The 230686-nt window shown below is 45.7% G+C and carries 220 protein-coding genes, 1 tRNA gene, 1 pseudogene and 1 riboswitch (2 of these 223 cut by a window edge); of the genes and pseudogenes, 118 read left to right on the top strand and 104 right to left on the bottom strand.

Going from position 1 to position 230686, the window contains the following annotated elements; genetic code table 11:
- From gntH to LY387_RS18425, 5 genes are all read left to right on the top strand, one after another.
- Nucleotides 1-741: the final stretch of a guanitoxin biosynthesis MBL fold metallo-hydrolase GntH gene (gene gntH, locus LY387_RS18445; protein ID WP_234497291.1), read on the top strand. 882 nt of this gene lie to the left of the window's left edge; the window shows 741 of its 1623 coding nt (coding positions 883-1623); the start codon falls outside the window, past its left edge; it ends in the stop codon at nt 739-741.
- 64 nt (nt 742-805) lie between these two features.
- Complete coding sequence (locus LY387_RS18440; protein WP_234497290.1) at nt 806-1183, top strand: hypothetical protein; 378 nt, start codon at nt 806-808, stop codon at nt 1181-1183.
- Nucleotides 1180-1629: a hypothetical protein gene (locus tag LY387_RS18435; protein WP_128649840.1), complete on the top strand. Its 450-nt coding sequence runs from the start codon at nt 1180-1182 to the stop codon at nt 1627-1629. The genes LY387_RS18440 and LY387_RS18435 overlap by 4 nt, the downstream gene beginning before the upstream one ends.
- Before the next feature lie 76 nt (nt 1630-1705).
- Complete coding sequence (locus LY387_RS18430; RefSeq protein WP_234497289.1) at nt 1706-2458, top strand: hypothetical protein; 753 nt, start codon at nt 1706-1708, stop codon at nt 2456-2458.
- Nucleotides 2459-2655: 197 nt separating this feature from the next.
- A complete protein-coding gene (locus LY387_RS18425) occupies nt 2656-4833 on the top strand; it encodes a TonB-dependent receptor domain-containing protein (protein WP_234497288.1) in 2178 nt (725 codons plus the stop codon).
- A 59-nt stretch (nt 4834-4892) separates the two neighbouring features.
- Here the strand turns inward: LY387_RS18425 and LY387_RS18420 are convergent, their stop codons facing one another.
- Both LY387_RS18420 and LY387_RS18415 read right to left on the bottom strand, forming a co-directional pair.
- Nucleotides 4893-5441 carry a carboxymuconolactone decarboxylase family protein gene (locus LY387_RS18420; protein ID WP_234497287.1) on the bottom strand — a complete coding sequence of 183 codons (549 nt, stop codon included), beginning with the start codon at nt 5439-5441 and terminating at the stop codon, nt 4893-4895.
- A 49-nt stretch (nt 5442-5490) separates the two neighbouring features.
- A complete protein-coding gene (locus LY387_RS18415; protein WP_042470784.1) occupies nt 5491-5733 on the bottom strand; it encodes a DUF2798 domain-containing protein in 243 nt (80 codons plus the stop codon).
- Between the two features lie 90 nt (nt 5734-5823).
- Here LY387_RS18415 and LY387_RS18410 point away from each other — a divergent pair, with 90 nt between their 5' ends.
- Nucleotides 5824-6753: a LysR family transcriptional regulator gene (locus LY387_RS18410; protein ID WP_234497286.1), complete on the top strand. Its 930-nt coding sequence runs from the start codon at nt 5824-5826 to the stop codon at nt 6751-6753.
- A 27-nt stretch (nt 6754-6780) separates the two neighbouring features.
- Here LY387_RS18410 and LY387_RS18405 read toward each other — a convergent pair whose 3' ends face one another.
- Nucleotides 6781-7299, bottom strand: a complete 519-nt coding sequence (locus tag LY387_RS18405; protein ID WP_234497285.1) for a hypothetical protein — start codon at nt 7297-7299, stop codon at nt 6781-6783.
- A 229-nt stretch (nt 7300-7528) separates the two neighbouring features.
- On the opposite strand from LY387_RS18405, the gene LY387_RS18400 reads away from it, so the two are divergent.
- Nucleotides 7529-8413 (top strand): DMT family transporter, encoded by an 885-nt coding sequence (locus LY387_RS18400; RefSeq protein ID WP_234497284.1) that lies wholly within the window; start codon nt 7529-7531, stop codon nt 8411-8413.
- 40 nt (nt 8414-8453) lie between these two features.
- Here the strand turns inward: LY387_RS18400 and LY387_RS18395 are convergent, their stop codons facing one another.
- The 3 genes from LY387_RS18395 to LY387_RS18385 all read right to left on the bottom strand — a co-directional run bounded on the left by LY387_RS18395 (nt 8454) and on the right by LY387_RS18385 (nt 11985).
- Complete coding sequence (locus tag LY387_RS18395; RefSeq protein WP_234497283.1) at nt 8454-8600, bottom strand: hypothetical protein; 147 nt, start codon at nt 8598-8600, stop codon at nt 8454-8456.
- A gap of 15 nt (nt 8601-8615) precedes the next feature.
- Nucleotides 8616-8768 carry a hypothetical protein gene (locus LY387_RS18390; protein WP_234497282.1) on the bottom strand — a complete coding sequence of 51 codons (153 nt, stop codon included), beginning with the start codon at nt 8766-8768 and terminating at the stop codon, nt 8616-8618.
- A 157-nt stretch (nt 8769-8925) separates the two neighbouring features.
- The gene (locus LY387_RS18385; protein ID WP_234497281.1) at nt 8926-11985 is read right to left on the bottom strand and encodes an efflux RND transporter permease subunit; all 3060 of its coding nucleotides are present in this window, start codon (nt 11983-11985) and stop codon (nt 8926-8928) included.
- Nucleotides 11986-12259: 274 nt separating this feature from the next.
- On the opposite strand from LY387_RS18385, the gene LY387_RS18380 reads away from it, so the two are divergent.
- The 3 genes from LY387_RS18380 to LY387_RS18370 all read left to right on the top strand — a co-directional run bounded on the left by LY387_RS18380 (nt 12260) and on the right by LY387_RS18370 (nt 15932).
- On the top strand, nt 12260-12634 hold the full coding sequence (locus tag LY387_RS18380) for a hypothetical protein (RefSeq protein ID WP_234497280.1): 375 nt from the start codon (nt 12260-12262) through the stop codon (nt 12632-12634).
- Between the two features lie 296 nt (nt 12635-12930).
- Nucleotides 12931-14874 carry a GGDEF domain-containing protein gene (locus tag LY387_RS18375; RefSeq protein ID WP_234497279.1) on the top strand — a complete coding sequence of 648 codons (1944 nt, stop codon included), beginning with the start codon at nt 12931-12933 and terminating at the stop codon, nt 14872-14874.
- A 242-nt stretch (nt 14875-15116) separates the two neighbouring features.
- Complete coding sequence (locus LY387_RS18370) at nt 15117-15932, top strand: hypothetical protein (protein ID WP_234497278.1); 816 nt, start codon at nt 15117-15119, stop codon at nt 15930-15932.
- Nucleotides 15933-16066: 134 nt separating this feature from the next.
- On the opposite strand, the gene LY387_RS18365 is transcribed toward LY387_RS18370, so the two are convergent.
- Nucleotides 16067-16771, bottom strand: a complete 705-nt coding sequence (locus LY387_RS18365) for a hypothetical protein (protein WP_234497276.1) — start codon at nt 16769-16771, stop codon at nt 16067-16069.
- A 443-nt stretch (nt 16772-17214) separates the two neighbouring features.
- On the opposite strand from LY387_RS18365, the gene LY387_RS18360 reads away from it, so the two are divergent.
- The gene (locus LY387_RS18360) at nt 17215-17508 is read left to right on the top strand and encodes a hypothetical protein (RefSeq protein ID WP_234497274.1); all 294 of its coding nucleotides are present in this window, start codon (nt 17215-17217) and stop codon (nt 17506-17508) included.
- A gap of 117 nt (nt 17509-17625) precedes the next feature.
- Here LY387_RS18360 and LY387_RS18355 read toward each other — a convergent pair whose 3' ends face one another.
- Nucleotides 17626-18657, bottom strand: a complete 1032-nt coding sequence (locus LY387_RS18355) for an HlyD family secretion protein (protein WP_042470807.1) — start codon at nt 18655-18657, stop codon at nt 17626-17628.
- A complete protein-coding gene (locus tag LY387_RS18350; RefSeq protein WP_234497273.1) occupies nt 18657-19115 on the bottom strand; it encodes a magnesium transporter in 459 nt (152 codons plus the stop codon). Before LY387_RS18350 ends, LY387_RS18355 begins: the two co-directional genes overlap by 1 nt.
- Before the next feature lie 379 nt (nt 19116-19494).
- On the opposite strand from LY387_RS18350, the gene LY387_RS18345 reads away from it, so the two are divergent.
- Both LY387_RS18345 and LY387_RS18340 read left to right on the top strand, forming a co-directional pair.
- Nucleotides 19495-19578, top strand: a tRNA-Leu gene (locus LY387_RS18345).
- 63 nt (nt 19579-19641) lie between these two features.
- Nucleotides 19642-20241: a DUF2913 family protein gene (locus tag LY387_RS18340; protein ID WP_234497272.1), complete on the top strand. Its 600-nt coding sequence runs from the start codon at nt 19642-19644 to the stop codon at nt 20239-20241.
- A gap of 53 nt (nt 20242-20294) precedes the next feature.
- Here LY387_RS18340 and LY387_RS18335 read toward each other — a convergent pair whose 3' ends face one another.
- Nucleotides 20295-20720, bottom strand: a complete 426-nt coding sequence (locus LY387_RS18335) for a universal stress protein (RefSeq protein ID WP_042470815.1) — start codon at nt 20718-20720, stop codon at nt 20295-20297.
- 311 nt (nt 20721-21031) lie between these two features.
- Between LY387_RS18335 and LY387_RS18330 the strand changes: the two genes are divergently transcribed.
- Entirely contained in the window at nt 21032-21691 is a 660-nt protein-coding gene (locus tag LY387_RS18330) for an NAD(P)H-dependent oxidoreductase (protein WP_234497271.1), read from the top strand.
- A 91-nt stretch (nt 21692-21782) separates the two neighbouring features.
- Here the strand turns inward: LY387_RS18330 and LY387_RS18325 are convergent, their stop codons facing one another.
- Nucleotides 21783-22652, bottom strand: a complete 870-nt coding sequence (locus LY387_RS18325) for a LysR family transcriptional regulator (RefSeq protein WP_234497270.1) — start codon at nt 22650-22652, stop codon at nt 21783-21785.
- A gap of 267 nt (nt 22653-22919) precedes the next feature.
- Here LY387_RS18325 and LY387_RS18320 point away from each other — a divergent pair, with 267 nt between their 5' ends.
- Nucleotides 22920-24164 (top strand): hypothetical protein, encoded by a 1245-nt coding sequence (locus LY387_RS18320; RefSeq protein WP_234497269.1) that lies wholly within the window; start codon nt 22920-22922, stop codon nt 24162-24164.
- A gap of 72 nt (nt 24165-24236) precedes the next feature.
- On the opposite strand, the gene LY387_RS18315 is transcribed toward LY387_RS18320, so the two are convergent.
- From LY387_RS18315 to yghU, 4 genes are all read right to left on the bottom strand, one after another.
- Nucleotides 24237-24821, bottom strand: a complete 585-nt coding sequence (locus LY387_RS18315; RefSeq protein WP_234497268.1) for a LysE family translocator — start codon at nt 24819-24821, stop codon at nt 24237-24239.
- A gap of 1 nt (nt 24822) precedes the next feature.
- Nucleotides 24823-25596, bottom strand: a complete 774-nt coding sequence (locus LY387_RS18310; RefSeq protein ID WP_234497267.1) for a class I SAM-dependent methyltransferase — start codon at nt 25594-25596, stop codon at nt 24823-24825.
- Between the two features lie 86 nt (nt 25597-25682).
- Nucleotides 25683-26510: an AraC family transcriptional regulator gene (locus LY387_RS18305; RefSeq protein ID WP_234497266.1), complete on the bottom strand. Its 828-nt coding sequence runs from the start codon at nt 26508-26510 to the stop codon at nt 25683-25685.
- A gap of 150 nt (nt 26511-26660) precedes the next feature.
- Nucleotides 26661-27521 carry a glutathione-dependent disulfide-bond oxidoreductase gene (gene yghU / locus LY387_RS18300; RefSeq protein ID WP_234497265.1) on the bottom strand — a complete coding sequence of 287 codons (861 nt, stop codon included), beginning with the start codon at nt 27519-27521 and terminating at the stop codon, nt 26661-26663.
- Nucleotides 27522-28021: 500 nt separating this feature from the next.
- Here yghU and LY387_RS18295 point away from each other — a divergent pair, with 500 nt between their 5' ends.
- Nucleotides 28022-28483: a hypothetical protein gene (locus LY387_RS18295; protein ID WP_234497263.1), complete on the top strand. Its 462-nt coding sequence runs from the start codon at nt 28022-28024 to the stop codon at nt 28481-28483.
- A gap of 66 nt (nt 28484-28549) precedes the next feature.
- On the opposite strand, the gene glgC is transcribed toward LY387_RS18295, so the two are convergent.
- The gene (gene glgC / locus LY387_RS18290; RefSeq protein ID WP_234497261.1) at nt 28550-29854 is read right to left on the bottom strand and encodes a glucose-1-phosphate adenylyltransferase; all 1305 of its coding nucleotides are present in this window, start codon (nt 29852-29854) and stop codon (nt 28550-28552) included.
- 349 nt (nt 29855-30203) lie between these two features.
- On the opposite strand from glgC, the gene LY387_RS18285 reads away from it, so the two are divergent.
- From LY387_RS18285 to LY387_RS18260, 6 genes are all read left to right on the top strand, one after another.
- Nucleotides 30204-33071: a M16 family metallopeptidase gene (locus LY387_RS18285; RefSeq protein WP_234497260.1), complete on the top strand. Its 2868-nt coding sequence runs from the start codon at nt 30204-30206 to the stop codon at nt 33069-33071.
- Between the two features lie 286 nt (nt 33072-33357).
- A complete protein-coding gene (locus LY387_RS18280; protein ID WP_234497259.1) occupies nt 33358-33777 on the top strand; it encodes an Hsp20 family protein in 420 nt (139 codons plus the stop codon).
- 209 nt (nt 33778-33986) lie between these two features.
- Nucleotides 33987-35882: a molecular chaperone DnaK gene (dnaK, locus tag LY387_RS18275; protein ID WP_234497258.1), complete on the top strand. Its 1896-nt coding sequence runs from the start codon at nt 33987-33989 to the stop codon at nt 35880-35882.
- 143 nt (nt 35883-36025) lie between these two features.
- The gene (locus tag LY387_RS18270; protein WP_234497257.1) at nt 36026-36943 is read left to right on the top strand and encodes a DnaJ C-terminal domain-containing protein; all 918 of its coding nucleotides are present in this window, start codon (nt 36026-36028) and stop codon (nt 36941-36943) included.
- Nucleotides 36944-37106: 163 nt separating this feature from the next.
- A complete protein-coding gene (locus LY387_RS18265; RefSeq protein ID WP_128649026.1) occupies nt 37107-37655 on the top strand; it encodes a glutathione peroxidase in 549 nt (182 codons plus the stop codon).
- 76 nt (nt 37656-37731) lie between these two features.
- Nucleotides 37732-38625: a LysR family transcriptional regulator gene (locus LY387_RS18260; protein WP_234497256.1), complete on the top strand. Its 894-nt coding sequence runs from the start codon at nt 37732-37734 to the stop codon at nt 38623-38625.
- A gap of 75 nt (nt 38626-38700) precedes the next feature.
- Here the strand turns inward: LY387_RS18260 and LY387_RS18255 are convergent, their stop codons facing one another.
- Both LY387_RS18255 and LY387_RS18250 read right to left on the bottom strand, forming a co-directional pair.
- Nucleotides 38701-39831, bottom strand: coding sequence for an HlyD family secretion protein (locus LY387_RS18255; protein WP_128649024.1), 1131 nt, complete (start codon nt 39829-39831; stop codon nt 38701-38703).
- Nucleotides 39832-39834: 3 nt separating this feature from the next.
- A complete protein-coding gene (locus LY387_RS18250; protein ID WP_234497255.1) occupies nt 39835-40227 on the bottom strand; it encodes a DUF3302 domain-containing protein in 393 nt (130 codons plus the stop codon).
- Nucleotides 40228-40340: 113 nt separating this feature from the next.
- On the opposite strand from LY387_RS18250, the gene LY387_RS18245 reads away from it, so the two are divergent.
- Complete coding sequence (locus tag LY387_RS18245) at nt 40341-41231, top strand: DMT family transporter (protein WP_234497254.1); 891 nt, start codon at nt 40341-40343, stop codon at nt 41229-41231.
- A 12-nt stretch (nt 41232-41243) separates the two neighbouring features.
- Here the strand turns inward: LY387_RS18245 and LY387_RS18240 are convergent, their stop codons facing one another.
- Together LY387_RS18240 and deoD are read right to left on the bottom strand one after the other, a co-directional pair.
- A complete protein-coding gene (locus LY387_RS18240; protein WP_234497253.1) occupies nt 41244-42731 on the bottom strand; it encodes a lactate dehydrogenase in 1488 nt (495 codons plus the stop codon).
- Between the two features lie 123 nt (nt 42732-42854).
- Nucleotides 42855-43565 (bottom strand): purine-nucleoside phosphorylase, encoded by a 711-nt coding sequence (gene deoD, locus LY387_RS18235; RefSeq protein ID WP_128649023.1) that lies wholly within the window; start codon nt 43563-43565, stop codon nt 42855-42857.
- 351 nt (nt 43566-43916) lie between these two features.
- Here deoD and LY387_RS18230 point away from each other — a divergent pair, with 351 nt between their 5' ends.
- The 4 genes from LY387_RS18230 to LY387_RS18215 are packed head-to-tail and all read left to right on the top strand — an operon-like array spanning nt 43917 to nt 47977.
- Nucleotides 43917-44867 (top strand): YbgA family protein, encoded by a 951-nt coding sequence (locus LY387_RS18230; RefSeq protein ID WP_234497252.1) that lies wholly within the window; start codon nt 43917-43919, stop codon nt 44865-44867.
- Nucleotides 44857-45663 (top strand): MerR family transcriptional regulator, encoded by an 807-nt coding sequence (locus tag LY387_RS18225; RefSeq protein ID WP_234497250.1) that lies wholly within the window; start codon nt 44857-44859, stop codon nt 45661-45663. Before LY387_RS18230 ends, LY387_RS18225 begins: the two co-directional genes overlap by 11 nt.
- Nucleotides 45660-47066 carry a deoxyribodipyrimidine photo-lyase gene (phrB, locus tag LY387_RS18220; protein WP_234497248.1) on the top strand — a complete coding sequence of 469 codons (1407 nt, stop codon included), beginning with the start codon at nt 45660-45662 and terminating at the stop codon, nt 47064-47066. The genes LY387_RS18225 and phrB overlap by 4 nt, the downstream gene beginning before the upstream one ends.
- Nucleotides 47066-47977, top strand: coding sequence for a L,D-transpeptidase family protein (locus LY387_RS18215; RefSeq protein WP_234497247.1), 912 nt, complete (start codon nt 47066-47068; stop codon nt 47975-47977). The genes phrB and LY387_RS18215 overlap by 1 nt, the downstream gene beginning before the upstream one ends.
- A gap of 68 nt (nt 47978-48045) precedes the next feature.
- Here LY387_RS18215 and LY387_RS18210 read toward each other — a convergent pair whose 3' ends face one another.
- Nucleotides 48046-48294, bottom strand: a complete 249-nt coding sequence (locus LY387_RS18210; RefSeq protein ID WP_042470870.1) for an Lpp/OprI family alanine-zipper lipoprotein — start codon at nt 48292-48294, stop codon at nt 48046-48048.
- A 412-nt stretch (nt 48295-48706) separates the two neighbouring features.
- On the opposite strand from LY387_RS18210, the gene LY387_RS18205 reads away from it, so the two are divergent.
- The 5 genes from LY387_RS18205 to pstB all read left to right on the top strand — a co-directional run bounded on the left by LY387_RS18205 (nt 48707) and on the right by pstB (nt 53897).
- Nucleotides 48707-50035 (top strand): DEAD/DEAH box helicase, encoded by a 1329-nt coding sequence (locus tag LY387_RS18205; protein ID WP_234497246.1) that lies wholly within the window; start codon nt 48707-48709, stop codon nt 50033-50035.
- Between the two features lie 297 nt (nt 50036-50332).
- Entirely contained in the window at nt 50333-51154 is an 822-nt protein-coding gene (locus LY387_RS18200; protein WP_234497244.1) for a phosphate ABC transporter substrate-binding protein, read from the top strand.
- 93 nt (nt 51155-51247) lie between these two features.
- The gene (gene pstC, locus LY387_RS18195; protein WP_234497243.1) at nt 51248-52180 is read left to right on the top strand and encodes a phosphate ABC transporter permease subunit PstC; all 933 of its coding nucleotides are present in this window, start codon (nt 51248-51250) and stop codon (nt 52178-52180) included.
- A gap of 5 nt (nt 52181-52185) precedes the next feature.
- On the top strand, nt 52186-53049 hold the full coding sequence (gene pstA, locus LY387_RS18190; RefSeq protein WP_042495108.1) for a phosphate ABC transporter permease PstA: 864 nt from the start codon (nt 52186-52188) through the stop codon (nt 53047-53049).
- Between the two features lie 98 nt (nt 53050-53147).
- Nucleotides 53148-53897, top strand: coding sequence for a phosphate ABC transporter ATP-binding protein PstB (gene pstB, locus LY387_RS18185; protein WP_128649019.1), 750 nt, complete (start codon nt 53148-53150; stop codon nt 53895-53897).
- A gap of 197 nt (nt 53898-54094) precedes the next feature.
- Here pstB and LY387_RS18180 read toward each other — a convergent pair whose 3' ends face one another.
- From LY387_RS18180 to LY387_RS18170, 3 genes are all read right to left on the bottom strand, one after another.
- Nucleotides 54095-54400: a hypothetical protein gene (locus LY387_RS18180; RefSeq protein ID WP_234497242.1), complete on the bottom strand. Its 306-nt coding sequence runs from the start codon at nt 54398-54400 to the stop codon at nt 54095-54097.
- A gap of 170 nt (nt 54401-54570) precedes the next feature.
- Complete coding sequence (locus LY387_RS18175) at nt 54571-55779, bottom strand: MFS transporter (RefSeq protein WP_234497241.1); 1209 nt, start codon at nt 55777-55779, stop codon at nt 54571-54573.
- A gap of 12 nt (nt 55780-55791) precedes the next feature.
- The gene (locus tag LY387_RS18170; protein WP_128649017.1) at nt 55792-55980 is read right to left on the bottom strand and encodes a hypothetical protein; all 189 of its coding nucleotides are present in this window, start codon (nt 55978-55980) and stop codon (nt 55792-55794) included.
- A 184-nt stretch (nt 55981-56164) separates the two neighbouring features.
- On the opposite strand from LY387_RS18170, the gene yjjG reads away from it, so the two are divergent.
- The 6 genes from yjjG (at nt 56165) to LY387_RS18140 (ending at nt 63833) form a co-directional block, all read left to right on the top strand.
- The gene (yjjG, locus tag LY387_RS18165) at nt 56165-56839 is read left to right on the top strand and encodes a pyrimidine 5'-nucleotidase (RefSeq protein ID WP_234497240.1); all 675 of its coding nucleotides are present in this window, start codon (nt 56165-56167) and stop codon (nt 56837-56839) included.
- A 193-nt stretch (nt 56840-57032) separates the two neighbouring features.
- The gene (locus LY387_RS18160) at nt 57033-59075 is read left to right on the top strand and encodes a putative bifunctional diguanylate cyclase/phosphodiesterase (RefSeq protein WP_234497239.1); all 2043 of its coding nucleotides are present in this window, start codon (nt 57033-57035) and stop codon (nt 59073-59075) included.
- A 227-nt stretch (nt 59076-59302) separates the two neighbouring features.
- Nucleotides 59303-59647 (top strand): c-type cytochrome, encoded by a 345-nt coding sequence (locus LY387_RS18155; protein WP_234497238.1) that lies wholly within the window; start codon nt 59303-59305, stop codon nt 59645-59647.
- A 10-nt stretch (nt 59648-59657) separates the two neighbouring features.
- Nucleotides 59658-61067, top strand: a complete 1410-nt coding sequence (gene ccoN / locus LY387_RS18150; RefSeq protein ID WP_234497237.1) for a cytochrome-c oxidase, cbb3-type subunit I — start codon at nt 59658-59660, stop codon at nt 61065-61067.
- A 1-nt stretch (nt 61068) separates the two neighbouring features.
- The gene (locus tag LY387_RS18145) at nt 61069-61677 is read left to right on the top strand and encodes a cbb3-type cytochrome c oxidase subunit II (protein ID WP_234497236.1); all 609 of its coding nucleotides are present in this window, start codon (nt 61069-61071) and stop codon (nt 61675-61677) included.
- Nucleotides 61677-63833, top strand: coding sequence for a c-type cytochrome (locus LY387_RS18140; RefSeq protein WP_234497235.1), 2157 nt, complete (start codon nt 61677-61679; stop codon nt 63831-63833). The genes LY387_RS18145 and LY387_RS18140 overlap by 1 nt, the downstream gene beginning before the upstream one ends.
- A gap of 63 nt (nt 63834-63896) precedes the next feature.
- On the opposite strand, the gene LY387_RS18135 is transcribed toward LY387_RS18140, so the two are convergent.
- The 5 genes from LY387_RS18135 to LY387_RS18115 all read right to left on the bottom strand — a co-directional run bounded on the left by LY387_RS18135 (nt 63897) and on the right by LY387_RS18115 (nt 72219).
- Nucleotides 63897-65375, bottom strand: coding sequence for a peptide MFS transporter (locus LY387_RS18135; RefSeq protein ID WP_234497234.1), 1479 nt, complete (start codon nt 65373-65375; stop codon nt 63897-63899).
- Nucleotides 65376-65703: 328 nt separating this feature from the next.
- On the bottom strand, nt 65704-68781 hold the full coding sequence (locus LY387_RS18130) for an efflux RND transporter permease subunit (RefSeq protein ID WP_234497233.1): 3078 nt from the start codon (nt 68779-68781) through the stop codon (nt 65704-65706).
- A 9-nt stretch (nt 68782-68790) separates the two neighbouring features.
- Entirely contained in the window at nt 68791-69867 is a 1077-nt protein-coding gene (locus tag LY387_RS18125) for an efflux RND transporter periplasmic adaptor subunit (RefSeq protein WP_419153467.1), read from the bottom strand.
- A 202-nt stretch (nt 69868-70069) separates the two neighbouring features.
- Entirely contained in the window at nt 70070-71017 is a 948-nt protein-coding gene (locus tag LY387_RS18120) for a LysR family transcriptional regulator (protein WP_234497230.1), read from the bottom strand.
- 266 nt (nt 71018-71283) lie between these two features.
- A complete protein-coding gene (locus LY387_RS18115) occupies nt 71284-72219 on the bottom strand; it encodes a helix-turn-helix transcriptional regulator (protein WP_234497228.1) in 936 nt (311 codons plus the stop codon).
- Between the two features lie 1031 nt (nt 72220-73250).
- On the opposite strand from LY387_RS18115, the gene LY387_RS18110 reads away from it, so the two are divergent.
- The gene (locus LY387_RS18110; protein WP_234497225.1) at nt 73251-74399 is read left to right on the top strand and encodes a carbohydrate porin; all 1149 of its coding nucleotides are present in this window, start codon (nt 73251-73253) and stop codon (nt 74397-74399) included.
- A 304-nt stretch (nt 74400-74703) separates the two neighbouring features.
- Here the strand turns inward: LY387_RS18110 and LY387_RS18105 are convergent, their stop codons facing one another.
- The gene (locus LY387_RS18105; protein WP_234497224.1) at nt 74704-75222 is read right to left on the bottom strand and encodes a porin family protein; all 519 of its coding nucleotides are present in this window, start codon (nt 75220-75222) and stop codon (nt 74704-74706) included.
- Between the two features lie 394 nt (nt 75223-75616).
- Between LY387_RS18105 and LY387_RS18100 the strand changes: the two genes are divergently transcribed.
- On the top strand, nt 75617-75787 hold the full coding sequence (locus tag LY387_RS18100; protein WP_234497222.1) for a hypothetical protein: 171 nt from the start codon (nt 75617-75619) through the stop codon (nt 75785-75787).
- Nucleotides 75788-75840: 53 nt separating this feature from the next.
- Here LY387_RS18100 and LY387_RS18095 read toward each other — a convergent pair whose 3' ends face one another.
- Nucleotides 75841-76713 (bottom strand): B12-binding domain-containing radical SAM protein, encoded by an 873-nt coding sequence (locus LY387_RS18095; RefSeq protein WP_234497221.1) that lies wholly within the window; start codon nt 76711-76713, stop codon nt 75841-75843.
- 355 nt (nt 76714-77068) lie between these two features.
- Nucleotides 77069-77449: a VOC family protein gene (locus LY387_RS18090; protein WP_234497220.1), complete on the bottom strand. Its 381-nt coding sequence runs from the start codon at nt 77447-77449 to the stop codon at nt 77069-77071.
- A gap of 163 nt (nt 77450-77612) precedes the next feature.
- On the opposite strand from LY387_RS18090, the gene LY387_RS18085 reads away from it, so the two are divergent.
- Nucleotides 77613-78548, top strand: a complete 936-nt coding sequence (locus LY387_RS18085) for a LysR family transcriptional regulator (RefSeq protein ID WP_234497219.1) — start codon at nt 77613-77615, stop codon at nt 78546-78548.
- 41 nt (nt 78549-78589) lie between these two features.
- On the opposite strand, the gene LY387_RS18080 is transcribed toward LY387_RS18085, so the two are convergent.
- From LY387_RS18080 to LY387_RS18070, 3 genes are all read right to left on the bottom strand, one after another.
- Nucleotides 78590-78880 (bottom strand): putative quinol monooxygenase, encoded by a 291-nt coding sequence (locus LY387_RS18080; protein WP_234497218.1) that lies wholly within the window; start codon nt 78878-78880, stop codon nt 78590-78592.
- A gap of 276 nt (nt 78881-79156) precedes the next feature.
- Entirely contained in the window at nt 79157-79585 is a 429-nt protein-coding gene (locus tag LY387_RS18075; RefSeq protein ID WP_234497217.1) for a MarR family winged helix-turn-helix transcriptional regulator, read from the bottom strand.
- A gap of 37 nt (nt 79586-79622) precedes the next feature.
- Nucleotides 79623-80261, bottom strand: coding sequence for a cytochrome b/b6 domain-containing protein (locus LY387_RS18070; protein ID WP_234497212.1), 639 nt, complete (start codon nt 80259-80261; stop codon nt 79623-79625).
- Nucleotides 80262-80398: 137 nt separating this feature from the next.
- On the opposite strand from LY387_RS18070, the gene LY387_RS18065 reads away from it, so the two are divergent.
- Nucleotides 80399-80875 carry a c-type cytochrome gene (locus LY387_RS18065; RefSeq protein WP_234497210.1) on the top strand — a complete coding sequence of 159 codons (477 nt, stop codon included), beginning with the start codon at nt 80399-80401 and terminating at the stop codon, nt 80873-80875.
- Between the two features lie 49 nt (nt 80876-80924).
- On the opposite strand, the gene LY387_RS18060 is transcribed toward LY387_RS18065, so the two are convergent.
- From LY387_RS18060 to LY387_RS18050, 3 genes are read right to left on the bottom strand one after another with little or no spacing between them, the layout of a single operon-like run.
- Nucleotides 80925-81599, bottom strand: coding sequence for an endonuclease III domain-containing protein (locus LY387_RS18060; protein ID WP_234497208.1), 675 nt, complete (start codon nt 81597-81599; stop codon nt 80925-80927).
- A gap of 9 nt (nt 81600-81608) precedes the next feature.
- Complete coding sequence (locus tag LY387_RS18055; protein ID WP_234497206.1) at nt 81609-82604, bottom strand: AraC family transcriptional regulator; 996 nt, start codon at nt 82602-82604, stop codon at nt 81609-81611.
- A 51-nt stretch (nt 82605-82655) separates the two neighbouring features.
- On the bottom strand, nt 82656-83438 hold the full coding sequence (locus LY387_RS18050; RefSeq protein WP_234497205.1) for an SDR family NAD(P)-dependent oxidoreductase: 783 nt from the start codon (nt 83436-83438) through the stop codon (nt 82656-82658).
- 264 nt (nt 83439-83702) lie between these two features.
- Here LY387_RS18050 and LY387_RS18045 point away from each other — a divergent pair, with 264 nt between their 5' ends.
- Nucleotides 83703-84221: a GNAT family N-acetyltransferase gene (locus tag LY387_RS18045; RefSeq protein ID WP_234497204.1), complete on the top strand. Its 519-nt coding sequence runs from the start codon at nt 83703-83705 to the stop codon at nt 84219-84221.
- 6 nt (nt 84222-84227) lie between these two features.
- Nucleotides 84228-85496: a glycosyltransferase gene (locus LY387_RS18040; protein WP_234497203.1), complete on the top strand. Its 1269-nt coding sequence runs from the start codon at nt 84228-84230 to the stop codon at nt 85494-85496.
- Here LY387_RS18040 and LY387_RS18035 read toward each other — a convergent pair.
- The gene (locus LY387_RS18035; protein ID WP_234497201.1) at nt 85493-86362 is read right to left on the bottom strand and encodes a patatin-like phospholipase family protein; all 870 of its coding nucleotides are present in this window, start codon (nt 86360-86362) and stop codon (nt 85493-85495) included. The genes LY387_RS18040 and LY387_RS18035 overlap by 4 nt on opposite strands.
- Nucleotides 86363-86369: 7 nt before the next feature.
- Nucleotides 86370-86543 carry a hypothetical protein gene (locus LY387_RS18030; RefSeq protein WP_234497200.1) on the bottom strand — a complete coding sequence of 58 codons (174 nt, stop codon included), beginning with the start codon at nt 86541-86543 and terminating at the stop codon, nt 86370-86372.
- A gap of 179 nt (nt 86544-86722) precedes the next feature.
- On the opposite strand from LY387_RS18030, the gene LY387_RS18025 reads away from it, so the two are divergent.
- From LY387_RS18025 to LY387_RS18015, 3 genes are all read left to right on the top strand, one after another.
- On the top strand, nt 86723-87616 hold the full coding sequence (locus LY387_RS18025) for an AraC family transcriptional regulator (protein WP_234497197.1): 894 nt from the start codon (nt 86723-86725) through the stop codon (nt 87614-87616).
- A 125-nt stretch (nt 87617-87741) separates the two neighbouring features.
- On the top strand, nt 87742-88440 hold the full coding sequence (locus LY387_RS18020; protein ID WP_234497193.1) for a fibrobacter succinogenes major paralogous domain-containing protein: 699 nt from the start codon (nt 87742-87744) through the stop codon (nt 88438-88440).
- Between the two features lie 73 nt (nt 88441-88513).
- Nucleotides 88514-89443: an SDR family NAD(P)-dependent oxidoreductase gene (locus LY387_RS18015; protein WP_234497191.1), complete on the top strand. Its 930-nt coding sequence runs from the start codon at nt 88514-88516 to the stop codon at nt 89441-89443.
- 84 nt (nt 89444-89527) lie between these two features.
- On the opposite strand, the gene LY387_RS18010 is transcribed toward LY387_RS18015, so the two are convergent.
- Both LY387_RS18010 and LY387_RS18005 read right to left on the bottom strand, forming a co-directional pair.
- Nucleotides 89528-90715 carry a hypothetical protein gene (locus LY387_RS18010; protein ID WP_234497188.1) on the bottom strand — a complete coding sequence of 396 codons (1188 nt, stop codon included), beginning with the start codon at nt 90713-90715 and terminating at the stop codon, nt 89528-89530.
- A gap of 333 nt (nt 90716-91048) precedes the next feature.
- On the bottom strand, nt 91049-91930 hold the full coding sequence (locus tag LY387_RS18005) for a LysR substrate-binding domain-containing protein (protein WP_234497187.1): 882 nt from the start codon (nt 91928-91930) through the stop codon (nt 91049-91051).
- Nucleotides 91931-92101: 171 nt separating this feature from the next.
- Here LY387_RS18005 and hisC point away from each other — a divergent pair, with 171 nt between their 5' ends.
- Together hisC and LY387_RS17995 are read left to right on the top strand one after the other, a co-directional pair.
- On the top strand, nt 92102-93187 hold the full coding sequence (gene hisC / locus LY387_RS18000) for a histidinol-phosphate transaminase (protein WP_234497184.1): 1086 nt from the start codon (nt 92102-92104) through the stop codon (nt 93185-93187).
- Nucleotides 93188-93200: 13 nt separating this feature from the next.
- The gene (locus tag LY387_RS17995) at nt 93201-93971 is read left to right on the top strand and encodes an ABC transporter substrate-binding protein (protein ID WP_234497180.1); all 771 of its coding nucleotides are present in this window, start codon (nt 93201-93203) and stop codon (nt 93969-93971) included.
- 69 nt (nt 93972-94040) lie between these two features.
- Here LY387_RS17995 and phnX read toward each other — a convergent pair whose 3' ends face one another.
- Genes phnX through phnW form a run of 3 tightly spaced genes read right to left on the bottom strand, consistent with a single transcriptional unit; the run spans nt 94041 to nt 97351 of the window.
- Nucleotides 94041-94859: a phosphonoacetaldehyde hydrolase gene (phnX, locus tag LY387_RS17990; protein WP_234497179.1), complete on the bottom strand. Its 819-nt coding sequence runs from the start codon at nt 94857-94859 to the stop codon at nt 94041-94043.
- Between the two features lie 30 nt (nt 94860-94889).
- Entirely contained in the window at nt 94890-96248 is a 1359-nt protein-coding gene (locus tag LY387_RS17985; RefSeq protein WP_234497177.1) for an aspartate aminotransferase family protein, read from the bottom strand.
- Nucleotides 96248-97351, bottom strand: a complete 1104-nt coding sequence (gene phnW / locus LY387_RS17980) for a 2-aminoethylphosphonate--pyruvate transaminase (RefSeq protein WP_234497176.1) — start codon at nt 97349-97351, stop codon at nt 96248-96250. The genes LY387_RS17985 and phnW overlap by 1 nt, the downstream gene beginning before the upstream one ends.
- A gap of 247 nt (nt 97352-97598) precedes the next feature.
- On the opposite strand from phnW, the gene LY387_RS17975 reads away from it, so the two are divergent.
- The 6 genes from LY387_RS17975 to LY387_RS17950 all read left to right on the top strand — a co-directional run bounded on the left by LY387_RS17975 (nt 97599) and on the right by LY387_RS17950 (nt 103826).
- Complete coding sequence (locus tag LY387_RS17975; protein ID WP_234497175.1) at nt 97599-98606, top strand: putative 2-aminoethylphosphonate ABC transporter substrate-binding protein; 1008 nt, start codon at nt 97599-97601, stop codon at nt 98604-98606.
- 212 nt (nt 98607-98818) lie between these two features.
- Nucleotides 98819-99925 carry a putative 2-aminoethylphosphonate ABC transporter ATP-binding protein gene (locus LY387_RS17970; protein WP_234497174.1) on the top strand — a complete coding sequence of 369 codons (1107 nt, stop codon included), beginning with the start codon at nt 98819-98821 and terminating at the stop codon, nt 99923-99925.
- Between the two features lie 46 nt (nt 99926-99971).
- Nucleotides 99972-101675, top strand: a complete 1704-nt coding sequence (locus LY387_RS17965; protein WP_234497172.1) for a putative 2-aminoethylphosphonate ABC transporter permease subunit — start codon at nt 99972-99974, stop codon at nt 101673-101675.
- Nucleotides 101676-101733: 58 nt separating this feature from the next.
- Nucleotides 101734-102441: a phosphonate utilization transcriptional regulator PhnR gene (phnR, locus tag LY387_RS17960; RefSeq protein ID WP_234497171.1), complete on the top strand. Its 708-nt coding sequence runs from the start codon at nt 101734-101736 to the stop codon at nt 102439-102441.
- A gap of 81 nt (nt 102442-102522) precedes the next feature.
- Nucleotides 102523-103425, top strand: a complete 903-nt coding sequence (locus LY387_RS17955) for an EamA family transporter (protein ID WP_234497170.1) — start codon at nt 102523-102525, stop codon at nt 103423-103425.
- Nucleotides 103426-103526: 101 nt separating this feature from the next.
- Nucleotides 103527-103826 carry a hypothetical protein gene (locus LY387_RS17950; RefSeq protein ID WP_234497168.1) on the top strand — a complete coding sequence of 100 codons (300 nt, stop codon included), beginning with the start codon at nt 103527-103529 and terminating at the stop codon, nt 103824-103826.
- Nucleotides 103827-103893: 67 nt separating this feature from the next.
- On the opposite strand, the gene LY387_RS17945 is transcribed toward LY387_RS17950, so the two are convergent.
- The 7 genes from LY387_RS17945 to LY387_RS17915 all read right to left on the bottom strand — a co-directional run bounded on the left by LY387_RS17945 (nt 103894) and on the right by LY387_RS17915 (nt 110042).
- The gene (locus LY387_RS17945; protein ID WP_234497166.1) at nt 103894-104343 is read right to left on the bottom strand and encodes a PTS sugar transporter subunit IIA; all 450 of its coding nucleotides are present in this window, start codon (nt 104341-104343) and stop codon (nt 103894-103896) included.
- Nucleotides 104340-105596, bottom strand: a complete 1257-nt coding sequence (locus LY387_RS17940; RefSeq protein ID WP_128648996.1) for a PTS ascorbate transporter subunit IIC — start codon at nt 105594-105596, stop codon at nt 104340-104342. Before LY387_RS17940 ends, LY387_RS17945 begins: the two co-directional genes overlap by 4 nt.
- Nucleotides 105597-105608: 12 nt before the next feature.
- Nucleotides 105609-105878 (bottom strand): PTS sugar transporter subunit IIB, encoded by a 270-nt coding sequence (locus LY387_RS17935; protein WP_128648995.1) that lies wholly within the window; start codon nt 105876-105878, stop codon nt 105609-105611.
- 291 nt (nt 105879-106169) lie between these two features.
- A complete protein-coding gene (locus LY387_RS17930; protein WP_234497783.1) occupies nt 106170-106640 on the bottom strand; it encodes a hypothetical protein in 471 nt (156 codons plus the stop codon).
- Nucleotides 106641-106775: 135 nt separating this feature from the next.
- On the bottom strand, nt 106776-107753 hold the full coding sequence (locus LY387_RS17925; RefSeq protein WP_234497164.1) for a helix-turn-helix transcriptional regulator: 978 nt from the start codon (nt 107751-107753) through the stop codon (nt 106776-106778).
- Between the two features lie 167 nt (nt 107754-107920).
- A complete protein-coding gene (locus LY387_RS17920) occupies nt 107921-108949 on the bottom strand; it encodes a DUF1254 domain-containing protein (protein WP_234497162.1) in 1029 nt (342 codons plus the stop codon).
- Between the two features lie 145 nt (nt 108950-109094).
- Complete coding sequence (locus tag LY387_RS17915) at nt 109095-110042, bottom strand: LysR family transcriptional regulator (protein ID WP_234497160.1); 948 nt, start codon at nt 110040-110042, stop codon at nt 109095-109097.
- Nucleotides 110043-110211: 169 nt separating this feature from the next.
- Between LY387_RS17915 and LY387_RS17910 the strand changes: the two genes are divergently transcribed.
- Entirely contained in the window at nt 110212-110844 is a 633-nt protein-coding gene (locus tag LY387_RS17910; protein ID WP_234497157.1) for a flavin reductase family protein, read from the top strand.
- Here the strand turns inward: LY387_RS17910 and LY387_RS17905 are convergent.
- The 3 genes from LY387_RS17905 to LY387_RS17895 all read right to left on the bottom strand — a co-directional run bounded on the left by LY387_RS17905 (nt 110841) and on the right by LY387_RS17895 (nt 115187).
- Entirely contained in the window at nt 110841-111581 is a 741-nt protein-coding gene (locus LY387_RS17905; protein WP_234497155.1) for a DNA-binding transcriptional regulator YciT, read from the bottom strand. The two genes, LY387_RS17910 and LY387_RS17905, sit on opposite strands and share 4 nt — an antisense overlap.
- 277 nt (nt 111582-111858) lie before the next feature.
- On the bottom strand, nt 111859-114282 hold the full coding sequence (locus tag LY387_RS17900) for a formate C-acetyltransferase/glycerol dehydratase family glycyl radical enzyme (RefSeq protein WP_234497153.1): 2424 nt from the start codon (nt 114280-114282) through the stop codon (nt 111859-111861).
- A 5-nt stretch (nt 114283-114287) separates the two neighbouring features.
- Nucleotides 114288-115187, bottom strand: a complete 900-nt coding sequence (locus LY387_RS17895) for a glycyl-radical enzyme activating protein (protein ID WP_234497151.1) — start codon at nt 115185-115187, stop codon at nt 114288-114290.
- A gap of 190 nt (nt 115188-115377) precedes the next feature.
- Between LY387_RS17895 and LY387_RS17890 the strand changes: the two genes are divergently transcribed.
- Entirely contained in the window at nt 115378-116052 is a 675-nt protein-coding gene (locus tag LY387_RS17890; RefSeq protein ID WP_234497150.1) for a fructose-6-phosphate aldolase, read from the top strand.
- Nucleotides 116053-116115: 63 nt separating this feature from the next.
- Here the strand turns inward: LY387_RS17890 and LY387_RS17885 are convergent, their stop codons facing one another.
- Nucleotides 116116-116646 carry a dihydrofolate reductase family protein gene (locus LY387_RS17885; protein WP_234497148.1) on the bottom strand — a complete coding sequence of 177 codons (531 nt, stop codon included), beginning with the start codon at nt 116644-116646 and terminating at the stop codon, nt 116116-116118.
- A 100-nt stretch (nt 116647-116746) separates the two neighbouring features.
- Between LY387_RS17885 and LY387_RS17880 the strand changes: the two genes are divergently transcribed.
- The 8 genes from LY387_RS17880 to LY387_RS17845 all read left to right on the top strand — a co-directional run bounded on the left by LY387_RS17880 (nt 116747) and on the right by LY387_RS17845 (nt 123768).
- Entirely contained in the window at nt 116747-117331 is a 585-nt protein-coding gene (locus tag LY387_RS17880; protein WP_234497147.1) for a TetR/AcrR family transcriptional regulator, read from the top strand.
- A gap of 34 nt (nt 117332-117365) precedes the next feature.
- On the top strand, nt 117366-118580 hold the full coding sequence (gene lhgO, locus LY387_RS17875) for an L-2-hydroxyglutarate oxidase (RefSeq protein ID WP_234497146.1): 1215 nt from the start codon (nt 117366-117368) through the stop codon (nt 118578-118580).
- Between the two features lie 78 nt (nt 118581-118658).
- On the top strand, nt 118659-119129 hold the full coding sequence (locus tag LY387_RS17870) for a GNAT family N-acetyltransferase (RefSeq protein WP_234497145.1): 471 nt from the start codon (nt 118659-118661) through the stop codon (nt 119127-119129).
- A 5-nt stretch (nt 119130-119134) separates the two neighbouring features.
- Entirely contained in the window at nt 119135-119554 is a 420-nt protein-coding gene (locus LY387_RS17865) for an N-acetyltransferase (protein WP_128648688.1), read from the top strand.
- A gap of 67 nt (nt 119555-119621) precedes the next feature.
- Complete coding sequence (locus LY387_RS17860) at nt 119622-120791, top strand: MalY/PatB family protein (RefSeq protein ID WP_234497144.1); 1170 nt, start codon at nt 119622-119624, stop codon at nt 120789-120791.
- Between the two features lie 12 nt (nt 120792-120803).
- Complete coding sequence (locus LY387_RS17855; RefSeq protein WP_234497143.1) at nt 120804-121487, top strand: DNA alkylation repair protein; 684 nt, start codon at nt 120804-120806, stop codon at nt 121485-121487.
- A gap of 78 nt (nt 121488-121565) precedes the next feature.
- Nucleotides 121566-122606 carry a metal-dependent hydrolase gene (locus LY387_RS17850; protein ID WP_234497142.1) on the top strand — a complete coding sequence of 347 codons (1041 nt, stop codon included), beginning with the start codon at nt 121566-121568 and terminating at the stop codon, nt 122604-122606.
- Between the two features lie 190 nt (nt 122607-122796).
- Complete coding sequence (locus tag LY387_RS17845) at nt 122797-123768, top strand: calcium/sodium antiporter (RefSeq protein WP_234497141.1); 972 nt, start codon at nt 122797-122799, stop codon at nt 123766-123768.
- Nucleotides 123769-123859: 91 nt separating this feature from the next.
- On the opposite strand, the gene LY387_RS17840 is transcribed toward LY387_RS17845, so the two are convergent.
- The 4 genes from LY387_RS17840 to LY387_RS17825 form a co-directional block, all read right to left on the bottom strand.
- The gene (locus LY387_RS17840) at nt 123860-124123 is read right to left on the bottom strand and encodes a hypothetical protein (RefSeq protein ID WP_128648690.1); all 264 of its coding nucleotides are present in this window, start codon (nt 124121-124123) and stop codon (nt 123860-123862) included.
- A 522-nt stretch (nt 124124-124645) separates the two neighbouring features.
- Nucleotides 124646-125971, bottom strand: coding sequence for an LssY C-terminal domain-containing protein (locus LY387_RS17835; RefSeq protein WP_234497139.1), 1326 nt, complete (start codon nt 125969-125971; stop codon nt 124646-124648).
- A gap of 44 nt (nt 125972-126015) precedes the next feature.
- The gene (locus LY387_RS17830; protein ID WP_128648719.1) at nt 126016-126744 is read right to left on the bottom strand and encodes a glycosyltransferase family 2 protein; all 729 of its coding nucleotides are present in this window, start codon (nt 126742-126744) and stop codon (nt 126016-126018) included.
- A gap of 220 nt (nt 126745-126964) precedes the next feature.
- Complete coding sequence (locus LY387_RS17825; RefSeq protein WP_419153461.1) at nt 126965-128983, bottom strand: acetoacetate--CoA ligase; 2019 nt, start codon at nt 128981-128983, stop codon at nt 126965-126967.
- Nucleotides 128984-129206: 223 nt separating this feature from the next.
- Here LY387_RS17825 and phhA point away from each other — a divergent pair, with 223 nt between their 5' ends.
- The 6 genes from phhA (at nt 129207) to LY387_RS17795 (ending at nt 135975) form a co-directional block, all read left to right on the top strand.
- Nucleotides 129207-129998: a phenylalanine 4-monooxygenase gene (gene phhA / locus LY387_RS17820; protein WP_234497134.1), complete on the top strand. Its 792-nt coding sequence runs from the start codon at nt 129207-129209 to the stop codon at nt 129996-129998.
- Nucleotides 129991-130326 (top strand): 4a-hydroxytetrahydrobiopterin dehydratase, encoded by a 336-nt coding sequence (locus LY387_RS17815; RefSeq protein ID WP_234497131.1) that lies wholly within the window; start codon nt 129991-129993, stop codon nt 130324-130326. Before phhA ends, LY387_RS17815 begins: the two co-directional genes overlap by 8 nt.
- A gap of 233 nt (nt 130327-130559) precedes the next feature.
- On the top strand, nt 130560-131729 hold the full coding sequence (locus tag LY387_RS17810) for an efflux RND transporter periplasmic adaptor subunit (RefSeq protein WP_234497781.1): 1170 nt from the start codon (nt 130560-130562) through the stop codon (nt 131727-131729).
- A complete protein-coding gene (locus tag LY387_RS17805; protein WP_234497129.1) occupies nt 131722-134856 on the top strand; it encodes an efflux RND transporter permease subunit in 3135 nt (1044 codons plus the stop codon). The genes LY387_RS17810 and LY387_RS17805 overlap by 8 nt, the downstream gene beginning before the upstream one ends.
- Nucleotides 134857-135102: 246 nt before the next feature.
- A complete protein-coding gene (locus LY387_RS17800) occupies nt 135103-135783 on the top strand; it encodes a hypothetical protein (protein ID WP_234497127.1) in 681 nt (226 codons plus the stop codon).
- Between the two features lie 12 nt (nt 135784-135795).
- Nucleotides 135796-135975, top strand: a complete 180-nt coding sequence (locus LY387_RS17795) for a hypothetical protein (protein ID WP_234497126.1) — start codon at nt 135796-135798, stop codon at nt 135973-135975.
- Between the two features lie 31 nt (nt 135976-136006).
- Here LY387_RS17795 and LY387_RS17790 read toward each other — a convergent pair whose 3' ends face one another.
- The 4 genes from LY387_RS17790 to yiaY all read right to left on the bottom strand — a co-directional run bounded on the left by LY387_RS17790 (nt 136007) and on the right by yiaY (nt 143813).
- Nucleotides 136007-136777: a hypothetical protein gene (locus tag LY387_RS17790; protein WP_234497125.1), complete on the bottom strand. Its 771-nt coding sequence runs from the start codon at nt 136775-136777 to the stop codon at nt 136007-136009.
- A gap of 12 nt (nt 136778-136789) precedes the next feature.
- Nucleotides 136790-141319 carry a phosphodiester glycosidase family protein gene (locus tag LY387_RS17785; RefSeq protein ID WP_234497124.1) on the bottom strand — a complete coding sequence of 1510 codons (4530 nt, stop codon included), beginning with the start codon at nt 141317-141319 and terminating at the stop codon, nt 136790-136792.
- A 317-nt stretch (nt 141320-141636) separates the two neighbouring features.
- The gene (locus LY387_RS17780) at nt 141637-142494 is read right to left on the bottom strand and encodes a helix-turn-helix domain-containing protein (RefSeq protein ID WP_234497122.1); all 858 of its coding nucleotides are present in this window, start codon (nt 142492-142494) and stop codon (nt 141637-141639) included.
- A 170-nt stretch (nt 142495-142664) separates the two neighbouring features.
- A complete protein-coding gene (yiaY, locus tag LY387_RS17775; protein WP_234497120.1) occupies nt 142665-143813 on the bottom strand; it encodes an L-threonine dehydrogenase in 1149 nt (382 codons plus the stop codon).
- Nucleotides 143814-144372: 559 nt separating this feature from the next.
- Here yiaY and LY387_RS17770 point away from each other — a divergent pair.
- Nucleotides 144373-145710 (top strand): annotated as a pseudogene (locus tag LY387_RS17770) (aldehyde dehydrogenase family protein); the annotation flags it as partial.
- A gap of 153 nt (nt 145711-145863) precedes the next feature.
- On the opposite strand, the gene LY387_RS17765 reads toward LY387_RS17770, so the two are convergent.
- Nucleotides 145864-146946, bottom strand: a complete 1083-nt coding sequence (locus LY387_RS17765; RefSeq protein ID WP_234497119.1) for a LacI family DNA-binding transcriptional regulator — start codon at nt 146944-146946, stop codon at nt 145864-145866.
- Between the two features lie 220 nt (nt 146947-147166).
- On the opposite strand from LY387_RS17765, the gene LY387_RS17760 reads away from it, so the two are divergent.
- The 5 genes from LY387_RS17760 (at nt 147167) to galK (ending at nt 154733) form a co-directional block, all read left to right on the top strand.
- A complete protein-coding gene (locus tag LY387_RS17760) occupies nt 147167-149269 on the top strand; it encodes an alpha-galactosidase (protein ID WP_234497117.1) in 2103 nt (700 codons plus the stop codon).
- A 102-nt stretch (nt 149270-149371) separates the two neighbouring features.
- Nucleotides 149372-151144 (top strand): solute:sodium symporter family transporter, encoded by a 1773-nt coding sequence (locus LY387_RS17755; protein ID WP_234497111.1) that lies wholly within the window; start codon nt 149372-149374, stop codon nt 151142-151144.
- A 123-nt stretch (nt 151145-151267) separates the two neighbouring features.
- Entirely contained in the window at nt 151268-152278 is a 1011-nt protein-coding gene (gene galE, locus LY387_RS17750; protein WP_234497109.1) for a UDP-glucose 4-epimerase GalE, read from the top strand.
- Nucleotides 152279-152384: 106 nt separating this feature from the next.
- Nucleotides 152385-153437, top strand: a complete 1053-nt coding sequence (locus LY387_RS17745) for a UDP-glucose--hexose-1-phosphate uridylyltransferase (RefSeq protein ID WP_234497108.1) — start codon at nt 152385-152387, stop codon at nt 153435-153437.
- A 93-nt stretch (nt 153438-153530) separates the two neighbouring features.
- A complete protein-coding gene (galK, locus tag LY387_RS17740; RefSeq protein WP_234497107.1) occupies nt 153531-154733 on the top strand; it encodes a galactokinase in 1203 nt (400 codons plus the stop codon).
- 120 nt (nt 154734-154853) lie between these two features.
- Here the strand turns inward: galK and LY387_RS17735 are convergent, their stop codons facing one another.
- The 4 genes from LY387_RS17735 to LY387_RS17720 all read right to left on the bottom strand — a co-directional run bounded on the left by LY387_RS17735 (nt 154854) and on the right by LY387_RS17720 (nt 158240).
- Entirely contained in the window at nt 154854-156173 is a 1320-nt protein-coding gene (locus LY387_RS17735; protein WP_234497106.1) for a BamA/TamA family outer membrane protein, read from the bottom strand.
- Between the two features lie 195 nt (nt 156174-156368).
- Complete coding sequence (locus tag LY387_RS17730; protein ID WP_234497780.1) at nt 156369-157289, bottom strand: M14 family metallopeptidase; 921 nt, start codon at nt 157287-157289, stop codon at nt 156369-156371.
- Nucleotides 157290-157417: 128 nt separating this feature from the next.
- Complete coding sequence (locus tag LY387_RS17725) at nt 157418-157852, bottom strand: acyl-CoA thioesterase (protein ID WP_234497104.1); 435 nt, start codon at nt 157850-157852, stop codon at nt 157418-157420.
- A 79-nt stretch (nt 157853-157931) separates the two neighbouring features.
- A complete protein-coding gene (locus LY387_RS17720; RefSeq protein WP_234497779.1) occupies nt 157932-158240 on the bottom strand; it encodes a DUF1289 domain-containing protein in 309 nt (102 codons plus the stop codon).
- Between the two features lie 97 nt (nt 158241-158337).
- Between LY387_RS17720 and LY387_RS17715 the strand changes: the two genes are divergently transcribed.
- A complete protein-coding gene (locus tag LY387_RS17715) occupies nt 158338-158601 on the top strand; it encodes a hypothetical protein (protein WP_234497103.1) in 264 nt (87 codons plus the stop codon).
- An 87-nt stretch (nt 158602-158688) separates the two neighbouring features.
- On the opposite strand, the gene pyrC is transcribed toward LY387_RS17715, so the two are convergent.
- Complete coding sequence (pyrC, locus tag LY387_RS17710) at nt 158689-159717, bottom strand: dihydroorotase (RefSeq protein WP_234497102.1); 1029 nt, start codon at nt 159715-159717, stop codon at nt 158689-158691.
- A gap of 197 nt (nt 159718-159914) precedes the next feature.
- On the opposite strand from pyrC, the gene LY387_RS17705 reads away from it, so the two are divergent.
- Entirely contained in the window at nt 159915-161735 is a 1821-nt protein-coding gene (locus tag LY387_RS17705) for a hybrid-cluster NAD(P)-dependent oxidoreductase (RefSeq protein WP_234497100.1), read from the top strand.
- 52 nt (nt 161736-161787) lie between these two features.
- Here LY387_RS17705 and LY387_RS17700 read toward each other — a convergent pair whose 3' ends face one another.
- A complete protein-coding gene (locus LY387_RS17700; protein WP_042471022.1) occupies nt 161788-162033 on the bottom strand; it encodes a YdcH family protein in 246 nt (81 codons plus the stop codon).
- Between the two features lie 222 nt (nt 162034-162255).
- Entirely contained in the window at nt 162256-163086 is an 831-nt protein-coding gene (nadE, locus tag LY387_RS17695) for an ammonia-dependent NAD(+) synthetase (protein ID WP_234497098.1), read from the bottom strand.
- Nucleotides 163087-163203: 117 nt separating this feature from the next.
- On the opposite strand from nadE, the gene LY387_RS17690 reads away from it, so the two are divergent.
- Together LY387_RS17690 and LY387_RS17685 are read left to right on the top strand one after the other, a co-directional pair.
- On the top strand, nt 163204-163716 hold the full coding sequence (locus LY387_RS17690) for a nicotinate-nicotinamide nucleotide adenylyltransferase (RefSeq protein ID WP_234497096.1): 513 nt from the start codon (nt 163204-163206) through the stop codon (nt 163714-163716).
- Between the two features lie 32 nt (nt 163717-163748).
- On the top strand, nt 163749-164243 hold the full coding sequence (locus LY387_RS17685; RefSeq protein WP_234497095.1) for a hypothetical protein: 495 nt from the start codon (nt 163749-163751) through the stop codon (nt 164241-164243).
- Nucleotides 164244-164324: 81 nt separating this feature from the next.
- Here the strand turns inward: LY387_RS17685 and LY387_RS17680 are convergent, their stop codons facing one another.
- On the bottom strand, nt 164325-164927 hold the full coding sequence (locus LY387_RS17680; protein WP_234497094.1) for an AraC family ligand binding domain-containing protein: 603 nt from the start codon (nt 164925-164927) through the stop codon (nt 164325-164327).
- A 200-nt stretch (nt 164928-165127) separates the two neighbouring features.
- On the opposite strand from LY387_RS17680, the gene LY387_RS17675 reads away from it, so the two are divergent.
- The 4 genes from LY387_RS17675 (at nt 165128) to LY387_RS17660 (ending at nt 169069) form a co-directional block, all read left to right on the top strand.
- Nucleotides 165128-166258: a lysophospholipid acyltransferase family protein gene (locus LY387_RS17675; protein ID WP_234497093.1), complete on the top strand. Its 1131-nt coding sequence runs from the start codon at nt 165128-165130 to the stop codon at nt 166256-166258.
- Nucleotides 166259-166425: 167 nt separating this feature from the next.
- Nucleotides 166426-167178 carry a hypothetical protein gene (locus tag LY387_RS17670; RefSeq protein ID WP_234497092.1) on the top strand — a complete coding sequence of 251 codons (753 nt, stop codon included), beginning with the start codon at nt 166426-166428 and terminating at the stop codon, nt 167176-167178.
- A 97-nt stretch (nt 167179-167275) separates the two neighbouring features.
- The gene (locus LY387_RS17665) at nt 167276-168739 is read left to right on the top strand and encodes a hypothetical protein (protein ID WP_234497091.1); all 1464 of its coding nucleotides are present in this window, start codon (nt 167276-167278) and stop codon (nt 168737-168739) included.
- A 156-nt stretch (nt 168740-168895) separates the two neighbouring features.
- A complete protein-coding gene (locus LY387_RS17660; protein WP_156110927.1) occupies nt 168896-169069 on the top strand; it encodes a hypothetical protein in 174 nt (57 codons plus the stop codon).
- Nucleotides 169070-169149: 80 nt separating this feature from the next.
- Here LY387_RS17660 and LY387_RS17655 read toward each other — a convergent pair whose 3' ends face one another.
- Complete coding sequence (locus tag LY387_RS17655; protein WP_234497090.1) at nt 169150-169560, bottom strand: DUF6515 family protein; 411 nt, start codon at nt 169558-169560, stop codon at nt 169150-169152.
- Nucleotides 169561-169812: 252 nt separating this feature from the next.
- On the opposite strand from LY387_RS17655, the gene LY387_RS17650 reads away from it, so the two are divergent.
- Nucleotides 169813-170658 (top strand): GNAT family N-acetyltransferase, encoded by an 846-nt coding sequence (locus LY387_RS17650; protein ID WP_234497089.1) that lies wholly within the window; start codon nt 169813-169815, stop codon nt 170656-170658.
- Between the two features lie 15 nt (nt 170659-170673).
- On the opposite strand, the gene LY387_RS17645 is transcribed toward LY387_RS17650, so the two are convergent.
- From LY387_RS17645 to LY387_RS17635, 3 genes are all read right to left on the bottom strand, one after another.
- Nucleotides 170674-172050: an MATE family efflux transporter gene (locus tag LY387_RS17645; RefSeq protein ID WP_234497087.1), complete on the bottom strand. Its 1377-nt coding sequence runs from the start codon at nt 172048-172050 to the stop codon at nt 170674-170676.
- A 131-nt stretch (nt 172051-172181) separates the two neighbouring features.
- Nucleotides 172182-172517: a hypothetical protein gene (locus tag LY387_RS17640; protein WP_234497084.1), complete on the bottom strand. Its 336-nt coding sequence runs from the start codon at nt 172515-172517 to the stop codon at nt 172182-172184.
- A gap of 20 nt (nt 172518-172537) precedes the next feature.
- On the bottom strand, nt 172538-172912 hold the full coding sequence (locus LY387_RS17635; protein ID WP_234497082.1) for a hypothetical protein: 375 nt from the start codon (nt 172910-172912) through the stop codon (nt 172538-172540).
- Between the two features lie 485 nt (nt 172913-173397).
- Here LY387_RS17635 and urtA point away from each other — a divergent pair, with 485 nt between their 5' ends.
- The 14 genes from urtA to LY387_RS17565 all read left to right on the top strand — a co-directional run bounded on the left by urtA (nt 173398) and on the right by LY387_RS17565 (nt 185629).
- Nucleotides 173398-174687 (top strand): urea ABC transporter substrate-binding protein, encoded by a 1290-nt coding sequence (gene urtA / locus LY387_RS17630; protein ID WP_234497080.1) that lies wholly within the window; start codon nt 173398-173400, stop codon nt 174685-174687.
- Between the two features lie 110 nt (nt 174688-174797).
- Entirely contained in the window at nt 174798-176423 is a 1626-nt protein-coding gene (gene urtB, locus LY387_RS17625) for an urea ABC transporter permease subunit UrtB (RefSeq protein WP_234497078.1), read from the top strand.
- Nucleotides 176424-176432: 9 nt separating this feature from the next.
- Nucleotides 176433-177620, top strand: coding sequence for an urea ABC transporter permease subunit UrtC (urtC, locus tag LY387_RS17620; RefSeq protein WP_234497076.1), 1188 nt, complete (start codon nt 176433-176435; stop codon nt 177618-177620).
- Entirely contained in the window at nt 177617-178468 is an 852-nt protein-coding gene (gene urtD / locus LY387_RS17615; protein ID WP_042471044.1) for an urea ABC transporter ATP-binding protein UrtD, read from the top strand. Before urtC ends, urtD begins: the two co-directional genes overlap by 4 nt.
- A 1-nt stretch (nt 178469) precedes the next feature.
- Nucleotides 178470-179165 carry an urea ABC transporter ATP-binding subunit UrtE gene (urtE, locus tag LY387_RS17610; protein ID WP_128648711.1) on the top strand — a complete coding sequence of 232 codons (696 nt, stop codon included), beginning with the start codon at nt 178470-178472 and terminating at the stop codon, nt 179163-179165.
- Nucleotides 179162-180061, top strand: coding sequence for an urease accessory protein UreD (locus tag LY387_RS17605; RefSeq protein ID WP_234497075.1), 900 nt, complete (start codon nt 179162-179164; stop codon nt 180059-180061). Before urtE ends, LY387_RS17605 begins: the two co-directional genes overlap by 4 nt.
- Nucleotides 180062-180094: 33 nt before the next feature.
- Entirely contained in the window at nt 180095-180397 is a 303-nt protein-coding gene (gene ureA, locus LY387_RS17600) for an urease subunit gamma (RefSeq protein WP_042471054.1), read from the top strand.
- Between the two features lie 44 nt (nt 180398-180441).
- Complete coding sequence (locus LY387_RS17595; protein ID WP_128648713.1) at nt 180442-180777, top strand: urease subunit beta; 336 nt, start codon at nt 180442-180444, stop codon at nt 180775-180777.
- An 86-nt stretch (nt 180778-180863) separates the two neighbouring features.
- Complete coding sequence (ureC, locus tag LY387_RS17590) at nt 180864-182567, top strand: urease subunit alpha (RefSeq protein WP_234497071.1); 1704 nt, start codon at nt 180864-180866, stop codon at nt 182565-182567.
- A 35-nt stretch (nt 182568-182602) separates the two neighbouring features.
- Nucleotides 182603-183055 (top strand): urease accessory protein UreE, encoded by a 453-nt coding sequence (gene ureE / locus LY387_RS17585; protein WP_042471061.1) that lies wholly within the window; start codon nt 182603-182605, stop codon nt 183053-183055.
- A 55-nt stretch (nt 183056-183110) separates the two neighbouring features.
- A complete protein-coding gene (locus tag LY387_RS17580; RefSeq protein WP_419153466.1) occupies nt 183111-183689 on the top strand; it encodes a HupE/UreJ family protein in 579 nt (192 codons plus the stop codon).
- A gap of 9 nt (nt 183690-183698) precedes the next feature.
- A complete protein-coding gene (locus tag LY387_RS17575; RefSeq protein WP_234497778.1) occupies nt 183699-184433 on the top strand; it encodes an urease accessory protein UreF in 735 nt (244 codons plus the stop codon).
- Between the two features lie 61 nt (nt 184434-184494).
- On the top strand, nt 184495-185130 hold the full coding sequence (gene ureG, locus LY387_RS17570) for an urease accessory protein UreG (protein ID WP_234497067.1): 636 nt from the start codon (nt 184495-184497) through the stop codon (nt 185128-185130).
- Nucleotides 185131-185227: 97 nt separating this feature from the next.
- Nucleotides 185228-185629 carry a DUF4345 family protein gene (locus LY387_RS17565; protein WP_234497066.1) on the top strand — a complete coding sequence of 134 codons (402 nt, stop codon included), beginning with the start codon at nt 185228-185230 and terminating at the stop codon, nt 185627-185629.
- A 98-nt stretch (nt 185630-185727) separates the two neighbouring features.
- Here the strand turns inward: LY387_RS17565 and LY387_RS17560 are convergent, their stop codons facing one another.
- Entirely contained in the window at nt 185728-187344 is a 1617-nt protein-coding gene (locus LY387_RS17560) for a methyl-accepting chemotaxis protein (protein ID WP_234497064.1), read from the bottom strand.
- Between the two features lie 216 nt (nt 187345-187560).
- The gene (locus LY387_RS17555) at nt 187561-187689 is read right to left on the bottom strand and encodes a DUF3012 domain-containing protein (protein WP_081935844.1); all 129 of its coding nucleotides are present in this window, start codon (nt 187687-187689) and stop codon (nt 187561-187563) included.
- A 192-nt stretch (nt 187690-187881) separates the two neighbouring features.
- Between LY387_RS17555 and LY387_RS17550 the strand changes: the two genes are divergently transcribed.
- From LY387_RS17550 to LY387_RS17540, 3 genes are all read left to right on the top strand, one after another.
- Nucleotides 187882-188466, top strand: coding sequence for a TetR/AcrR family transcriptional regulator (locus LY387_RS17550; RefSeq protein ID WP_234497062.1), 585 nt, complete (start codon nt 187882-187884; stop codon nt 188464-188466).
- Between the two features lie 87 nt (nt 188467-188553).
- A complete protein-coding gene (locus tag LY387_RS17545; protein WP_234497060.1) occupies nt 188554-189582 on the top strand; it encodes an NADP-dependent oxidoreductase in 1029 nt (342 codons plus the stop codon).
- 115 nt (nt 189583-189697) lie between these two features.
- Nucleotides 189698-190549, top strand: coding sequence for a MaoC family dehydratase (locus LY387_RS17540; RefSeq protein ID WP_234497058.1), 852 nt, complete (start codon nt 189698-189700; stop codon nt 190547-190549).
- Here the strand turns inward: LY387_RS17540 and LY387_RS17535 are convergent.
- Both LY387_RS17535 and LY387_RS17530 read right to left on the bottom strand, forming a co-directional pair.
- The gene (locus LY387_RS17535) at nt 190546-190884 is read right to left on the bottom strand and encodes a DUF5329 family protein (protein ID WP_234497055.1); all 339 of its coding nucleotides are present in this window, start codon (nt 190882-190884) and stop codon (nt 190546-190548) included. The two genes, LY387_RS17540 and LY387_RS17535, sit on opposite strands and share 4 nt — an antisense overlap.
- Nucleotides 190881-191936, bottom strand: coding sequence for an MBL fold metallo-hydrolase (locus LY387_RS17530; RefSeq protein ID WP_234497053.1), 1056 nt, complete (start codon nt 191934-191936; stop codon nt 190881-190883). The genes LY387_RS17535 and LY387_RS17530 overlap by 4 nt, the downstream gene beginning before the upstream one ends.
- 141 nt (nt 191937-192077) lie before the next feature.
- On the opposite strand from LY387_RS17530, the gene LY387_RS17525 reads away from it, so the two are divergent.
- Nucleotides 192078-192689 (top strand): TetR/AcrR family transcriptional regulator, encoded by a 612-nt coding sequence (locus LY387_RS17525; protein WP_234497051.1) that lies wholly within the window; start codon nt 192078-192080, stop codon nt 192687-192689.
- A 68-nt stretch (nt 192690-192757) separates the two neighbouring features.
- Here LY387_RS17525 and LY387_RS17520 read toward each other — a convergent pair whose 3' ends face one another.
- Nucleotides 192758-192961 (bottom strand): hypothetical protein, encoded by a 204-nt coding sequence (locus LY387_RS17520; RefSeq protein WP_234497047.1) that lies wholly within the window; start codon nt 192959-192961, stop codon nt 192758-192760.
- Between the two features lie 318 nt (nt 192962-193279).
- On the opposite strand from LY387_RS17520, the gene LY387_RS17515 reads away from it, so the two are divergent.
- The gene (locus LY387_RS17515; protein ID WP_234497046.1) at nt 193280-194509 is read left to right on the top strand and encodes a DEAD/DEAH box helicase; all 1230 of its coding nucleotides are present in this window, start codon (nt 193280-193282) and stop codon (nt 194507-194509) included.
- A 60-nt stretch (nt 194510-194569) separates the two neighbouring features.
- Here the strand turns inward: LY387_RS17515 and LY387_RS17510 are convergent, their stop codons facing one another.
- Both LY387_RS17510 and LY387_RS17505 read right to left on the bottom strand, forming a co-directional pair.
- Nucleotides 194570-195424 (bottom strand): arginase family protein, encoded by an 855-nt coding sequence (locus LY387_RS17510; RefSeq protein ID WP_234497044.1) that lies wholly within the window; start codon nt 195422-195424, stop codon nt 194570-194572.
- A gap of 6 nt (nt 195425-195430) precedes the next feature.
- Nucleotides 195431-196165: an IclR family transcriptional regulator gene (locus LY387_RS17505; protein WP_234497043.1), complete on the bottom strand. Its 735-nt coding sequence runs from the start codon at nt 196163-196165 to the stop codon at nt 195431-195433.
- Between the two features lie 194 nt (nt 196166-196359).
- On the opposite strand from LY387_RS17505, the gene LY387_RS17500 reads away from it, so the two are divergent.
- On the top strand, nt 196360-196536 hold the full coding sequence (locus LY387_RS17500) for a hypothetical protein (protein ID WP_234497038.1): 177 nt from the start codon (nt 196360-196362) through the stop codon (nt 196534-196536).
- A 59-nt stretch (nt 196537-196595) separates the two neighbouring features.
- On the opposite strand, the gene LY387_RS17495 is transcribed toward LY387_RS17500, so the two are convergent.
- Nucleotides 196596-197174 carry an outer membrane protein gene (locus LY387_RS17495; protein WP_234497035.1) on the bottom strand — a complete coding sequence of 193 codons (579 nt, stop codon included), beginning with the start codon at nt 197172-197174 and terminating at the stop codon, nt 196596-196598.
- Between the two features lie 382 nt (nt 197175-197556).
- On the opposite strand from LY387_RS17495, the gene add reads away from it, so the two are divergent.
- Nucleotides 197557-198546 carry an adenosine deaminase gene (add, locus tag LY387_RS17490; RefSeq protein WP_234497033.1) on the top strand — a complete coding sequence of 330 codons (990 nt, stop codon included), beginning with the start codon at nt 197557-197559 and terminating at the stop codon, nt 198544-198546.
- Nucleotides 198547-198659: 113 nt separating this feature from the next.
- On the opposite strand, the gene LY387_RS17485 is transcribed toward add, so the two are convergent.
- Entirely contained in the window at nt 198660-199046 is a 387-nt protein-coding gene (locus tag LY387_RS17485) for a hypothetical protein (protein WP_234497031.1), read from the bottom strand.
- 163 nt (nt 199047-199209) lie between these two features.
- Nucleotides 199210-199821 (bottom strand): flavin reductase family protein, encoded by a 612-nt coding sequence (locus LY387_RS17480; RefSeq protein ID WP_234497028.1) that lies wholly within the window; start codon nt 199819-199821, stop codon nt 199210-199212.
- Between the two features lie 133 nt (nt 199822-199954).
- On the opposite strand from LY387_RS17480, the gene LY387_RS17475 reads away from it, so the two are divergent.
- On the top strand, nt 199955-200533 hold the full coding sequence (locus LY387_RS17475) for a YceI family protein (protein ID WP_234497026.1): 579 nt from the start codon (nt 199955-199957) through the stop codon (nt 200531-200533).
- Between the two features lie 51 nt (nt 200534-200584).
- Here the strand turns inward: LY387_RS17475 and LY387_RS17470 are convergent, their stop codons facing one another.
- From LY387_RS17470 to LY387_RS17445, 6 genes are all read right to left on the bottom strand, one after another.
- A complete protein-coding gene (locus tag LY387_RS17470; protein WP_234497025.1) occupies nt 200585-202201 on the bottom strand; it encodes a methyl-accepting chemotaxis protein in 1617 nt (538 codons plus the stop codon).
- A gap of 358 nt (nt 202202-202559) precedes the next feature.
- A complete protein-coding gene (locus LY387_RS17465) occupies nt 202560-202853 on the bottom strand; it encodes an ArsR/SmtB family transcription factor (protein WP_042471124.1) in 294 nt (97 codons plus the stop codon).
- A gap of 18 nt (nt 202854-202871) precedes the next feature.
- Nucleotides 202872-203618, bottom strand: coding sequence for a phosphatase PAP2 family protein (locus tag LY387_RS17460; protein ID WP_234497024.1), 747 nt, complete (start codon nt 203616-203618; stop codon nt 202872-202874).
- A gap of 150 nt (nt 203619-203768) precedes the next feature.
- Nucleotides 203769-204065, bottom strand: coding sequence for a hypothetical protein (locus LY387_RS17455; protein ID WP_128650728.1), 297 nt, complete (start codon nt 204063-204065; stop codon nt 203769-203771).
- Between the two features lie 153 nt (nt 204066-204218).
- A complete protein-coding gene (locus LY387_RS17450) occupies nt 204219-204686 on the bottom strand; it encodes a DUF2850 domain-containing protein (RefSeq protein ID WP_234497022.1) in 468 nt (155 codons plus the stop codon).
- 110 nt (nt 204687-204796) lie between these two features.
- A complete protein-coding gene (locus LY387_RS17445; RefSeq protein ID WP_234497021.1) occupies nt 204797-206122 on the bottom strand; it encodes an ABC1 kinase family protein in 1326 nt (441 codons plus the stop codon).
- Between the two features lie 129 nt (nt 206123-206251).
- On the opposite strand from LY387_RS17445, the gene LY387_RS17440 reads away from it, so the two are divergent.
- Complete coding sequence (locus LY387_RS17440; protein WP_042471137.1) at nt 206252-206533, top strand: pyrimidine/purine nucleoside phosphorylase; 282 nt, start codon at nt 206252-206254, stop codon at nt 206531-206533.
- Nucleotides 206534-206688: 155 nt separating this feature from the next.
- Here the strand turns inward: LY387_RS17440 and LY387_RS17435 are convergent, their stop codons facing one another.
- Entirely contained in the window at nt 206689-207537 is an 849-nt protein-coding gene (locus LY387_RS17435) for a pirin family protein (RefSeq protein ID WP_234497020.1), read from the bottom strand.
- A 271-nt stretch (nt 207538-207808) separates the two neighbouring features.
- Here LY387_RS17435 and LY387_RS17430 point away from each other — a divergent pair, with 271 nt between their 5' ends.
- The 5 genes from LY387_RS17430 (at nt 207809) to mepA (ending at nt 213485) form a co-directional block, all read left to right on the top strand.
- A complete protein-coding gene (locus LY387_RS17430; protein ID WP_234497019.1) occupies nt 207809-208705 on the top strand; it encodes an ROK family protein in 897 nt (298 codons plus the stop codon).
- Nucleotides 208706-208736: 31 nt separating this feature from the next.
- Complete coding sequence (locus LY387_RS17425; protein ID WP_234497018.1) at nt 208737-209645, top strand: ROK family protein; 909 nt, start codon at nt 208737-208739, stop codon at nt 209643-209645.
- Between the two features lie 4 nt (nt 209646-209649).
- Nucleotides 209650-211047, top strand: a complete 1398-nt coding sequence (locus LY387_RS17420) for a glycoside hydrolase family 1 protein (RefSeq protein ID WP_234497017.1) — start codon at nt 209650-209652, stop codon at nt 211045-211047.
- A gap of 55 nt (nt 211048-211102) precedes the next feature.
- Nucleotides 211103-211202, top strand: a riboswitch (purine riboswitch).
- Between the two features lie 120 nt (nt 211203-211322).
- Nucleotides 211323-212330 carry an adenosine deaminase gene (locus tag LY387_RS17415; protein WP_234497016.1) on the top strand — a complete coding sequence of 336 codons (1008 nt, stop codon included), beginning with the start codon at nt 211323-211325 and terminating at the stop codon, nt 212328-212330.
- A gap of 309 nt (nt 212331-212639) precedes the next feature.
- Nucleotides 212640-213485 (top strand): penicillin-insensitive murein endopeptidase, encoded by an 846-nt coding sequence (mepA, locus tag LY387_RS17410; RefSeq protein ID WP_081935784.1) that lies wholly within the window; start codon nt 212640-212642, stop codon nt 213483-213485.
- A gap of 15 nt (nt 213486-213500) precedes the next feature.
- On the opposite strand, the gene LY387_RS17405 is transcribed toward mepA, so the two are convergent.
- The gene (locus tag LY387_RS17405) at nt 213501-213839 is read right to left on the bottom strand and encodes a helix-turn-helix domain-containing protein (protein ID WP_042471148.1); all 339 of its coding nucleotides are present in this window, start codon (nt 213837-213839) and stop codon (nt 213501-213503) included.
- A gap of 442 nt (nt 213840-214281) precedes the next feature.
- Here LY387_RS17405 and LY387_RS17400 point away from each other — a divergent pair, with 442 nt between their 5' ends.
- Nucleotides 214282-215478: a GGDEF domain-containing protein gene (locus LY387_RS17400; protein ID WP_234497015.1), complete on the top strand. Its 1197-nt coding sequence runs from the start codon at nt 214282-214284 to the stop codon at nt 215476-215478.
- A gap of 10 nt (nt 215479-215488) precedes the next feature.
- Here LY387_RS17400 and LY387_RS17395 read toward each other — a convergent pair whose 3' ends face one another.
- The gene (locus LY387_RS17395) at nt 215489-215866 is read right to left on the bottom strand and encodes a SirB2 family protein (protein WP_234497014.1); all 378 of its coding nucleotides are present in this window, start codon (nt 215864-215866) and stop codon (nt 215489-215491) included.
- A gap of 403 nt (nt 215867-216269) precedes the next feature.
- On the opposite strand from LY387_RS17395, the gene LY387_RS17390 reads away from it, so the two are divergent.
- Complete coding sequence (locus LY387_RS17390; protein WP_234497013.1) at nt 216270-217640, top strand: NAD-dependent succinate-semialdehyde dehydrogenase; 1371 nt, start codon at nt 216270-216272, stop codon at nt 217638-217640.
- 76 nt (nt 217641-217716) lie between these two features.
- Here the strand turns inward: LY387_RS17390 and LY387_RS17385 are convergent, their stop codons facing one another.
- Both LY387_RS17385 and LY387_RS17380 read right to left on the bottom strand, forming a co-directional pair.
- Complete coding sequence (locus LY387_RS17385) at nt 217717-218706, bottom strand: quinone oxidoreductase family protein (protein WP_234497012.1); 990 nt, start codon at nt 218704-218706, stop codon at nt 217717-217719.
- Nucleotides 218707-218827: 121 nt separating this feature from the next.
- Nucleotides 218828-219715: a LysR family transcriptional regulator gene (locus tag LY387_RS17380; RefSeq protein WP_234497011.1), complete on the bottom strand. Its 888-nt coding sequence runs from the start codon at nt 219713-219715 to the stop codon at nt 218828-218830.
- 222 nt (nt 219716-219937) lie between these two features.
- Here LY387_RS17380 and LY387_RS17375 point away from each other — a divergent pair, with 222 nt between their 5' ends.
- Complete coding sequence (locus tag LY387_RS17375; RefSeq protein WP_234497010.1) at nt 219938-221188, top strand: serine hydrolase domain-containing protein; 1251 nt, start codon at nt 219938-219940, stop codon at nt 221186-221188.
- An 81-nt stretch (nt 221189-221269) separates the two neighbouring features.
- Here LY387_RS17375 and LY387_RS17370 read toward each other — a convergent pair whose 3' ends face one another.
- The 5 genes from LY387_RS17370 to LY387_RS17350 all read right to left on the bottom strand — a co-directional run bounded on the left by LY387_RS17370 (nt 221270) and on the right by LY387_RS17350 (nt 228857).
- On the bottom strand, nt 221270-224122 hold the full coding sequence (locus tag LY387_RS17370; RefSeq protein ID WP_234497009.1) for an FAD-binding and (Fe-S)-binding domain-containing protein: 2853 nt from the start codon (nt 224120-224122) through the stop codon (nt 221270-221272).
- Nucleotides 224123-224144: 22 nt separating this feature from the next.
- Nucleotides 224145-224810 (bottom strand): LutC/YkgG family protein, encoded by a 666-nt coding sequence (locus LY387_RS17365; RefSeq protein ID WP_234497008.1) that lies wholly within the window; start codon nt 224808-224810, stop codon nt 224145-224147.
- A gap of 13 nt (nt 224811-224823) precedes the next feature.
- A complete protein-coding gene (locus tag LY387_RS17360; protein ID WP_234497007.1) occupies nt 224824-226260 on the bottom strand; it encodes a LutB/LldF family L-lactate oxidation iron-sulfur protein in 1437 nt (478 codons plus the stop codon).
- On the bottom strand, nt 226257-227015 hold the full coding sequence (locus tag LY387_RS17355; RefSeq protein ID WP_234497006.1) for a (Fe-S)-binding protein: 759 nt from the start codon (nt 227013-227015) through the stop codon (nt 226257-226259). Before LY387_RS17355 ends, LY387_RS17360 begins: the two co-directional genes overlap by 4 nt.
- 150 nt (nt 227016-227165) lie before the next feature.
- The gene (locus LY387_RS17350) at nt 227166-228857 is read right to left on the bottom strand and encodes an L-lactate permease (protein ID WP_234497005.1); all 1692 of its coding nucleotides are present in this window, start codon (nt 228855-228857) and stop codon (nt 227166-227168) included.
- Nucleotides 228858-229025: 168 nt separating this feature from the next.
- Between LY387_RS17350 and LY387_RS17345 the strand changes: the two genes are divergently transcribed.
- On the top strand, nt 229026-229925 hold the full coding sequence (locus LY387_RS17345) for a LysR family transcriptional regulator (RefSeq protein WP_234497004.1): 900 nt from the start codon (nt 229026-229028) through the stop codon (nt 229923-229925).
- Between the two features lie 37 nt (nt 229926-229962).
- Here the strand turns inward: LY387_RS17345 and LY387_RS17340 are convergent, their stop codons facing one another.
- Nucleotides 229963-230686: the final stretch of an SgrR family transcriptional regulator gene (locus tag LY387_RS17340; RefSeq protein WP_234497003.1), read on the bottom strand. Its footprint extends 863 nt past the window's final position; 724 of the gene's 1587 nt are visible here — the last part of the coding sequence; its start codon lies beyond the right edge, outside the window — the gene reads right to left on this strand; the stop codon is at nt 229963-229965.

Below are 230686 nucleotides of genomic sequence, written 5' to 3'. Positions count from 1 at the left end.
TTATGTTTTGTATGGACAGGCGATGGTCGACCGACCGAACTTGATATTGAATATGGCAAAGGCTGCGACTTGTTTGTCACCGAAGTGCAAACCGAGTTGGTCGGGCTTGCCTCAATCGTACAAGGTGTTCCAGCCTTCTTGACGCGCTACACCATTGATACGCACCACACGTCTGGCTACGCGGCGGGTTGGCTTGCAAATCAAGTGCAGCCAAGGCTGTTTATGACCACACACATGGAATTCGACCCTTATTACAACAATGAGACCGTAGCGCAGGTCCGTGAACACTGGAAGGGACCTTACCATTTTGGCGCGCCAGACATGATCGTTGCCAACATTACCCCTGAGAAAGCATGGGTACGAGAAGGGATCATTCCAGATTTTCCAAACAACCGAGCGCCTCAATTCAACCTTAATGATGGTGAAGTGTTCCGAGTACCTGTTCCTAAAAACTCGCGAGCAGACATTCAAGAACAAGAGATCAGAGACCTCGAGATTGATGAAGCTTTGTATTACCCAGAAGGTTATCACCCAGAGCTGCTAAAAGAGTGGCCGCTGGATCGTGACCTTATTGTGCCAACGGAAGTGTTACCAGAGAGCATGAAACGCGGCATGGGTGAGAAGCAACGAATGGTGGATGAAATGCGTGAAGCGCATGGCTTAGAGCCGCGTTCTGTCCACAGAAAAGAATCTGCAGACCCTTATCGCGATACTCGCAAAGACAATACAAAACAACAATAACCCAGACTGGCGGGCATCACGCACGATGCCCGTGTTCCAACCGCTTTTTTATTGAGACCACATTATGTTTAGACGAATGACCACTTTCACATTGATGAGCTTGAGCCTGATAGGTACCGCAGCTCATGCCGCGCAACATGATCACGACACACTCTTTAGCCGAGATAATGCTGTAATGGCCGCGGCGGCTGTAGAGAGGGTAAATGCATACTGCGTAGAGCTAGGCACTATGAGCCCGGAGTACTCGCTTCAAAACTCCATGATGATTAGAGAAACCATTGAAGGCCTATCACAAGAAGTACTTCATGAAACTTATACCTTTAGCGAAGAAGATGAAATGTATCTACAGGGCGTCAGCCTTGGGGAAAAACTGATTCAAGAAGCCGAGCAGAAAGGGCATGTCAAACAAATGTGTACTCAACCTGAGGAGAAATCGCTATGAAGAAAGTCGTAACTGGTTTGGTAGCACTGATTCCAACTTTGGCCATTGCTTGTGGCGCTCACGTCCACAACACCTTGCCGCATTATGAGAACTACACCGAATCGCTGGTGGCAATGTCGGTTTGCAAAGTTAACGAACACATATCCGAAGAGCAGTCTGCGGTGTGGTTTAAAAAGCTGGCATGGGTTGCAAATGGCACAGATGAGGAGTTGTTTGAGCACTATGCGCATTTTGCTGCAGACCATGTAAAGGACATCGCTAACGATCCAGAAATGCTACCTAAATGGACCAGTGACTATTGCAAAGATCAGTTCTTTGACGTGATGGCGATGGATCAAGTGGTACTAGAGGACCTATATGACGAGCAAGAACTGGCTGATAGAGAGTTCAATCGCCAAATAAAGCTATCAGGAAGTGAAAAGTCACAAGATAAGCCTGAAGCGTAACCGTTTTAACAACCCAATCTACTAACTATTGAGCGGTATTTAAGGAGTGAGAGCCGCTTTCTAAAGAGAAACAACAATGAATTTCAAACGATCATTTCTTTACCTATCGACGCTGACGCTACCAACCTTCGCTTTTTCTCACGGCAATGTCGATATTTCCAATGGCTCACATATAGAAGTCTACTTTGCCGATGAGCAGCACCACGGTCACAGTGACAACGACACAGAGCGAGTATACGGCATCGAAGGCGTCTGGATGGATGACTCTGGTGTATTTATCTACGGTGAGGCGGAAACGGGAGCCCATGAGTTTTACCAACTGGGTGGGGGTAAGTATTTTAACCCAACTGACAATATTGGTTGGTTCGCTTATGGCGCGTATGCTCAAGGAGGTTATCTTGATAGCAATGAACTTCGCGCACGTATTGGTCTTGACTATCAAGTGAGTCATGAACTGTCGCTAAAGGGTCGTCTTGGTTACGATTACGGTAATAGCAAAATTAGTTTAGGTGGGGATCATGATCATGACCACGGTGTTCATCATGAACATCACCACTCTTCAAAAAGGAGTCAGCTTGGACGAATGGACTTAGGATTTAATTATGAACTGGGACACGTTGCGGAGTTTTCTTATAACTACGTGGTTCAGAAGCAGTTTGAATCAGACTTAGTTTTAGACAACGATACCAATTTACATTACGAAGCTCGGCTCACCTATACCGACACTAAGCTACAGCCGTATGTTGAGTATAGACAGACAAACAAAGCCTTTGATGACCATCATTTCGAGGAAAAAGCTGTGCAGTTCGGGGTGTCTTTTAAGTACTAGTTTAAAGGGCTGGGTTAGTTGACGCGCTTGCCCAGCTCTTGAGGTTACTGACTATTTCTTCTCTTTATCATTTCAGCGTCTTTGTCACAGCTTTGTCATACTAAGTATAAAAATGTAATGATAATGATTATCATTTTGATCTATGTGTTGGGCGAATGTACTATTCGCGCTCCAAAAACAACATAATATATCTAATAATGAATGTAATCTTTAGAAAAGCACTATTGCTCGCTGTTGCCTTTCCCACAATCTCCGCTATTGCAGCTCAAGAAAATTCCAACTCTACGACAGAAGTTATGGACGTCTATGGTACGTCATACACTCGTGCGATTGACGTTGATAAACCCGGTGAAACCGTAGTCACTCGAGAGAAAATCGAAATCGAGCAGCCAACGAATATTGCTGAACTGTTCGAGGATATCCCAGGTGTTTCTTATGATGGGGGAGCACGGGTTGGTGGTGAGCGAATCAGTATTTGGGGCTTCTCTGACGCTAGCGACTTAGGTGTCTATGTAGACGGCGCGCCGATTGGTTTTGAGCAGTATCGCTATGGCACTTTCTTTTTCGACCCGTATCTTATCGGTGAAGCGAAAGTGACAAAGGGTGCCCACGACTATCAAGCGGGTGGTAAGTTTGGCGGTACAATTCGTATTCGCACCAAGACAGTCGATGAACTTCTAAAAGCAGGGCGCAAAATGGGAGCCCGTGTTCACCTTGGTTACAATGATAACGACGATCAAAAGCACGTCGGCACAACCGCATTTGGTAAAGCTGATAATGGGCTTTATTTCCTAGTGTCTGGTACTTGGAAGGATTCTAATGACATTCACGTGGGTGGTGGTGAAGCTCTTGAATATTCCGCATATACCCAAAACAACGGCTTAATTAAGCTGGGCTTTGAAACGTCTGATCACGAGCTTGAGCTTAGTCATACCATGTATAACGATGAAGGGCGGCAACCTTGGGCAACAAGGCGAGGACGATTCGCAGAAATCAGTGACTACAACATCAAAAAGTACGGGTCACTGGAGGCGGCGAAGTACGCCTATACAGTTCAAAATGAATATCGAGATAAAACAACGTCAGCGCGCTATATCTATAACCCAATCTCAGACCTCGTTAATCTAAAAGTAGTCGCTGCCCACACTGACAACGAGCGTCATTGGCGTCGCCCAGACATTGCATGGGAGAAAATGTTTGTCTCCATAGGTGCCTATGGTCATGAGTCTTGGGCTTCCTATCAGCGAGATTATGTCGACATCAGTAATGAGATGAAAATAGGCCGTCACACTATTACTAGTGGTGTGCAGTATGAAAACAACAACCGGGATACCTTAGTTCACAATGCCACTAAGACTTATAATAAGCCTGCGAAGAACTACGGTATTTTCATCCCATACTATGACCCATCGGGTACACAAACTACCTATTCTGCATATCTTGCGGACTTGATTGATGTCACGGAGCGTTTTCGCGTCACACCATCTATTCGCTACGACTATGTGACATCCAAAGGAAAAGAGAATCCGGCACCCGATTACAATGATCCTGCCGCCGGTCACGATTATAGTGAAGTCTCTCATGCTGGCTTCAGCCCTAGAATACAGCTTGACTATGATCTGACAGACGACACGCTACTTAACTTTGCGTATGCCTACCAAATGAAAGCACCGTCTGTTGATGATATCTATGCTGTGCAGTATGCAAGAGCCAAAGCATCAGCGACATCGCGTGACCTAGAGGCACAGCGAATCCATGCTTACCGCGCAACAGTAATTAATACCCTAAATGGTTTGTTTGCGGGCAACGACTTATTAACAACTGAGGTTACGGGCTTCTATAATGACGTGACCAACAATGTAATGAATCGAGTTGGCGTTAATCTTGATGATAATGCCACTGAGAAACAGAGTTGGAAGGTTAACCTTGATGGCTATAAAAACTATGGTGTAGATGTCCAAACTCAGTATCGTGTCGAGCGTTTTTATGCTGATCTTAGCGCTAGCTTCATTGAAGGAAAACACAATGGATCATTAACAGACGCTAGTGGTGAGGACCAGTATATGTATGGTTTGCCACCAATGAGTGTCAAAGCAGGGTTGGGCTATGAGTGGATTGATGGCTTGACCACGGGTTACAAACTTCGTTGGTATGATGCGCAAACCAAGGTCGAAGATTCGATCTATTTTGCGCAAGAGAGTGAGCAATACACCTTGCAAGATGTTTACGTGAGTTGGCAGCCACAGCAGCCTAAAGAACTGATGTTGCGTGCGACTATCAAGAACATCGCTGATCGATATTACGAACCTTACCTGTCGAATGGCGTACCTGGACCCGGCCGAGAAGTGAGACTAAGCGCAACGTACGATTTTTAGACTGAACTAAAAAAAGAGGGTTAGCTATGAAAGCTAACCCTCTTTTTAAGGAGTGTTAATTACTTGTGCCATGCGAATTTTTCAAACACCTTATCGACAGGCGTATCCGCCATGTGGTTTACATAGTTACTGATGACCTTTTGAGACAAGCCTAGGATGACTTCTAGTACTTGCTGTGGACCATATCCAGCGTTATAAAATGCAGTGACCTCCGCTTCTGGAACGTTGCCTCGATTGCGCACCATGCTCAGAGTGAAATCTTTAAGCGCTTGAAGCTTCTCTGTTGGCATAGCTGTGTCGTTGCGAAGCGCTTCGATAAGCTCAGCGTTTACCTTCATCGAATGAGCGATCCCTGTGTGTGCAGGTACACAGTAGTGGCATTCATGTTCAACGTTGATAGTTTGCCAAACCACAGTGAGCTCTTCAGCATCAAAAGACGTCTGGGTGAACAGTTGATGCAGTTGGGTATAGGCTTTGAGTGTTTCTGGAGACTCTGCCATCACCGCATAAAGCCCCGGAACCATCCCCATCTGTTTTTGAGCACCCTCTAGAATCGCTTTGCTTTTTTCTGGTGCGCTATCGAGGGTATGTAGTTTGAAGTTATTCATAGTATTTTCCTCATTCAATTCTGACTATTTTTGATAGTGGTTACGTTGACTATTTCGCTTCTGGCTCAAGAAGGATTTTAGTCACTAATAGGCGAACTGTCGGTGCGACGATCGCGAGAAGTAGCAAGGCTGATGGAAGCATTTGTCCCGCAGCATTCATCCAAGCGTCTAGGAAAGAGGCGCCATTTGGAAGATTCTTAGCCACCATGATTGCCGGCATACCTAACAGCATGGTTGGCAATACCATGGATACCATTAATGGGTACTGAAATTTACGTGGAAACTTTTTCATTGTTTGCTCCAGTTGACTAACTTATGACGCTATTCTAGTCTTCGATTAATCAATCAAAAATAGACAATATTGAATCTGAAGCGTGCATTTATGAAAGCTAAAGATATATCCAATCTGTACCTGTTTTGCCAATCAGTAGAGTGTGGAGGTTTTGCTGCTGCGAGCCTCAAGACGCATGTATCTGCTCCAACTCTCTCACGAGCTGTTGCTAGTCTAGAGGAACAAACAGGAGAGAAGTTGGTTCACCGAAACGCCAAGCAATTTCAATTAACCACGGCAGGGGATGAGTACTATCAGCGATTTGCTGCTCTGTTTTCTCAGCTCAATGATCAATGGGTGCAGCTTTCAAATAGCCAACCTGTATTAACCGGGGAAATCCGTGTTTCATGCCCAGAACCATTTGCGGATAACTTTTTGCAAAAACTGGCTATCGATTTTATGGAACAGCATCCAGAAATCACCATAAGTATCCAGTTTAGTGCTGGGACTGAGCGCTTTTTTGACGATCAGATTGACCTTGCTATCGTGACGAGTCCGCCCCATGCCACAAACTTAGTTCAACGACGTCTTTTTGAATCACCGCTCGTCATGGCGGCGTCGCCGGATTATTTATCCAAGCATGGTGTGCCTAAAAGTACCGAAGACTTACTGATGCACCGCTTACTGTCTGGGAATAACCTCCCTTATTGGGAACTAAAGGAGGGCAGCAAGACCGTGCACATTCCTTATCAACCCAAATATGACATCAGCAGTCTACGTTTGAATATTGAAGCGACGTTGCAGGGAGCGGGGGTTTGCATGATGCCATTGGCGGCATTTGACAAACATGCCAAGGCTGGGCGATTAGTGCGAGTATTACCTGAAGTAGAATGCCCGGCAGGTAAGGCCTATTTAATTTGGGCAGATAGGAAGTTGATTGCGACAAGGGTTGTCACATTTAGAGATATGGTATTCGAGAAATTTGGAAAGACTGACCAATTTTTGGCATCGATTGGTGATGAGAAAACCAAAATAGAATAAAAAGAACCCGCATATGCGGGTTCTTTTTTATGAACGGTTTCGCTGATATAGATAGGCATTTAACCAAGCTAATCCAAGAATAATTAGCGTCATGACCGGCGGTTTAGATTGAAGTGGGAGTACTTCAGCAGGCACGCTTGGAAGCAAATGAACATACACGGCGACGATCATGATTGCGGTCGTCAGTAACGTAGAAGCCGTTATCAGAATGTCATTGGTTCTGGTACTCAATCGATGAAATGCGACCATGAGAACCATTAATAAAGCGCCTGCCGTAATCTCTCCTAATTGACCTGCCCAGCGAGACAAGGTCGGAAACGGAAGCTCACTTAGCGCGATTTGTTGTGTGAACATGGTTGTGAATGGGTCAAAGAACTTAACGGTTCCGGCCATAACCATAAACGCACCCAGTAAACCGGTTAGGATTTTTTGTGAGCGCTTTGAGACAGAATCTGAAGCGTCATAAGCGCGAAAAAGATAGTAACCAGTGACAAGCAACATAGTAACGATTAGCGATAATTCGAGGATGAGTTGTGAAGTGCTCATAGTATTAAACCTGTAGTGAACGTGACCAAGTGATAAGCATGATACCGAGCTTCTTATCATTCAAAAATAGACAGTAATGAATTAGAAGCGTGCATATTTGAATGCTTAAAGGACATGATGAATACTGGTCATTTTCGGATCTCTAGTTGAAATAAGACCTAAGTGGGGGTTGTGATTTAAATATCCATGGCGCAAAGTAGGGGAAAATTACTACTACAAAGACAGACAGATGGATTTAGCGAGTTTTTTAAGGTTGATTCTTCTTGCCTCAATATGGGGCGGTTCCTTTCTATTTATGCGTATAGCTGCCAAAGTGATGGGACCAGCGGTTCTGATAGAGGCTAGAGTATTCTTTGCAGCGATTGCTCTGCTCGTTATAAGTCTCTATCTAAAAAAGAAGCTTGAGTTCACCAAGCATACCCGCCACTTTTTCACTATTGGGCTTTTCAATACCGCGTTGCCATTTCTGCTATTCGCTTACGCGGCTCAAACGCTAAATGCTTCTACTTTATCAATCCTTAACTCTACAGCTGCCATTTGGGGAGCTGTTATCGGAGTTTTCTGGACTAAAACGCCACTGACCAAGCGTGGTGCTCTAGGGTTATTTGTTGGTGTTATTGGTGTAGCGGTGTTAGTTGGTTGGGATGCTGTCCGCATCGGAGAAGAGGCCACACTGCCAATTATTGCCGGTGTCATGGCGGCGTGTTGCTATGGTATCGCGACCAATTATGCGAAAAACGCACCGTCGGTTCCGGCGTTTAATAACGCTCACGGAAGTATGTGGGCGGCGTGCTTGATTGTTTTACCGTTAATCCCTTTTGTCCCGATGCGAGAAGTGCCAACACAAGAAGTTTGGTTGTCTGTTGTCCTGCTCGGTGTGGTGTGCACGGGAGCGGCCTACTTGCTGTACTTTAGATTGATTACTGATATTGGTCCGTCATCGGCACTATCGGTAACCTTCTTGATCCCAATGTTTGGCATCTTGTGGGGAAATCTGTTTCTTGGAGAGCCGATAGGTGTCAACACAGTAGTCGGCACCGTATTGGTTATTAGTGGCACTATGTTAGTGACGGGCTTTTCATTCTCTTCTTTCGCCAAAAAAGCGGAGTCATAAAGCTATTGGGGCAGAGAACTCATTTCCCTGCCCATCATGATTAATGTGTATTGTCTTGCTTTATCGCCTCTTTAATGCGCTTACGTTCATACCAAAGCACGACGAGTAACGCGGAAATCGCGATGACCAGCCAATTGCTGGCATCGTCGGTTAAGCAGTAGTGCATTTGCTGCAATACGATATCCATTAGACTAGACCTCCGCTACGATTCTGCAAACAGAGTAACGGCTGACTTGTAGCAAGGAGCTATCGTGACATCGATAACATACCAGCCTTCGCCACAGATCTGTTTAAAGCCGCTAGAATCAACAACAAAGCGGTTGGCACCATTTTGGATTAGGAAATATTTCATCATGACCTCGTTTAATCGGTTTAGGTGATTAGTCCGTTAATCAAGGTTTGTGTGTTTGGATGGGCTTATTGTCTCAGAAAGGCGAGATGGTGCGAGTTAGTATCTATCAGTTATGCTAATAGGAGAGCTGCTAGTGGAGCTCTCCTTAATGTCATCGATTTTAAATAGCCTGAATGGCAACGGGCTTGAACCTTTCTCGAATTTGCTGGATAAGCACAAAGAACACGCTCGCCATAATGCAGCCAACAAACGTCGCAGTCACAATTCCGCCAAAGGAGGCCCAACCCAAAGCTTGTTGACCGCCAGAGCCTACCGCGCTAGCGAGCATCAGTGGAATGAGTCCAACACCGAATGAGAATGCGGTCATAAACACGGCGCGAGCACGTAAGCGTAGCGCTTGTACCGCTGCCTGTTTGATGGTTAACTCACCCTCATCTCGAAGTGTCTTGGCAAACTCAACGATAAGTATTGCGTTCCTCACTGTCATGCCGATTAACAAGATGGCAGATAGTTGGGTGAGAATGTTGATGTTACCGTTAATGTGAATCACGCCTTCCACAATACCAATAACCGCAGTAGGTACCGTTAGCATGATGGCTAGCGGAATAAGCCATGATTCGTACTGGGCAACCAATACCAAGAAGGTGATGAGCATCGCCAGTCCCATAACGATAGCGACCGTATTCCCTGCGCTAACTTCTTCTTTTGCCGCACCAGTGAACTCGACGCGGTAGCCAAACTCTTCAGCTAATTCTTGTATAGCCTCAATCGCTTGACCGGAAGCGACACTCGGGATGACGTCGATAAATACGCCTTGCTCTGCGTTGTAACGAGTGATGAAGTTAGGGACTTTGATCTCCTCTACATCGAAGAATTTGTCGTAGGTAATGCGAGTGCCGTTAGACTTTGAAAGTCCTGTTTTCTTTAATGCTTCTGGATCGAGTCGGTACTTAGGATCGTTTTGCACCATCACCTTGTAGTTACGACCACCCATGTTAAAGGTGTTGATGTACATCCCCCCGAAGTGAGTCTGCATTCCTGCTACAACGTCAGCGAAGGTGACACCGTATTTGAGCAGGTCATCGCGCTTGATGTTGAGTTTCATTGATGGCTTGGTAACTTCAAACTGCCCCATAGCAAGGCCGATGCGCTCGTCTTCCATCAGACGTGTATTAAAGTCCATCGTCAGCTGATATAGCTCGGTCGGGTTGAGTTCAGGCGCAAGTAACACAAAGTTAACGCCATCCACCATGCCAAGCTCTGGGATCACTGGCGGTTTAAATGCAAAGGCCTGAATATCAGTATTGGACGCAAGTACTTCATTGACTTGCTCTGTGATTGCAGCATCACTTGTGGCTCGGTTTTGCATCTCATCAAGCGATAGCAACATCATGAAGCTGCTCATCTCAGCGGTATTGGTCAGCAAGTTGAAGCCTGAAGCCTCAACGCTGGTGGAGACGCCAGGTAGGGCGTTAAGCTGCTCTGTTAGTGAAGCTAGATACTCGTCTGTTTTAGACAAAGCCGTACCTTGAGGGAAACTGCCAACGACAAAGATTGCGCTAGTGTCTTCCTCTGGAAGTAAGCCTGTTGGCAAACTTGCTCCACGCTCAACAGATAGGTACAGGCCTCCAGCTAGTAAAGCGATAGTTAGGATAGGGAGGCGAGTGGCGGTCCAAGCTAAACCCGTAAACGCTCTGATCTTTTGAGTGATCACCCATTCCACCGATTTCGCGATGACGTTTTTCTTTGGCGGCTTCATGAATAGTGCGCAGAGTGCAGGCGTAAGGGTGAGTGCTACCAATGTGGACACAACGACAGACGCACACAACACGATGCCAAATTCTGAATAAATCGTGCCCGCCATACCTGGGATAAACAGAGAAGGTGTAAATACGGCAAGTAGAACCAACATAGAGGCAATGATAGGGGAGAAAGTAATATCCAGCGCTTTGGAAACCGCTTCTTTTACCGTCATCTCAGGGTGTTCGTGAAGTTGGTGCTCGGCATTTTCAATAACAATAATCGCTGCGTCAACAACGATGCCGATGGCCATGACCAAGCCAAACATTGAAATGATGTTGATTTGAATACCCAGTCCGCTCATAACCGCAAACGTCCCGATTAGAGAAACAGGAATTGCCGTTACTGTAATCAAGGTCAGTCTAAAGTTTTGCATAAAGAGGAGCGTGACCAAAGATACAATAGCGACCGCGAGCACTAGGGTTTCGAGTACGTTGTATATTGCGCCATCAATAAAGGTAGTGGCGTCATAAACCGTTTTGATTTGGTAGTCGCTTGGCTCGGCGAGCAGTGTTTTAATACCTGAGGCAACATCCATAGCATTGGCTTCTGGTGTCTTGTAGATGAACAGTACCGCTCCATCCGCATTCTCTCCGTATGCGTTGGCAGTATAGATTTCGCTGCCTAGCTCGATACTAGCGATGTCTCTCAAGAAAATCGTTTTGCCGAGTGCATCTGTACGGACAACGATATTTCCAAACTCGCTGGGCGTTGCCAAACCACCCTCAACGGTAATCGGAAACTCCAATTTGTCGTCAACTAAACTACCTGCAGAAGCAATCTTGTTCTGAGTAGCAATCGCGTCATTTATCTCGTTAACATTGATAGAGTAGTACTTCATTTTATCTGGGTTGAGCCAGACACGAATGGAGTACTTCTTCTCGCCAAGCACGTCGATCTTTGACACGCCATTGATACGTTGGATTTTCTCTTTTAACGGACCGCCAGCAAACGCACTGATATCAATGGCTGAGGCGTTGCCTGAAGGGTCGGTAATCGAAATACCAAGCATCAAACCATTGGATAGCTTCTCCACTTTGACGCCGTTTCGCATCACATCGCCAGGTAGCTCTGGCAGAGCAAGATTGACACGGTTCTGAACTAAGTTAACCGCTTTGTCTGAGTCAGTACCGCTCTCGAAAACGACTTCAAGGGTGTAGGTACCATCTGCGCCGCTGGTGGATTTCATGTACTCCATACCAGCCACGCCGTTGACTTGCTTTTCAATCTCGGGAGCAACAGATTTTGCCATGACATCAGCGCTTGCCCCGTCCATAAAGGTGCGAACTTCGACTGTGACAGGCGCAACATCGGGATATCGGCCTATGGGGGAGTTAGCGGCAGATATTGCCCCAATAAGAGAAATCAGAAGCGCAATGACAATTGCAAACTTAGGTCTTTCTATGAACATTTTAAACATGTCAGCTACCCATTGATGAATAATTGTGCTGAGTGTACGCCTCGGTTTTTTCAATCTCAAATGAGCGCGAGCTTCATCTATTTGGAAATAAACTGATTAATATCGAACATTCGAATGGCTTGATTTTTTGGGTGTCGTTTCTTCCTAAATTAAGAGCACAAACTTAATGTATTCAAAGATGTAATAGAAACCATTTTCTCGGATAGGCTCAACCACATTAAAGTGCTGCCACGTTTCTATCGTGCACTTCGCACATCAACATCTTAGGAAAACAATGAAAAAAATACTTATTAGCTGCCTCTTTGTGCTTGGCGCACATTCTGCTTTCGCGTATCACCCCTGTGAGTCTGGTAATGTGGTAACCGATGCAGTTGAAGGCGCGGTCGTTGGCGGTGTGGTTGGCGCCATTGCTGGGGATGCCAAAACTGGCGCTATGATTGGCGGTGCTGCTGGCGTTGTTGATGGGGCTTATGATGACGCTGAGTGTGATGCTTTGATTGGTGAAGCAGTTGTTGAAGATGCTATTGTGTCCGACTATGAAGATAGAGTCGTTGGTGAAGCCATCGTCGAAGATGCGATCATTGCAGACTATGAAGATAGTCTAGTCGATGATGCCATTGCGGACGCAGCACTTGATGATGCTTGGTAGAGACATTTCATGTATTGACAGCCTCAATTCCATTCGGTTGTCAATGCTCAAGTTCGCCTGACCTATCTGTAAACGTAATGGGATCTAGTTGACATTTCTAATAGTTAATCGGCTCGACCCATTTAAGGTTTCGAAAATAGTGGATAATATATCGCCACCTATTATCCCGTTCGACCCTTCCAGCAATCAATATGAACCCGGTTTTACCTATCTCAGAGTCAATTAAACGTTCTCTGAAGCCTAACTATTTATTAACTATTTGCATAGGTTGCTGGCTACTGATAGGTGGCGTGTGTATGGCGGCAGAGAGCCATTATCGGGTGGCAACTTCTCCGGGAGATCAGGTTGCACCACTGCTATTTTCTGCTGCTGAACAAGCGCTCGACTCAGAGTTCGAGCTAGTTGAAGCGGAGAGTCAGTATCACGCTATTTCTATGCTGGAAGAGGGAAGTGTTGATTTTGTCGCTAATGTGATAAGTAGTGACATCAATGGAAGTAAGATAACCTATTCTAGCCCGACAAACTTAGAACCTGTTTTTGCGGTAAGCAGGAAGCCCATCGACTGGCAAAACAAACTTCATATTGGGTTACAAGTACATTCACCCTATAAGCAGTATCTTCTTAGCGCATTTCCCCACATTGATGCCGTCGAGCTATTTGCTGAATCAGACATGTTCAACAAGCTCAATCAAAATGAGATTGATGCTTTCTTGATTACCTATCGCGACCTCGCACGAGTGGCGAAGTACGATGTCTTTATAGAATCTGTCGATGGCATACTAAAGTTGCCGCCGGCTTCGGTGGCAGCGCTGAAAAAGAGCCCAGCAGCAGGTCTGCTAACGGATATCGCATCGGTTGCCTCAGAAAAAACCACTGCGCTCACCATTTATGACACGATTCAACAGGCAATCAGGTCCGCACGGTTAGATGCGTTGGATTATAAAGTTAAGCGGCTGTTTCCATTGTCTTACTCGCTGAATATTGCGTTGGAGGAGCGAAAGCCGTTTAGCTTTTATGAAGCTGGTCAACAAAAAGGGATAATGCTCGAAGTCATAGAGAGTGCCTGCCGTTTACTCAAGTTTCATTGCACCATCACTGATACAAAACATATGACCTGGGAGGAAATCGAATCTCAGTTTATTCAAGGTGAAGTCGATGTCATTGCCCCTTATGTCTCATCTGAACCTCGTCAGCTGCATACCTATTTCTCCGATGTCATTCAGGAAGCGGAAATCTACGTTGTTAAGCGCGTCGGATACAAGGACCACTATTATCATTCAGCGTCTGAGCTGTTCTTGGAAAAATTAGGTGCGGTCAAAGCGGACTATTCAGAGTATTTGTGGGAGCGCTATTTACCCAATAAACCTATTACTCTGTTTGGCACTCAAGAAGCTCTAATTGAAGCATTGCTCAGTAAAAAAGTAGATTACATCATGTTGGACTCAGTGAGTCTCAATGCCATGCTCGCTGATGAGCTTTTACCAATCAGACCTGAAATGAACATTCCAAGTGTGCACTCGGTGCCCGTCGCCGTCGGCTTCTCAAAGCGTGATCAACATAATCAGGTTGCCGCCTTGTTTTCGGAAGCGCTTGAACTGGTTGATATCGAAAAGATCATTAACGCGTATGACTCGCCCCCTGATTGGCAGAAAATCTGGATCTCCCATAATAGAATTTCAACACTCATCTATGTCATTGCAGCGCTCATCATCATGATGGCATGCGTGGTCGCGGTATTGCTTTACCGAACCTCACGAACCGATACGCTTACTGGGCTTAAGAACCTAAGATCGCTTGAGAGAAGCTACTCCAAAGGGCTCAAGGCAGGTGAGACGGTATTGTACTTGGATGTGAATCGATTTAAACAGATTAACGATAAACTTGGACACAAGGTAGGGGATGCCTTATTAGTCTTACTTGGTAAGCGCATCAAAAAGCATTGGCGCGGTAAGGCTTATCGTGTAGGGGGAGATGAGTTTGTGTTAATCGGCACGCCTACCGATGCTCAGCTCAGAGATTCGCAAGCCATGCTAGAGGAGTTTCTGGTGCCACTTGAGCAAGAGCCATCCTCTATCTTGGTATCGGTGGCCATTGGTATCTTTCGTGCTGAAAAGGACATAGGTCTAGAGGAGGCTCTGAGTAAAGCGGATATTTTAATGTATGAAAACAAAGCCGAAGTTCGAGTCAACACGGAAAGGAACTCACAGCCGCTTAATAGTAAAACGACCAAAATCCTTTAGTGATCGCGCTTACACTTCCAAGAAGTTATTGAGATTATGCGCTAATTAGTAAGTCCTTGTTTTGTCTTATTAATAATTGGGTCAATAATCTAGCCGGAATAAATACTATAACTTTCAGTTAATTGAGCTCACCGCTCCGCCCCTTTAGGCTGCACGCGCACTTTAGGATTGAAGTGCTGTGGTCGCCAATTTTCGAACCACACTGAGTAAGGACGCGCTTTTTAACTTCAGGGTGAGTTTACATGCGTGCGAGCATTTCCATTTTAAGCGCGGCTATCGCTGCGACGGTTTCTTTTTCTTCTTTTGCAGACCAAAACTCTGATAATGACGTTCAGGATATGTCTGATCCGTTAGCGGTATATACCCAGGCGGGCGCTGGTGCGTCAGATAAAGGCCTCAACATTAAAGTAGGGCGAACTTATGATACGGGCAATCCTGAAACGATGGCAATGAACATCATCGAGGTGAAGGGTATTGCTGGTGAGTACTTAGGTTGGTCAGGTTCAAGTCATCGCGATAATTCTATTGATAGCGTGCGTTTTCGTAACTTCAGCGTCAACACGACCAATGGCCGTGGCGCTCAAATTGATCTCAATTACAACGTTGAGCAAGAGAGCCTGAATGCATCGTATAGCTTTATTCAGGCCCTGCCAAAATTGGGCAACTTGAACCTATACCCGCTAGCGGGGCTTGGCGTAAATGTGCGAAATGGAGAGTTTCCTGGTTGTGCTAATGTCGGCGTAGATTGCCAAATCGATCAGCAGAACATCGGTTACACCATCCCAGGAACCTACGCGGTTGTGGGTGCTTATACTAAGTATGCGATTACCGACAAACTATGGTTGAACTACAATCCTATGTGGCTGACAACGATCTCAGGTTCAAAGTCCTATGTTCAAAATGCTTATGGTCAAGGAATGGGTTCTATTTTCACTAACGAGTTTGCTGTGTCCTATCAGTTCACACCACGTTTTAATGTTCGCTATTTTGCTAACTGGACTCAAGAGCAAAGCTATTTCGACGGCGATCAAAGAGTGGAGTTTAACTATCAGTTCTAGAGCCCTCCAGTTATAGAAGTCGCAGCTTTGTCGGGCGGTCAGATTATTTTGTTCATTGAGCAAGGAAGCTCTAAAAAGGAAGAGAAGATATTCATTCCTTCGAATATCTTGAAATAAGAGGAGTTCAGAAGAAATTAGAACGGGAAAACAACGCCCACTTTACCGTAGGTGTTACGCTTATCGTTACCGAACTGACCTTCGTTACCGATCTCAACATAAGGAATTAGGTTGTCGATAGCAGTGAATGTCGCACGTAGCTCTACGTTGTAGATAGTGTCTTTGTTTTTGTCGCCAGTTTTGATGACGTCTTTGTTTCTCTGATTTTGACCAACAAGTTTAGCATTTAGGTACATGCGCTCTGTCACTTGCTTACCAGCAGCTAGGTCAAAACGGTATACGTTGCTGCGGTCGCTGCCGTTGCTTGAGTTAAGGTCTGTGTCTTTGCGAAGGCGAAGAGACGTATCGAACAGGTCTGCAACGTTACCGCCAACCGTTACACCAAATTTGTTCTGGTCGTTTAATTGACCGTGAACACCAGCGTCGGTTTGAACACTTTTCTTATCGACGAACTCGTACTCACCCTTGAGCCAGAAGTTCTCGAAGTCATATTTGTAGTTAACGTTGTACTCGTTCTCAAAGTTTGCTTTACGCTTTGCAGAAAGACCAAATCCTTCGTAACCAACAAATGCTTTGATACCAGAGCCGTTGCTTGTCTCATAGAGCTTCTGACCGTTGTCTCCAAATTTAGCGTCAAGTTCGATACCACCAGAGAAACCGTCCGCGATTGCATTAACAGAGAATGCAGATGTGATTGCGAGAAGGATTGCTGTTTTTTTCATTTCTTCATTACCTATTTTATTGTTTTCGCTCCTGTAATTGGAGCGGCACAAAGGTACCTAGAAAATGCAATAGGTCTAAGTTAGGAACTATTCGGTATTTTGATTGGTCGGGGACTTTTTTGTGTTGCATGAGCATCCCTTCAGACCGCACGTCCACTAGTTAATCAAATGCGATGCGACGATAGGAGCTAGCCCGGAGTTCTCCCCATTAATAAGGGGGAGTTAGAGGGGGTAGAGCGGCCTTACAACTAGCGCCTTGCTCGAATAGGCTTCGCCTCACCGCTTCCAGATACGCACTCCCCTTGCAAGGGGAGAAGCTATAACTCGGTAAATAGACAGGGTTCAGAGATTTATCATATATCCCAAGTATCGTTCCTCAATCCCTCGTCTAAACTTAGAAAAAACACACCGATATACATGTTATCGAAACATGGAGCATAACGATGAAGCCAATGTTGACCATTTCCCCTCTTTTTCTTCTGGCTGCATGCAGCGCACCCGTAGACCATGTATCCGGAGTCTCAAGTGATGATCTTTGCACGGCATTACAAACGGGTAATGTGGCTGAAAATAGCACCATGATCGGTGACGAAGAGGTGACGATGGACAGCGTCTACGGCGAGCTAACACAAAGAAAAATTAACCCGTACGCGAAAGGGTGCTTTGGCAGCCAGGAAAAGGCGGTGGAGTATCGAAAACACCAAGAAAAAATTGTCTCAGAGGCGTTAAATTATTAAATTCTAGGCAAAAAAAAGCACCTCAACTAAGTGAGGTGCGGTAGACCCAAGTTTCCGTTCCAAGTTCCAATCAGAGTTCCAACTATGCGCGGGTCCAAAAAGGGTTAACGGGTTGTATTACAAAGCATTCAAGTATGCCTTCAAGGCTTTTAATCGAACGGTTGCACCGCCGATAATGTCCATAAATCCGAGTTTTGGCGTAGGTTTAGTGGCTGAAATCCAACCTGAACCGGTGGCACCAAGCGGTACGTTGTAGCCCTCTGGCTCATTAAACTCAATGATGACTGTACGCCCGTGAGTACTGGTGTTGTTGCCAACATGCTGTCTAACGTGTTGAGTTGAACCATGTGCCGACACCGCTGCTTCACCAGTGTTGCTCGTTACACTGTGTACGCGTCCTCTAAATACCTCTCCCGGATGCGAGTTGACAAAGAACTCCGCAAACTGACCTTGTTCGATGTAGCGATACGTTTGATCACTCACTCGCATTTCGACAAATTTTCGACTGGTATCGAACAAGTGCAAGTTACCGGTGCGTGAACCTTCGGCAATATTGATAACACCGACAACGCCGTCAAACGGTGCTCTCACTTGATTCCGGTCGTTCAACCATTGCTTTTGGTTGATCTGAGCCTTGATACCGTCCACATCAGATTTTGCTGCCATTAGGTCCGCAGTGCCTTTTTGAATCTGGGTGTATAATTCATCGCGCTCTTGTTCGGAGCTGAACTCATCTAGATTCACTAGGCGTTTGTAGTTCTTTTCATCAATAGAGATTTGCTCGCGAATACTAGTAATGCGGTGCTCAGCAGCAACCAAACTAGATTGAAGGCTCTTTAGCTCTTCATCCGTGTCTTCTGACTCTAGGGTGTACAGTAAGTCACCTTTCTTAACTACTTGGTTATGGGTCACATAGATATCTTTAACCTGTTGACCAAAAAGCGGGCTAAGGACTGCATGCGGTGCTTTTACCGTGGTGCTGTCTGTGAGGTCGGCAGGCGACCAAAATCGGTGTGCGGTAAATAGCATGAATGCTAGAAATGCACCAAAGCCAACACTGATAACCGCATTTCTGAGCGTCCACTTTATGACGCCAAGTTTCACGAGTAACCAAATAATCAATACGTAAGGCAGCATGATCTCTTTCATTACGCTTCCTCCGACTCTTTCTTGCCGTGGATACCCACATTGATGACTTTACTCACTGCAGTTGCTACTGCGTCCCAGTTGGTAAAGGCTATAATGACGGCGAGCACCCACCATAGCTTGTCGATAAACAGACCGCAGAGTGACAATGCAAACACCAGGTTTGCTTGCGCACTTTGCATGTATTGACTGCGATGTACCGCCACTTCGTGTAATTGCCAAAGAAGATAAAGTACGTATGTGATGATTGAGAGGGTAATGACAAATATCATTCCCATAAAAAATTCGGAGTTAAGCAGACCTAAGATATTGGGCAGGTCTTGTGAAAAATACTCCGCAGGCAAAGTCTTACCATGAACGGTAGAAAGCTGCGCAAACGCGTAGCTCAGCGACAAAAAGCCGCCGACGATAACGATTGATTTAACACTCAATCGTAATGCTGATTTTAGTAGTCTGACCATGTCAGCTCCTTCATTCAGGCTCTCCGTAGCTATGTGATTGGAAAACATCCCAAGTCATTTTTATTTAGTCTCTATTGCCTTGGGTGTGAACATAGTAACTAACGGTTACTTTTGGATACATAGCCTGAACTTGGCTTTAAACATAAATGTGGTTTATGAATCATGCTGCTTTATGGTGAGTAGGGATGGGGGAGATGGATGAGAGAAAACAACGGTTTGAGCGTCAAATACGCAAAGTGATGAATTATTCACCGAACAAACTGATTTCACTACATTTATCCAACGAAACGCTATACAAGCCTAAAATCGTCAGTTAATATTTCAACATCCACTAATTAAGTGGATGTCAATAAATGCAGCAACACGCCGCATTATCGATGCCGAGATGGTGAAATTGGTAGACACGCTAGCATGAGGTGCTAGTGCCTTTGGTGTGAGGGTTCGAGTCCCTCTCTCGGCACCATTATTCCTTTCCTTATACTACCTACAGACTACAATGCAGAACAAAGGATCCAGTTCAAAGCAAATGAGTACGTCTAACTCGGAATCAATACGTCTATTGACCGAGGTGTCTTTGCACGCCCTTTTATACCTCGAATTTCAAAAGCTTGATCGCAAATCTCCGTTCTTCGACCGCGAAAAGAAGAACGAGTTACTTGTTCGCTGGCTGAAACCCAAGCTAAAGAGCAATAAGTATAAAGCGATTCGCAAGCAGTTGAAGACGATGAGTCTGCAAGCTAAAAAGTCTCAGGTAGATCTAGAGGATGTGCTGCTTACAGCCGTAGAGGCTAAACCTGAAGCACTGCAGCCTCACCTAGATAGCTACTTGCTACTGATCCGAGAAATAGAGAAGAAACTGGGTACAACAGCGCTTCTTTCTACACCTGAAGATGTGGATCTTAGCCATGACGAAAATGGCTGTTTACTTTGTGTGTTGTCCAATGATCTCAATGCTCACTTTGGCACGAAGAACCAGCTTGTTGCCGACATCTCCATCCTGTTCCGCGGCACAGTGCGTGAAAAGCACTTGTTCTTAGGAACAATATATGCGAATGAAATCTTCGGTTATCAGATCCAATATGAAGACGAAAACTTCGTTCGTATCTCTTTGACGCTCAATAAGTAATGTCATAAAAAAGCCCAGCGCAAGGCTGAGCTTTTATACTGGTTTGACAGCAATCAATCCTCAATTGGAACCACAAGAACATCCACTGGCGAGCTATTGATAACTTGTCTGGAAGCAGACACAATTTTGCTCCAGAAATCATGGTGGTGACCGCAAATTAATAAATCAAAATCATTTTGCGCAATCGCAACTTTCAATTTGTCACCAAGGTCGCCTGTGCCAATAATAAAGTGATTTAGCTCGCACTCGGCATACTCTGCAAAACCATGTAACTGTTCCATCGCTTCGATGTTTAGCGGCCGTTGCTCAGGGTCGTCTTTCAAGTCAACTAGGTCTGAATATATTTCACCGTGTGTGCCATCAATATGGATAAATGAAACATCGGCGTCCAATAGTTTTGCTAGAAAAACAGCCCTATCAATCAACACATTACTTTCAGGAGAAAGCTCAAGTGCCACTAGGATATGTTTGTATTTCATAACCACGCCCTCTTGCCGTATAACCTACCTCAATCATAGTCTTAAATCAGAAAAATTTGTGTCTAACAGATCTCGTATCGGCGATTAAGTGAATGAAAATTGATCTAGAGATGCATACCGACAGTATTGTGGAAGATTTTGCCCATAATGTCTGGGGGATTTGGCTCTTTTTCTTCTAGCGCTTTAGCTCTAATCTACACCTCGCCGACACGAGTTGGCTCTGGGTTAACAAGCGGTTTGCGATGCTGTAAATCACCGAAACATTCGCTGAAGCCCCAATTTTGTAGTGAATATATAGTGGAGAGAGCACAGTGACTCATCAAATCATTAAAGATCTAAACAACCGTTACACAGCCAAAAAATACGATGCGACTAAGCGTATTTCTGCAGAGGATATGGAAGTAATCAAAGAGGCAATTCGCCTGTCAGCTTCTTCTATCAACTCACAGCCGTGGAAGTTTATTGTGATCGAGAGCGATGAAGCGAAGCAGCGTTTCCACGACACTTTTGCAAACATGCACCAGTTCAACCAACCACATGCGAAAGAGGCGTCTCATACGATTCTATTCGCACACAACCCGCACTTTACCAAAGATGACTACAAAAAAGTGGTGGACGTGGAAGTAACATCGGGTCACTTGCCAGCAGACATGTACGACCAAATGCTAAACGGTGCGTTTGGCTTTGCAGAGCTAAACACCGACGAAAACGGCTTTAACGGTCAGTGGACGAAAGCACAAACTTACATCGCGTTGGGTAATGTACTTCATACTCTTGCGCGCATGGGCATCGCATCTACTCCGATGGAAGGCGTTGACCCAGAGATGATCGGTGAGATCTTTAAAGACGAACTCGGTGGTTACGTGTGTGATTTTGCACTTGCACTTGGCTACCACAAAGAAGGTGAAGACTATAACTACGGTCTGCCTAAGTCTCGCTTAGCTCAAGAAGACATCATTACGGTTCTTTAATCTGAGTTAGCCGACGAAAGACACTGCCAGCCCCCATTGGTCGCTATGCGATGAATGGGGGCTTTTTGCATTTTAGGATGAGGCAAGGGCATTACATATATAGTCCCGTAAAAAACTTATGCACCGGACCATGCTCTGCCCCCTCTAATTCGACGATATCAACAGCAATACTGACCCCAGCGTTAATTAGATCTGATTGAATGATTTTTAGGAACCCGAGATCTTGGCGCTGCAGGGCGATTTCCTCTGGGACACATGCCCATCCTAAACCTTGTTCGACAAGAGCAAGTACGTCCTCTAAGCTCGACGCTTCCCACTGTTCTGGCGAAAATATCAATAACTGTGACAGAAGAGGGTTATGGACCAGGCTGGAACAAGATATCTGACGCTCGGTATAGAGAGTGTGAGTTGGTACCATTTCTAGATCAGCAAGTTTTGAGTCAGGGGCACAAACAAGACTAAGGTTGATATTGCCAACCCCCTTGCTTTCAAACTCATCCATCAACTTACCCTGTGTCCCCACCAGTAACACATCCAAAGATTCTTCACTTAGTTGTTTGAATAGACTGTTCGAGTTGCTGCGAACAATATGTATTGCAGTATCCGTGTATCGTTGATTGACTCTATTAATCTGCTCTTCGAATACACTTGTCGGCAATATGTTTTCAACCCCGATCTTAAACGTTTTCTCAGCATCTCGATTTTGAGGAAGCATGCTGCGTTCAATTTTAGTTACCTCACGCAGAAGTATCTGTGAGTTAACATAGAGCCTCTCTCCATCTTCGGTCAGGGTTGGCTTTCTCGTACTTCTGTCGAACAAAGCGACATCAAGGTAATCTTCCAGAGCTATTATAGCGGCACTCACTGTGCTCACACGCTTGCCAACTACCCTTGCCGCTGCAGAAAAACTGCCTTCTTCTGCCGCAGTTCTAAACATCAGCAACTGATCTAATGACAGCATCGACGCTCCTTAATTACGGTTACCTTTGAATAATCCTTAGATAATAGCTCGTTACGGGCCGTATTTGCTGACTTTGAACATCAAACTTCCAAAATTATTGGAAATAACTTATTCGCTCACATTTTGCTCTCAGTTTAAATTACACCCAACGCAACGCGACAGAGTTCAGCGCAGCGTTTTAAACCTTAAGGTGGGGGAGAGGATTCTTCACCAGTTAATGTAAATCGCACGGATGCCATAAACACTAGTCAATACGAGGCACAGATTATGGCTAAAAATGATATCCAAAATAACCCGCACCTAGATCCTGAGATGAAGTCATTCATGCTTTCAGAGCAAGAAAAATGGGACAAGCTCAACGCAAGCCTAATTAAGCAGTTTAAAGATACGCGTTGTCACGTTGAACACGGTTTTGCACGTTACAGAGCGGCATATGTTGGTGACCTGAATGCGGTTTATGTACCGGACCCAGATGTAGGCGAAATGCATGCAATGACGGGTGACAGTCTGGCAGACGAAGCAATGCAGTTTTGGCGTGAACACAAAAACAAACCGCTAAAAGATGTAGCTCCAGAGCTCTTTGCTGAGATGCAAGAAGAGTCCGATGGTCTAGCAGCGGCGCTCGAAAGCTGCGGCGTCAAAGTGATTCGCAACCGTGATTGTGAGTACCCAGAGGCGATTGTCGATAATAACGCAGCATGGAAAGGTCCAAAATTCTGCTCAATTTATGGCGGACCTGGCTATGGTCGTATTATGGGCGATACATTCATGCAGATTTGGGAGTGTGGTCCTGTGCGTCAGTGGGAATTTGCAACACGTGCTGGTACCAATGAGTTGTTTAAAGCCAACCCTGATTTGCGCTACCGTTCGATGCCGTTTCCTGAACCAGATGTAAACATGCAGGGGCCAGGCATGATTGGTATTGATAACGCAGCTGTGAAGATCTTTCCTAACAAGCACTTACTGTTGGGTTGGGGTGTACCGAATAAAGAGTGTATTCCAGAAACTTACCAAGAAGAGACTTGCCACGATCATACCTCGGCAGGTAACCCACTCGGTGGTAAGTTCATGATGGAACGTATCTTGGAAGATGAAGGTTATACGTATGAAGAGGTTTTCTTCGACTCTAACTTAACCTATCACTTTGATTGCTTCATCATGATGATCAAAGAGGGTGTTGTTGGTCTGCCTGATGCGCCAAACTATGGCTTAATGAGCGAAGGCTTGCCTAAGTGCCTTGAGGGTTACACCATTATTCCAATCCCTCTGGAAGACGTGGCTCGCGGAGCGATGAACGCACCGACGATTGGTGACGGTCGAATTTTGATTGATGACCGTTGTGAAGAGACAATGCGCCGATTGCGTGAACACGGCATTGAGCCAGTGCCGGTGAAGTATTCTGCTTGTTGGGATACGTTTAACTCTGGTATGGATTGTTCAGACGCAGAGATCTGGCGCGAAAATGATATCAGTGAATATGAAGCGAGCCTGGTTGAAAAAGAAAGCGAGTAACCTGTCTGTATTCACTACAGTTATTCTCGATAGTTGAAGTTAAAAAGACCACATAATGTGGTCTTTTTGTCTCTATAGGAGTAACCCGCTTGTCCCTAGCAGAATGAACAGGACACCGGTCAGCCGATTTATAATCACAATATGACGTTTTAAAAACCTAGCTACTTTCTCAGTTGCAAGTGATAGAAGTAAGTGAATAGACAGAGTAATTAAGATCAACTCGAGAGTCAGTACCGCGGCTTGCAGGGCGAAATATTGTTCACCTTTTACAAAAAGAGGAAACAGGGCGCCAAAAAACACGATAGTTTTTGGATTCAAAAGCGAGATCAGAACACCGCTCCTGTAACCATATGAACGCTCTTCAATCATCGCTTGGCTTCGTGAATAGTAAATCGCACGACCACCAAGGTAGATAATATAGCTGCTGCACAGCCCGGTCATGACTTGGTAGGCGAGGTCATTAGTATGAACTAAGGTCAACAACCAAGAATTGGACAGTATAGAAGCAAGCAAAAGCCCAGTGGAAATGCCGAGAATGACTGGAATTGTGCGTTGCATATTCTGGTTCAAACTGTTGCTTAATACTGCCAACATCCCCGGACCTGGGGATGCCGCTGAAGCTATGCAAATGGTGATAAAGGCTAGCTGACTTTCCATTTTATTCCTTGATGGCTGTCATCACAGTCATTGGCCAGTTAAGCGCCCAACCTGTCGGTGTGCGTCGTATGCCGAGTAGGCGCTCTGCATCATCCAAACTGTGCTTGTGGGAATACTCAGGCTTGTTTGAATGAAGTAATGATAGAAAGACACCGATATCTTCTTTTCGCTCAAAATGCCACTGTAGTGCTAAATCTGTGAACTTAGGTTCACTCCATCCGGTAAGTTTGCACAAACTCTTGGCGTATGGTTTGCTCAAAAAGCTTACTTCGTGCCCTGTTGTGCATGAAATCGCGACATGTTCATCAAAGTAGTCCGATAGCTTAGTACCACTGAAGATGTCACAAATCACCAAGCGCGCACCAGGCTTGGCGAACTGTGCTAAGTTGCTCAATACCGCTTCTTTACTTTTTACATGGTGAAAAGCACCGCGTGACCAAATTGCGTCGAGTGTTACGCCTTCAGATAGTGAAATATCTTCAGCGGGTCTTTGCATTATGGTGATGTTTTCACATGCTCGATCATAGATGGGTCTTAATTGATCTGGAGAGGGATCAACAACAAAAAGTCGTCCTTCTGGTCCAATGGCGGTAGAAATGTCGAATGAGAAAAAGCCGCTTCCCGCTCCAATTTCTAGTATTGCCTCACCACATTGAGGGGCAAGAAAATCAAACATCATTAAGGTGTCTTCTTTCCAACACGCTGGAAATTGATTCAAAGCCAATTTGTACGAACGAGATCGTTCTGTCGAGAACTCGACTTGATGTAACTCCATTTTATTTATTACTCCAACTAACCTAGCTACTGACGTTGTTATTTTATTTGTTTATGCAGTAGCCACTCTAATGAGCGCAGAGTCAGTTATCTTGTAAAAAATTGTTGTTGGTAGGTCGTTGGGTTGATTCCCATCGCGCTGACGAAGGTTTTATGGAAATGGCTTTGATCATGAAAACCACAAGCTAGCGCAACGTCGATGGGCTTGTTGCCAGCCTTTAGTAAGGATTTGGAATAGCTGATCCGCTGTTGGACTTGAAACTGGTGAGGGGTAACGCTTAAGTGACGTTTAAACTCATGAATTAAATGATATTTGCTTACGCCAGTTAATTCCGCTAGTTCATCGAGAGCGACTTTCTTAGTGCAGTTATCAGCGAGGTAGTCACGGGCGATAATGATGTTGGATTTGGCATCGGGACCATCAGCAGCAGCAAGTCTCGATGAACCGTATTGTAAGATCATTTTTACCAATAACAGTTCTAAATGACTCTCCACCTCAAGTTGCTCGCCGGCGTTGTTGATGGTTGAAAATAGCAGATGCATTTGCCGTTTTAACCGCTCATCAGAGATGGTGCTGTTACGAAACGTTGGCAGTCCATCCTTTGCATACATCTCTTTGTAGATGTCGCGGACTTGCTGTTCACTTGGATAGATACCGCGATAACGCCATCCTTGTTCACACCCTTTGCTGCCAGTGTGGATTTCGTCTGGGCTAATGATACAAATATCGCCACTAATAGCATTATGAGTTGCACCTTTATGAAAGAATTGCTGAACGCCTGCATCAACCAGCGTAATCACAAATTCTCCATGTGCGTGTTTGCCAAATGTGGTATCGACAAATTGTGCGTTGATGACATCCATTCCATCGAATGCCTCAAAGCTTGCCAGATGACAGAACTCTTCTTTAGACATTAACTCAACGTTCCTTGTATGACCCCTTGTAAAAAATAGCGGTGTGCTCATATGCAACACCGCTATTTCTGTGGAGCCTATCACACAATATTGGCGCTTTCCCGTAGGTGTCGCGTTTTTTGTGCACCTTGTTGCAATGTCGGTATTACTCTATTTAGGTTGTTTGGCGAGTACTTCGTCAATATCTGCTGCACTATGGCGCTCAGCTAACGTTTCCCACTCTTCCCCCCAGACGCGGTTTACAATACGGCCACGCTTCACAGCTGGACGCTCAGCAATCTCTTTTGCCCAGCGGATTAGGTTAGGGTAGCTTTCGACATCTAGGAACTCAGCCGCATCGTACTGGTTATTGATCACTAGATTTCCATACCATGGCCACGTAGCGATATCAGCGATAGTGTATTCGTCACCCGCAAGGAACTGATTCTCAGCCAATCGAGCATCAAGAAGGTGAAGTTGGCGCTTGGTTTCCATCGTAAAGCGATTGATTGGGTACTCGAACTTTTCCGGCGCATAAGCGTAAAAGTGACCGAAACCACCCCCAAGGTAGGGTGCCGAACCTTGTAGCCAGAATAGCCAGTTCATTGCTTCTACACGAGTTTCTGCTTTCTTAGGTAACAGAGCATCAAACTTTTCAGCGAGATAAAGAAGAATGTTTCCCGACTCAAAGACGCGAACAGGTTCACTACCTGAGCGGTCAAGCAATGCAGGAATCTTTGAGTTTGGGTTTACCGCAACGAAACCAGAGCCAAACTGATCTCCATCACCGATCTTAATGGTGTAGGCGTCATATTCAGCATCAGCTTTACCAAGAGCAAGAAGTTCTTCAAGCATGATGGTAACCTTTTGACCATTTGGCGTAGCTAACGAATAGAGTTGAAGAGCATGTTCGCCAGCGGGTAGGGTTTGCTCGTGTCTTGCGCCAGAATCAGGGCGATTGATGCTGGCCCATTGACCACCACTTTCGCTATCGTGAATCCATACTTTTGGTGGGATATATTCAGTACTCATGCTTCTTTCTCTCCATAATTGTTATAGGAAACATTCGTTTGTATCGAGAGAAAATCCTAGCGTGATTAAGGTAAGTCCGCAATAACAGTTAGGGAAGCTTAATCTATATCTTATGCTTTCTTAATCTTTTGCTAATACAAAAAAAAGCGGGCATAAAGCCCGCTAAACGTCATTAAACGTAAGGTCAAATTCCGTATTACAATCCGAAGAGGCATCTCCTCTTCAAGGGTTAATAGCATCTAGGGGTAGTTCAACCTAAGTAGACTGTGACCATCATACTCAAGCATAGGTACCGATGCTTGTATGTCATTATGCAGACCTTGACTGTTTTTCGCTATAACTGAAAAATGCAGTCATTTGCAGTGCTAAAGTCCCTCAAAGCCACAGAATACCAACCGGATCACAGGAACCGTGTAACAAAATATTATGGTTTAAATCTTTACTATGGGGCTGTTATATTTACCCAATAAATACATAAATCCTCTGTGGAGCCGACAGTTATGAATCCGCTACCCAGTGATGGATACATTTGCTATTTGGTGACGGAACACCTAAAAAAATTAGTCTCAGAAGCCTCAACGACGAAGCTTTCATTGTTCAACTTCTTTGTACTGCAGTACGTAGAGAGGTGCTCTGAACAATGTGAGTGTACGCAGTATCAAATCAGCCAAGCTCTATTGGCTGATACCTCTAAAGTCAATAAAGCGGTTCGTGAGCTAGAATCGAGTGGTTTGATCATTGCGGCAAAGACCAAAGAAAATGGTCGCGTTAAAAAGATGCTCAGTGTCACAGAGCAAGGTCGATCTTTGATTCGATTACATAGAACGAAAACTGATGACATCGCGACGCGATATGTGGCGGAAGTTAGAGATAAAGTCAGTGTGGACGAACTATTTGATGCCCATGCTAAGACGATGGCGGCGTTTTATGATGCCTTGAAGCTGTACAAAAGCGACAAGTAAAATAAACAAAAAAAATAGAGGGGCGCGAGCGCCCCTCTTTCGTTAGGTTTAAGCAAGTAGCTAGGTTTAAGCTAGAGCCTCAATATCGCTGTTAGCGTCGATTTCTTGTTTAGCCTCAAACATCTCGGCTGAAACGAGTACTACACCATCGTCAGTTACCGTGTAACGTTTCTTGTCTTCCTCAAGATCATAACCAATGACTGTACCATCAGGTATGATGCACTCTTCACCAACGATGACTTTCTTAAGCTTGCAGCTTCTACCAACAATTGAGCGCGGCAAAAGGATACTGTCTTGTACTTCAGCGAAGTCTTCTACTCGTACATCGGAAGAGACGAGACTGTGGTTGACCTGGCCGCCGGAAATAATCGCACCTGCACACAGCACTGAGTCTACTGCAAACCCTCTGCGGTTTGGATCGTTGAACAAGAACTTCACTCCAGGTCTTTGAACCTGATTGGTCATAATTGGCCAGCTAGTGTCATACAGGTCCAACTCTGGCGTCGGAGCCAACAGATCCATAGTCGCGGCGTAATACTCGTCAACATGACCAACATCGCGCCAGTAACCATTGCCACCTGGGTGACCTCGCTCGGTAAACACATAGCCTTTTAGATTGCTACGGCCAATTAGACTTGGAATGATGTTATGACCAAAATCGTGTTTGTAGTCTGGGTTTTCTAACGCCTGACGAAGCTCAGCATCCAAAACATCGACATTGAAAATGTAGATACCCATCGAGATTAACGCCTTGCTGTCATCGTTAGGCATTGGAGTAGGGTTCTTTGGTTTCTCAACGAAATTGATGATATCGCCCTGTTCGTTTAGACCCATCACACCAAATTCTGAGGCTTGTTCGATGGGTTTTTGGATGCAGGCAACTGTCACGTCAGCACCGCTCTCAACGTGGAAGTTGATCATTCGCGAGTAATCCATCTTGTAGATGTGGTCCCCGCCCAAAATCAAAATACGCTCAGTGGAGGTTTGGCGCTTGATCAAATCAAGGTTTTGGTAGATAGCATCTGCCGTACCACGATACCAGTTTTCACCAATACGCTGTTGAGCAGGAATGATATGTACGCCTTCGCCCAATGCCGAATAAGACGACTGCCAGCCTGATTGAATGTGGCTGATCAAGTCTTGAGCCATATATTGGGTGAGGACACCGACCTTGCGGATACCTGAGTTGATGCAGTTGGAGAGTGCGAAATCGATGATTTTAAACTTGCCACCAAACGATACTGCTGGTTTTGCGATCGTAGAGGTAAGCTCTTTAAGCCTAGTGCCTTTCCCTCCCGCTAGGATCATAGCGGTTGTGTTTCTTAGACGAGCGTTACTAGAAATATGGGAATATTGGTTTTCCTTCGGCATTGTATAACTCCTTATATAACAAGCACAAAAGACGTTTTTGGGGGAGTGTGAGTAACGCTACCCTTCTTTGGGGTAGCTTAGTTTGTAACTAGAACACTCGATGACGTCGATAAAAAATTCCCCTCTATAAGAGCAGAACTTTCGTATGCAATCCATACCATAAAATGTAAAGTTTTATCAAAAATACATAATTTCAACCTCTTATCACAGTTAGCTTCGCAACGTATGAAACGAAGGAGAAATTTCGTACAGACCCTTACGGTCATATTGATTGATTTTTACTAATATAAGCACGCTATATGTGTTTTGTTACATGATGGTGACAAATGAAACCTCAGGGATATTCGATATGATTTTTTCTCATCGCCTTCACACTCCAACCGTGAAGCTGTTTTTACTCGCCACACTGGCCTTAATTCAAGTTGCTTCGTTTAGTGCACAGGCACACATAGAGACACCAGATAATCAGGCAACACTTTGGTTTGAAAAGTCAGATCTGCCGCTTGATGAGAAACTGCATGCCAAAGCGTTGGGCAATGGCATGAGGGTGATCATTATTGCTAACGACAAGCCCAAAAAGGCCGTGTCGATTCGTATGCGTGTTGCGGCGGGTTCCTTGCAAGAACCGGGGCAAAAAGAACCGGGTTTAGCGCACTTTCTTGAGCATATGGCATTTAACGGTTCGATGAATGTGCCCGAGGGGGAAATGGTTCAAATCCTTGAAAGACATGGCTTGTCATTTGGTAAAGATACCAATGCCGAAACCAACTTTAAGCAAACGGTATACACGCTAGAACTACCGAAAAATGATGTTGAAACGTTAAAAACATCGCTATTTATCATGAGAGAAACCGCGTCGGAACTGACGCTTGATAAAGAGGCAATTGAGCGTGAACTACCCGTTATCTCCTCGGAGGTTCGCGAGAGGACGACGCTCGATCTTAACATGCTCTATGACTGGTCTAGCTTTGTTCTACGAGACGGCAATGTCATAGAGCGGATCCCTCTAGGAACACTTGACGGCATGAAAATGGTGGACAAGCAGCGTTTGACAGACTTTTATCGCCATTACTATACGCCAGAGAACACGACGCTAATCATCGCAGGTGATGTCGACGTTCAACAAACCTTTGCTATGGTTGAAAAGCAGTTTGGAGATTGGCATGCAAAAGGGAAGCAGCCAGAGGCGTACAGTAAACAAGTCACCTTACCTAATCATCCTGAGGCGCGGGTATTTCTGGATCCTAACGCAATAACCACGGTGGAACTAAACTTCCTTGAACCAATAGATCGCGCACCAGACTCTAAGTTGAAGCGGTCGCAAGAACTCACTTTGTATATTGCTAATCAAGCACTTCAGTACCGACTTGAAACTCAGTCTTATGCCAGTGAAGGCAAGTTACTGTCGCCTTATGTCGGCTCTTACAATCAGTTTGATGTCATTGCCATTAACCAATTGAGCATGACTACCCCTCAGAGTCTGTGGCGAGAAGGACTCCAGGTACTAGACCAAGGTCTTCGTCAAGCGGCTCAATATGGGTTTACCGAGCAGGAGATAAAGCGACAGCTCGACAAATACCATAATCTGCTCAAATTAGACGCCGAGGCGGAAGACGATACTTACAGTGCCGATTATGCCGAGAGGCTTGTAAGTGATGTCAACAATAGTATGGTCACGACCAGTCGGGCATTTGATTTGTCTCTGTTCGAGCAAGATGTGATGTCACAAGATATTGAGGTGTTTAATCGCGCTTTTCAGCAGCACTGGCAAGGAAAAGCACCGCGAATTTACGTAACCGAACGACCTTCTACTGGACAGGCGAAGTCTGCAACGAGTCAGGATGTTCTTGAAACTTATCAAATAGCGAGCGCTAAACAAGTGTCTCCTTACATTCCTCAGAAACAAGCTGAGTTTGCATATCAGAGCTTTGGCAAAGAAGGGACGGCTGAAAAGCTGGAAACAACGAATTTTGGCGGCGTGACTCGTTATAGGTTTGAAAACGGCGTCTATCTTAACGTAAAACCAACCGACTATGAGTCAAATGCGGTTTACATCAGCGTTCGTGCTGGTAAAGGCAAGCTCGGGCTCACCCCAGAGGAGGGCGCATTCGCGACACTTTTTGATGCCGGTTTTGTGGCTGGTGGATTAGAGGCTCACGATATCAATGACCTGAGATCGATATTTTCGGGTCGACAGATTAATGCCAACATTTATCTGACAGACGATGCGATAGAGAGTCAATATCGTGTGCCACCTCAAGATGTGCTTGACCAGTTAAGAGTGACGGCAGCGTTTCTCACCCACCCCGGATATAGAGCAAGTGGTCACGCTTTCGCGATTGAGCACCTAAAGTCAATTTATGATACTTACCCAACGACGCCAGAGAGAGTTCTAGGCTTCAATAGTGGTGAGCTAATGTATCAGGGTGACCCCCGCTGGGTTTATCCAAGTATTGAATCGGTTGAAGCGCTTCCCTTGACGGTGTTGCAACCTTTTGTCGAGCGTTCAATTAACAAGGGGCCTGTGGAGGTTTCGCTGCTGGGTAACATCAGTGAGCAGCAGGCTGTGGATTACGTAGCTCAAACTTTTGGAGCATTAGATATAAAGGCACAAACCTTTATAGACAGGCCTGCGACGGAGATTAAGTTACAACCGAATAAGTCGTACACTTATTACCATCACGGAGAGCCTAATACCGCCCTGGCATCGGGCTATTTTACTTTACCTGACGGTTCCAATTATAGAGATGTCGTTGGTTTTGCGATCTTAAGATCTATCCTGCAAATTCGAGTCAACGATGCGATTAGAGAGTCGACCGGTAAAGCTTACTCTCCTTGGGTGGATTCTTCTCAGTCACTTCTCTACAAAGACTATGGTTACCTCAACTTAAACAGTAACACCACGATTGAAAATGTAGATGTTGTGCTCAATATCTACAAACAGCTGGTTAAAGATCTTCAAGAGAAGGGAGTGACTCAGGATGAGCTGGTCCGTGCGGTCACACCCATGACTGACCGCGTAGAGCAAAGTTATGAGAGCAATGGCTTTTGGTTTGGTCTTATGGCACAAGCATCAAGCTATCCAGAGAACTTAGCCAATGAAGCAAATTTTGAAGCCTATGCTCGTCAGGTGAGCGTGGCAGATATTCAAAAACTAGCAAATCGCATTGATGTCTCATCAATGATTGAAGTGAGAGTACTTCCGACAACAAAGTAATAAAAAATCTAATGCAAGTGTTGACAGGTTATTTTCGGAAGCATATATTATTTACATGAACTGCCTATTGGAGTTCTTGAGCAGTTAGCTTTGCCTTACTAGGGAAGCAATAACCGCTCGTTATTTGAAGCCGTTTGGCGAGACTAAATGAGCTTCAACCCTGTTAACACTTGGAACATATGTCTAAATGCGGCACCTGAGCGCGCGGAGAGTATGTGTCCAGTCTTGATGTAATCACATGCTTGTGATGACGTTGAGAACTATTGCTTATTATGAGGATAGTATTATGCGTAATGTAGACTTTTCACCCCTATACCGTCATGCCATTGGTTTCGATCGTCTGTTTAACCTAGCGGAAAACAGTGCGAAGAAGCCGTCATCTAATGGATACCCTCCATACAACATCGAGCAGAAAGACGAAAACAACTATCGCATCACGATGGCTGTCGCTGGCTTCGCTGAAGATGCATTAACCCTGACTCAAAACGAGAACATGCTGATCGTGTCTGGTGAGGTTAAACCTTCGGAACATAAGCCAAACTACGTCTATCAAGGCATCGCCGAGCGCAATTTCGAGCGCAAATTCCAGCTTGCAGATTATGTCACCGTGAAAGCAGCAAGTATGGAAAATGGTTTACTACACGTCGATTTAGTCCGTGAAGTGCCAGAAGCAATGCAGCCACGTAAGATTTCGATAAGCAAATAATAAGTCTGTTGAGAGGCACAGTCGTGAGAGTCGAAAACTGGCAAACCATTTAATTTGCTAGTGATAACCCTCAACGAGACAACAGTGCCTGATTGAATGTGCAATCAACGTAAACTGCGCGCCTAAGCCGCTCCTTTGGTGCGCAGAAATAAACTATAGAATTAAGACTTTGCATTAGAATAAATAATGCGAAGCGGAGAGGTATTATTATGGGAAAAATTATTGGTATTGACTTAGGTACAACAAACTCATGCGTCGCGGTTCTAGATGGCGACAAACCGCGTGTGATTGAAAACGCAGAAGGAGAACGTACCACTGCATCCGTTATTGCTTACACCGATGGTGAGACTTTGGTCGGTCAACCGGCGAAACGTCAGGCAGTGACTAATCCAGAGAATACACTGTTCGCTATTAAGCGTTTGATCGGCCGTCGCTTTGAAGACGAAGAAGTTCAACGTGATATCGAAATCATGCCTTACAACATCGTCAAGGCAGACAACGGTGACGCTTGGGTAGAAGCCAAAGGCCAAAAAATGGCCGCGCCACAGGTTTCGGCTGAAGTACTGAAGAAAATGAAGAAAACAGCGGAAGATTTCCTTGGTGAAGAAGTTACCGGGGCAGTCATTACGGTGCCGGCTTACTTTAACGACGCACAGCGACAAGCAACGAAAGACGCAGGTCGCATCGCGGGTTTAGAAGTTAAGCGAATCATTAACGAACCAACGGCTGCGGCCCTTGCTTACGGTTTAGACAAAAAAGGCGGCGACCGCACAATTGCTGTCTACGACTTAGGTGGTGGTACTTTCGATATCTCTATTATCGAGATAGATGAAGTCGAAGGCGAACAGACCTTTGAAGTATTAGCAACCAATGGTGATACACACCTAGGTGGTGAAGACTTCGATAACCGATTGATTAATTACTTAGTGGAAGAGTTCAAAAAAGAGCAAGGCATCGACCTTAAGAAGGATGCTCTAGCGATGCAGCGTGTTAAAGAGGCGGCAGAGAAAGCGAAGATTGAACTTTCTTCTACTTCTCAAACCGATGTTAACTTGCCGTACGTGACAGCCGATGCAACGGGACCTAAGCACCTAAACGTGAAAGTGACCAGAGCTAAACTCGAATCCTTGGTTGAAGATCTTGTACTTCGTTCGATTGAACCGCTTAAGACCGCGCTTAACGATGCTGAACTGTCAGCAAGTGATATCACAGACGTCATTCTTGTCGGTGGTCAAACGCGTATGCCAATGGTCCAAGCGAAAGTAGCAGAGTTCTTTGGTAAAGAAGCACGCCGTGATGTCAACCCAGATGAAGCTGTCGCTATGGGGGCTGCGGTTCAAGGGGGCGTTCTCGCGGGTGACGTGAAAGATGTCCTTCTGCTTGATGTAACCCCGCTATCACTGGGTATTGAAACCATGGGTGGCGTGATGACTAAGCTTGTCGAGAAGAACACCACGATTCCAACTAAAGCGAATCAGGTATTCTCTACTGCAGAGGACAACCAGAGCGCAGTAACGATTCATGTTGTACAAGGTGAGCGTAAGCAAGCGATGTACAACAAGTCACTTGGTCAGTTCAACCTTGAAGGTATTCAACCAGCACCACGCGGAATGCCACAGATTGAAGTGACATTCGATATTGATGCGAACGGTATCCTCAACGTATCTGCGAAAGATAAGTCTACTGGTAAAGAGCAAAAGATCACGATCCAAGCATCAGGCGGTTTGAGTGATGCTGACATCGAAAAAATGGTTCAAGAAGCAGAAGCAAACAAGGAAGCGGATAAAAAGTTTGAAGAGTTAGCGACAGCTAGGAATCAAGCAGATCAGATGATTCACTCCACGCGCAAGCAGGTGGAGGAAGCAGGTGATGAGCTCCCAGCAGACGTGAAAAATGATATCGAAACCGCCATATCTGACTTAGAAGATGCACGCAAGAGCGAGGATAAGGTTGCGATTGATGACAAGATTCAGGCTCTGGTAACCGCAGCGCAGAAGCTAATGGAAATTGCTCAGCAAAAAGCGCAAGCCCAAAGCAACAACGCTCAATCTAAATCAGGCGCTGATGACGATGTCGTCGAAGCAGATTTTGAAGAAGTGAAATAACGCCTCTGGTAAGCCGTGAAAACGGTGTAATAAACAGTTGAGTTATGTTCATAAATACATAAACTTATCGGTATTCAGGGCGTAAGAGGGAAACTCATACGCCCTTTTTTCCGTTTGAGTAAGAGATTGAGTGAGGTTTTAGCATGTCAAAAAGAGATTATTACAGCGTGCTAGGTGTCTCCAAGGGAGCCTCAGAAAAGGATATTAAGAAAGCCTACAAAAAGTTGGCGATGAAATATCACCCAGACAAAAACCCAGGTGACACCGCAGCAGAAGCAAACTTTAAGGAAGTTAAAGAGGCCTACGAGGTACTCACTGATACTGAAAAAAGACGTCAGTATGATCAGTTTGGCCATGCTGCATTTGAAGGTGGCGGTTTTGGCGGCCACGGCGGCCATGGTGGCGGTGGATTCGAGGATATCTTTGGCGACGCATTCCGCCAGCGTGGTGGTGGCTTTGGTGGCGGCGGCTTCGGTGGTGGTTTTGGAGGTTTTGAGGATATCTTCTCCCAAGCGCGTGGTGGTCATGGTCGAGCAAGAGCTCAGAAAGGCAGAGATCAAGAGTTTACTCTAACGGTCGACTTTGTTGATGCGATTCAAGGCGCTGAAAAAGTGGTTGAACTGCCGATTAACGGCGAGAGCAAAAAGATCAATGTGAAGATCCCTGCCGGGATTAAAGATGGCGAGAAAATTCGCTTCTCGGGCAAAGGCGGTGCGGGCATTAATGGTGGTCCAGCGGGCGACCTTCTCCTGTCTATCGCGACGCGCAGTCATGCTTTTTTAGAGCGTGATGGTAACGATCTAATCTGCAACACCAAAGTTGATATGGTGACGGCTGCTCTGGGCGGCGAGGCTGAAGTGATTGTGCTCGATAGCCGCTTTAAGCTAAAGATTCCAGCGGGCACACAATCTGGTCGAAAATTTAAAATGACTGGGAAGGGTGTGACAGACCGTAAGGGGCAAACGGGTGATTTGCTTGTTAAGATTCAAGTGGAAACCCCGACGAACCTAACCGACAGACAAAGAGACTTGCTTGAGCAGTTCAAATTGACGATTGGCTAGACAGACCAGTATTACATACTATCAGCAGCCACCTTGTGTGGCTGCTTGTCGTTTTAATCAAGTATCGCTGGTGAACTAGTGAAGTTAGGTAATGTGTACATTTTTGCTGATGAACTATTCTTACTTTTACCCGTAAGAACAATCTCACTAAAAGGAGGCAGAAATGAGCATGGTTTTCAAAGCATTGATACTCGGTTTATTGTTTGGTTTATTCGCCAAAGAAGCCCTCGCAAGCAATTGTCCCTCCTTGTTGGATTCTACCCAACGTAAACTCAACTCTAACGATTCCGTAAGTCTGTGCGACGCCTATCAGGGAAAAGTGTTACTTGTCGTCAATACTGCTAGCCAATGTGGATTCACTGGTCAGTTTAAGGAGCTTGAAGCGCTTCACAACGAGTTTAAAGACCAAGGCTTCAGTGTGGTTGGCTTTCCTTCAAACGATTTTAATCAAGACAGGGGAAGCGAAGAAAACACGGCAAAAGTGTGTTACCTAGATTACGGCGTCACCTTTCCTATGATGGCGCGTAGCTCAATCAAGGGAGACAATGCTAACCCAGTTTTTGCTGAGATGGCAAAGCAGAGTGGCGTGACGCCGAAGTGGAATTTTTATAAGTATCTTGTCGGCCGTGACGGTAACGTCGTCGGTGTTTTCTCAACAGGAACCTCGCCAACAGACGCTAAGATTACGTCAATGATCAAAGGTCAGTTATAAGCTAAGGCGACTCGATTGACCCCAGTTCGGGCGTTAGCTAAAGTATTGCTACCACATCATATTTTAACTTCCAGCCATGAATATCGAACACCTTAAACTGTTTGTCCGACTCGCTGCCACCAACAATATCAGTCTTGCAGGGCAGGAGTTGGGGCTTTCTCCTGCTGTGTCGAGTGCTCATATTAGTAAGCTTGAGCAGGCGCTCGGCGTGCGTTTAGTACATCGAACGACGAGAAAGGTGTCGTTGACCGAAGAGGGCGTAGCTTTCCTACCTCATGCTGAAGAAGTGCTTTCGACGGTGGAAGCCGCAAGGGCTTCAATCGGCGTGGGCAGTACGACGCCATCTGGTACCTTGAGGGTGACGGCACCTGCGTCCTTTGGCCGTTTGCATATTGTTCCTGCTTTGAAGGGCTTCTTAGCTCAATATCCCGAGCTAACGATTGATTTTCGCTTTAGCGACAATATTGTCGATTTGGTTGAGGGAGGCTTCGATGTGGCGATACGCGATGCCGAGCTCAAAGATTCAACCTTGATCGCTCGAAAACTGGCGACAGATAGGCGTATTGTTTGCGCTTCACCTGAGTATTTATCAAAGTTTGGAGCACCTGAGACGCCGAGCGAGCTATCAAACCACCAATGTGTGCAATTAGTGGGTTTAGAGAGCTGGACCTTTGTGACCTCTCAGGGAAAAGAGACAATTAAGACCAAAGGTCTGCTGCGAACTGACAATGGTGACGCCATGAGGGATGCTTGTATCGATGGATTAGGGCTTGCTATCAACTCGACATGGAGTGTGTATAAACAGCTCAAAGAGGGCACTTTAGTCCAGGTACTAGAAGATTACCCCTTGGACTCAGATGTGGCGATTTGGGTGGTTTATCCAAGCTCACGATTACTTGCACCTAAGGTAAGAGCATTTATCGATTACTTTACTGAGTTTTACGGCAGCCCACCGTATTGGGAATGTTAATACGTATTGAGAATGGTAGAAAAAGCAAAGGCAACTCGTTTGAGTTGCCTTTATCGTTAATCATAGTCCCATGTATTAGTGGTCTAGATATAAGTAGTTTTGCCAACTCTTCATTCTGATAAGAACTTTGCGCATGATGGATACGTGCGTGAAGCTATCTGAGTAGACGGCAATTTCGGCATTGGAACCTGTAGGTAGTACGTATTCACTCATATCATCCTCGATAACCAGTTTCACCATAGCTCTACCAGAGGTATTGAAGGTTTGCGTAGTACGCAGCGTGCCGCTAGCACTGATTTGCCCTTCTGGAATCGTCGGCAACACTTCAACGACTTTTCCTTTGAATACTTTGCCTGGCAGTGCTCTGAACAAGAATTCCGCCTCGAAACCTGACTCTAGACGCTGCAGTGAGTTTTGTCTAAATGCACCGACATAAAAATCTTGCTCGGTGTGGACAAAGGTCATCAGTGGTGCGAGTGGAAGAGGCACTGCCATCATTCCAGGTCTTAACGCAAGCTGGGTAACGTAGCCATCTGTTGGCGCAACCACAACCGTTTCTCTTAGATTAAACTCGGCTTGAATCAGCTGTGCTTTTAGCTGAGCGACCATCGTATTCTCGCCAAATATCTCTGACTCGAACGCGAGTCGCGAGCTTTCTTCTTGCGCTTGTGCTGCCTCTAAAGCGGCTTGATTTGCCTTAAAGGTCTGTAAGCGAGTGTCGACTTGTTGCTCGGTAAAAGCGCCTTTTTTAAAGCCTTGTTGGTAACGATTATACTCACGTTCCGCCTTATCACGTTCCGCTTGCGCCTTGATGGTTTGTGACTGAGCAGCTTTATAAGCACTTTCTAATTCAAGAACATCCTGCTCTGCATCAGCGAGTGCAGCTTTTGCACGAATGACTTCTGCTTCAAATGGAATGGGATCAATTTTGAATAGGACATCACCTTTGCGAAGCTGCTGGTTTGCCTCTACGTCAACCGAAACCACTTTGCCTCGAACACTTGATACGATAGGGGTGGTCGTGTAGAACTGCCCGCCGATTTGGCTAAATGGGTGGTTGTAGTTCATCAGCAGGATTAGCGTGCCGACAAGTACCACGCCACCAAGTACAGCAGTTGGAACGGTCCATTTATTCAGAGGGATCTTAAAGATCTTAAAAATGGCGATACAAAGCGCGGCGTAGGTTAAAACGAGTAATAAATCCATGGCTTACTTCTCCTCGGCCTGAGGCTGTGATTGAGTTTGTGCGGCGGCTTTTTCTTGTGCTTGCTTGCCTTTGAGGTAGCCCACCTCTTGCTCGAGTGAGCTAACTTGATCAATCAGTTTTTCTAGGCGGTGGTGAAGGTCGTGTTGTTCTTCTTCGAGCTTATGAAAGCCCCAACCTCTTTCATTGCGCCATAACGTGGCCCAAATCCACAGAAACGGCCAGATGGCATGGAGCGTAAATAAGCTTACCCAACCTGCGACATGTATGGCATCCTGATGAGGGTGGTCGCGCTCTTTGGCGATCTCATAGGGAATATCGTGGATAACGATGATTCCATAAAACAGTACCAGGGCAACAAACACGAGTAGCCCTAGGGCAAAATAGTCCAGAAACATAATGCATCCTTGCTCAACAACATTTACAAAAAGCGCAACGAATCGACGCTAGTTAAGTATTTGTTATAATTATGTATTGTGCAATAGCAATCTGATAAATATTCGAGGTTTTAGTGACATTTCTTGGGGAGTTCGCCGCGATAGGTGCAGCGGTCGTATGGGCCGTCGCGACATGGATCTACAGTCAATTTAGCCATCAGTTTTCTGCAATGCAGCTTAATATCATCAAAGGTGTATTAGCGTCGACCATGATGCTGTTGGTGATGCCCTTTATACCAATGCCAGCAGTAGAGTTGAAATCAAGTTACGTTTTGATTCTTGGTATATCTGGCGTTATTGGGATTGCTATCGGGGACAGTGCCTATTTTGCTTCTCTAAAACGCATCGGCGCAGGGAAAACATTGCTACTAGAATCGCTTGCACCGCCACTGTCTGGTGTCCTGGCATTGATGTTTTTAGGTACTGCTCTGGGTTTTCAAAGTTGGTTAGGTGTCGTTATTACAACCGTCGCGGTGACCGCGGTTGTGTTCCAGCCAAATGGTAATGGAAACGAAAAGACCAGCCTTTCTGGGATCGGGTTTGGGTTGGTGGCGAGCGTTTGCCAAGCGACGGGGGTGGTTATCTCTCACTTTGCGCTAGTCCAAGGGGACTTGCCACCGCTTCTCGGGGCCTTTATCCGTCTGACTATTGGTGTGGCCGTTGTTGCTTGTCTTATTCCACTGTTCGAGAAAAAGCCTTACCGCTCGATGGTTCAGCAAGGGCGCACTATGAAAGCGGTGAGTTGGTATTGGCTAATCGCCGCTATCTTTGTTGGAACTTTCCTTGCGTTGTGGCTGCAACAAATTGCGCTCAAGCATGCGAATCCGGCAGTAGCGCAGACCCTTATTGCAACCAGTCCATTGTTCATTTTGATTATCTACGCAGTGCGAGGAGAGCAAATTTCTCGTCGTAGTGTTGTCGGTACTCTGTGTGCGCTACTGGGAATTTCTTTGTTCTTTTTGTAAGCGACAAACTAGCTAATCAAGTAGACAGCGAAGCGTCATCGGAGCGTCGGTGACGCCAAGTCTCTGAGCGGCCGTCAATCCTTGCTTATCTTGATAACATAAGTTGTGCCAAGCTCGGAAGATATCCAGAAGGGGATGTATTCCAGCGGGTCTTAGCTTTCTTCTGGGCTCATTAACGAAGCTCTCAAACAATAGCTGGAATCTATCTTGATAGAAACTGACCTGCTTGGTGTTCGCAGTTTGTAGCCAGTATGAGACGTTAGGGTTGCTACCAGCTAAGTAGCAAACGCCTTTGCTTGCTCCCGAGCTTTGATGAGTGACTGCCCAGCGATCTCTCCACCACCCCATTAACACCACATCCACAAGGTCGGAAGTCTCACCATCTTGCCATTGGTCGTCTTGTTCTACATACATCAGTTCGACATGGTTACTTTGAATCTGCTTTAAGAAAACGCTCAGCGCGGCAGAACGAAGTACAGGATCTTGGGGCATGTAGAGAGTAATACGTTTATTGCCGTCTGAGTTTTCCTCGAACAGTGACTCTAGAATCAGCAAATAGTGTGCATAGGAAGTATAAGGTGCGCGAATGAGCGACCCCACCGCAGGGTACGAAAAACGCGCGTAATTCCCCAAAGGGTCTTCAACATTGCTTCTTGCCAGAATGTTTTGATAGGTGAGGTCAATGCGTGCCTTTAAATCGGACGCTGATGCTGAAATCTCATGGTTGGTTTCTGCGCTATAGCTTTTCGGAACAATCTGAGCATTTACAGCGTATGCGTCATGATCTTCTAACGCGTCTGTGGCATCACTTGCAGAATAGTTCGTGTGCTGGCAAAGCACATACCCCGATTTAGCGTCGCAGGTAGCAAACCAAAAAACACCATTGTTACTTTGTGGTTGCAGTGCACGATAATGCGATGCGAGTTCAAAAGTATCGGCATGTTTTATCCAGCGACCATCAATATCCGCGAGTTTACGTCGGCAACGACTCGCGATTTGATCAATGTGATCGTAGAAAGTCTTCGGATTAATACCTAACTTACGACAAATCTCACGAACGGAATATCCGGTGAAAAGCAGCCCTAAAAGCGACTCTTGAAAGCTCAGTTTCTTGTTACTTCCAGACCATTTATCAACAAAGGTACCCTGACAAGCTTTGCAGCGGTAGCGTTGACGATCACCACTAAAACCAAACGAGTGGTAACGATCTTTGTGGGTATGAACAGAGAGCCCAAAATGTTCGCATTGAGGATCTTTGCATGAAGGGAGTCCTTCATGATGATGAAGTTTCAACCGTTTAAGCTCATTGAGAACTTCTTGGTTGTTAAGTAGGGGGGGAAACGCGCCACACTCGCGGCATACCATCGCTGGCCGTTTAGGGTTACTGTGCTGCAGGATATAGAGGTTTGCATCACTTAGTCCAAAATTGTCACACGCCAATGTTTTACAAAAATTGAGCTGTAACCCTTCTGCGGCCATCGGCAGTCTGCCTTCTGACACGTTCACCCCCTATGGTTTGTTTCGCACCGCGGACTCACTCAGTGATTATCTCACAGTACGCTTTATCGTTATCCAGTTAGAAAAAAGCCAGCTCATTTCAGGCTGAGAGCTGGCTTTTTCTGATTACAGGTTAATCGCAGTTTCCAGTGCGACGACCATCATATCGTTGAATGATTTTTGACGATCTTCTGAGCTTAGTTTTTCACCACGAATGATGTGGTCAGAAACAGTAAGTACGGTCAGTGCTTTTGCACCAAGGTCAGCGGCAACGCCGTAGATGCCAGCGGCTTCCATATCAACACCAAGAATACCTAGATGCTTCATTTTGTCGAAGATATCAGCTTCTGGAGTGTAGAACAGGTCTGCAGAGAAAATGTTACCCACTTTTACAGGTACTTCTTGAAGGCGAGCTTGCTTAACCGCTTCTTCTAGTAGGCCAAAGTCTGCGATGGCTGCGAAATCGTGATCGTTGAAGCGAATGCGGTTCACTTTAGAATCAGTAGAAGCACCCATACCGATTACAACGTCCATTAGGTTTACATCGTCACGCACAGCGCCACAACTACCCACGCGAATAACGTTTTTTACACCGTAGTCTTTAATCAGCTCATGAACGTAAATGCAGCATGACGGGATACCCATACCGTGACCCATAACGGACACGCGTTGACCTTTATAAGTACCGGTGTAACCGAACATGTTACGAACATCACACACTTTCTCAACGTCTTCTAGGAAGGTTTCAGCGATGTATTGAGCACGAAGTGGGTCGCCTGGCATTAGGACAGTTTCTGCGAAATCACCTGGTTTTGCATTGATATGTGGGGTTGCCATGGAGTCACTCCTAAAGTTTTAACTAATATTGTTGAACGTGTCGTTCTTTGTTGTGGGTGATTCTAGCGCTTGGTGTAAGGGTTCTATGAGAGTTTAGTCACAGTTTTATCTGTAAGGAGAAGATAATGACAGGATGATAACTAAATGTGTTGAAAGCGGTAGAGCAATCGATTTTTCTGCAACTAACAGCGATGGCGAGTTATTTCTCATCTCGATGTGAACCAATCGTTCCCCCTCTCCATATAATTGTACAAAACAATTTTTTGTATCACATTCCAAAGTAGTCTAATACTTATACATAGATATTTTTTGTACAACGTTAGCAAGAGCGATAAGAATAGGGAGATGGCAATGGGTGACAAAATTAAAGTGGGTATCAGTTCCTGTCTTTTAGGTGAAAAGGTTCGATTTGATTCAGGTCATAAGCAAAGCACGTACGTAAACAAAGAACTTCGTGACTATTTTGACTTCGTATCCGTGTGCCCGGAGGTGGGCATGGGACTGTCTGTTCCACGTCCTACGATTCGATTAATGAGTGACGAAGAGCGCATTATTCTAGTTGAAACAAAAGACGCTTCGAAAGACTATACCGATGGCATGATGCAATTCACCCGAGGTAAGGTCGATGAACTCAAAGATACCGAAATGTGCGGCTACATCGTGTGCGCGAAATCGCCAAGCTGCGGTATGGAGCGTGTGAAGGTCTATTCAAATGGTCACGCATCAACCGATGGCGTTGGCTTGTATACAAAACATTTGATGGAGACTATGCCTTGGCTGCCAGTGGAAGAAGATGGCAGGCTCAATGACCCTATATTGAAAGAGAACTTCATATCGCGCGTATATGGCCTGAATGACTTCTACAAATCAATGGATGGGGAGCCAACTGCGGGTAAAATCGTTGCGTTTCATTCACGATACAAGCTGACGCTCATGGCGCATGACCCTGCCTCGTACAAGGAGTTAGGTAGATTGGTGGCCAATCAAGCCGATTATAGCCCTGAAGAGTTTTATCAAGCTTATCGCCTCGGACTGATGGAGGGTCTTAAGAATCGTGCAAGCCGTAAAAACGTAACCAACGTTCTTATGCACATCCAAGGCTACTTCAAACGCTCGCTCACTAAAGCTGAAAAAGCAGAACTTGCGACGGTAATAGACGACTACCGTACGGGCATACTTCCTGTTCTTGCTCCACTTACGCTGCTGAAACACTATCTCAATGCGTATCCAGATGAATACTTGGCGCAGCAGCAGTTTTTGCAACCACACCCAGAGGAGATGCGTCTAAGGTATGGCTTGTAATGAAACTCTATATGCGATCCGTGAAGTCGCCGATTTAACGGGCGTAAAGCCCGTTACCTTGCGAGCGTGGCAGCGCCGATACAACTTGATCCAGCCACAGCGTACTGACAAGGGGCATAGGCTCTACACGTCGGAGGACGTTGAGCGTATCAATACCATACAAGGTTGGCTTAGCAAGGGCGTTTCTATAGGCAAGGTCAAGTCGTTACTCGACTCTAACACAATCTTTCAAGCGAATATTGAGACTGAGCAGCTAGAAGAAGTGTCTGAGATGCTAGATGCGCTCAGCCACTTGAATGGAAGCAAGGTAGACAAGATTTTGACTGTCGTACTGAAAGAGTACCCTCTCGAAATAGTAGAAAGCAAATTCGTGGTTCCAGTACTTAACGCTGCAGAGTTTTTGAAAGTAGGTCCTAAAGCGATACAGTTGTCTTTGTTCAGAACTTCTCTTGTTCAGAAGCTCGCAGTGATGTCGGCTCGAGATTCTACACGCAAGAAGAGCGAGTCCGTCCTGTTTGTCAGTATGGACGTAGCAGGGAACCCTTTTGCATGGCTCAATTACGCCAAGCTTGCAGAACAGGGTGTCAGTGTCACGTTTCTAGATGGCGTCGAAGATCTATCGGTACTTCAGACCGAACCCTCTAGCTTTGTTTCGGTTCAGTTGTTCGCAGAGAAATCCTTATCTGAAAAACAGCTTGAGTCGATACGCATTCAAAGAGAAAGGGGAGAAGTACTATGGAAACTGTCTCCTGTAATAGAACATCTATTAGAAGATAAAGAGAGTATTGAAACATGAGATTGGTGTTGTTTAACCGTGACCTAAGGGCGATTGATAACACTGCCCTCATTGAAGCGATTGATGGAACCACGCCTGTTATTGGCTGTTACATCGTTACTCCTAAACAATGGGAGCAACATGATCTGTCTCCAATACAGGCTGATCTCATCTACCGAAGACTCGGTGAACTAGAATCCGAGCTTAGCGATATTAATGTCCCACTTATTTACGGGCGCAGTGATAATTTCAGTTCTGCGAACGATTGGTTGATCAGCTACTGTCTCGAATTAGGCATTACCGATATCTATTTGAACAGCGATTACGAGTTTAATGAAGTCGAGCGTGCAACATTTTTATCCCAGGCAGCATCGACTCACAATATTTCAGTTCACACCTTTTCAGACAAATGTATGCTGGCGCCTGGAACAGTACTGAACAAGCAAGGTGGCTACTTCAAAGTCTTTACGCCTTTTCGAAAAGCTTGGCAGAACCAATTCTCTCACGCCGAGGTAAGAAAACCGAAGGTATCCGCCGAGGTGTCTTTGCCTCAAGAGGTTAGTGCGTCATTAGATGACGTGTTTGATTACCCGCGCCAAGACAGCAGTCAGTGGTTGGTATCGACCAAGGACATATTGGCACGATTAAGGCAGTTTTCTGATGAATCGGCTCGTTACTACAATACCGAGCGTGACATTCCCTCGATAGACGGTACAAGTCAACTCAGTCCTTATTTGGCTATCGGAGCGTTATCTGTCAGACAATGTATCGCGCGGCTTTACTACGATGCGGGTAACGAACCGTTATCCGAAGGTGCTCAAGTGTGGTTGAGCGAACTCATTTGGCGTGAGTTTTACCAACACCTAACCCATTTTGAACCTAAGTTAAGCAAACATCACGGATACTTAGATTGGGAAAGGGCATTGAGGTGGCCGGGTGAGGATTCGTGGTTTGAGCGCTGGTGCGAGGGAAAGACGGGATACCCTATCGTTGATGCCGCCATGCAGCAACTGAACCAAACTGGTTGGATGCACAATAGGTTAAGAATGATTGTGGCGAGCTTTTTAACCAAAGACCTCAACATCGACTGGCGCCGCGGAGAAAGATATTTTATGAGTAAGCTTGTCGATGGTGACTTTGCGGCTAACAACGGCGGGTGGCAGTGGTGTGCATCAACAGGGTGCGATGGTCAGCCTTATTTTCGAATCTTCAACCCGATTACTCAGGGAGAGCGTTTTGACTCCCAAGGTGAGTTTATTCGCTCTTGGCTCCCTGAGCTGCGTGATGTTCCCAATAAATTTATCCATAAGCCATGGACGTGGTCAGAGTTTGCTTCGTTGGGCTATCCGGAGCCAATAGTTGATCATAAGACGCAAAGAGAGATAACCTTAGCACTATACAAAGAAGCGAAGGACCAATTTTGATGTTACGTAAGACCTTGTTAGCAGCATGCTTAGGACTCTCTCAATGGGTGAGCGCCGCGACATTTGAGCTACCTACTGATGGAAGTAACATGGTGGGCACTCTCCAGTACCACAGTGTTGAAGCAGGCGAAACAATGTCAGACATTGCCAAGCAATACGATGTTGGCTTTTTGTCTTTGATGGCAGCAAATAAAGGCGTAGACCCGTTCTTACCAAAAGAAGGGTATGTCTTGACCATCCCGAGCCAAGCAATTCTGCCAGAGGTTGAGTACAAGGGGATCGTTATTAACCTTGCTGAGCTTCGTTTGTATTACTTTGAGCCAGAGAAAAACCTGGTACACATTTTTCCTGTGGGCATCGGTCGTATTGGACAAGATACGCCAGAGATGACTACCAAAATAAGTCAGTTAAGGGAAAACCCGACTTGGACGCCGCCAGCGTCTATTCGCAAGGATTACTTAGCAAAAGGGGTTGAACTGCCAGATGTTGTCCCTGCCGGTCCTGATAACCCTCTGGGCGACTACGCCATGCGATTGGCTTATGGTACGGGCTCTTATCTTATTCACGGAACGAACAAAGACTTTGGTATCGGTCTGAGGGTGAGTGCGGGTTGTATTCGAATGGACCCTAAAGATATTGACTGGCTGTTCCATCAGGCAAATATCGGAATGCAAGTGCGCATTATCGATGAACCGATTAAAGTAGCTCTAGAACCGGATCGCAGTGTATTTATCGAGGCACACGAACCGCTTACACGAAGCGATGGTAGCAAGAAAGACATGGAGATCCCTCAAGAGCTGACTTGGTGGTTAGAAGAGTATGGCATCCGTGATCAAATCGCACGTGCTGCTGTGCTCGCTCAAAATGGGGTGCCAGTAGAGGTGGTTCCGGCGATGGATGACCTTGAATAGAGTGTTTTAACAGATATAAAAAAACGCCCACGTTATCGTGGGCGTTTTTCGTAGTGTCTAATTTATGCTTACTTAGTGTAAGACTGAGCGATGTTGTCGATACGCTCGTTAGCACGCTCAGCTTCTTCTTGAGCAGCCATCGCGTTTTTGTTACCCATTTGTACTTCATTCTTAAGTGCTTGTACGTCTGCACTTAGTTGGCTAACTTGGTTGCTCAGGTCATCCATTTTTGCTGTCGTTGCTTCATCTGGACCAGATGCACAACCTGCTAGTAGTAGAACTGACGATGCTGCAGCTGCAATTAAAACTTTCTTCATTATAAGCTCCTTCAGGATTAGTATTTAAAACAGCCCTGCAACTTGATTGTTAGCAATAAGGCTATTTTTGAGTTTAGTGCCTAATTTTAAGAACGCAAATTATTTAAAAGTCAGAAAAACCAAAAAATTACGCGATTTTGAGGTTAAACTTCCTTTGTCTTAATTATGAGATTAACACTGGCGAGATTAATGTGATCTAAATCACATTGAGTTCATGTTACCGTGATAAGTCTCTGTATAGACTGATTTTATTTCATTTTGATGAAAAAACAACCGAATTGTGTTCAGAGTTATCCTACATAGGCGGTATATACGCTAGTTAGATACTATATTTATCGGCTGGTGGCATGAGGAATTATCGGGTATCATGCGCGCTCATTTTTAGCCTGCAACCGTCTGAGGAGAACTTGCATTGCAATTTAAAGAACTTGGCCTAGATAACCGACTATTGAAGAACTTAAGTCACTATGACTTTAAAAAAGCGACCGATATCCAGAAGCAGGCTATTCCAGTAGCCATCGCTGGTAAGGACTTGCTGGCGTCTTCAAAAACGGGTTCGGGCAAGACTTTGGCATTTGTATTGCCGATGCTGCATAAATCTCTTAAGAACAAAGCATTCTCTGCAAAAGATCCACGTGGTGTGATTTTGGCGCCAACACGTGAATTGGCAAAGCAGGTATATGGTGAGCTGAAATCTATGTTGGGTGGCTTGTCTTACGAGGCAACACTTATCTTAGGTGGTGAGAACTTCAACGACCAAGTAAAAGCACTGCGCCGTTTTCCAAAGTTCATTGTTGCGACGCCAGGACGCCTAGCTGACCACTTAGAGCACCGTTCACTGTTTTTAGACGGCCTAGAAACCTTGGTTCTTGATGAAGCCGACCGTATGTTGGATCTAGGTTTTGCTCCAGAGCTGCGTCGTATCCACAACGCAGCGAAACACCGCCGCCGTCAAACATTGATGTTTTCTGCGACGCTCGATCACGCCGAAGTGAACGACATCGCAGCAGAGATGCTGGATGCGCCAAAACGTATCTCTATTGGCGTATCAAACGAAGAACACAAAGACATCACCCAGAAGTTCTACCTATGTGATCATCTAGATCATAAAGAAGCTTTGTTAGAGCGCATTCTAGAAGAAGCTGAGTACAAGCAGGTAATCATCTTTACCGCTACTCGTGTTGATACCGATCGTTTGACGAAATGGCTGAATGAAAAGCAGCTCAAGGCTATCGCGCTGAGCGGTAATCTAAACCAAACTCAACGAAACACCATCATGAGTCAATTTGAGCGTCACGTGTTTAAGATCCTAGTGACGACCGATGTTGCCTCTCGTGGTCTGGACATCGCGACTGTCACGCACGTAATCAACTTTGATATGCCAAAACATACCGAAGAATATGTTCACCGTGTTGGTCGTACTGGTCGTGCTGGCAACAAAGGTGATGCGATTTCATTAGTTGGTCCTAAAGACTGGGATAGCTTTAAACGTGTCGAGGCATTCCTTCAACAAGATATTAGCTTCTCTGAACTTGAAGGCCTGAAAGGCAAGTTCAAAGGATTCCGTCCTAAGAAGCCGGCTTTCAAGAAGAAAGCGCAGGCAGCTAAAAGCAAAGCTCAGCAGAAGAAAGCGACGCCTAAGAAGCCTGCCAAACGCGACAAAACGTTTTTCAACAATGTTGCTGTGGGGGATTCGGTATTCATTCCGAAGAAAAAACCTAAGCCAACAGACAGTGAATAAGTAAAAAGGGCCTCATCGAGGCCCTTTTTGCATCTTAAAAGAGGCGAAAAACTCATCAAACGAGTTCGTTTATGACAGTCATAATCGTACGATTTTTCACTGTCATATTTGAGTTTAGGCTCAAATAAGCCTGGTAAACCTCTGAATTATAGTGATCTTCTCCCATTACCCCTCATTTTTAAAATTCTCATTTGTCATAGACCTTTCAAGGAACTGAAACACAACTGTCATATTTCCCCACTAATCTTGTCAGCGTTCAAACGAAACAAGGCAATCAAGCCATTAAAGGAAATTGTGATGAAAAAGACAGTTATCGGTGCAATCGCTCTACTAGGCGCACTAACAGTGACATCAGCTTCAGCAAAAGAAACTATCTCTGTAGTAGGTTCTAATAGTGCTTCTCCACTGGTTGAGGTTTTTGCAGAAACTTACATGAACAAAGGCGAACCAGTGTTTATCGAAATCCAAGCACCAGGTTCTTCAGCAGGTATTCGTGCAGCGAAGGATGGCAGCGCAGACCTAGGTATCTCTTCTCGTGACCTTAAAGCAGAAGAAAAATCAGCAGACCTTAAAGAGCTGGTTATCGCTCGTGACGGTATTGCAGTTGTAGTTAACCCAAACAACAGCGTAAAAGAGCTAACTGCTGACCAAATCACTCGCATCTACAAAGGCGAAATCTCAAACTGGAGCGAAGTAGGTGGCGAAAACAAGCCAATCGTTGCTATCACTCGTGACACAGCTTCTGGTACTCGTGGCGCTTTTGAAGACATCCTAAAGCTTAAAATGGAGATCAGCGGCAAGAAAGTTTCTGCTATCTCTCAACGTGCTCAAGTTGCTAACGGTAACGGTGCACTAAAAGTATCTGTAGCGAACAACCCATACGCTATCGGTTACATCTCTCTAGGTACAGTTGATGAAACAGTTCAGCCTCTAGTTATCGATGGCGCTGCAGCAACTGTAGACAACGTTAAGAACGGTTCTTACAAAGTAGCTCGTCCATTCCTTGTTCTTTACAAAGATGGCGCTCCTTCAGCAGAAACTCAACAGTTCCTAGATTGGATGGTTGGTGACGAAGCTCAAGCTCTATCTGCTGACAAAGGTTACATCACTGTAAACTAAGTCACCCAGTAAATTATTTAAGTTGCTCGGCCCACCTTTTCGGGCTGAGCCTTTTGCGCGTCTATCGAAGTATTTAAAAATAGAAGCAGTATTATGACCATCGCAACAAATAGTGAGAAGCTTATGAACAATGAAGCGACTCAGTCTGAAACTCGCAGCCTTAAGGCTCAAAAGCGAGTGGATTGGAAAGAAAGAATTTTCCACGGACTTTTCCTAACCAGTGCAATTATCGGTATCGTTTCTCTTGCCGTTATTGCTTACTTCATCGTTAAAGAAAGTATCCCAGCATTCCAAGAAGTGGGTGTGAGTGGCATCGTACTAGGTCAGCACTGGCTACCACCAGCGCTTTACGGTGTTGCAACCATGATTGTGGCATCGATTGTCTCTACGCTTGGTGCTGTCGTCGTTGGTGTTCCAATTGGTGTTCTAACGGCTATCTTTATCGCTGAAATCGCACCAAAGCGTTTAGCGGACATTATCCGTCCTGCGGTTGAACTACTTGCGGGTATCCCTTCGGTGGTTTACGGCTTCTTTGGTCTGATTATCATCGTACCGCTTATCCAGCAGGTGTTTAATGTACCAGCGGGTAACACAATTCTTGCGGGTATCATCGTACTTGGCATCATGATTCTTCCAACGGTAATTACCGTTTCGGAGACATCGATTCGTGCAGTACCACGCACCTACAAAGAGGGCTCGTTGGCTCTTGGTGCATCAAAGATTTACACCATTTTTAAACTTCTCGTTCCTGCGGCTCGTTCAGGCATCATGACTGGCGTGATTCTGGGTATCGGTCGTGCGCTAGGCGAAACCATGGCAATTATCATGGTTATGGGTAACGCACCGGCTATGCCTGGCAGCATTCTAGATTCTGCTCGTACACTGACTGCAAACATCGCAATCGAAATGTCTTACGCAAGTGGCGTGCATGCAAACGCACTTTACGCGACAGGTGTTGTGCTTCTCGTGTTTATCATGATGCTCAACTCGATTCTTCTGTACTTGAACCGTGAGAAAGCGAAGTAATTATTATGGATACAGTAAAACTAAAGAAAGCGCGTGTTCAAAAAGACGCGATTCTCAATGCCTTTGTTTGGGCAGCAGCGGCAATGACCGTAGGCTTCTTGTTCTGGATTATTTGGTACATCCTGTCCAATGGTCTTCAGCACGTAGATTGGAACTTTATTACTGACAACTACACGGCAACAGGTAAAGAGAAGGGCATCTTCCCGATGATCATCTCGACCATTTACATGGTTATTGCATCGATTGCTGTCGCAGCGCCTTTGGGCATCATGACGGCTATCTACCTGACGGAATACGCGAAGGTAGGCAGTAAGCTGGTTAAGGTTATCCGTTTTTGTACTGAATCGTTGGCGGGTATTCCGTCAATCATCTTCGGTCTGTTTGGTATGACGTTCTTTGTCGTCATCATGGGCTTTGGTTTCTCGATTCTATCGGGTGCACTTACGCTAAGTATCTTGATTCTACCGGTTATTATCCGTACGACAGAAGAAGCTCTAATGGCGGTACCACAAACTTACCGTGAAGGTTCTTACGGTTTGGGTGCGTCGAAAATCTACACTATTTGGCGTCTTATTCTGCCAAGTGCAACTCCAGGTATTCTTACTTCGGTCATTCTAAGTATTGGTCGTGTTATCGGTGAATCTGCACCGGTATTCTTGACAGCAGGTATGGTGGCACGTGTGCCAGATTCACTGCTAGATTCAGGTCGTACCCTAACGGTTCACCTGTACAAACTCACAACGGAACTGTTTACCATGGATGAGTGGAACCAAGCATACGGTACAGCGACTGTACTGATTGTGGTTGTCCTACTTATCAATATGCTAACGAAGTTTATCGCTAGCCGCTTTAATACAGCAACGTACTAATTGAGAACAATTCGACTGATGGTGAGGCCAGACCATAAAGAGCCAAGCCATCAAATTAAATACGAATTAACACGACAAAGAATTTAGAGAATAGAGACATGAACAAGTTTAACATTGAAAACCTAGACCTTTTCTACGGCGAAAACCAAGCACTTAAAGCGATCAACCTACCGATCCCAACTCGCCAAGTTACGGCGCTAATTGGCCCGTCGGGCTGTGGTAAGTCAACACTGCTTCGCTGTTTGAACCGTATGAACGACCTTATAGAAGGCGTTAAAATTACCGGTTTGCTAGAAATGGATGGCACGGACATCTACGGCAACATCGACGTTGCAGACCTACGTATCAAAGTAGGTATGGTGTTCCAGAAGCCAAACCCATTCCCAATGAGCATCTACGAGAACGTGGCTTACGGTCTTCGTGCACAAGGCATCAAAGACAAGAAGCACATCGACGAAGTGGTTGAAAGCTCGCTTCGCGGCGCAGCGCTTTGGGACGAAGTAAAAGACCGTCTTAAGTCACATGCGTTTGGTCTGTCTGGTGGTCAGCAGCAGCGTCTGTGTATCGCACGTACGATTGCAATGCAGCCTGACGTTATCCTAATGGATGAACCAACGTCTGCACTTGACCCAATTGCGACACACAAAATCGAAGAGCTGATGGAAGAGCTGAAAAAAGACTACACCATCGTTATCGTAACGCACTCTATGCAGCAAGCTCGTCGTATTTCAGACCGCACTGCATTCTTCCTAATGGGAGAGCTAGTAGAGCATAACGACACTCAGGTTATCTTCTCAAACCCAAGCGATGACCGTACACAAGGTTACGTAAACGGTGACTTCGGTTAATGTCGGTTTTGCCAGCAAGCGTTTGAACACAATTTCCAATTATCGCACGATTCATTTTGAATCAGAGAGTTAGCGAGTGACAGAATTTACTGGCATATCACTATAATTATAAGCGATGGTACTATTGCCCCTCCTAGTGAGGGGCTTTTTTTGTCTGTGGGGGCGGAAACTATTGGTAGGGTTAATCTGCGGTTAGGTTAGTTTTGAAATAGAAAAACGCAGCTCTCCAAGTACTCCAGCATGTCTTGTCGAGATATTGGCTGTTCGGCTTTATAGCCGGTAATTAAGCCATAAACGATGGAATAGTTTTTCTCATTGTGAGCAATATTCTCTTGCGAGAAGTAGTCCGAGATTAAAGAGCTAAGCTGAAAAACATCGCTACGACTCAACGTATTGGCGTCTTCACTTTTCGTGAGTGCATCCTCAGGAAGATGACTGAGTTTAGTCGTTAGCCATTTGACAAGTTGCGAGTCTTCTACGGTACTCTGATATTCAATTTCCACAGCGTTAATCCGAAAATGAGTGAATGCTCTAATGCTAGGAAACTTTTATCATACTTGCTATAGGAGAAAAGTCGCATCTATCGAACTTAGCGATTGAAGTCACATTGATGTAACGACAAAAACAAAAAAAGCCAACGAACTCGTTGGCCTTTTGGAAAGAAGGAGTGGTGTTACGAAGCTGTCGCTACTCGAAGCGGTTTGTCATTAATAGGTAAGTGAATCAAGGCTGCTACAAATGCTAGTACCACAGTTGACCACCAAATAGGTTCATAAGAGCCGTAGTAATCATAAATACGACCGCCAGCCCAAGCGCCCAAGAAACTGCCAACCTGATGGGTAAAGAAGACTAAACCATACAGAGTCGATAGATAGCGCGCACCAAAGATCTGACGAACAAGGCCCGAAGTTAATGGCACCGTACCCAACCAGCAGAAGCCAATGGCTCCACCAAAAAGAGCGGCGGTGTGCTCGGTAACTGGCATGGTCACAAATGCAGCGATCACTACCGTTCTAAATAGATACAACATCGACATTACATGGCGTTTGCTGAACTTGTCACCCATCAAACCCCAGAAATAAGAGCCAAAGATATTAAAGATACCCACATAAGCCAGTGCCAGTGCGGCGCTGCTTGCTGGGAGGTTCTTATCCGCTAGATAACTCGGTAAGTGCGTAGCGATAAACATGACATGGAAACCACACACGAAAAAGCCTGCATGGATAAGCCAGTAGCCTTTGTGATTAAACGCTTCTTTTAATGCTTCTTTCAGCGTTAATTCGTTTGCTTCGACTTGAGTAGAGGCTGCTTTTCCTTGGCGTGACGACTTCATGAATAGCGAAAAGGCGATCATCAAGGTACAAAGCACAGCGAAGCCTTGTAGCGCACCCTGCCAACCCATATCTTCAAGCATCAGCTGCGCACCAGGAATCATCGCGAACATACCAAAAGACCCAGCAGCAGTTGTTAAGCCGAATGCTTTCGCTGCGTGCTCTGCTGGTACTACTTTGGCGACGGCGCCAAGCACAATAACGTAGCTAGTTGCACTGAGACCTAAGCCGACTAATGCGCCCAGTGAGAAGTATAGAACCGAGGCTTCTGTTGTAATCGACGTCAGATAGAGACCGACTGCATAGGCAATAGCGCCGAGCAGAATAATGCGCTTTGAGCCCCATTTGTCTGCAGCCATGCCCACGAACGGCTGGAAAAGACCGAACAGTAAGTTTTGCAGCGCAATCGCAAAACTGAAGAACTCACGTCCCGTTTGAAAGTGATCAGAGATTGGCATCATGAAAATACCAAAAGACTGACGAATACCCAGACTAACGATCAGGATACCAATACCCAGCCAGACAAGGGCTGGAAAGCGGAAAATACTCATTGTAATGACGCTCTAATGATGGTGGTGTTGATGATGAGAATGATCCATGGGATCAGATGGGTTCTGTTGGTGACACCCACTGTTAATCGCTTGCTGTGCCAGCAAGTCTAATAACTTTGGTGAGTGATGTACCGCCAACAGAGTCACTGCCAGTAAAAGCGACATCCTCATTAGCTGAGCAAAAATGGATTGTGAAAACATAACGCCCAAAAGTGAAATAAAAAGAGCGCGCAGTGTAATGATCAACAGGGTATGACTCAAATGACATTTTGTGAATCCATCTATGCATTTTATGCATGTTTTGGATAGCACCAAATTATGTGGGTACAGTTTGTTTTTTAGAGCGTATATAATCGCCCCGATAGTTAATAAAGGTATAACAATAATGAAGTATGACTGGATCTTATTTGATGCCGACGAGACATTATTCCACTTCGATTCATTTGGTGGAATGAGACTGATGTTCGAGCGTTTTGGCGTTGATTTTACATGTGAAGACTACGACGCCTATCAGTTGGTCAACAAGCCACTATGGGTCGATTACCAAGATGGCAAAATCACTGCGGATCAACTAAAACAGATTCGTTTTGAAGGGTGGGCAGCTAAGCTCGGTATCACCCCTTTAGAGATGAACTCTGCGTTTTTGGAAGCCATGGCGGATATCTGTACTTTGCTTCCGGGTGCCAAAGAGCTGCTTGATGCCCTCTCAGGTAGAGCCAAACTTGGCATTATCACCAATGGTTTCACCGAGCTACAGGCTATTCGTCTTGAGCGTACTGGCTTAACAAATTATTTTGAGCATGTGGTTATCTCAGAGCAGGTCGGCGTAGCAAAGCCAGACTTGGGGATCTTCGATCACGCGCACCAACTTATGGGGTTGCCTTGTAAGTCGAAAGTGCTGATGGTGGGGGACAATCCGCATTCAGATGTATTGGGCGGGATTAACTTTGGTGTTGAAACTTGTTGGCTTAACACACAAGGTGCTGCAGCCCCTGAGGGAATTACGCCTAATTATGAAGTTAACTCATTGACACAGCTTAAAAATGTACTGATTGCTTAAGGTCTAACTACTTTTACGTCAGTAATAGTCTGTGTGATTTTGTAAACTTTGATGTGCACTTTACCCCATATTAGGTACTTATAAATTGCAGATTCAAACAGTTGTTCTGTATAAATTTGTCCTTTCATTTAGTACGATATACTGAAACTTCGGCCTGGCCGAGTAGTAACCGACAGTCCCGAGTTTCAGTACCATGTCCAGCAAGAACCTCCCTACCTTACAGCAATTTATCGATGCACTTGATGACCATATCTGGGTCAAGGATGCAAACGGTGAATATATTGCGGTCAATGAAGCCAGCGAAATCGCATGGCAGCGCCATCGAAACGATATCTACGGTAAAACCGATGATGATCTGTTTGATGCTGAGAGGGCAAGGCACTTCAAACAAGTTGATGATCAAATCATTTCTCATGGATCTCAGCATACCGTTGAGGAGTGTGCCGCGCTTGATAAGCGCGGAAATGAAGTTTGGCTAGAAACGGTTAAATCGCCTATTCATAATGAGAGTGGGGAGTTTGTGGGCATTATAGGCATGACCCGAAATGCGACTCGTCGCAAGCAAGTAGAAGCCAGACTATCGATCACCAGCGAGATTTTTAATAACTTCCAAGAAGGCATGATGATCACAGATCACAATGCCAGAATCATGGATGTGAATCGTGCTTTTACGGTATTGACTGGGTATCAAGAATCGGAAGTGATTGGTGAGAACCCGCGTTTCTTGCAGTCAGGCCACCATAGCCGGGCATTCTATACCAGCATGTGGGATCAACTAAAAGAAAACGGTCAATGGAAAGGGGAGTTCATTAACCGTAAGAAGGATGGGACTGTGTATCCTCAAATGGCGACGATAAGTGCTATTACTGGTGATCACGGAGACCTACTTCATTATATTTGCGTGTTTGAAGACATCTCTTTACGTAAAACCAATGAAGAAAAGCTGCGCCGCATGGCTTTTTTCGACCCACTGACCAATCTCCCGAATCGAGCTCACCTAACCCGACTATTGGAGCAGCACATCGAGGTGGGTAAACAAGAGCGTCAACCCTTCGCAACCCTGTTTCTCGACCTCGATCATTTCAAGCACATCAATGATAGTAAAGGGCACCATTATGGCGACAAGCTGCTCGCCAGTGTCGCGAAGCGCCTCACTTCGCACCAAAAGGGTAACGGAGCTGTGGGTCGAATTGGTGGTGATGAGTTTGTGATGATTTTGACGGGGTACCGCTCTGAGGCGGAGCTTCTCGATATTGTCGATCAGACCTTAAGTGTTTTTAATGCGCCATTTGAAATAGAGAAAGACGACCACATTTGTGTGTCTGGAAGCATTGGTATTGCGCTATATCCTGATGACGGAAGTGACAGCGAAACCTTACTGAAAAACGCCGACACGGCAATGTATCTTGCCAAGAAGAATGGACGCAATGGCTATGCATTCTATTCCCCGGATCTGACGGATAGGTCGGTACAACATGTGCGTATTCAGTCCGCTTTACACGAAGCGGTAGACCGCCAACAGTTATCCCTAGCGTATCAACCTCAGTACCGTTTTTCAGACCGTTCTCTAATTGGGGTTGAGGCATTACTGCGTTGGGAGCACCCCGATCTCGGCTGGATACCTCCAAGTGTGTTTATTCCCATTGCTGAGAAAACGGGCCTGATTCAAAGTATCGGTGCCTGGGTGCTCCGTGCGGCTTGTGAGCAAGGCAAGCGATGGCTTGATTCTGGTGTGAATTTTGGAAAAATCGCCGTCAATGCTTCGGCATTACAGTTGCAACGCTCCGACTTCGTGAGTCAACTGGTGGAGATTACACAACAAACTGGTTTTCCGACATCGCAACTAGAAATAGAAATTACCGAAAGCTTCTTATTAAGAAACCAGCAACACGCATTCGCAACCCTAGGTCAATTGCGAGAGCTGGGGATAGATATCTCGCTCGATGATTTTGGGACGGGTTATTCATCACTTTCCTACTTAAAAGGACTACCGATCAACAAACTCAAAATCGATCGCTCTTTCATCAATGATGTCCCTAGCCAGGCTGACAGCAATGCGATCGTTCAAGCGATTATTGCGATGGCACAAGCGTTAGATTTGGTTGTGGTTGCGGAAGGGGTTGAAGATCAACAGCAGGTTGAATTTTTGACGGAACATGGCTGTCAGTTTGGACAAGGATATGTGTTTTCGAAGCCACTCGGTCCGATAGAGTTTGTAAGGCTCATTTCCAATTAGAAATAGTTCTTATTTCTTCTCTTTTCTCAAGTAAATAGCTCGATATTTGCACTGTTTGACGTGTAGGCGCGTAAGCAACTTGTGCGCCTCTTGAAGTATTGAGCACGGAGCTAACAAGCTATCAAGTGTTAAACCAATGAACGCGCACGCTTTGACTGATCGGGTCTCCACTACCTATGCTTTGACAACTATGCAGTCATAATCCTGACCAAACAAGGACGCGTATTATGATCAAACCCGTCACACTCCTATCTCTTCAACTAGCGTTAGGGTCGCTGGTGTTATCACCATTGGTCGCTGCAGATGAGCGATTTAAGATTGGTGAACAAAAATCCAAGACCTGCATGACCTGCCATGGTGACAATGGCATATCCAGCATAGAGTCTTACCCGAATCTTCGTGGGCAAAAGATGGCCTACCTCATCACATCGTTAAAGGCTTATCAAACCAGAGAACGCAGCGGAGGCTTGGCGGTATTAATGCAGCAGCAAGCTGACGCGCTCAGTGATCAAGACATCAGCGATATCGCTTATTACTACTCAAAACTTGGCACAGAAGCCGACAAGCAGTGAAGGAGCCACTATGGACATCACGGCGACTCAATACGACACAAAAGTAGTTCGTTATTTCATTCTGGCCTCGTTCGTCTGGGCTATTGCCGGAATGGTTATTGGCGTCATTCTGGCGGCGCAGTTGTATTGGCCAGCCTTAAACTTCGACTCTCAGTATTTTCAGTTTGGGCGGCTTAGACCCTTGCACACCTCTGGCGTCATTTACGGTTTTGTCGTCAACATCTTGATGGGGACATCCCTCTACATCGTCCAGCGAACCTGTCAGTGCGTCCTGTTCAATAAAAGCTTATCTTGGATGGTGTTTTGGGGTTGGCAACTCGTTCTGCTTCTTGCACTGATATCCTTGCCTCTCGGCTATACCACGTCTAAAGAGTATGCCGAACTAGAATGGCCGATTGATCTCTTAATCGTGCTGGTTTGGGTGCTGTACGGTGTTTTGTTTTTCGGTACGATCGCCAAACGCAAGGTCCAGCATATCTTCGTCGCTAACTGGTTCTTCGCAGCGTTCATAATCGTCATCGCGATGATCTTTATCGTGAACAACCTTGCGATGCCAGCGTCATTGATGAAGTCTTATTCCGTGTTTGCGGGGGCGCAAGATGCCATTGTTCAATGGTGGTGGGGTCACAATGCAGTAGGCTTTCTCCTTACCGCAGGTGTCATTGGGATGAATTATTACTTCATCCCTAAGGTCGCAGACAGACCCATCTACTCATATAGACTGTCCATCATTCACTTCTGGGGATTGGTCGGCTTCTACACTTGGGCGGGCACGCATCATCTCATCTATTCTTCGGTACCGGTCTGGGTACAAAATATAGGTATCGTGATGTCGCTGATCCTCTGGCTTCCCTCATGGGCGGGGGCGTTCAACAGTGCGATGACCTTGCTACAAAATAAGCAGAAGCTCAAAACAGATTACATCATGCTGTTTTTCTTCTCTGCGATTCTCTATTACTGCTTAGCGACCTTTGAAGGGCCACTTCTTGCCATCCGTTGGTTCAACATGATTGCTCACAACAGTGAGTGGGTGATTGGGCATGTTCACTCCGGTGCCTTGGGTTGGGTAGGCATGTCGGGGATAGCGGTTTTTTACTTCTTCATACCACGTTTGTGGGGCAAGACAGAGCTATGGTCACCGCGACTCATTAAGTGGCATTTTTGGTTAGCGCACGCAGGCGTTGCCTTGTACGCCATCGCGCTTTGGGTAGCGGGTATTGGTGAAGGCGTTATGTGGCTAGCGCAAGGTGAGAATGGTGAGTTGCAATATAGTTTCGTTGAAGCGATGAACTTTAAAGCGCCTTGGCTATTCCTACGTTTCTTTGGCGGGGCGTTATTTGTGCTTGGCTTGTTCTTGATGGCGATAAATCTTTACAAAACAGTGCGAGCACCTGCTGCTCTTGTAACTAAGGAGGCGTGATATGAATGCGGATTTTACAAAATCACTCGTCATATTGATTGTATCGACAGCGGTCGTTGCCTCTTTCTCTATTTTGGTTTGGGTGTTACCCAACTTGCTAAGAACGCCTGAGTTAGTCGCTGAGAGCCAAGCTAAACCACTGACCGCAATCGAAGTGGCAGGGCGAGATATTTACATCAGTGAAGGGTGCCATGTGTGCCACACTCAGATGGTGCGCCCTTTGGAGCCGGAGACCAAGCGCAACGGCAGAGCAAACCAGGAGTCTGACGACATCTATGAATTTCCAAACCTGTGGGGCTCAAAACGAACTGGTCCTGATCTCACGAACTTAGGTCGCAAATATTCCGACCAATGGCACGAAATTCACCTTATCGACCCACGTAGAGTCATCCCAACCTCGATAATGCCAGCGTACCCTTGGCTGTTTGAGCAAGTACTCTCTGGTGATGACATTACTGGCAAAATGGAAACGCTGCGTGCATTAGGTGTGCCTTACACCGAAGATGAAATCGCGAATGCCCGACTGCAAGTAAGAGGCAAGACCAAAGGCGAGGCATTGATCCATTATCTTCAAAGTCTTGGTGTTGATACCGCAGAGGAGGGACTGTAATGAGTAGCTTCTGGAGCTGGTGGGCAGCTATCTGCACCATTATTTTCTTTATTCTGATGGTCGGCGTCATTGTTAAGTATTGGCGCAGCAATCATTTGGCAGACAAAGATAAGGTGTTAGATACCTTTGATGGTATCGATGAGAACGACGCACCGCCACCTAAGATTTTGTTTGTCTCTTATTTTGCTGCGTTTGCGATATCGTTTGGTTATCTCATTTTCTACCCAGGAATTGGCAGTTGGTCTGGTCTAATGAATTATGATCAGTCCGAAGATAAACTCAGTCGTCCATCGACTTCGCTTGATGAGCAATTTGAAAGTGTACAAGACACCTCGCTAGTATCGCTTGCTAGCAACAACGAGATTGTGTCGTCTGGACGTATGTTGTTTCAAACTCACTGTGCCGCTTGCCATAGAGACAATGCTCAGGGTGCTAAGCATTTCCCAAACCTTATTGATAATGAATGGATGTACGGTGGATCAGATGAGGCGATTATTCACTCCATTGAGTTAGGCCGAAACGGTGCGATGCCCGGTTGGATAGATGTACTTCGACCTGATGAAATATCAAAGATCTCTTATTATTTAGCATCTTTGAATCAACGCCATACTGATGTCCCTGAGGTGAAAGTCGAGTTGGGTAAAGAGCTGTTCATAAAAACCTGCTCATCTTGTCACGGTGACGGAAGGTTGGTTAATACCGAAACGGGCGTACCTGACCTCTCTGACAACATCTGGCTACACGGAGGCAGTATTGAGGAGATCCAACATACGATCAGAGCAGGACTCAATAACGTGATGCCAGCCTTTGGTGGGCAGCTTTCACAAAACGAAATTTTAGCGCTCGGTGCTTACATCACCTACGCACGGCTTCAAAGTGACCAACGACTTGCCTCTCTAGATGCAGAAGCGGTTACGAGAGGGGAGTATCTCGCCCACGCCGGTGACTGCGTAGCCTGTCATAGCGCAGAGGGAGGAGAGCCATTCGCTGGAGGCCTACCTTTTGTCACGCCATTTGGCACCATCTACTCGACCAACATTACCCCGCATGTGACTGAAGGGATAGGCAGTTACGATTATGAGGATTTTCGCGCAGCGTTGGTTGATGGGAAGGGCAAACATGGATACCTATATCCCGCAATGCCGTTTACCTCATATCAATACGTAACAGAGCAAGACATGCGGGATATGTGGGAGTATATGCAATCTATCGCGGCAGTTGCTCGCCGTAATGACACCAATGAAATGATGTTCCCCGCCAACATACGATTGGGTTTGCTCGCTTGGGATATTGTGTTTGCTGACAGAACGCCAATGAACTACGACCTGCCGACAGAACTGCAAGGCAAGGTGGAGGATGTTGATAAGTGGCAGAGGGGCAAATATTGGGTCGCAGGGCTTGGGCATTGTTCAGAATGTCACACGCCGCGCAACATTGCGCAGGCGCTAGATAATGATCGCATCTTTCAGGGTAATCTCATCGACGGATGGAATGCGCCCGATATTACGGCAGAGGAACTCTATGTTGATGGCTGGGATCTCAAGTCATTAACTGACTTCCTCCATACCGGACATTCAGATAAAGGAACGGCCTTTGCGGGCATGGCGGATGTAATTAAAAATAGCCTTAGTTTGATGACCCGAGAAGACATTGAGTCTATGTCGTATTATTTGCTGGCTGGCGATACCAACAACATGATTAGCGAGACCGCTGTTGTCTTGCAGCCAAAAGGGTTTGATGACGCCGCGTATGCAGAGGAAATCTACGCTACGTACAACCAAACATGCGGTGCTTGCCACGGTGCGGATGGCAAAGGGCGAGACCCGATTGCTCCGACATTGCTAAACAACGGGATAATCATGCACAGTGATCCGTTCAATACAATAGCGGTGACAATTCGAGGGCTTCAGCCAACTTACCTCGATAAGGATCGTAACTTCATGCCAATGGCGAGCTTCGAAGATGTGCTCTCAGATAAAAAGCTGGCAGATCTCATCACCTTCGTGCGACTGCACTTAGGGGCAAGAGAAGAGCCGGTCACTGAGAGCGATGTAAGAGAGGTTCGAGAAATGCTAGAAAAAGCGGGTTATTCGGGAGGCTTGCACGTCACTCCGGAGATGTATGACCAGAGAGATACACGCATCAATGTGAATTGATAGTGACTGCTTGTTCAAATCAAAAAGGCTCGCCGACTTATGTGTAGCGAGCCTTTTTGTTATCTAGCCTTCTGCTTCCGTAAGCTCCACTTCCGGCTGATGCTCGTCTGCGGCGGCGAGCATTTTACGAATAGCGATGGAAGAGACCAAGGCTACCAGAACCATCACAACAGCGAGCATTGTGAGCATTCCGAAATAGTCACCATAGACGGTTTGTACAAACTCCTGAGTGATCTCTTGTCCTTTCTCTGCCGCGATCGATGTCGAGAACACGGCGCCAACAATACCTGATAGTGCAATCGCCACCGAGAACAGACTAACAGAGAAGTTCTCAATATGCTTAGGCGCAACAGACAGGATAAAGGCAACGACTAGAGAGCCTACAATCACTTCAGCAAATGCTTGGAAGAAGTGGATTACTAGGAAGATTTCTGGACGAATAATTACGTCTTCACCGACGTTTTTAACTGCAAACGCAAGGATACCAAACGCAATTGCCGTCAGAATGAATGAGAAGCCGATCTTGGTCGCGGTGGTAAAGTGAATATTACGCTTTTCAAGACCTGAGAAGGTCGCTGCGATCACTGGACCAGCGACAATACACCATAGTGGGTTCATCGACATCGAGGCTTCTGGTGCAATAGGGATAAGACCGAATAGATCACCGCGCATTGTGTTGATGGTGACCATGGTCATAGAGGTCATCATCTGACCGTAGTAGACAAAGAAGGCTGTAGTTAGCACGGTCACGATGATAATGGTGCCCATGCGCAAGGCGTCTGCTCTCTCAGCTTTGAACATCAAAGAGATAAAGTAACCGATAGCGGCTAAGCCGATGGCGTAAACGATGTTCTTACCAATATCCATGTTTGAGAACATGAAAAACACCATGCCAATCATTGCCACGGAAGTAATGCCAAATTTGATCCAGTTAGCGGTCGATACAGGCGCTTTATCGATGTCGGTGCCGACGCCTTGCAGCTGCTTCCTAAAGGTAAATAGCATAAATAGAGCGGCAAAGGCTAAAATGCCCGACAGTGCAAAGCTTCCATAGAACCCGATGACAAGCACAAACATAGGGAACAGATATTGACCCAGCAGTGCGCCTACATTGTTCACGGAGTAGTTTACTGGATAGCCATTCTCAAAGTCTTCTTGGCTTTTAAACGTGCGCTTGTAAAGGCTTGGGTAAGAAGGAGACATCAAGCCACGTCCATAACTGGCTAATGCGATACCGGCAAGACTCATTGGAATGTTCACGGTCGAAGCACCGAGTACAAGTAGTACGTAGCCGCAGGTAAAGCCTAAATAAGCGATAGTGAGGGAGCGGTAAGCGCCCAAGAATTTATCCGCAATAAAGCCGCCAGCAATAGCAAACAGTGGCCCGATCGAGGAGAAGGCACCGACAACCATCATTGTATCGGCTTCGCTGTAATCTAGATTTTCTAGAAAGAAGCGAGTAAGAATGACCATAACGCCATAGAACGACAGACCAAACATCATCTGACAGAACATCATGGATTTGTTGAGTTTATTCCACATGATTTTATCCTTAATAATTTCTATTAAGTGGTTTATACATCCATTATTATTTTATCAGACAAGATTTGTTACATGTTTCTCGTTGTATGAGAATGTGGGCTACGAGCACGAGATTTTCTAATCGAAAAGGTGAGCAGAACTAATAGTGAAGAAATACTGGTCGGTATGTTTTGCTTGTGTTGGAAGCGATCGCATTATGTGAATAATTTTTCTCTTTTGTGTTTACTAAGTTGGGGCACCCTTTGGTGGCGATGTGATTTAGGAGTATTAAAAACGCCTCAGACTGAGGCGTTTTTCCATGAAGTAAATGTTTGTTAGTTGATTGGTTTTAGGCGCTAGAGACAATTTGAGGCTTGCGCTTTTTTACCATTAATCGGTACATGACGGGGACAAAGTAGAACGACAGTAAGGTGGTTAATACCGTACCACCTGCGATCGCCACTGCAAATGGGGGCCAGAAACCACCGCCTGCAATGATTAATGGCATAAATCCGCCCACGGTCGTAATGGTTGTTGAAGTAATGTGTCGAGTGCATGACATGACCGCATCGACCGATGCATCAATATCACCCTCGGACGCGTCTTTATCTAATCTTAGCTCTGCCAAAATGACAATCGCGGCATTGATCGCTAGACCCATGATACCGAGCATGGCAATGATCACGGTGAAGCCAAATGGATAGCCAAACAGCCAAACAGAGAGCAGACCTAAACCGCCCGCTAAACCGGCAACCATAAAGATGATCGAGCTTAGCCTGAATGAGTTAAACGACATCACAACCACTAAGATCATCAAGACCACAACCACTGAGATGTTTGAGATCAGTAAGGCGACGGAGCGATCACGCTCTGCGGACTCACCACCAAAATCGATGCGATAGCCAGCGGGCAAGTTATAAGACTCGAGTCGAGTCTGAAATTCATTAAGTACAGTTTGTGGAAGCACACCTGCCTGAATATAACCCTCAATTGTGTTAACGCGTTCGCCATTTCGTCTTGTGATAGCGCCACGGCTGGTGGTTAACTCAAGGTCAGCGAGCGTCGACACACTGACGCCGGTCGTGTATACCTCTGAAGAGATAGGTAAACGCAGATTACCAAGGTGAGAGAGATTTTCACGCTCTTCATTTGCGACTCGTACCCTGATTGGAATCGACTCAGAGCCCTCAGTGACTGAGCCCGTTTCTCTGCCCACAAGAGTGGCTTGTAGCATGTTGGCGAATTGATTAAGCGAAATACCATTGAGTTTGGCGGTATCCTCGTCGACTTTTAGCCAAACCTTAGGTGTTCCAGGCTGTAGTGTTTCCCTTGTGTGAGTGACATGAGGAGTATTAGCGAGTATAAGGCGAACATCTTCACCAATGGATTTAAGTACATCCAGGTTTTCGCCATACACACGCAGCTCAATAGGTGCTCTAAACGGAGGTCCTTGCTCTAGCTTACGAACTAGAATTTGCGCTGCAGGCAACTCTCTATTAAGTCTCGTCTGTAGCTCTGGAATCAGTTCATTGGCGAGTTGGAAGTTATCCATTTTCACCATCGCCTGCGAGAAATAGGGCGCGTTGTTTTGCGTTGCTTGCAGGTTATAGTAAAAGGATGGAAAGTTAGCGCCTACCAACCAATCGACACGTTCAACGCCGTCATAAGAGCGGATAACGGCATCAACCTCCTCGGTTATGGCTTGCGTGGCATACAAACTTGCTTGAGGTGGCAAATATACCTGAACCTCAAACATGTCTCTATCCGATGGCGGGAAGAACTGTTCGGTAAGCTGAGATATGCTCCAATAGCCTGTAATAGGGACCGTTAACACTAACAATAATGATATCGCAGGGTGCTTAATCGCCAGTCGAACGGACTCACTAAACCACTTAGTCAAGGCAGGTATACGCAATCCCGTGTTATACCAATGGTCACCGGATGCGTGACTAGGTAATAGCATTGTCGCAAATCCCGCTATTACCGTGTGAGATAAAATATAGGAACCGACGAGTGAGAATGACACCGTAATCGCAATGGCACCAACAAACTCACCTGTGGCGCCGGGCATTAGGAAGATTGGAGCAAAGGCGAGAATGGTGGTGAGCGTTGAGCCTAACAGCGGAACCCATAAATGCGAGATGGCATTCATTGTCGCCTCTAGCCTAGCCTGCCCCTTGAGTCGATAACTTTGGATGGTATCGACCATAACCACGGCGTTGTCGACCATAATGCCCAGCGCAACGATCAAGCCTGTCACTGACATCTGATTGATTGGGATCGCGGTCATTTTCATCAATGACAGCGTAAGCATGCAGGTGAGGGGGAGAGCGATGGCGACAAGTATTGCGGCTCGAACACCAAGAGTGATAAAGAGCACGATGAGGATCAGCGTAAAACCGATAAGCAGGCTTTCACCCAAGTCGACGAGGCGAGTCGTGGTGTAGCCTTGCTGGTCAAATAAGATGGTGACGTTTACGTTGCTTGGAAGATCTCGTTCAAAACTCTCAATAGTGGCTTTAGCGCGAGCTGTCCATTGATCAACTCGAAGTGTTGGCTCCATTCTCGCAGCAACGATCACGCCAGGCTCACCATCGATAATGGCAACTTCACTTTCTGGTGTTTTCTGGCTTCGAGTGACCGTTGCAATGTCCTCAACTCGAATGATATGACCGTTTTTAGCGACAACCAATGGCACCTGCTTAATACGCTCTATAGAGTCAAGTTCAGACTCTATTTCTAGTCCAAACCGAGAAAAATGACTGACGAGCTGTCCCGCGGAGTTTTTCGCATCTGCACCACTTAAGCTATCACCTATTTGGATGCTTGAAGATCCAAATGCAGCGGTGTCTGCGGTCCTTAAGTTGACCTGAATCTCTTCTTCAGGCATCGCGTACTCATCAACGAACTCCGTACCTGAGAGGGTTCGAAGTCTTTTAGCCAACTCTTTGGCGTAGCGCCCCAAAGTTAAAACATCGACGTCACCTGGGCCTGCCCAAGTTAATGCAGTGATAACGGTGAAGGCATAGGTGTGGTCACTATCAAGATCGGGAGGGGCCGTTCCTGAAGGCAGGAAAGGCTCGACATCCGAGAGCTTGTCTCTGGCCTTTGACCACACAGGATCTGGCTCTGTGATTTCATCCTTGAGCTCGATGGTGACAATAGAGACACCAGGTCTGGAGGTAGAGGTGAGCAGCTTAACTTCGCTCAGTTCACGTAGCTTGTTCTCAACGACTTCAGTAACGAGTGTTTCTACTCGCTCTGCACTAGCGCCGGGAAAGCTGGTGGTGACATTGGCAAATCGGTTACTGATGATGGGGTCTTCGGCACGCGGCAAAGAGGAAAAAGCCGCAAAGCCACTCACAATGAGCAGTGCAGTGATGAGAATCAGAAGCCGAGTATTCGTTATGGCGTGAATAACCTTCATTGTGACAGTTTACTCCGCTACCTTAACTGGCTGACCGGGTACGACTCGGTGCAGACCGCTTGCAATGATCGCTTCTCCATCTGCGACAGCGCCTGAAATAAAGGCCTGCTCGCTGTTAGCATAAAGTACGTTAACGGTCCTGCGTTCTACCTGACTATTTTCACCGACCACATAGACGTTCCAGACTCCGCGTAATCCGTCAATGAGTGCCGTCAATGGCACCCAATAGCCTTGGTCTTGGACGGTCTCATCAAATGCTAGGTAAGCAAGCTGACCTTCAAGCACATCGACCCCTTCTGGTAATTGATAGCGAAGTCCTACACTTCTTGACTGGGTATCGACTCTTGCTCCGGGATTCAGAAGTTTTACGTCATATTCTTGAGCATCGACACGAATAGTGGGAGAGGAGAGGTTAGAGACTCGTGATAACTGAGCAGCTGGGATCCCTATGAAAGCTTCCTTGCCTTCCGTGGCCAATAACACCAATGTTGGTGTTCCAACATTGACCACATCGCCAAGAGAGACATGACGCTGAGCGATCGTACCGTTATAAGGTGCGAGGATAGTTGATTTTTCGATTCTGAGCTTCGTCGCGCTGATGGCGGCTTTTAATCGAACTAGGTTGGCTTGCAATACGCCTTTTTCACTGGTCAATGCATCGATTTCAGCATCCGCGCTGAAGCCTTTCGCTTTTAGAGATTGCTGCCGTTTCAGGTTAGCATTGACTAGATTGAGCTGCGCTCGTACCTCTTTATCTTGTGCATTAAGCTGCCCAAGCTCGGTATGTAAAAGGTCGGTATTAAGTTGGATCATTGGTGTATTTTTGGTGACAGTGTCACCGACATCAACATGGATCGTCTCAACTTTTCCTGCAAGCTCAAAGCCTAAATTTGCTTGCTGACCAGCTCTAACCGTACCTACATATTCTCGTCTTACTTGGTAAGAAGGGCTAAGAGCAACATATGTTGTTGAAACGGTTAAAGCTTCAACTTCGGCGACGCTTGATTCTTCTTCAGTACCACAACCTGCTAATAAGGTTATGGCACTCAAAATTGATGCTTTTATAAATAAACTTTGAGGGCGCATCATTATTATCCTATACAACCAACTGCAATTTATAGGGTAATCAATCTAAAACGACACTGTCTAGCTCAGCCTTGTTAATGAAAGGTTATTCATCGATTTGATGGTCGGGGTGTGAAGTTGATCGTGAAATGAGTGCTGCAAATAGCAAAAACTACCGCCGAACTATTTGGTCAACGCGTGTCCGGCAGTAACTGAAGAACGATTATTTGTTTGTTATCGTGTTGTGTTGCTTGCTGTTTTCAAAAACTTCAGAGATCGATGAGGTAAACCAGTTCATCATTTCGCTGTTGGCATGACGAGTATGGAAATAAGCGTTCGCTGGATACTCAGCTTCTGGTACATCCATATCGGGTCTTAGCATAATGAGATCTGGGTAGTCTTGAATTGGGAAGCAGTTACTCATGCCCATAAACATGTCAGAGTGGCGAAGTACATCTATCAATACCACAGGGAATTCAGAGGCAAACCCAATCTCTAGCTCGAAGCCTAGTCTTCTAAATAGGTCAACAGTTGGACTGTTTAGCTTACTGTAATCGCTAACAAGCGAACGTGCTAAAGGATACTTTGCCAAGTTTTCTGGAATTATTGCTTGCCCTACTAAAGGATGATCTTTCCTGACCATGATGCTTGCTTCTAGCATCGAAAGCTCTACTTCAGTGAGAAAAGTAGGGTTATCGATAATGGGGGCATTGATACCGATGAGAACCTTACCTTTCTCAATATCATCTATCGTATGCTCATTCCAAGAGATGATGTGAACTTTTAGCTTGGGCGCATGAGCTTTGAAGTAGCGATAGATTTCGCCAGACACCGAGAATACGAACAAAGGCGACAGCGCAATAGTAATCTCACCCTCTAACTCTTCAGGCTTAAAGTCACTACTCGCGTTAACAATGCTTTCGATTTGGTGAAGTAGGGGCAGGAGCTCTTGGCAAAGTGTCTCTGCAAATGGGGTAGGGGCTAATCCTGTTTTAACCTTAACAAACAGTTGGTCATCAAAGCTGTGTCGCAGCTTTTGTAGTGATTGACTCACGGCAGGCTGAGAAACAAACAAGCGCTCTGCTGCTTTACGCATGTTCTGTTCTTCAAACAGCACTTTAAACACGCGAAGAAGGTTAAGGTCCAGATTTGCGAAAAGGTTCTTAGCCACATTATTACCCAAAGTATTATTTACACGCGGATACTAGCACTTATTGTGTTAGAGGTATGTAAAAAGCCGTAGTGAGGTAACTCTGCTTAATGGAGCAACAGTAAGGTATTGATCTTTAGACAATTAGAATCTGTAACTAATGGTAAATGATCCTGAACTGACATCGGTCCCATAGTAAGAACGCAGGTCATTACGTAGATGTGTGTAATTACTCATATCAGACTGAGCTCGTACGCCGAAGCCAAGAATACCTCTGACTATTCACCCTAACCAGCAGATAGCTGTTTGCGGTACATTGCCGGTCCTATGGCACATTGCTTTTTGAAGGCTCGCGTAAATGAAGAGGGGTCGATAAAGCCCACTGCTTCGCCAACCTCATAGATCCTCATTGATGTCGACTCAAGTAATGCTTTGGCTTTGCTGATTTGTTCCTCAACCAATACCGTTTTAAATGAAGTACCCTCCTCAGCGAGAAGTCTTTGTAGTGTTCGTACTGAGGTACCTAAAGCTGTGGCCAAGTCATGTATGCACCAATTCGGAGATTGTAAATTCTGGCGACAGTGGTTTCGTATTACATTGAGATTTGAGTTTGGATTGTCGATGCCTATTTGTACAAATTTCTCTGTGTAAAGCCATGCCATTGGGAAGTTTATGCGAATACCCAGCAAGCCTTCTTTGTGCGGGATATTTGTCAGGGAATCATAAGGCGATGGGACGTAACTACCACCTTGCATCGTAATGTTTAATTGATGCGCATCGAATCGGTGACCGAGGTACTTCTTCATCATCGATACGATGTAACCTAGAGATACACCATTCATGCGCGCGACACTCTGAGTTATGCGTCGATTGCGCTCATGGAAAAACTCTACTCGATCAAGTTTTATCTCTAATCGATTTATCGAGGTTACTGATGTTTTCGAATAGTGATTAAGACAGGTAAGTATTAGTTCTGCAAATGTGGCCTTCGAGCCCGAAAAAATATCACGGTAGTCTTCTTCAAACAGAGACTCGCCAATCCTAAATGGGAAGCAGTGGTCGTCGATGTAGCGGCTATATCGATTTAAGGTTCCCAGAGAGACTTCACTCGTGATGTCTCTAAAATCATGAGTTTGTGGAAGTAACGAGCGTTTTGAGAGCCGTTCGCAGTGTCTGTAGATTCTCAGTGGAAACAGAGATTGGTTTATGTGTAGCTGAGCCATATCTTTTGAGTATCGGATTGTGACAACGCTTGTATACCATAACAAATAATTAGATGGCAGAGATTGATTGTAAATTTATGTGGCTTTTTTTAACGGAGTGCATTCTATGCAGTGTGCGCCAATTAATGAGAGAGGTGGCGTGAAAGGTGAATGAAAAATTACGTTGTTAAGTTAAAATCTAATGCAGCGAACTAATATTAGGTATATGAGGGCTTGGAGAAGGTATAAAATGTTCTATTTACTGCTTATCATTTTATCTATTTTCTTATACTCCAGTTTGGTAAAAAGAACTCTAACTTCTGTTTATCTAGAAGAAAAAGTGCACCTATCTATTTTAAAAAAGGTGTATCCTAAGTGCTTACAGTGTCTTGTGTTTAAGATACCGTGACTGATATCCCACTTTAATATTTCAATTGTAAATTTCCAATAGAGTCGATTGTTATATGAAAGCCCCCGAAAGAAAAAAACGAATTGATCACTATCTAGATAATATCTGTAGTGAAATTTACTATTATGTCCATGAACGTGGGATGCGATCTGTTGATGGTTGGGTCTCATCAGTGAGTATTCAAAAAGAGTTGGGATTAAGACACCATTGCTCTCCTAAAGGATCATGCTCAGATATCCCTAAAAACTATATGTTTAACGTGGCAATGAGAAGACTTCAGGATAGGGATAGAGTTGAAGTAAATAAGCATGGCTCTCGAGTCGTATATAGAGTGACTGAAAATAGATAGTAAGAATTTAATCACTTTAAAAAGGCACCGAAAGGTGCCTTTTTTGTACTTTACCTTCAGCTTTCTTGTAGTTTCTTTGTGTGTTTTTTAGTGGGAATATAACATAAAGTTCAGCTAAAAATATCAATATAAATAAATATAAAAGTGTGATTTTGATTGGTGTTGTTTGGTTTTATTTTGTTGTTATTCATATAGTTATCATCAATAGTAGTCGTAGCTCTTATTTTAGAGTGATTATAAGTTCCTTTATCAAAAGTTAGTTAGATAAAGGTGATAAGACATTTGGAGTTAATAATGAATAATAAATTTAAGGTTTCTCTTACTGCTGCTCTGGTATCAACGGCTATGTTTGCAAATGCTGGTATTAGCATTGTAGACAATGAAAATGGCAATTTCTCTATTGGTGGTGATGTAGAGTTCGATTTTAACTATGAGAAACTAGGTGGTGAAAACGGAAACAAAGACTACAACTTTAACCAGAACGGCCGTATTCTGCTTGAGTTCCAAGGTGAGCGCTTTACGTCCAATGGCAATGTTCTTCAGGTAAATGTTCAGCCATTGATGGAGTCTAGCGGTGACGTGAACCTTGATGACGCATGGTTTGCGTTCGGTGCTCAAGATGGCTGGAACCTAAGAATGGGTCGTTTCGAAGCATTTGATATGTTCCCTGTAGGGCAGGACACATTTTTGGAGTACTCGGGTAATACATCGAACGAATTGTATTCTGATGCAGCACCGTATGTGTACCAAATGAAAGAAGGTCGTGGTCGTGGTGCGACGGGTCAAATCATGTATAGCCAACAATTCAATCAGCTTTACTTTGAGTTAGCTGCATTGATTGGCCCTCGCGATAAGTTCTTCGAAGATGGTATAGATGGTACTTATCATGGGGCTGCAATCTCATCAGACGTAAAAGACTCTGCAATTGTCCGTCCAGTACTTGCTTACGGTTATGAGAGAAGTGGTTTTGAAACCGTTCCATCTCAAGGCTTCAACTTTGCTGTTTCATTGGAGACAAACCTAGTTAAAGATGCAGTGGTAACAGAAGATGGTGTAGACATCTCAGATCGTACCGGTTACGGCGCTACGATGGGTTACACAATGAATGATTGGAATGTACTAGCAAACTTTGCGTACATGGATGCAGTTGATGAAACTAACATGACCATTGGTGCAAACTTACTCTATAAAGGCTTTGGTTTAGGTTACATCTATGCTGACAACGACTACGAGAATAAGAAGATTAGCACGTCACCTGTAGGTAATGCGACGGTAGATACAGTGTATGCATCTTATGAGTTCAAAGATGTTCTAAATGTCGACGACTTTTTGATCTACCTCGGTGCTTATCACTCAAACGTGAATGACAAAACTGTGGGTAGTTACTTCAGTGATCTAGACAGCGATACTGGTTTCCGTGTGCGCTTCAAGTACTACTTCTAATTGGGCATCCGTATAGTCTGATTAGCACTGCCTAAAATATTGGCAGGACTGAATGTCCTGCCATTTTTCCAAAAGTCTATGGTTCCAGGTGATATTACTAAAACTTAAAGCGACAGATAGTGCTGCTTGAGAGTTATCGTTAATGACAGGGTCGCAGTGCTGTGTATTGATCATTTGTAATCTTTGCACGCGCGCGTAAACGTATACATCCTCTAATGCTTTTGAGAAAAATACCAGAAGAACTCGTGCTCGATTAGACACTAAAGAATATTCTTTGCTCTGATAGGTTGCTACTTGCGGCTAATTAGAAGCGATAGCCGACAGTGAACGAGAGTGAGTCTGCATCGAAACCATCGTAGCTGCTCATGTCATAACGTAAGTCAGCATAAACACCCATTTTGCTTTGTGCTCTTACACCCATGCCCAAGAACAGGCTTGAGTCGCTTGCAGACAGACTTCCTGAACGGTCAGAAATTTTTTCATTACCATATGCGAGACCAATAGCGCCGTATGGCTTTAGCCATAGCTCGCCAAGATCAAAGGTATAGCCAATATCGGTATCAATTTTGAACGTGTTAAAATCATAATCTACGCCATACGCACCTTTGCTGTTCATGGCATAAGAGGTGTTTACACCGAAGATGTTGTTGATGTCGTAACCGTATTCAAGTTTGAATCCTGTATCCATCTTCAAGTCGAAGCCGCTTTCACTAAGTGTCAGACCAGATAGACCCGCACCAACACGGTGCCCAGTGTAATGACTGTTAGCAATAGCGCCGAAAGAGAGAGAAGAGATAGCGACGGCTAGAATAACTTTTTTCATTTGATTTGCTCTTTTATGGAGTTTGCTCTTTTAATGGAGAGAATGACGGAGTCCATTCTTCTATGCCCAGCTCCTTGCGGGATGGGCGGCATTCTAAAGAGCGAGGCTTGTTGCGACTAATCACCTTTAGTTAGCAAGCTCATAAGAATTACTTATCAAGCTAAGCCAAGCAGCGAAAGCTCCCTTCTCAGCGCAGATTCATATCGCAATTGCGAATAGGTTAGGTCGTTACTCTAAGTAATTTAATCTACTGATTTTTATAGAATAAATTGTTCTATTGGACATGCTTTCAGAAGGCTTGGGTAACTATTTGAAATTGATATACAAATGGGTTTGCTTGATAAAGGCCAGAACTCTAACTTAGGCCAGGTAATTGATATGTTGGAGTGGGACAATGACTGACAAAAAAGAGCCAATCAGTGATGTAGAAAAGCAGCGCCAGGAGTTGATGGCGAGACTAAAAGGGGCGCAGTCGCAAATGAAATCATCAAGTTCAGACAGAGCCAGTTCATCGGGTTTTCTTGATGTCATGATCAAAAGCACGGGCACTTTTGAAAAGCAGTAGTCTAGACACGAAAACACCCAAGCATTGAGAATGCTTGGGTGTTGTTCATTTTCTTACCAAGAGTAGGTTTGAATAATGTTGTCTTTCGCCATTGGGTTATTGCGAATAGCGTCATTGACATGACCGAGAAAGAACTCTTTAGACTGCGGGAACATGCCACGCATCTGGATCATGTTGTTACCGTGGTCACCCCAGTAGACGGTCTCAAAGGTCATATTCTCAAGTAAGTATTTCTCTTCTTCGAGCAACTGAAGTTGGGTTGGCATTTTGAAAGTACCATCTTTCACTTCTTGCTCTAGCTCCGTACCAGGTTGAATAGCGAGTGCCATAGGGGCGATTTGCTCTGGCTGCAGCAAGTTAAGCAAACGCGTGGTTTCTTCGATATGCTCACGAGAGCGATCTCGTCCGCCCAGTCCAAAGATAAATGACAGCAGAACTTCGATACCCGCTTCTTTAGCCATAGCCATACCCTCTAATGCTTGCTCTGGCGTCATGTTCTTTTTGACGCGCTCAAGCACCACGGCGTCACCAGACTCTAGACCTACGTAAGCCATATCGAGCCCCCCTGCTTTGAGTGCCTTGAGGTCTTCAACAGATTTACGTCGGAAATCATTGAGAGCACTATATAGTGATAGTTTTTTGCACTCAGGGAAGGTTTCGCGAACCTTCTTTATGACTTTTAGTAAGTAATCAGTACGCGCTGCCATTACGTTACCATCGCACAGAAAAACGGATTCAACATGTGGATAGTAACGACGGGTTTCCTCGATATCAGCGAACACATCGTCGATATCACGAACCTTAAAACGTTTATCGCGGAACATGTTACAGAAGGTGCAGTGGTTCATGCTGCAACCCAATGTGACTTGAATCAAGACACTGTTGGCTTCAATCCATGGACGATAGACTTTACCTTCAAAATTCATTCTATTTCTCTCCAGTCTTGCGACTTTCCAGTAGTAAAGGAACTCAGGTGTCGGTTCCTAATGGTGGGCAGTCTATCAGTAGGTTCTAATGTTGATAATTGAGAGAAATGAATAATCAGTTTTAAGATTTTGTTGATAATCATGAATGGAGCATCATGACTAGCATTAATCTAGCGAGATACCAGGTGAGAATCTTTCACTTTTATTCTCAGCTCAGCTTGATAGTTTTGTTAGTACCTAAGGATAAGGTACTAACATATGGAATTTTGGATAAAAATCGAATACTTGGCGCTGCAAATCTGGGCAGTATTGGTGATCAAAGCCTTGTTGTTTAAGTAACGCTGGGACAATACAGTCAGTCTAAAAAGTAGGTTGCAGATACTTTGTTTCCAGTCGGATCACGTAGATATGCCATATATATTTTACGGTCGCCTGTGTCGCGAATGCCCGGCGGATCCTCACACTCGATACCTCCGCTATTGAGCCCCGCCTCGTGCCATCTATCGACCATCTCTGGAGAGCTGGCAAGAAACCCGATAGTCATTCCATTTCCGTGGGAAGCAACATTACCGTCAAGTGGTGTGGTGAGCCCTAAAACGCCGGTCTTACTGAAGTACATGCAGCGCCCTTTTGCATCGAGCACACCCGCTTTGTAGCCCAATGTTGCCATAGTGGCATCGTAAAATACTTTGGATTTTGGGATGTCGTTGCTCCCAAGAAAAATATGGCTATACAAAATACACCTCCATAGCGCAAACCTGTTTAGACCGTACATTAAATCGAAGTACAACAAACTTCTGTAAAGTAAGATTGCGAGATATTTCTGGCGGGTTTAATCCGTTGATTTTGTCTCTTTGGGTTTATAATCAAAGCATGACTATCAAAATTGGGTTGATAATATGCTCCTTGAAGATTTGCAAGTGATACTAAAAGTTGCCGAGTTTCGAAGTATTACTGCAGCAGCAACCAATCTCGACATGCGAACTGCAACGGCAAGTGCTGCGGTTAAACGAGTGGAAAGCTTTCTTGGTGTTGAGTTGTTTGTGCGTACCACTCGTCATCTGCGCCTCTCAGCGGCGGGCGAACGTTACCTTCCCCAATGTGAACAAGCGTTAGCGATGCTGGCGCAGGCGAAAATGAACATCAAAGATGACCTAGACGTGATTGATGGTGAAGTGAGGATCGCGCTTTCATCGGATCTTGGTCGAAACATGGTCATCAACTGGCTCGATGAGTTTATGGAAGAGTACCCAAATATTACTCTGCGCAGCAATATATCTGACAGTAATGTTGATTTCTATCGAGACTCTGTAGACATGGCGCTTCGCTATGGCGAGCCGACCGATTCGTCTATGTATGGGTTTAAGATATGCAGCGTACCTAGAGTCATGTGTGCCAGCCCAGTATATCTCAAGCAAAACGGTACCCCTAAAACGCTCTCGGACCTTACAAAACACAATGGCCTTTTCTATCAACTGCACGATGTACTGCAGGATAATTGGGTGTTCAATGAAGGACAAGAAGACCATAAGTTGCGACTAAAAGGGAATCGAGCCTCTAACGACGGAGATATTGTGCGTCGTTGGTGCGTGGCAGGGCAGGGGCTGGCAATCAAGTCATGCCTAGATATGTCAGAGGATTTGTTGGCGGGAAATGTGGTTAATGTGTTGCCACAATACAAGCCTATGCCAACAGAGCTGTGGTTGATCTGCCCGAGCCGCCAGTCGATCACTCCGACGGTTAGGTTGCTTCGAGATCTCTTTAGAAGTAAGACGCGTGTAATTTTGGAGAATTTGGTTGATCGAGGGTTTGTTGATAAGGCGAATTTAAACTAAAAAGGGGCGATGTGCCCCTTTTCAATAACAGTTAGGTGTTGTTAGCCAATGTGAGTCATTTCGCTAACGGTAAAGGTGTCAACAGCACCTTCTGTCGCTGCGAGATAATCGGCAAGGTGTTGATTACCCATGTGAGCTTGCCATAACTCGCGTGATTCCCAGTTCTCATAAAACACAAAGTGAGCTGGGTTCTCGTTGTCTTGGTGAAGGTCGTAGTTAATGCAGCCTTCTTCTGCTCTGGTGATATCAATCAGCTTGAGTAATTCTTGTTTTACTAGTTCTACTTTGTCTTGTTTAGCGATGATGTTTGCAACGATAGTTAGCTTAGCCATGGAGTTTTCCTCTCGATATTGCGCTTAATTGCGCCCTGTTCTGTGTCGATGTGTGTATCTTAGGACAAGTTTTTATCACCAAAAACAGCATACTGATTGAAATATTATCAAAAATTATTTGATAGTATTTGATTGGGTTGGATGCAGTTCGTGTATGCCTTTACTAACCATAGAGGTGATTGGAGTTTGCTGCTTAGCTTACATTTGGATTCTGTCTCAAAAATTATTTGAGAAAGTGAGCAACCTGCGTTTAGAGATTGCTCACATGAAAGGGGGTTATATCTTGTCGACTAGTTTTTGTAGGAGACTAATAAGCGTTGCTTGCTCTGCGGAATCTAAGTCTTCAAGCAGTTCACGATTTACCTCAACTGGAAGATGGATCACTTTGTCTTTTAGTGCCTTACCTTCATCAGTGAGATAAATGCGAAATGAACGACGACTTTCTGGGTCGGGTTTGCGCTCAACCAAACCAAGCGTTTCAAGCTTATCGAGCGTACGAGTTGTCGTTGAACTTTCCACTTTAGACATTTGCGCGATCTCTCGCTGTGTCACCCCTTCTTTTTCCCACAAACACATTAATGTAGGCCACAAAGCTAAGGTAAGACCATTGTCTTTAAGGCGTTTGTCGAACTCTTTAGATGCGTGGTTTGCTACCACATTCAAAAGCCAGCCAAAACTTGTTTGACGATTAAACTCGCTTTCCATTTTTACTTCCATTTTCGTCGTTTGACTATCAATACAGTTACATATTTGATGTAGCAACTATTGTCATCGTAACCAAAATTGCAAAGATTAGCACTAGTAGCGCTTTGATTTGACTCGATAGTACGGGTACGGATTGGTTGAAGTCCAGTGATTGATAACCTGTGATCATGGCTTTTAATAAACCTTTACCGAAGATCTTGTAGATCACAATTGCTCCTACGTGAGTCGCAATTATGATGGGGAGCAGGTCGGCAAGTAGGATATGTACTTCCTCAGAGATCTCATAGAGAGCATCTGGAATGATAAGCCCGTATGCTTCCAGTCCATCAAATAGCCCTGCTAACATCATTCCGGTCAAACACTGCACTAATAGCGTGGTTAGCATAGTGATGACCATAAATGCGCCAAGGGGATTATGACCAATATAGGGTGTGCTTTTACCCAGCGCATATCTGACGGTGTTCAACGGATTACGGACAAACTGCGAAAAGCGATTTGTCTCACTACCAACCAATCCCCACAGGATTCGCCAAACAATCAATGTGAATAGCGCCAATCCAAGTTGAACATGTGGACCATTTGAAGTTATCCCTGTTGCCATTAATCCGAAGAAAATCAGCGCTTGAGCCCAGTGGTAAAGTCTTGTTGATAGGTCCCAGATCTTAACTTTTCTCATTGTGTTTTTCTCATTGTGTTTGGAAAGTGAGATTAATTTACACAACAATAGTTGCGTGCGCAACTATTGTTGTGTAAATTAAATGACGTAGGCAGTCGCACTAATCAAAAACAGAGAATCAAACGCTAGGAGGATTTATGTCGAAATCGATAACTGAACGTACTGTTGGGAACAAAGCAATGAAAATAGTGATCACCGTGTTAGCCGTGTTTGGGATTACACACACGAGTCTGGCTCAAGCTCATGAAGAGATGATAGAAGCTAGGCAAAATGCTTTCTCTAACATCGAAAACCAAACGAAAGTCGTGAATAAGCAAGTTAAAAAGTCAGACATTGATTGGCAGGCCATGCTGGCAGCAAGCGAACAGTTGACGGTTGATAGCACCATGTTATCAAACGCATTCGAGACGGGTTCCCAAGAGGGAAGTAAAGCGAAAGAGTCCGTGTGGACTAAACCGGAAAAATTCAATCGACTCCTAGCCGAAATGCAACAAGGCTATAAGCAAGTCGCTGAAGGTGTGGACAAACAGTCGATAGACGAAGTGAAGCGTGGTCTGAAAGTCGCAGAATCAACCTGTAAAAGCTGCCACCGAAGCTACCGTTCTCGCTGGTAATCCAAAACTTATAACGAAAAGAAAGAGAGTAAAGTCATACTCGCTCTAGCTAGTCGACGCCCACTTTGCGGCAAGTCGCTACCAACGGACAGAATTCACATTTGGGCTTGGTCAGACAAAACTGCTGGCCATGCTCAACCATGAGTCCATGATAATAAGCGTAGGTCTTGGTTTCTGGCTGTATCGCTTGTTGCATCTGATTGCGAAAGGTCTCATAGCTTTTTGGAACTTGGTGACCAAAGCGAGAAAATATCCTGCGAGCATAGGCATCAATAACAAATGAAGGCTTGCCAATCGCATAGGTAAGTATGACGTCCGCAGTTTCGCCGCCGACACCGTTGATGCTCAGCAACTCAGGTCTAAGCTGCTCAACAGAACATTGTCGGACTTTTTCAATTTGATACTCATAGTGTGCAAACCACTGCGTCACCGCTTTGATTTTTTTCGCTTTTTGATTGTAGTAGCCGCTAGAGCGAATTTTTTGAGCAAGCAGGGTAAGATCCATCTCTTCGATAGCCTGTGGGGACAAGTCATCTTGTAAATTATCCAGTGCTTTTTGTGCGTTTCGCCAATTAGTGTTTTGTACCAGAATCGATCCCAGCATCACCTCATAATGGTCATCACTTGGCCACCAATCAAACCATCCATAATGGCTCTCCAGTGTTGAAAATAGCGCTACAATTAGGGCTTGTTCATCACTTGTTAGCGTTTGAGAGCTTCTCATAGACATGACCTAGATTAAACGTTCGCGCAGCTGGTTTGGTGATTGACCATTCCAAGTCGTATAGGCGCGAATAAAAGAGTTACTCTCTTGGAATCCAAGCAAAAACGAGATTTCACTAACGGGTAAGTCAGATTTGGTGAGGTAGTCTTGAGCAAGACTTTGACGCACCTCTTGCAATACATCTTGATAGCTCTGCGCTTCGGTTGACAGCTTACGTTGCAGCGTGCGTTTGCTCATCGCCAGTTCGCGTGCGACGAAGTCGATGCTGCTCTGTCCTTGAGGCAAGGCGTCAAGCAAAACCGATTTCACACGATCAGTGAGTTGTTTTTCTCCAACTATCTCATTTAACTGCTTCTGAAGCTCATTCTCAAAGCAGTTAAGCATGACTTGATTGCTCGTGAGAAAAGGGGTGTTTGCATCTTTAGCTGAGAATCGAATCCGCGTCGAGTTACCCTTGGTAATTGAGCAGCTGAAATAGGACTCATAGGCAGCGATGTCGCTAGGTAGCGCAGGCAACTCCACCTGTAGCGGCTTTATGTGCTGACGAGTGGCAAGACGTGCGAGCTGGGTAAAGAAGATAAGCTCTGACAGGTTTAAGCAGAGCGGTAGCGGCTCTTCGTATCCGTAACAGCTGATCTCTAAATCGGTAAAATCTGTGGTGCTCTTGATATCGAGCAGCATTGGGCCGATCAATGGCTTGTATTCCTGTAAGCGCTTGGCAGCAGCGTTGAGGTTTGGCGTACAGATAGCCGCGTATATTGGCACATCAAAGAACTCCAAGCTCATTACTTTTGCAAACTCAAGAGGCATCTCTTTACCGTGTGCTGCGAGATCGACGCCGCGCCACAACTGAAAGTATTGAGAAGGAGAGAGCTGGATTTTTTCTTGCGAGAACAACCCTTTGGGAAGCCCTGCGTAAGCGAGTACTTCCTCAATGTTAAGTCCAAGATCACTGAACAACAGTTTCCAGTTCGGTGGGATAACAAATTTGTTAGCTCTTCTCATCTCAATGCTTCTACCTTGTCGAATAACAGAAGTTTACCTAATAGTGGAAGGTTACTTGGCGGTTTTTTCCATCGCTTGGCGAGAGATCTTAAGTACCATCTTACGAGGAAGGAATGGAACAATCCAATTCAACATGAACTTCAATCCAGACTCATTAAAAGCAACCAGTTCGCCTTTCTCCATTGCTTGATAGCCACACTCAGCAACCGACTTTGGCGTTTTAGCTTTATCGAAGATCTCAACACCCTGAAGGTCAGCAGCAGCCACAAAGCCGGTCGCCACGGCACCCGGACACAGAGCCGTAACCGTGATGTTGTGATTCTTCACTTCTTCCGCGACGGCTTGACTGAACGACGTCACATAAGCCTTGGTTGCGTAATAGACCGCTTGTAGGGGACCAGGCATAAATGAGGCAGTAGATGACACGTTGAGAATTTTACCTCTGTTTCGCTCGACCATCCCTGTTAGGTAAAGATGCGTCAAGTTCGTCAATGTCACCATATTGACCTGCATCATTGCTTGTTCATCCTCAAGAGAGCGCTCGTGGAAGTTACCATGCCCACCGAAGCCCGCGTTGTTGATGAGTGTATCGATTTGTAGCCCTGCAGCCTCAGTTTGCTCGAAGAGTTGCTGCGCTGACTCAGGCTTTGAGAGATCCGAAGGAAGCACGGTTACAGTAACGTTGAACTCGTTTTCGAGTTCTTGCTTGAGCTCTTCAAGTTTAGCTTTCGAGCGCGCCACAAGAACCAAATCACCACCTTTTTGAGCATGAATTTTCGCCAGTTCTAGTCCAATGCCACTTGATGCGCCGGTAATAAGTGCTGTATTTGCCATGATGATACTCTCCGAGTGAGGTTGTAGGTACGTGTTGTTATTTGATGAGGAGAGTATAGATAATCAAATAGCGCCAAGAGACATCCGATCGTGCCAAGATGAATTCCGATCGCGCCAACTTATCAGAAAACGAACGCTTGGATACTGTTGAATGGTTAAGTGACTAATATTACTTGATATTACTACTATGGATTTGCAATATGGTTGGAGAGGTCGCCTCTTGAGCTCATCGGATGGCGCCAATTATCATGAAGTGTGGTGGCAATGGATATGATTGAAACACAGAGGTTGATACTTCGCCCGACGACAAGCAATGATCTGCAATTTTATGAGGTGATGCTCAAGGACCCTAATATCGTTCGATATCTCCCAGGAGGCAAGCCATATACCAGTGACTATATTTCCAATTATGTGTCCAACAGAGTGGCGCATTGGAAAAAGGGCTTTGGTACTTTTACGGTCGCATTGAAGGGAAATCCAGAGGTCGTTGTTGGCTATGCGGGTGTTGAGCGGTTACCTGATTCTCCATTTCATGATATCCGATATGGCTTTTTGCCAAGGTTTCAAGGGCGAGGTTTTGCTAGTGAAGCCGCTCGCGCGTCGATCGAGTTTGTTTTCAGTAATCGTTTGGTTGAAGAGGTGTTTGGTGTGGCTGTCGTTGATAACCTTCCCTCTGTTCGTATCTTGCAGAATTTGGGCATGACACCGTCATCAGAGGTACTTTATGACAGTGTGGATTTAGTGACCTTTTCTATCGTGCAGCCATGTTGTGAGCAGGAGTGAGTTTGTTTGAAAATACTCTTAATGACAATAGGCTCTCGCGGTGATGTTGAGCCATACATCGCGCTTGGCAAGGCGTTGAAGCAAAGAGGTCACTATATTGATCTTTGCGCAGCGCAGCGTTTTAAAAGTTTAGTTGAGGCTCACGGGCTTTCTCATAAACCACTTTCCGATGATTTATTTCAGCTAGTGGAAGGAGGGACGTTTGAGAAGATGGGGAGTCTTGTGAGTGGTGTTAAAACTGCGCTGCGTTTGATGAAGTTAGCGAAACCTATCAATCGCCAATTGATAGTCGATAGCATTAAAGCAGGTCTTGAATCAGAACCGGAACTTGTCATCTATCACCCCAAGTGCCTAGCTGCGGTCTCGATTGCCGAGAAGTTTGGCGTACCAGCTGTCGTGTTAGCGCTTCAACCTATGATAGTGAAGACGCGCTCGTTTCCTCCAGCAGGCATACCAAACCTAGGGCCAATAATAAATCGCCTTAGCTACCACTTAATTAATCTTGGTTATCGTCAATATCTTTCAGATCTAAATGCCCAAAGAGAGGCGTTATTGGACCTACCGCGATTAGAAAAAGACAAAGGGATACTCAGCCACAGTGATGGTCGACCTGTCTCTGTCTTGCATGCGTTTAGCGAGCACCTTTTACCTCGTCCCCTTGATTGGCCCAATCACAGTGTGATAACAGGCTACTGCCAACTCACCGCTGATAATGAAACATACCAACCGCCTCAATCCCTGACTGATTTTTTGGCCGTTGACAAGCCGACTGTTTATATTGGTTTTGGAAGTATGTCTGGGAAGGATCCTGAACGGACGACCCAGATTATCATTGAAGCGGTGCAAAAAGCGGGTGTACGAGCGATAATCGCGACAGGTTGGGGAGGGCTAAAAGCTGGCAGTTTGCCAAGCAACATTCTCAATGTGGACTCGGTAGCCCATAGTTGGTTATTCCCACAAGTCACAGCTGTGGTACACCATGGTGGGGCGGGAACCACCGCTGCTGGTCTAATGGCTGGTAAACCGACGCTTATTTGCCCATTCTTTGCTGATCAACCTTTTTGGGGGGCTGAAGTGGCTCGTAAAGAGCTTGGCCCCACGCCAATCAAACAAAGTGCACTCACCGCCGATAAACTTGCCTACGCACTCCGTCAATTAGTTGAAGATGAGCGCTTTAAAGAGAATGCGCAACGGCTATCGATTGCATTGCGCAGTGAAAATGGTGCAGACAATGCAATCGAATGGATGAAACAAAGGGGTATTCTGAAAGACTAGAGAGCAAGCAGCGCTTTGATCTTTGGCATCGCTTGTTTCGCCGCTAGGTAACCAGCTTTAATGGACTCCGCTTTATCGTCAAACGCTTCACCTCCATTAGGTTCGTATGTTGGCGCGATGATGATGTCTGCACTGTTAAGTTCCTCTTCTGAGAGCCGACAGCTTTGCATCCTAAATGCAGCAAGTGTAATTTTGCTGGCGGAAATCTCTGGGTGAACTTGATTGTGGCAATAGATATCAACGGCGATTACCTTCTTAGCACCAAGCGCTCGCGCGATGTAAACCGGTACCACGCTGAATAATCCGCCATCGACCAATATATCGCCATGATTTTCAACCGGGACAAATGCACCGGGAATCGTAGAGGACGTCTGTACCGCGTGCCCGGGGTTTCCTGAGCGGATCATTATGGTCTCTCTGGTTGTCATGTTGGTTGCGGTTACAGCAAGCGGGATAGGCATCTTCGAAATATCGTCATAGTTGACTTGGCTATTCACCCATTCCGCTAGTTTCTTACCATTGACTATACCTTTTGAGGAGAAAACAAAATCAGCGATATCGGACATACCAACCTCTTCGATTGCGTGTTCCATTTCCTCTACGGTCATCCCCGAGGCGTACAACGTGGCAGCAATAGAACCAGCAGATGTACCGCTGACAACATCGGGTTGAATGCCTTCCTCTTGCAGTGCCTTGAGCACTCCCAGGTGCATGAAGCCGCGTACACCACCGCCACCAAAGGCGAGACCAAGTTCGTATTCTTCCGTTAGGGGTGTTTCCGTCGCGTTGATGTCATCATAGACGTTAGGTGATGAGCAGGCCGCCAACACTGACGTGATTAATACTATGGATACTATTTTAAACATCTTGGTTTTATATCCCATTATTACAGCAAACAGTCGATAGCGGCTTCGATTCAGCCGGACTCAGGTTCAACACGACAAAACGAGTACCACTGTTCGTACCTGTGATGGCACAAGTCTTACCTACAAGTGAGCGAATACGGTCAGGCGTCCAAGTGTTATTACCGAAAAGTTGAGTGGTCATATTGTTTACCTTTGTCTGTTTGCTGAGCTTTTCTGTTACGCGGCAAATCAAGTTGCTTGTCGACATTAGCAGTAGTATCGTTGTCTGCGATTTACTATAACTCTCACTGTGGTGTGTAAATAGGCGAATTTATCTCAATTAATTGCCTATTTGTGTCAATGTCAATGTAAGGTGCTGAAATGATAAAGCAACAGATCAAACAGCTTGTTGAAGAGCGAATCACTGAAGACGGTATGTTTGATACCGGCATAAAAGGGGTTCGCCTGTTTAAGGTCACGACGGCAGTTCCTTGTGTTCCCGCCGTATATGAACCGACGGTCATTGTGATCTTGGGTGGCAAGAAAGAAGCGATACTCGAAGGTGCACGCTACGTTTATGACAATAACCAGTACATGTGTTGCACCGTATCGATTCCGGTCGAGGCAGGTACGCCAGAAGCATCCCCAGAGGAGCCACTGATTGGCGTCTATATCTCACTCGATACCAAGCTGATGACGGAATTAGCGATTGAGATGGAAAGCACGGCGGGTGCCGTTAAGCTTCCTAAGAGCAGTAACCAACCGCCAGGGATGTCTCTAGCAAACTGGGATGACGCATTTTCCGATGCCTTATTGAGGCTTCTTCAGCTTGGCGATGATAAAGCTGACCTGTCTATACTTGGTGATAGTCGATTGCGCGAGCTTTATTACGCAGTGCTTAAAGGGGAGGCGGGAGTTTCTGCCCGAAGGGCGTTTGGTGTTGGAAACGAAATTGCTCGCTCAATTGAGTATTTGTCTCTCAACCTTAGTAAGAATGTCACCATAGATGAACTTGCATCGTTAGTCGGAATGAGCAGGGCGGTGTTCCATCGAAAATTCAAACAAGCCACTCGGATGTCACCGATTCAGTTTATGAAGTCGATGCGCCTTAACAACGCGGCGATGAAGATTGCGAGTGGCATGAATGTGAGTGAAGCAGCGATGGCCGTTGGTTATGTAAGCTCTTCGCAATTTAGTCGAGAGTTTAAGCGTCTTTATGGCGTATCGGCGAAACAGTGGAGCCAGTCTCAAGAGCTCCCCAAGAACATTGCGTAGTGAGCGAGTACCTCGACAGATTTGCTGTTTGATACAAATAGGCAATTTTTAGAGACTATATTGCCTAGTTTGTGTTCAGTTTGAGAGATAAAGTATAGACATACCAACAACGAAGGTAACTCGTCGTGAAGAAGCTATTTTTATCTATAGGAGTCGCTATGGTTCTCGCTGCAAACTCATCTGCGAATGACATCAATTCTGAGCTGAATAAACTAGATGGCACCGTTCAGGATAATGAAGGCAACATCTATCGAACTGTGCAAATTGGTGATCAAGTTTGGATGGCTGAAAACCTAAGAAGCACTAAGTTTCAAGATGGCACAGCCGTCAGGTCGGGCGCTATTCCAAAAGATGATGAAACAAACTTATTGAAGTATGGCCGACTCTATAACTGGCACGATGTTGCGGATAAAAGACGTTTATGTCCAGAAGGCTGGAGAGTCGCGACCGACGAGGATTGGAAGACGCTTGAGCGAACCATTGGCATGTCCGAAGCAGAGCTTGACCAAGAAGGCTGGCGCGGAGGTGACCAAGACTTAGGCTTACAGCTTAAAGAAGCACAAACGGATGGTCCATTTAAGAAAGTAGATCAATCACTCGTTAACAAGCATAACTTCTTTGCTAGACCTGCCGGGGTTAAATGGAATGGTTGGTATATCACTGAGGGAGCGTATACCGAATTTTGGACCGCAAGTAGCGCTTCTGAAAGCAAAGGTATTATTCGCACGCTGGCATATTCTTGGTGGAACGCACATAAAGGCGAAATACGCCGTGCAACCAGCTCAAAAGAATATATGTTCACTGTTCGCTGCGTGAAGATTTAACGCGCTTTCTCTTAGTAAAAAACTTCGCCAGTTGTTTCGATAGCTGTTCCACTTCTAATCATAGGTAATCAATATGACTCATTCTTCAATTCTAATTACAGGTGCAAACTCAGGACTTGGGTTCGAAGCTGCGAGACAACTTGCTCAGCAAGAAAGTGTTTCAAAAATTGTTCTGGCTTGCCGTAATCAAACGCGAGCGGAAGAAGCATTACATCGGTTAGAAGAACTTACCGGCAGGAATATATTTGAAATATTAATTGTCGATGTGAGTAGTTTAGAGTCATGCCAAACAGCGGCTGAAAACCTCAGCACCAATATCGATAGCATGATTTTGAATGCAGGTGGTGGCGGTGGAACAGAGCCGACTAAACTGACAAAGGACGGCTCGACGTTTATCTTTTCAGCCAACGTTTTGGGACATGTCCATTTTACTGACCTACTAATGCAGAATGGTAAGTTATCCAAACAAGGGTCAGTGATGTATGTGGCTAGTTTTGCCGCAAGAGGCGCTTCTGAGGTTGGCGCTGCGAAACCGCCAATTCATGACGGCTCAATCGAGGAATGGACGTCAGTGGTAAACGGAGAAAAGTTTGCTGATAACAAAACATACACTGACATCTACGGTTCCGTTAAGCTCATGGGCGCAATGTGGACGATGAGTATGGCTAGACAGTACCCCCAAATGCGGTTTGTCACGGTTGATCCTGGAATGGCGAGAGGCACAGCTGGAACGGCGACACTTCCTTGGCACCAGCGTTGGACTATGAATACCGCTATGTGGGTTATGCAATTACTTGGTAAAGCACACTCTGTGGATGTAGGCGCAAAGCGTTACGTGGATGTTCTGTTGAACGATGATAGCTTTACGTCTGGTATTTGGTGGGGTAGTGAGAAGGGACTAACTGGAAAACTGGCCAACCAGGTTACACACTGGCCTGAGATCATTGGTAAGGAGTCAGCCCAAGATAATGCCAATGCCGTTATTCATAACTTTATAAAGTGACAGGTGGTCTATGGAAAGGATCATATGTTTCTACCACCAAACCCGACGCTAAGGTCGGGTGGTGGGCTGTTTCCAGCATCGAGGCTAATCGTTTTCTCGCCAGATATTGGAGTCTGAGCAATCAATTCCGCTATTGAATGTGCTCCAACAAGTCTGGTAATCGATAGGAATTGGCTCGTAGCCTTTCTTGTCTAGCATATCAATCGTTTTGGTACAGGTGCTGTCAATAAAGATTCTACCATCACCTAATGTCGTTGCATTACATGCACCGCGTTGAACGTCCTCAACAGGGATCGGAAGGATTTCCCAATCTTTTAAGCAGTTAGGTAAGTCAGACCAGCGACCTTGTTTTCCATCGTCAGGCAGACCTACAACACCCTCAACCAAGTTCATCATGACACAGTCCTCATGATAGCCGAGGTTGGAATCGAACCACCATGTTTCTTGCTTATAACCCAATCGGTCTAGTAAGCGCATAAAGAGGTCTCGTCCGCGTGGCCAACCAGCCGGAGTTCCTGCACCTGTTCTAGATGCTGCAGCAATTTGATTTTTGTCGCTAACACCAAAGCCCCAAAGAATGGTTCCGTCAGGCATCAAGCGCCAATCAGCGAGGTCTAACCCTCCGAAGCCTGGTCCTACAATAGTTGGATTTGGCTCATGGGAAAGGAATGAAATAATCGCTGCTTCCGGATCTTCTTCGATCAGTGCCACAGTGGCAGCACGACTTGAAGCTTCACACCCTTTTACCGGACCACAAGACTCAGCGACGATGATACCGTTATTAGCACCACGGAACTTTGCGCCTGCATAGATGGAGTTCAAGCGGGGACCATTCCATGCTCCGTTATAGTTAATGGCTTCTTCTGGGTACCATCCCAGTTTATTTTTAATAATGGTAATGCCGGCCTTCTCGTAGGCTTCATCTCGACCTGCAATCTCTTGGGCAATTTTGTCATAGCGCTCTGGGTCAATATCGCGCATGGCTTTTCCGCCATTCTCTTTCCAGTTTAGGTACATCTCTTCAGAGGCGTTATCTTTGATCAACCCTTCCATTTCAGGGGTAAGCTCTGGAATTTCAACGGCAAATGGGTCACCAACCATGCAAGCGCGAAGTTTTGCACTCGCATGTTGCTCGTGTACTTTTATGCCTTTGCCACGAATCTGGTCTTCCCAGTGATCGTTAAACACTTTCCATTGCTCAGTCTTATCTTCTGGTTTGTGAGCCGGATTAAATGCTAAATCGTAAGCCGTTGATTTGTTGTTGGTTGTCATAATTAAACACCTCGAATTGGTTAACTTTGCCATTTGGCAGCGTAGCTTTTCATCCGTGAGGTAAAGATGTTGGCTCTATCAATGTCGATGTTGCCAAGGCGCGTTCTTGCGATGGGTGTAATCTAACGCAACAGAGTAGAAAGGTTTGAATAAGTTACTTCCAAATAAATTGGAATTAAGGAGGGGTATAGCAACATAAATAGCTTTTTTCGTAATTTATGATGCATTAGCTAAGTAATTATCGGAAGTAGACGGTTTCACTTGGCAGTTGAGCTCTGTGTGAGAGTCTAGATACTTAGCATACGAAGATGGCTTGTTTAACTCGTGTTGGAGTTAAAAGTGACATGAAATGAGCCACTCTTCTAAACACCGTTTTGCCTCTGACTGTCTGGTCTTAGGGTATAGTAGGTAATACCCGTTGCCAGACTTGACGGTAGTTGGACTGAGTTGGGCTAGCCGCCCAATTGCGAGGTCCTGCTGCGCTAGGGTGGTATCACCAATTGCAATACCAAAACCCTGTAAAGCCGCGTTCATGGCTTGATCAAGCGTAGCGAAGTGTTGGTTGTTGTGGCTGCTCAGCCCACGGTGACCCGTTTGTTCAAGCCATAGTTTCCAGTCACTCTGCTGAGGGTTGGCATGAAGCCAAGTGTAGTCTTTGAGTGCTTCGACTGGTTGTTGGTTTAGCTCTATCGCTGGAATTTTGTCGGGGCGACAGATTGGCGCGAGTGTTTCTTCAAACAAACATTGGCTATGAAGCCGATGATTTGCATTTTCCTTTCCATAAACGATGACCATATCAAACGAATCAAAGTTAGGCTCTAGGGCGTGCTTGATCGTTGATGTCAGCTCTACATCAATATCAGGATACTGTTGCTGAAAGTCCATCAATCTTGGTAGTAGCCATGATGTGATGCAACTTGGGGCATTTAGCCTGATCTTCGACTCTCCTCCAGAGACCTTTTCTAGTGCTGAGTGAAGTTGATTGAGCGACTCTTCAATAAGAGGTGAAAGTTGCTCACCTTTTGGCGTAAGCGATAGTCCTCGTGCATGGCGATAGAAGAGTTCTGTACCTAAATGCTGTTCCAACGATTGAATCTGTCGACTAATCGCCCCTTGTGTCAGGTTGAGCTCACTTGCAGCATGGGTGAAGTTGAGATGAGAGGCGGTAGCAAGAAACGCCTGCATTGATTTGATGGAGGGCAACGTTTTTTTCATTTAATTAAGCCATGCAATAAGTTCATGGCTAGTATGTGTATATTTCGTTTCTTAAATCAAGCGTCATTTGATTAAATAGCCCAATAAAGTGAATTAAAAGTCAAATATTGCAGTTGATAGTGCAATTGTAAGCTAATTTGACTTATAACTATAAAACGGAAAAGCAGTACTTTGAGTGAGTTTATCGCAGAGCTTGTGCCTCAAGCCGTAAAAAAATTAATACCTTACCAGTCAGCAAGGCGTATTGGAGGAAGTGGTCGTGTTTGGCTAAATGCCAATGAACTTGAACACCCAGTACAAAACGATAGTGCTGATATGGAGTTGAATCGATATCCAGACTTTCTACCTCAGGATTTAGCGAAAGCGTACCAGCGTTACGCACGCACCTCTGCCGATGTCGTCGCTGTACGCGGTGCCGATGAAGCGATAGACCTGTTGATCAGAACCTTTTGTCAGCCAGGGAAGGACAGTATTGTCATCTGTTCTCCAACTTATGCTATGTACGAGTTTTGTGCTGAGTCTCTTGCAATTGAAGTGCGGGATGTACCGCTTAAGCCATGCTTTAACTTGGATGTAGACAAGGTGGTCGAGGAAGCGAAGCATGCCAACATGGTCTTTCTGTGCTCACCGAACAATCCGACCGGTAATGTGATTCCACGTGGAGACATCATCTCAGTACTTGAAGGAACAAAACACTCTTCACTAGTTGTGGTTGATGAGGCATACATAGAATTTGAGTTAGGGGCTTCAACAGCGGATCTGATAGAGCAGTTCCCACATTTGGTGGTCATTCGTACATTGTCGAAAGCGTTCGGATTAGCGGCGGTTCGCTGTGGCTTTATTGTCGCTAGTGATGCGGTGATGGAGTACGTAAACAAGCTCATTCCACCTTATCCAATGCCGGATTGTTCTTCCAAGATTGTCCTCAAGTCGCTTTCTGAGCAGGGACTTGAACAGGTGAAACAGGTCACTGAAGAGATTATCGCAACGCGTGACTGGTTTAGCCTAGAACTAGCGAAACTCGATATTGTGTCTGAAGTGTACCCGTCATCAACCAATTTTGTTTTGGTGAAGGCGCGCGCGGGCGTTGATTTGTTTGATGTGATGAAAAAAAAAGGCATTGTCACTCGAAACCAGACTCACGAACCTGCTTTGCCGCAGTGTGTAAGAATTACCATTGGCTCTAAAGCAAGCATGCTTGAAGTCATTGACGTATTAACAACCTATTCAGAAGAGCAGTGTGTAGAGCTGTCATAAAAGGGATTTACCAATGAAGAAAATTATTACTAGCATCGTTTGCATATCAGCACTATTCATGGGCTCGGTGCAGGCTAAAGAGGTGAGGCTGGCTTCAGATTTTACCTATCCACCTTTTAACTATAAAGACAGCCAAGGAACGCCAGTAGGGTTCGATATTGAGATCGCCGACGCCTTGTGTGCTCAAGCTGAGCTTGATTGTGTTTGGGTCACGCAGAGCTGGGACTCTTTGATCCCGAGTCTGTTATCTCGTAAGTCTGACGTGATTATGGCATCCATGCGAATCACAGAAGAGCGTAAGAAGAGAGTGCTATTTACCAACAAGTACTATCAAACGCCAGCTCGCTTTGTCGCCGCAAAAAGCGCGACTTTTGAAATGGATAAAGAAGGTCTGAAAGGGAAGACGATTGGTGTCCAACAAGGCACTATCCATGATACCTATGTGACTGACCATTTTGGCTCTATCGCGACAATCAAACGTTATAACGGTCAGGATGAGGTTTACCTTGATCTTCAGAATGGTCGCTTAGATGTAACATTCGGGAACTCTGATCAATTGGCTCTGGCACTATTAGATAAGCCTGAAGGTGCTAATTTCGAATTTAAAGGTAAGGCAGTGACTGATAAAGCTTACATTGGTGAAGGAACGGCGCTGGCGTTGAGACTGCAAGACAAGAAACTCGCCGCTCAATTTAACCAAGCCATTAAAGATATCCGTAGTAACGGAACCTATGACAAGATTGCGGCAAAGTACTTCAATTTTGATATTTATGGTGCGGAATAAGCGCGCACTAAAAAGGAGAGCGATAAGCTCTCCTTTTTCATATATGAAGTAACCTTAACCGCAGCTTGATTAAGGGCGTTCGCCTGCGACTAATCGCTCTTCAATATCAGCAATCACTTCAGGTAGATCGGCAATAGTATCAATTAAGTAGTGCGGGGCTGATTTACCCAGTTTCACTCGGGCACGTTCGCGTGCTGCGTCGAGAGTTTCTGCATCAGCGGCTTGGTATTCTTCAAACGTTAGTCCCGCCTCGTTACCCGATAGCAATAGACCCACAGTCCACATTCCTGCGTTGTGACCCTCTTCGATGCCAGGCGCCGCATCGTCAACTTTGACGCATGCGCCAACGCTTGTAACACTTAGCTCAATGGCATTTTTCAGTGCCATGAATGGTGCCGGGCGACCGCCTTGTGGAAGATCGTCTGTCGCTACTACGTAATCGGGTTGGTAGCCGTAATCCGCCGCAACAGGCACCAGAACGTCCATGACTTCACGCGGATAACCTGAACATGAACCAATTTTAATGCCTTTCTGTTTTAGGTTATTCACGACCTCGACAGCATTTAGAATTGGCGCTGCGTGATCTGCGACTTTCGCTTTCTGCAGAGGCATAAATGCCGCGTAAATAGCATCAATGTCCGCATCGTCCATCTTTTTGCCAAACTGAGCCACCCAACGTGCTTTCACGGCTGGGATCTGACCAACGGCTTTGATGTGGTCCCATTTACCGATACCCATCGGCTCACGGGCTTCTTCTAATGAAATGTCGAAGTCGAAGCCTTGCTTAAACGCAGAGACAAAGATGCTCGTCGGTGCGAATGAACCAAAGTCAACAATGGTGCCAGCCCAGTCAAAAACAACAGCTTGGATAGGGGATGGTTGAGTCATAGTGGTATTCCTTATTTTCTAACTTATTGTTTAGCGACAAACATGAGCAATGGCGTGCTCAAAGATATCGAGAGCTTTGGTGAGCTCTTCTCGGGTGATAATTAAAGGTGGACTTAGCTGAATGACGTTTCCTTGGGAAACCTTAAAGCTCAGTCCTTGATTCAAGCACTGGTATAGCACCTGCTCTGCTTCATCGTAGGCACGCTCTTTGGTGATATGATTTGTCACCAACTCAACACCCCACAACAAGCCAATACCGCGCACATCACCAATGATTGAGTATTTGTCTTTCATCTGTTGCAGACGCGCTCTCACAAACTCGCTGTCTTCACGTGTTTTTTCGAGTAGCTTCTCTTGTTCGATGGTTTCCATCGTTGCCAGCGCAGCCGCGCACCCTAGAGCGCTTTTTTCGTGGGTATAGTGGCCGAGCGAGATCTCGGCAGCAGTGTTGTACTTGTCTTTGGTCACCATGGCAGCGATAGGGACTAAGCCGCCACCGAAACCTTTACCGATACATAAAATATCTGGCTCAATGTCGAATGCTTGATAGGTGAACCATTCGCCGCTTCGCCCCATGCCATTGGGAATGTCATCGATGATCAGCATGACGTTGTGTTTGTCGCAGATTTCACGAATGCGCTGCCAGTAGGCTTTACTTGGTACCTGGACATCGGTATTGCGAACGCCTTCTGCGATAAATGCGCCGATACCGCCCTCTTTTTCAATGACATACTCTAGGTAGTCGGCGTAGTGGACGTCGCTACCGTCTTGAGAAGGGAATGCGCCTCGGTATGAAACCGCTGGTGGAATGCGTTCGACACCTGCCATTAGAGGTCCCATACCTTCGCGGAAGCACGCTTCGCCCCCGACAGAAATCGCGTCAAGAGAAGCGCCGTGGAATGAATCCCAGAGTGAAACAACCTTGTAATTGCCAGTGATGTAGCGAGCAAGCTTAAGCGCCATTCCTACGACGGATGTACCGCCTGGCGCAAACAAAACTCGGTTTAAATCACCACCGCAGATTTCAGTCAGTTTTTCAGCGCATTGCACTGCTGTTTCATTGGTAAAACGGCGTGGCGAAAATGGTAATGAGTGCATCTGCTCAGTGATTCGTTTGATCACATGAGGGTGCGCATAGCCTAATTGATGCACGTTATTACCATGAAAATCCATATAACGCTTGCCACGCGTGTCCTGAATGTAGATGCCTTCGGCGGCTTCCAGAGAATCAAGACATGGCGTAGACATAGATTGATGTAAAAATACGTCAGCATCGCGTTTAAGTAGCGTTTGTGTCGCCTCGTCTTGAATCTTGTTGTTCCATTCTTGGCGAGCAGGGGTGTTGTTCACATCCCCTTCGCTGCGAAGGTGAGTCGCTGTGCTCGACATTATGAAAGCTCCCAATACATAGCGTTTTTAATGGCACCGATTAGACGTTCAATGTCTGCTGGGTGAACATCGCCAATGTTACCTATGCGGAAACAGTCAGCATTGGACACTTTACCTGGGTAGATAACAAAACCCTGCGCCTTCAATCGGTCATAGAACTCTTTGAATTGATAGTCGCTATGCTCTGGCGAGTAGAACGATGTGATGATGGGTGAGTGCAGATCATCATTGAGCAAGGTACGGAAACCCAAAGAGCGCATTCCTTGTACTAAGGTTGTCTGGTTGGTTTGATAGCGTTGGTGACGGGCACCAATACCACCTTCTTGCTCAAGTTCAATCAAGGCTTGATAGAACGCTCGTACTGTATGAGTAGGAGATGTGAAACGCCATTTACCATGATTGGCTTGCATGCAATGCCATTGGTCATAAAGATCGAGACTTAGTGAACGTGCGCGGCCTTTGCATTTTTCTAACTCAGACTGTTTAGCAACCACAAAACCAAATCCTGGGACACCTTGAATACATTTGTTGGCAGAGCTGATCATAAAGTCGATGCCCAGATCCCCAATATCCATAGGAATACCACCAAAGCTCGACATCGCATCGAGAATCACGGTTTTGTCATATTCTTTTGCTAGCGTGGCGACTGCTTCAATTGGATTGAGCATGCCAGTGGTCGTTTCGCAGTGAACGATCGCGACGTGAGTGATAGAGGCATCCTGCTCTAGTGCGGTTTTTACCTTGTCTAGGCTTGGTTGGCTTACCTCACCAGGGGCAACAACATGGGTAGCAATGTTTAAGTAGTTGGCAATTTGTGCGATACGCGCACCGTAGGCGCCATTATCGACCACGAGTAGCTTGTCATTAGGACCCATAGAGCTGCCAATCGTTGCCTCTACAGAAGCGGTACCGCTACCTTGCATGAGCACACTTGTATAGCCTTCGTGCTCAGTCGCTAGCTTTGTTAATTTGGCACGAATCACTTCGACGATCTCTTTGTTGTAATCGTCATCCCAAGTACACCAGTCTTTCAACATTGCCTGGCGTACGGTTTCGGAAGTCGATAATGGACCGGGCGTAAGCAACAAGTATTCGTTTTTCATTTTGCGTCTCGTCTTTTTTTGGACTATACCAATTTGTTGTAATCACTCTAGCAACCAAATTTTGTAAACGCAAAGGGCGGAATTCAACTTTCACAAAAGTTTCATAACTGCACTTTGAGCGTAAAACTAGTCCGTAAAGTCGATTTTATTTAGTAAAACTGCCATTTTTTGTTCATTTAATCGTCATATAACAAAACTAAGGTGGGCGCTATCAACTGGTACAGACCAAATTTAACTGGAGACGAAGATGAAAAACCGTTTGATGAAGGGAACACTGGCGACACTGGTTTCTCTACTTGCCACTAATGCACTAGCAGCGACAGAAGTAACCGTGTATACCGCTTTCGAGACTGACATTCTTGCTAAATACAAGAACGCGTTTGAGAAAGAAAACCCAGACATCAAGATCAAATGGGTTCGTGATTCGACAGGTATCATGACGGCGAAACTTCTCGCGGAGAAAAACAATCCTCACGCGGAAGTTGTATGGGGTTTGGCAGGCTCATCGATGGCTCTGCTTAAGGAAGAAGGCATTCTTAAGCCATATACACCAACAGGCTTAGAAGACTTGAATGAGAGCCTTAACGATCCTCAGACGAATCAAGCTTGGTTTGGTAACGACGCGTTCTTCAATGCTATCTGTTTCAACGAAGCAGTGGCGAAACAGCTTAACCTGCCGAAACCACAGTCATGGGAAGATTTGACTAAGCCGGTTTATCAAGGTCATATCGCTATGCCAAACCCAGCGTCTTCGGGCACGGGTTACATGCAAGTATCGGCGTGGCTGCAGAACATGGGTGAAGATCAAGCTTGGAACTATATGAAAAAGCTAGATAACAACATTGCACATTACACGCACTCTGGCTCGAAGCCATGTGTTCAGGCGGGTATGGGAGAAGTCGCTATCGGCATCTCAATGGCTGTGCGCGGTGCTAAGCTGATCAACCAAGGTGCGCCGCTAGCGGTCATCACGCCAAAAGGCATCGGTTGGGAGTCTGAAGCGGTTGGCTTGGTTAAAGAGTCTGATGCCGCTAAGCGAGTGGTTGACTGGTCAATCTCTAAGGCAGCAAACGAGCTTTATGTTGAGTCTTATCCAGTGGTTGCTCATAAGGCGGTAACGGGCAATGTGTCGAACTACCCAGAGGTAGAAGGTGCTATGGCTGACATGGACTTTGGCAAAATGGGTGCAGATCGCGCTGAAGTGCTAAAAACATGGTCTCAAAAATTTGACGGTAAGTCAGAGCCACGATCGTAGTAAATGGTGGCTGACTGCTGCATACATTAGTCGCGCATCAACTGATGATGTATTAAAGAAGGGAAGATCTTAGGATCTTCCCTTCGTTATTTTTAGCAAACAGAGACACCGGCATCGCGAAATTCATCGATTGCAATCTACCTGCTACAAAACTGTCATCCCGATGAAATAAACCAGATTTACATTTGGTATATACCATTGGAGAGACGATAATGACAGTATCCAACCCTTATCTAGATATTAAAAATGTGGTGAAACAGTTCGGTCAGTTCACGGCATTAAAGCAGATTTCCCTCGCCATCAACAAGGGCGAGTTCGTTTGCTTTCTTGGACCATCTGGTTGTGGCAAAACCACATTACTTCGCGCCATTGCAGGGCTGGATTTACCAACCACGGGTGAAATCCATCAAGCAGACAAAGACATTACTTTTCTTCCACCAGAAAAACGCGACTTTGGCATTGTATTTCAATCTTATGCACTATTTCCTAACTTAACAGTTCAAGAGAACATCGCCATAGGTTTAAAGAACCAAGGTATGTCGAATAAAGAAGCGTTGGAGAAAGTAGAACACTGGCTAGAAATGATTGGTTTACCAACGTCTGGCAATAAGTACCCTAACCAGCTTTCTGGCGGTCAGCAGCAGCGTGTTGCGCTAGCGCGCGCGTTGGCACTGTCTCCAGGTCTGCTTCTGCTCGATGAACCTTTGTCAGCTCTTGATGCAAAAGTACGTACTCACCTGCGTGAAGAGATCTGCCAAATGCAGCGAAAGCTTGGCATCACTACCATCATGGTAACGCACGATCAGGAAGAGGCCTTATCTATGGCTGACCGTATTGTGGTGATGAACCATGGCGTGATTGAGCAAGTAGGCACGCCGCAAGAAGTGTATGAGAAACCAGCAACGCGTTTCGTCGCTGATTTTGTCGGCAGCATGAACTTTATCGAAGCTTCAGTAGCGTCAACGACGAGTCTGCGCATCGCGGAAAGTATGCTGTCATTACCGACGTTGGAAAACATGACGTTAGAACAAGGAGATATCTTTGACCTTGCTGTCCGTCCTGAGAGCCTGAAGTTTGTCGAGCATGCTGCCAATGCGATTCCAGTAAAAGTACTGGCAAAAGAGTTTCAAGGCGCGTTCTATCGCGTCGAGGTGATGATGCAGCATGCGCCAACTGCCGCGCCTATTTACATTGACGTTCCAGTCAAACATGCCAACGAGCTTCAACTTCGTCGCAACGATATTCGTTACGTCGAGTTTTCTGAGAGTGGATTGCTTGGCTATCGCCGAGAAACAAGTCAGCTAAAAGCCGCGGCATAGGGAAGGGTCAATGCAGGTTACTTCAACTCTAAATTCTGGTGGCACAATGAAACAACGTCTGGCGTTACTCACCACTCAAAAAGTCAGTGCTAAGTTTAGTAAAGACAATATGGTACTTTTTGGACTGCTAACGTTTCTATTTGTCGCTATGACACTGTTTATCTTGATGCCCTTGTGGGCAATGATGAAAAAGAGTGTGCAGAACAGTGCCGGTGAGTTCGTTGGTCTTGAGAATTTCGCTACCTATTTTGCCACCGACAGTCTTTGGTATTCACTAAGCAATACGATGACGCTGGGGCTTATTGTCACTGTGGTGGTTGGCTTTTTAGCATTCGGTTACGCTTATGCGTTGACTCGCTCGTGTATGCCATTGAAAGGTCTGTTTAACTTGATGGGGACGGCACCAATCTTAGCGCCGTCCCTACTCCCAGCGATTAGTTTGATCTTCTTGTTTGGTAATCAAGGTGTGGCGAAAGAACTACTGCAAGGACACTCTGTTTATGGCTTGATTGGTGTTTCACTGGGTCTAATATTTTGGACCTTTCCCCATGCTTTGATGATTTTAACTACGTCACTGCGCACCTCAGATGCTCGCCTCTACGAGGCGGCACGTGCACTAAAAACATCGCCGGCTAAAACTTTCTTCACCGTTACTTTACCTGCGGCTAAGTATGGATTGATCAGCACACTCATCGTCGTGTTTACTCTGGTGGTTTGTGATTTTGGTGTACCAAAAGTGATTGGTGGCAGCTACAACGTATTAGCGACCGATATATTCAAGCAAGTCGTTGGTCAGCAGAATTTTTCTATGGGGGCGGTAACCAGTATCTTGTTGCTTCTTCCGGCTGTTCTGGCGTTTACTGTTGACCGCTGGGTACAGAAAAAACAGAAGAGCATGCTAGATAGTCGCTCCGTGCCTTATCAGCCATCTCCCAATAAGCTGCGTGACTCCCTTTGCTTTGTCTATTGCCTGCTGGTTTCTCTGGCGGTGTTAGCTGTGCTTGGTATGGCAGTGTATGGTTCGCTCGTTACTTTCTGGCCTTGGAACAAAGCCCTCACGCTCAACAACTATAACTTCGCCGAGATGAGTACTTATGGCTGGAGCCCGTACTTTAACTCCCTGAAATTGGCGACATGGACAGCAATCATAGGCTCGGTGGTTATCTTTATCGGTGCTTACTGTATTGAGAAAGGGCGTGCGTTTGGTCCGGTTCGTCAAGCGATGCAGATGATGAGTGTGATTCCAATGGCCGTTCCTGGGTTGGTACTGGGTTTGGGTTACATCTTCTACTTTAATGACGCCAATAACCCACTCGGTGTGTTGTATGGCACCATGGCATTCTTGGTTATCAATACCGTTGTGCATTATTACACTGTGGGGCATATGACGGCGTTGACGGCACTCAAGCAGCTACCTTCAGAAATTGAGGCGACGGCTGCGTCGGTTAAGCTGTCGCAATATAAGCTATTTTTCAAAGTTTCTTTGCCATGCTGTTTGCCGGCTGTGTTAGATATCGCGATATATCTATTTATCAATGCTTTAACAACCACGTCTGCGGTAGTATTCTTGTATTCAACAAATACGATCCCAGCGTCTGTCGCGGTGCTTAACATGGATGATGCCGGCCAGACGGGCAGTGCAGCGGCAATGGCGGTAATGATCATGCTCTCTGCAGCCGTTGCCAAACTGGTTCACATGGTTGTTGGAAAGCTATTTGAAGGCAAAACTCAAGCTTGGCGTAAACGCTAATAGACGAGATATTTCGATTAATAATCGTGTTGGATAACGATTGAATTAAGGATGCCAAGTGCAATACGTAAAAATAAAAGACGCCATTGTTGAGCAAATCGAATCGGGCATGCTTGCTCCGAGGCAAAAATTGCCAGCAGAACGCAAGCTTGCTGAGTCGTTCGACACCACTCGTGTCACGCTTCGTGAAGCACTGTCACTGCTTGAAGCAGAAGGGCGCATTTATCGTGAAGATCGTCGTGGCTGGTTTATATCTCCAGAGCCGCTGCGTTATGACCCTACGCAGACCCTTAACTTTACTAATATGGCGATTTCTCAGAATCGACAGCCACGTACTGAGCTCATTGCAGCAAAAGGGATCTTGACAACAAAACAAGCGGCTCAGCTTTTGGAATTACCACCGTTTTCAGATATTTATCGAGTAGATCGTGTGCGTTACTTAGAAGAGCGCCCAGTCGTTTATGTGACCAACTTCATTCGAACTGAAAAGTTTCCAGACCTACTAGATGTGGATATGGCTGGTGCGTCATTGACGGATATCTATCGTGAGAAATACGGTGTTGTCTACGATAAGGTAAAGTACCGAGTCACCACAACCTCACTGCTGGGCGAGGTGGCACAAGCGCTGCGTGCAACTTCAGGTACCCCTGCAATGATGGTCGAGCGTATTAATTACAATCAGTATGGCGAGCTTATTGATTGTGATATTGAATATTGGCGCCACGATGCTATCAGTATCGAGTCCATCGCTCAGCTCGAAAGATAGGTTTTCATACACTTCTTTTGATTTATCTTCCTACCAACCGACGCCCAAGTGGTGTCGGTTGTTTTTTTATCGGATCTTGTTGTGACACTCTACGCTGCTCTTCTTGTTATCTTTTCGGCGCTACTTCATGCGGGTTGGAACATTCTTGGTAAGTCTAATAATGGCTCAGGCTATTCGTTCACTTTAGGCGCTTCTCTTTCACAGTTCTTGCTGCTCTCTCCGTTTATTGTCTGGTGTTTCATCCAGGTTGGAATCAGCAATATCTCTGCACATTTTTGGTGGTTGCTTGGGATCAGCGCTATTGGTCAGGTTATCTACTTAGTTGGGTTACTCAGGGCATACAAGAACGGGGACATAGGCGTTATTTACCCAATCGCTCGCGCTTTGCCTGTGTTAATGGTTGGGCTGGGGGCTTGGGCACTGGGGCAATCGTTAGACCTCACCGCTTGGTTTGGTTTCGCTATTTTGACGCTAGGTTGTTTGCTCGTGCCATTGAAAACACTTAAAGGCTTGAGCGTGAGTGCCTATGCCAATTGCGGAGTCTTTTGGGCGTTCATCGCGGCTATTGGCACTACGATTTACTCAATTGTCGATAAAGAGGGGATCAATTGGTTGCTGTCTGAAACGACAGCGCTGACGTCGCTCCATATCGCTGTGTTGTATCTCGGACTACAAACCGCAGGCATCACTTTGATGTTGATCTTGTGGCTAGTCTTTACCAAACAGACTCATGAGATCGCACTCGCTTGGAAGTATCGCTATCATTCGACGGCGGCAGGGCTGATGATGGGGCTAACGTATGGCATCGTATTGTATGCGATGACAATGGTCGAGAATGTGAGTTATGTGGTTGCCCTTCGCCAAGTGAGTATTATTTTTGGCGTCTTTATGGGGATGTGGTTTCTTAAAGAGCCTTGGCTGAATAGTCGCATCCTTGGGGTGCTTTTGGTCTGTTCGGGTCTCATTATCGCTTTGGCGTTATAGCAAAGTGGTAAGAGTGACATTGATCCAACCCGTGTTATACCGATGGAAACTAGTGTACACTCTCGCAATAAGTATATGATTAAAATGGAATTGAATAATAGATGCGATTGGAACACGTGATAGAAATCATCGAACATACTGATTCAGATCTCTTTGAAGATGCGATAGAGCAGTTTAATGCGCATGGCATTGTGACCGACGCTCAACTGCCGTTTTTGGATATCGTGTATCAATCCGCACCAGATGCTTTGTGTCAGAGATTGATGGGGGTAGGGTGTAAAGGTCGCCCTCAAGTCGCCAAAGGGATGTTGTCGAATGGCTATATTGTATTCAACGCTGAGCTGTTTGATGAAGCTGAAGCGGTTGATAAGCATAAGGCGAGTGCTTTCTCTAATTCATGATGTAATTCATACCGAACTAAAAAAGCCCTTGTACTTTCATACAAGGGCTTTGTTTTTTGTTTCGAGATTAGTATTTCTTCAGAATCTCGATGATTGCAGCTTCACTCTCAGCAGCGATAATGGCTTCAACGTCATCATCGTTTTGGAACAGTTCAGCTAACGCCATAATGGTTTGAATGTGGCTGTCTGAATCCATTGCCGCCAGTGTGATTGAGAAGTAAACGTCACCGTTATCTTCTGATTCTAAATCGACACCATTTTTGAATACTGTTACCTGAAGCGCTGCTTCGTTAACACCGTCTTCTGGACGAGCGTGTGGCATTGCAATTTTAGGAGCCAGTACGTAGTACGCACCGATTTCTTTATGCTTCGCCTTGATTGCTTCAAGGTAGCTAGCTTCTACTTTACCTTGCTCTAATAGCTTTGAGCAGGTGATGTCGAGTGCAGCGTCGACAGACAAGTTTTCTTCGTTACAGATAACAATGCCGTTATCGCCAATTAGATTAAAAATACTCATTGAACAATCCAACCTAGAATCAGACCAACTACACCGAAGTCGAAGTCAGCAAATGTTGTTGCTTCAAGACCAAGTCCACCTAGAACTGGTAGTAGTAGCATCGGTAGGAACGAGATACATAGACCTTGAACAAATGCACCAAGGATTGCACCGCGTAGACCACCCATCGCGTTACCATAAACACCTGCAGCACCACCTACGAAGAAGTGAGGTACAACACCTGCTACGATGATTGTCCAGTCAAAAGCACCTTGGATACCCATAGATACTAGGCCTGCAGCGAATGAAGATAGGAAACCAATCAATACCGCGTTAGGCGCTACTGGGAACACCATAGGACAATCTAGAGCTGGCTTCGCACCTGGTACAAGCTTGTCAGAGATGCCTTTAAATGCTGGAACGATTTCCGCAATCAACATTTTCACACCTTGAAGAACGATGTAAACACCACCTGCGAATACCAGAGATTGCATGAAGGTAAATACTACCCAGTTCTGACCGCCAGATACGCTTTCTACGAACTCACCGCCAGCGAAGATAGATGCAATCATAAAGAAGATTGCCATTGTTGTTGCAACTGCAACTGGCGTATCACGTAAGAACATTAGGCTCTTAGGTACGTTGATCTCTTCTGTTGATTTTGATGGGTCACCAAATTTGCTGCCCACATAGCCTGCGATTAAATATGAAAACGTTGAGAAGTGACCCATAGCAAGCTGGTCAGTACCCATTACTTTCACGGTATATTTTTGTGCAAGAGCAGGCATGATTACCATTAGAGAACCAACGATAATTGAACCCATTGCAACTAATGCTGCACCTTGGATCTCCGCAGTAGATAGGATTACCGCCACCAACATTGACATGAACATGGTGTGGTGACCTGTAAGGAAAATAAACTTCAATGGCGTGAAACGAGCCAAAAGAATATTAACCAAGAATGCGAAGAACATAATTAATGCCATTTCATAACCGAAAGCTTCTTGTGCTAGAGCAACAATTGCTTCGTTATTTGGAATAACACCACTTACGCCAAATGCTTCTGTAAATACAGTTGAGAAATTATTTAGTGCGCCAACAAGAGCGCCAGCACCAAAACCTAAAATTAGGAAACCCATTACGGTTTTAATTGTGCCTTTAAGAATAGTCGATACGTCAGCTTTCTGGGCAATTAAGCCCACGAAAGCTATAAGACCTACCATGATTGCGGGCTCTTTTAATAAGCCCAGCATAAACTCGAAGAAATTTTGCATTACATCTTTTCCTTACATGAATTTTTTCAATTGTTCTTCGATAGAAGCTTTATCAAAAATATTCGCAAGGCTAACAATGTTCTCTTTACCAGCGTCAGCTAATTGGTTAGCAACGTCAGTCGCAGCAACCCAAATATCAGCAGTACTTGACGCTGCAGATGATAGATCTTCATGATCAACTTCGGCATCCAGACCAATTTTACCTACTACTTCCTTAACGGCCATTTCCATCATTAGTGAAGTACCAAGACCATTTCCGCATACAACCATAATCTTTTTCATATCATCATTCTCATGTGAGTTTATAGGGGAGGAAGGGTTTTCCTCGCTATTGGATGGTACAAATCATATCCAAACTGACCAAAACAACAATAGACCTGCGTCACAAAACCAAATTGACCTTGTGACGCAGGTCGCATTAATTTGAGTTAAAGTCCCAAATTAGGGGGCTTTAACTCTTTAGTGTTATGGCCCACAGAGAAGTATAGGAAAGGAGTGAGGTATTTGTAGTTTAAATGGAAGGCTTGTAATTAATATTTTGTGCTATGAATATAATGGCAGTGCAGTAAATGATTATTTACCATAGTCAGTAAGCATCTTTTTGAGTAGCTTGTTAACATCTTTGGTTTTCTTATTTCTCTTAGTAAGTGCACTCAAAGAAGTCGGTAGTTTAGGTTGGTCGTTGTCGATCTCTTCATCATTGATTTTTTCACGAAGTTTTTGCACGGCAGGACGAAGCATGCGAATTTCTTCACCGTCTTCAGTTTCTAATAGAATAACATTTTCAGATTCGACTTGAGTAATCGTTAGCATTCCATGTTTTGGGGATAATACCGTCTCTCCAACCATGGAAGATTGAATGGGTGCTGCACGATCGCTAATTTGCCCGCCACGTAATTTTGACGCGGTAGTAGAGCGAATATTACCGGTGTTCTCAAATGCGACAATGACGGTATGCGTATTGTAATACTCTACAACGGTAACATAACCATGAGATTTAGTTTCGAACCTAGCGCCTATTTGCATATCGTGTGGCGCATCCATTTTCTTTATTTGCATTTACAATCCAGAGTACAACTTCGCAAGTTCAACCTATTAAGTATACACACTCAAGAATTTTAAAGAAATATTCTAGGTACATGTTGACGCTAAACACTGTTACTTTTGGTAAAGCTAGCCCTAGATATGGCGAAGTGCAATGCGTGATGGTGCCAGTCCTGTAATGCGCTTAAACGACCTTGAGAACTGAGATACGCTGGCAAATCCAACATTGACCGCTACCCTCGAAACCGCTTCACCCTTTTGTAACTGCTCTAGTGCAATGTCAGCAATGAGGTTATCTCTTAGCTGTCGAAAAGTGATGCCATGCTGACTCAAGCGCCTTTGCAGTGTGCGCTTACTCACCTCGATAATCTGAGCTGCTCGCTCTAAGTCAAACTTAAGCTCAAGGACATAAGGTCGAAGGGCGCTGTAGGTTTGACTGATGACGTTGTAGTGCATACCGTAGTCTTCTTCATCCTCGTCCCTTTGCGTATTTGAGATAGACACAGGTTGCGATAGCATTGCTGATTCAATGACCACACCAGACGTCTCACGTGCCTGAATAAATTGAATTTGGTGGGGGAAACACCCAATCACATCACTGCAAGATTGCGATTGAATGTGCACTTGTTTGGGAAGCCACTTTGATTGAGTGACAGCCTGAATGAGTTCGACCATAGTCCATAATGAGAAAACTTCTGACCAAATAAACGCTGAGTCCTCACCTGTGTTTGCTTTGTAGCGCGTGAAGATGAAATTTTCTCCATACCGGCTCAATGATATCTGTGACTGTGGTATTTGAGCTTGAATTAACAGAATAAGATTGCGTACTGCCTGCTCAACAGTTTCGCAATTATTTAGCTCAGCAAGGAGTGCTGGGACAATTTGAGTGCGTAGTACCCGTCGAATGATTGAGGTTCCTTTCTCTTCTCCTAGTTCTTGATAGGTCAATTCTAGCAACCTAAATAGTGCACGTAGTGGCAAGAATGTAGATTCTGTCTGCTGATAATCACTAGGAAGACCAGAAGCCGCGACCATATCGCTAACATCAATACCTTGCTGTTTTAAGTGTGACAGAATGCTGGTGGCATAATCACTATAAACGACTGGGAACATGAGAGTCTCCTCGAGGTGGTGTGTTAGGTTGTGTGGTTAATATAATTAACCGAGATGTGCTTTAGAAATGATAGGTTTGGATAAAGGATATGTGCGAACTGTATATCTGCAGTTTATCAAAGAGTTATGAGGTGAGAATGGTAATCGCATTCTCACCTGTTTGTCGCCTATGATTTGATAACGGTTTTCTCTGGAGCAATTTCACCGTTCATTACCTTCTGGCTCACTCCGTAATAGCGCACCGTAAATGAGAAATCTTGTCCGTTGGTATCTATGTTGTTGATGGCATTCGAGCCACAGTTAAAAGACACAGTGACCGTGCCGTCGCCATTCGTTACCCAATCGTTTGATGAGATATGGTTAGCCCCAGCAATAAGGTAACGAGACTCATCGTAAGGTGTTATCGAGGTAAAGTATTTTGACTCGGGTTCCTCAAACGTTGTAGTTTGGCACTGTTCCGCGTCAAGCATGACAGAGTTGGTGTACAGGTTCGCGACATTAACCTCTGGCGATGAACCGCCCCAGCCATTGGCGTTCTCCAAGTTCCACTGATGCAAATCCGTCACTTCTTTAGAGGTGCGAGGGAAGGTATAAGCAAATACTTGTCCCTGTGTTTCGGCAGTGAGGGTAGACGTCCACGCTTCGACTTCTTGATAGTCGTAGTTTTTCACTTCATAAGTGCCGAAATTGAGTGTATCTGTTTCGATCTTATCTTGAGCTGTGCGTGCTGCTTCTAGCCCTTTTTCTGTGCCTGTACGATAGATGAGAAATGCATAATCTGTTTCAATCGCCGCGGTATATGAACCCTCACCAACGACGTAATGTTCACCGTGACCGCCTTCGTTCACAACCTGCACCGCCATATAAACGTCAGATTCTGGAATCTCAAATGTCACCATTCCGTCCACTGCCTCAACGACTGCAACAGAGTATAAGGTGTCGTCATTCATCTGGACTGTTGGTGCGTCTTTACCTCTCGGAGGCAGGTTACGCATGTGCGTGATGTGTTGGTTTGCACCAAGCGCTACCCAGTTGCGATAGTTACGAGCGGTTTCCGCATGAGCGTAATTTTGCTCAGTGATCTCTATAGTGCTAGAGGTTTGATTTGCAGTCTCGGTGGATGTTGTGCTGCAAGCGGTGAGCGCAAAACCAAGGCCAAGGGTTGAACAAGTAATGAGTGATTTCTTGAAAGTCATAGCTATCTCCGAAGTGGATTCATCGTCACTATTAACTCGCCCTGTATTTAATAGCGTTGCTTGTTGATGAATAGCTTACGAAGATAGCCCTATCTATTCCAATGATATGCACTTATAGCTGATATGCTTGAGGTGCATATCATGTTTAAGTAGTTGAAATTCTCTCGGACAATGAATCGACGACAAGCTGCTTAAACCAACGATGAGCTGGGCTACTTTCCGTTTTGCGGTGTTCAATCAGATACAAGCCGACATAGTAGTCGTCACGATTAAATGCCTTAATCACTTGCAGATCTTCGTGGTTAAGTAGGTCGTCCGCTAACGCATGGCTTGAAATCATTAATCGGTCCGTACCTGTGAGAGAATCCAAAAGCGTGGAAAGCTGTCCGGACTTCAGAGCTATGGTGCGACTCTGACCTTGTCTAGCTAACTCTACATCGATTGGGTTTAGGTAATTGTGATTAGAGCGAACATCCAGGGATAGATCGACAAATTGATAGTTAAGGCAGTCTTCTATGGTGATATCGGTATGTTGCGTTAAAGGATGAGTTCGAGAGCCATAGATAACAGGGTAGGTACTACCGATCTTTTGGAATTGATACTCATCACTTTGAGGTGGCTCTTCAACATGAATCGAAAAGTCGACCTGTCCATCTTTCAGCAATTGAATCGGTTCGCGTGATGAGGGGTACTCTTCTAACGTGACCTTAGGTGCAACGTCTTTAAGCGCCCTAGCTAAAGGCGCGGTTAGAAATCGACTCATCAATGGGGGAACGGATAAACGAAAAGCACGTTCACATTCGAGAGGGGAGAAACTGAGCCCATTCAATAAGGTGTCTATAGAGAGCAGAATACTATCCAGCGATGCTTCAAGCTCAAGTGTCTTCGCTGTGGGCTGCAATCCATTGGATTCACGGTAGAACAGTGGATCGTCAAACAGATCTCTGAGTCTGGCAAGCGTTCGGCTCATTGCTGGTTGAGACAAATAAAGCTTCTCAGCAGCACGAGAGACGTTGCGCTCTTTAATTAGCACACTAAGGGAGACGAGTAAGTTTAAGTCAATTCGAGACAGTTCTTGTTCAAGGGTTTTCATCCGCTCACTCCATAAACACACTTATTACCACAAAGCATATCACTATATTGGCAAAGTGCATGGCATTAATAATTAATCCAGTGTTGGCTTGAGATGGGCATCACGGTGATCGAAAACCACTGAGTTTGAGTAACTTATATCAATATTCCGCTAATCCAGGTATCGACACATGCATGTTACTCATCAAGATATACTTAATTTAGAAGACCGCTATAGAGCTAACTTCGTTAATAGCTTATCAGGCTTTAAAAGTGCCAATCTCATAGGCACTGCAGATCATGAAGGGAACACCAATTTAGCCATTGTGAGTTCGGTATTTCATTTGGGTGCTAACCCTCCATTAATCGGAATGATTTCAAGACCCCACTCAGTCGCTAGAGATACGCTAGAGAACATTCAGTCAGTGGGTGAGTACACAATCAATCACGTTAACAATGATATCTGGAAGCGAGCGCACCAGACGTCGGCACGCTACCCAAGAGAAGTTTCTGAATTTGAGGCGGTCGGATTAACACCTGAATGGCAAGAGGGTGTGCGTGCCCCTTTTGTTGCCGAGAGTCGGTTAAAGTATTCGCTTGCGCTAAAGAGCAGTCAAACTATCGACCTAAACGGTGTCGTATTGCTGATTGGAGAGATCACTAACCTGCATGTCGAGCGAGAGGCAATCGCTGAAGGCGGTTATATCGATATTGAATCACTAGGCAGTGTCGCTGTATCAGGTCTGGACAACTACCATGTGACAGACAGTTTGGGGAGGCTCACTTATGCCAAACCTCACACTAAACCAGAAATATTTGGCTAGCCGACAAAGACTTCAACACCTTTAGATTTCAAGTGTTCGAGCATGTCTTGAGGCGCAGCCTCATCTGTAATGAGCACAGAAATTTCGTTGGTGCTGCCGATTGAGGAGGGGAATATCTGACCAAATTTACTTGAATCAGTAAGTACAACATTACGACGCTTCTTGGCAAGTATGGTACTAGCGATATCGGCGCGCATCATATCTCGACTGGTAAAGCCAGTATCGATGTCAAAGCCGTCAATTCCTAAGAATGCGGTACTGAAGTGGATATTCTCAATGCAAAGCTTGGTCAGCGGTCCCACCAAGCTCTCCCCTTGATGCTGATATACCCCACCCAATAAAATGATGTTGGCAGACGTGTGGCGGATTAAATGAGCGATATAAGCTGATGGCGTGATAATGGTGACATCACCACGCTCGGCGAGCGTTCTCGCCAACAGAGCATTAGCACTGCCACCTTCAATCAGCACGGTTTCGTTTGGCGTTACAAGATCCGCCGCTTTATTCGCGAGTTGCTGCTTGATATCGAAGTGCACCTCAAGACGAGATTCAATATCATCACTTTGCAGCGCGACTGCGGCGCCATGAACGCGTTTGAGGTAACCGTTTTTCTCCAAGAAATTAAGGTCTTGACGAATAGTGACGCCAGACACACCTGTCAGTTCAGAAAGCTCGCTGACTTGCACTCTGGTTCTGTCGTTGACGAGGTTAAGGATTTCAGATTGTCTGGAGTTCATAGTTAGTCCTTGGGGAGCAGGGGTTTGAGTTTTATGGTGTGGATTGGTGATCGCTTTGAGTAGATCCCTGCCTGCGCAGGGATGACGCCATTTTTGGAGATGCTAGTAATTAGCCTCGTCATTCCTGCGCAGGCAGGAATCTTGCTGAGATCAACGCCATCTCTATCTAGCTTCTTCACCAAACCAAAAGAGAGCCATTATAGCTCTCTTTCATTTATGTTTCATTTGAAAGCTAAACTCTTCATAAAAAACTGCGAAGTGTAGCTGTTAGTTTCTATCAGAGTTCGTGCTCAGTACGCGCAATAATGTCGTCTTGGGCGTCCGGTGAAAGCGCCGTGAAGAAGGCAGAGTACCCCGCTACACGTACCACCAAGTCACGGTATTGCTCAGGGTTACGTTTCGCCGCGAGCAAGGTGTCTCTAGACACAATGTTGTACTGCACGTGCCAACCTTTATGGTGGTTGAAGAATGTACGAATCAACATGGATAGCTTGAGTTTGTCGCTTTCAGACGCCACGGCTGCTGGTGATAGTTTCTGATTAAGCAGTACACCACCCAAAATCTTGTCAGCTTGGATCTTACCGACAGAGTTGTATACCGCAGTCGGACCTAAGCGATCAGAGCCCGAAGATGGGCTTGCGCCTTCAGCTAGAGGTGTTGTTGCCTTTCGCCCGTCCGGCGTTGCCATAGTTGAAGCCCCAAACGGAACGTTTGCCGAGATACTAGACGTGCCCGCGTAGTACCCACCGCCGATTGGACCGCGACCGTGACGAGTATTGACGAAGTTGTTCAACTCATCGATATACACGCTGTATGCCTCAGCGAGTAGAAGGTCAACGGAGTCATCATCGTTGCCGTATTTTGGAGCGAAGTTAAGGATACGTTGACGAAGCTGTTCTTGCTCAGAGCCCTCGAAGTTTTCTTCTAGTGCTTTTGCTAGCTCAGGTTGGCTGATTTGTTTGTCTTCAAATACCAAGTGCTTGATAGCCGCAAGGCTGTTCCCTAGGTTGGCGATACCGACTTGCAGGCCAGATACCCAGTCATACTTGGCACCGCCTTCTTTCACCGTTTTGCCGCTCGGCAGACAGTTGTCTACTAACGATGAGCAGAAAATATCTTGCGCTTGATTCTCTAGGACGCTATCCACTACCGTGTCGATCTCAATCGATTTTCTTGCGTAGTAGCGAACTTGGTCTGCCCACGATGCCATGACTTCATCCATACCAGCAAAGTTACCCTTCGCCAGAGATTTGTCGTGTGGCAGGAAGCACTCGCCGGTTGTCGCGTCTTTGCCTTCATTTAGAGCGGCTAACAAGATCCGAGCAAAGTTGATAAAGCTCATACCTGTACAGCGATAGCCCCATTTACCAGGTACAGCTGTCTCGATACAACCAATTGAGGCATAGTTGTAGGCATCTTCACGCTCGACACCAAGCTTGATGAACTCCGGAATCACAATCTCATCATTATTGAAGGCTGGCATACCAAAACCACACTTGATGACTTCGATACAGCCCATCAAAAATTCTTGGTCTAGTCCTTCGTGGTATCTAACGCTTAGGTTTGGTTGAGTGGAACGAAGCTGCCCACAAGACTCCAGTATTGCCCAAGATAGCGGGTTTACCGCATCTACCGGGTTACCTTGGTTATCAAGCCTTTGGCCACCAATACAGACGTTTTGATAAAGCGGAGAGCCTGCTGACGCTTTTGAGTGAGCACCAGAGCGGATTTTGTTGACCTCGAGAAGCTTGAGCCAACAGCTTTGCAGTAGCTCAAGCGCAAACCCAAGTTCCAAAGTACCGTTGTAGATATCATTTACGTAGTAGTCGTTTAGGTATTGGTCCATACGCCCAAACGACACCGAGTGACCGTTCGACTCAATTTGCAGCATAAGCTGAACAAAATAACTGAGCTGAAGGGCCTGCCAGAAGCTCGTTGGCGCGTGATAAGCAATATGTTCACAGTTTGCAGAGATGGTTTCTAACTCGGCTTTGCGTTTCGTATTTTGCTCATTCTTTGCCATCTCAGAGGCTAACTCAGCAAAGCGCAGGATATGCTGTTGAATAGCACGCAGAACGATGTCGACCGACTTATAAAATTGCTCTTTTTTAAGCCCTTCGTAGGTTGAAATATCATTGCTTTGACGGAAGTCGTCAACTTCTGTAATGAGTCCATCAAGACCGAGCGCAAGGATCTTTTCATTGTCGACCGCTAAGTGTGCATCACCGGAGGTCATGTTGCCTTCCGCCTTGATAATCGTGGTCGCAAGAATGGCTTGCTGCTCTTGTGTGAACATACCGTAACAGCGATCTTGCACTGTCTTACCACGCCAGTAGGGAGTGAGCGAGTGAATAACTTCTTTGTCTTCTTCTGTTACCGCAAAGCCGGCACCTGGGCGATCCGCTAAATCATCAATCTCAGCTTCAATCCAACGCACAGTGTACTCTGGGAAGATAGGAGCAGCGCGAAGCTTACTTGCCTGGTTACCGACAATTAGCTCGTCATTATCAATCCAGATGGTACGCGTTCTAAGGTGTTCTTCGAGCGCAAGAGCGCGCTGAACGATTACCGGCTTATCTTCGTTTTCACGATAAGCTTTTGTGTAAGCAACGGCACGCTCAGTACAGATTGGTGGCGTGACAATGTTCACTAGTGCTTTCTTATGGTCTTGAATACGCTTTGGTAAATAGTTGAGTTCCATAGTAATTAACCTCGTACGATCACGTTCATATGCGAATACTGCTTAGCGTGCTGTTGCGCGTATTCAAGCAGTTCAGGGTTGTTCAGTGGTTTGTCTGCACATAAGTAAGGCATATCAAGCAGACGGTATTTGTTGATGCCCAAGGTGTGGTAGGGCAACAGGTGAATTTCGTTGCAGCTTTCAAGTGAAGCGGCAAAGTCGATAATGTCAGCAAGCTCAGCTTCGGTATCGTTAAATCCCGGTACTACAGGGACACGAATGACAATGCGTTTAGCGATTGGAGCGAGCTTTTGAAAGTTGGCTTTGATTCGTTTCAAAGAGCCTTGTGCCCACTCGAGAAACTTCTGTTCATTAGTGTGTTTAAGATCTGCTAGCCAGCAATCAATGTGAGGCGCAGCTTGTTCAACATTTTTCCATGGCACATGCATGCAGGTTTCGATAGCAGTATTGACACCTTGTTGCTGCAATTCGGTTGCGATTGACGTCACCAGATCCGATTGCATTAAAGGCTCACCACCTGAAAACGTTACGCCTCCACCGCTTTGATCGTAGAACGGCTTGTCTTTCATCAGCGTGTCAATGAGCACACCTTCTTGCGCTTCTTCGCCGCAGACGCTTAGCGCTTGTGTCGGACAGACATTTTTCAGCGCGATGATCTGCGCTTCATCCAGTTTCTGTCTGTTGATAGTGATGGTGTCTTTCGTTTTTTCAATTGAAGGGCAAACATCGACACAGGATGTACATTGCTCGAGGCAACTGCGCTCATCGAATAGTAACGAGTGCTTTGGGCTACGACTTTCAGGGTTCTGACACCATGGACACGCCAAGCTGCAGCCCTTTAAAAAAAGGATGCTGCGAATGCCATCGCCATCGTGAGTTGAAAATCTTTGTATGTTGAAGTACATGCTAGCCTCTCTCTAATTCGAATCTCACATTCTTCATAGGTTTCGTTTTTGGAAGTTCATTGCTTTCGATAAATGAAATTTAATGGTTTCATTTGAAGTTTGTTTTGATCAAGGTCAAGATCTGAAACATTCGCTGGATCTATATTGTTCACAACTTGAGATTGTTCAAAGAAAGGTCCGAGAGATAACTATGATTGAACTCTATTTAGATACAGCCGATGTAAATGAAACCGCTCGCTTTAACCAGTGTTTCCCATTAAAAGGTATTACAACCAACCCGACTATCGTTGCGAAATCAGGTACGGGTCTCACCGAGACGCTAAAGGCAATGTCTGACGTTTTAGGTAAAGAAGCTCGCTTTCATGCACAAGTCGTTAGTAAAGATGTCGCTGGCATGGTAGCAGAGGCAAAGATGCTTAATGAACTTCCTTACGATATGGTCGTGAAGGTACCGGCGACAGAGAAGGGTCTCGCTGCGATTAAGCTAATGAAAAAAGAAGGTATTCAGGTTCTCGCTACCGCGATTTACACCGCTCAACAAGGATTTATGGCCGCGCTATGTGGCGCTGATTATTTGGCACCTTATGTGAACCGTATCGATGCGATGAATGGTGACGGTGTGGCGGTTGTTCGTGATATCCAAACACTGATCGAGAAAAATGGTTTGCCAGCAAAAATTTTGGCAGCGAGTTTCAAGAATGTTCAACAAGCGATGGATGTTATGAAGCTAGGGATTGGTGCTATTACCTTGCCAGTAGATGTTGCAGCGCAGATGTTCTCTCATCCAGCGATTGAACCAGCGGTTGAACAGTTTGATAAGGATTGGAGTGGGGCGTTTGGGGGTAAGCTTTCATTTGAAAGTTAACTATTGTTCCATTACATGATCTTGTTGTCCCGGTTACGGTATCTGCAGCCGGGACCAATAGATCTAGACTCTCACAAATCGATTCTTAACGATACAATCGGCATACCTTTCCGCAGACTCATGCTTAAACTTCAGCGGCTTGTCTAGCTCACCGAATAGAGATATACCGCCACCAAGTAACACTGGAATTGTGCTAATAATCAGCTCATCAATTAGGTCTTCCCTCAAAAAGCTCTGAATGGTTTTACCGCCATCGATATAGAGATCTTGGTAGCCCTTTTGAGCAAGGTCTTCAACGATATCTTTGAGCTCACCGTTGACCAAAAACACTTTGCCCTCTAACCCTTTCGGTACTTCAGTCATTGTGTTGCTCAGTACAAAGACAGGCTTTGAGTAGGGCCAATCGCAGTCAAAACTCAATACGATTTCTAGTGTGTTTCTACCCATTACGAGTGCGTCAACTCTGTCCATGAACTCCGCGAAACCAAAATCCGAGCCCTCTGGATTTGGAATGTCATGCAACCATTCAACGCCGTTGTCTTTGTCGGCGATGTAACCATCGAGGCTGGTAGCAATGTAAACGATGTTAGCCATGGTGAGCTCCTAGTTCATATCAGAAAATGTGTTCAATTTAGCCTATCTTTGCTAAAATTCTACAGTGTAGAAATTAATTAAAGTTTAGCTAGGAATTCTTATGACTGTCAAGCTGAAGAAACGAGGACGCCCCGAAAAAGGGAAAGACGGACTGAGTCAAGAGCGTATTGTCGATACGGCAAAAGCTATGATGAAGGCAGACGGAAAGATCCCAAGCATCAGAGCGTTAGCGAAAGAACTTAATATCGATGCCATGGCGATTTATCACTATTTCAACAATAAAGATAGCGTCCTCGAGGCGGTTGCAATTTCTCTCGTTGAGGGAATTTACGAGCCAACTGGCACTACTCGATGGCAAGAGGAGGTGTCAGAGCTGGGCTGGAGTTATCTTAAATTGCTTGGTGAGTATCCGGGACTTCTGGAAACCTTGTTTAAGATGAAAAGCAGCGGTCCTGCAGACGTATTCATGTCAAGATTCAATGAGATTGTAGACGCTATCAATTTGACGATAAGTGAGCGCCAAAATGCTGTCAATCTACTCGCGGATTACTTACATGGCTTTGCCTTTTCAATGCAATTCTCTTCTGCCAGCGAAGAAGATAAACGCGCTATTTACCAAGGTTCGATATCTCTTTATTTGAAAGCAGTGACGCCGACACTTTCTTGTGCGAAAAACAGAGAGTAAGGTATTAGAAACAGGACATTTCACAGGGGATGTGATGACAGAGCTTTATGACTATATCGTTATTGGTGGTGGTATTGTTGGGGTATCGACGGCTTGGCAACTACAGCAGAGGCATCCTGGTGCTCAAATAGCCATTGTAGAAAAAGAGTCGACGCTGGCGGCGCATCAGACAGGTCATAATAGCGGAGTGATTCATGCCGGAGTCTATTATCAGCCGGGAAGCCTTAAAGCTGAGTTTTGCCGCAGAGGTGCTGAGGCAACGAAACGATTTTGCGACGAGTACGGTATAGCGGTCGAAAACTGTGGAAAGCTGCTGGTGGCGACCAATGAGATCGAAAAGCAACGAATGGAGGCTTTGTACCAGCGCTGTCACGATAACCAAATCGATGTCGAGTTGATTGATGAAGATGAGCTCCGAGATATGGAACCAGCGATCAGCGGCTTGGGTGCCATTAAGGTTCACTCGACCAGTATTGTTGACTATCGGCTAGTCACTGAAAGGATGGCGCAGGCGTTTACCAAGTTGGGTGGCAAACTTTACCTATCAAGTCGTGTTACCGATCTCACCGAGCATAAAGAGCGTGTGGAGGTCGAATGTGTATCGAGTTCATCTAAATCGATATTGAAGTGCAAACAGCTCATTGTGTGTGGCGGGCTAATGGCTGACCGCCTCGCGACGATGATCGGTATAACACCAGACTTTCAAATTATTCCCTATCGCGGTGAATATTACCGCCTAGCGGCGCGTCACAATCAAATCGTCAAGCATTTGATATATCCAATTCCAGATCCCGAATTGCCGTTTCTGGGTGTTCATTTAACCAGGATGATTGACGGCTCTGTGACGGTTGGGCCTAATGCCGTTCAAGGCTTTAAACGAGAAGGTTATGGTGACTTCAATGTCAGTCTCGAAGACACGTTACAAATGCTTCGTTTTAAAGGTTTTTGGAAAGTAACGGCCGCTCATTTCAAAACAGGATTAACAGAGTTTAAAAACTCTCTCTGGCGCCCTGGCTATTTGCAGTTAGTGCGTAAATACTGCCCATCAATAGAAATGCATGACCTAGAGCCTTATCCTGCGGGTATCAGAGCGCAAGCGGTGATGTCTGATGGACGGCTAGTGCATGACTTTCTCTTCGCTGAAACGCCTCGCAGTCTTCATGTTTGTAATGCACCATCCCCAGCAGCAACCTCGGCGATTCCCATTGGGCAGTATATTTGTGAGAAAGTAGAAGCGAAGACTTGTTGAGCTTTGGCTGTCAATCTTTGGTAATGAAACTACTACATACTGCTTGGTTGAAGACAGTTTATAGATAAGCCAAACACAATGATGACCAACAATCCAACCTTAAACATCCGTCTAGCAAATCAGCAAGATCTACCTTTCATTTTACCGCTTTTCTGGGATGACAAACCCGAGTTGAAGCAAGCATGTCATGGCGAGATAACCGATGACATGCAAGCTATTTTCGAGTTGTTCGAGCACTCAAGCGATCATTTTCTTTACGTTGCGACGTTAGACAATGTGGTAGTTGGCACATTACAGCTGAGTTTTATTCCTCAATTTACTTACAACGGTGAAATACGAGCTAATATTGAAGGCGTGTTTATCGCTAATAACGCACAAGGACAAGGAGTCGGCGCGGCGCTAGTGAAGTTTGCCATCGAACAATCGAGACAGAAAGGCTGTAAGATCGTTCAGCTGGTAAGCAATCAAGTCAGAGAAAGGGCGCATCGCTTTTATGAGCGACTTGGGTTTGAAAAGAGCCATTTTGGATTCAAATACTACATGGAATAGGACCGATGATCAGAGAGTACACCGACGCAGATACCGAGAGCATACTTAAGGTTTGGCTGGCCGCTTCTGTAGAGGCCCATGACTTTGTTGAGCCTATGTTTTGGCATCAGAAGCTTGATGATATGCGTGAGCAATATCTCCCTAACTCAGAGACTTATGTGTTTGAACAAGCTGGCAGGGTGGTCGGGTTTTACTCCCTCGTCGATAAACAACTTGCCGCATTGTTTGTTGAACCTCAGCTACAAGGTGGCGGCATAGGTATGAGTTTGTTATTAGATGCGAGGCGTAAACGCGATGCCTTGTCACTTTGTGTCTACAAAGATAACTGCCGTGCCATCGGCTTCTACCATCGCTGTGGCTTCACTATCGTTGATGAATCAACCGACCCTCATACGGGGCACTTGCAATTAACTATGTCGAGTTAAGCCTCTAGCTCTTTTTAAATCAGGCGTTTAAACTGGTTTGCATTGTTAGCTAGAGCGAAGACAGACCATGTTTGATTTTGATGAGATTGTAGAGCGTAGAGGAACCCACTCGGCAAAGTGGGATGAAATGGAAGCGAGCTTTGGAGTGTCTGCGGACGATGGTCTACCCATGTGGGTCGCGGATATGGACTTCAAAGCGCCGTCTGAAGTTAACCAAGCCCTTCTCGATGCGGCAGCGAATGGTGTGAATGGTTATTACGGTGACGACTCACGCTATAAGGCATCTGTGGTTAATTGGATGCAAAAAAGACACAACTGGGAAGTATCACCGGAGTGGATCCTAACCTGTGCTGGTCTTGTTCAAGGCACGGCTCTGTGCGTTCAAGCTTATACTGAACCGGATGACGGCGTTATACTCTTTACGCCTGTTTATCATGCGTTTTCGCGGGTAATCAAAGCCAATCAGCGTGTCGTTGTTGAAAGTCCGTTGGTTGAGAACCAAGGCCGCTACGAAATGGATATAGCGGGGCTTGAAGCAAACTTAAAAGGCCATGAAAAGCTCGTTATCTTATGCTCTCCTCATAATCCAGGCGGACGTGTTTGGAGTAAGGAAGAGATCCGAGAAGTCGCGGACTTCTGTCATCGCCAAAAACTGGTATTGGTTGTTGATGAAATCCACCATGACCTCGTTTTCCCTCCTCACCAGCATACCGTTGCTACTCTGGCCGCTCCCGAGCATGAGCAAAACATGGTCATTCTGGCTGCGACAACCAAGACATTCAATATCGCCTCGGCGCTAACAGGCGCTGCGATTATTCCGAATACAGAGCTTCGCGAAAAGTTTCAATTTGTACTCAACGCTGCCGGTATCGGACCTAACCGAATTGGCATGTTGATGGCAACAGCGGCTTATGAACATGGTGAAGCGTGGTTGGACGCATTGGTCGATTATCTTGATGAGAATCGCCGTTTATTTGACGAGGGCGTCAATAAGATTAAAGGCTTAAAATCAATGCCTTTGGAAGCAACCTATCTCTCTTGGGTCGATTTTTCTGAAACTGGGCTGACTTCCGACGAAGTCATTGGCAAAGTGCAGAGTGAAGCTAAGATCGCGGCGAACCATGGATCGAGTTTCGGTTTAGGTGGTGAGCAGTTCCTTCGCTTTAATCTGGCGACACCGCGTTCAAGAGTGATTGAAGCTGTTGCAAGATTACAACGAACCTTTGCTAGCGAGTGATAGGAAACAGCGATGCATGTTTGGAATAGCGAGGTGACAGAGGCACTCATCCCTCTCAGAAATAGTGAAAACGCTGCCTTTATGAAGGCATACATGAGAGATCAGTATGAGTTCTTTGGAATCCAAGCGGGGCCTCGACGAGAGGCTCTAAAGCCGTTGTTTTTGAAAGGGAAGATGCCCAGCCTTGGTGAGCTTTCAGAGGTAGTTGATGAGCTTTGGATACTGCCTGAACGAGAGTATCAACTTGTGGCGATTGATCTCCTAATTAAACAAAAGAAAGTCTTACCGAGCTCGTTTTTGGGGCATGCAGAGCGTTGGATCACGACAAAAGCTTGGTGGGACACGGTTGATATGCTAGCGACTCACATTGTCGCGAGCTTGTTTCAGCGCTTTCCTGTTGAGGCCGCGAGCTTTATCCAAAAGTGGCGCGAAAGTGACAATATTTGGCTAAGACGAACGGCAATTCTCTATCAGCTTAAGTTCAAGCAAAACACTGACGAAGCACTGCTGTTTGATATCATCGGCGAGAACCTCGATGATAAAGAGTTCTTCATTCAAAAAGCAATTGGGTGGAGTTTACGTGAGTATTCGAAAACTGAGCCAGCAGCAGTAGTTCAATTCATTGAGTCACAAAAAATCGAAGGGTTAGCGAAGCGTGAGGGGCTTAAGTGGCTCAAAGCCAAAGGAAAATTATAAGTCGTTTGTGGTCGTTTAGTTCGCACTTACGTAAACAAAAGCAATCAGTTTAATTCACCAAGGACACAAAGAAACCCAATGGATTCAGTAACCCAAGCCGCATTAGGGGCAACCGTAGCGGGAGCGATTGCAGGCAAGCGATGCAATGCCAAAGTTTTATTAACTGGCGCGGCACTTGGTACGCTGCCCGATTTAGATGTCGTCATTGACTATGGTGATGCGGTGAGTAATACCATTAAGCATCGTGGCTTTACCCACTCTTTGTTGCTCATTCCCATTTTTTCACTTTTTGTATCTTGGCTCTATTGCCGTCTTAGACCTGATGCGTTTTGGTCGTTTAAACGAGTCTTTGCTTTAGTTCTCAGTGTGCTGGTTACACATGTCGCAATAGATGCGATGACCACGTATGGCACTCAGTTGCTGTGGCCACTGCCCGGTTACTTTGAAGTAGGTAATGTGTTTATTATCGACCCGCTTTACACCATACCTCTGCTTATTGGTATTGTCGTTGCGTTGTTTTCCAAGCGTGTGGGTGGGCGTTGGTGCCAGGGCGTTGTTTTAGTATCGAGCTTGTATCTCTTGTGGGGCTTTGCAGCCCAGCAGGTCATCGCCAACCGAGTCGAGGAAAACCTCGCAGCACAAAACATTAGCAATGACCAAGTATTAATCACACCGTCACCATTTAACACTCTACTTTGGCGCGTTGTTGTCGTTGAAGGTGATCAGTATTTCGAGGGGCTAGCATCTCTGCTTGATTCTGATAGTCAAATTGACTTCATTCAGCGTTCGCGTGGCGAGTGGCCTCTCGAGAGTAAGCCGCAGACTCTCATTGGCTTAGAAGCCTTTTCACATGGGTTTTTGGGATATCGCCAAGATGGAGAAAAGCTGATTGTGTCTGATCTTCGGTTAGGTATGGCGGATAGCTTGGCGTTTGAGTTCGTTTTCGCTAAAGCCACGGCCGACTCAAAATGGCAGTTATTGGAGGCTCCGACTCGCTATCCTAGTGAGCGTAGCCTTGACCAAATTTCCATGCTTTGGGAGCGAATGTTGGGTGACCAAGGGATTGGTGCCAACTTACAGAGAGTGGCTTACAACAAGGCACGCGAGCATCAAGAGTAATCGACAAGGTCCTACCTTGTTTGGTAACCAAAAGAACGAGTCTTTGAGGGCTCGTTTTTTGTCGCCACGATAAAAATCATTATTTGACGAAGCGAATCATGTAAGTTCACTATTCCCGTCCTAAAATTGTCACTGGAGACAGTGACTTGCTTGTCAAACATACACATCTTTCCCTACTGAGGACACAGATATGACACTTGCCGCATTGGCGATTCTGGTTGGTTTTATCTTATTGGTTTGGAGTGCAGACCGATTTGTCGATGGTGCTGCGGCAACGGCGAGTCACGCTGGGATGCCTCCGCTACTGATAGGTATGGTCATTGTTGGTTTTGGTACCTCTGCACCAGAGATGGTGGTGTCAGCGATGGCGGCGGCAGAGGGGAACCCAGAGCTTGCTTTGGGTAATGCGTTAGGCTCAAACATTGTTAACACTGGCCTTATCTTAGGTGTTACTGCAGTGATCGCACCGATTATGGTGCAATCCGTGATTGTTAAGAAAGAGCTACCATTACTGTTCGCTATCAGTCTATTGCTTGGTGCATTACTTTGGAATGGTGTGCTAGGACGCGGTGAAGCGGCGATTTTACTTATTGGCTTTTTCAGCTTAATAAGCTGGAGCATTTATTCTGGAATCAAGGGTAAAGGCGACCCACTAGAAACCGATACCGAGCAAGAGCTGCAAGAGAAGACGATGTCGTTAGGGAGGGCGATATTCTGGTTGGTACTCGGCCTTGTACTGCTGGTAGTCAGTTCACGCATTCTTGTATGGGGAGCGGTGGCGATAGCTCAATCCCTTGGCATCAGTGACCTTATTATTGGTCTAACCATAGTGGCGCTTGGTACATCGCTACCAGAGTTAGCGGCTTCCATCGCGGCAGCACGTAAAGGGGAGCATGATATTGCCATCGGTAACGTCGTGGGATCCAATATGTTTAATATTCTAGCTGTCGTTGGTATTGCAGGTATGATCTCACCAATCGCGAGCGTGCCTGAAGCGGTATTATCTCGTGACTGGCTAGTGATGATGGCGATGACAGTGGCGCTGTTCTTTATGGCTTATGGATTTGGTCGCCAAGGCCGAATCAATCGAGTTGAGGGTGCGCTGCTGTTAGCCGGTTACAGTGCATACAACATTTGGCTTGTTCTATCAGTAACGGCGTAGCAGTTCGAACATAGATGGAGAGGTACGTGACTCAACGTTAGTTTTGAGTCACGTACTTGATTAGCGAAACAGGAAAGCTCGCCTATCGAAATTAATCGTCTTCTTTTCTTCTACTCTGCTGTCGAATGTAATCGCCAAACTCGTACTTTCTTTCTTGATGTCCAATCTGGTATAGCTCTGTCTCTGTTCGCTGCTGTGAGTAGCTAGACGCTTTCATTGAGCCTTTACCGACGCGAAGCATGTTTTCTACTACACGTTTGAAGAAACGGTCGATACGACGACCATACATTTGTAGAACACCGAGCATACTGCAAAAACTCATAGCTAGGGCGACCGTCCAGTGAATTTCTATCATGCCAATCCTCCACAATGGGAAGAGAGAGCTGAAAAAGAGTGTTTGAAACAGGATTGGGAAGATAGTTGTCTTGTTACTATGTCATTATGTTGAGCGAATTTAGAATGATATGACTTAGTATGAAGAACGGTTCGCGTACTGCGTGGAAAGGATGGAACAAGCGCATTTAATTGGAAGAAAGAAAGGATCGCATGCTGTGCCGGTGGCGCTGCAGGCTGTGGGCGCGTTGAGTTGCGCAGTTGGTTTGGATCGCTTGTTGATGCGAAACGGGCCAAAGTGATCATGGATTTTTATACCTTTATTATTTGAGCTGACTTTACAAAAACTTGGAAGGTCTTTGCTGAACGTGAATATAAGGTATGCGGCTTTGTAACATCAATGTGTCTGAAATTAGTTGATACAATCAGTCACAGAGCTAAATGCTAATTAACGAACCGTCGATGTTTGACACGGCTAATTAATATATTTCGCGCTTCTAAACAAATCGACGGATGACATCTAAATATCAGTAACTTAGCTCATTTATGATTGTGGGCTCATGGTAATAAATGTAATACTTTCAGGTGGTTGCAGGTTGTTTACATAAGAGGCTTGTTCAGAAACTACAAGCACATGGCCATCTGTAAAGTAGTCGTGTTGACTGTTGTTCTTCGTTACAGAAGCAAGCTGAATGTTTTCCGCGTTCCATCGGTCATTCAATCTGAATACGTCGGTTTTTAACTGCTCTCGTTCAACGTCGACATCGGGCGAGATAGAGTGCAGTACGGTAACAATTCCTCCATAGGGTGTTAACTTAAGCCCGTCATCGTAGCTTAATGCGCCAACCCAAACGGGTTGTTTGGTTTGAGCATCAATACCCGCATACCACCATCGTATGTGTGAGCGATGAGTCAGTGTCCCTGGTAGCTGAAAAGCGAAATGCTGAGGCTGACCATTCCAAAGCAAGTCAGAGACGGGCGGTGTGCGCTGCTGTAGTAGAGAAACATAATCTGCTAGCTCAATATCACTGCGAGAGAAGGTTTTATTTTGAATCCAACCTAACTCGTCCATTAGCTTGACTGGTGATTCTCCTAAATAAACCACGTTAAGGGCCTGTGCTGCGTATAGTGTCGACTGTCCTGCGTAGACTTTGTAATCAAGCTCAGCAAGGTTTACTTCAACGTTTTGTGTTTGTGTAAGCGGCACAACGGCGTCATCACTCCACCAGAAAAAATGCGAGTAGTTGAGTGCTAATGCACCCGCGAGAAATAGACTTGACGCTTTTAGCCAGGAGTAGCGCCACTGCTTCTTGATGCCAAAGTAGAGCAGAGTAAGTGAAACCAACGTCAGCCCTAGCGTATACTTATGCTCAGACACAAACGTCGCGGCTTCACCCAGTATCGGCACATTGTCTACACCCGCTGCCAATAGAAAGCCCCAAGTAACAAACTGACCAACACCTAAGACAAGCCCAATAAGCGCATAGGCAGAGAACTTACTCCATCGGATATGACTAGCACCTGCCATAAAGGGCACTACCCACGCGATTGGTCCCAGTAGGCGTGCAAAAGCGATCACCCAAAAGGCGTTACGATTAATCAGTAAGCGGCAGCGTGCTAATGGGCGACGGATTTTAGGTTGCCAGCGCATCAAAGATTTTTGGGCGCGGAATCCATAACGACGTCCAATTAGAAAACTGAGTTGGTCGCCAGTTAGACCTCCTAACAGAACCGCAAACACAGCTAAGTAGGCACCAGAATAGAGCTGATAGCCTGCTGCAATCATGAAAGGCTCGCCTGGCACGACGAGGTTTGGTCCGATAAGTGCATCTAACAGCGATCCAAAAAACAGTCCTAATGTTTCAAACATATCCAATCCTTACCTAGCTTGCTTGTTACAAATTTGCGCTAGCATTACTGCTGCTGATAATGTCCAAACTTGTATTCCATCTCGTTGTTGCGCATTTCACCAAACATGAAACGGCGAACGTTCGCTTTTAGGTAGGTAAAGCCCATTTTAAAGAAGCCATCTTGCTCAAGACGACGCGGATCGAACTGGAAGCTCATTGGTAAGAATCGAAAACGCCATGTTTGTGCAGCCTTCTTAACATAGTGGCAATCCTCGCAAAGTACGATCTCTTCGTCGAAACCACCGATCTCTTGGTGCACTCGTTTGGTTGAGAAAATGCACGCGCCAACCGCAGTAGGGAAGAAGAACTGAGTAGCAAATAGTCCGGCGTTGAAAAGACCGTAGCCAGCTTTGTAAGCGGGGGCGAGTTTGCGTGAGCCCATGTAAACACCCGCAACTTCGAGCTTTTCTTCTTCAAGTTTGTCGATAGCCTTTTGAAGAAAATCCTTATCTAACCGAACGTCCGCATCCAAGAACAGTAGGCGCTCATTTTTAGCCAGGTTTGCTCCTGTGTTTCGACCTAGGCTTACGCCACGATCAGACATTTGGTGTACCGTTAAACTAGGCAGTGCGGCGTGGTATTTTTCAGCAACTTCGCGGGTACGGTCATCACTGTTTGAGTCGACAACAATGACTTCAAAATCTTGATAGGTTTGACAGCTCAAATCGCTAAGAAGACGAGCAATACGTTTTTCTTCATTTAAGGTGATAACAACTACGCTTAGTGATTTCATCATTCTTTCCCTCTTGTCCGTGGGGTCAATCAGTTGATACAGATAGCCGCGTGATTCTTGAGTTGCGGCTGATTCGATGGAGCCAGTATGCTAGGGGGGCACTGAATGAAGAATGAGTGGGGAGTTCAGAATCAGTTCATCTAGATGAACGACGCGCTTTTCTATCGAAAAGCGCTTATGGAACAGAAGCCTAGGTACAATACGCAATGTGCACTAGGTGCTACACGCAATGTGCAAACTCGGCAACTTCGTCAAGAACGTGTGGGTTTGCAATTGCACCTTTGTTGTTAACTTCTTTACCATGCAGCACTTGTTTCACCGCAAGTTCCACCAACTTTCCAGACTTTGTTTTCGGTATTTCACTGATAGCATAGATTTCAGCAGGCACATGGCGAGGAGAGCAATGCCTTTTAAGCTGCTGCTTGATAGAATCGCGCAAAGATTCGTTGAGTACCGCTGCTGGTGAAAGCTGAACAAACAGAACGATTCTCTCGTCGCCAAGATGGGTTCGACCTACAGCAATAGAGTCTACGATATCATCAAGCTGGTTTACCTGCTGATAGATCTCCGCGGTCCCAATACGCACACCGCCTGGGTTAAGAGTGGCGTCACTGCGTCCAAAGAAACGCATCCCACCATTTACTGTTTTTAATACATCGTCACCATGACTCCAACACTGCTCAAAGTCAGCCCAATAAGCGTTGTGGTAGCGTTCACCGTCATCATTCCAAAAGCCAATTGGTTGATTTGGAAAGCTATTAAGACAAACGAGCTCGCCGCGCTCTTCTGAAACTGACTTTCCGTTAGCGTTGAACACGTTAACATCAAGACCAAGTCCTGGAGCTTGGCATTCTCCTCGATAGACGGGAGAGATAGGGTTACCAAGGACGAAGCAGCCACAAATGTCGGTACCGCCAGAAATAGAGGCAAGATGGAGATCAGATTTGATTGCCTGGTAGACATAATCAAATTGCTCTGGGTACAAAACAGACCCTGTTGAACAAAGGGTTTTGAGGTGGGTAAGTGCAAACTTATTATTCGGAATAAAACCGTTTTTCTCGATAGCTTCCAGATACTTAGCTGCAGTACCAAATAAGGTCACCGATGAACGCTCGGCCAAATCCCAAAGGACTTCTTCAGAGGGGTAAACGGGATTACCATCATAAATAACAAGCGTTGCCCCACTCGCGAGTGCAGACACATGCCAGTTCCACATCATCCAACCACACGTAGTGTAATAGAAAACTCGGTCATCAGAGCGAATATCACAATGTAGCTTGTGCTCTTTGAGGTGATTCAATGTGATACCACCAACGGAATGGACGATGCATTTTGGCTTCCCTGTGGTACCAGACGAGTAAAGGATAAACAGTGGGGAGTTGAATGCGACCCTATTAAAGCGAAGAGGCTGTTTTTTGTAGTGAGTAAAGATAGCGTTCCAATCGACATGGTTAGCCTTGTCTCTTTTAACGATCTCAGCGCTTTCCTTCAAAGGTTCCTGTTGACCCAAATGCTTATAGCCAATCGTGCAAATATGGGTGATCGAGTCGATCGCGTGACAGATGGCTTGATTCTTTTCATTCATTGAAAAGGACTTACCGCCAAACTGATACCCGTCGACGCCAAATAACACCTTAGGTTTTACCTGACCGAAACGCTCGATAACGCTCTCAGCACCAAAGTCGGGTGAAGTTGAGGTCCAAATTGCCCCAAGGCTTGTTGCCGCTAACATGGCAATGACGGCGTGAGGGGAGTGCGGCAAGTACCCCGCTACAACGTCACCTTCACCGATATTTACCTCGATTAGCCACTGCTGCATTTGTGACACTTGGTCTTGCAGTTCCCGCCATGAAAGCTCGGCAGCGTAGCCTTGCTCGTTTTGAAATATGATCGCAAGGCTCTCACCATTTTTGTCACCATAAGCGAGCAAGTTCTCAGCATAATTGAGCCGAGACTTCAAAAACCAGATGGTATCTCTTGCCGGTACCAATGCTCCCCATGCCGCGTCACCTAATGTCGCTATTGGACCTTGTTTTGAACCAATGACGCCACAGAAGTCCCAAACCCGCTCCCAGAACTGCTCAGCGTTGTCGAGGCTCCATTGGTGTAGCTTTTGATAATCGATGGGAGCAGAGCCTTCAAGATCGAGCTGGTTGATAAATTGTTGTAACAGGCTCTTGGTTGCTTTATTAGCATCAGGTATCCACATTGGCGGGTTTAGATTTGGGTGTGTTAACATTTTGCTTACACTCTTTGGGGTGTTGTTTTGATTCTAAGTTTTGGTTGTTTAGCTCGCGAAGTCAAACTTAATGGTGAATTTCAATTGATTGAATTTTCAATTAAAAAAGTACGAATGTAAATTTTATGTTACACCGCAAGCGTGCTGCAGGATCTACTGGGTTATTGTCAGCGAATACTCGAACACATAGGCTTTATGTAAAGAGTTTGTTAAGGGGAATGGCATGACTCAGTATGTATCTAAACCTGTGAATGAACAGGGATTAATTGATTGGAGTGAGGATGAGGATCGTATTTGGCACGATTTAGTCGCACGCCAATTGGATCTTGTTAAGGACAGGGCGTGTAAAGAGTACTTGCGCGGTCTTGAACTGCTCAATCTGCCGATAGATCGCGCTCCGCAGTTAACAGAGATAAATGATGTGCTAAAGCGAGAGACCGGTTGGCAAGTAGAGCCTGTCCCTGCGCTGATTGACTTCGATCGATTCTTCGCGCTTTTGGCGGCGCGTAAGTTTCCTGTCGCAACGTTTCTGCGCTCTAGAGAAGAGTTTGATTACCTCCAAGAGCCTGATTTCTTCCATGAGATTTTTGGTCACTGTGCAATGCTCACCGACCCAGACTTTGCTCAGTATACGCAGCACTATGGACAGCTTGGTTACCAAGCGGACAGTAAAGAGCGCGTATATTTGGCGCGGCTATATTGGTTTACGGTTGAATTTGGTCTAGTTGAGCAGAATGGTGATCTTAAGATATACGGCGGCGGTATTCTCTCATCCCCTGGCGAAACACTTTATGCCCTCGATGATGAGAGACCGCTTCGCCAAGCGTTTAATGTTGATAATGTGCTTCGAACACCCTATCGGATCGACATTATGCAGCCCACCTATTTTGTGCTCGACGACATACGACAACTTTATGAATTGAAACAACAAAACTTATCCCAAGATGTTGCTCGCGCAATGGAATCTGGGCTACTTCCTCCACTTTTTGAACCAAAGGACATAACACATGCTTAATGAGTTACGCTGTGAAGCCTGCAGCAGTGATGCAATTGCGCTTGGCAAAGACAAGCAACAACAGTTGCTGACAGAGTTAAACGACTGGCAAATTGTGGATCGTGATGGCATTCCGCAGCTAGAGAAGGTTTATAAGTTTAAGAACTTCAAGTTGGCTTGGGCATTTTCAAACCAAGTGGCGGAGCTCGCAGAAGATGAGTTTCACCACCCCTCTATACTGTTAGAGTGGGGTAAGGTGACCGTAACCTGGTGGAGTCACTCCATCAAGGGGTTGCATCAGAATGATTTTATCTGTGCGGCGAAATGTGATGCGATGATGGTTGATTAGAATCTATTTTTTCGACTAGTTGCTACAGTCATACTAATCAAAATCCCTGCCTTAGCGGGGATTTTTGCGTTTTAGGTGTACAAATAATTTGATAGGTAACCTTGCAAGAGGATAGCGTAACAAGAAAGCGATATTGGTCAAAAAAGATGATGAATCCTTACAGTTAATGTTAGTGAGTTTACGTACAATACTTTGAGGCTAGAGAACAATAACTAGAGATCTACAAAAGGGAAATTATGTTCAAGCGCAGTATTAAATGGATACTTCCTTTCGCCATCCTCGGTGTCGCTGGTGGGGGCTACATGTTGGTTCAAGAAACCGCTCCGGAGGTTGAAGAGCAAAAAGAACTCGATACCACCCCGCGTGTTAAGACGCAGATCATGCAGGCAGAAGCTCACCAGGTTCAGATCTCAAGCTTTGGTGAAGTGGTGCCTTTGGAGCGCACAGCGCTTTCAACACAGGTGTCTGGTGAGGTGACGAGTTGGCACCCTAACTTTGTTTCTGGCGGTGTTGTAAAACGTGGCGAGGTGCTATTTACCATCGAAAAGGATGACTACCAAGCGGCTGTACTTCAAGCTGAGGCTGAGTTAGCGCAGGCACAGGCCACTTTGATTGAAGAGCGCGCCAAAGCGAACGTAGCAGAGCGTCAGGCGAAGAAGATCAAAGATACTCAGGTCTCTGATCTTTACCTACGAATTCCACAAGTTCTTAGCGCAGAAGCCAGAGTCAAATCTGCGCAAGCGGGGCTGAGACGAGCAAAGCGTGATTTGGAAAATACCGAGGTTGTCGCCCCGTACGACGCGCTAGTGGTCTCTCGTAACATAGGTGTGGGTCAATATATTACGGCGGGTTCGCAAGTCGCTGACATCAATAACATTGAGTATGCAGAGGTCATGGTGCCCATTGCTGGCTTTGATGCGCCTTTCTTACCGCGCGACATTGTTGGTGTAAAGGCAGAGATCATCGCCAAGGGTCGTGTTGAAACGGTACGAGATGGGCAGATTGTTCGTGACTTGGGCGTAGTAGACAGTGCAACACGCATGGCGAATATGGTGATTCGTATTGCTGATCCTTATGGCCTGAAAACGAGCGTTACTCCGCTTCCATTTGGTTCCTATGTAGAGGTTCGCTTCAATGGTAGAGAGGTTGCGAATCTGTTCAAAGTTCCCCAAGAGTTGGTGGTCGACGAGCGTGTCTGGGTGGTTGATCAAGAGGACAAACTCGTTCCAAAAGCCGTTCATGTACTGCGTGAAGAGCAAGCCAACTTCTTCATTGATTCGGGCATTGAAAACGGTGATGAGGTGGTGCTAACTGTGCCTGAGTTCCCGCAAATTGGTATGACAGTGATTCGTTCTAACGATGAAGTAGAGGCAATTGCGCAGCAAGGAGAAGCCAGTGAGTAACAAAACTCAACGCGGCATTATCGCCTTATTTGCCAATAACTCGGTCGCCGCCAACTTGCTGATGGCGTTTGTGCTGATCATGGGTACGGTGAGTTACTTCTTGATCCAAAGGCAGATGTTCCCAAATTTTGAAATTAACTACATCAGTGTGACGGCATCCTACCCAGGAGTATCAGCGCAAGAGATTGAAGAAACCATACTGATTAAAGTGGAAGAGTCGTTAAAAGACGTTACCGAAATCAAAAAAGCCGTCACCGACGCGTATCGTGGCGGTGGGCAGGTAACGCTCGAAATAGATACGAAAGCCAACCTGATGGAAGTGTTGGATAAAGTAAAACAGCGGGTCGATGCGATCGCGAGTTTTCCTAAGGCGATGGAGCCTATCAAGGTTACTCAGATAGAGTTCAAGCAAGACGTTATTGGTATGGTGCTATCTGGGAATACGTCCTTGATGGAGCTCAAGACCATATCAAAGCAGATAGAAAAAGAGCTGTTGCAGCTCAATGATGTGTCTCTGGTAGAAGTAAGCTCACCACCCGATGAGATCGGCATCGAGATTCATCCCGATGAGCTTCGAACCTATGATTTAACCCTTGATGATGTCGTCGCTGCGATTCAAAAATATTCCGCTAACTTCTCTGCAGGTCAGGTGCGAACCAGTACAGGCTTGGTCTCTATTCGCATCGAGAATCAGTACTATGATGGTTACGAGTTCAGGCAGATTCCGGTTAAGTTAGGGGCGAATGGCTCTAAGGTACTTCTTGGCGATATTGCGACCATCAAAGATGCGTTTACAGAGGGGCAGCACTACTTCAAGTTCTCAGGCGAAAATGGCATTTACCTCACGGTAAAAGCGACCAAAACGCAGAACATGGTCCCAGTCGCCGAAACGGTGCAACGCTATATTGAAGCGAGAAACCAAACGCTTCCACATGGCGTGCAAATCCATACGCTGATGGACATGACGTATTACCTGAATGCCCGTCTCGATATGATGCTAAAGAATCTGTTGCAAGGTGCAGTACTTGTAGCTGTGTTGCTGACTATCTTCTTGCGCTTCCGCCTAGCCATGTGGGTAATGGTGGGGCTGCCAGTGTGTTTTCTCGGCGCGGTAATGCTGATGCCGTTGTTCGATGTCAGTATTAACATCATCACTCTGTTTGCTTTCATTATGGTGCTCGGGATCGTGGTCGACGATGCCATAGTGATAGGAGAAAGTGTCTATACCGAAGTCGAGAAGAGTGGTGGGGGCGTAACGAATGTCGTGCGTGGTGCGCAGAGAGTAGCGACACCTGCGACCTTTGGTGTATTAACCACGATAGCGGTGTTCGTGCCATTCTTGTTTTCCACTGGACCTGAAAAAGCCTTCTTCTATGGGCTGTCTATCGTGGTGATCTTCTGTTTAATATTCAGTCTTATTGAATCCAAGCTGATTTTGCCCGCTCACCTTGCGCATACCAAGTTTACTCCGGTCAAAGAGAACAGTTATCGGGCACGTTTCAACCGCGCTTTCTTCCGACTGATTAATGGACCATACAAACGCTTGGTGAGCCGCTGCGTTGAGTGGCGTTGGTCAGTAATGGCGGGGTTTGTCGGTATATTGCTGGTAAGTGTTGCTATGATGACCTCGGGGCATGTTCGTATGATTCCGAGCCCGAAGGTTCCTTCTGATTTTCCAATCATCAAAATAGAGATGAACAGTAACGTCTCCGATGAGCAGACGATTGATGCGCTTTTAACGCTAGAGAAAGTGGTGAGCGCCGTTGATAAAGAGGTTGAAGAAGAGTACGGCATGTCAGTCATCAGAGATATGATGACGATTAATACAAGCCGCACAGAAGGTATGTTGATCTTACCTTTAGTGGATGAAGAAGTTCGCCCTGTCGATGCGTTTGAGCTGTCGCGGCGTTGGCGTGAAAAACTGCCTACTATTGTTGGCCTCAAGTCGATCGTTATCAATGACAATGTGACCGGAGGTGATGGGGGCGATGAATTTGGTTATCTGCTGTATGGTCCAGACATGGATGTGCTCAATGCGGCAGGGAGGGAGTTGGTTTCCCAGCTTCGTTTACAAACGGGTCTATTTGATGTCAGCTCATCCATGGACACTGGCAGTCGTGAAGTACAACTTTCTCTCAAACCTGTCGCTTACGACCTCGGGCTAGATTTAGCTAGTGTGGCCGCGCAAGTCGGCGGAAGCTTCTACGGCGGTGAGGCGCAACGTGTATTGAGAAATACCGAAGAAGTGAGAGTCATGGTGCGTTATCCAAAGCTCACTCGTGAGGCATTCTCATCATTGCGTTATGCACTAATTAACACACCTTCTGGCAAGAAGGTGATGTTGGGAGATGTCGTCGATATCGAGAGTAAGCCAGGTATTAACCAGATCCGACGTGAGAATGGTTTCCGGACAGTTTATATCTATGGTTCTATTGATGAGTCGGTGATAGAGCCGGATCAAGCGGTCAAAAACATTGAAGACAATGTGCTGCCAGAGATCAAAGCGCTGTTCCCAGGCGTAACGACAGAGCTTGGTGGTACCATTGAAGAGCAGCAAAAGCAGAAAGCGGAACAGATCGTGTTCTTCATTGCTGGCATGATAACGGTCTATATACTTCTTGCTGTCCCGCTTAAGAGCTACGCTCAGCCGTTCATTATTATGTCTGTGATTCCGTTTAGTTTAACGGGCGCTATTTGGGGCCATTATTTCTATGGCTTGGATATGTCGATGATGTCGACGTTTGGTTTAATCGCGGCGGCAGGTGTTGTTATCAATGATTCCCTAGTAATGACCGATTATGTAAACCAAATCAAAGCGCGTTGCGATTGCGCTAAAACTGCTGTGGTTGAAGCAGGGTGCGCGCGTTTCCGGGCGATTACCCTCACTTCAATCACCACGTTCTTCGGCGTGTTGCCAATTATGTTCGAGACCAGCTTACAAGCCGCATTCGTTAAACCAATGGCCGTAGCTCTTGGGTTCGCGGTGATGTACGCCACGGTAGTTACCCTTATCGCCGTGCCTTGTTTGTATGTGATGCTAGAGGATATCGGCAAGGTATTGACTAAACTCAAGCGCTTGTACTTCCCAGCTAAAAGTGGTCAACCTGAAAACTCTCCATCTAGCTAATTGCCCGCAATAAACCTCACCGAGCACAGAAACTGTCGCTCGGTGAGGACTTTCCTCCACGCCTTTATTATCAACGCATGCAGCGCCAACTATTCGAAATTTGAATATTACCCGCTTTGAGTCATTTCTAGTAACTCCCTAAAGTCAGCGCAAGAAAACAACGTCAATATACATGGCAACTTGACCATAGGCTTTAATGACCACGGATGACCTAATTAAACGGACTTTTCTTGATTAGGTAATATCATGAAAAAAACGATACTTAGTATGGCGCTTTGTGCGCTGACTGCAGGCGCATGGGCGTCAAACTCTACTCAAGCTGATGCTGAGGATATCAACTACGGCGATCCTACTGCGTCATTCTCGACGCTTGGTGTATCTCGCTCGGGTGACGCGACTCAGCTTAATGGCATGCTGGGTATTGGTAGCAATATCTTCCAACTTGACCTTGGTGTTGCGGACAAGAAAACTGCCGACGGCAAAATTGACTATAACTACCGTGGCCGCTATTTCCATGTTACTGATGGGCTGGGCTTTAGCGTAGATGTATTAGGAGATCGCAACAGTACAACAGCATTAGCTGGGATGATCTACAAGTTCCAGATTACCGATAACGTAATGCTTTTCCCTATGCTTTCCGTAGGTCGAACGTCTGCGGATGAAGCGGGCAAAGAGACGTTTAAGTCAACGGTATATCAAGCTGGTCTGTACGGAATGTATGCTTTTGATGCTGGCCACTGGCTCTATGCCAACCCTAAGTCTACTTACGTCCAACAGGCGAAAGAGTGGGTACCTCAAGTAGAAGTGGGTGGTGGCTACATGCTGACCGACGTGGTCTCAGTGGGTTTTAAAGTCGAACATACCGCTGAAACTAAGTCTATGAAGAAAGACACCACAGGTTGGTTGCAAGCTAACTACTACTTCTAATGAGGTGAGATCGTGGAAGACACACTAGAAATCGTCTCGATGTGTGTCATGGATGATCGCAGTTTTATCATGGCTTACCTGATTGGCGCTGCCTCGATGTGGTTGTGGTTCGAGTTTCGCAGACTAGGACCTAACGCGAGACGCCGTGCTGATGAGGCTGAGCAAGAATCAAGTAAAACAACGGCTCCCTAGGGAGCCGTTTTTAGTAGACCAAAGTCTCTGACTAGCAGAATACGTTGGATTCAAAGCGATCCGAGATTCGAATCATATCGATAGCTCCAATGTACTGACTTGCTTCCGTGTAACCGCCGCGCATCTCATAGGCTGTTAGCTTTAAAGGTGCACTGCTTAGGATGGGCTGACCCGGTGTTCGAGTAAACTCAGCAACTTGCTCACAAGCATGAGTCAAGGTTACTGTCGTTCCATCAGAGCGAAGCATGAGTTCATGAAAATCAGCATCTTTTATGTTGGTGAACAGTTTACGTTGGTGCTGTTCAAAGGTTGCCATAAAGACATCATCAATGATTTCCAGATGCAAACCCAAACCGTCATCATTCCATAATGAAAGAATGGAACCTTCCTCCCCAGTTGCTCTAATCTGGATAGTAAACTCGTCTCCTAAAGGACGTGATTCAAAATCGCTATACTGATCGGTTTGCAAGCGGGGTTGGCCTTCCATCTGACCTTGGTCGTCCATAAAAGGCACCAACTTGATCGCATTCTCAAGGCGTCCTGACACAGATACCTCTGCATTTTTAGCCTCGGGAGCAGTCAGCATTCTGTCACCGCTGTCTATTGGATACAGCTTGCTGTTGTATTCGCTGTAATCAACGTAGCAGTAGTCTGATAGCTCGCAATCTTCAGTGGAAGACAGTGTCCAAAAGCCTCGCGTGTTGGCGTCGACCGGAATCGGGTTATCCCTATACTCGGTTTCGTTACATCCAGCGAGAAGCATTATAGATAGTACACTTAGTGCAATAGTATTCTTTTTCATCGTATGTGCTCCTTAAAAACCGCGACTTTCACGTGTGGTTAATGTCACTCGATCAATAAGCTGACCATTCATATTGCGCGTTTGCACTTCCATTTGCTCGCCTTGGATATGCAGTGTTGTGTAGGTATGAACATTCTCGTCGTAAAGCACATCAGCAAAAGGCACAATGCCACCAAAATCGGCATCGTAGAACTTCATGGAAGCTGAGCCTGCGATGAGATACGTTGCGCCTGATGGATTTGGTCTGTCGCCTGCCATAGTAACGCTTCGCGAGTACATATGGTCGTGTCCAGCAACAACTAGGTCGATGCCCGCTCTGTCGACAGCAGATGGCACATAGCGTTTCGACCATTCGTTGCCTGAATCTTTGTTGCCCTCGTAAGGTGGACGGTGCAACATCAGAACTTTCCAAGTTTGATCTGAAGAGGCCATATCGTCCTCAAGCCAGTTCATCATGTTCTGCCACTCTTCATCGGTGAACAGTTCTGTGTTGACGACAGCGATGCGCGCATTACCGTAATCAAAGCTGTACACAGATTGTTTGTTCGGAGCTTCGAATGGACCATTAGCTGGCGATTTGAAGATAGACTCGTACTTGTATCGACCCTCGTTATAGACCTCATGATTACCCATAGTCGGAACAAACATCACCGAGCCAAATCGGCCTTGTCCTTCCAGTGCTTCTAAGAATTGACGTACCAGTTGGTAATCACTCATATCCTCGGTAAGGTCACCCACGTGCATGATGAGATCAGGGTTTGGAAGCTGAGCGCTCATCTTGTCAAAGATTTCGCTGACCAACGGTGAACCGTGGTTTTCGTTGTAATCATTGGTCGTTTGAGTGTCACCAAACAGATGGATACGAACCTCATCATCCTGACGGTCGGTGCGGAACGTGAAGGTTTCACTGCGAGCAAAGTCATTGGCAACGTAATAGCTGTACTCCGTATTCGGCTCCAATCCAGTAAAGGTAGCGTGATGCACGCGAACAACGCCGGATTCTGGACCATAGAAGAACGGCAGGATCTCCGATTCCGTCATCGACGCGTGCTGATTAGGGCTACCATTCTTGCCGTAGTACGCATAAGTTGCATCCATCGCTGTATCGGTAAACCATGTCACCTGTACTTCACTCGAATCAACACCCGGTGTAAAGAACACATGGCGAGGCGCTGTACTAAGCTGCTCAGTTAGCGACATAACCGTTGACATCAACGATGCGCCGTCGTGATCATAAGCGCGAAGAATGAGTTCCACACTAGAGTCGTCTTCATCTCTTGGTAGATAGCGAACCAAGCCATAGTCATCGGTTGTGCCGATAGCTTCGGTGCCGATCACTTCATCGTTCGCAACGTCATAGTAGACTCGCTCAACATCGACGCCCGGTGCGGCTTCACCATTGGCATCGGCAATGAAGATGCGCGTTTGTTGGTTGGCAATGACATGATCTTGCATGACAACGAACTTGCCGCCGATGTCTTTCTTCAATACTGGATAGTTGAAGTCTTTGCCATCTAGCTCACCACTGACAACCAGTGATGCCGCACTATTTTGCACGTATCCATCAACAGTAAGCTCTATCTGCGCTAACGTATGTACGTTCTCAGAGAAGCCGCTGAATGTGCCTTGCCAGAAACCTGGATACTCAGTGACGTTGTCGAACTCCATATCTTCCGCGAGTACGTTAAGTGACGTTTTAGTTGTGTCGTAGTTCAGCGTTAATGTGAAGTTTCGGAATGTCTCTGGCTTCACCACTTCCACTGGTAGGTTAAAGGTACCGCCTGCAAAAATGACGTCATGCTCGCCACCAATAAAGATGCGAGAATCACCGGTGTCTACGTTGAATAGCGTGTCGCCTGCCGAAGCATTGCCAAGTTTATCGAACACTCGATAGTCAATGCGTTGCCAGCCATCATCAAGGTTATTTAGCTCGACCCAGAAAGCGTCTTCACCGTTGTTTTGGATCTCCGCATCACTTATTGGTTCGCCATTCAGTGAAAGTTCAATATGGTCGAAGTCTATACCTGATGGGTCAAATACTTGCAGACGAAGCGTGGTGTTTTTACTGTTGATGGTTTCGTTTTCAGCCGGAGTCACGATGACTGATGGACCCGCTAGGTCAGTATCGAGATCGTAAATGGCAGTAAAGTTGTCCAATACAACACTAGTATCAATTCGCTCTGCCGTCTGAAGCACTAGGAATCGGAATGGTTGATCGAACGTCAATGGCTCAGGTAAACCTTGTGGGATATCTGCGGTCATAAAGTGCCAACCGCGGTTTGGCAGTGCTTCACCTTCGTTGTTGTAGTTGATGCCAACCGCAGCGCCCTCACCATCACGGAGTTGTCCGCGTACCCACCAGACTTTTCCTGCTAACTCTTCTGGAATATAAACATTCACACCAAGTTGGCGAGGGTAGCCTGGCAATTCAGTAATTTTATGCTCATCGACAAGGTAAGCGCCGAAGGTTCCTGGTTGCGCTGAATCAGCTTCCCATGAGAGTTCTAGAGAATAGTCACCATCAAAAACAGGTGAATCGACTTGCTCAATTTCAACCAATCGAGCGCGTGCACCCGTTGCGGTGAAATGAGAAATATCCCCCTCAAAGTCTTCGATCACTATCGGCGGCAGACCAATACTGATGTCGATGTTCGCAGATAGTGATTCTTTACCTTTTTTGTAGATAACGGTTACAGAGACTTCGCCACCTTGAACATCAGCCGCATAGAAGATGCCCGTTTCAGGGTCGACTCGACCACTGTGAGTATTACTAAGCTCATAGCTAAGAGACGCGGGCTCATAGGTGACTACCTTGTCGCCAGAAATGAGCGTTGGCAGTATTGGTGTTGACTCGCCGCGACCCAGCGTAATCTTGTCACTTCCAAAGTACATTTCGTCGATATGTGTGACGACGCTAACTTTCGCTACGCCTTTCAAGTGATCTTGGTTTAAAGGATTCTCACCAAGGTTTGCAACGATAAAGCCTTCAGCTTCGCTTGACGCGGCTTTAAATGCACCAGAGCGGACATCAATAAGACCGATAGCAGAATCGTTGATACCGAATTCAACAGACTCGCCAGACTCATGAAGTGAGTCACCGTCATAGCCTACGGCTTTGAAGCGGCGGTAAGTTGTGCCCGCTAGAATTGTCATCTCTTTCGGGAAAACGGCGATACCGTCGTTATAAGAGGCTTTCAAAGGGTCGAGCTTTAAGCCCCACTTAGAGGCAACTACACGCTCCAAACCATCTGATGGTACGTTGATAACATGATTGTATCGCTCTCCAGGCATACGCATGGTCATGGTTGTAGAACCACCACCATCGAGGTTTACCGCATCAACTGCGCCGTATGCTTGCATAATTTGACCAAGCTTTTTCAGCGTGATGCCATCACTAAATGTACCAATTGGTTTGTCAGCAACTAAGAAAAAGCCAGTACCATCCGCTTTGATACCAAAAGCGGTACGTCCACTGATTGCTTCTTCGTTGTTATCTGTGTGCAATTGGCCATCTTTAACCAACATGACATTTCTAAAGCCAGCTCCGAGTGCATGTTTAACGTCTGACCAACGCGGATCTTCGGTATGGAAAGATGTTGAAATATGGTCGCCAACAAACAGCTGTTCTTCTTCCGTTGTTACCAAGACATGACCTGAAGGAACGGTATAGTTGCGTTCACCACTGACTACTTCAACAATCTCGCCTTCGAACGGTGCGAACTGCGCGATAGCTGAACCATCATCGTTAGCAGTAATCGATACATCGTTGATTTGGGGCTTAACCAAAGCTCCGTAGCTTTGCGTTAGGTCGACGGTGCCACGATAACGATCACCCGGGTAAACGTTTAAGCTACCGTTATCCTGACTATAACTGTGGTTGGTATAGCCTTCTTTATCGAAATAGAAGACGTTGGAGACAAGACCCTGATACTGCTTATTGATACCCCACGTCAGTTCAAACTCGGGAGTGTTTTCCCAAATTTCCAGTGAGTCATCGTGATTAACAATAATCACGGCCTCACTGGATACATTCCAACCGGTAAAGTTTTGGCCATCAATCGTGACAACGCCTAGGTTCCAACCGTTGACCATGTTGTATGGGTCTGCGTTGATGGCGCCAATGATATTGTCGCCTTGGTCAATTCGGTAGTTCACGGAATCTGTGGTCGTTTCCATGCTGAACTGACCGGTAGAGCGTTCGATGGGCACCAGTTCGATTCCTGAGCCATTTCGAAAATCCATTGTCATGATGGCAGAGTCACGAGTGTGATTTAGCAGTCCGCGAGTCAGTGTTAGGTCGTCGTTCACGTGATACTCGTGGTAGTCGGTAATTTCTGTTGGCTCTTGCTCATTAGGATGGGCGGTAACGTCCATGACACGGGGAGGAATGGCTGGTTTGATTCTATCGACTAAGTCACTCGGTACCTCAATAATGTTAGGTACGAAGTCTTCTCGACCTGGTGTGCCATCGACATAATCACGGTCTTCGGTATTGGTGTTACAACCCACCAAAAGCGCCGAGACCAAACTGATCGAAAGCATACTCCTCATTGGAGGAGTATGTGGTAATAACGACATTAAGTTACTCTCTACATTGAAAAAATTGCGTTGGAGAGTAATGTCCATTAATGACAGTTTTTTAGAGCTTATGTGTCGGATTTATTTCACTGCAACAGGCCCAGTGTTTCTCAGCTTTCTACTTGCCACGTTGTAACCCACTGTAAAGTAAAACAATAATAAGTTACTTAGGTATAGACCAGATGGGTGTGTGGTGAAATATAGCCTTACATTCAATAACTATTGCTTTCAGATGATTCTAGTGAATAAACGACTCTTGAGTGAATCGTTTGCACCTGAGATCAATTGAGATGTGTTAAAGATCGCTGAAATTGCTTGGGCGTCTGCCCAAACTCACCTTTGAACAATCGAATAAAGTGCGAGATATTGTCGTAGCCCGTTTCATAGGCAGCGTCGGTCACAGACATCGAGGTTAAGTGTCGCTTTGCCGCCTTTAAGCGCAGCTGCGTTAAGTACTGTTTTGGATTCTGTTCCGTCATCAATTTGAACTTCTGTGAGAAACTGGAAAGCGACATCCCCACCTCTTCTGCGACTTGAGACAAGGATAGCTGCATGCCTTCTTGTGAACTCATAAGACGAATTGCACGCTTAATAGGGTGTGATTGATTGCCGTTGATGATGTTGTGACAGGCGTTTTTTCGAAGTAGCTCAAACACTAACTCTTGCCCCGTGAGTTCAATCAGAAAGTCCATTCCAGCTTCTTGCTCACGCAGAATTTCTTGCATTCTCTCATGCAGGGCGTCAACCCGCTTCTCAATGGGATTAACGACAAAGCTCTGTGGATCTAACGATTGTGCGGTGTCGAACTCTAGGCAGTCAGAAACTCGCTGTGCGACCTTCTCGATGAGCGGTTCATTGAACTCGTACACCAAGGCCTTGGTGTACTCCGGCATCTTCATGTGAATGTTTGAATTCGGTGGCAATAAGACGAACTCATCACTTTGATAATCAAATGCCTCAGATTGGTTAACTCTGACCGATTTGGTGCCCTCTAGGATGGTGCACAGGCGAGGGGCTTCATAGGAGCGATATTCGTCGTGAAAGTCTTTCGGGAGATCGTAATAGAGTAAATTGATCTGACCTGCGTTCAATGCATACTCTCGCTCTGCGATGCGACTAAAGTTGCTCAACGTGTGCATGTGTGGCGTTTTACTCCTATTACGGTGGTGAATCCCATAATAGACAGGAGAAAATAGCACGACATTGATCTGTGCTAGTTAAACCCTCGCCATTTATAAAACAAAACTGCAGGCAAACGATTGACCTGCAGTTTTGGGATTTTACTCGAAACTAGAGTTTTCTAAATTCGTTATAGAGCCGCTGCTAGAATGCCAACAATTTCGTCATGGGTTGCTTGTTTCGGGTTAGTGAAACCACATGCATCTTTCAGAGCGTTTTCTGCAAGTACGTCGAAATCGTCGCGCTTGACACCAAGCTCTTCTAGACCCGCTGGAATGTTTACGTCTTTCGATAGCTGGCGGATAGCGTCTAGACCTGCGTTAGCTGCCTGCTCATCGCTCATGCTAGCTGTGTCCACACCCATCGCGCGAGCCACGTCAGCTAGGCGTGCTGGTGCAACTTGTGCGTTGTACTGCTGAACGTGTGGCAGCAGTACTGCATTACAAACACCGTGTGGCAGGTCGTAGAAACCACCCAACTGGTGAGCAATAGCGTGAACATAACCAAGGGAGGCATTGTTAAACGCCATACCAGCCATAAACTGCGCGTACGCCATGTTGTCACGTGCTTCTAGGTTGTCACCGTTTGCAACCGCTTCACGCAGGTTGGCTTGAATCATTTCAATAGCTTTGATAGCGGATGCATCGGTAACAGGTGTTGCTGCGATAGACACGTACGCTTCGATAGCGTGAGTCAGTGCGTCCATACCGGTTGCTGCTGTAAGTGAAGCTGGTTTCGCTAGCATTAGCTCTGGGTCATTCACTGAGATAATTGGCGTGACGTTTTTGTCCACGATAGCCATCTTAATGTGACGAGCTTCGTCAGTGATGATGCAGAAGCGAGTCATCTCTGATGCTGTACCAGCCGTTGTATTGATAGCAATAAGAGGCAGCTGAGGCTTTTTGGAAACATCCACGCCTTCGTAATCTTTGATTTCGCCGCCGTTTGTTGCAAGAAGCGCAATGCCTTTTGCACAGTCGTGCGGTGAGCCGCCACCGAATGAGATAACACAATCACAGCCGTGCTCTTTAAGAAGAGCAAGACCGTCGTTCACGTTCTCGATGGTTGGGTTTGGTTTCGTTTCGTCATAAACCACAGCAGCAACCTGCGCTTCATCCAATAGCGTTGTTAGCTTGTTGACTGCACCAATTTTGTTTAGAACGCCGTCTGTCACAATCAGGGCTTTTTGAAAACCGTGGCTTTCAATCGTTTTCACTGCGTCAGCTAGGCAACCAGCACCCATAAGGTTCAAAGATGGAATATAGAATGCGTTAGACATGTTCTACCTCGTTTAACTCTAAAAATTATCAAATTGGGTCGTAGGACCGACCTTTCTTTATGTTCTTAGTGCAGACTATCAATAGAGTTAATGCTCAAACTAGCGCTAGTTTTACAGAAATAGTCGTTTTTTTAGAGCTATTGAAAATCTTGATTTATGTCATAAGTGACTTGTTAGTCGGTCTTATTGTGTCGAAGGAAGAAATAATTACTTGCAGTCGAATAGACAATTCCACACAAAATGTAAGTAATTGTAACGAATGTTGCACTGCAACTTTTTTTAGGAAAATCTTGGCTCAAAGAAACAGTTTTTCTCGTATATCCCTCATATGCAATGAGTTGTCTAAATGGTTCGTTGTATTGTAATACAAATTGGCTAAATAGAATAAATGTGACTTTTCTTCCAAAGATGGTCGTTTTCTGTATCACTTTGCACCAATTTAGGGCTTTTATAGCTTTCCCTTTAGTTGGATTTGTATTGTTATTATGCAACCTGATTGTTAGTCTTTTGTCGCCATTATGTATGGCAATATTAAAAAAATAATTCAGGATGAATAAAAATGAGCTTAGAAATTAACAATTCGTTGGTTGACGTAATTGAACGGGTCAAGGATGCACAAAGTGTTTATGCGTCTTTTTCACAAGAGCAGGTAGACCGAATATTCAGAGCGGCAAGTATCGCTGCCTTTGATGCAAGTTTAGAGTTGGCAGAGCTTGCCGTAGAAGAGACAAAACTGGGTGTAGTCAAAGATAAAGTCACTAAGAATCAGTTTGCTTCTCTATATGTCTATAACGAGTACAAGACACTGAAAACATGTGACATTATTGAGCGAAATACAGAAGAGAGCTACTTGACCGTCGCTGAACCAATGGGCGTACTTTGCGGAATTATTCCAACGACAAATCCGACTTCGACCGCTATCTTTAAGTCCCTTCTTTCACTAAAAACCCGAAACGGTATCATTTTCTCTCCACATCCAAGGGCGGCAAAGTCAACCTGTGAGGCTGCGAAAAAAGTGCTAGACGCTGCTGTTAAAGCTGGTGCGCCGAAGGATATTATTGCGTGGTTAGATCAGCCGAGCAGAGAAGATTCTCTGGGCCTTATGAGACATGAGGACATCAGCTTGATCCTAGCGACAGGTGGTGCCGATATGGTCAAGTCAGCATACTCTTCTGGAAAACCTGCTATCGGTGTTGGCTCGGGAAATGTCCCTTGCATTATCCATGAGTCAGCAGATCTTCAGAAAGCGGTTGACTCGATACTAGAATCAAAAACCTTTGATAATGGTGTGGTGTGTGCATCTGAGCAAGTCATTATCGTTGATGCCGCTGTGTATGATGAGGTAAAGCAATGCTTTGTCGACAGACAGTGCAAAATGCTCAATCCAACCGAAGCGGATGATGTCAGAGGTGTATTGTCAGTAGATGGTCGACTAAACAGCAACATCGTCGGTCAATCAGCAGAGATTATTGCTGGCTTGGCAGGGGTTTCTGTTCCTCCATCAACCAAGGTGTTGATCGGTGAAGTGGAAAGTGGCTTGGGTGATCAAGACGTGTTTATGAAAGAGAAGTTATCACCGGTACTTGGCCTGGTTAAAGCGGTAGACTTTCATCATGCCGTAGACTTGGCGGTACAAACATTAAATATGGGTGGCGTTGGACATACCGCGAGTTTGTTTATCGATGATGAGAATTTCTCTGATGACATGGTTCACTTTAGCAAAGCTATTAAAGCTGTACGCATCGTTATCAACACGCCAAGTTCACAAGGTGCAATTGGGGGGCTTTACAACAGTACTATTCCACCATCGCTAACACTTGGTTGCGGATCGTGGGGTGGTAACTCTGTGTCTGAGAATGTTGGACCAAAGCACCTGATAAACATAAAAACGGTAGCGGCGCCTAGTAAGACGAAAATTGAGAAGCCTTGTTTTTCTCTAGCCTAGAACCGTAGAATTTTGAATTAACGTTGAAAGTCCTACCATTTTATCGGGAGATGGTAGGGCTCTTTGATGGTTTGAGCTGTCGTTACACTTTATTATCAAAAGACATCAAATTTCCTTCGGTAGCATCTCTTCTACTTGGCGTAATAGTTGTTGAATTTTGTGTTTGTTGTAGCTGGACGTTTCTTTTTTTTCGCTACTTCTGCGTTTAATTAACTCAACAGGCACATGGTGCTGATGCAATTCAATGTTCGGTTGAATGCCAAGTTCGATAAGCTTCATTGCTTGAAGGATCGCTTGCCTGCCAATCTCTTCGAAATCCTGTTTGATGGTTGTAAGCGGAGGAGTGAAGTATGCGCTGTCTTCAATGCCATCAAAACCCACCACGGCTACTTGTTCTGGCACTCGAATGTTTAGTTCATACAAGGCTCGCAATGCGCCAAGCGCCATTTGGTCACTGGCAACCAACACCGCATCAAACTGTTTGTTTTGAGCAAAGGCTTCACGTATCGCTAAGTAACCACTTTGTGCCTGCCAATCCCCAGTGTACTGCCAAGCGATCTGTTTGTTCTCTTGCTTTATGATCTTTAACCAGCTCTCTAGGCGTACTTGCGATGCACTCGAGTTTTTCGGGCCTGTAATCAGCAAAAAAGTATCTCGGCCTCGTTCAATTAAGTGAGCAGCGGCTTGTTCAGCCCCTTCAGCATGAGCGCCATGAACGAAGTGGACTGGCGTAGCTTCTGGAACATCAATAAATACCAGCTTGAGGCTTTGGAATTGCTCCTCAAGCTTCAGCGCATTTTCACTAGTTAGAGGTACATTAAGCACTACCCCCTCTACCTGCTGAGCAATAAGCTCTCTGATTGCCTCTTGAACATTGATTAGTGTCGGCTCAGAGACGACAGAGATTGCAGTGCCGCAATCTAAGTCATGCGCCATGTGGCGAACACCGTTGGCAATCAAAGCTGCACCATGTAACGCCATATCCAACGTAACCAAACCGATGTTTTTCGACTTTGCCCGGCTAAGCATCTGAGCACCTTTATTTGGCACGTAGCCCAGTTGCTTAATCGCTTGGTTTACCTTCTTTCTGGTTTTTTCCGCCACATTCTCTGAGCCATTGGTGACACGAGAAACGGTTTGAGTTGAGACGCCAGCCAGTTTCGCCACATCTTTGAAGGTTACGGTCATGATGTTTTAATCCAAGTAAAAAATGTCTTGAATAACATACATTATTGTTTCCGAAAACAAAGAGATCTAGTGCAAATAACACCGTTATTTCACGGGATTTAGATCACGTTTAATCGTATTTTGGCTACAAAATTGGATTGATTGGAGCAAGATGGGGTCCGCTAAATGTTTACGAAAACAAAAAATAAACTACGTTTGAAACAGAAGGGTTGAACAGGTCATGAGTAAGTTTGTCCATCTACAAAGTTGTAATCACAGTCTGATTATCAAAACAGACCGAGTGCCAGAAATTCTTCACTGGGGTGCAAAGATCGCGCAGATCGATGAAGACCTTTTGCTATCGACAGAGCGTCCGATCTCTCAGGCTCGTTTAGACGTTGATGTACCACTATCACTCTGTCCCGAGTTGGGTAGTGGTCACTTTAATGCCCCTGGTATTGAAGGCCACCGTGATGGTTATGACTGGGCTCCAGTGTTCAAGCTGACATCAACTCAGGTTGAAGACAACCAAGCAGTATTTGTTATGGCCGACGAGACTGCGAAGCTTGAGTTGACGGTTGAACTGAAGCTAAATTTTGATACTGACGTGGTTCAAAAGCGCGTTAGTGTTAAAAACTTAGGTGATAGTAAGTATTACCTAGGTAAACTCTCTTCCACTCTACCTTTGCCCAATCACGCTAACGAACTAATGACGTTCCATGGTCGCTGGTGTCATGAGTTTCAAACCCAGCGTCAACGATTCGAGCATGGCGGCTTCATGCAAGAGAACCGTCGTGGCCGCACATCACATGAAAACTTTCCAGGACTATTTCTCGGGACAAATGGTTTTAGCGAACAGCTTGGCCAGGTGTGGGGCTTTCACCTTGGTTGGAGTGGCAACCATCAGATGCGTGCAGATGTGCGAAGTGATGGTCGCCGCTTCGTTCAAGCCGGTGAGCTTCTACTTTCCGGGGAGTCTATTCTTGAGCCGGGATCTGAGTATCAAACTCCTTGGCTGTACGGTTGTTACAGCAACTCAGGTCTAAATGGTATCTCACAACGTTTCCAGCAGTTTGTCCGAGAGAACATAGTGAAGTTTTCTGTCAGTAAGCCACGCCCAGTACATCTAAATACATGGGAAGGCATCTACTTTGACCATAAACCAGACTACATAATGCAGATGGCAACTGAAGCGGCTGAAATGGGCGTAGAGCGCTTTATTATTGATGATGGTTGGTTCATCGGCCGTGATGGTGAGCGAGCAGCACTGGGTGATTGGTACCTAGATGAAATGAAATATCCCAATGGTTTGGAGCCTGTGATTGCTCACGTGAACCAACAAGGTATGGAGTTTGGTCTTTGGGTTGAGCCTGAAATGGTAAGCCAAGACTCGAACTTATACCGCAACCATTCTGATTGGGTGCTAGGCCTACAAGGTTATCATCAACCATCAGGTCGCTGGCAGTACGTACTTGATCTACAGAACGAAGATTGTTTCAACTACTTGTTTGAACGTCTTAATGAACTGCTGGCTCGCTACAACATTACTTACCTCAAGTGGGACATGAACCGAGAGTTGGTTCAGCCTGGTCATGAAGGTCGTCCTGCTGTACATGGTCAAACTCACGCACTGTACCGTTTAGTGGATGAGTTGAATAAAGCGCACCCAGAAGTCGAGATTGAATCTTGTTCTTCAGGTGGTGGGCGTATTGACTTCGAAATCCTTAAGCGCACCCAGCGTTTCTGGGCGTCGGATTGTAACGATGCGCTTGAACGCCAGACGATTCAGAAAGGCATGAGTTACTTCTTCCCGCCGGAAGTAATGGGAGCCCACATCGGCCCATACGAATGTCACTCTACTAATCGCCGTCACGGTATCAACATGCGCGGTGTAACAGCATTGGGTGGTCACATGGGCGTTGAGCTTGACCCTGTTAAAGAGTCTAAGGAAGAGAAAGAGGCGTTCTCTCGCTATATTGCCTTGCATAAGAAATATCGCCATCTATTACACGGCGGTCGCAGCTTCCGCATCGATCCTGCGGATAAGAATCAGAACATTTATGGTGTAGAGAGCGATGATGAAATGCTAATCACCGTTTGCCAATTAGCGATGCCTGATCATGCACTACCTTCACCACTGCGCATTAGCTGCGCCGACGTTCATGCGAAATATCAAGTGAAGTTAGTCGAGATGCCACAAACCAGTTTTCAATTAATGAAACAGCGTCCTAAGTGGCTGGACCAAACACTCACCCTGAGCGGCGACAACCTGAAAGAGATTGGTTTAACTCTACCAATTCTAGACCCTGAATCTGCGTTGATCGTACACCTACAAAAAATCTAAGAACCACAGAAAACATGGCAAGGATGCGATGATAAAGCCGATTTGCATCCTTGTCTTTAACACGAAAATTAATATTAAGATCCAATAAGTAAGGACAAAATTATGCCAATGACAATCCTACTGTCATTCTTTTTCTTCACAGGCTTCGTGGTGTTATTCACCTGGTCGCGTGTGAAGAATCAGAAAAATGATTCAAAAGATGGTTTTTTCCTCGGAGGTAGAAGCCTGACGGGTGGCCTTATTGCAAGTTCACTTATCCTAACCAACCTTTCTGCAACCAGCTTTGTTGGGATGAGCGCTCTGTCGTTTAAAGGAAACATGTCTGTGATGGGCTACGAAGTTGCATCAGGTATTACACTGATCATCATTGCTCTCTTCCTGGTACCACGCTACCTAAAGCAGGGTATTACAACGATTCCAGATTTCTTAGAATCTCGTTACGACCTGTCTGTTAAGCAGTTTGTTACGGTTCTATTTCTATTGAGTTACATCATCAACTTATTGCCAAATACCCTGTATGCAGGCGCAATGGTTATTGGTGGAATTTTCGATATAGAAACTATGCTGGGTATAAGCCGTTTTCAGGCGATTTTGCTTATTGCATCAATCATCGGTTTCCTCGGGCTGTTCTACGCGATTTACGGTGGTCTGAAAGCAGTCGTCATCGCAGATACCCTAAACGGTGTTGGCCTGATTGTAGGTGGTCTTATGATCCCAATCTTCGGGTTAATTGTTCTTGGTGACGGTAGCTTCATGGAAGGTGTCGATGTCATTACTACCAATGCAACGGACAAGCTACAAGCGGTGGGTGCAGAAGATGATCCAAACGTACCGTTCTCAACAATGTTTACAGGTCTACTGTTAGTAAACCTCTATTACTGGGGTACGGATCAAGCAATCATCCAGCGAGCTCTTGGCGCTAAGAACCTAAAAGAAGGTCAAAAGGGTGTAATTCTGGCGGGTGCGGTTAAGGTTATCACTCCTCTATTTCTAATCATCCCAGGCATCATTGCTTATCATATGTTTGGTACGACTGATGCAGCAGGTCAGAGCTACGAAGCAGATACTATGTACACTCGTTTAGTAAACGAGGTACTGCCCAAGCCACTGGTTGGTTTCTTCCTAGCAGCGATGTTTGGTGCAATCTTATCGACGTTTAATGGCGTACTGAACTCATCAACAACGCTATTTACTCTTAACGTTTACAAGCCTTTGTTTGACAAAGAGAACAAGCTTTCTGATGAACAGTTAGTAAACAAAGGGCGCTCGTTTGGTCTGTTCATCGCAATCCTGTCTGTGGGTATTGCACCGTTCATCATGTTTGCGCCTAACGGTCTGTTCGATTTGCTACAACGTCTAGCAGGTCTATTCAGTGTGCCAATCTTCACTATCGTATTCATGGGCTACATCACCAAGCGTGTTCCAGCGCTGGCGGCGAAGGTGTCACTGGCAGTCTTCGTAATGGCTTACGGTATTGTGCAGTTCACACCAGCAGCAATGCACGACTATCTAGGGCCACTAAAGCCATTGGCGGAACTTCATTTCTTTCACCAACTAGCGGTACTGTTCGTTGTGTGTAGCGGCATCATGCTGGCGATTAGTAAGGTTCGCCCTCGTGATACGGACTACGTTCTACCAGTAAACGAAGCGATGGATATCAAACCTTGGGAGTTCCGCTTCGAAGCTTCTGCAGTGATTTTGTACATGGTACTTGGCGCGTATATCACGTTCTCTGATTTAGGCCTTGTCGCGGGTGACACTTCATTCATGGTGACTTACGCACTGTGTGGCATCGTAATTTTGGGTGGTCTGTTTGCTCGTATCAAGAAGAAGCAAGCAAAAATAGCGCAATTAAAAACACAAGAAGCGCGTTAACAAAACGCATTTCCTTAAAAAGCCCGTTACCTATTTATTGTCTACCGTTGGTGGTAACGGGAATTACTTCAGCACTAACGTTAACGTATTTGTTTAATGAAAGAATTAATAGGGAGATTCAACGTGGAAGTATTGGTCACCGGAGGCATAGGTTACATAGGCAGTCACACCTGTGTGCAAATGATAGAAGCAGGTATGACACCTGTAATTTTAGACAACCTTTGTAACAGTAAGGAAGAAGTACTCAAACGTATCGAAGCTCTTACTCAGGTGAGACCTAAATTCGTTGAAGGCGATATTCGAGATGAGGTGCTACTTGACCGAGTATTTGCTAATCACAATATTCAAGCGGTGATTCATTTTGCTGGTCTCAAATCGGTAGGTGAGTCAGTCGCAAAGCCACTGGACTATTACGACAATAATGTAAATGGCTCCCTTGTCCTTGCACGCTCAATGCGCAAAGCTGGTGTGAAAAGCATTGTGTTTAGCTCTTCTGCAACGGTTTATGGCGATCCAGAGGTGATTCCTATTGCTGAAGATGCGCCAACAGGCGCAACAACCAACCCATACGGTCGCAGCAAATACATGGTTGAACAGTGCTTATCTGATCTGTTCCATGCAGAAAACGACTGGAGCATCACCTTACTGCGATACTTCAATCCGGTGGGTGCTCATCCATCGGGCACTATGGGTGAAGATCCTCAAGGTATCCCAAATAACCTGATGCCATTTATTGCGCAGGTTGCTGTTGGCCGTCGTGAAAAACTCTCCATATATGGCGACGATTACTCAACGCCAGATGGTACCGGAGTTCGAGACTATATTCATGTCATGGACCTTGCTGATGGCCACGTAGCTGCTTTGACTGCGTTGGGAGCAAAGGCTGGTATACACATTTACAACTTGGGTACAGGTAAGGGCTCAAGTGTACTTGATATGGTCGAAGCCTTTGGCAAAGCGTGTGGTAATCCGGTCCCCTACGAGATCTGTCCTCGTCGTCCAGGTGATATTGCAGAGTGCTGGGCAAGTACAGAAAAAGCGGAGCGAGACCTTGGGTGGAAAGCAACACGAAGTATTGACGCGATGACTGCTGACACGTGGAACTGGCAGTCAAACAATCCTAATGGCTACTAACTATCATCTACCCTGCAGTTAGCATACGTGCAGAGACCTTTAACACAAATCAATCTCCAAGGCGAAGAAATAGGTGCTTTGGACTGACGTAATAAAAGAGTTCTCAATGTCTAATATTGAATTTAATCCAGTGGATCATCCACACCGTCGCTATAATCCTCTGACAGGTCAGTGGGTTTTAATTTCTCCTCATCGCGCGAAGCGCCCCTGGAGTGGTCAAGACGAAAAACCTTTTACCGAAGAGCTACCAGCTTATGATAAAGAATGTTTCTTATGTCCAAGTAACACGCGTATATCTGGCGATGAGAACCCAGATTACAAAGGCACATATGTGTTCAGTAATGATTTTGCTGCATTAATGCCCAACACACCGGATGCGCCTAAACCTGATAATCCAATATTTAAAACTCAAGGCGTACGCGGCCTTAGCCGTGTGATCTGTTTCTCGCCAGATCACAGCAAAACACTCCCAGAACTATCTGTCACTAAAATTCGCGGTGTAATTGATACCTGGAACGAGCAGATAGAAGAGTTAGGTAAAGATTATCTTTGGGTTCAAGCGTTTGAGAATAAGGGAGAAACTATGGGCTGTTCTCAGCCTCACCCCCACGGTCAGATCTGGGCAAACAGTTTCCTACCGAATGAAATTGAACGTAAAGACAGACTGCTAAAAGAGTACTTCCAAAAGCAAGGTTCGAACTTACTCGTAGATTATGTGCGGGCTGAAATAGAAGATGGGTCTCGTACAGTAGTTGAAACAGAATATTGGATTGCGGTAGTGCCGTATTGGGCTGCATGGCCGTTTGAAACAATGCTTTTACCAAAAACACATATTCGTCGCATGAGTGAACTGACTGACGATCAGCGTGATGATTTATCGGTTGCCATCAAGAAACTGACGAGTCGTTACGACAATCTATTCCAATGCTCATTTCCTTATTCTATGGGCTGGCACTACGCTCCGTTCTTCGACGAAGGTACGGATATCGACCATTGGCAGCTGCATGCACTGTTCTATCCGCCATTACTACGTAGCGCAACGGTACGTAAGTTTATGGTGGGCTACGAGATGCTTGCAGAGTCTCAACGTGACCTAACTGCTGAGCAAGCGACCCAGCGCCTTCGCGAGGTTAGTGATGTGCATTACAAAGAACAATAACCTCTATGTTGTAACAGAGGTAACGAAGAACATAATAGTAGTGGCTTTAGGTTTTCAGCTGCTATCAACTGATAAATAGTTTGAGAATTTACTATGTCTGATCTAATTCAAAATGTTAGAGCATCTTTCAACGAAGTATTTAACTACCTACCAACACATATCGTGCAAGCACCAGGTCGTGTGAACCTGATTGGTGAACACACCGATTACAACGATGGTTTCGTTCTGCCTTGTGCGATTAACTACAAGACTGTTGTAGCGGCGGCGAAGCGAGACGACAATACTGTTCGTGTTCTTTCTGTCGATAACGGCAATGTAGTCGATACGTTTGATATCATAAAAGAAATTGCTTTCCAAAAAGACAAAGTATGGGCGAACTATATTCGCGGTGTAGTGAAGTGCCTGATTGGTCGTGGTTATGAATTGGGCGGCGCTGATATTTCTGTGAGTGGTAATGTTCCGCAGGGTGCGGGCCTAAGCTCATCAGCCGCACTAGAAGTGGTGATTGGCCAGACGTTTAAGGAGCTCTACAACCTTGAAATAAGTCAGGCTGAAATAGCACTAAATGGTCAACAAGCAGAGAATGAATTTGTTGGCTGTAAGTGTGGCATTATGGATCAGATGATTTCAGCAGAAGGGCGTGAAAATCATGCAATGTTATTGGATTGCAGAACCTTAGAAACTAAAGCGATTTCAATGCCAAACAATATTTCTGTTGTGATTATTAACTCTAATAGAAAACGTGGCTTGGTAGACAGTGAATACAATACTCGCCGAGCACAATGCGAAGAAGCAGCCCGAGTAATTGGCGTCAGCGCACTGCGTGACGCGACGATTGAGCAACTTTATAGTGTCACCAATGACCTTGATGAAACTGCTGTCAAACGAGCAAGGCATGTGATTACTGAGAATGCCCGTACCCTTGATGCGGCAAGCGCTCTTTCGGTTGGTGACATGAAGCGAATGGGAGAGCTGATGGCAGAGTCGCATGCGTCAATGAGGGATGACTTCGAAATTACAGTAAGAGAAATTGATGTCCTGGTTGATATGGTCAAAGAGGTCGTTGGTGAGCAAGGTGGCGTTCGTATGACTGGCGGTGGTTTCGGAGGGTGTATAGTAGCCCTAGTGCCACCACATTTGGTTGATCCAGTAATAGCTACAGTGGAAAACAAATATGAAGCTTTAACTGGCCTGAAGGAGTCGATTTATGTATGTCAGGCTAAATCAGGGGCGAATTTAGTTGAAATTAGCCTTAAGACGCAGCTTCAGAGCAAACTAGAAGAAGCAGTCAACTGACTGTCAACTGCGTGATTTGTAGAATCGTGGCCAAGTAAACTTGGCCACCTAATGACGGCTTTATATATGTGAGCTAGTCCTTTACATTCTAATTAATCAAATGGCATTGGTTTTCGACAATTAGAACGGATGATCGACCATGATCCAAAAGTTGGTACTCTCAGGTGATTTCGCCAAATCTGCACGCACCACCAAGCCAGCCATTAGCGCTCGAACTGAACCCCCAACATCATATTTAAGATCAGTAAGCAGTTCATTCGCGGTATAAGACGACCCAACTCGACCGACTTCTACAAAGCCTACGAGTTGTATCCAGTCTACACGTAGGAAGTTTAGCCATGACACATTCTTAAGTGGGTTATAGGCAAGGGTGTAACGATATTCTGCTGCGCCATAGAGCACGGCCTTATCGTGGAAACGGTTGTTGTCGTAGCCTCTTAAACGGGTGAAGCCACCAAGAGTTGCGCCTTCATTATAAGGTGGATTGCCTTCCACACGACGGTTGCCTTGAGCGTCAGTGTTCACTTCCCAAGTCGGCGACACACCTGTCCATAAGTTTAACGCAATAACGCGCTGGGACGCCCAGTCAGACTTACCGAGAGAGAAGTACTTGCTCATGTCTAACTCATGGAAAGCCCATTGCTTTTTAGACTCAAACCAGCCCCAGTCGTGAGACGTGGCGACATACTGTCGGCTACCATACGAGGGGTTGGGTGCGAAATCGGTATTATCGTAAAGCAGGCCGAACTCCATGGCATGAATGGTGCCATCAAGCTTACCTTCATTAAACTCGAACGACTGATATCGGTTGAACTGACGCGCTACGAAAATTGTTGAACCACTCTCCAGCGGATTCCATTCTTTACCGCCAGAAGGCTCAGAAACGAGCAAACCATTACGGATTCTATAGTCTACGCGACCGTCATTCCTAGTCGCACCAATTGGCAGTACATATTCCATTTTTATGTCGAACCAGTTGGAAGCGCCATCGGCTTGGAAAAACTGAGTGTTGGAAGAATCATTACTACCGGGTAAGGGGGAGCCTGGGGGATAAGTCTCTGGACCCGTCGTGTAGGCGCGTTGCTGAGGGTAGTAACCAAACATACCATAAGCACTTAAAAATACCCGCTCGGTTCCTGGAATCATGTAGTTCCATACACCGCCGGCTATAGCGTGACTGGTTTCGCCACCAAACACAGTACCACCTATGGTCATCTGGTCTTGGTGGATACCTTTGATCATACCACCCACACCAACGTTTAGCCCCATGGTCTCGGTGCTAAATAGGTAAGGAAGAACCATAGACTCACGGATTTGGTCAGGTGTTTCTTGACGGTCAATGCGTGATTTGACGCTAGTGGGGGTCGCGGCCTCAACCACAGACGTGGCTATGGAACAAGTCAAAGCGGTAACTACCGCTAAACCTCTGCGAAAGCTCATAAGAAGACGACTTCCTTGTACTTATGATTGTAATTATCTCTATAGCCTAGCGTTATTTTTGATGCGAGAAAATAACTAAAAGTGACTTTGTCGGTTTTTTGGTGAGAGATTTACAAAAGATGGTGTTTTGTTCGTCAAATGCAGAAAACCCAAGCGTCAGGCTTGGGTTTTACGACTTAGATCTTACGATTTGGTTTAAAGTACTTGTTTCAAATACTCTAGCGCACCAACAACCGCTGCCACTTGAGCATCATTACACTCTTTGTCCGTGACTTTAGGGCTGTCTGGGTAGACTTCAGTTGTGGTTGAGTATTCACAGTCAGTCATACCCGTGCACAAACTTAGCTTTTTGAGAGGGTAATTGATCACACCATGCTGTACGACATCAGAACCAATGATCTTGCCCTTGCTGTCAGCTGGGGCGATGTGCGTAACCTTCTCGACATAACCAATGATGGTTTTTTGAAAAGCTTCAGCAGGCTTTTCAGTATTGCCCACTAGATAGAAGCCGTCTGGAACATTATCTTCGATGTAATCAAGACCATCACGGGCTGCAAGGGCAGGGCGGAACTCGCTCTCATCGGTGTCTGTGGTTTCGTGAAGATCGACGTGAGCCCAAACCTCAGTGTCTAACGACTCAACGAATGCCATCACATTGGCAGACTCTTCAGCAGGAGAATCTTTATAGAACGAGCGGTTTGGATCGACTGCGTTAGGGTTCCAGCGGTTGATGGTCTCGTAACCCCAAGGGCTCACACAAGGTGCAACGACGATGTTGAAAATATCTTCATAGCTGTGGATGTTCTCTTTGGCGAACTGAAGTGCACCGTGAACGCCCGACGTCTCGTAGCCATGAACACCACCAGTAACCAATATGGTAGGCTTTTTCGGGTCCCAAGTCTTAGTCTTTAATGCGAACAAAGGAAAACGCTGTTCGTCGTATGACAGTGCACCGTACTGAACGACCTCAAGCGTATCGCGAAGTGCATCGATCTTTGGCAGTACGTCTTCACTGTAGAGTCGTTTTACCGAAGTCGATTCACGCCATTGTTGTACTTCTTTGTCTGTCCATTTTTGACCGGGTGTGCCGATTGGGTATTGAAAGCTATTTTGCATGGTTTCCATTCTCAACATCTAATGTGCGAGAAAGCATAGCTTTGAAGAGGGTGAGTGGCAATCGAAGACAGGTGAAGATTGTGACAAAATTTTGGAGGAGCAGAGAAGTCCTCCAAAATAGTGACTAGTTAAGCGACAGCTTCACGAGTATTTGCAATTGCTTGGAGCAGGGCTTCAGAAAGGTGAGCTTTTTTGTTGGTGTCAAAGTTGAACATGACGATAGTTGCATGGCCAATTGTCGTCACTTTCTTTAGTTTCTTACTGACGATCTGATATTCCATCGTGAAACGATCATCTTTCACATCCGTAATTCTTGATCCAACCAAAAGAGTATCGGGGTAGGTGACCGGAAGTTTATAGCGACAATACGTATCACCAAGGACGGGACCAATATTGGTGACAGCCATATCTTCCATTAGATGGATGTGGCTGAAATAGTCGAGTCGAGCGGTTTCAAAGTATCGAAAGTAAACCGCGTTGTTCACGTGATTGAGGGCATCCATCTCTCCCCAAGCCACCGGTATTTCGGTGACGACTGGGAAGCCTTCTAAGAGCTGTTCCATATTGTAGTTAATCCTTCTTAAGTGGGGCTTTTACTCTATTTTAGAATTAACAATGTTGCAACAACCTAGAAGGGTGACATTATTTAAGCGGTAACTTGCTTAAACACTTTCGGCATAAACAGGTTGCCGACTTTTCAAGCGTAGATGTATCACGCTTCTCTAGCTCAAAACACCAACAAGTTGATTTACCTGCCGAGATATCACAATAGGCGGGTTCGCCACATTGTTGGCACTGGTGGGTCGATTGCTCACCCGAAAGTTGGTCGACTTTGTCTTGGCGCTGCTCATTGTCTAGAAAGCGCCATTCAGAGAGCTCTTCCATTGTTCTGTAGCAGCCGCTACAGATACCACCATCATTTTTACAGGCCGCACGGCACGGCGTAACGATTACGACTTCTTCGGACATAGTTATTGATTCAATAGGTTGCGCATCGACTAACTGAGAGTTAGAATCAATTGCAAATAATTATCATTAACAAAAATCAATGAATACACTCTTTCTGTTGGTCGGCATCATCTTTATTCTTGCTTTGGCCAGTAAGCTTGCATTTTCTAACGCAGAACTCACGCTGTTAGGCAGCTATTTGGCGCTTTGGTTGTATTTTGATTGTCGAACCTTAACGCTCATCTGCCTATCAGTCTTCGTTTTATCACCAATCTTGGTGCGAATGCAAAGTAGAAATACGAAACTTATCGTCATTCTACAAGCTTTGCTGTTGCCCATGGCTTCGCACTTTTGGGTGTTCTAATAGAACAAAGGCTCCCATTATTACTTAGGGAGCCTTATTGATCGGCCTGTTACTAATTAGGGCGTTGCTAAACAGAGCTTACGAAGGTTACTTAACCTTCCAGTTTACGGTCTCGCCGCCTCGAATTGGTACAACAATGTCGCTACCAAATGGCATGGTTTCTGGTACGTTCCACTCTGCTTTCTCTAGAGTAACGGTATCAGTGTTACGAGGCAGACCATAGAAATCAGGACCATTGTGGCTAGCAAAGCCCTCTAGGTTTTCTAGTTTGCCTTCTTGCTCAAATACTTCAGCATATAGTTCAACGGCAGCGTGAGCTGTGTAAGAGCCCGCACAACCACATGCTGCTTCTTTTTTGCCTTTTGCATGAGGCGCTGAGTCAGTACCAAGGAAGAACTTCTTGCTACCACTTGTTGCCGCTTCAATCAGCGCTTGCTGGTGGGTTCCGCGCTTAAGAATTGGAAGGCAATAGAAGTGCGGTTTGATACCGCCAACTAACATATGGTTGCGGTTGTAAAGAAGGTGATGCGCGGTAATTGTCGCTGCAACGTTCTCATTCGCGTTCTTAACAAAGTTCGCCGCATCCGCCGTTGTGATGTGCTCTAAAACAATCTTAAGGTTAGGGAAGTCATTGACGATAGGCGCAAGCACTGTGTCTAGGAACTCTTTCTCGCGGTCGAAGATATCAACTTCGTGGGTGGTTACTTCACCGTGGACCAGCAGTAGCATGCCCACTTCTTCCATTGCCTCTAGAACGTGGTAGATGTTCTTCGCTGACGTTACGCCAGAATCAGAGTTTGTTGTTGCGCCCGCAGGATAGAGTTTTGCAGCCACTACTGCACCAGATGCTTTCGCTTTGCGAATTTCGTCTGGAGTGGTGTTGTCAGTCAAGTAAAGGGCCATCAAAGGCTCAAACTGCTCAGAAGGCTTCTCAGCCATGATGCGCTCTTTGTACGCTAGCGCCATTTCGGTATCGATGACAGGTGGGATAGTGTTTGGCATGATCAGTGCGCGACCATTGTAGCGGCTGATATCGCGAACAGTATCTTTAAGAACGTCGCCGTCACGAAGGTGTACGTGCCAGTCGTCAGGACGAGTAATAGTCAATGTAGTCATTTGGGCTCCCACCAAGTTAGATTCTTCTTGAAACGGAGCCTAAACAGCAGCGAAAAGTGTGAATGCAATCGCTTACGTTTAGGCGACAGGATGATAGAGGAAAACGCGCAAGATTTCACTATGTTTCTGGGACATTGAGAAAAAAGACGTTACCATTGAGCACAAAACTAGGAAGACAAAAATAAAAGGGCTCAGTCGTGTCAAAATCTCCTCTGCTTTCCCAAATCAATATTTATCCTGTTAAATCCGTTGGCGGAATTTCTCTCTCTTCTTCTTGGGTAGAAAAACAAGGCTTGTGTTTTGATCGCCGATTCATGGTAGCGCTCTCAGATGGTGCTATGGTGACTGCGCGTAAATACCCAAATATGGTTAAGGTGGCTTCGAGTCTGCTGCCGACCGGTATCATCTTTACCTACCCAGGTATGGCGCCGTTGAAGCTGGAATACAGCAGCTTCAAGTTACAAGAAACGCCAGCGACGGTGTGGAACGATAACTTCGCGGCTTATACCACGACCGATGAAGCAGACGACTGGTTTAGCCAAGTCCTTGAGCAGCGTGTCGAGCTGCTTTTCACTGGTGAGCAATCTAATCGTGTTCGCGAGAAGCTAGGTCATAACGTGAGCTTTGCTGATGGCTATCCACTACTTATTATCAGCCAAGGATCGTTAGATGAGCTTAATCGTCGCAGTACTGAAACGCATTCTATGGAGCAGTTTCGAACCAACTTAGTGGTGGGCTCGGATGAACCATTTATTGAGGACTCTTGGAAGCGCATTAAAATTGGTGAGGTAGAGTTTGAAGCAGTAAAACCGTGTGAGCGCTGTATTTTGACAACCGTTGATGTGGATAAAGGTGAGTTCCGCGAAAGCAAAGAGCCGTTAAAAACCTTTTCTCGTTTCCGCGCTAATGAACGGGGTGGCGTATTCTTCGGTCAGAACTTAGTGGCTAAAAACGAAGGTATGATACGAGCTGGCGATGAAATTGAGGTGCTTGAGTATAAAGATAAAGAGTTCTACGAAGATCTCGATGCTCAGAAACAGGAGTTTGTCTGCGTAGAACGTGAACATGTCGCGCGTAACTTTGAGACTTTCTGGCTCGAGCCACAAAAAGGAGCGATGCCAGACTATAAAGCCGGCCAGCATCTTCCGATTGAGCTTGATATCGATGGCCAGACAATTAAGCGCTTGTATACCCTATCATCGAGTCCATCCCGTCCGGGACGTCTGTCTATTTCGGTCAAACGAATCGATGGCGGCAGTGTCTCAAATTGGTTGTTCGACAATTTTCAAGTGGGCGACACCCTAATCGCCGATCTACCAAACGGTAGCTTCCATATGGCGAATAACGATCACGAACCGTTACTACTGCTTTCTGCAGGTAGCGGTGTCACGCCAATGATGTCAATGCTACGTGATCTTTCAGATAGGGACGCAGTGAACAACGTGGTGTTCTTCCATCAATGTTCGACTATTGATGATATCCCATTTGCTGATGAACTTAAGTTGCTCGAGAATAAACACGACCAACTGACAGTGATGATTTCACTGACTCAGCCGAGTGAAGATTGGGAAGGCCTGAAAGGGCGCTTTAGTCTCTCTCATCTAAAGCTCATCTCAGATTTGAATCAACGACAAGTGTTCGTTTGTGGGCCTGATGGCTTCATGCAGAAGGCGAAAAACTTGATGATGAAAAAAGGTCTGGCTGAAGATCATTATCATCAAGAGGCGTTTGGTGTCGCGACAGCAACCGAAGAGCAAGTCAAAGCGGTGCAAATCAGCGTTGATGGAAATGTGTTTGAAGGCAACAATCAGAAAACGCTGTTAGAGCAGGCAGAAGACGCTGGACTTTCAATTGCACACAGTTGTCGAGCGGGTTTTTGTGGCGCATGTAAAGTGACAGTGCAGTCAGGATTGGTGCATCAGCCAGATGTTCCTGCAATACAAGAGTCGGAGATAGCGGAAGGTAAGGTATTGGCGTGTTGCTCAGTGCCGAAAACGGATGTGGAACTCGTCAGTTAATTAAACTTTGTGGGTGCCAGTGTCCAACTGGCACCAGCTTTGTTTTACATGCTTATTTTGAAGCACTCACGATACGTTGATGCAATGAGTCTTTTAAAGCCGCTCTGTCGTGCTTAAGTTGATGCATTTCGGTATCTTCGATGGGTGAACCATTCAGTTCCAACACACGAATTTCTTTATCCAGAGCATTGTAGTTTTTAGTGTCAGCAGCAAAGCTTTGATCGCTTTTCGTGAGCGCTAAAATCGTTTCTTGATGTTCTGGAAATTCCTTAAGAAGAGAGTGATCTTCGCCTAACATAGCAACCCCTTTTATCGGTGAACAATAGTTTTAGCTTGGGCATGAGCTCAAGTGACTTGAAGCGTTTGCACGCGAGTTATCACTTGTGCCTCTATAACAATGGCACAAGTTTTAGCCGATTAAAAGTTGACCGATGGCAAGATCTGATTTCAGAGAAGTAAATCACAAGGTATAAAAAAGCCAGCAAATTTTTGCTGGCTTTAAGAGCTTGATCAAGCTGAATTAATCGTAGATTGTTGGAATCGCTTCGCGCTTGTGCTGCGTCGCTTTGTAGATAGCCACCAGCTTGTCAGACACCTCTTGAGATACTGGTTTGCCCTCTAGGAAGTCGTCAATCTGCTCGTAAGTCAGATTCAGTGCATCTTCATCCGCTTTTTGTGGATCAAGTTCCTCTAAGTCAGCGGTTGGTGTTTTCTTCACAAGTAGCTCAGGAGCCCCAAGTGTCGCCGCTACTTCGCGTACTTGACGCTTGCTTAGGCCGAACAAAGGTGCCAAGTCACAAGCACCATCACCAAACTTGGTGTAAAAACCTGTGATGTTTTCAGCAGAATGGTCAGTACCAAGCACTAGGCCACCCACGTAGCCGGCGATTTCATACTGTGCGACCATGCGAGCGCGAGCTTTAACGTTGCCTTTTACAAAGTCTAACTTTGCCGCTTCTGTTGGTAGTAGACCCGTTCCCTCTAGTGCAACGTGAGACGCAGCATGCAGACCATCAACGCCAGCCTTGATGTTTACAGATACCGAGTGAGTTGGTTCGATAAAAGAGAGTGCTAGCTGAGCTTCGTCTTCATCTTTTTGTTCACCGTATGGCAGACGCACCGCGATAAACTGGTAGTCGTTTGTACCACTTTCTTCATTGAGTTGATTAACAGCGAGTTGCGCGAGACGGCCACAGGTTGTTGAGTCCACACCACCACTGATTCCCAGAACGACAGACTTGCATCCAGACTGCTGCAATTTACTTTTGATAAAAGCAACACGGCGTTCGATTTCAAAATGTGGGTCGATAGACGGAAGCACGCGCATCTCGTCTCGAATAAGTTGTTCCATGTGGGATCCCTTTTCCTGCAAGCAAAAATGTTTTCTAGTATGATACCTACGAAAATCACTGAAAAAAAGTTACAGTGACACTCAATCTATGCATAGATACGATTTATTGAGATACATATGACAAAAATAGCGATATTTGGTAGTGCCTTTAACCCACCTAGCTTAGGGCACAAGAGCGTTATTAACTCCCTTAGCCATTTCGACAAAGTATTGCTGGTGCCAAGTATCTCCCATGCATGGGGCAAGAGTATGCTGGATTACAATGTTCGCTGCCAACTCGTTGATATGTTTATTGATGACCTAGAGCAGAGCAATGTAGAGCGCTCAGATATCGAAGAAGCCTTGTATCAGCCTAACACTTCAGTCACGACATTTGCTGTTTTAGAAGCACTAGAGGAACGTTATCCAGACGCCGAGCTTACCTTCGTTTTGGGGCCGGATAATTTGTTCAGTTTCGAAAAGTTTTATAATGCACAGAAAATAGTCGAACGTTGGTCGCTATTAGCATGCCCAGAGAAAGTCAAAGTCAGGTCAACAACAATTCGTTACAGTTTGTCCCAAGGTTTGAATGTAGATCACCTAACGACAGTAAGTGTCGCTAAACATTTGGTCGCCAATAAGCTATATTGACCATATAATCAAAACGGATAATTTATAAATAAATGAAAGCAACAGGGATTTGTATTGCTTTAGCAGTGGCCGTCAGTAGCCCCATCGCTTACGCATTATGCGAAAGTGACTCGAATAAATCTGTCGTTTTAAAGACGACGGAAGACGAGTCGTTTTGCTCACTCATTACTAAACCATTCAGTTATATCGGCAATCAGGTGATTACCTTAGGTGGGTTAATTGAACCTGAGAAACCGACCAATTCGCTGCAAGACTCTTATTGGGACCAATGGCTTCTTACGCAGGAGTCTGAGCCCGTATTGACAGGCAACTATGAAAACAACTTTGTTGGCATTGGGCTGTGGGCGCCAGAAGAAATCGCTCGCCGTAAAGATGAAATGTCGATGCAAGAGTGGTTGATGGCTCAGGGACTTCACATTGGTGTAGGCTTTGGCGAAAAGGGCAAGGAGCCAAGGCTGCGCTTGGACTATCGCTGGCATCAAGATTACCAAGGCGACATGATGATGCAGGTTGAAGTGCCATTCTAACGAAGCAGGATGTACGAGATTAAAAAATAGCGAGCCTAGAGCTCGCTATTTTTGTGTCAGCTATACTAATTTAGTTCTTTACTAAAGTGCTTCACCCAGCAAGGTCGTGGTGAGCTGTTTAAAATGCTCTTGGTTGCCCGAGAATAGCGACTGACAAATCGCCTCGCTCTTTTTACCAGACAATTTTTGCTTGCGTGCTTCTCTGACTAGCAATACCAATGCAAGCTCACCCGTAATCGAGGTAGAGTTTGGTGTCCACGCGGTGATCTCCGCGCTTTCCTTATCTTGCTTTAATACCGGCTTGCACGTTTTAACTTCGTGACGCATTACCTGCAAAAGATCTTTTTTAATCTCAGCGTCATCGGTTTTACTGAGTGAGTTTAATAGCGCAGACAGCAGTGTTGAAGGCATTACTTGACCTGCCTGAGTCGGAAATTTGTCCACCAATCTCACAGAAAACTTCACCGTATTAAACACGCTACCTGGCAGCAAAGTCAGGCTTGATAGGCAGTCAAATGGCAGCCAAAAAGTGTCACCTGCGCTATAAGCGTACTCATTCTTGCCTAGTTTCAGCAGAACTTTTCCTTCCTCTACATGTACTAACTGATTATGTAGCGTCTTCTTACGAGGCGTAATAGTGAGTAATGATGAATGAGTCGTATGAAAGTCGATGGCGTGATTCATGATAGTCTTCGCTGGTTAATCTGCGCGTAGAGTACCTTGAGTCGCGTATGATGCCAACCACAGATCAGACATTTCCATTGGTAATTGCAATAAGAGTAGAAGAAACTGTGGTCTGACCTTAACAAAAATAGACCTAAGGTAGCTGCGGTCTTTTTGGACTAAGCGTAGAATAGTGCAGCTTTTAATTTGATGTAACAGACATGACAACACACAACGACCCATATATTGATATTCGTCCATACAATGACGAAGAGATCCCTGCCGCTATCGACCGCCTGATTAACGACGCCGAATTTATCGACGCGATTCTTCAGCACCGCTTCTCTAACCATGCTCCTTGGTTTAAAGCGGTGATGAGCCCAATTGTAAAAGTGTACTTAAAGTTTAAGTGGGCCAAGCTTGATAGCGTTGAAACCATTCAGCTAGAGGTGAAAAAGTACCTAGAGCAAACTTTGGACGCAACAACAAAAGGCGTTACCTACAAAGGTCTCGATAAACTCGATAAAAATACGTCGTACCTATTCGTGTCTAACCATCGTGATATCGCGATGGATCCTGCATTGGTTAACTACGGCTTGCACGAGAACAATCACAGAACTGTGCGAATCGCCATCGGTGATAACCTACTTAAGAAGCCATGTGCGACAGAGCTAATGCGTCTTAACAAGAGCTTCATTGTTAAGCGCTCTCTAAAAGGTCCGCGTGAAATGATGAAGGCACTTGGTACTCTGTCTTCTTATATCAAGCATTCATTAGATACAGGTAACTCAATTTGGATTGCTCAAAAAGAAGGGCGTGCTAAAGACGGGAATGATTTTACCGATCCAGCGATTTTGAAGATGTTCCATGTAGAAGGTCGCAAACAGAAGGTTCCGTTTGCAGAGTATATTCGTTCACTGAAAATCGTACCTGTCTCTATCTCATACGAAAACGACCCGTGTGATATTGCAAAAGCGAAAGAGCTTTATGAAAAAGCGACTCACGGCAACTATGAGAAAGGCGAGTTTGAAGATATTGAAAGTATCGTTCAAGGCATTGTCGGCCGAAAAGATCGCGTACAAGTGGTGTTTGGTGATGTCATTGACCAAGATTTTGAAACGCCAGAAGCACTGGCTGAAGAAATCGACCGTCAAATCCATGAGCATTACACCTTGTTCCCGATTAATAAGCTTGCTGCTGGCTTAGAAGATGACACTATCTCAGAAGCAACTCGCGTCATGCTGAAAGAGAAACTGGATTTGCTGCCAGAGGGCGCTCATCAATATTTGATAGATAGTTATGCGAACCCTGTGAAGAATATTCTTCTTGAGCAAGAAAAACTGTCTGCGTAGAAGCAAACAAGCTTTCGCAAAGCCGCCTTTATTGGCGGCTTTTTTGTGTTTGGCGCCCAACACTGGGAACTAGCGAGAAAATTCGCTGAGTTGACGAGGAGCAACTAGACTCTAAATAAGTATAAGGATTCGATAAAAATCAAACACTTCACCGAATAGGAACAAGGATGACATACCCAGAGCCACTACCGCACGGAGAACTGACTCAGGTTCTAGATAATATTTATCTTGTGACAGGCTCCGTTGCGATGAAAGTCCCACACCCCAAATGGGGGCCGCTAACAATGACGTTTAGCCGCAATATGCTTGTTATCAAACAAGGCGGCGAGCTAATCTTAATCAACTCTGTTCGGTTAAATGACAAAGGTATTGCTCAGCTCGATGAACTTGGTGACGTCAAACATGTGATCAGGCTGGCCGCATTTCATGGCTTTGATGACCCTTATTACAAGGAAACCTTTGGTGCTACGTTATGGTCGGTCGATTCACCTTATGTAAGAGGCTTTAATAAATCGTCGACGAGTCATCAATACTATAAAGCCGACAGACTCCTCAAAGAGGGTTCAACGCTTCCAATTGATGGTGCGACTTACTTTGAGTTTTCTTCGTGCACACCAAAAGAGGGACTCATTCTTTTGGAGCGAGACGAGGGGGTGCTTATCTCTGGGGATAGCATGCAAAACTGGCCAAAAACCGACAAGTACTTTAACTGGGTCGCTAAGATGATGATGCCACGGATGGGATTTATTGGTCCGTGTCGATTTGGAGTAGGTTGGCTCGATCTAGCAAAACCAGACAAAAACGAGCTTATTGAGAAGGCATCACTCAACTATTCCACACTGCTACCTGCCCACGGCAATCCGGTATTTGCTAAAGCACGAGAACGCTTTATTGAGTCTGCCCATAAAATCCAAGAATAGTATTGTCGATTGATGTGTTTCAAAAAGTAAATAACGCGATAGCGTATAGTGTGCGCCTGCGACTCACCTACTTACTTACACAATGAAAGGATCTTTGATGCGAAATGGCGTTGGCTTTGTACTAGGACTTACCGCTTTGATTTCTGGCTGCAGTAGTTCTATTCCGGTTGAAGAACGTCAGCCTATGAGAGAGGAAATAGATGCCTCTACCGTACAAATTGTGAATCGCTTAAGTGAACTCTACCCAGAGCTGGCTGAGCAGCTCGCCTATGCGCAAGGGTATGCCGCTATTTCTATGTCTAACATCAAAGTGCCCATTCTTGGCGCCGGAATCGGTGTTGGCGCTATTTATAATCAAGCGGATGGCTCCGTGACTTATATTGATGTCAACCGTTATGAGGTAGGTGCTGGGCTATCTTTAGGTAGCTATCAAGCACTGGCTATTTTTGATAGTCAGTCAACCCTGAACGAATATCGAGAAGGAGTTTGGGAGCCATCGTTGGGCGCAGAGTGGAACTTGGGCGAGGACGGTGCTTACAGTTCGATGAGCCTTGCGGGTCGAGATGAGGACGTCCCTATCTACCTATTGTCGCATTCTGGTGGAGGAGCAGTGGGCAGTGCTCGTTTGGTGTCAGTGTCGGTTAACTATGACCTAACAGAAACTGGCTTAGGCGAAGTTCGTGTCGCCAGTAAAGATACAAAGGAAGTAAATAATCAAACGCCTAGGAAATGGGACAGGCCCTTGCCATTTTTTGCTCAAGAGGTGATTGATAAAGGTTACAGCCTGCCAAAGCCATTTGGAGTCAGTGTAATCTATGCAAATACCTATCAGCAGATGGATATCCGCAATCTTAATGTAGGTCTTAACGGGTCAAGGAAAGTCCCTATTGACTTCGTGACCTTTGATAATAACTCCAGCCATACTCAAACTCCTCAGTTAAAGCTTGATGCCTGGGTGTTTCCTTTCATGAATGTCTTCGGCACGGTCGGCAAAATTTCTGGTGATGCACATATAGAGTTTAAGGTGGATCCTGAGCAAATGATCGATGAACTGCAGCTAGATTGTAGTGTGGTTGGTGGACAACCCTTGGTATGTGAAGGGCTACGTAGGCTATTTGCCAATCCTTATGGTGTCGATGTAGATATAACAGGCACAAACTACACGTTAGGGACGATATTAGCGACAGGGTGGGATGACTATTTCGTTACTGTGCCGATTTCTTTTTCATATGCGGATATGAGAAAAAGTGATGCAGAAGGCTTTATTCTCAACGTGTCTCCGAGAGTTGGTAAACAGTTCATGCTGAAGGGGACACAGTCGATCGCCGTCTATGTTGGTGCGGCTTACTTGGACAGTAAACTGACCATTACTGGGAAGCAAGCAATTCCGGGGACGAGTAGTCATCTGGACTATAAAATTGAGCAGGAAAATATCGATAAATGGGCAGGACTGCTGGGCGCTAACTATAACTTTAACAGGGATTGGTCCATTTCTATGGAGTATGGTCAAAATGGAAGCAAGAAAAGGCAGTTTGTGTCTAGTTTAACTCGCCGCTTCTAATAGCTCGCTCCGCGCATTGTCGGGAAGCTCATAGCAAAACTTATCTGAGTCATGAGAAAATCTCGTAATTAACTTACTGAAAATATTTGACCTTGCTCACAAGTTGAGTAAAATTCGCTCTGTCTTTTGAAATGTAATTACATGAGGTAGAGAAGAATGAACTCAGCACTTCTATCAACATTGGACACTGAAAAATCAAACGCAGAAGAGAACAACGAAAAAGCGTCAGTATCATCGACCTCGACTGCCGCTGAGATTGCTACCATCCTAGCGATGTTTTTAGCGACTTCAGCAGTGATTTTGTTACTAAGCCTAACTTGGGTAATGTAACCAGCCTTTCATGGATTTGAAGCAAGCGATACTCCCTAAAGCAGCATATGTGAGTATCGCCTATACCTTCCATTCACCTCTTATGGCTCGACGACAACGTATTTCCCATTGTCGATAGCTAAGAACCAATTCCCTCTTGCTACGAAATATTGTTGACCGCGTTTGTTAACTGCAGTAGCCCCTTCAGGTAGTCTCTTTACGATTTTCCCCGGTCGATAGCGACGTTTGGGCGGCTTTTCTACGAAAACGTACTTTTCCTTCTCTTGTTTATAGTAGTGTCCGTCGATCAAGGCATACGTAACCCCCGCGATTGCCAGCAGAACCGCATCGTCTGGAAGCCGGTGTTTGGGATAGTGATGTATCACGTGGACTTCTTTCTTTTTGTGTTCTTTCCATGGCTTTCCGATGATTTTATGCCAAGGATCTGCAAGGCTAGATGTAGAAAGCAGGCTACACGCAAGTAGTGTAGTTAGGGAAATTTTGATTGTCATGGCTGTCTAGGTTCTATGACTCAATTAGGAGTATTGAGCCATTGTTTATTGAAAGGTGCCTGCTTTCGTTAGCCAGAAGTCATTAGCCCGTGTGATTTTGATGGAGGCTAAATGAATGAGTGAAAGTCATTCGTGATTTGGATGGTTTCTCACAAAAACTTGCACGGCAACGTCCGATACCCAAATCAATTCTTGTCTATCCTTGTCAAGGTCACTAGTTTAATAGATAGAGTGTCAGAAAAAAGGAAGCTCATGACCGAATTTAATATAAGAACCATGACGTTAGATGAAGTGGACATGGCTGTTGAATGGGCAGCGCAAGAAGGGTGGAATCCGGGTCTTAACGATGCTTACCATTATTACAAAGCAGACCCAAATGGATTTTTAGTGGGTGAGCTTAACGGTGAACCAATCGGTTGTATCTCTGTTGTGAAGTATGATGCCAGCTTCGGTTTTCTGGGGTTTTATATTGTTAAACCTGAATATCGACACCAAGGGTTTGGTATTCAAATTTGGGACCGCGGAATGGCGTATCTGGATGGTTGCAACGTTGCGCTTGATGGTGTTGTTGATCAACAAGAGAACTACAAACGTTCTGGCTTTGCTTTATCACACAGAAATGTTCGATACGAAGGTCAAACGAAGAGTCTGCCTTTTGAAAGAGGCAGCATCACTAAAACAGAAGAGCTAAGCTTTGACTCTATTGAAGACTATCTCGATGCATTCTTTCCTGCCTGTAGGAAGATATTCGATAAAGCCTGGTTGAATCAGTCGGATAGTAGCTCGTTAGCTTACGTCAAAAACGGTGAATTATTAGGGATAGGTGTGATAAGGGCATGTCGAAGCGGTTTTAAGATTGGTCCTTTGTTTGCTGATAACAAAGGCGTAGCTAATGAGTTGTATGCTGGTTTAGTTTCAAGCGTGTCTAGTGACCAACCGGTTTATCTCGATGTTCCTGAGGTCAATGAGTTGGCGATTGAACTGGCTAAGACTTACCACATGAAACCTTGTTTTGAGACAGCGAGAATGTATACCAAGCAGCCCCCAAGCATCTCTTTAGACCGCACCTATGGCGTCACTTCCTTTGAGATAGGTTAGCTGTAAAAAGCTCGGCTATGCAGCCGAGCTCTCTCTATTCTCTGTTAGATTATTAACCCAGCGATCGCTGTATACGCGCCAGACCGCTGGAACAACCTTGACGATTTCTTCCGAGGTCATGAGAAGCAGTACGATAGGGAAGGAGAGGTCAAACACCATGGCTCCCATCGCCGTGATTGGCACTGCCCACATCCATTGACAGACAAAGTCCATGTTCATGCAGAATTTACTGTCACCACCACTTCGTAGCACACCAATGATCAAGGTAATGTTGATGGTACGCAGCATGATACTCAACGCGACAATAGGAAAGCTAAGTACCATTAGCTCAGTTACATCCGTGGTTAGCCCTCCGTAGAGCGATAAGATCGCGCCTTGGGCGAGCAATAGAACACCACCCAACAATGCACCCAGTGCAATGGAAGACTTAAGTGCCCACCTTGAATACAAGGTACTTAGCGTAAACTGATTAGCACCTAGGCTGTTACCTATCAAGATAGCGGTGGCACTTGATAAACCATGAGCGACAGACAGCCCAATCGATTCAAGTGGTGTGATGACTGCCATCGTGGCTAACTCAGTCTGCCCCATACGACCTAAAATGATGTTGAATGCGAAAATCCCCGCACACCAAATCACGGTGCCACCCATGATGGGGTAGGTGATGGAGACGAATTTCTTGACCATACTAGGCTCAAGTGCATCGATGACGTTTTGCCAACGCAGAGCCAATACTGGAAAGTATCTATAAATAATGACCAGTACCACTATCAAGCGTATCGAACGTGCGATAACACTGCCAATCCCTGCGCCAATGAGTCCCATCGCAGGCAGTCCGAAATGACCGAATATCAGTATGTAGTTGAGCGCAACATTCAGACCGACTTCAAGTATTGAAACGTAAAGGTTGATGCGGGTTTGACCAATAGACCGCAGCGCAGTGTCGGCTGCGATACCAAGGCCTGATAAGCACATAGCAATGCCAAGTAGTTGGACATAGTCACTGGCAAGCGCTAGAACCGTTTCGCTAGGATCAAATAAGCTAGGTAATAGCTGCGGTGTGAAAAAGCACAAAGAGAAACAGAACAAAGCAAGCCCTTGCGTAACGCCAGTTCCGAGCGCGAGGTAGCGCTTGAGCCCCTGCTCATCATTCGCGCCCCAATACTGAGCCAAGAGAATCCCCATGCCGGATCCTAGCCCCCACACTAATACGATTGAGAGCCAAAATATACGAGCTCCAATTCCCGCCGCTGCGACTTCTACCGTCCCCAACTGACTGATCATGAGGCTATCGACAAAGCCAAGGCTACTCATAAGCAGGCTTTGCAGTGCAATGGGTATACCTAGAAAAAGGACTTTTCGAATAAAGCTGCTTATTGGCGGTTGTTCCATAGAGTTCTCCCTGCATGTTCAATTTTTAAGCTACTGACTTAACAAGAAATATGCAACGAGTTACTTTGAGGTTGACTGTGATTTGTGTCGCAGAGTGATGTGGCTTGAGCGTCAACTCAAGCCATGTGTATCTAATCAACGTCTAGATCTGGTTCTATTCCCTGATGGAACAATTGAATAGCGAGCTTGGATTCCCAATTTTCGTCGATCTGTTTTGCTCTATCGATGTTTATGCCTGCTTGGTTAGCCACCGTTTTGAGCACTAAAGGGCTGTAGGCACCAATATCAATTTGCTTTGTGATTGTGGTTGTGTGCCCTAACTGAGAACTATCCAACACATCCATCTTGAACGTGAATGCAGGCTTGGATTCGGTAGAGCGCCTGAACCTTTGATAACCCTGCTTACTGATCAATTTATAGTTGTGACCAATAACATCTTTTAATACATGGTATGGCATCTCACGCATTGCAGTATCGTCGCTTTCGTTTAAGCCAGTACAACGCCACTATCGTGCGCAAGATTGTCAGAGCGCAAGTTTAAGTGACTTGCCATTGAGGCACCAAAGATGCTTGCAGCTACTCTTGGTTGCCATAAGTAATTGGCTTGTTTAGCCATATCGAGGTTAATACCCGACAACTCAGCGAACATGTTTATTGCATCGTCACGATACTCTTTTAGGTCGACGTAGCGAATAATCGTTTTATAGCCACCAGAAACGTTCGGTGCATTAATATCGACTTTGAAAAGATAATTGAACGCGTCGCCATCGACGGCGCGGAACCGCTGATAGCCATTCAATTCCGTTAAAACAAAACCTTCGTCCATGATGTCATGGTAAACATTTTTGGGTAGTTGCTTCATGAATATAGACTCCACGTTAGAGAAGCGCGGATAATATTCACTCCTATAGAGTTGGTAAATGTTTATCGGATTAAGCACATTCTTTGTGGGTGATTTGTCTTGGTGTGCAATATTTAACCTCCTGATTTTGAATAAGACATTCACAGTAAGACTCTGCCACTAGCTAAGAAAAATCCTACACTTTGATAATTCTGGAAGTATCAAGTTGATAATTTTATCGGTAGAAGCAGCTTTGAAGTAACCTAAAGAAGCATGCATTAAAACGGTGCTTATGCGAGACACCTCTCCAAATTAGTGAAAACAGCACTCCCTTTGCACCAAGATGCAGCGCACCAAATTGAACTTAGGGCATTTTAATGGTGCGCGTAAAACTAAAACCTTATAAATATCATTGATTTATTTGCTTTCTGCTTATGCTTTCTAAATTGGCACTCTTCTTGAAGTAACACTGTTGAATAACTATTCATAATAAGGAGATATCCAACATGAACACGACGTTCAAACTTAAGCTTGCAGCTATGGGCGCGTCACTTGCTTTTGCATCAGGTTTTGCGATGGCGGAAGAAGAGACGATCAAGGTCGGCGTACTACATTCACTGTCAGGCACGATGGCGATCAGTGAAACAACACTGAAAGACACGATTTTGATGTTGGTTGAAGAGCAAAATAAGAAAGGCGGTCTACTAGGCAAAAAGCTTGAAGCTGTGGTTGTAGACCCTGCCTCTAACTGGCCTCTGTTTGCTGAGAAAGCGCGTGAACTGATCGAAAAAGAGAAGGTGGACGTGGTATTTGGTGGTTGGACGTCTGTGTCTCGTAAATCGATGCTTCCAGTATTTGAAGAGCTAAACAGCATCCTTTTCTACCCAGTTCAGTATGAAGGCGAAGAGTCTTCGAAAAACGTCTTTTACACAGGTGCTGCGCCAAACCAGCAGGCGGTTCCGGCTGTTGACTACCTAATGAATGAGTTGGAAGTTGAGCGTTGGGTACTAGCAGGTACCGATTATGTTTATCCGCGTACGACCAACAAGATCCTAGAGTCTTACCTGAAGTCGAAAGGGGTGAGCGAGTCAGACATCATGATTAGCTACACGCCGTTTGGACACTCTGACTGGCAGTCTATTGTTTCTGACATCAAGAAGTTTGGTTCAGAAGGTAAGAAAACAGCGGTTGTATCGACCATCAATGGTGACGCAAACGTACCATTTTACAAAGAGCTAGGCGCACAAGGCGTCTCATCTGAAGACATCCCTGTTGTGGCATTCTCCGTTGGTGAAGAAGAGCTATCGGGTATGGATACGTCCGCGTTGGTTGGTCACCTAGCGGCATGGAACTACTTCATGAGTGTTGATACTGAAGCGAACGAAGAGTTTGTTGAAACTTGGCAGAAGTTTATTGCGAGTGAAAAACGCGTAACAAACGACCCAATGGAAGCACACTACATTGGCTTTAACATGTGGACACAAGCGGTTACTAATGCTGGCACTACGGACGCTGAAGAAGTTCAAGATGCGTTGATTGGTGTTTCTGTGCCTAACCTTTCTGGTGGCTACTCTACGATGCTACCAAACCACCACATCACTAAGCCGGTACTTATCGGTGAAATTCAAGATGATGGTCAGTTTGATGTCGTTTGGGAAACAACCGGTCTAGTGGCTGGTGATGCTTGGTCTAACTACCTCCCTGAGTCATCGAAGCTGTATTCAAGCTGGTCTAAGCCATTCTCTTGTGGTGCATTCAACGTTGAAACAGGTAAGTGTTCAGGTAGCGCACAATAATCTCTCACTATTTGGTGCCTCTCCCATTTCCATCTAAATAAGGGCAGAGGCGCCTTTTTATTTCTGCCTAAGTTGACGTCAGACTTAAGGCAGCCGAAAGGACGCATTTCATGAAAACCATAATTCACATATTGAAAGTCGTGGTGTTCTTTGTTTTGAGTACTCACTTCGCGTTGGCTAGCGTTAGTGACCGAGGCACATTTGCCCAAGCACTCATCGGAAAAAACAACCCTCAAAAAGAAGAGGCAATGGCTTGGATCGTTGAAAACGAGTCCGAGCTTATTGCCAAATCAGTATTAACTGCATGGCTTGAAGGCGATCTCTACTATGTCAAAGACAAGAAGAGCGAGCAGTATCAGGCCTTGTACATTTCAGACAACATCAAAAAGTCACCCACTGCGAAAAGCGCTTGGGACGATACTACGATGGCCGTTGAGTCCTCACGCCAATTTAGCAAGGTGCGAGTAAACAACAGATTACGCGGTAAGATTCGCCTAGAAATCGCGTCGCTTGGGCTATCGAACCCTGAAGCATCCATTCGCTTGAGTGCTGTCACAGCTTTCTTAGGAACCACCGACGATACGGTCATGGAGAGACTTCAGCAGCGAAAGACGGTTGAGCAAGACGAGGATGTTCTTAACATCCTTAACTTAGCATTGGCGATAGACCAATCACTGACAGGTGACACGAGTTCAGATAAGGTTGCTGCGATTGAAACCTTGTCCGGCTACAAGCAGTCTGTCGTTCTGCAGACTCTAAACCAAATTATCAGCAAAGATAAAGACGAGTTAGTCGTAGCCGCTGCTGAGCGAGCGCTTGATAGTTATCAGCAGAGTCAGAAATTTTACTCGGGTGTAGAAACCGTCTTTTTTGGCTTGAGTTTAGGCTCAGTATTAGTACTGGCGGGTATTGGTCTTGCGATTACCTTTGGTGTCATGGGCGTTATCAACATGGCTCACGGTGAGCTTATCATGATTGGTGCTTACACCACTTATGTGATGCAACAGCTCATGCCAAACAATATCGGTATGGCCCTTATCTTATCGATTCCTATGGCGTTTATTGTTTCTGGTTTGGTAGGCATCGCGATTGAACGCAGCGTGATTCGTCACCTTTACGGTCGCCCTCTGGAAACCCTACTGGCGACCTTTGGTATCAGTCTTATTTTACAACAAGCGGTTCGCTCTATTTTCTCTCCTCTCAACCGCTCAGTCAGTACACCAGATTGGATGTCAGGTGCATTGAACATCAACCCAATGTTGTCGCTCACCTATAACCGTTTATACATCATTCTGTTTTGCATCATGGTGTTTGTTGGCTTGGTGATGGTGTTAAAGAAAACCCCACTCGGTCTTCAAGTTCGCGCCGTCTCTCAAAACAGGGCAATGGCGAGAGCCATGGGTATTCGTTCTGAGCGTGTTGATGCGATGACGTTTGGATTAGGTTCGGGCGTAGCGGGTGTTGCTGGTGTGGCGCTTTCACAGCTAACCAACGTGGGACCTAACATGGGACAAGCCTACATTATCGACTCATTTATGGTTGTCGTATTTGGTGGAGTAGGAAATCTATGGGGAACCTTGGTTGCAGGGCTGAGCTTGGGGCTATTTAACAAGATCCTCGAGCCATGGGCTGGTGCCGTTCTTGCCAAGATCTTGGTATTGGTGTTCATCATTTTGTTTATTCAAAAACGCCCTCGTGGACTCTTCCCACAACGTGGCCGTGCGGCAGAAGGTTAAGGAAAACGTATGCATTCAACAATTCAATCTTCTGGACATCCGGCGGGCACACAGTCTAAGTCGTTTGTTCTATCGGCTATGCGTGGAGATAAGGGCGGACAGCTTACGATTTTGGCTATCTTAGCTGCTGTTGTCTTGATACCGCTAGCGAACACACTATTGCCAGCAGGCCACCCACTTCACGTTGAGACGTTTACTATCTCGCTAATGGGTAAGTATCTAAGTTATGCGATGCTCGCTCTGGCGGTGGATTTAGTATGGGGTTACCTCGGGATCCTGAGTTTAGGGCATGGCGCTTTCTTTGCGCTTGGTGGCTACGCCATGGGTATGTACCTGATGCGTCAAATTGGTGATAGAGGCGTTTATGGCAACCCAATATTGCCGGACTTTATGGTGTTCCTAAATTGGCAAGAGCTTCCTTGGTTCTGGCATGGTTTTGATCAGTTTTGGTTTGCTTGCCTGATGGTCGTTCTGGTACCAGGCACACTTGCTTATGTATTTGGTTATTTGGCATTCCGTTCGAGAGTTTCAGGGGTGTACCTGTCAATAATGACCCAGGCATTAACCTACGCCTTAATGCTGGCTTTTTTCCGCAATGAAATGGGCTTTGGTGGTAACAATGGTCTTACCGACTTTAAAGACATTCTTGGCTATAGCCTGCAGCAAGATTCCACAAAAATTGCGCTGTTTATGGTGACTGGAATTGCACTTGTCATCAGCTATATCGTTTGTAGAACGGTTATCAGTAGTCGACTTGGTCGAGTATCCATGGCGATTCGCGATACGGAGTCGAGAACACGCTTTATGGGCTATGACGTTGATGGTATCAAGCTATGGATATTCGTACTGTCCGCCGTGATCGCGGGTATTGCTGGTGCGTTGTATGTCCCTCAGGTCGGCATTATTAACCCCGGAGAGTTTGCGCCGCTGAACTCTATTGAGATCGTGGTTTGGGTTGCACTAGGTGGACGAGCCACCTTGTTTGGCGCCATTGTCGGTGCCCTAGTCATTAACTATGCCAAGAGCTGGTTTACGGTTGAGTTTCCAGAGGTGTGGCTGTTTGCGCTGGGCGGTTTGTTTGTACTGTCTACCATGTACTTCCCGAAAGGCTTGATTGGGTTTGTTTCCGAAAAAATCGCGTTACTCAAGAAACGCTCAAAGCCCACTCAAGAGTCTGACAAGGAGGCAACCGCATGACGACGTTAAATAGAGCTCAGCAGCTAAAAAGCTCGGTGCAAGAGATCACCAAGCGTGATGAGGTGTTCTCGTTTCTCAAACCTGATCAACATCCTCTTGTCGATACACGTCATAACATTCTGCTGTATGTGGAAGGCGTGAACAAAAGCTTTGACGGCTTTAAAGCGATCAATGATCTCAACCTGTATATCAAGGAAGGGGAGTTACGCTGCATCATTGGACCAAATGGGGCGGGCAAAACCACCATGATGGACATCATCACGGGTAAAACTAAGCCGGATACAGGGCAAGTTTGGCTTGGCTCCAACATTAACCTTCTCAAGATGAATGAGTCGGAGATTGCCAACGCAGGCATTGGCCGTAAGTTTCAAAAACCAACCGTGATTGAGTGCCTGACCGTTTGGCAAAACTTAGAGTTGGCGATGTCAGGTGTGCGTGGAGTGTGGGGAACCTACACCGCGACATTATCAGGTGAGCAACAAGATAAGCTTGAGTCGGTACTTGAGTTGATTCATTTGAAAGATAACGCTGCACTGACGGCAGGTAACCTTTCTCACGGCCAAAAGCAGTGGTTAGAGATCGGCATGTTGCTGATGCAAAACCCTAAATTATTGCTCGTCGATGAACCCGTTGCTGGCATGACCCATCAAGAGATGGACAGAACGTCAGAGTTGCTTAATTCGCTTGCAGGTAAGCACTCGGTTGTCGTGGTTGAGCATGATATGGATTTTGTCCGCTCAATCGCAAGCCACGTCACTGTGCTTCATCAGGGTCATGTGCTCGCAGAGGGCACCATGGATCAGGTTCAGTCTCATCCTGAAGTCAAACAGGTTTATCTAGGGGAATAGCATGCTACAGATTCAATCACTCAATCAGTTTTATGGTGAAAGCCACACCTTGTGGGATCTTGATATGTCGATTCCCGAGGGTAAGTGTACTGTGCTTATGGGACGTAATGGCGTAGGAAAAACAACTCTGTTGCAGTGCATTATGGGCTTGGTCAAGGTTAAGAGCGGCGATATTCAGCTCAATGGAGAGTCGCTACTAAAACACGACGCCGAGTCACGCCCTAGAATGGGTATTGGCTATGTGCCTCAAGGCCGACAGATCTTTCCGATGCTCACGGTTCAAGAAAACCTTGAAGTAGGACTACCGATTCGAGACAAGGGCGATCGCAAGATCCCTGAGTTTATTTTCGATCTCTTCCCTGTATTAAAGGAGATGCTTCATCGTCGAGGGGGCGATTTGTCGGGTGGTCAACAGCAGCAACTCGCGATTGGTCGTGCATTAGTGGTGAATCCAAAACTACTGATTCTCGATGAGCCGACAGAGGGTATCCAACCCAATATCGTTCAAGAGATTGGCGATATCATCCGCATGCTCAATGAGAAACTGGGTCTGACGGTGTTATTGGTCGAGCAGAAACTGCCGTTTGCAAGAAAAGTCGGTGATCAGTTTTGCATTCTTGACCGAGGTCGCCAAGTGGCTGAGGGTGAGATGGCAGCTCTAAATGACGGCTTGATTAAGGAGTATTTGACAGTATGACCACGCTCCTTGAAGTACCCCAAGACCCGAAGGCGGGTCTTGGTCGAATCATTGACGCACAGACTGAGTTTGGCTGGAAAGCCAGACTCAGTCTGGGTTTTGTCAATCGAGGTGACAAAACCGTCCTAAAGCACCGTTCGCAGCAAGGACCACTCGCGATACAGCGTCCTCTCTACCCAGAGGGTAATCCCTGTCACACTTACCTGCTTCACCCTCCGGGTGGTGTAGTAGGCGGTGATACGTTGCAAATTAAAGCGAAGGCAGAACGGGGCGCTAATGTGTTGATTACCACACCGGGCGCTACCAAGTTTTACCGTTCTGAAAATAAGTATGCTAAGCAGAGCCAGATTCTATCGGTAGAAAAAGGAGCACGCCTTGAGTGGCTACCTCAAGAGAACATCTTTTTTCCCGATGCGCACGTGCGAATGGATACACAAGTGCACCTCGAAAAGGATGCACAGTTTTTGGGCTGGGAGATGCACTGTTTTGGTCGCCCTGCACTAAATGAGGGATTTAGCTCAGGACATTTAGTAGGTAAAACAGAGATTTACCTTGATGGGCAACGTTTACTTACAGAAGGTTTGAATGTTAAGGGTGAAGATAAACTATTGAAAGATAAGGGTCTTCTTGGCTATCAAATGATGGGGACGCTTTACATTTCAATTGATGATGAAGATTTTTACCAGTTGGTACAGAGCTTGCTCACTACCATGCAGCAAGAAAACAAAAAAGGTGCAGTACTTATTGCTGTGAGTCAGTTGGAAAATTTGCTTGTAATTCGTGCACTTGGGAACTGGAGTGAAGTGATCTTGGATTGCTTCCAACAAGTTTGGCAGGTGGCGAGAGAGCATTGGACTGGCGAATGTCCATATCCACCGAGGATCTGGGCGACCTAAACCAACAATTAGAATCGACGATAAGGCTTATCAATGGAATTGACCCCAAGAGAGAAGGACAAACTTCTCATCTTTTGCGCTGGTATGTTAGCCCAGCAGCGCAAAGACAAAGGCTTGAAACTCAATTATCCAGAATCCGTCGCTCTTATCTCTAGCGCCATTTTAGAAGGCGCTAGAGAAGGGAAAACAGTTTCCGAACTGATGGATTTTGGGCGCACACTACTTACCACCGAAGATGTCATGGAAGGCGTTCCGTCTATGATCCCCGACGTTCAAGTTGAAGCGACATTTCCAGATGGCACCAAATTGGTGACCGTCCATGAACCCATTGTTTAACTCATCGGTTTAACAAACTCGCTTAACTAAATTTAGGAGGTGACATGGCAGGATCATCTAAACACTACACGGGCTTTGTCCCAGGGCAGGTCGAGACCGCTAAAGGTGATATCGAACTTAACGTGGGCCGAGAGACGGTTACGGTAAAGGTCGAGAATCTAGGCGATAGACCGGTGCAAATTGGCTCTCATTACCACTTCTTCGAGGTCAATGAAGCACTGAGCTTCGACCGAGACCTGACTAAAGGTTTTCGCCTAAACATTCCCGCTGGCACAGCAACGCGTTTTGAACCAGGGCAGTCGCGAACTGTTGAGTTGGTTTCGTTTGCAGGTAAGCGTGAAGTTTATGGTTTCCAAGGCAAGGTAATGGGCGCGCTTTAGTGCGCGGTAGCCTCAGTAGTACTTCAAGATAAGAAAACTATTTGGGCTAATCATCAGTACGCCAAACAAAACAACAAGGAAGAATAATGGCGAAGATATCCAGACAGGCATACGCCGAGATGTTTGGTCCCACAGTCGGGGACCGAGTTCGCTTAGCGGATACAGAGCTTTGGCTAGAGGTAGAGCAAGACCTCACTGTATACGGTGACGAAGTTAAATTTGGTGGCGGTAAAGTCATTCGCGACGGTATGGGCCAGAGCCAGCGTCCTAGCGCTGAAACGCCTGACCTCGTCATTACCAACGCATTGGTGTTGGATTACTGGGGCATCATTAAAGCGGATGTCGCGGTGAAAAATGGGCGCATTCAAGCGCTCGGCAAAGCGGGTAACCCGGATATACAGCCAGGTGTTGATATCATTGTTGGTCCAGGCACCGAGGTATTAGCCGGAGAAGGTTCAATATTGACGGCGGGTGGGATTGACTCTCACATCCACTTCATCTGCCCGCAACAGATTGAAGAAGCGTTAGCTTCCGGTGTAACCACAATGATTGGTGGTGGTACTGGCCCTAACACGGGCACTAATGCAACGACCTGTACTCCTGGCCCTTGGAACATGCACCGCATGCTTGAGTCGTTAGACCAATTTCCAATGAACTTTGGCTTGCTTGGTAAAGGTAATGCGAGTCAACCAGAAGCGCTGCGTGAACAAATTGCTGCCGGAGCGGTTGGCTTGAAGCTTCACGAAGACTGGGGTACGACACCAGCATCCATCGATACGTGTTTGACCGTTGCCGATGAAATGGATGTTCAAGTTGCCATTCATACCGATACTCTGAATGAATCTGGCTTTGTAGAGTCTACGCTTGGCGCTATTGGCGATCGCGTTATTCATACATATCACACCGAAGGAGCGGGCGGTGGTCACGCGCCAGATATTATTAAAGCCGCTGGCGAATCAAACGTACTGCCGTCTTCAACCAACCCAACGCGACCATATACGGTCAATACCGTGGATGAGCACCTAGATATGTTGATGGTGTGTCACCACTTGTCGCCTTCTATTGCAGAAGATGTGGCATTCGCAGAGTCTCGCATTCGCCGTGAAACCATTGCAGCAGAAGATATTCTGCACGACCTTGGCGCATTTTCTATGATTGCCTCTGACTCACAGGCGATGGGACGTGTGGGTGAAGTGATCACTCGAACTTGGCAAACCGCCCACAAGATGAAAGTACAGCGTGGCAGCCTTAAAGAAGACTCTAGTTACAGTGATAACTTCCGTTTGAAGCGATATGTTGCCAAGTACACCATCAACCCAGCTATTACACATGGTATGGCGCATGAAATCGGTTCCATTGAGGTTGGCAAACTTGCTGACTTGGTCCTCTGGAAACCAGCCTTCTTTGGAGTAAAACCGAGCGTTGTGCTTAAAGGCGGCATGATTGCGATGGCACCGATGGGTGATCCTAATGCATCGATTCCGACTCCGCAGCCTGTTCACTACCGCTCTATGTTTGGCAGCTACGGTAAAGCATCACAAAACACCTCGATGTTGTTTGTCTCACAAGCAGCGGCCGATGCTGACATTGCCGGTCAGCTTGGACTGGGCAGCTTAATTGGCGTCGCTAAACAGTGCCGAACGATCAGCAAAGCGGACATGAAGTTGAATGATTGGCAGCCGAATATCGAAGTGGATTCCCAGACATATCAAGTGCGTGCCGACGGTGAGTTGCTTGTCTGTGAGCCTGCCGAAGTATTACCAATGGCACAGCGCTATTTCTTATTTTAACCGATGGGTATTGAGAGTTTTTTGAGGACAACACAGTGATTGAATTAATAGAAATTACCAAAGAGTTAACACCACAACCTCACGCATTTTTAAGTCTGCCTATCGACAGCCGTATTAAGAGCCGCCTAAAGGTCATTCTTGATGATGGACGTGATGCAGGTCTGTTTTTGCCAAGAGGTCATATTCTTCGTGGTGGAGAACAGCTTAAGAGTAAGTGTGGGCTCGTGATTGAAGTGAAAGCTGCGCCTGAGCAAGTCTCGTCAGTGTATTGCAGTGACCTACATCTGCTTACTCGCGTTGCCTATCACCTCGGCAACCGTCACGTGCCACTACAAGTGGAGTTTGGCTGGGTTCGATATCAACACGATCATGTATTAGATGAAATGGTGGAAGGACTTGGCGCAGAAGTGACTTCAGAGCTTGCGCCGTTTGAGCCTGAGGGGGGCGCATACGGTGGCAAAAGTGGTGGACATCACCACCATCATTAATCCGAATATAATCCGAACCACAACGATTTACTACTAAAAATATAATGAAAAGGAAATTTCAATGAAAACACCATTCCTCAAATTAACAACGTTCAGCTCTCTTTTATTGGCTCCGACTTTTGCATTAGCGCACCCTGGTCATGAATCAACGGCATTCTCAAGTGGTCTCACGCACCCGGTGACGGGTATCGATCATCTGATTATGCTACTTGCTTTTGGTCTTCTTGTTGGTTGTCTAAGCGCGACCAAAGCTCAAAAAATTGGTCTAGTCGCCGGTGCGCTAGCGATGCTTATGGTGGGACTATTAATTGGTAGCACCTTTGGTCTCGCGACCGGAGTGGAGACAGCGATCGTGGCGTCTCTTTTTGTGGTCAGTGCGGCGATTTGGCATGCGTTCAGTGCATCGCAAAAGATGGTTAAGCTAGCGGTTGGTCTGTGTATTGGCATGATGTTTTTCCACGGCTATGCACATGGTGTTGAAGCTGAAGGCACACTTGGTCAGTTCTCACTGGGAATGGCTTTGGGCGCGACAGCACTGATGACACTGGGCACTCAAATTGGTAGTCGCGTTGCATCACGTTGGATGTCGGTTGGCGTTGCTGCGGCAAGCTCACTGTTCTTGATGGCAGCCTAATTTATGGCAATGAATGCCAATCAGGCTCTGGGGAGCGACAGCGATATTGCGTCGACGTCAGAGCCTAAAATCAACAACGATGTGTCTAGCTATCGATTGTTCCAGTTGATCAGCCCATCACTTCCCATCGGCGGGTTTACTTACTCGCAAGGTCTTGAGTGGGCGGTGGAGGCGGGCTGGGTGAAAAACCGCGCTTCGATGGAAGAGTGGTTGTCAAATATGCTGTTTAGCAGCGTTGCAACCCTTGAATTGCCAATCATCGACAGGCTTTATCAGGCGATTCAAGCTTTAGATACTAACGCGATTTCAGACCTGTCAGAAAGGTTGGTGAGCAGTCGTGAGACGAAAGAGTTGCGAGCTGAAGAGAAGCAACGAGGGCTAGCACTCAATACTTTGCTTGGCAGATTAGAAATAGCGATTGACGGCGTCGCGCTCGACGATTATCAGCCAAACCAGCTGCTCGGCTTATGTGTTGCTGCGGTGTATTGGAAGATTGATTTGAACGAGCTTAAGAAAGGCTACTTGTGGAGCTGGGCTGAGAACTTAGTCATGGCAGGTGTAAAGCTGGTTCCTTTAGGTCAAACCGACGGTCAGCTTGCACTTATCAATCTATCTGATCAGTTTGCTAAAGCGCTCGAAATCGAACAGCAGACGGAAGACTGGATGATTGGCAGTTTTACACCTTCGGTATCCATAGCCAGCAGTCTTCATGAGACACAATATACAAGATTATTTCGCTCATAGTGGTTAGCGGCACAAACTGCCTTGACAACAAACGAGTGACGAAAAAGGAAGAGATAACATCATGACAAGTACAACAGACAGCTATAAACAGCCACTACGAATCGGAATCGGTGGCCCAGTAGGCTCAGGCAAAACGGCATTGCTTGAGGTCTTGTGTAAAGCGATCAGGGATAAACTCCATATTGCTGTTGTGACCAATGATATCTATACGCAGGAAGATGCGAAGATCCTAACTCGAGCAGAGGCTCTTGAACCAGATCGTATCATCGGTGTAGAAACAGGAGGCTGTCCTCATACCGCGATTCGCGAAGACGCTTCCATGAACCTAGCAGCGGTAGAAGAGCTCGCTAAACGTCATAAAAATCTCGATGTGGTTTTTGTTGAGAGTGGTGGCGATAACCTAAGTGCAACGTTCAGCCCTGAGCTTGCTGACTTAACTATCTATGTTATTGACGTAGCGGAAGGGGAGAAGATCCCACGTAAAGGTGGTCCGGGCATTACGCGCTCTGATCTGCTTGTCATCAACAAAATCGACCTTGCTCCTTATGTTGGTGCATCACTAGAGGTGATGGAGCAAGACACACAACGTATGCGCCCAACCAAGCCGTATGTCTTTACCAACTTAAAAGAGAGTAAAGGTTTGGACACCATCATCGATTTCATTTTGACTGAAGGTATGCTTGAGTTTCATAGTTAAGATTTTAAGACTTCGCTTGGATTTACAGACTCAAAGTTACACATAAGTGACGGTTGTGACTTACACTTTTGCTAAAGACGAGATAGGCGGAACGTGTATGTTTCAAGCAAAGCTGATGGTATGGATAACAACACTGGTCTTTTTAGGTTACGGGCTGTTGTTTTCTCTGTCCCCAAATATGCTGTTCGAACGAGTAACAGACAGTGCATTGTTTTCTTACTCGGCAGCCATTGATATACGAGCGACCTATGGTGGCATGATGATGGCGATAGGCATCATATTGGCGCTACTGGTACTTAGAGCCGAGACATTGAAATTGTCGGTGATTGCCGCCACTTTGCTTGCTGGCTTAATGGCAGTAACGAGATTGATGGGTATCGTTGTGGAATCCCAGCCTAACGATACGATGCAAATCTATCTGGCAACGGAAGTCTTCTTCACTGTTTGGGGATTGTTCATTCTATGGAAACTGCCCAAACGGCGATTCTACTTCAAATAGTAAATAGGAAATAGCAGATAGCAAATACAAAATGCCCCTCTGGATAGACTCTTCAGAGGGGCGTTTTTCATAATGATGCTTATAGATTTTTATCGATATCAAGCGAGCTTAAAGTAGGTGAGTTGCTGCTTTAACTCCTCAGCCGCTACCGCCATCTCTTGAGTCTTTGAGGCTAATTGATTACTTGCCTCGTTTATCTCCCGAGCAGATAAATGAATAGTAGTGACATTCTCACTCATCTCATTGGATACCATGCTTTGTTGCTCTGCTGCCGCAGCAATCTGAGCGACCATATCATTCGCACCGCTCAGGTCACCGAGCATCGACTCTAGGGTCACTTTTGTCTCTTGTGCTCCTGAAACACTGGCGGCAATGCTGGTATTGTTCTGCTCCATGACATCCAGTACTTCACCCGTCTTGGACAGCAATTCATTGATTGTGGTTTGCACTTCGTTGGTTGATTGCTGCGTTCGGCTTGCGAGGTTGCGTACTTCATCCGCCACTACGGCAAATCCACGACCTTGTTCTCCAGCACGTGCGGCCTCGATGGCAGCGTTTAGTGCCAATAGATTCGTCTGCTCTGAAACCTCTTGAATGACCTCAACAACCTTACCGATATTGTCGACACCGAGTTTCAACGCCGCCATAAGATGAGTTGTCTCGTCGATTGAAATGGAGATAGCAGAGACTTCCTCGAGTGTTGAGTCCATGCTGACGCTACTCGTTTTGGCATGCTCAGCGGCGCCGCTAGTGCGCTCAGCGCTCTGCTCAGCATTGGTCGCTACATCGTTGATGGTTGCAGACATCTCGTTCATCGCTGTCGCAAGCTGTTCCAGCTGCGAGTTTTGCGAGTCAAGGCTTTGCGCTGTCTCTTCACTGGTCGATGCGATGCTTTCAGAGAGTCGACTTGCAGTATCAGCGGTAATGGTCGCAGCCGTGATGGTGTCACGTATCGTTGATTGCATTTGACCCAAGCCATTACTCAGTTGACCAATTTCGTCTTTACGTTTTTTCGTTAGTTGAGTAGTAAGGTCGCCACTTGCCATGCGTTTTAGATTTTCGACTAGCTGCTCAATTGGTTTAACGATGTTATTGCCAACGACAAAGCTCGTCATAAACAGGATCGCCACACAGCCTACAGTGAAAGCGACTTGCTTGGTCACCTGAGCAATAAAATCCTCTTTAATATCGGAGACAAATAACCCTGAGCCGATAATCCAATCCCATTGAGGAACATAGGCCACATAAGAGATCTTATCTTTCAACTCTCCCTCTGGAGAGAGCCAGGTGTAATCTAAGAAACCTGCGCCATCTGATTTTGCGATGCGCGACATTTCACGCCAATGGTAATTTCCGGCACCGTCAGCAATATCGCTCATGTTGTTACCGATCGCTTGTGGTCGAAGTGGATGCAGGACTAAGGTGTTTTTACTATCGGTCACCCAGAAGTAATTGCTTTTGTCGTATCGAAGGGCACCAAGTGCTTGTTTCGCTGCTTGCTCTGCTTGTTGTGAAGATAGGGAAGGTTGGGTGCGATAATAGTTAACCAGCGAAACCGCAGCCTCAACTTGAGCACGGAGTTTCCCCTCTCGCTCTGCGAGTTGCTGCTGTTGTTGAAGGAACACGTTGAATATTCCCATAGACAGCATTAACACCGCAGATAATACAACGATGATCTTGATTTTTGCCTTAATGCTTATGTTATTGAGCTTCATGCCTAGCCTCTATCACTTTGTTTTTATAGTTGTTTCTATGCTAACGGATAGACACGAGGTGTATAGTGATATACGTGTAAATTATGTGGGTATTGGAAAGTGAGTTTCGAAAATGTGCAGTAGGTTGGGTTATTTTATTTATTTGTGCGATAGGCGTTACAAATTGAAATATTATGGAGGGCGAATTGAATCTTAAGAACACGCCCTCCTAAGCGATTATTTGAAAATACAATGCTTTGCGTAGTCGCTGGCTTCATTAGCCGTCCAATCACCTTTCGGTTTTTCTTGCATGTCTTGGCACCAAGCTTCACTACCAACTTCTGTACATGCACTTAGGGCCAACATTGCTAGGGTGGCTAGTGCTAATGTTTTTAACGTCGAGTTCATTACTACTTCCTGTGTTACATATCCGTTGTTACTAATTGTTACCAGTATAGCGTCAAGCGGTTACGCTAGGGAAGTGCGTGCTCAACTAAACGAGAGTATGTCATACACAATTACTAGACGACTGGTCTAATTGTGTGTCATGATAAAAACATGAATACGAAAACCAATGAAACTCGGCAGCATATTCTAGATGTCGGGTATGAACTTATTTTATCAAAGGGCTTCACTGCGGTTGGGCTCTCTGAGCTATTGAAAACCTCAGAAGTGCCGAAAGGCTCTTTCTATCACTACTTTAAATCTAAAGAACACTTTGGTGAGGTGCTGATAGCGAGTTATTTCGAAGGCTACTTGGCGCGGCTAGACACCTTGCTTAATGAAGCTGAAGGAACAGGCTATGAGCGCTTGATGGGGTATTTTCGTCGTTGGTTAGAGGTTGAAGCGGGTCGATGCAACGCACATAAGTGCCTTGTGGTTAAGCTTGGCGCTGAGGTCTCTGATCTGTCAGATCCGATGAGAGATGCGCTTCACCAAGGAGCCATTCAGATCACGGCTACGATAGCTCGCTGTATCGATGCTGGTATTGAAGATGGCTCTATCACGGAGCAAGACAGCACAACGACAGCCAACGTGGTTTACCAACAATGGTTAGGAGCCAGTTTGCTCAGTAAGCTTAGCCAAAACACCCAACAATTAGAATTTGCTCTAGCAGCGACTCAATCACTGCTAAAGCGTTAAATGAACTAAAATTAACCTGCTTTTGCGATGCAGGTTTTTTTAGAAATGAACACTAGACGACTGGTCTAATATTGAAAAGGAATCACCATGTCACAACAGAACAGAAGAATTGTTTTAGCCTCTCGCCCAGTTGGTGCACCAACACAAGACAACTTCCGAATCGAACAAGTCGACATTCCTCAGCCAAATGATGGTGAGGTGCTACTGAAAGCCATTTACCTTTCTCTTGATCCTTATATGCGTGGTCGTATGAATGATGCGGAATCTTACGCTGAACCAGTTGCTCTCAATGAGGTGATGGTAGGGGCAACTGTATGTCGCGTTGAGGCTTCCAAAAACGACCAGTTTGAAGAGGGCGAATGGGTACTTGCTTACACTGGTTGGCAGGACTTTGGCATTTCCAATGGTGAGGGCTTAGTTAAGCTAGGCAAGACACCAACACATCCATCTTATGCGCTTGGCATTATGGGTATGCCAGGTTTCACAGCATATATGGGACTGCTTGATATTGGTCAGCCTAAAGCAGGTGACACAGTTGTTGTGGCGGCGGCGACAGGTCCGGTTGGCGCAACGGTCGGTCAGATCGCTAAGCTAAACGGTTGCAAAGTGGTGGGTGTCGCTGGTGGTGAAGAGAAATGTCGTCACGCAGTCGAGGTACTAGGTTTTGATGTGTGTTTGGACCATAAAGCAGATGATTTTGCGCAGCAACTAGCACTAGCTTGTGATAATGGCATTGATGTCTATTTCGAAAACGTGGGTGGTAAGGTATTCGACGCAGTGATGCCACTACTGAACACCGGCGCGCGTATCCCCGTCTGTGGCTTGATTTCTCAGTATAACGCTACGTCGTTGCCAGAAGGGCCAGACCGAATGTCTGCGCTTGTTGCAACGCTTCTTATCAAGCGCATTAAGATGCAAGGTTTTATCATTTTTGATGACTATGCACACCGTTACGACGAGTTCGCGACTCAAATGGGTCAGTGGCTAGCCCAAGGTAAGATGCAGTATAAAGAGCATTTGGTACAGGGTATGGATAACACGGTGGATGCGTTTATCGGTCTATTGGAAGGTAAGAACTTTGGTAAATTGGTCATTCAGCTTAATGACCTAGATTAATCCGCGAAGTCACGAGAAACAGCGCCTATTTTTAAGGCGCTGTTTTCGTTTGTCTTGAGCCGTTCACACTTGAAAGAGTACACTGTTTGCTTTGTTTGATGATGGACTTAAGACTATGCACATAACGGCTTCTAGCAGTGTTCAATACCGCTCTCCTCTGCTTAAAGCGTTGTTTAAAAGGCCCAAGATTAAAGGTTCTATTCAAACGGCATCATCGGCGACACTGACAAATCCTTCCTTTTCTATTGATGGCAGGGCATTAAACCGTTACTGCCAGCACTTCGGTTTTGATGCGTCACACATCCCTGAAACCTACTTGTTTGTCGCTACGCAGGGTGAACTGCTCCAGTTATTTGTTCATCCAGAGACTGCTGTCCGCCCGCTTGGTTTAGTACACACGTTTGTTGAGTTTGAGATGTTTCAGCAACTCGAGGCCGAGCAGAACTACCACTTTACGGCCTTGCTGGAGATGGCAGAGAAAACAGAAAAAGGGCAGAGGTTTGAAACGGTCGGTGAGTTCTCATTAGAAGGTCGAGTCATCGCGCGCTATCGGTCTGGGTATCTGATGCCAAATAGGGGAGTGAAGTCTAAAAGACGTCAATCAGCGCCTGTAGAAGATCTCAGCGCTTATCATATCAGCACGACTCTTGAGACATCAAAAAAGCACACCAAAGCGTATGCTAAGGTGTCGGGTGATTACAATCCTATCCACCTGAATGGTCTTATGGCTAGGCTGTTTGGGTTTAAAGCCCCCATTGTGCACGGAATGGACATGGCCGCGAGATTGCTGAATGCTGCTAGCAAAGAGTTAAATACAGAATCGATTCAAAAGTGCCGCTTTGACTTCAAGCGTCCCGTGTTCGTCGATCAGACACTGAAGGTGTGCGGCAACAAAACGCAGCTTCTGCTTGTGAACGAGGATAACAAAAGCTGCGTGGTAATGAGTTTGTTGGAGAAGGGAGCTTAGTTCGCTTTGGCTTTAAGCTGTTGCGTTAGCCAGTCAGCACTGCTAGATGAATTCTCTGCGCAAACGACTTGATAGGCTTTGCCAGTAAACCAGCTTTTAGACGCCACTTCATCAATGAACACCCGTGTAGAGGTGACATCATCCTTGGCATAGTCCCACTTCCTTCGAAGGTGATCTGCCGCTTCTTGCCCAGTGTGTTCTTTACCATTTCGGATAAAGGTGCATGAGGAGCTCTGCATCTGATCGATCAGATACAGCACATCACTTTCGGTATCAGCCAGCACGTCTGTGCTGGCTAGTGTAACGAGTAATAGAGCTAACGCTTGGTGCTTCACTGTTTCCACCATTGTTTGACTGGTGTTGGATTTAGGATCTCTAATCGTTCACCAATTTCTGGAGAGACCATAGTAACACCGCGCTCTTCGCTAATCTCTAGGGCTTTGTTCATCGGTTCATGCCAGTCATGCATCGACAGGTCAAATGTACTGTTGTGAATTGGCATCATCACTTTACCTTTGACATCAATATGCGCTTGAACACTTTGCTCCGGGAACATGTGAATCTGTGACCATAGCTTGTTGTAGGCGCCTGTCTCAATCATAGTAAAGTCGAATGGACCGTATTTTTCACCGATCTCAGCAAACCCACCAAAGTAGCCAGAGTCACCGCTAAAGAAGACCTTGGCTTCTTTACTGTCGATTACCCAGCTTCCCCATAAGGTTGAATCTCGGTCAGTTAAACCACGACCAGAGAAGTGCTGTGTTGGGGTGAGCGTGTACTCGATACCATTGACTTCATGTGACTCCCACCAAGCGAGCTCGGTGATTTTATCTTCAGGTACGCCCCATTTAGTCAGGTAGTTGCCCACCTTAAGCGGCACAATAAAGTGCGACGTTTTGTTTGCTAGCGCTTTGACTGACGCTTTGTCTAGATGGTCGTAGTGGTCATGGCTTATCACGATCACGTCGATTTCAGGCAACGCTTCTAGTGAGATAGGTGGCTGGTGGAAACGTTTTGGTCCTGCCCATTGCACTGGTGACGCGCGATCACTAAACACTGGGTCAGCCATAACGATTTGACCGTCGAGCTTCATAATCACACTAGAGTGTCCTATACGATAGACCACGTCTTCTGTTTCCTCGATCAACTGTTGCGCTGTGATCGTGTTCACCGGCAAGTCAAACGTCGGGGTAGGTTCAGCGCGATCTGTGGTGAAGTAGGATTTCATGATCTCAACCATGTCACCAAAGCTAGATTTGTACTCCATTTCGCTATTGACGTATTTGTCTGGGTAACGTTCAGGATCTTTTTCAGTATTTGTACAAGCTGTTAGTGCAGTAGTGCTCATTGATAGAACTCCTAATGTGGCTAGTAGAGACTTTCTCATGGTGCTGACTCTTCTGTCATGTGAGCTTTTGCTCATCTCTTCTTTAAGTAAACTGACCAGTGTAGTTTACTTTTATGTGGTGAAAAGTAAACTACTTAGTGTAAAATATTTAGAGAAATTTCCACCGTCTCGGTTAACGTTATGATTGAAAAGAAGAAAACAAGAAGCGAGTTGAAAAGAGAAGCGATCATCAGCGCCGCTAAAGACGCATTCAACGAGTTTGGTGTGCAAAATACCAGCATGGATAAGCTGGCTTCATTAGCAGGCGTGTCGAAACGTACGGTATACAATCACTTCGAATCGAAAGAAGAGTTAGTGATGTTATTGCTATCTGAACTTTGGCACCAATCCATGGCGGACGTTGACCTCACGCCCTTGGAAATGAAAAGTGTCGAAGAGCAGCTTCACTATTTGTTAGCGCATGAGATCCGAATCCTCAATAAGCCTTCCTATATCGACTTAGCTAAAGTTGCCTTCGGTCATTACTTCTATCGACCAGACGAGCTCAAAGAGCAAGCCGCCAAAATGACCAAACAAGAGACCGCACTTTATAAGTGGCTTGAACAGCAAAACGAGAAGGGCGTGCTTAAGATAGATGATATAGACACTGCAAGCATTCAGCTTCACAGCTTGATAAAGGGAAGCTGTTTTTGGCCACAGTTGATGGGTATGAGTGATGTTATGAGTGAAGAGGCTGTGATGCAGTTGGCTCAGTCTACCGCGGATTTGTTTTTGGCACGTTATTTAGCTTAGTTAATTGCCAACCTGTCGCTTTCCAATATAGTGCGCAGTTTAGTTTCTCGATGGCTAATGTGTGCGCACTACATAACTTCTCTGATACTAATATTCGACTTACTAATATCAATCAGCAAACTCCACTCTCTATTGAACGCTTCGACAAGCACCGCGTACTGGTTTGGAAATCCTTTGAGTTGTGCTGACTTTAGGTCATCGATGTAGGCTGGAGGTACTGAGTACTGACGCTCCATGTATCGTTTTACCTCGATAAAATGTACATCTTTCATTGTTCGTTTTTCTCTCGTCAATTTTACGTAGTTTGTTTTTTGTATTAGCGACCTTGCTTGGCACACCTCTTTACTGACGGTTAGGTGCCTAATATGCAGCTATAAATTGAGGGTAACGAAAGTATATGAATGTTTTATGTACCAAATAGCTTGCTCAAGTAACTTACGCGATGAGAGCAGCTAAACACCGCTAAGAGTTCGTGGTAAAGTGCGCTCTTTGATGGGAAGAGGGGAGTTTGCGCAGTTATATAACATGTCTACTGATCGATTCATTTCCCACGACACCGTCCATAATCAGCATTAACGAAGACCAAGACTATGCCATTTACCAAGCTATCGCTATCTCAAGAGCTGACTGCAGCTTTACCTGAAACGTTCTGCGAACCAACGGACATTCAGGCACTCGCTATTCCTGCGATTCTAAATCACAAGGATGTTTTAGCGATCGCCCAGACGGGAAGTGGAAAGACATTGGCTTATGGGCTGCCTCTCTTACATCTTATTCTCGAGGGGCAAAACAGTTCTAAAGCTTTAGTCCTCGTTCCAACTCGTGAGCTTGCGTCACAAGTTACCGACGCCTTGCTTATGGTTGCCAAAAATACGTCAGTAAGATCGGTTTGTGTTTGCGGTGGGGTAGATAAAGAACAACAGAAAGCTGAACTTTCTATGGGGTGGGAGGTTGTTGTTGCCACGCCGGGAAGACTTATCGAGCTATTAGCTGAACAAGCATTAGACGTGAGTATGGTATCTAACGTGGTGCTTGATGAAGCTGACCGAATGCTAGAAATGGGCTTCTGGACGGACGTACAGCGCATTATTCAAAGCCTACCGAAACAGCGTCAAACACTCTTGTTTTCGGCTACCTTTCCGCAGGCACTTGAAGAAAAAGCAAAGACGTTGCTGAGTTCTCCAGTGTTCATTGAGGCACAGAAAGAGGCTAAAAAAGAAGACGCAATCGAAGAAATCCTTTATCTGGTTAATAAAGGAAGCAAAGCTAAAGCACTGATAGATCAAATTACACGCAATAACTGGTCTCAGGTATTAGTGTTTATCGGAGCGAAAGATAACGCTGACGCGCTCTGTAAAAAGTTGAGTAAAGCAGGGCTCTCGGCAGCCGCACTGCATGGCAATAAAAATCAAGCTGAGAGAGAAGCAACGCTTGAGAGCTTTAAACAGCAAAAAGTGCGTGTCCTTATCGCCACAGACCTACTAGCGCGCGGCATTCACGTTGAAAGCCTACCTGTCGTCATTAACTTCGAATTGCCATCCAATCCAGAGACTTATGTTCACCGAATTGGAAGAACCGCAAGAGCTGGACAGCAAGGTGTCGCTGTGTCTCTAGTTTGTCACGGTGAAACCGAGTATCTTGAAGCCATAAGAAAGACGACTAGCCGTAAACTTGTTCTAAAGGAGTTGGATAGTTTTCCGGTTACCGATAAGCCTTCCACTGGTGAGAGCAAACGTGCACCACGAGACAAGCAAGCCAATCGCAGAACACAAAGAAAGAAGAGCATTAAGCAGTTTCAAGGCAAGAACAAACGATCATAGAAATCGCCTCGCATTGAGGCGATTTATTCGAACAACTCTGAGAGTTTGTTCGCGGTCGCTTCATTGATAAAACTCACCAATCTCCTGGACCAACAGTTGGGTTGCTTTGGAATATATGTGTTGCTCTTGCGCCCCAACGAGTTGAATGAGCAACACTTTGTTTGATGCCAGGCACTGACGAAGTGCTCTTAATACCATGGCAATATCCAGCTTTCGCTTCTCACTGCTTGAGTTGTGTTTTGAGATCGAAGGCAGATCAATCGTGAGCACGAGCTTGTCGCAATGACTAATAAAGCGCGCCAGTTGCTCTTTGAGTAACGCGCGACTTCGATAGTTCACTTCATCTGCCATGAGCCAGTCGCACCCCATATCTTCTGCATACTCTAGCTGTTTTTTGTCGCATTTGCTGCCATCAATGCCAATATGAAAGGCACGACATTCATTGAATCGATTTAAGGCGAAGTGCAGCATTGAGCCCATGGTCAAATCTAGACACTGATCCATTAGAAGATGAGCGTTGATATTGATGATACCGACTTCTTCTCGCTCAATGAGCAGACTTGGAAAGACATCGAGCAAGGCTTCGTGGCAGTTAGAAATCAGCAAAGGCATCGCGCCAACGGTTAATTGCTCAATTAACTTCTCTTTGAAGTCATGGCTAGCCATCGGATTTTCAAAGTATGGTCGCTCACTCTTGTAGGCAGTAAGAATAGGGAAATGCCCAGCGTTTCTCATTGAATGAGAATAATGTTGAGCGCTAAGCCAATCGTAAGCCGTATCAAGCAAAGATTCGGCGTCTTCAAACTGAGCATTGGTCTGGGGTTTAATCGCTTCGCATACCGTCAAGAGTGACAGTTTGTTGTCCATTACTGGATGATAGCGACGTTTCCATAACTGTTTGAAGACGCTTAGCATGATGAATTACCTTTCTGGAGGCAACGCTCTGGCTGCCTGTAATACATGAAGAATGAATCTGTCCTTGTTCGCCTCTACACGATGAGCAGGCGCCATAATGGAAACTGCACCAATTAGCTTAGATCCCTTGGTAACAGGTGCGCTGATGCCCGTCACTCCAGGGTCAAACTCAGATGTACTGATAGCAAATCCTTGTTTGCGAATCTGATCCAACTCAGTTTGCCAAGCTTCGGCGTTTGCTTCTTCTCCGAAATGGCGAAGGATCTTTTCGCGTCGAGCTTCAGGCAGGTAGGCCAGCATTACCTTGGACGATGCGCCGCGCAATAAAGGCTGGCTTTGTCCACGAACATAGCTACAACGCAGTGCTTGGGCACTTTCTTGTAGGCTGACACATAATGCTCGATAACCCACTGGTACCATGTAGGCTGCCATCTCACCCGTTTGCTTCTGTAGCCTGAACAAAATGCTCTCAATCGTTTCCAAGTTGTGAGGACTTGATTGGTAGCTGTGCATCAGTAAAAGAGCTGCAGGGCCGACGATGAGCGTTTTGTCATGAGCACTTTCTTCAATGAGGTTCCACTCTTTAAGTAGTTTGATATGTCTGTAAAGGCTACTAAGTGGTACACCTAACTGCTGGCTCAAAGTCTTAGCAGATACGGGTTCATCGGATACAGCAACCTGCATAAGCAGTTGCAATGGCTTTTCGTTTACCTGAGTTGGTGGCTGTAGTGCATTTCCCATATGGGCGTTATCTATCATCAAAAAGGATTACGCAATTTATATTCCTGTCCGGTAAGAAAGGGAACAAAATTAAGCAGAGGCTTTCTCATGAGGTGAAAAATAAGCAGATTCTTACATTGGAGTAAGTTGCGATGAATCAATACAACTCGATGAATATCCAACTAAGGTAATGTGGAACGAGAGGAGAGTGATAAATGGAATTTGTTTGTGGAACCTGTCGCCAGTTTCAAAGAAAAAGAGACAACGAGAAAGATCTTTGTACAGCATGGGGAAACCCGACGTCTATGAAGCGAGAAGGTTGCCAGTTCTGGATGCCTAAAAGCGGTGTATTGTTTGCCGGTCTGAATAATGAGAAGGAACCGAGGGAATGATGCACACTCAGCCCGAAAGGGGGGAAGGGCTGAGTGTCTGTTTCTTAAGTAGTTCTAGATTAGAACTTGTAAGAAGCACCTAGGTATAGAGAACCTACTGAGAATGTGTCTGTGCTTGAACCACCCATGTCTACTTTGAATGCATCCGCTTCATAAGCAACACGTACTGCAAGACCATCAATCATTTGTGGTGCGTACTCTAGGCCCAAGCCGTAACGGAAACCAGATGCTGAATCGCTTTCTGATTGACCATTTGCTTTAAGATCAACGTTTACGTGAGATAGACCAAGAGTAGCAAATGGGCGTAGACCATTATCAAAGCTGTAACCTAAGTTAGCTGCTACAGAGAAAGCACTTGGTGTAACCTTAGCATTAGCACCTTGAAGCATTGCGTGCGAAAGGTCACCATAGTTAGTGTAACCACCTTCCAGAGAAACGATACGGTTGAACTGGTAACCACCGTATACACGTAGTGAACGCGAACCATCTAGTGTTGGGAACGCTGACATGTCTTGGTTCTCTAGCTTACTTTCAGTAAGACCAAAACCACCACCCAAGTAGAAGCCTGGCTCTACTGAGTTTGCCCATGCACTAGTTGCCATTAAAGCTGAGATCGCGATTGCCACTGTCTTTTTCATTCTGTTACCCATTTCGTATTTATAAGAGTGTTTGATTTCGGGGCGTAATGTAAGCAATTCTCGTTTGTGGGTCTGTGCAAGAAATGTCGGGAAATGTGGTGGAAGTGTCCTAGAACTGTTTGTGAGTAAAACCACAAAATTACAAACGAATACGCAAACGTTTACTCAAATAAAAGTGAACAAAGTCACACTATATTGGGTAGTTAGGGTGGTTTTGTATTAAGTTTATCAGTATAAATGCGGGTTATTCCCTTGAGTTCGGTAAATCCGCTCATGTATGTTGGATTTGACGAAGACACGAGCTCGTTAGCCTATCTGCACGGAGTCGGAATAAACATACGGAAATTCTGAGGCTTATCAATTATCCCAAAAAGAGGTAACGATGAATTATAAACAACTGCCAAAAATCGACCTACACTGCCACTTAGATGGAAGTGTTCGCCCTGAGACTATTATCGAGTTGGCGGAGCTACAGAACATCGAATTGCCTAGTACAGATGTGGAAATCATCCGTGACATGATGATTGCCCCAGAAACCTGTCCAAACCTGATTGAATACCTAAAACGCTTTGACCTGCCACTGTCTGTAATGCAGACAAAAGAAGCACTTGAGCGTATCGCCTTTGAGGTATACGAAGACGCTGCTCTAGAAAACGTTACGTATATGGAAGTACGATTTGGTCCTTTGTTACATCGAGAGCAAGGGCTAAATGTAGAAGAGATTATCGGTTCTGTTGTTGCTGGTATGAAGCGTGCGGAACAAGCTCACGGCATTAAAGGCAATATTATCCTGTCTCTACTGCGTCATATGCCAACGGATGAAATTAATGATGTCATTGATGTTGGTTCGCAATACGTGGGCAAAGGTGTGGCTGCGTTTGATCTTGCTGGTGGCGAAGAGTTGGGCTTTTGCGAAAAGTTCATCCCATTCGCTAAATATGCAAAAGAAAAAGGTCTCAATGTGACCATTCATGCCGGTGAGCAGGGTGAAGGTCAGAACGTGTATGATGCGATTACCATGCTGGGTGCAGAGCGAGTGGGGCATGGTATCCATATCGCGACTCATCAAGCTGCCTTTGATCTCGTCCACGACAAACAAGTTGCGCTAGAAACGTGCCCAAGTAGTAACGTTCAGACCAAAGCGGTAGAGAGTATGGATGTTCATCCAATTGAAGACTTTAGACAGCGCGGTATCCCTGTAACGATTAACACGGACAACAGAACGGTTTCCAACACCACCATGACGGAAGAAGTACAAAAAGTGATGGAACAGTTCAACTTGAGCGAAGACGATTACATGCACATCTATCGTAACAGTGTGAACGCAGCATTTACGGATGAAGCGACTAAATCACAGCTTCTAGTTAATTAGCAAAAAGCCGATTAACAGATAACTGATCTACTGTTACCAGAACCCAAAAAGACCCAGTTTTAATACCACTGGGTCTTCTTTTATCTAGTATGTACGGCCTTTAGCCTATTTTTCTAGAAATACACTCTAAAGCCGGCTCTTGCCTCTAGTTCAATTTCAAATTCATCAAGATAAATTGCCGGAGTGACATCTACGTAAAATCCAACGGGTTTCACGCGAAACTCGGCACCGATCCCCGGCGTCACCGCAATATAGCGACTGTTTCTATCGACATAGTGACCGCCGACAAAAAGGTAGATTGGTGTATCTTGAATACCGAAGGTTTTGTTGACGCCAAAGCCCATACGGTCGTCGAGGCTGACATTGAAGCGCAGATCATTGTGCTTGAAGTCCAAACCCCAATACGGGTCTCCAACAAAAAGGCCAACCCCGGTATCTGCCTTGGCAACTGAGCTAAAGCCCACGCACAGCGCCAATGCCATCATAATTATTTTTTTCATGTTTGCTACCACTGCTATTTCGTAGGCGGCAACCATAAAAGACCAATGCAAAAATAGTGTTAGCGAGTTATTGGTTTGACGAATGTCTCACAAGTTTGAATAGTCTTTAGTCATCGTTGACACTAGGGAGACCAAACAGAAACAACTACTAACAGTTGACGCGCTAGGTTGGGCGTTTCACGGTAATTGTTTTTTCTAGAGTCGCGTAATCATTACCACCAAGTCGAGAAAGTGGGTCGACTTTAAGTGCATCTATGATCAGTCGTTCCTGGTTCTGTTTAACGACGTTGTCATCTATGTAAACCTGCTCAATTTTGGCAATGATCAGATGCTGGGGCGTGTTGCCCATTTCAATAACATCATGTAATGAACAGCCAAAAGCAATTGGGCACTGAGCTACGCGAGGTAACTCAAAACCATCGAAGGGGAGCAACTCAATATCGCTTGCTTGGACTTCAGATTGACCGTGAGCAAGAGTGGCAGAGGTTTGAGTCATGATTTCAGCGCTTTGAGTTGAAGCAATATGAATGACGAGTTGTTTGTTTTTTATCGCATTGACTGCACTGTCTTTTAAGGTTCCATCTGGCTTTTTACCGATCGAGATCATCAGTAGTGGTGGATTACTGGAGATAGGGGCGAAATAGGAAAATGGCGCTAAGTTAAAATTCTCTGACGAGGATTCGGTTAGTACCCAAGCGATGGGGCGTGGAACCACGGTTTGTGTCATTAGATGATAGATGGCATTCGGGCTGAGGTCGTCAAGGTTGAGATTCATGCTGACTCCGATTGTTATTATTAAGCGACTGATTGCGAATGTAAAAACAGTAGCATATTACCTGTTCAGTGTGGAGATTATTAAATCCGTGGTCTACACCTATAGAGTCAGTCAGCCATGAGGAAGCAGCACAATGATAGTCCGATTAACCACATTTATAGTGACAATGGCATTCGTATTTTCGTCGCATGCAGAGTGGATGCTAGACAGCAACAACTCGACGTTAAAATTCGTGTCGACTAAGAGCAATAGTGTAAGCGAAATACATCACTTTGAAGGAATGACCGGCACGATAAGTGATGACGGAAAAGCGACACTGGTCATAGATCTAGCGAGTGTCGAAACCAATATCCCAATCCGAAATGAGCGAATGCAAACCATGCTTTTCAATGTCGCCGATTTTGCCAAAGCAACGGTGAGTACCGTCGTGGATATGAGCGAGTTGGATAATAGTGATATTGGTGGGATCTACAGTATTGTTAACGATGTGACCGTAGACCTGCATGGGAAGCAGAAGACTTACCCAACAAAGTTAACCGTGATGAAGATGAGTGAAGATAAAGTCGTGATTGTCTCGACCGATCCTATGATTATTCAGGCTGCTGACTTTGGGCTTGATGTGGGTATCGAGAAACTAAGAGAAGTGGCAGGGTTACCCTCAATCGCAACGAGTGTCCCGCTCACCTTTGTGCTCGTTTACAATCAGAAGTAACTCAGTTCTAAAAAAACGCTCCGCTAAACTGCGGAGCGTTTTTCTTGGTCTCTATATACGGAAGTAAGCGAGTTTCTGTGTAAGCTCAGCAGAGGACTCCGCCATGGCTTGAGATTGCTGTGCGAGGCTTTGGCTGGCTTGTCTAATTTCACTGATAGATAAGTGCACAATGCTGACGTTTTCGTTTACGTCATTCGCGACAGTGCCTTGCTGCTCGGCTGCGGCAGCGATTTGTGTGACCATGTCATAGGTATCGTTGAGCTTGTCTACCGCGGTATCAAGCTTCTCTTGAGTTTGTGAAGCGAGTTCAACACTCTCGGTGACCTTCGTCTGATTCGATGACATTACTGCAAGCACGCTATCTGTGCGCTCATTCAGCTTGTCAATAGTGGTCTGTACCTGAGCAGTGGACTCTTGAGTACGACTTGCCAAGTTGCGAACTTCATCGGCAACCACTGCGAAGCCGCGACCTTGTTCGCCAGCTCGAGCAGCCTCAATAGCTGCATTGAGTGCTAGGAGGTTGGTTTGTTCAGAGACTTCATGAATCACGTTCACAACTGAGCTAATGTCATTTACACCTTGTTTAAGAGCTTCCATTAACTCGTGGGTACTCGAGATATCTTCGGAAATGCCTGAAATGTTGGTGAGTGTGTAACCCATGCTACGACTGCCTTGAGCGGCAAAATCTTTGCTTTGTTCAGTTGTTGATGAAGTACGCTCTGAGTTACCAGCGATATCTTGGATTGTTGACGACATCTCACTCATCGCCGTTGCTAGCTGCTCAAGCTGCTGACTTTGTGAGTCGATGTTGGTGGATGTTTCCTCACTGGAAGCGGCAATGCTGCTCGACAGTTGGCTTGAGTAGTCCGCGGACGCCTTTGCAGCAGAAATCGTCTCTTTCAGCGTCGCCATCATTCTGGCTAGCTCATTGCTAAGGTACCCAAGTTCATCTTTTCTATCACTAGACATCTCGACCGTGAGATCGCCATCCGCTACCTTATGCACTCTTTGTACTAGCGCTTCAATAGGCTTGACGATGTTTCGCGAAATAATTAAGCAAATAATAATGAGTGCTAGAGCGGCAATTGCATCAACGATGAGTTCTTTGATTAATTGGCTTTGGAATGCTTTATCAATATCCGCCGTTTGAACACCAGAGCCAATTATCCAGTCCCACTCTGGTATATAAGCGACAAAAGAAATCTTCTCAGATTCATTACCATCGCTGCCTATCCAATAATAAGTCAGAAACCCTTTCCCTTGTGTGGTTGCTATTCGACTCATTTCTTGCCAGAAATAATTGCCTCTAGAGTCAGTGAGTTTACCTGCATTCGTTCCATTTAATTTTGGATTGGTTGGATGCATGACGATATTTTCATCAGATGTGGCAATAAAGAAGTAATTGTTACCATCATAGCGAAGATCTTCTATTGCTTTGGCAGCCGCTTCTTTAGCTTGCGTTTCGCCAATAGACTTGCTTAACGTCTTGTAATGGTTGGCCAGTGCGTATGCTATTTCAACATTAGAGCGAACGCGGTCTTTACGTTGCTCATAGCTTGATTCTTTTTGAATGATGAGATTAAACGTACCGAGTGAGACGAGAATGAGTACGGCAAAGCCGACGAGAGCTTGCAGTTTCGCTCTAATCGACAGATTGTTCAGTTTCACAAAAATTTCCTCTTAACCTTATGAATGCAGTAAATTCCATTTCTAATGCTAATGAATGTTTCTAGATGTTTAGCACTAAAGAATAGTATCACTTATTATTAATAAAATTAGTACTTATTGATAAAGGTTATTTGTTGATTGGTTTATTTTTGAACTGTATAGAATATTGTGCAAGTCTGAGTAGGAACATGTTGTACTGTAATTACAATGAAAAATATCTTCTGGTTTTGTAAGGTTATTATTTATTCAAGCGGAATATGATTATTAGGAAAGGAGGGCTTAGGATTATTGTTGGAATAATAATTCCCACTGGGTGAGAATTATTATTATCTGCTATCAATAGTAGTGAAAATAGGGGTTAACACGTTTCGTCAATGCAACACTCGTCTTGCAAGAAGTGAATAACACCGTCAAGGTGCTCGTACTTGGCAACACAAAACAGGGTGCGACCTTCTCGTCTCTGTTCGATGAGATTAGCGGAGGCTAGGCTAGAAATATGATGAGACAGTGTCGATCCCGGAATGTCTAGCCGTTCTTGTATTTCACCTACAGGAATACCCTTGTGTCCGGCCTTAACAACCTGACGGTAGATGGCAAGGCGCGTAACATGACCCAGTTCTTTCAACGCCTTTGCTGCGACTTCGATTTGCATATGTGTTCTCCAATTTCTCTATTTCGATGATAATGGAAATTTAGAGTTGGCGCTAGGGACAATCAAATAAAGGATGAGCCCGAAGAGTAGCGAACCGAACAAATCTTCTGGTCTATGCATACCAAGCCAGAGCCTGCTTATTGCAACCCCTACCGCCCAAATACACACAAGTGAAGCGAGCAGTTTGTGTTGATGGCTTGCGAATATACCAGCAAAGAAAAGCACGCAAATGGCAACAAAGATCGTATGCCCAGAAGGGAAGGAATAATCGGTCTCTCCAACCCAGTGCTTCGTCCGCCATTCACTTACGCTATTAGCAACCCTAGAGATAACTTCATTCTTCTCATCGGTCGTCAGTTCATAAAAATCGGCTTGTGCGTCGATTATTGTCTCTTCAACAAAGACGTCGGTGTAAGGTCTCGGGCTTTCAGTCCACTGCTTAAGAAATGTCTTGGTTGTGAAGCTTAAAACAAGAAGAATCGCAATTTGACCAAGCAAAATTGTGCGATGCTTGGTTCCTCTTGTTACCCAGATTAATGTTAAACCCAATATGCCTAATGTGAATAAAAATCCTTGGTGCCCCGCGGAGTAGGACAGGCACTGCATGATAAAGCCTAGGACCTGGCCAACCGGGGTGGTGAGTTGAAAGGGGTAGAGTGCTAGAGACGCGACAAAGATAAGTGAAGCGACGATTGCGAGGCAGGTGATGCCATAGAATTTCTCTCGGGTGAAAAATTGTAACGCGTTGATTTTAATTGGAGACATCGAGGCAACTTTTGTCATAGATTGGTTGGCGGTATAGTAATGAATTCAGTCTATCGATAGTTCATGGAAATGTCATAATTAAAAAGGACTTAGCGTATAGCTAAATCCTTTTAGAGGTCCGGTAGGGGAGCGAATCTATTGCCGCTATTGTTAGAGATCTCGCATTAGCTCTTCAAAGTCGTCATTCGCACGTTGAATAATCGTGGTCAGCTCTTCAGCGTCTTTGTTATCAAGCTTCAACTGCCATGACTTTTTTTGGTCGATGTCCACGCCTTGCAATAGGGTAGATTGTTTCGAGCGTTTAAAAGACAGAGATGAGAACTCCGTATGATGATGTTCATGTGATTCAACAATGTCGATATCTAGCTCGCCTATAGGATTGATATGAACATGGGCATGATGCTTGGGTGTGCCATGAAGGGTAAAGTTGCGATGTGTTTTGATCATTGTCCTCTCCTTAGGGAATTAAAGAGCTCACTAAGAGTTTAGGAAACAAATGATGACCGATATGTGAATTTAAATTGAAGCTTGATAAGCATCAAGAAAAGTAACTACGCGATAAATATTTTGCACCCCAGAGCAAAGCAAAACAGGGTAGAGCTATTTTGTTGAGAAATGCTCTCTAAGAGCAGAACGGCGGTTTTGCGCAGGATTGTAGCCATCCATAGGAACCGTATCTTCGTAGCCCTCTAAGATAAATCGCTGCGGTGGAAGTGCTGGGCGAATGCGGCGCAACTGTGGAGAGCGAGGTGTTCCCACACGTTCATACACCCAATGGCCACTGCCTGTTTCAAGGCGGACTACTCGACCATCAAATTGAAACGAGGTGGTGACGAGTTTGTGGTTTCGCATAGCACCGGCATCGGAAAACGTCAGGATTTCTGTACTTTGCTTTGGAGCACCAATCTCTATCCAATTACCATAGACGCGTTTTGGGGAAATGTGGTTCAGATGACTGGTATAAAAGGCGAAGCCAAGGGCGACAGCGAGCACGACGACGACAGACATGATGATTGCCAGCATGTAGGTGTCTCGGTTTGCCCCTGATTTATGCCTGATTTTTGTCATCGCTACGATCTTCCTTTTTCGTTCTGTAAGAATTATCGGCGAGTTTTCACCTTTCTTTAACATTATCTTTTTCTAGATAGTCAATGAAAGCGAGCGATTGTAATACTTTGTTATTTTTGGACTTCCATCAACCTAAAAGGAACAAACAGACGATTTACATCGACTTTTGCCTCAAGGCGAGCTGCCAAAAGATATAAACCACCTATCTTTCTGTGTAAGAAGAGCGCATCGGCTGGTGGTGTGTGCCAATAATCTTGCTCCATGCTCAGTACGGTGCCAGCTTCACTTATTCGCTGGGCAAGGTTGCTGGTACCAAAATCATAAATTCCTTGATGCTTTAGCGGCTCACCAGCGAGTTTAACTAGATTAATTACCGCATCTCTTTGCTCTGGCAGAATGTCGTTAGTGAAGAAACCTATCTGCTGAAGTGCTTTGTATAGCCCTTGGTCATCGTCTTCGAGCATTGCAGTGAATGCCATTCGATAGCCATCGCTTATTCTGTCGTCGTAATTTCTGGTGGCTCCGAAATCGAGTAACACCACTTTCCGCTGCTGCTCATCGAACAAGAAATTTGCAAAGTTTGGATCGGTTTGAACCAATTTGAAGTCAAAAATCTCTTTGAAAAGTAGCTCTAGAAGCAGCGTGACTACCAGGTCGCGGGTCTCTTGATCATGTTCTATGAGTGACTCAATAGGCACACCGGTAACGTAGGTCATAGCAAGAACACTGTCGGTCGTTAGCTCCGCCCTTACGTCAGGTAAAACAAACTGCGGCGATGAGCTAAGGTATTCTCTAAACTGCCCAAGTAACTTAGCTTCAAGCAGGTAGTCTGCTTCTGCATGGAGCTGTTTCTTCGCCTCCTCGAGAAGTCCTTTGTAGTCTACGTCCCTGGGTATCAAGCCTACTACGCCAAGCAGGGTTCCGACGTTATCAACATCACTATCAATACTTTGTTTGATGCCGGGATACTGAACTTTGATGGCGAGCTTGGTGCCATCATCAGCGTGTGCTTGATGAACCTGTCCGATTGAAGCACTGGCGATGGGCTTAAAGTTGAACTCGATAAAATTCTGCTTCCAATCCGTTCCAAGCTCTTGAGATAAAACCGCGGAGAGTTGGCTAGCTGGCATCGGTGAGGCATCAGAGCGCAGCCGAGCAAGTATGTCAGCTAACTCTGGACTAATGAGATCACCTGCATCCATCGACATGAGCTGTCCCACCTTCATGGCGGCGCCTCGCAAGTGTGCTAGTTGGTCGGCGACTCTTTTCACGTTGCTTGGGGTTAGCAACAGTTCACGTGCTTTGGGTCGCTTGCCTTGAGCAAATTGTTTTGCGCCTTCGGTCACCATGGATCCGGTGACTCTAGTGGCTAGCGAGGCGAGTTTGCCAAAACGTGACAACCGATTTGTAGGCACTTTACTTTCTTGGTTCGACATAGGTGTTCTCAGAAAATAGATAGTGGTTATTTATACCAATAGAGACTAGCAATTGATCAATAACTTGTTTTACATAAGTTTGTGAGGTAAAACGATGTTTTGCCATAAGTAATTTACAAGGAAGTCAAGATGATCAAAGAGAACACATACTTCGAAGGCGGTGTTAAGTCACTGGGTTTCACTCAAGCTGATGGAGATAGCAGTGTGGGTGTAATGGCACCGGGTGAGTATACCTTCGGTACTGCTGCACCAGAAAAAATGACAGTCGTAAAGGGAGCGCTGATCGTCCGTCTAGCGAATACTCAAGAGTGGAAAACCTATACCTCCGGTCAAGCTTTCGATGTTGAAGGTGACTCTAGCTTTGACTTGAAAGTTGAAGAAGCGACGGCTTATCTGTGTGAGTACTTGTAAGTAGTTTACAATGTAAAACATCGCAGCGGCGGGACTTTAAGCCAATAAAAGTCTCTGCTTGCATAAAAAAGAACGCATCGACTGAGAAGGTCGATGCGTGACACAAGGCAGTGGATAGTAGTGTCAAATGTAATTCTTATCTTGGAGCAGAACGGTTAATAGCGTTCAAACTCACCTCGGTTGTAGTCATTGATCGCTTGCTGTATTTCTTCAGCACTATTCATGACGAACGGACCATAATGCACCACAGGCTCATCGATTGGCTCTCCTAAGAAAATCAGCCCCCCGGCATTCTCGTTAGCTTTAATTACCATTGCCTCTCCTTTTGAGACTAGTGCAAGCTCACCAGTTCGTAAAATTTTCTCATCTATTGAGACTTCACCTCGGTAAACATACACCATGGCGTTATGCTGTTCAGGTGTTCCAATTTGAATTTCATCTCCAGATGACGCACGCCAATCTGCTACGGTTGCTTGCACACCTGTTTTGGTTAGTGGTCCAGATAACACTTGCTCATTGACGGTCAGTGCGCCGGAGAGTAGGCGTACCAAGCCGAGTCCTTTGTTTTCCAGTTCAGTAATGGTCTCTGGCTGGAAGTCATGATATTGCGCAGGTTTCATCTTGTCTCGAGCTGGCTGGTTGATCCAAATCTGGAACCCATGCAGATCACCATCCTCCATAATTGGCATTTCACTGTGTATAACACCGCGACCCGCTGCCATCCACTGTGCACCGCCTGAGCGCAATTCCCCGACGTTACCCATGTGATCGCGATGCTGGAAGTGACCTTGCATCATGTAGGTCAATGTCTCTATACCTCGATGAGGGTGTGGAGGAAAGCCTCCAACGTAATCTTTTTTATCGTCAGACTTGAGCTCATCAATCATCAAGAAAGGCGAAAACGCTCGGTTATCAAATCCATGGACTCGACGAATTTTAACGCCATCACCATCTGATGTGGCATGAGATGGAATGATTTGTTGAATAGTTCTGTATGAAGTCATGTTAGACCTCCTTGTTATCCGATATTCAAACTATAGGTCTCTAGCGCTAGAAAGAGCAGAGGGCAAATGTGAAAGAGACGTTCGAAAGGTTTGAACTTAATAACTGCATTTGTTTTAGTCTAAAACTATATAGTTTTGTGACTGATGCGAGATTTTGAGAGTCTCATCCTTTAGAAGCGAGAGAAAGTTTGGTTTATTAGAGTTAACCCAACGACATGTTGGCGGATCCATTTTCAATGACTGGCGAACAGACAAACCAAGAGAGCAGAACATGATAGTAGGATTAGATATCGGTGGCACAAAAATAGAAGGCGTCGGGCTCGATGCTAACAGCTACGAAACCTTGGTTGTTCATCGTGAGCCTACGGCAAAGAACAGTTACTCAGATTTTCTGAAAGGCGTCATGTCGGTTATTGAAGCTGTGAGTCAACATGGCAATATCGAATCCATCGGCATAGGCTGTTGTGGATCTGTCGGTAACGATGGTCTGATGCAAGGTGCTAATGTAACCGTGCTAAATGGTCAGGACTTTATTGGTGATATTCAAAAGCAGATCGATGTACCGGTTGCTATCGCTAACGATGCAGATTGTTTGGCGCTGTCAGAGTATAAAGACGGTGCTGCTAAGCATGCGACCAACTCTTGCGTTGCAGTCATCATCGGTACCGGCTGTGGTGCTGGGGTGGTGATAAACAACGGATTGGTGACTGGTCTCAACAAGCTTGGTGGCGAGCTGGGGCACAACCCATTGCCCAATTTCAATCCGGACGTCGATGGTAAGCCTCACGAATGTTATTGCGGGTCGATGAACTGCGCAGAGTCATTTGTCTCGGGCACGGGTTTTGCGCGTACTTTCGCAGAGAAGTATGAACCGGCAGATTCGAGAGAGATCATGGCGCTCTACCACAAAGGCGATGCTCGTGCCGTCGCCCACTTCGACTTGTACTGCGATCAACTTGCGAGAACCTTGGGCGCTATTGTTAACTTTGTTGACCCTGAAGTGATTGTGCTCGGTGGTGGGATGTCAAACGTGGACGAGGTTTACCCTTTGGTTCAACAAAAGCTCTCGCAATATACCTTCACAAAAGCGGTGACGACTCAGGTTGTAAAAAGCGTGCACGGTGATTCATCTGGCGTCCGTGGTGCCGCCTTTTTGCACACACTTTAAGTAGATGATTAACGATTACGTAATAACGACTATGATGCAAAAAGACGACTTCTTCTTAGTTCTAGATTTTGGTGGCTCATCGGTGAAAGGTGCGGTCATGTCGAGAGATGCACAGATCCATGACAGGTTTTCGCTACCCAGCAAAGCGGCAAGCTATGATCAATGGCTCGACACCCTTGCGCCCAAGTTCGATGAGCTTGCGGCACGATTTGCACTAAAAGGTATCGCAATCAGTACTTGCGGTGCAGTGAATGTGGATTCTGGAGTGATTGAGGGGGCAAGTGCTCTACCTTATATTCATGACATCGATGTTCGTTCTCTTTATCAAGCACGATTCGACTTACCGGTTGAGCTAGAAAACGACGGCTGCTGCGCTGCACTAGCTGAAGATTGGCTCGGAGCTGGGCAAGACGATGACGAATTTTGCTTACTGGTTTTGGGCTCTGGCATCGGCGGCGCGATTGTACGTGACGGCGAGGTCATCAAGGGTACGCATTTGCATGCCGGTGAGTTTGGCTACTGTGTCCTTCGTTTTGAAGATGGCGAGCCTCTCACTTATTCAAATGCTGCGTCAACTCGTGCGCTCGTCGAAAACGTTGCGAAGGCGAAGAACCAAAAAGTCGAAGAAGTTGATGGTATCCAAGTCTTTTCGCTCTACGAGCAGGGTGACAGCGATGTGGTGCCTATGGTCGAACATTGGTATCGCGACCTTGCCACCATTCTCTTTAACGTCCAGTACTCTTTGGATCCAAAACGTATTCTTCTTGGAGGGGCGGTTAGTCGCAGCCCTCGATTAATTGACAATATCAATCGCAAACTGGACGAGCTGCAATCAAGTATTCCTATTGCTCGAATACGCCCAGTCCCTGCACTCACACAATTTGGTAACGACGCCAATCTGATTGGCGCTTTGAAACATTTTTTGAATAGACAAGGTTAGTAAGATGACGACATACACTTTTCCGCAAAATTTTTTGTGGGGCGCGGCTGCGTCTGGCATTCAAACGGAAGGCACTACAAACAAAGCTAACGATTCTATTTGGGATCTTTGGCACCAACAAAGTCCAGAGCGTTTTTATCGTGGCATCGGCTCTCAAACGGTAACGGATACCTATCACCGTTACAAAGAAGACGTACAAGATATGAAAAAAGTCGGCTTCAACTCGTTCCGTACCTCTATTCAGTGGTCTCGACTCATCAAAGACTACGAAACGGGCGAGGTCTGCCAAGACGCTGTTGAGTTCTACAACAACTACATTGACGAAATGATCGCTAACGGCATTGAGCCAATGATGAACCTTTACCACTTTGATATGCCAGCAGAACTTCAAGAGAAGTTTGGCGGCTTTGAGTCAAAGGAAGTCGTCGACCTATTTGCTGACTACGCAGAGACTGCGTTTAAACTCTTCGGTAACAAGGTGAAGCATTGGATCACGTTCAACGAGCCAATCGTGCCAGTAGAGGGCGGCTATTTGTACGACTTCCATTACCCATGCAAGAAAGATGGCAAACTTGCCGTTCAGGTCGCTTTCAACATCATGCTTGCTCACGCGAAGGCAGTACATCGTTTCAACGCTTTGGAGCTGGAAAACTCGCAAATCGGTGTGGTACTTAATCTAACGCCGTCGTACACGAGAAACGACAGTGAAGAAGACAAAAAAGCGGCATGGTATGCGGATCTTCTGTTCAACCGTAGTTTCCTTGACCCAATGGTGAAGAATGAGATCCCTCTAGAGCTATGTGATGTGTTGGCTGAGCAGGGCGTGACGCCAGAGACTACGTCCGAAGAAATCACAGCCATCACGACTGCGAAGGTCGATTTCTTGGGTGTGAACTACTACGTTCCGCGCCGCGTTAAAGCGCGCGAATCTGAGTATGAACTAGACTACTTTACGCCAGAAGTTTACTTCGAGAATTACGTAAACCCAGAGGGTCGATTCAACCCATATCGCGACAATAACGAAATCTTGCCGACGGCTATCTACGATATCGCTAAAAACGTTCAAGATAACTACGGCAATATTCCTTGGTATCTAGCTGAAATCGGTATTGCGATGGATCTTGAGTCTGAAGGGCAGCCAGGTCCTGATGGTCTGATTGACGATTCATTCCGCACAGGCTTGATGAAAGAGCACCTTGTACAGCTTCACAAGGCGATTGAAGAGGGCTCAAACTGCTTTGGTGTTCATCAGTGGACCTTTATCGATAACTGGTCTTGGCTGAATTCATTTAAGCGTCGCTACGGCTTTTTCCGTCTAGATCTAGAGACTGGCAACCGAATTCCTAAGAAGCACGGTGTTTGGTTCAAAGAGCTTGCCACTACGGGCTCATTTGAAGACTAATTTCAGTTTTTAGTTCAAAGCGAGGGGCTGTAGGTTGTCAACGACCTTCATCATTTGATACAGTCCTTCGCAGCTTCGTATAACCCCAATGATATGGTTTGGGGGTCTCTACCAGTTCCCGTAAAGTGCTGATTACGAAGAGTTAGGATGGCATTGCTGTCTTTACTCTTTGTATTGGCGTTCGAAACTTTTCTTCATCTGTTCCTATACTCAGAGTAAGTGCATCCGCAAGCCCCATAAGCCGATAAGGCTCTCATAAGCATAATAGGTGGTATATGAACGCATTTATTCAAGGTCTTCCAAAAGTCGAGTTACACCTTCATATCGAAGGGTCTCTAGAGCCAGAACTACTCTTTAAGCTGGCACAGCGTAACAACCTTTCCTTGCCATATTCTTCCCCAGAAGAACTGCGTAAAGCGTACGAGTTTGATGATTTACAATCTTTCCTTGATATCTATTATCAAGGTGCAAACGCGCTGCAAACTGAGCAGGATTTTTTCGATCTAACGTGGGCGTATTTAGAACGCTGTCATCGAGATAACGTTATCCATACCGAAGTCTTTTTTGACCCTCAGACTCATACCGACCGTGGTATCCCTTTTGATGTGGTGATTAGTGGTATCGACCGAGCACTTCAACAGGGTCATAGTGAGTTAGGTATCAGTTCGCAGTTAATTATGTGCTTCTTACGCCATCTTTCCGAAGAGGCGGCTATCGCAACCTTAGAGGCTGCGCTGCCATTCAAAGACAAAATTATTGGCGTCGGTCTTGATTCTTCAGAGCAAGGGCATCCGCCAGAGAAGTTTGCACGTGTATTTAAAATGGCGCAGCAGGAAGGCTTTTTGACGGTAGCTCATGCCGGGGAAGAAGGGCCCGCACAGAATATTGTCGATTCTATCGAGATGCTTGGTATTAGCCGAATTGATCACGGAGTACGCTGCGTTGAAAGCGATGCGCTGATGAGAGAGCTAATCGAATCACAAATGCCGCTGACCGTATGTCCACTGTCTAATATCAAGCTGAAAGTGTTTGATAAGATGGAAGATCACAATATTGTAGAGCTACTTCGAAAGGGATTAGCGGTCACTATTAACTCCGATGATCCTGCCTATTTTGGCGGCTATATGACGGACAATTTTCTAGCTGTCAGTGACGCTCATAAAATGTCTCATCGTGAGATCGCTCAATTTACACTGAATGCGATAAATGCCAGCTTTATTGATGAAGCCTTGAAAGAGGAATACAAAAATAAGGTAGAAGAGTATTTACGAACAGCAGTTTAGTGCGTAATTAAGTCAAGTCGTCATTCCCGAAAAAGGTGGCAGCCTCAAAAAAGGAATGACGACTTAGTGTGGTAGACTCAAATTGCTGTGGTTGCAACTGAGTGATTTATTTGTAGCTTGTTCTGCTTCTACCTTCAATACAATGAGTTACAAAATGTAAATGCAAGCTGATATTTGTGAAACATTTCACTTTATGTATACCGTCTTAAAAGTGCTCATCTCTAATTAATCCACAAAAACGATTAAGCAAATATGAAACTTCACAGCTATTCTTAAGCGTAGTTAACGTCCTTTTAAAGGGGATTTAAGATGACTAGGTTTGCTTGGTTGGCGCTGTTATTAGTAGCGAGCAGTGGATACGGACTGGAGCGCTCATGGGATGAAGTAACGGTGCCAAGTGACGGTGACTCTAACTCTATCGGAAGCTATGCCAATGGCTGTCTTGAAGGCGCTGAGGCTTTGTCATTAAATGGGGCGGGTTATCAAGTTATTCGTTCTCAGCGCAATCGTTATTACGGTCATCGAGACATGATTGCGTATCTTACTGAGTTAGCGAGCAAGGTTGATCGATTAGGAATTGGACATTTGCTGGTGGGAGATATTTCTATGCCGCGAGGTGGAAGGTTTACCTCTGGGCATGCTAGCCATCAGACTGGTCTCGATGCAGACATTTGGCTGCGACTACCTAATCAGCCACTCAGCGACGTTGAAGCCGCTAATCCAGAACCTTATCCAGTGGTCGATATAGAAAAATACCGCTTTAAGAAAGATAAATGGACCACGAACCACTCTTTACTGCTGCAAGTGGCAGCGAATGACGAACGAGTCGCGCGTATCTTTGTTCATCCACTTATAAAAAAGCAGTTGTGTGAGGTCTCATGGAAAGAGAGGGACTGGCTTCGCAAGGTACGCCCATGGTGGGGGCACTACTATCATTTTCACGTTAGACTGCACTGTCCAGAAGGAGAGAGCAAATGCATTGCGCAAAATGCTCCGCCACCAGGAGATGGTTGCGGGCAAGAGTTAGCGTCGTGGAAGCCTTATATCCCCGCAAAGAAAAAGCCTGCTGACAAAGTCACGAAAACGGAACCTAAAAAGAAACGTGTGTCTAAGCCGAAGTACCAGGAGTGTGTAGCGCTTCTCGCAGAGCCTTAAAAAATTCTATCTTCGCTATTGCAGCCTGTATTCGATGGTCACTTGGTTGCCATCCACACGTATGTTGGTGATGTCGCCATCCACAGTAAGGCGAGTGTTAAACACACGCTCAGAGTCTGCCGTGTAAACACTTTTCATCGAGGGTAGGTGGTGAAGAGGGTCGATATGCAGCAGCTTACAAAATCGGTCCACGAAGGTGGCGTCTAGCGGTGTGTTGCCATTAAGGCGGTTTGAAAGTTCGACTTGACTCAAATTAAGGCGTTTGGCGACTTCCATCTGAGTAATATGCATTTTTGCTTTTTGTGACATCCAGACGCGATACAAAGCCTCTGTGTCTTGTTGTGTATAGTTCATTGTTTTAACCCCTGCATAAACTGGAATTGTGCCATTCCATCTTTGTGGCGCGTATTTCATCGCAGGTTGCCGATTTTGTTGTCAAGACCTTGCAAGGCAAGTAAAGCTACTGTCCGGTATAAGACAAAAGGGCGTCAATATTTTTAACTTCATATTTCCTATTTTTAAAGCGTTTCTCATTAGATAAGAAATTATCTGAGGTAAGCAAAGCAAATAAAGCTAAGAGAAACAAAATAGTATGGCAACTTTATTCAACTAGAAACGTATCGCCTTTTTCCTATCATCATACAATTTTGTGGCAGAAAGTCAGGATTTTGGTGATTAGCTTCTCAAAAATAGTTGCTCGGCTTCTATTTATTGTCCTCTTGTATAGCATTTTACGTGAATTATAAAGTTAGCGATATAATGCTGACATAAGTACAAAGGTTGAACTAAGAATAGTATGGATACTTTTGCTGCGTTTTCTCTTGATATGAGAACGCTAAATTTTGTCATGATACTGTTTAGTATCATTTACTGTATTGGCTTATTACTGTTTTCACAGACGCAAAAATCTATCAAAGGGCTTCGCGTGTTTGCGCTCTCACTGCTCGTTATGGGAAGCGGACCTTTGCTCATAAGCATGCGAGGGGTAATACCTGATTGGGGCAGTATCGTGTTGGCTAACTCTCTGATCGCTGTTTCATTTCAAATGATCTTTCACAGTATGTGTCGCTTTCGAGGTGTCGACACTAAGTACGCGCACTATTTTTCATGGGTGATTCCAGTCGTCGTTGGACTCAATCTCTACTACACGTACGAATTTAACTCGATCAATAGTCGAGTGTTGGTGAGTGCGTTTTCCATCGGTATCGTCTCGCTCGGCGCTGCGGTCGTGGTGCTAAATGGCAAGAACAAAGACTATCCTGTTGCCGTGTGGATGATGACGGCGACGCTGGCATGTTACGGTATTTTTATGCTGTTTAGAGGCGTACATACCCTGAACGGTCCAGAGATAGTGAGTTTTATGGAGGCAGATATTGTTCAAAAGCTGGCGTTTCTATCCAGTATCTTTCTCATTGTTGCTCTGAGTTTTAGCATGCTATGGATGATTAACGCGCGGCAAGTAGAAGCGATCTATGCGTTATCCTATTTTGACCCGCTGACAAACTTGCGTAATCGCAGGGCGTTAGACAGACATACGGATTCGCTCGAAGGAACCTCTGAAAAGCTAACCAAAAAACAGTGCGTCATTATGTTAGACATTGACCGATTCAAGCTTATCAACGATCGATTTGGTCATGTCAGCGGTGACCAAGTCATCAGAAGTGTTGCTCAACAAATAAAACGAACATCTGGTGTGTCGAAGAGTATCTACCGTTATGGTGGAGACGAGTTTATCGTGGTGTTGGAGAATCAAAATCTGGCTAGAGCGCTGTCAGTGGCAGAGTCAATGCGTCAACGAGTACTCAGGTACGCTGGCATTGAAGGGATAGAGAGTGACATCAGTTGTAGTTTCGGTGTCGCTGAATCTCAAGCTGATGAGAGTTGGGACGAGCTAGTAGCAAGGGCAGACGAAGCCTTGTATCTCGCCAAGCAAAAGGGTCGTAACTGCGTTCAATCCGCCTCTCTTGAATCTCAGTGGTCGACAGCGGTGTAAGCGCACCTATTTAGCCGAACAAAAGTGGAGTGTGTGCTTTACCGATCGTAAAGATGGTTAACCAGATGCCACATGTCACTAGCATGAGTAACACTCTAATGCGTCGTTTAAGTGTCAGCTGGAACAAAAGCATCGTGCTAAAGGCGTAGACAATAAACAGGCTTAGCTTCTCTGTAAGCCAGCCATTAACGAATGGGAACTGATCTAACATGATGCAAAGTGTTCCTGCGCTGATAAGCATGAACACAGTCAGGATCTGGTGGATGACGAGTGCGAATTTGTTTTCCACCAAAGCTGAGTGACTAAAGCCCCACCAGGCTCGGATGATAAAACTGATGAAGCTGAGTAATGCCAGTGTGACATGGGTTTTGACGAGAAGCGTGTACATAAAATTCTTTTACACAGTGTTTACAACTAACAGCCGCCACCTTAGGCAATAGTCGTTTGGTATTCTTTGATGTAAATCAAGTGTTACTCCGTTGTTTCTTACTTCGTTAAATTGGTTGTAAATAACGTGACGTCAGGCAAAGGACGTGAGCAACGTAATCGACTTATCATTTTCATTTATTATCTAACACTATGATATTAGTGGATTAACTTTACCCATCTGCAATTTCAATAAAACATTTGAATAGCCATTTTGTTTTCAAATTGTTGCTTATTTGTATGATTGTTTCTTGTCGTTTTCCCCGTGTATGTTGACCAAATAATAAATAATACGCGGGCATCGAAGAGCCTGCCGAAAGGTCTCATGAAGAGATTTATCCCCCAAGTCCCTACGGAGAAACACAATGAGTATTAGAACTCTGAATCCATACACGAATCGCATTGAGAAAACCTTCGATGCTTTAGAAGATCGCCAAGTGATCGAAAAAATCGCGAATGCAGATGTTGCTTTCAGAGGATGGCGACGCACCTCGCACAGTGAGAGAGCGGCGCTTTTATCTAAGGTTGCTGACTTTCTAGAGGCGCGAGCGGAGCAGTATGCGACACTGATGACTACCGAAATGGGTAAGCTTCATGGTCAAGGTGTGGCTCTCGAGATCCCTTTGTGTGCCGAAATTTGTCGTTATTACGCTGAGCATGGTGAACGATTTCTAGCGCCTGAGCCGATTGATGAGATAGCCACTGGTCGCGCTGAAATTCAAAATCTACCTCTAGGTACGATTTACGGCGTCATGCCATGGAACTTCCCGTTCTATCAAGTCATTCGTTTCATCGCGCCAAACATCATGGTTGGCAACAGTGTCGTGTTTAAGCATGCATCCAATGTTCCGCAATGTGCCGAAGCTATCACCGCGTTATTCGAAGATGCAGGGTGTCCAAGAGGTTTGGTCCAGCATTTGTTTATTTCATCGGGTCAATCTGAACTGGTTATCTCAGACAAGCGCGTACAGGGGGTTTCTCTTACTGGCAGTGAGAAAGCAGGCGCAAGTGTCGCTGCATTGGCGGGTAAGCACCTTAAGAAAGTGGTGATGGAGCTCGGCGGCAATGACCCGTTCATCGTTTTATCCGATGCGAATGTGGATAAAGCGGTTGAACTTGCTGTCATCGCGAAAATGTTCAATTCAGGTCAAGTTTGTATTAGTGCGAAACGCTTCATTGTGGTGGATGAAGTGTATGACGAGTTCATAGACAAGTTTGCATCTGTGATGGCGAGTCTAAAAGCAGGCGACCCTATGGATGCAGATACCACTTATGCGCCTTTGGTGAGCGTGCAAGAGCGTGATGCCTTGATTGAGCAAATTAAACATGCTGTAGAGCAGGGCGCAAGGTTGGTTGTGGGAGGAAAGGCTGAAGCGTTAGAGGGGGCATGGCTCAAACCGACTATCCTGAGCGATGTGACACCTGATATGGATGTATTTGACCAAGAGCTCTTTGGACCTATTGCTGTTGTGTATCGAGTTGGCAATGATGATGCGGCTGTGCAGCTTGCCAATGATAGCTCATATGGACTCAGCTCTGCAGTGATCTCTGAGAGTTTAGAGCGAGCGCATGCGGTCGCAAACCAACTCGAGTGTGGCGCGTCCTTTATTAACACCTTCTCGATGTCAGAAGCATGCTTACCATTTGGTGGCATCAAAAATTCTGGTTTTGGGCGCGAACTTGGCCGTTTGGGTCTCGATGAGTTTGTGAATAAGAAGTTGGTGCGAGTAGCCTAGATAGATGTCAATGAGTATGCCTTTTTACGGGCATACTCATTGACTTGTGTTCGCGAGCACCGGCGTTTGCGATCACTTAGAAGTCTCGAGTAAGGACGAGTTTACCAAGCACCTTCCCACTTTCAATCATGTCATGTGCCTTGGCGGCGTCGGCTAGAGGCATCGTAGAAAATACTGGCTTAACTTTGCCCTCATCAAGAAGTCGATAGACCTCGCCCAGCGACTCTTTAACCAACTCAAAGTTACTAAAATAAGTCGCGTAGATCTCTGAATAGCTGATGGTTGGCGCTTTTGAGAAGTGTTTAATGGCTTCTGCTTGCAGGTTTGTTTCTCCTGCGCCGGCCAAGAAGCCGAAAACGACGATATGTCCCAGTGTGGCTAATACTTCGAGATCTTGAACAATGGTATCACCAGCCACAGGGTTGAAAATGTAATTTACACCTTTGCCTTCAGTGACTTTTTTAACTTCCTCAACCCAATTTCCTGTTGAGTTAAACGCAAAGTCGGCGCCTAACTTGAGTGCTTGGCTTACTTTTTCATCTTTACGATCAAGGGCGATGACTTTCAGTCCCGCTTCTTTTGCTAACTGGATCAGCGCTGTACCGACGCCGCCAGTAGAGGCGTAGATAAGCGCAAACTTACCTTTCTGTGCTCGAACCACATTGTGCAGCATGTGGTAGGCTGTGAAGTAGGTGACAGGCATCGCGCCTGCTTCAATCAAATCGGTACCTTCCGATAACGGCACCAACTTATCTGCGTCTACAGCGGTGTACTCGGCATACATAGAGGCGCCGATTGGGCCTAGAAATGCAACTTTTTGCCCCTTGTTTAGCGCTGTACCGTTCGCATCTACAACGATACCGCTTCCTTCGACACCGGAGATAAAAGGCAGATTCGGCATCATGCCTGGAGGCATATTACCTTCTCGAATGATTGTGTCGATAAAGTTTACCGGCGCTGCTTTAACCTGCACTAACACTTGACCTGGTTGCAGCTTTGGTTGGTTGAGTTCTTTATAGTTCAGAACGTCACTACCACCTGTTTGCTCAATCACAACCGCTTTCATCTTTCTCTCCTTCCCGACCTAGTGTCGATGTTTTGAATTATGCTTCGAGAGAGATAATAGTGGTTGTGATGACATTAAAAAATCCGCAATTTGGGATAACACAATCCCAAAAATGAGATTGTTAGCTCAGAGCTTCGTCTCGCTGTTTAATGTAGTTCACAAGTTGTTTGATCTGACTTTGTGCATGTCGACGACCGAGATAGTAAGCGTACATCACGCGAGTTCGAGCTTTCAACCCGTCTACCTCTAGCTGAATGAGCTTGTCGTTTTTAAGCATCGAAGTTGGGAGCATCGCAGCATACTGCCCGCCTAATGCCGCATGATGAGCCAGACCTAAGTCATCAACCACGAGCCCCTGTTTCACGGCTATAGAGATGTCCTCTCGATTGCTATTCGTAAACATCCAGGAGAGCGCTGGTCGGGCGACGACGCAAGGCAGAGACTGCAGGGTATCCATACTAATCTTCGAATCGGTAATGCCAAATTTCTCCATAAGCGCTGGATGAGCGCAGACGGTGTAGGGGATGTCCCAAAGCTTTTGCGCAATGGCTGAAGAATCGACAAGGGGACCGACCCTGAAGGCGAGGTCGATCTCGTGTTTTATTAAGTCCTTATTGCTGTTTGACATGGCGAGATCGAGCTGAAGTTCTGGGTGAAGGCTTGCAAAATCGATGAGCCAGGCACCGAGAAAGTCAATACCGGCTCGAACTGGCATTGAGACTGACAGTTTGCCCTTAAACTCAACTTCCGCATCGACAGCGAGACTAATAGAACGTTGAATCGCGCCAAACTGGATTGCACAGTCATCATAAAGCTCTTGTCCACGGGAAGACACTTTGACCTCTCGAGTGGTGCGGTGCAGCAGTGTCAAGCCAAGTGCATTTTCGAGAGCCTCGATTCGTCGGCTTACTGTACTGTGGGGGATGCTGAGGGCCTCTGCGGCTTGCTTCATACTCCCAGTCTCAACGACTTTACAAAAGATATTTAGATCATCAAACACGCGCTTCATTTACGTTATCTCTAGATTCTCAAACGATACGATTATTTCAATTATAGGATTATAAAGCTCATGGCTTGGACTGTCGTGAACTAAAGTAATTCTACCTTTGTAGCGGCAGCGAACGCGTATATAAAACCTATTAGCAGTACTAATAGGCACTCATTTAAGCTCAGAAGGACATCCCTCTATACTCTCTCGCATTCCTGCTCCAACTTGTTTATAGGTACACTTATGAAAAAGACGCTAATCTCATTAACACTTGCTACTTTGATGACTTCGGGCTTGGCAAGCGCAATGCCATCAGAAGGAAAAGTTCGCGCAGACATGGGCATTACAGAATCTAACCTTCTGGCCGCTGACCAAAACCGTTACACCTACAAAAACATGCAAGAGTTTATGAAAACCAAAAACATTGACTCAGGTGTTATGGCTCCAATTTTACTAGAGCAAGCCGACAAACCATTAGGCGATGTAGATTTCACTTACGATGGCAAAAAGATGAACTTACAAGACATGCTTAAAGATCATCGTGCTGACGCATTTATCGTGCTTAAAGACGGTAAGGTGGTCCATGAGCAGTATTTTGATGGTCAGAATGAGCGCACCAAGCATCAGATGATGAGTGTCACAAAGTCATTCACAGGCATCTTAGCAGCGACGCTGGTTGCCGAAGGTAAACTGGACCGCGATGCCTTGGTTGAAACTATTGTTCCTGAGTTGAAAGGCTCAGCTTACGGTGATGCCACGGTTGGACAAGTGATGGATATGACCAACAACGTGAAGTATTCAGAAGCGTACGAGAATCCAAACGCAGAAGTGTTCCAGCACATGAAAACTATCGGTTTTGCGCCGATGGAAGAAGGTTATGCTGGTCCTAAGACCATTCGAGATTTCCTAATAACGCTTGAGAAAGACGGTGATCGTCCTCACGGCGAAGAGTTTCACTACATTTCAGCTAACACAGATGTGGTTGCTTGGATCATTGAAAACGTAGAGGGAAAATCATTTGATCAAATTATGTCTGAGCGTATTTGGTCAAAGATTGGTGCTGAACGTGACGCCTTTGTTATCGTTGATGGAGAAGGTACCGAACTGGCTTCTGGCGGTCTAAACGCAACAGCTCGCGATTTGGCGAAGTTTGGACAAATGCTCGCTGACCAAGGTAAAAACCTCAATGGTGAGCAGGTGCTTCCGGCTAAAGCGATTCAATCAACACAAGCGGGTGGTGCACCAGAAGCGTTCGAGAAAGGCGGCTATAGCCACCATGGCATGACAGGTTGGAGCTATCGTAACCAATTCTGGCACACAGATAATGCCAATCAGGCATACACAGCACTGGGTATCTTTGGTCAGTGGATCTATGTTGACCCAACGGAGAATGTTGTGATTGTCCGTCAATCTAGTGCTGAAGCGTCTATTGACGATATTCGTGACGCAGAAATGGTAAGCGCAGTGAACGCGATTATCGAAAAGCTAAAATAAACAGCGTGTTAATAAAAATGGCAAGCCGGTTGGCTTGCCATTTTCTGTTTATGCGGAGGACATTATACCTATAGCCAAACTTTACCTTTTGATTGGCGAAGACACCTGATCAACGAGATAGAGTATCGATTGATATGGCACGCCACTGTGGTGAGATAAACCTATTTCACAGGTGATACTGTTACTGAAGCCGCGAGTGCAATCGGCTGGAACCTGATCCTTGAGGGGGGCGACAGCTGCTTCGTTAAGTTCGGGGGTAGTGAAGCCCTTGTCGCCTGCCCAACCACAACACTGAATGTGTTCAGGTAATACAACCTTGGTCGCACATGCTTTGGCTAATTGGAGCATTGTCGACTCGAGCCCCATTCGTCTCGAACTGCAGGTAACATGCAGCATTACCGTTTCTTCAACAGGTGTTAGCTCGAGCTCGTCAATTAAGTAGTTAGATACAAACTTCACTGGCTCAACGATGGTTATCGGCTTGGTGAACTGCTCGATACTACGTTTGGCACATGGACTGGTGTCCATAAGGACAGGGTATTTGCCCTGCTCAGACGCTTCCCAAAGTGCTTGTTCTAATTGCTCGCTTTTCTTAGTCGCGATATCCGTCATGCCTTTGCTGTCATAAGGCATACCACAACATTGATCACTGAGTGATTTAGGTGTGATGAGCGAATATCCTGCTTTTTCTATGAGTGACATAGTCACCTCGCCGAGAGAGCGTTGGTCAAATGCATTCGGCTGAGTGTTCATATTTCGGCTGGCGCAAGAAGGGAGGTAGACGACCTTTTTATCGCTGGTGTTAACGCCATTTTGAACCTCTGGTACATCGAACTTGGCGCCGCCTGGAGTTTCTGGTAACCACGCCGGTGTGGCTTGCTTGGTGACTTTTCTCATCCCGTCTGCGAGTTTAGCAACGCGATCTCTTCCCAGAATATTGGATGCAACCGTACCGCTTTTGAGACCAAATCGAGCGATGGTGGTAGTGGCGCTAAAGTGATCAGCGGTCCATTTCGCTATCGGTCTAAACTTCTTGTATTTTGGTCCACGGAGTTTTTTCACCAGTTCGCCTGTATTAATACCAACTGGGCAACGGTCGGCGCAGAGACCCGTGGCGGCACAGGTATCAATTCCTTGGTACTCAAATACCTGTTCAAGCTCACTTGCTTCTACATCTTCGCCCGCAGCCTTGCGTCGTTGTAACTCTCGGAATAGCACGATACGCTGCCTTGGTGTGAGCGTCAGAGTTCTTGATGGGCAGACAGGTTCACAGAACCCACACTCGATGCAGCGATTGACGATGTCGTCTGCTGCTGGCATCGGTTTAAGGTTTTCGATGTGAGAGTTTGGGTTCTCGTTAATAATAACACCCGGATTGAGCAAACCTTCAGGGTCGAACAGCGCCTTGATTTGCTGCATAAGCGTATAGCCTTCTTGACCCCATTCAAGCTCTACATAGGGTGCCATATTACGTCCAGTACCATGCTCGGCTTTCAGCGAGCCTTGATACTTAACCGCGACGAGGTCGGCGACATCATCCATAAACCCGCCATAGCGTTCGATCTCTTGCTGGCTCTCGAACCCCTGAGTAAACACAAAGTGAAGGTTGCCTTCGAGCGCGTGACCAAAGATGATCGCTTCGTCGTAATGATACTTGTCGAATAGCTCTTGCAGATCTCGTACCCCTGACGCCAAATTTTCTACGGGGAAAGCGACGTCTTCAATGATAACCGTGGTACCTACCTCACGAACAGCTCCCACTGCCGGGAACATACCTTTACGAATGCCCCATAAGGTTGCGACTGTCGCTGGATCGAGAGTAAACGGGACGGATTCTATGATGGTGTAGTCATTTAGCGCTGTCATCACCGCATTGGTATGATCATCGAGCGTGTGTTTGCACGATGCGTGCACCTCAACCAGCAGCGCTGTGGCTTCAAGATCAAGCGTTTTGATAAAGCTTGGCATACCCGGTTTGTCGGCAACGGAGCGAAGTGCGCGTCCGTCCATCATTTCGACCGCAGCTACAGGGGTTTTCGCAATCGTAGCGACGGCTTTACTGGCTTCTTCGATATCAGAGAACACCAAGAGTGTAGAGGCTTTGTATTTGTGCTCAACAACCGTGTTATAGGTGATTTCAGCGATAAAGCCCAACGTTCCTTCAGAGCCAATCATGAGGTGCTCAAGTACCTCAATGGGATCGCTGTAATCAACAAGTGCATTAAGTGCATAGCCCGTCGTATTCTTAAGACGATATTTATGGGCAATTTTGTCGGCTAGGTCTTGGTTCGCTTTGGTTTCTTGTGCAAGTTGAGTGAGACCTTCAATAAACTCAGGTCGCTCAGATTTAAAACGCTCCACACTTGCTTTGTCGCCAGTATCTAAAATCGTTCCATCAGAGAATACCAGCTTCATGCACTCAACGGTTTTATAGGAGTTTTGCGCCGTACCGCAGCACATGCCACTGGCGTTGTTAGCCGCGATGCCGCCTATTTTACAGGTATTGATTGATGCTGGATCTGGACCGATTTTTCGTTGATAGGGAAGTAAGTATTTGTTCGCATCTGCCCCGATGACGCCAGGCTGAAGTCGGATCTTCTCGCCCTCATCTAGGATGGAGTGCCCGCGCCAGTCATCGGTTAAAGCAATCAGCACAGAGTCCGACACCGCTTGACCCGAGAGGCTGGTACCAGCGGCGCGGAAAGTAAATGGAATGAGGTGTTCGCGACAACATTGAATGGCAAACACAACCTCATCGAGATCCTTCAATCTAAGTACAATTTGAGGGATCAAGCGATAGAAGCTAGCGTCGGTACCATAGGCTAAACGCTCAGCTTCCCCAGTGATGATTCGTTGTTCATTAATTCGTGTTGCGAGCTGCTGTCTCAATGCGTCGTAGTTGAGATTACGCTTGGGCTTGTTCTCGTTGCTCATTCCAGTGTCCTTTTTAATTTTTTTATTCGTCTTCCAATAGCACTACGATCAGTTGGCTTGGTCCGTGGGCACCGTATGCTAGGGTTTGTTGGATATCCGCAGTTTTAGAAGGTCCCGAAATCAATAGGGCGTTGGTCGGCATGTAGTGATTCCAGTTGTTATCTTGCATGACTTGCAGGAAGTGTCCGTAAAGCGCTGATTTCTTGACAATAGCAATATGGCTCGGCGGTACAAGAGACAAGGTTCTCGGCTCATGTTCGTTTGGCCATAAGATTAATGCCCCCGTGTCGGCAATGCCGCCAAGGGTGTGAGTAATACCCACATCAATCTGATTGAAAAGCTCAGATTTCCACTGCTCGATACTTTCATTAAATGCGGTGACTTGTTTCGAGCTCGAGGCCACTTCTATATCGTTGATATATTCACCAGCGGTACCGATAGCGATACGTTCAAACTCATAGTGATTGATGATGCTTGTCAGCATTGATGTGAGCTCGGAGCGAGTCGTCTTGCGAACATCAGCATGGTTAGCCGACATCATCTCTACAAAACGCTCTGCTTTGTCTTCTTGAGTAATCGATGGATGGCTACCCCATGGGAAAAAAGCCATCTCCTCAGCGGTCTTGGGTGTGCGTTTAGCCTGTTTGAGGCGTCCTAGAATATTGTCTTTTGCAAGTCGGGTATTCATGTCGGTTTCCTCATTACTTCTTAGAAGCGTTAGCTTTGTGTTTCTGTTTCATAATTTGATGCAAGGTTTTATCCGCAGGCTTGGGGCTCGTTCTGCACTGAGTCCAAGCACCGAGCTTGTTAGGGATTAGGTTTTGCATTTTGGTCGCCATGAATGTTCCGGCGTGATACAGACTTGGAGAGCTAGCCGCTAGGGCATAACCCTTCATCGCCGCAGTCTCAAGCTTACTGTTAGCTGCGTTTTGTCCCTCTAGCGCTGGTACATCTTTATTCGCTTTGTTCTTCGCTTCTTTTCGAAGGCGCAATAGCATGTCTGGGATCGGAATACGAACAGGGCAAACCTCACCGCAGGCGCCGCACAAACTTGAAGCAGTCACTAGATCCTTGGTTTTGTCGATACCAAGAAGGTGAGGTGAGATAATTTTACCGATTGGACCTGGGTAGACAGTGCCGTAGGCGTGACCACCAATTTTGGTATAAACCGGGCAGTGGTTCATACATGCACCGCAACGAATGCATTGCAGCGTCTTACGCAGCTCTTCATCTCTATAGGCTTGACTTCGGCCGTTATCGAGAAGGATAAGGTGCACTTCTTGCGGACCGTCTTTCTCTCCCGATTTACGCGGGGAGCTGATCATATTGAAGTAGGTGGTAATCGCTTGTCCGGTCGCTGAACGGGTGAGGGCACTGTATAGCGGTGGAACGTCCGAGAGAAATTCGACAACCTTTTCAATACCCGTTATCGCGATATGCACATTGGGCACTGTCGTCGACATCCGCCCATTGCCTTCGTTTTCTACCAGGCACAGAGTTCCAGTTTCAGCGACGGCAAAGTTGACGCCTGACAGACCAATATCAGCTTCAAAGAACTTTTGTCTTAGGCGTGTACGACCGGTTTGGATCAGGCTGTCGACATCTGTTGTTGGTTTGAAACCATCAAGGTGCTGTTCGAAGGTGTCACTGACTTCCTGCTTATTCTTGTGAATCGCTGGCATGATGATGTGAGAAGGTTTGTCGCCGTCGAGTTGAACGATGTATTCGCCCATATCACTCTCTAGGCATTCAATACCGAGCTTGGCCATCTCATGGTTCATCTCGATCTCTTCGCTAACCATGGATTTGCCTTTGATGATTTGCTTGGCGTCGTGCTCATTAGCAATAGCGGCAATCATGGCGTTCGCTTGTTCAGGGTTTTCAGCCCAATGAACTTGGATACCATTTTTGTAGCAGTTGAACTCTAATTGCTCGAGAAGTTCTGGCAGCTTACTCAGGCAGCGCTGGCGAATCGATTCGGCAAGATCTCTTATCTGCTTTTCTTCGTTAGCGTCACTAAACGCTGTCTTACGCTTATCACGCAGATAATCCATGGCACCACGAAAGTTTGCTCTTAGCTGTTTGTCACCTAGGGCGTTTTTGGCGAGCTGGTGGAATTGTTCAGGAGTTTGACTCATTGTGTGCTCTCCTGTGTTCGTTCAAGAAGAAATGAGGCAAGGTGACGCCCTTTGATTGGCTTTCCTTGATATTCAAACGCACCATTGATGTTCAGAAGACATCCCCAGTCTGCACTCACCAGTGTATCGGATTGGGTCGCTTCAATATGGTGAGTTTTGTCTTTGACCATCGCTTCGGAGATATTAGGGTGGCGTACAGAGAAACTACCACCAAAGCCACAACACTCGCTTTCGTAGTCTTGCATACGAAGCTCAACATTGGAGAGTTGACCAAGCAGTTCAGTGGCAGTGACGTGGACATTCATCTCACGTCTTGCAGCGCATGAAGTATGCATAACAACGCTTGTAGGTTGACCTTTGTCATCGAGTTTGACGCGACAGACGTTAACAAGAAACTCGGTTAACTCAAATACACGGTCACAGAATTTATCGACTTGAGCTTGATTGCTGTCTCCCTTAAACAGGCGACGATAATGATGATGCATCATGCCGCCACACGAGCCTGATAAAACAATAATTGGATACTCTTCAGGGAACAGATCCATCTGGCTTTGTGCGACCTGTTTTGCTTCTGATTCATAACCTGACGTGTAGGCAGGTTGTCCACAACAAGTTTGTTTTTCGACAAACACAACGTCAATGCCTTGTTGCTCTAAAAGGGTCATGGCGTCTAAGCCTGCTTCAGGGTCAAATACGTCTACTAAGCAGGTGGCATAGAAGTAGACCTTGCTCGGTTTTGAGGGATAGATTCGCATTGTATTGCTCCAGCACTAGACCCATTTATATGGGTTCATATTTTTATATAGACTAGTTGTAAGGTTATGAAAAATAAGCGCACTTACCTTCTTGAAGTTATTCACAACTTTGCCGACAGTCGGCAAGTGCGCCTTTGACTTAAACCTAAATCAGTTCATGAGTGCGTCGGTAAAATGGAAACCGTACACCAGTGCAAGTCCGATAAGGCCAGTGACAACTAGATAGTAGAACGTAGGGATAATGGTTTTTCTCAATGTCAGACCTTCACGGCCAAGTAGACCAACGGTGGCAGAGGCTGCGACCACATTGTGGATGGCAATCATGTTACCAGCAGCGGCCCCAACGGCTTGCAGGGCAATGACTGCGGTTGTTGAGATAGTGAGCGTTTGAGCAACCTCAAATTGGAATTGACTAAACATCATGTTCGATACGGTGTTCGAGCCTGCGATAAATGCACCGAGCGCACCGATAGTGGCACTCAACGCCGGGAAGGCTTCTCCAACTAAAGCTGAAGCAAAGTTGGCGGTCGTAACAGGCATGCTCGCAAGGTCAGCGCCGTTGACGCCAGAGTTAATGAAAATGCGAACCATAGGGATAGTGAACACAAGTACAAAGCCAGCACCAATTAAGGTTTTGCTTGATTCGCCAAATGCCGCCATTAATGGTTTGGCAGATCGTGATTGGATGATGACAGCAAGTAGAGCAACAAAGACTAATATTCCACCTGGTAGATACAGGGGTTGAATGGCAGTGCTAATACCCGTTTCACCAAGAATATTACTAAATGACAGGCTTACACTGGTCAGGAAGCCCTTGAATTCGCTGCTCACGCGACTTGCTACCAGAATGACAGCCAGTAGAACGTACGGTAGCCAAGCAATCGCCATTGACATCGGTTTACCAGAGTGCTCTTTAAGGTCCATTTTAAGTGAGCCAAGCCACTCTGCTGGCCACTTTTCTTCGCTTTCAAAATCCCACTTAGACTTAGGCACTAGAAAGCCACGCTTAGCTGCACTTACGACGATCGCAAGACCTACCAGACCACCAATCAATGAAGGGAACTCTGGGCCAAGAAGAACACCTGTTAATGCGTACGGGACGGTGAAAGCTACGCCCGCGAAGAGTGCGAATGGAAGAATATCGAGGCCTTCTGTCCAACTGCGGTTTTTACCAAAGAAGCGAGTGAGCATCATTGCCATCAGAACTGGCATCAGGGTACCAACACAGGCATGAATAATGGCAACGTTCGAAGTGATTTGCTGAAGATAAATGTCCCATGATGCACCTTGGGAAACCAGCGACTCACTGATGTTGTGTGTATCTAGGCCTTTGTTTACGCCAACAATAATTGGAGTACCAACCGCACCAAATGACACAGGCGTTGATTGAATCATCATACCCATTAGAACAGCGGCAAGAGCTGGGAAACCAATGGCGACGAGTAAAGGGGCTGCGATCGCCGCTGGCGTCCCGAACCCAGAAGCACCCTCAATGAATGAGCCGAAGCACCATGCAATGATGATGGCTTGAACGCGGCGGTCTGGCGAGATATCAGTAAATCCATTGCGGATCGTTGTGATTGCACCAGTATGTTTAAGCGTGTTGAGTAGGAAAATCGCACCGAACACAATCCATAGTACGGCGACGGTAATTCCAAAGCCCTGGAAAATAGAGGCGATAACACGTGTGACAGACATGTCCCACGTAAACAGTGCAATAACGACGGTGAGGCCAAATGCTACTGGCATGGCTTTTTTAGCAGGCCAGTTCAATCCGACTAACAGAATGGCAGCGACCACAATGGGTGAGAAGGCCACGAGGGCAAGTAAGGTTTCAGACATGAGTTACTTCCTTTTGTCTCAGCTCATTCACTCCAACCATGTGAACGGGCAAAGTAGTCTTTATAGTTTTTGTAATAGGGTTGTTAAGGTGGGGTGAATTTATCCCTTTATTTTTTATTGATATAGAGAAATAATGAAAATGATTATTTCCAAAAATGACATAATACTATGCGAGCAGACGACTTAATCCTGTTTTATCAGGTAGTAGAAACCGGTGCATTTAGCCGAGTGGCAGAGCAAAATAACCTTACAAATTCGGTAGTTAGCAAAAGAATTGCACGGCTGGAGGAAGAGCTTGGGGTTCAATTATTATATCGAACAACGCGTAAATTAACCTTGACTGAGGCGGGTAAGGCACTCGTCCATGGGGCTAAAAATGTGAAGCAAGCCACTCAGGAGGCTATGGAATCAGTTTCAGGTTATGGAGAAAATATCAGCGGTCATATCAAAATGTCTGTGCCGACTATCTCAGGAGATTTGATACTTGCCGATGCGGTCGCGGAGTTTTGTAACATGCATCCAGGTCTATCTGTCGATATGTCACTTGATAATCGCTTTGTGGACCTGTTTGATGGTGGTTATGATCTGGTCATTCGAACTGGCTATTTGGAGGACTCCAGTTTAATCGCAAGACACATCCTGGATTCACAGTGGGTAGTGTGCGCTTCACCATCTTATATCGCCAAAAACAGTAAACCTCTAAAACCTGAAGACCTTACCAAACACAATTGCCTTCAATACGCTTATCAAACAACCGGAGCGTCAGAGTGGGAGTTTAAAGGCGCGAAGGGGAACTATATCGTCAAAGTCTCGGGCTCCTTCTCAACCGATAATGCAACGGCATTGAGGAAGGCAGCATTAGGTGGCCACGGTATCGCTTATGTCCCAAGGTGTCTGGTTTATCACGATTTTAGAAATGGTCAGCTCGTCGATATTTTCCCTGATCAAGTGGGCAAACGGCTTGGTATCTATGCCGTATATCCCTTTACTCGCCAACCACCTAACAAGGTTCGATTATTGATAGAGCATATCCGAACGCGATATTTGGCAATATCGCACTACTTTTGATGGGTATTGGTACGAGTTATTAAAGTGGTCAGTCTGTCTAAGTTTTCGCTTTAATCCAAAGCTGAGCAAAGTCACACCAGCCAATTGAATTAATTTCTACACCCCGAATTCTTGATGGTAGAGTCAAGGTTAAGTCTTCGGACTTGATGATAGCGAGGATGTTGTCCTGATAAAGCCAAAGCAATAGTCTATCCAAGAGTGTTTCACGCTTTCTTGCGTCAGTAGTTGCCCGGCACACTGAAAGTAATTGCCTGAGTTTGTCCTGTTGTTTCCAAGTGAGCGCTTTATCCCAGTATGGGTAAAGTTTGAAAAAAGCAAACAAGCTGGTAGCGCGATCGCCTTCTAATCGAATGCCGCCAATTGCTAAAGATTGGTTTGCTGCTGGATGACCGTAGACGACTTGAGTTCCGATACCTTCAATTCCGCCAAGCGATAGCCCTTGATGTAATTTAGTGGCAAAAGCCCTGTTTTCGTTGTTGTTTTCAAAACTGAATGTCAAAGGGGCTGGGCATTCTAAGTGAATGGCTTGCTCACTCGAAAACAGAGCTTCTAATTGATGTTTGAAGCTAGAGGTCTGCAACTCTCGATGATTGAGCAAAAGGAAAAAGTAGCCAATATCTGCGGTAGATGCAGTGTAGGTATCTTCTTCTTCGTTGAGGAAGAAGAAATTTTCGGCGCACTTTTTATCCGCAGCCCAGTCTTCATGTATCCAAAGCTCGATGTGTTGTACCAGCGCAGTTTTCCCAGAGAACTCGTTGTTC

The organism is Vibrio maritimus (assembly GCF_021441885.1).
In the GTDB taxonomy this organism is placed as follows: domain Bacteria; phylum Pseudomonadota; class Gammaproteobacteria; order Enterobacterales; family Vibrionaceae; genus Vibrio; species Vibrio maritimus_B.
Note: the sequence above shows the minus strand (reverse complement) of the source record. Positions and strands in the feature narration are given on the sequence as shown.

Excerpts from the sequence above, each read along its gene's own strand:
- LY387_RS18440 (WP_234497290.1), top strand. The coding sequence starts at position 806 with ATGTTTAGACGAATGACCACTTTCACATTGATGAGCTTGAGCCTGATA.
- LY387_RS18435 (WP_128649840.1), top strand. The coding sequence starts at position 1,180 with ATGAAGAAAGTCGTAACTGGTTTGGTAGCACTGATTCCAACTTTGGCC.
- LY387_RS18430 (WP_234497289.1), top strand. The coding sequence starts at position 1,706 with ATGAATTTCAAACGATCATTTCTTTACCTATCGACGCTGACGCTACCA.
- LY387_RS18425 (WP_234497288.1), top strand. The coding sequence starts at position 2,656 with ATGAATGTAATCTTTAGAAAAGCACTATTGCTCGCTGTTGCCTTTCCC.
- LY387_RS18420 (WP_234497287.1), bottom strand. The coding sequence starts at position 5,441 with ATGAATAACTTCAAACTACATACCCTCGATAGCGCACCAGAAAAAAGC.
- LY387_RS18415 (WP_042470784.1), bottom strand. The coding sequence starts at position 5,733 with ATGAAAAAGTTTCCACGTAAATTTCAGTACCCATTAATGGTATCCATG.
- LY387_RS18410 (WP_234497286.1), top strand. The coding sequence starts at position 5,824 with ATGAAAGCTAAAGATATATCCAATCTGTACCTGTTTTGCCAATCAGTA.
- LY387_RS18405 (WP_234497285.1), bottom strand. The coding sequence starts at position 7,299 with ATGAGCACTTCACAACTCATCCTCGAATTATCGCTAATCGTTACTATG.
- LY387_RS18400 (WP_234497284.1), top strand. The coding sequence starts at position 7,529 with ATGGATTTAGCGAGTTTTTTAAGGTTGATTCTTCTTGCCTCAATATGG.
- LY387_RS18395 (WP_234497283.1), bottom strand. The coding sequence starts at position 8,600 with ATGGATATCGTATTGCAGCAAATGCACTACTGCTTAACCGACGATGCC.
- LY387_RS18390 (WP_234497282.1), bottom strand. The coding sequence starts at position 8,768 with ATGATGAAATATTTCCTAATCCAAAATGGTGCCAACCGCTTTGTTGTT.
- LY387_RS18385 (WP_234497281.1), bottom strand. The coding sequence starts at position 11,985 with ATGTTTAAAATGTTCATAGAAAGACCTAAGTTTGCAATTGTCATTGCG.
- LY387_RS18380 (WP_234497280.1), top strand. The coding sequence starts at position 12,260 with ATGAAAAAAATACTTATTAGCTGCCTCTTTGTGCTTGGCGCACATTCT.
- LY387_RS18375 (WP_234497279.1), top strand. The coding sequence starts at position 12,931 with ATGGCGGCAGAGAGCCATTATCGGGTGGCAACTTCTCCGGGAGATCAG.
- LY387_RS18370 (WP_234497278.1), top strand. The coding sequence starts at position 15,117 with ATGCGTGCGAGCATTTCCATTTTAAGCGCGGCTATCGCTGCGACGGTT.
- LY387_RS18365 (WP_234497276.1), bottom strand. The coding sequence starts at position 16,771 with ATGAAAAAAACAGCAATCCTTCTCGCAATCACATCTGCATTCTCTGTT.
- LY387_RS18360 (WP_234497274.1), top strand. The coding sequence starts at position 17,215 with ATGAAGCCAATGTTGACCATTTCCCCTCTTTTTCTTCTGGCTGCATGC.
- LY387_RS18355 (WP_042470807.1), bottom strand. The coding sequence starts at position 18,657 with ATGAAAGAGATCATGCTGCCTTACGTATTGATTATTTGGTTACTCGTG.
- LY387_RS18350 (WP_234497273.1), bottom strand. The coding sequence starts at position 19,115 with ATGGTCAGACTACTAAAATCAGCATTACGATTGAGTGTTAAATCAATC.
- LY387_RS18340 (WP_234497272.1), top strand. The coding sequence starts at position 19,642 with ATGAGTACGTCTAACTCGGAATCAATACGTCTATTGACCGAGGTGTCT.
- LY387_RS18335 (WP_042470815.1), bottom strand. The coding sequence starts at position 20,720 with ATGAAATACAAACATATCCTAGTGGCACTTGAGCTTTCTCCTGAAAGT.
- LY387_RS18325 (WP_234497270.1), bottom strand. The coding sequence starts at position 22,652 with ATGCTGTCATTAGATCAGTTGCTGATGTTTAGAACTGCGGCAGAAGAA.
- LY387_RS18320 (WP_234497269.1), top strand. The coding sequence starts at position 22,920 with ATGGCTAAAAATGATATCCAAAATAACCCGCACCTAGATCCTGAGATG.
- LY387_RS18315 (WP_234497268.1), bottom strand. The coding sequence starts at position 24,821 with ATGGAAAGTCAGCTAGCCTTTATCACCATTTGCATAGCTTCAGCGGCA.
- LY387_RS18310 (WP_234497267.1), bottom strand. The coding sequence starts at position 25,596 with ATGGAGTTACATCAAGTCGAGTTCTCGACAGAACGATCTCGTTCGTAC.
- LY387_RS18305 (WP_234497266.1), bottom strand. The coding sequence starts at position 26,510 with ATGTCTAAAGAAGAGTTCTGTCATCTGGCAAGCTTTGAGGCATTCGAT.
- yghU (WP_234497265.1), bottom strand. The coding sequence starts at position 27,521 with ATGAGTACTGAATATATCCCACCAAAAGTATGGATTCACGATAGCGAA.
- LY387_RS18295 (WP_234497263.1), top strand. The coding sequence starts at position 28,022 with ATGAATCCGCTACCCAGTGATGGATACATTTGCTATTTGGTGACGGAA.
- glgC (WP_234497261.1), bottom strand. The coding sequence starts at position 29,854 with ATGCCGAAGGAAAACCAATATTCCCATATTTCTAGTAACGCTCGTCTA.
- LY387_RS18285 (WP_234497260.1), top strand. The coding sequence starts at position 30,204 with ATGATTTTTTCTCATCGCCTTCACACTCCAACCGTGAAGCTGTTTTTA.
- LY387_RS18280 (WP_234497259.1), top strand. The coding sequence starts at position 33,358 with ATGCGTAATGTAGACTTTTCACCCCTATACCGTCATGCCATTGGTTTC.
- dnaK (WP_234497258.1), top strand. The coding sequence starts at position 33,987 with ATGGGAAAAATTATTGGTATTGACTTAGGTACAACAAACTCATGCGTC.
- LY387_RS18270 (WP_234497257.1), top strand. The coding sequence starts at position 36,026 with ATGTCAAAAAGAGATTATTACAGCGTGCTAGGTGTCTCCAAGGGAGCC.
- LY387_RS18265 (WP_128649026.1), top strand. The coding sequence starts at position 37,107 with ATGAGCATGGTTTTCAAAGCATTGATACTCGGTTTATTGTTTGGTTTA.
- LY387_RS18260 (WP_234497256.1), top strand. The coding sequence starts at position 37,732 with ATGAATATCGAACACCTTAAACTGTTTGTCCGACTCGCTGCCACCAAC.
- LY387_RS18255 (WP_128649024.1), bottom strand. The coding sequence starts at position 39,831 with ATGGATTTATTACTCGTTTTAACCTACGCCGCGCTTTGTATCGCCATT.
- LY387_RS18250 (WP_234497255.1), bottom strand. The coding sequence starts at position 40,227 with ATGTTTCTGGACTATTTTGCCCTAGGGCTACTCGTGTTTGTTGCCCTG.
- deoD (WP_128649023.1), bottom strand. The coding sequence starts at position 43,565 with ATGGCAACCCCACATATCAATGCAAAACCAGGTGATTTCGCAGAAACT.
- LY387_RS18230 (WP_234497252.1), top strand. The coding sequence starts at position 43,917 with ATGGGTGACAAAATTAAAGTGGGTATCAGTTCCTGTCTTTTAGGTGAA.
- LY387_RS18225 (WP_234497250.1), top strand. The coding sequence starts at position 44,857 with ATGGCTTGTAATGAAACTCTATATGCGATCCGTGAAGTCGCCGATTTA.
- phrB (WP_234497248.1), top strand. The coding sequence starts at position 45,660 with ATGAGATTGGTGTTGTTTAACCGTGACCTAAGGGCGATTGATAACACT.
- LY387_RS18215 (WP_234497247.1), top strand. The coding sequence starts at position 47,066 with ATGTTACGTAAGACCTTGTTAGCAGCATGCTTAGGACTCTCTCAATGG.
- LY387_RS18210 (WP_042470870.1), bottom strand. The coding sequence starts at position 48,294 with ATGAAGAAAGTTTTAATTGCAGCTGCAGCATCGTCAGTTCTACTACTA.
- LY387_RS18200 (WP_234497244.1), top strand. The coding sequence starts at position 50,333 with ATGAAAAAGACAGTTATCGGTGCAATCGCTCTACTAGGCGCACTAACA.
- pstC (WP_234497243.1), top strand. The coding sequence starts at position 51,248 with ATGACCATCGCAACAAATAGTGAGAAGCTTATGAACAATGAAGCGACT.
- pstA (WP_042495108.1), top strand. The coding sequence starts at position 52,186 with ATGGATACAGTAAAACTAAAGAAAGCGCGTGTTCAAAAAGACGCGATT.
- pstB (WP_128649019.1), top strand. The coding sequence starts at position 53,148 with ATGAACAAGTTTAACATTGAAAACCTAGACCTTTTCTACGGCGAAAAC.
- LY387_RS18175 (WP_234497241.1), bottom strand. The coding sequence starts at position 55,779 with ATGAGTATTTTCCGCTTTCCAGCCCTTGTCTGGCTGGGTATTGGTATC.
- LY387_RS18170 (WP_128649017.1), bottom strand. The coding sequence starts at position 55,980 with ATGTTTTCACAATCCATTTTTGCTCAGCTAATGAGGATGTCGCTTTTA.
- yjjG (WP_234497240.1), top strand. The coding sequence starts at position 56,165 with ATGAAGTATGACTGGATCTTATTTGATGCCGACGAGACATTATTCCAC.
- LY387_RS18160 (WP_234497239.1), top strand. The coding sequence starts at position 57,033 with ATGTCCAGCAAGAACCTCCCTACCTTACAGCAATTTATCGATGCACTT.
- LY387_RS18155 (WP_234497238.1), top strand. The coding sequence starts at position 59,303 with ATGATCAAACCCGTCACACTCCTATCTCTTCAACTAGCGTTAGGGTCG.
- ccoN (WP_234497237.1), top strand. The coding sequence starts at position 59,658 with ATGGACATCACGGCGACTCAATACGACACAAAAGTAGTTCGTTATTTC.
- LY387_RS18145 (WP_234497236.1), top strand. The coding sequence starts at position 61,069 with ATGAATGCGGATTTTACAAAATCACTCGTCATATTGATTGTATCGACA.
- LY387_RS18140 (WP_234497235.1), top strand. The coding sequence starts at position 61,677 with ATGAGTAGCTTCTGGAGCTGGTGGGCAGCTATCTGCACCATTATTTTC.
- LY387_RS18135 (WP_234497234.1), bottom strand. The coding sequence starts at position 65,375 with ATGTGGAATAAACTCAACAAATCCATGATGTTCTGTCAGATGATGTTT.
- LY387_RS18130 (WP_234497233.1), bottom strand. The coding sequence starts at position 68,781 with ATGAAGGTTATTCACGCCATAACGAATACTCGGCTTCTGATTCTCATC.
- LY387_RS18125 (WP_419153467.1), bottom strand. The coding sequence starts at position 69,867 with ATGCGCCCTCAAAGTTTATTTATAAAAGCATCAATTTTGAGTGCCATA.
- LY387_RS18115 (WP_234497228.1), bottom strand. The coding sequence starts at position 72,219 with ATGGCTCAGCTACACATAAACCAATCTCTGTTTCCACTGAGAATCTAC.
- LY387_RS18110 (WP_234497225.1), top strand. The coding sequence starts at position 73,251 with ATGAATAATAAATTTAAGGTTTCTCTTACTGCTGCTCTGGTATCAACG.
- LY387_RS18105 (WP_234497224.1), bottom strand. The coding sequence starts at position 75,222 with ATGAAAAAAGTTATTCTAGCCGTCGCTATCTCTTCTCTCTCTTTCGGC.
- LY387_RS18100 (WP_234497222.1), top strand. The coding sequence starts at position 75,617 with ATGACTGACAAAAAAGAGCCAATCAGTGATGTAGAAAAGCAGCGCCAG.
- LY387_RS18095 (WP_234497221.1), bottom strand. The coding sequence starts at position 76,713 with ATGAATTTTGAAGGTAAAGTCTATCGTCCATGGATTGAAGCCAACAGT.
- LY387_RS18085 (WP_234497219.1), top strand. The coding sequence starts at position 77,613 with ATGCTCCTTGAAGATTTGCAAGTGATACTAAAAGTTGCCGAGTTTCGA.
- LY387_RS18080 (WP_234497218.1), bottom strand. The coding sequence starts at position 78,880 with ATGGCTAAGCTAACTATCGTTGCAAACATCATCGCTAAACAAGACAAA.
- LY387_RS18075 (WP_234497217.1), bottom strand. The coding sequence starts at position 79,585 with ATGGAAAGCGAGTTTAATCGTCAAACAAGTTTTGGCTGGCTTTTGAAT.
- LY387_RS18070 (WP_234497212.1), bottom strand. The coding sequence starts at position 80,261 with ATGAGAAAAGTTAAGATCTGGGACCTATCAACAAGACTTTACCACTGG.
- LY387_RS18065 (WP_234497210.1), top strand. The coding sequence starts at position 80,399 with ATGTCGAAATCGATAACTGAACGTACTGTTGGGAACAAAGCAATGAAA.
- LY387_RS18060 (WP_234497208.1), bottom strand. The coding sequence starts at position 81,599 with ATGAGAAGCTCTCAAACGCTAACAAGTGATGAACAAGCCCTAATTGTA.
- LY387_RS18055 (WP_234497206.1), bottom strand. The coding sequence starts at position 82,604 with ATGAGAAGAGCTAACAAATTTGTTATCCCACCGAACTGGAAACTGTTG.
- LY387_RS18050 (WP_234497205.1), bottom strand. The coding sequence starts at position 83,438 with ATGGCAAATACAGCACTTATTACCGGCGCATCAAGTGGCATTGGACTA.
- LY387_RS18045 (WP_234497204.1), top strand. The coding sequence starts at position 83,703 with ATGGATATGATTGAAACACAGAGGTTGATACTTCGCCCGACGACAAGC.
- LY387_RS18035 (WP_234497201.1), bottom strand. The coding sequence starts at position 86,362 with ATGTTTAAAATAGTATCCATAGTATTAATCACGTCAGTGTTGGCGGCC.
- LY387_RS18030 (WP_234497200.1), bottom strand. The coding sequence starts at position 86,543 with ATGACCACTCAACTTTTCGGTAATAACACTTGGACGCCTGACCGTATT.
- LY387_RS18025 (WP_234497197.1), top strand. The coding sequence starts at position 86,723 with ATGATAAAGCAACAGATCAAACAGCTTGTTGAAGAGCGAATCACTGAA.
- LY387_RS18015 (WP_234497191.1), top strand. The coding sequence starts at position 88,514 with ATGACTCATTCTTCAATTCTAATTACAGGTGCAAACTCAGGACTTGGG.
- LY387_RS18010 (WP_234497188.1), bottom strand. The coding sequence starts at position 90,715 with ATGACAACCAACAACAAATCAACGGCTTACGATTTAGCATTTAATCCG.
- LY387_RS18005 (WP_234497187.1), bottom strand. The coding sequence starts at position 91,930 with ATGAAAAAAACGTTGCCCTCCATCAAATCAATGCAGGCGTTTCTTGCT.
- LY387_RS17995 (WP_234497180.1), top strand. The coding sequence starts at position 93,201 with ATGAAGAAAATTATTACTAGCATCGTTTGCATATCAGCACTATTCATG.
- phnX (WP_234497179.1), bottom strand. The coding sequence starts at position 94,859 with ATGACTCAACCATCCCCTATCCAAGCTGTTGTTTTTGACTGGGCTGGC.
- LY387_RS17985 (WP_234497177.1), bottom strand. The coding sequence starts at position 96,248 with ATGTCGAGCACAGCGACTCACCTTCGCAGCGAAGGGGATGTGAACAAC.
- phnW (WP_234497176.1), bottom strand. The coding sequence starts at position 97,351 with ATGAAAAACGAATACTTGTTGCTTACGCCCGGTCCATTATCGACTTCC.
- LY387_RS17975 (WP_234497175.1), top strand. The coding sequence starts at position 97,599 with ATGAAAAACCGTTTGATGAAGGGAACACTGGCGACACTGGTTTCTCTA.
- LY387_RS17970 (WP_234497174.1), top strand. The coding sequence starts at position 98,819 with ATGACAGTATCCAACCCTTATCTAGATATTAAAAATGTGGTGAAACAG.
- LY387_RS17965 (WP_234497172.1), top strand. The coding sequence starts at position 99,972 with ATGAAACAACGTCTGGCGTTACTCACCACTCAAAAAGTCAGTGCTAAG.
- LY387_RS17950 (WP_234497168.1), top strand. The coding sequence starts at position 103,527 with ATGCGATTGGAACACGTGATAGAAATCATCGAACATACTGATTCAGAT.
- LY387_RS17945 (WP_234497166.1), bottom strand. The coding sequence starts at position 104,343 with ATGAGTATTTTTAATCTAATTGGCGATAACGGCATTGTTATCTGTAAC.
- LY387_RS17940 (WP_128648996.1), bottom strand. The coding sequence starts at position 105,596 with ATGCAAAATTTCTTCGAGTTTATGCTGGGCTTATTAAAAGAGCCCGCA.
- LY387_RS17935 (WP_128648995.1), bottom strand. The coding sequence starts at position 105,878 with ATGAAAAAGATTATGGTTGTATGCGGAAATGGTCTTGGTACTTCACTA.
- LY387_RS17930 (WP_234497783.1), bottom strand. The coding sequence starts at position 106,640 with ATGGATGCGCCACACGATATGCAAATAGGCGCTAGGTTCGAAACTAAA.
- LY387_RS17925 (WP_234497164.1), bottom strand. The coding sequence starts at position 107,753 with ATGTTCCCAGTCGTTTATAGTGATTATGCCACCAGCATTCTGTCACAC.
- LY387_RS17920 (WP_234497162.1), bottom strand. The coding sequence starts at position 108,949 with ATGACTTTCAAGAAATCACTCATTACTTGTTCAACCCTTGGCCTTGGT.
- LY387_RS17915 (WP_234497160.1), bottom strand. The coding sequence starts at position 110,042 with ATGAAAACCCTTGAACAAGAACTGTCTCGAATTGACTTAAACTTACTC.
- LY387_RS17910 (WP_234497157.1), top strand. The coding sequence starts at position 110,212 with ATGCATGTTACTCATCAAGATATACTTAATTTAGAAGACCGCTATAGA.
- LY387_RS17905 (WP_234497155.1), bottom strand. The coding sequence starts at position 111,581 with ATGAACTCCAGACAATCTGAAATCCTTAACCTCGTCAACGACAGAACC.
- LY387_RS17900 (WP_234497153.1), bottom strand. The coding sequence starts at position 114,282 with ATGGAACTCAACTATTTACCAAAGCGTATTCAAGACCATAAGAAAGCA.
- LY387_RS17895 (WP_234497151.1), bottom strand. The coding sequence starts at position 115,187 with ATGTACTTCAACATACAAAGATTTTCAACTCACGATGGCGATGGCATT.
- LY387_RS17890 (WP_234497150.1), top strand. The coding sequence starts at position 115,378 with ATGATTGAACTCTATTTAGATACAGCCGATGTAAATGAAACCGCTCGC.
- LY387_RS17885 (WP_234497148.1), bottom strand. The coding sequence starts at position 116,646 with ATGGCTAACATCGTTTACATTGCTACCAGCCTCGATGGTTACATCGCC.
- LY387_RS17880 (WP_234497147.1), top strand. The coding sequence starts at position 116,747 with ATGACTGTCAAGCTGAAGAAACGAGGACGCCCCGAAAAAGGGAAAGAC.
- lhgO (WP_234497146.1), top strand. The coding sequence starts at position 117,366 with ATGACAGAGCTTTATGACTATATCGTTATTGGTGGTGGTATTGTTGGG.
- LY387_RS17870 (WP_234497145.1), top strand. The coding sequence starts at position 118,659 with ATGATGACCAACAATCCAACCTTAAACATCCGTCTAGCAAATCAGCAA.
- LY387_RS17865 (WP_128648688.1), top strand. The coding sequence starts at position 119,135 with ATGATCAGAGAGTACACCGACGCAGATACCGAGAGCATACTTAAGGTT.
- LY387_RS17860 (WP_234497144.1), top strand. The coding sequence starts at position 119,622 with ATGTTTGATTTTGATGAGATTGTAGAGCGTAGAGGAACCCACTCGGCA.
- LY387_RS17855 (WP_234497143.1), top strand. The coding sequence starts at position 120,804 with ATGCATGTTTGGAATAGCGAGGTGACAGAGGCACTCATCCCTCTCAGA.
- LY387_RS17850 (WP_234497142.1), top strand. The coding sequence starts at position 121,566 with ATGGATTCAGTAACCCAAGCCGCATTAGGGGCAACCGTAGCGGGAGCG.
- LY387_RS17845 (WP_234497141.1), top strand. The coding sequence starts at position 122,797 with ATGACACTTGCCGCATTGGCGATTCTGGTTGGTTTTATCTTATTGGTT.
- LY387_RS17840 (WP_128648690.1), bottom strand. The coding sequence starts at position 124,123 with ATGATAGAAATTCACTGGACGGTCGCCCTAGCTATGAGTTTTTGCAGT.
- LY387_RS17835 (WP_234497139.1), bottom strand. The coding sequence starts at position 125,971 with ATGTTTGAAACATTAGGACTGTTTTTTGGATCGCTGTTAGATGCACTT.
- LY387_RS17830 (WP_128648719.1), bottom strand. The coding sequence starts at position 126,744 with ATGAAATCACTAAGCGTAGTTGTTATCACCTTAAATGAAGAAAAACGT.
- LY387_RS17825 (WP_419153461.1), bottom strand. The coding sequence starts at position 128,983 with ATGTTAACACACCCAAATCTAAACCCGCCAATGTGGATACCTGATGCT.
- phhA (WP_234497134.1), top strand. The coding sequence starts at position 129,207 with ATGACTCAGTATGTATCTAAACCTGTGAATGAACAGGGATTAATTGAT.
- LY387_RS17815 (WP_234497131.1), top strand. The coding sequence starts at position 129,991 with ATGCTTAATGAGTTACGCTGTGAAGCCTGCAGCAGTGATGCAATTGCG.
- LY387_RS17800 (WP_234497127.1), top strand. The coding sequence starts at position 135,103 with ATGAAAAAAACGATACTTAGTATGGCGCTTTGTGCGCTGACTGCAGGC.
- LY387_RS17790 (WP_234497125.1), bottom strand. The coding sequence starts at position 136,777 with ATGAAAAAGAATACTATTGCACTAAGTGTACTATCTATAATGCTTCTC.
- LY387_RS17785 (WP_234497124.1), bottom strand. The coding sequence starts at position 141,319 with ATGCTTTCGATCAGTTTGGTCTCGGCGCTTTTGGTGGGTTGTAACACC.
- LY387_RS17780 (WP_234497122.1), bottom strand. The coding sequence starts at position 142,494 with ATGCACACGTTGAGCAACTTTAGTCGCATCGCAGAGCGAGAGTATGCA.
- yiaY (WP_234497120.1), bottom strand. The coding sequence starts at position 143,813 with ATGTCTAACGCATTCTATATTCCATCTTTGAACCTTATGGGTGCTGGT.
- LY387_RS17765 (WP_234497119.1), bottom strand. The coding sequence starts at position 146,946 with ATGACCGTAACCTTCAAAGATGTGGCGAAACTGGCTGGCGTCTCAACT.
- LY387_RS17760 (WP_234497117.1), top strand. The coding sequence starts at position 147,167 with ATGAGTAAGTTTGTCCATCTACAAAGTTGTAATCACAGTCTGATTATC.
- LY387_RS17755 (WP_234497111.1), top strand. The coding sequence starts at position 149,372 with ATGCCAATGACAATCCTACTGTCATTCTTTTTCTTCACAGGCTTCGTG.
- LY387_RS17745 (WP_234497108.1), top strand. The coding sequence starts at position 152,385 with ATGTCTAATATTGAATTTAATCCAGTGGATCATCCACACCGTCGCTAT.
- galK (WP_234497107.1), top strand. The coding sequence starts at position 153,531 with ATGTCTGATCTAATTCAAAATGTTAGAGCATCTTTCAACGAAGTATTT.
- LY387_RS17735 (WP_234497106.1), bottom strand. The coding sequence starts at position 156,173 with ATGAGCTTTCGCAGAGGTTTAGCGGTAGTTACCGCTTTGACTTGTTCC.
- LY387_RS17730 (WP_234497780.1), bottom strand. The coding sequence starts at position 157,289 with ATGCAAAATAGCTTTCAATACCCAATCGGCACACCCGGTCAAAAATGG.
- LY387_RS17725 (WP_234497104.1), bottom strand. The coding sequence starts at position 157,852 with ATGGAACAGCTCTTAGAAGGCTTCCCAGTCGTCACCGAAATACCGGTG.
- LY387_RS17715 (WP_234497103.1), top strand. The coding sequence starts at position 158,338 with ATGAATACACTCTTTCTGTTGGTCGGCATCATCTTTATTCTTGCTTTG.
- pyrC (WP_234497102.1), bottom strand. The coding sequence starts at position 159,717 with ATGACTACATTGACTATTACTCGTCCTGACGACTGGCACGTACACCTT.
- LY387_RS17700 (WP_042471022.1), bottom strand. The coding sequence starts at position 162,033 with ATGTTAGGCGAAGATCACTCTCTTCTTAAGGAATTTCCAGAACATCAA.
- nadE (WP_234497098.1), bottom strand. The coding sequence starts at position 163,086 with ATGGAACAACTTATTCGAGACGAGATGCGCGTGCTTCCGTCTATCGAC.
- LY387_RS17690 (WP_234497096.1), top strand. The coding sequence starts at position 163,204 with ATGACAAAAATAGCGATATTTGGTAGTGCCTTTAACCCACCTAGCTTA.
- LY387_RS17685 (WP_234497095.1), top strand. The coding sequence starts at position 163,749 with ATGAAAGCAACAGGGATTTGTATTGCTTTAGCAGTGGCCGTCAGTAGC.
- LY387_RS17680 (WP_234497094.1), bottom strand. The coding sequence starts at position 164,927 with ATGAATCACGCCATCGACTTTCATACGACTCATTCATCATTACTCACT.
- LY387_RS17675 (WP_234497093.1), top strand. The coding sequence starts at position 165,128 with ATGACAACACACAACGACCCATATATTGATATTCGTCCATACAATGAC.
- LY387_RS17670 (WP_234497092.1), top strand. The coding sequence starts at position 166,426 with ATGACATACCCAGAGCCACTACCGCACGGAGAACTGACTCAGGTTCTA.
- LY387_RS17665 (WP_234497091.1), top strand. The coding sequence starts at position 167,276 with ATGCGAAATGGCGTTGGCTTTGTACTAGGACTTACCGCTTTGATTTCT.
- LY387_RS17660 (WP_156110927.1), top strand. The coding sequence starts at position 168,896 with ATGAACTCAGCACTTCTATCAACATTGGACACTGAAAAATCAAACGCA.
- LY387_RS17655 (WP_234497090.1), bottom strand. The coding sequence starts at position 169,560 with ATGACAATCAAAATTTCCCTAACTACACTACTTGCGTGTAGCCTGCTT.
- LY387_RS17650 (WP_234497089.1), top strand. The coding sequence starts at position 169,813 with ATGACCGAATTTAATATAAGAACCATGACGTTAGATGAAGTGGACATG.
- LY387_RS17645 (WP_234497087.1), bottom strand. The coding sequence starts at position 172,050 with ATGGAACAACCGCCAATAAGCAGCTTTATTCGAAAAGTCCTTTTTCTA.
- LY387_RS17640 (WP_234497084.1), bottom strand. The coding sequence starts at position 172,517 with ATGCGTGAGATGCCATACCATGTATTAAAAGATGTTATTGGTCACAAC.
- LY387_RS17635 (WP_234497082.1), bottom strand. The coding sequence starts at position 172,912 with ATGAAGCAACTACCCAAAAATGTTTACCATGACATCATGGACGAAGGT.
- urtA (WP_234497080.1), top strand. The coding sequence starts at position 173,398 with ATGAACACGACGTTCAAACTTAAGCTTGCAGCTATGGGCGCGTCACTT.
- urtB (WP_234497078.1), top strand. The coding sequence starts at position 174,798 with ATGAAAACCATAATTCACATATTGAAAGTCGTGGTGTTCTTTGTTTTG.
- urtC (WP_234497076.1), top strand. The coding sequence starts at position 176,433 with ATGCATTCAACAATTCAATCTTCTGGACATCCGGCGGGCACACAGTCT.
- urtD (WP_042471044.1), top strand. The coding sequence starts at position 177,617 with ATGACGACGTTAAATAGAGCTCAGCAGCTAAAAAGCTCGGTGCAAGAG.
- urtE (WP_128648711.1), top strand. The coding sequence starts at position 178,470 with ATGCTACAGATTCAATCACTCAATCAGTTTTATGGTGAAAGCCACACC.
- LY387_RS17605 (WP_234497075.1), top strand. The coding sequence starts at position 179,162 with ATGACCACGCTCCTTGAAGTACCCCAAGACCCGAAGGCGGGTCTTGGT.
- ureA (WP_042471054.1), top strand. The coding sequence starts at position 180,095 with ATGGAATTGACCCCAAGAGAGAAGGACAAACTTCTCATCTTTTGCGCT.
- LY387_RS17595 (WP_128648713.1), top strand. The coding sequence starts at position 180,442 with ATGGCAGGATCATCTAAACACTACACGGGCTTTGTCCCAGGGCAGGTC.
- ureC (WP_234497071.1), top strand. The coding sequence starts at position 180,864 with ATGGCGAAGATATCCAGACAGGCATACGCCGAGATGTTTGGTCCCACA.
- LY387_RS17575 (WP_234497778.1), top strand. The coding sequence starts at position 183,699 with ATGAATGCCAATCAGGCTCTGGGGAGCGACAGCGATATTGCGTCGACG.
- ureG (WP_234497067.1), top strand. The coding sequence starts at position 184,495 with ATGACAAGTACAACAGACAGCTATAAACAGCCACTACGAATCGGAATC.
- LY387_RS17565 (WP_234497066.1), top strand. The coding sequence starts at position 185,228 with ATGTTTCAAGCAAAGCTGATGGTATGGATAACAACACTGGTCTTTTTA.
- LY387_RS17560 (WP_234497064.1), bottom strand. The coding sequence starts at position 187,344 with ATGAAGCTCAATAACATAAGCATTAAGGCAAAAATCAAGATCATCGTT.
- LY387_RS17555 (WP_081935844.1), bottom strand. The coding sequence starts at position 187,689 with ATGTTGGCCCTAAGTGCATGTACAGAAGTTGGTAGTGAAGCTTGGTGC.
- LY387_RS17550 (WP_234497062.1), top strand. The coding sequence starts at position 187,882 with ATGAATACGAAAACCAATGAAACTCGGCAGCATATTCTAGATGTCGGG.
- LY387_RS17545 (WP_234497060.1), top strand. The coding sequence starts at position 188,554 with ATGTCACAACAGAACAGAAGAATTGTTTTAGCCTCTCGCCCAGTTGGT.
- LY387_RS17540 (WP_234497058.1), top strand. The coding sequence starts at position 189,698 with ATGCACATAACGGCTTCTAGCAGTGTTCAATACCGCTCTCCTCTGCTT.
- LY387_RS17530 (WP_234497053.1), bottom strand. The coding sequence starts at position 191,936 with ATGAGAAAGTCTCTACTAGCCACATTAGGAGTTCTATCAATGAGCACT.
- LY387_RS17525 (WP_234497051.1), top strand. The coding sequence starts at position 192,078 with ATGATTGAAAAGAAGAAAACAAGAAGCGAGTTGAAAAGAGAAGCGATC.
- LY387_RS17520 (WP_234497047.1), bottom strand. The coding sequence starts at position 192,961 with ATGAAAGATGTACATTTTATCGAGGTAAAACGATACATGGAGCGTCAG.
- LY387_RS17515 (WP_234497046.1), top strand. The coding sequence starts at position 193,280 with ATGCCATTTACCAAGCTATCGCTATCTCAAGAGCTGACTGCAGCTTTA.
- LY387_RS17510 (WP_234497044.1), bottom strand. The coding sequence starts at position 195,424 with ATGCTAAGCGTCTTCAAACAGTTATGGAAACGTCGCTATCATCCAGTA.
- LY387_RS17505 (WP_234497043.1), bottom strand. The coding sequence starts at position 196,165 with ATGGGAAATGCACTACAGCCACCAACTCAGGTAAACGAAAAGCCATTG.
- LY387_RS17500 (WP_234497038.1), top strand. The coding sequence starts at position 196,360 with ATGGAATTTGTTTGTGGAACCTGTCGCCAGTTTCAAAGAAAAAGAGAC.
- LY387_RS17495 (WP_234497035.1), bottom strand. The coding sequence starts at position 197,174 with ATGAAAAAGACAGTGGCAATCGCGATCTCAGCTTTAATGGCAACTAGT.
- add (WP_234497033.1), top strand. The coding sequence starts at position 197,557 with ATGAATTATAAACAACTGCCAAAAATCGACCTACACTGCCACTTAGAT.
- LY387_RS17485 (WP_234497031.1), bottom strand. The coding sequence starts at position 199,046 with ATGAAAAAAATAATTATGATGGCATTGGCGCTGTGCGTGGGCTTTAGC.
- LY387_RS17480 (WP_234497028.1), bottom strand. The coding sequence starts at position 199,821 with ATGAATCTCAACCTTGACGACCTCAGCCCGAATGCCATCTATCATCTA.
- LY387_RS17475 (WP_234497026.1), top strand. The coding sequence starts at position 199,955 with ATGATAGTCCGATTAACCACATTTATAGTGACAATGGCATTCGTATTT.
- LY387_RS17465 (WP_042471124.1), bottom strand. The coding sequence starts at position 202,853 with ATGCAAATCGAAGTCGCAGCAAAGGCGTTGAAAGAACTGGGTCATGTT.
- LY387_RS17460 (WP_234497024.1), bottom strand. The coding sequence starts at position 203,618 with ATGTCTCCAATTAAAATCAACGCGTTACAATTTTTCACCCGAGAGAAA.
- LY387_RS17455 (WP_128650728.1), bottom strand. The coding sequence starts at position 204,065 with ATGATCAAAACACATCGCAACTTTACCCTTCATGGCACACCCAAGCAT.
- LY387_RS17450 (WP_234497022.1), bottom strand. The coding sequence starts at position 204,686 with ATGACAAAAATCAGGCATAAATCAGGGGCAAACCGAGACACCTACATG.
- LY387_RS17445 (WP_234497021.1), bottom strand. The coding sequence starts at position 206,122 with ATGTCGAACCAAGAAAGTAAAGTGCCTACAAATCGGTTGTCACGTTTT.
- LY387_RS17440 (WP_042471137.1), top strand. The coding sequence starts at position 206,252 with ATGATCAAAGAGAACACATACTTCGAAGGCGGTGTTAAGTCACTGGGT.
- LY387_RS17435 (WP_234497020.1), bottom strand. The coding sequence starts at position 207,537 with ATGACTTCATACAGAACTATTCAACAAATCATTCCATCTCATGCCACA.
- LY387_RS17430 (WP_234497019.1), top strand. The coding sequence starts at position 207,809 with ATGATAGTAGGATTAGATATCGGTGGCACAAAAATAGAAGGCGTCGGG.
- LY387_RS17425 (WP_234497018.1), top strand. The coding sequence starts at position 208,737 with ATGATGCAAAAAGACGACTTCTTCTTAGTTCTAGATTTTGGTGGCTCA.
- LY387_RS17420 (WP_234497017.1), top strand. The coding sequence starts at position 209,650 with ATGACGACATACACTTTTCCGCAAAATTTTTTGTGGGGCGCGGCTGCG.
- LY387_RS17415 (WP_234497016.1), top strand. The coding sequence starts at position 211,323 with ATGAACGCATTTATTCAAGGTCTTCCAAAAGTCGAGTTACACCTTCAT.
- mepA (WP_081935784.1), top strand. The coding sequence starts at position 212,640 with ATGACTAGGTTTGCTTGGTTGGCGCTGTTATTAGTAGCGAGCAGTGGA.
- LY387_RS17405 (WP_042471148.1), bottom strand. The coding sequence starts at position 213,839 with ATGAACTATACACAACAAGACACAGAGGCTTTGTATCGCGTCTGGATG.
- LY387_RS17400 (WP_234497015.1), top strand. The coding sequence starts at position 214,282 with ATGGATACTTTTGCTGCGTTTTCTCTTGATATGAGAACGCTAAATTTT.
- LY387_RS17395 (WP_234497014.1), bottom strand. The coding sequence starts at position 215,866 with ATGTACACGCTTCTCGTCAAAACCCATGTCACACTGGCATTACTCAGC.
- LY387_RS17390 (WP_234497013.1), top strand. The coding sequence starts at position 216,270 with ATGAGTATTAGAACTCTGAATCCATACACGAATCGCATTGAGAAAACC.
- LY387_RS17385 (WP_234497012.1), bottom strand. The coding sequence starts at position 218,706 with ATGAAAGCGGTTGTGATTGAGCAAACAGGTGGTAGTGACGTTCTGAAC.
- LY387_RS17380 (WP_234497011.1), bottom strand. The coding sequence starts at position 219,715 with ATGAAGCGCGTGTTTGATGATCTAAATATCTTTTGTAAAGTCGTTGAG.
- LY387_RS17375 (WP_234497010.1), top strand. The coding sequence starts at position 219,938 with ATGAAAAAGACGCTAATCTCATTAACACTTGCTACTTTGATGACTTCG.
- LY387_RS17370 (WP_234497009.1), bottom strand. The coding sequence starts at position 224,122 with ATGAGCAACGAGAACAAGCCCAAGCGTAATCTCAACTACGACGCATTG.
- LY387_RS17365 (WP_234497008.1), bottom strand. The coding sequence starts at position 224,810 with ATGAATACCCGACTTGCAAAAGACAATATTCTAGGACGCCTCAAACAG.
- LY387_RS17360 (WP_234497007.1), bottom strand. The coding sequence starts at position 226,260 with ATGAGTCAAACTCCTGAACAATTCCACCAGCTCGCCAAAAACGCCCTA.
- LY387_RS17355 (WP_234497006.1), bottom strand. The coding sequence starts at position 227,015 with ATGCGAATCTATCCCTCAAAACCGAGCAAGGTCTACTTCTATGCCACC.
- LY387_RS17350 (WP_234497005.1), bottom strand. The coding sequence starts at position 228,857 with ATGTCTGAAACCTTACTTGCCCTCGTGGCCTTCTCACCCATTGTGGTC.
- LY387_RS17345 (WP_234497004.1), top strand. The coding sequence starts at position 229,026 with ATGCGAGCAGACGACTTAATCCTGTTTTATCAGGTAGTAGAAACCGGT.